Source organism: Paenibacillus sp. J45TS6, assembly GCF_018403285.1.
Taxonomy (GTDB): domain Bacteria; phylum Bacillota; class Bacilli; order Paenibacillales; family Paenibacillaceae; genus Paenibacillus.
The window spans coordinates 1-178,306 of the sequence record NZ_BOSJ01000010.1 but is presented as its reverse complement, the minus strand read 5'-3'; the positions used below and the strand labels follow the sequence as shown (position 1 = coordinate 178,306).

Here is a 178,306-nt window from a genome sequence, read left to right as displayed (position 1 = left end):
GTAACTCCATAATTTTCTTTATATTCAATATTGATCCATGAAAAAGATGTCTGTTAAATATGTAAGACATTAAAATTCTAAGAAAACATGAGCATTTAAGAGAAAAGTGATTCTCCATAGAGGGAGAGCTTTTATCTGAACATTCAGAGCTGTCTGTAGGTGAGATCGCGACAATGGTAGGTATGGATTTAAACTATTTTGTGCGTATATTCAAACGAGAGCACGGAATCACTCCCGCCAAATATCGATTCACGGATTGAAAGGTAAAGACGAGAGGTTAGGTATTAAAAATGAGCCTTCAAATCAAAAACGATAAGTACGGGTTTTAACCTACTTATCGTTTCTCACACTAATTCTCTCTCACGGAATAACGAATCCATAATGTTCCGTAATCCAATTCTTCAACGGATTTAAGTTTAAAGGCAATTTCTTTAATGCTGGAATACGGTTCTTTTGCGACGAAGAACCGGTGGGCTTCTGGATCGCCATTTGCGATAGGAGCTAAGATGACACTAACTTCATCAACTAGTCCGTTTTGTACAAAAGACCAATTGATCGTTCCGCCTCCTCCAACCATCATTCGCTTGATGTGAAAGAGGTTGTAGAACTTGTCTAACATCATTTCATAATCAATGTTAACTAGCGCTTTGTTTGGTTATCGAATTAAACATATAGTTTCTTAGTACAATAAATGCTAAACTCAATATCAAAAATAGCATTCCTCCTAATACGATATATTGTGTGCCCATTCCTGATATGATAAATCCCGCTACTGCAGTGCCAATTGTTGTTCCTAAGTTACTACCCGCTAAAAATATTCCATTAGCAAAATCTGGAGCATTTGGAGCAGCAGAAGTAATCCAATATTGACTAACATTATTTCCTATTGCAAATAATATCCCCCACAATACAATAGTGATCATCATAGGGACAGTGAACTTACCTGTGACGAATGACAAAACATGAACGATTCCTAATGCGATTGGAAAAAATGTGGCTGTTTTAATAGCATTTTTAGTAAGTAATTTTCCTCCTGTTAAATTTCCAACTAGACTTGCTAAGCCCAAAACTAGTAATGCAAAAGTTAAGGTTGTACCTGTTATATTGGTAACCGTTTCAAGATATTCCGTGATGAAAGTATTCACACTTGCAGTTGCCGAACCTATAAATACCACGGTTGCTATAGCTAACCAAAAAATCGGCTTCTTCAATATACTTACTTGAGCTCCATATGAAAGTCTTTCTTTAACAGGTAAGGAGGGAACAAATATCAATGTAGCGATGAAGGCAATCGCATTTACGATGGCAAAGAAAACAAAAGTCATTTCCAGTGAACTGGAACTAGCAATATAGTTTGTAATTGGTACACCAAGTACCATCCCTGCAGTTACACCCAAAATCACTTTAGAAACGGCCTTTGGTACTTCTTCCTTACTAACGGACGTAGCAGCTACTGTCAGAGCCAGCGAACAGTAAACTGGATGAAAAAAGGCTGGGATTACACGAGCAAGTAACAATAGGGAAAAGTTATATACAAATATGGAGACAATGTTACCTACAATGAAAATACCCAGAACAAGAAGCATTACCTTCTTGCGGTTGATACCTGAAAACAATAACGGCATGATGGGGCCAGATATGGCTACAGCAAGTGCAAAGAGACTCACTAGCAGCCCTGCTGTAGATACTGTGATATCAAAATGCTCAGCAAGTAAAGGTAATATCCCTACAACTCCCATTTCAGTCGTTAGGATACCGAAAACTCCTACGGTCAAAATTAGGATAAGTAGGCTATTTTGTTTAGTCATTCATTTAGTCTCCTTTGGTCTTTCAATTAAAAAACCGAATCCTATTGGAAATCGGTTTTTTATGATAAATCATATTAAATGTCAAATTTTATCGTACCAAACCATTTGACTAAATCAGGATCACGGTGATTAACGATTAAATGTTCACCTGTATCTAACGTACTGATCTGATTCATGTCAGATTCATCAAGTTCAAAATCAAAAATGTTGATATTTTCAATAATTCTTTCCTTGTGGATTGATTTCGGAATTACTACGATATCTCTTTGAACAAGCCAACGCAAAATAATTTGTGCTACGCTTTTTCCATGTTTATTTGCCAACTGAAGTAATTTTTCATTTTCAAAAATGTTATTTTTCCCTTCAGCTAGAGGGGCCCATGACTGAATTTGTACGTTAAATTCTTTCATAATCTTTTGACTTTCAATTTGTTGCGTAAAGGGATGAGTCTCCACTTGATTAACAGCTGGAACAATCTCATTGTGTTGGATGAGGTCGATCAAACGGTCAGGATAAAAATTACTCACACCAATCGCTCGAATTTTCCCTTCTTTGTATAGTTCCTCTAACGCTCTCCATGAGCCATAGTAATCTCCTAATGGCTGGTGAACAAGATATAAGTCTAAATAATCTAATTGAAGTTTTTTCAAAGATTTATCAAATGCTTCTTTTGCTTCTTTATAGCCTTGTTCTTGAATGATAAGTTTAGTTGTAATAAATAGCTCTTCTCTTGGTACACCACTCCGTTTGATGGCTCTGCCGACTGCCTCTTCATTCAAATAAGCAGAAGCTGTATCAATTAAACGATATCCTGCATCCATTGCATCACAGACTGCTTGTTCGCAAATTTGTGGATCCTCCATCTGAAAAACTCCAAAGCCGATCTTAGGCATCTCAACACCATTGTTTAAAATAACCTTTTGCATACCAATTCCTCCACATTAATTAATTCTGTTTCTGTATTTCATTATAAGTATTAAATTTTTGACAATGAATAGTAGATAAGTTAATGTAGTTTAAACTACAGGTTTATACGGAGGCTTTGCATGTATAGTCGTCAAATTGAAATTTTTGTTGCAGTAGTAGAAAGCGGAAGTTTTAATAAAGCAGCAGATAAATTATTTCTTTCTACAACTGCTGTTATGAAGCAAATCAATTTGTTAGAAGATCAATTAGGAGTTTCTGTTGTAGAGCGATCCAATCAAGGTATTTCATTAACTCCCGCTGGACAATCTTATTATGAAGATGCCGAACGAATCATAAGTCTGTCTCGAAATGCTGTTCAAAAAGCCCGTCAAATAGCTGCTGATTCACCATATATCATACGAATTGGTAGTTCTTTTTTAAATCCAGTTAAATCATTTATTCCTATTTGGAATAAAGTCAGTGAACTTTTTCCGCAATTCAAATTACAAATCATTCCATTTGATGATAATAAAAATACAATTATGGATACGATAAAGTCTCTGGGAACACAGTTCGATTGTATTATTGGTGCTTTTGGTTCAAATCAGTGGTTAGAGCATTGTAATCTTTACCCATTAAGCGAATATAAGCTAAGTTGTGCTGTATCATCAGATCACCCACTTGCTACTAAGGAGATTATTAATTTAGAAGATTTACATGAGGAACATTTAATGATGGTTCGGGCGGGAGACAGCAATCCCAATGATGAATTTCGGGCATATATTGAAGAAAACCATCCAACTATTCAAATTATTGATACCGCATATTTTTATGATATAGAAGTTTTTAACCGCTGTGCACAAACAGGGAGTGTTCTTTTAACGTTAGATAGTTGGGCCAATATCCATCCTTCACTCATTACTATTCCTCTAAAATGGAATGGAACCAGCGTACCTTTTGGCTTACTATATTCCAAAGAAGCCAATGAATCAGTCAAAAAATTTGTCAATGCAATCGCTCAGGTTACGCAATAATCTAATCTTCAGAAAACAAAAGCATACGCATAGGGATCACATTTTTCTATAAAAAAAAAGGCCATCCAGTAAGTTCTGGATAACCTGATCATAAGGTACTACACATCAAGCTGACAAAACAAATATTATAAGTCTAACCTCATTAACTCCTTAATGGATGTGTCTTCTGTATCGTTGGTTCTGTTTTTTTGCAGTGCATTCTTTCGGTACATAAGAGCACCCACGAAGGAAAGGGAAAATCCAACCGATGCATAGATATATAGCATTTGAATTCCTACGGTATCCGCTAGCCAGCCGGATAATAATAAAGATACTCCATATAAAATTGAGGTAAGTGATGATTGGGCGGCAAATAACGGTGGCAGCTCTGAAGCTGGAACGCTTGTTTGGTAAGAAGTACGTTCCGCTAAATCTTTTATGGCTTGGGAAGCCCCAATTGCGAACATGATAAATAGTGTCGCCAGCGGGCTAGTAGAAAAACTGAAGCCGAGTGTTAGTGCAGCAACGCATCCGCTGCCTACAGCTAGCATGAGCCCAAGATTCCACATTCCGTTCGATAAGCGGCTCATAAGAATGCTAATAAGAACGAAACCACCTAAATTAGCGCCGTTCATCCAACCCCACCATACATAACCAACATGTAATCGTTCGCCTACGAACACGAGCAATAGTGCCCCAGCGAATACACCTCTAAATAAGCCTTCCCAAAAATCCATCCATAACAAGACACGTAACTTCGGTAACATAAAATAATTCCGCCATCCATCTTGAAGCGAGCGTCTCCAAGAACCGGCTGGAGTTTGGTGTGTGTTGTTTCTGACTTTACTTATCATGCAGGATGATAAGCAAGCACTACCCAATAGCACAGTTGAAAGGAGCAGCACTTGGCTTGCACCGAGCCAACTGACCGTCATTGATCCGAACGCCCATCCGGCCAGAGAACAAGATTGTACAATACCCGATAGAATGCTGTTCGCTTTGAGCAGCGAAGCTTCAGGTACGGTTAGAGCAACAAGAGACGATCTCACGGGAACCGCCACACCCTCCAGAATAGATATTCCGAAAACTATCCCGACCAATATTGAAATATTGAGATTATCTTCACCAACTAGTAGCATATATATGGTCAGCAAGCTCAAGCCAAGAGTTTGTCCCCCAAGACTAGTAGCAAGTAGACGGTTCAAGCGCAGCTTACGCATGATAACAGGAGCCGATATACTACCGACTGTCATACCAGCAGCTCTGAGGAGTGGGTACAAAGCGGTTATGGTGGCAGAACCAGATACATGGTATAGCGTAACGACAAGCGCTAAAATATACCATGTGTCACCTAAAATAGATAGAGCTTGACTAAGCCAGAGTCTATGAAATGATTTTGTTAGCATTAGACCCATCCTTCCCTATATTCAGTTAATTCAGGAAAAGGAATGAGATTTTACAACGGTCTGCCTCCGATCAAAATTAAAAAGATTTCATCATTGTAGCATTTTACTTTGCAAATATAAAATAAAATAATTTGAACGATTGACGTAATTCGTTTATCTACCTGGTGATACAGTATAGTTTGCGAATTATTAATCCTTTTTCGAGAGCACTATTAAGTGCTACGTGGGCCGATTATGCAAAAATTCTCCCGATTGAGCCGGCAGAATTTTTGTGGTTAAACTATTGTGCAGCTTTAATGTATTTTAAAGAACAATCCGCTGTCATAGGTAGAGAACTGAGTTAAGAGGAGACTATAGTCCAGGCAACACAACTGCAGCCGGCGTATTATGTTCGGCTACGATATATTAATCGTGGTTGATCAGAATTCTATAATAACGTCGATGAGTAGAGCTATACTGTAGGTTAGAAGTGGAACTTGTACATGCCCATAGTGAAACATCTATCGGCCGCATTACGTGGCTTGCTGGAGATGATGACAACCAGGAATAACGAAGGCTAAAAAATTCTATTTCATAAAACCCTATCAGAGTTGTATTGTTATTAACAGTAAGAGACGAACTCGAATTCGTTAGATCGAGGGCCTAATCAATAATATTTTACATCGTACAATGATGACAGGCTTTATCTCACCTATAAAAGGAGGATGTTTCATGGAATCAGCGGCATTAGAACCAATTCGGATTCTTTTGAATCAGGCATATCAGACCGAAATGGGGATGAGCTGTACGCGGGAATCGGAGCAGGCGATCGTTGATTTTGAGAAAAAGTACAACGTTATTCTTCCCGAGTCGTACCGAGACCTATTGCTGTACTACGGTGCCTGCAACTTCGGTGATCCTGCGCTCTATTCCGTACAGGAATTGGACTGGGCGTACCCTGCATTTGTGGAAGCATATCAAGAGTATAAGAGAGAATGCGACCTGCCTGAAGACCTGAATCCGTTCCCGATTGGCGGTTTTGGAGAAGGAAGTATTGCTGTTCTGGAACGGAATTCGGGTAAAGTTTTGATACTTATCCACGACTATGCAGGAGATTATCCATTTCAGGAGGTAGCGCCTCATTTTAACGGATTGATGGAGATGCTGGCCGGTTCTGCGATCTGGGTTCAGGAACAGATGAAATAGTCAGACTAGGTGACAGATTGCTCTTGAATGTATTTGCGTTATTGACAGGCGTAATCTCTTCAAATAATGGTCACATGATGTGAAGAGTCTGGTTTTGCAGACACTCAGAAGTGAGATATACAACGGTGGAGGATGTAACGAGGTAAGTGAAATCGACCTACAGGACATGCCGCTGCATCGGGGTCAAAAGAGGAATGAACGCTATGAAAAAACATGTTGCGATGGTTGATATTGCATAATTGCCATCAAGCCAACAAAAGCTTGGAAGAAACGAACACATGAGAAAGACGGCCACGAAGATCCTTGGCTGTCTTTCTCATGTGTTTTACCTCCGTTTTCTTTTCGGCATCGAGCCTTCAAGGAAAATCATTACCTTATAAAAAATAGTGGAATTAATTTACAGAATAAGTTGAGTGTGATAGCATTGGTTTAACTTAAAACGAAAAGGCTATGATGAGAAATAGTAGCTATTAGGGATCTCACAGAGAGAAGATGGTTGGTGCGAATCTTCATTGATCTAATAGTGAAGCAGTCTCGGAGCTGTGAACCGAACAGAGGAATCTTAGTAGGCTTCAACGGAGTTCCACCGTTATTCAGGAAACAATATCGGAGATATCCCGTATTGATAGAGTGCAGAGAAATCTGAAATTAGGTGGTAACACGGACATAATAGTTCGCCCTAAGTTGACAAGAAATATGTCAGCTTAGGGCTTTTTTGTTTTAATTCTTCTCGTTTGAATATTTGAAAAATATTTTTCTGAGAATTAATAATAATTGAAATGGGAGGTATTGAGCATGGTGAAAATGACACCAGATGAGTTAAGAAAATCATATATTGATTTTATGAAAGGAATAGGGGCTAGCCAAGTGCCCTCTTCTAGCTTGTTACCAGAGAATGATCCCTCAACGTTGTTTACAGGAAGTGGGATGCAACCTATGGTTCCCTATTTATTGGGCGAAAAGCATCCGATAGGTAATGAGATTGCTAATATCCAGAAGTGTTTAAGAACAGTGGATATTGATGAAGTAGGAGATACGTCGCATCTGACATTTTTTGAAATGATAGGTCGATGGGAGTTTAAAGCAGATGAAAGTAACTATAAGAAAAAGCAAATCGATGCCATTTGGAATTGGCATATTATCGAATTAGGGATTGATCCTGGCAGGCTGTATATCAGTGCTTTTATAGGAAGTGATGATTTGAATATACAGAAAGATACGGAAGCCATTCAAATCTGGTCAGAAAAATTTAAATCCGTTGGTATAGAACCTATCATTGAAGATGATCCCTATCAATATGGGGCATCTAGAGGCGGAAGAATATTCCTATACGATGAAAAAGAAAATTGGTGGAGTCGATCCGGAAGTCCATTGGATATGCCTGTTGGTGAACCGGGTGGGCCTGATAGTGAAATGTTCTATGATCTTGAACCAGGCGGTGATTCATTGGATCATCCTGCTTCTGTAAGCGAGAGGTTTTTAGAAATTGGGAACAACGTATTTATGTGTTATAAAAAAGAAGACACAGGATTTGTAAAAATGCAAAATCCCAATATTGATTATGGAGGTGGATTAGAAAGGGTTGCAACAGCCCTTAATGGTGACAAGGATATTTATAATACGGCTTTCTTCCTTAATCCCAAGAAAAAACTGATGGAGTTAAGTGGTAAACAATATACTGACGATTTAAAGTCGTTTAGAATCATACTTGATCATGTGAGAGCGGCTACTTTTCTAATTAATGATGGTGCGGAGCCAGCTAATAGTGATGCAGGGTATATAACAAGAAGGTTATTAAGAAGGGCGATTCGTGCAGGTAAAAAAATAGGTATACAAGGAAGTTTTGTGGGTGAGTTGTCTGAAGTTTATATAGATGAAGCAACAGCTTATGAAGATTTGATCGGTAATAAAAAGAAAGTTATCGAAATCGTAAATAAGGAAGAAAATCTTTTCTATAGAACTTTACAGCAAGGAGAATTTGAAATACAAAAACATCTTAAGAATAAGGGTAAAGTTACAGGTGCAGATGCCTTTTATTTTTACGAAACATATGGGTTTCCCTTGGAGTTGACGGAAGAGTTTCTAACTGAAAGTGGATATAGCATGGAGGACAAGACGTCTTATATAGAGGCGGCAAAGAAACATGCTGAGAAGAGCAGAACTGCTTCTGCGGGTAAATTTAAAGGTGGATTAGCTGAACATTCAACGGAAACAACAGCGCTGCACACGGTATCTCATTTAATACTTGCTGGTTTAAGGGAAGTTTTGGGTGATCATGTTCATCAACAAGGAAGTAATATTACTTCAGAACGATTAAGGTTTGACTTCAACCATGATGAAAAACTTACGCCAGAGCAAATAGCTGCGGTGGAGAAGTATGTGAATGATGCGATTTCGTCAAAAGCAATTACCTATATTTCAGAGATGCCTAAAATTGAAGCGAAAGAAAGTAATGTTGAAGGGAATTTTTGGGATAAATATCCGGATATCGTTAAGGTGTATACAATCAAAGATAACGAAGGGAAAGTTTGGAGTCGAGAAGTATGTGGAGGACCTCATGTAGAAGATACAACAAACTTAGGAAAGTTCAGTATTAAAAAAGAACAATCTTCTGCTGCTGGAGTTAGAAGGATTAAAGGAGTAATTAATAAAAACGCGGAACAATAGCTGATGTTTTAGGATTGCCATTTGTAACAACGTTATGAGTTGCCGGGAATCCAGGATGAATGATAAAGCCGGCACTTGAAAAGGGTTTGACATCGCTTGGCCTTTCCGTTGGCGGTACCGGAGCACCAGTATTCAAAGAAAAAGCAATTCGGATTAAATCCGAATTGCTTTTTTACTGCAAAAGGAATGGGAACTTATAAAAAAACAGAACGAAAAATCGAGCTATATGGTTTATGGTGTATTTGTATGACACTAAATGTCATGTGACAAAAACATTGTAACCACAAATCAATCTTCAGTGTCCTATACTATCGTCTTATGGGCAGTATGGAAAAAAATTGGAGAGCAACTTTTATGAATAATTAACGTCACTATCATTAGACATCAGTAGAAGAGGGGAGATAGGAACGTAATGAATAAGGTTTTATCAGGCCTAGTATTAGTTCTGGTGATCTTGGTCAGCTTACCAGGAAGGGCATATATGGAGCAGGCTTCACTGGACATAAGTTTTCAGGACGAGCAATTGGAGCAAGCAATAAAGCAGATTTTAGAAAAGGACGAGACTGCGGCCGTTACGCAGAAAGATATGCAATCATTAACCTTACTTGATCTTTCAAGACGAGGAATTAAAAGCATTCAAGGCTTGCAATACGCTTCAAATTTGAGATATCTTGACTTGTCCAATAATGAAATTGACGATATCATGCCACTCAAGCCATTGACTAAGATTCGCGAACTTGATATTTCCGGCAATCAGATCGCTTCAATTCAGGATTTGTCCGTTATGACGGATATGGAAATGTTAATAGTAAACCGAAACCAAATTTCGTCGATTGATGTGATCAAGCAGCTTGGGCGTCTGCATACATTCGAAGCGGACGATAATCAAATCTCGAACATTACGGCTTTATCATCGGCCACAGAATTAACATGGTTAAAATTGAACGGGAACCAGATATCGAAAATCCAGCCCTTGAGCAAACTAACCAAGCTAAAAAATTTAGAACTAGCGAGAAATCGGATCTCGGACCTGAGTCCACTTAAGCCGCTATCCAAAAGTTTAATGACCCTTAACATCGGAAGCAATGGAATCTCGGATCTCCGTGCGCTTGAAGGGATGACACAAATGGGGGCTCTTTCCGCGGAAAACAATCAGATCAAGAATCTAGATTCACTGAAAAAAATGGCTAACCTGTCTTCCTTGAATCTAAACTCTAATTTGGTTTACAATCTTGAGCCATTGAAATCCCTCAGCAAACTTCATTATTTATATCTAGCAGATAACCGTGTATGGAATTTGGATCCCATTCGAAATCATACGTTCGGTTCTCCTCATTATGATACGGGAGCAATAAGATACGCGTTGGATTTAAGCGGTAACTATTTGGATCTAAGAAGTACGACCAAAACGTATCAACTTCTCAACAAGTTCGGTGGAGATGGATCCTCCCAACTGGAAGCTCAGCGATTAGTGATCGGGAGTAGAACTGCTTATGTAGGGGAGAGATCCTTTGTGCTAAGCGAAGCCCCGTTTATAGCATCGAGCAGAACATATGTCCCGATTCGTTTTGTCTCAGAGCGATTGGGTTCGAAGGTAGGGTGGAACCAAAGCAAAAAAGAGGTAACGATCAGCAAAGACAACACGACGATCCGTTGGATAGTGAATGAGAAGAAAGCAACTGTAAATGGAGAAACCGTTTCATTTGATGCGACATTACTGTTGAAGAAGAATAGTTCGTTTATACCCGTACGCTTAGTGTCTGAGTTGTTAGGATCCCCCGTAGAATACATGGCAAATCCCAAAACGGTTATCATATTTGAACAAAAATAACTCAGTCAATTTCTGCTTGATCCCTTCGGCATAAAATGCTGGAGGGATAGTTGTAGACTTTATTTTGGTTAAAGTATGAAGGGATTTGATTATCGCTAGGATTAATTAATTCATATAGGATATATGATAGTTTCAAATAATCTAAGGAATTTCATGGAATAACGGGAGGAAGCATCTTTGAAAAAAATAATAATCACACTAACTCTATCTTTAGTGTGCACTTTAATAATCGGTAGTCCAGCGAAAAGCTTCGCCAATTCTTTTACGAATATGGTTGACAACGGAAAAATTGAAAATGGAAGAATGCTAATTCCATTACGTTCAGTTTCAGAGAGATTCTATTCAGAAGTGGTTTGGAACCAGGAAAAGAAAAGCATTACGATTACTCGTGGAAAACGAGAGCTATTGTTGCATATTAATTCTCGCGATGCTTTATTAAATAACGCTGCTTTCAGCCTTGATGTGCCAGCGAAAATTTATAGTGGAACAACTTATATACCAGCACGTGCCTTTGCTGAAGCGTTTGGCGGAACAGCGCTGTGGTCTCAGCAAGAACGAAAAGCAACCATTACGATCGGTCAAGAACAGGTTTATATTTATACAGAGCCGCTCAAGTCTTGGAGAATGAGTCAGGAAAGAATAAATGTACTTAATGAAAAAATTAATGAGGCCACCGATCTCTCAAGCTATTCCCAAATCCGAACACATTTCAGACCTTATTTTACGGACTCATTTATAAACAAGATTATTCACAGTAATGGCATTAAAAATAACGCTATACTAACAAAAATGGCGGATATTACTTACAGCAGTACTACATTAGCGAGAATGCACCAATCTGCTTACTTTGAAAGCGGTCCTATCAACCTCGAACTCGTTGATCGTTATGTATTCTATAAATTTGTTGATAACCAATGGAAGGTAGACGATGTGAACGTGGGCAGACAAATTATTGTGCCATAGTACGGACAAGAGCAGGATTCTGACCAAATGAATTTATATGTCGTTGATGATAACTTAACAGAAGATTTTAAAAACAGCAGATCCACTTGGGTCTGCTGTTTTTGTTCAACTAACGGGCTGGTTAGTTGAAATATATGGTATTACAGTGTATATGTCCCTTGAGAAGGACAACATTGGAGAGTTCCTACGATAGCTTCCATCAATTTGATGGAAATAACCTGTGGTTTTTCTTGGGTTGAATCCATATATGCACTTATCTAATCGAAATTACCCCTCAGTTAGAAGATGTTCTTATTTAGGATAACTGTGCGATAAGTCGAAAATTAAGTTTCTGACTTATGAACATTTGACCCTAACATAATGTCATAGTTCATAATATTTATAGCGCAAGAAAACACTCCGTTACCGTTGTGTAATTCCTCGCTAAAAATGATTGGATATACAAAGGAGAATAAAGGTTATGACAGAAATCAGAGAAGTTCTAAGCTATGAGGAAAAAGTAAGTATTGTTGAAAAGTTGGTTACAGACCTGCCCGATTGGTTTGGTAAAGATACAACAATCACTGACGTTGAGCAAGCGAGCGGCTCTTTCGAGAAAGCTCCGTTCTTTGCTTCTTATGATGGTAATGAAGCGGTAGGCTTCATTAGTCTAAAATTGCATACTCCTAATTCCGCAGAAATTGGAATGATGGGAGTTTTAAGCTCACAGCACGGTAAAGGCATTGGGAAAAAGCTAGTTTTACATTGCGAAGATTTTTGCAAAGAAAATAAGATAGGTTTTTTTATCGTGAAAACAATAGATGAATCAAGCGACAATGAAAGCTACAAAGGTACTAGAGGTTTCTACAAAGCACTTGGATTTGAGCCGATTGAGGTATTTCCGAACTTTTGGGGTGAGGGCTATTCCTGCCTGTATTCTATAAAATGCATTAAATAAGAAAAATAACGTTACCCTCGGTATGGGAAGTGGAACCTGTCAATTAGACAGACTTTTAAAAATAGTATTCAATATCCCCTCGGTTATTAAGACTGAGGGGGTATTTTTTAGTTAAGCTGCTTATCGATATTCGTTAGAGTATAGGCTGTTTTAGTCATTGTTATATTTTAAGCTCATTAGGGTAAACCCCCTAGATTTTCTTATCTAATCGATAAGCGTGTTTTTCTAGAACCCTAACTGTTTTGCCTCATGGTTGGGTTTAGATACCTGTTGTAAGCAACCCCTCACCACCTGAATTAGATCTCGTATGAAATCGAAATCTTTTGAATATTTTTTCTTCTGTCTACTATGATGAGAGCATATCATTTGAGGAACTAGCATTATTCATATACACGACTATAGACGAATTACTCTAACCTCTTGGAACGGCTTATCTATTTTGTACTTGCTTGTAAACATGGCTGTTTCAATAACCAAAAAAGCAGCTGTGTTTTGTAAAACACTCGAAAAAGTATTTTTTGCATTTTCAATCTCTGATTTTGGCGTTACTTTGCAATAATACTCACCGCTAGGGATAACTCTTATATTATCAAGTTTATTTGGTTTTTCTGCTATTTCAGTAAATGCGTACCGCTTTATTCCGTCGGCTGTAATCTCCGCAAAAAGTCCATATTCAAGTAATTCACCCACAGGATTGTAAGGTGTATGATTAGACTTTAGCAGTTCTCCAAACACATCATCATCAAACCCACTAACTGGCTTAACCAAAAAATATTTTTCATGGATTTGCCTTATGTAAATTTCTCCTTGTGAGTGTTCGTCTGCCTGCTCTATTCTTTCCTGTACGCTAACAATGAATCGCAGAGAACGCTCCACGGCTGAAAGTTTTTGTTTAGCGATTTTTTCTCCAAAGCTAAGAAGTGCGGAGTAGTCTATTATATCGCCTGTCATGTATTTTTTTAGTTCGCTTAACTGAATGTCCAACTGAATGCAGATTTGGATTAATTCAACTAAATAGATTTGATCATAATCATAATAGCGGTAGCTTGTATCGGGATCTATATAGGCAGGTTTTAACAAACCAAGTCTTTAATAATACCGTATCGACCTCACGCTTGCGCCTGTACTCTTGGACAGCTCTCCGATAAATAGCATATTGGATTTTTTCATAAGTCACCTCATAAAAAATATAATACTACTTCATAATTAAAATAAAAAGACAAGATAAATGTAGGTGATCGTCTTTTTTCAGGAGAGTAAAAAAGGAAAAGGAACTAATATAGTTCAAAAACTATGATGCAAAAAAGTTCTTGAAGAATCAAGTTATTAAGCTAACGGTAGAACGATAGTTCAAAAAGAACAAGTAACCAACCCCGATCAACAGACCGGTTGCTTTTTCTTTATGCTATTGGGCAGTTTAACATGATTTTACATCACTTCTCGTTTGCAACCAATTCTTCTCTTAACTCGTTCATATTTATATAAATACTTAACATGGAGGAAGATCATTTTGAATAAAATGTTTGTTTTACTCGTATTCGTACTGGTACTGGCAACAGGATGTTCATCCGACAATAATAGTGAATCAGACGAGCATTGGACTCATAAAGAGGGTTTTGTTGTTGCGAAAGAAGACGGTAGAGTCCTGGTGGTGCGTGACAGGGTTGATCATATTGAAGCACCACTTAACGAAATATTGGAAGGCGCTCAGCCGAATGCAATCTGGCTTTCAGTGGACAAAGAAGGTTTTGATGCTGTTTCGGTAGGTGACCAAGTGAGCATAAATATCCCTAACGGGGCGATAGACCAATCCTATCCAGCTCAGGCGTCGGCGGACGTGATCAAGAAATAGAAACTCCGCTAACGAAATTGTCAAAACACAATGACAAGAACTTGATAACATTCCCGACAGATGACAAGAACATTCTACACTCCTGATATGATTTCATCGACGGCGGTAAATAAAGATGATTAGACACCTTTTAATTAAACTAACCGGCAGGAAAACATAGCGCGTATTTAGTACCGATTCTTCTGATGAGTGAAAGAATATGCAAAAAGACTGCCAGATAAGTGGCAGCCTAAACGCGAGAAGATTGCTATGAATTGGACAGACCTGTGATCCTGCCGCGTTATCTTTTGTCCTAATTTAATTATACCAAAGACGGGGAGTAATTATCAGTCTGTTATAAGTTTGAAGTAGTATGTATAATCCATATATTCCTTCGAAGGGACTGGTGGAAAATGGATATTTATGAAAAGTTTAATCAACTAGTTAACGCTAACGATAGTATCGAAATAATTGACCTCCTTCATGATTTCAAGAAATCGAAAAAGCTATCATTAGATGAAGAAGGCTGGGTATATTGGAATCTTTCCGATAACTATGCTTTACTAAGGAACACGAATGATTTGTACCAGAATCACTTAGAGTTTGTTAACTGGGGGAAGACAGCATTATATCCTGAAAAACTCCACTGGTTAGTATCAGACGCTACACAAGCATTAACTTTGTCCCTAGGCGACCATTTCAAGGATTGGACTGAATGGTATCTATACGCCTGTACACATTCGAATAGATCGCGTGAAAACCGGGCTGTGCGCTTTGAAAGTCATCGAACCGCTGCGGCATCTTCATTAACATTAAAAAATATACAAGTACTCGATATTGCTCTTGAAAATATGCTGAGGTTAATTCATGAGGACGACACTTGGCAGAATCTTCTTTTCTCAAAAATTGCATATTTTTCGTTACTCTTGGAACGGAATTATTTACATAAAGATGAAGAGGGGATAAATTCAATCATTTCTTGTATATATCAATTACTTCCAGCAGAATTGGATGAAATTTGCTCGATAGAAAATGTTGAAACAGCACCACCATTGTTGGGAAGTTGGAGTCAACTAAACTATTCCCGGACTTCAAAGCGATCATTACTCATCGCTCTAAATAATTTGGGATGCTCATTTACTAGAATAGAAAAACATGAAGATTCTCTAAGGATGTTTGGACTTGTGTTAGATAACGGACATAAACTGAACTCTTACGGTCTTGCAAAATACTTATCTTCACTATGGATAACAGAAGGAGATAAAGACACTGTTATGAACCGATTCTTGGAGATAAACGAAACAGGTCAAAGCTTTTCTGATTTAACAAATTTTGAACCTGGATTAAAGGAATTAGTCGTTTAAGATAATTACGGACGTTTCAAAAAATGTACTGAAAACGTTACGCTAACTGTAAAACATTAGTTGAACACAGTAGGGAGCAGCTTGCCAGTTGTAGTTGCTCCCTTTTATTAATGCAAACAGCAGGATCGTTGGATTTATCATGTAACTCATTCTTATTCTTCAACGTTGTTTATAGTGAACTATGTTCCTATCTATCAGTAAGGTGATACAAGAAATTAGAAACATGCTTGTTTCGCAGCTAAAATGGAAGCGAAAAATGGGTGTATGCTAAAAAAGGCGGGGACAAATTGTGAATAGAGTTAGTTTATATGCTTTTTCATTTCTTTTATTATTTTTAACTATCGCTTGTAGTCAGGAATCAAGAATAGACATGAGCGATACACTCGTAAAATCCGAGGATTATTTTAGGGAACTTGAAGAGATAGATACAACAGCATCTGCATTTGATGGTAAAAAGGAAGTGAAATTTAGGCTTATGATTGATGGACATCCATCAGAATCTGAGGCTTCTACTTTATTCAATGACATAATGGACGTAATTGCTAAGTATTCAAATTCTGATGTTTGGGATTATTATAATGGGTATTTTGATATAAAGAATTATGACAATGGTGTTATTTACGAAGGTACAAAGCTAATTGGAGAGGATTTAAAAGTGCAGTTAGCTATTATGACCAATAACTATAAATTTATTGGAGAAAGTGAACATTGGAAAGCTCAATACTCTTATAAAGGAACGGAAAAATGGGAAGAGGAAGGCAGAAGAAAAACTTATTCTAACGAAGATAGTTATGACTTCATAATAAAATATAAAGGTCCTTTAGAGGAGTTGTCTTCATTACAAAAACTTAAATACTCTTACGAAACTATTAGTAGTAGTGGAGATAGCACAAGAGAATTCACGGAACCTCCATTAACTGATACATTTTCGTCTTCAGGAAGTTCAAAAGGTGGAGCAAAAGTTGCTGAAAATGAAGTTATAAAAGTTAATGTAACATGGGATGACCTTGAGGAGTCATTTAAACTTCATAATAATAAGTAAATTTATTACGCTAACGGTAAAATGATAGTTTAAAATACTAAGAAAGCAGCTGATCAATGTGATCGGCTGCTTTTGTTCAACTTACGGGCAAATAAACATACATACATGTCGGGGGACAAGAACATAGTCCCATTACTGATTAGATAAATATCTAAAGAAGATTCAACTATTTCATTGAGCTAATGGGGGAGTAAAGTTTAGCTATAATCGACTTTTATCACCATAAAATAAAGGTTACTTGGTAAAATTGTGAAGTTAAAATTACATTAACTGGAGTGGATATTATGCTTTCTGAAGAAGATTATGCGAAGGTAGCGAAAGAAGCTTTACGTCAATATCCAATCGTTTGGGAAAAACTTGTGTATCTCGGAAAGAGTGATAATGTTACATTTCAAGTTCAGACCAACGATGATAATCAGAAGTTTCTTATCAAAATCCATATCGCAACGATTTCCATTCAATCAAAAGGGAATATCGCATCAGAGCTTATTTGGCTTGAATCTTTGGTTAAAGATACAAATCTCGTCGTACCTGCCCCTGTCAGAAATCTTCAAGGTGATCTGGTAACAGAAATATCAACTGATCTTAGCGAAAATACAATCATGGTGACTATTTATCATTGGATTAATGGAAGCGTGCTTAAGGGTTTCAAGAGACTGGTGAAATGGAAGATGGCGAAGTTTTACTTAGTTATCATGATACATGAAATGCGTTGTGTGCGGCCTATTATGTGATGTATAAGGAACCATATTAAGATCTAGGAGATGAGATGATGAACACGAAAATTCAAAAAATAACCGAAGCTGACCAAGAATGTTTTGTAAACATGTTTAATTATTATCTTTATGAGTTGTCTGCTTACTCGTTGGAAGATATCGGAACTAACGGTACATTCGAAATGGATGACACATCGCCATATTACCAAGATGAACGGCTACATCCCTATTTCATTAAAGTTAATGAGAACCTCGTCGGTTTTATACTAATTACTTCCCCTCCTTATGTTGCAGAAGGGGTGGACTATTCAGTGCAAGAGTTATTTATTCTGCCCAAATATAGAGGCATGAAAATTGCCAAAGAGGCGGCCATGCGCATATTCAGACTTTTCCCAGGCCGGTACGACGTAGGCATGTTCAAATCAAATGCGAAAGCGGTTAAATTCTGGACAAATCTGCTCTCGTCGCTCAATATTGCTGCCGATGTGAAAGAAGGAGTAGTCGAAATTGCAGGAAATACATTGTCGACGATGGCTTTGACATTTGTAATTCAAAGTGAGGTAGATAGCCATGATTAAGGTGTCGATAAAAACGGATATATCCGCCGAGCAATTCTATCGAGAACACGGATGGATTCTTGGGCTACGATGAGCGAGTGGGGGGAACCGGCGTATCTAGAGCAAAAGATTGGCCATCATCATGCACAAGTAGCACTTACTTCTAGCTATTAGAAATTATTTGGAGTTAGATAAAGTGAATGATATAAATTATGAGAAGCTCAGGCTCTTATTTTGGGACCTCTAGCAAGATAGTAGCAAAACCGCATTGCTTTATTATAACCGCTTCTGGAACGGGAATTAGAGCGCCTGATCAATTGAATTCTGCTGTTCTTCGTTGCGCTTCAGCGAACCAGGCTAACATAAAGACAACAAATATGTAGTCCAAATGGATCGTTCATGCAGAACATTGCAATCTAAAGAGTTTAGTTAAAGATGACCCAGAAGAAATAAAAGTATTTCACTCAAACAAATCTGATAATAGGCAGGATTATTTCTCTAATCATTTCCAAAGAGAATTACTGCAAGTTACTTCTGATGCTGTTCAATAAGTTGTAAAGCGATTATTTCAGGAGCCACTCCAACAACATAAACGATGTATCACTCAATTAGTGGGGCTACGAAAATCGGATGAAGCTATTGAATTTCCTGAACTGTGTCCTTATGCCTATGCTTATGTTTTTTGGAGAAAATCAATTTTAAAAGAGGAATGTCGGGGGACAAGAACTTGTACCGATTACCGAAATGGACAAGAACATGGTCCGATTACCGATTAGATAGATATCTAATTAAATTTTACAGCTTTTTCATTAAGCTAACCGGCAGAATAGTGTAGCAAATCACACGTCGCTGGAAGGGATTTACTTGTTGGAGGCGAATAGCTATGAATTAGTTATTTGAAAACAGGAGAGTTGGTAAATATGAGGAGCAAGCCAGTTGTGTTAGTGATGGGTGTTTTCCATTTTCGATATGTAGATGACATCCTTGAACCCTATCGTCAGAAAGAAATTCAAGAGTTGTCGCAGCGGATAGCGGAGTTTCGTCCTACGAAGGTGTGTGTGGAGGAAGTTCTAGAGCGAAATGATGAGCTTAATAAAGAATACCAGAAATTTCTTTCAGGGGATTCAGAACTATTGGCAGAGAGATTCAGCAATTAGGATATCGTATTGCTCGTGATCTAGGACACGAGCAAATTTATGCGACTGATTACATGCATCTGGATCAAGCGGATAAAGACTTATTGGAACGTGGCTTTGAAGAAGCAGAAAAAAAACAGCCTGAGCTATACAACGAATCGAACGAGTGGGTGGAACGACTACATAAGATGTTCAAACCCGGAACAGTGCTAGAAATGATCCGTAATAATAACGATGATGAGTTAAATGCTTTCGATCATCAATACTATATTCGGTACAGAGCACGTTTCGGTGAATACCCAGATTACATCGGAAGCTTCTGGTTGCGTTGGTGGTATATGAGAAACTTAATTATTTATTCCAACATTGCTAGATTGGCTACAGAAGATGATCGGATTCTTGTCATTTATGGAAGCAGTCATAATTATTTACTTAAGCAATTCATCCGTGAGAGTGGATTATTTGAATTGGAACACATTGATAGGTATCTGAACTAAGATAAATTCGACCTTACAACAATCGGAACCTATGTTTATTCAGCTAACGGGCTATTTGATTGATGAAGTAAACTAAAAGGCTGAGATGAGACATCAGTCAGCGTTACCCAACAAAGGTAGTTAAAAAAGAACCTATAATCAACAAGACAATGTTGTAGTCAAAATATAGGGGAGAAATTTAGTATGGAATACAAGAAACTAAATCGATTACTGAAATTAAGTATGCTTATCACGGGAGTGTTAGTTGTGCTTAGTGGTTGCTCCTCAACAGCAAAATGGGAGGAGGAAGTTACTGATTATGCTCCTTATATTGTAACATCAATTACAGTGAGTCACTCGCCTAATAACATTCATACAATTGACCTGCAGGAGACGAGTTCGAAAGTTGTGGATGTGAAGGATAGGAATGTTCGATATGCTTATTCTTCTTTGCGTATATATTACGGGAAATATGCTTCGCCATTGAAAAACTTCAAAGAGTTTGATGATTTTGATTTAGATTCTCTGGATAGATTTGATATTACATGGCTGGATGACTCCATTGCCGAGATTGGGGTTTATCGATTTACTGAGAACAGGGAAAGAGTTTTGCAGGAAACCATACAATTGGACGTGACGAAATGAATGATTAGTTCCTATGCAATTAAAAAAACATATAAATGAATTTAATTACAAGAAGTAAAAAGTAGCTGCTCAAAAGACTGGCTGCTTTTTAGTCCTTATAGCCATCTACAAAAGAAGTGATATATACTAAGTTTTCTTCTTTTGCTCTTGATTACTCAACACCGGGTAATATATTTTGGTTATAGGTTTTTTTCTTGATATTCCGAAAATCTAACATGAAAATAATCTGCGAGGATTGAATCAATATGAATAAGAAAAGGACATATTTATTGTTTTTTGTCATTATATTTTTTTTTGTAATTGGGTGTATATATCAGAAGTATGGGGTTGAGAATGATATGAAACTACTAATTCCACCAGGGAAAATGGACATGCTATGCATATATACTCTCAAGGAAGTCCTGATCGTCCTTATACAATAGTTTTAGCAGCGGGAAGTGGGACGACCTCACCATATGCAGACTTTTATCCACTTTATAGTCGAATTGATAAAAAGCAAAGAGTCATTTTGTATGAACGTCCAGGTTACGGATGGAGTGAGCCCTTACATAAACAGCAAAATGTCGACAGTATGGCAAAAGAATTGCATGTATTATTAAGCAAATCTGGAGAGAGCGGACCTTATATTTTACTTGCCCATTCAATGGGCTCATTAGAACTAATCAACTACGCTATGCTTTACCCCAATGAAGTAGCAGGTGTCGTCCTCATTGATGGGATAAGTCCCGAGTATGCCATGGGTTTCGAACAAACAGTTTTGATGAAGCTGGGATGGGGTGCTATGAGTCTTGCAAAGAACTCTGGTATTTTAAGAGGACTCAGCAAGTTGGGGATTACAGACGGGTTGTTCGTCGATATAGATGGTCTCCCTGAGGATTTAAAAGAGATTAAAGTTGCAATGGCTTTAAACAATTTGAACAATCTTGATATGAAGCTGGAAATGCAATCAATGTCTGAAAATGGTCGCTTGCTGAAGGAGAAAGGGAACTTGGGTGATTTACCAATGTTAGTTATCTCTGCGACCAACAATGGATATAAGAACTGGGAACAAACGCAAAGTGAACTATTGTTATTATCTTCAAGAGCTACACACGTTGTTTTTCCAAATACGAAGCATTATATACACCATGTTAAAAGTGAACAGATCATCGAAGAAATCAAGAAGTTTATAAAAGATTTAAACTAAAAGAATAAATAATACTAAAAATAAAAATAAGAAAGGGAAAACTAAGTTTATAAATCGATTTACATACATATGTACAAAATACGGGTTTTGTGAAAATGTATAAGGAAAAACGCTTATAGATGATTATTCATCATTAAGTTCGATTATTTTTGATACTTAACTTATAGATCCATTAAGTTCGATTATTTTTGATACTTATAATCCTAATATTATTATTTATTAAAAATCAATACATCATCTAAATGTGATCATTGATATTCTAACTACGACGACAAAGTTACTCTTCAATCATTATTTCCATTACTTTGATTTTTCTTTATCAACCTCTGATTTTCATCACTTTTATTAACTAATACTCGATTCGACCTAATTAGCATCCTTTGATCTTTTTAAAATCCACTAACTCAATTAAACCAGCTACTTTACTCTAATACTATTAAATTCTACTATATATTTTCTGATCAGCTCACCTCATTAATTATTTTACCATTATTTACAAATTTATATTCACTGCATCTTCTGCATCTCCTTTTATGACCTACCACATTACCCTCCTCAAAAATCAAAAAAGCTGCAACATGATCCGACCAATTCTCACTTCAATTACTTGGATTATTAACTACATGTTAAAAAACATCATAATCCCATCCTATTTGACAAAACAAAGGATATTGCCGCAAATTTTATCATTGGTTTGATATCTCCTTTATAAATTACGAACAAAGAGATTATACAATGAGTTTGTCTTTCAAATAGCGAGCGTCTTCCGTCCGCTTTTGAAAATTACAAATATAATCGGGGGTAATGAATTGAAAAAAAGAATCATGCTTTTCACGTTATTCACTTTAGTCATGGCGCTGATCGCAGGTTGTGGAACCAGTAGCAGCAGTAGTTCGCCGCAAAACACATCTTCCCCGGCCTCTTCATCTTCAGGTGCTGATAACAACGAAACATCGGGTGATACAGGTACTGAATCAAAGGATATTGAGAAGCTGAGAATCAGTTTTGTTCCATCCAAAGATCCAGAGGATATTATTACAGCAACGGATCCACTAAAAGACTTACTAAAAAACCAATTGGCAACGGAAGGTTTCAATGTTGGAGAAATCAGCATTGATGTAGGCACTACATATGAAGCCGTAGGTGAAGCATTGACTGCAGGCACGACAGATATCGGATTTGTACCCGGTGGAACTTATGCTTTATATGATGATGGAGCTGACGTTATTTTAACGGCAACACGAGCCGGATTGTCTAATGACTCTGAATTAGCTAAAGACTGGAACGATAACAAGCCAACCGAACCGACAACTGACCAGGCAACGTATTATCGCTCCCTATTCATCGCAGGCCCTTCGGCTAAAGGACAGGCATTAGCTGAAAAAGTCAACAATGGCGGAAATCTGACATGGGAAGATGTAAACGATGCGAATTGGGCGGTGATGTCTACCTCCTCCTCTGCTGGATATATCTACCCTACCCTATGGCTGCAAGAAAACTTTAATAAAAGCATTACTGATCTAGCACACGTGGTTACATCTGACTCATACGGCAGCTCCTTTGCCCGTCTAGCAGCTAAACAAGTCGATGTTATTGTAGCCTTCGCAGATGCAAGACGTGACTACAGCGAACAATGGACGAATGAATTTAGTCGCCCTAGCTCGATTTGGGATGAAACCAATGTAATCGCCGTAACGGATGGAATTTACAATGATACGATCAGCGTTAGTAAGAACAGTTCTGTTATGACGGATGATCTTAAAAAAGCTCTTCAAAATGCGCTCATCTCCATCGCACAAACGGAAGAAGGCAAAAAAGTAATTGCAGTCTATAGCCATGAAGGTTATCAAGCAGCACAATCTTCAGACTATGATGCTGAAAGAAAAGCTCAAGATATTATTAGAGAAATGAAAAACTAATAGAGCATAAATCAGGTAAGCATCAGCTAAAAAAGCGAGAGCATCGTGATTTTTAAGATGTTCTCCTTTTCTGCTTGGCAGCTTAAGACTATAAGATTGGAGTTTTTCCATGATCGAATTTATGAATGTACAAAAGACGTACCCGAACGGTACAACCGCTCTGAGCAACATAAATCTAAAGATTGAACAAGGTGAGTTTGTAGCCGTCATTGGTTTATCCGGCGCCGGCAAGTCGACACTGATCAGATGTATTAATCGGATGCACGACATTACAGAAGGACAGTTATTAGTAGACCATGTGGATGTATCGAAGTTACGCGGCAAACAAATTCGCCGTTTCCGAAGAAGAATTGGGATGATTTTTCAATCTTTCAATCTCGTCAATCGAATAAGTGTAATAAAAAACGTGCTCGTCTCTTTCGTACCGGATCTATCCATATGGCGTAAGCTGACCGGCATTTTTACGAAAGAACAAAAACTTCTGGCATTAGAGGCTTTAGATAAAGTTGGGATTTTGGATAAAGCATATATCCGTGTAGATCAGCTATCCGGCGGACAACAACAGCGGGTTGCGCTTGCCCGTACACTCGCCCAAAATCCAGACATCATACTTGCGGACGAACCAATCGCTTCTCTTGACCCGGTAACTTCTAAAATTGTGATGGAAGATTTCAAGAGAATCAATCAAACCATGAATATCTCCGTGATCATGAACATCCATCATGTAGAGATCGCTCTGGAGTATGCAAACCGCATTATTGGGGTTCGTGAAGGAAAAATTGTATTTGATGGTGCGCCCACTGAGGTATCAGAGCGAATTTTGAACAACATTTATGGAAATGTCTCTGATGCTGAAGAGAAGAACGAAGAAGTTGCATCTACGTTAGAGGTGGTTTCAGGACATGTATGATAAACTCTTCCCTCCAAAAAAGCTGGTTCTGGCAAACGGAAAAGTCATCATGGAGAAAAGATCACGGCTCCCCTTCATATTCCTGATTCTTGCCGTCTTAACAGCGACATCCACCCAACTGACTGATTTCGATATTCAAATGCTCTTCGACCGGATCAATCAGTTTTTTATTATTATAGGCGAGATGGTTCCTCCAAAATGGAGTTACTTTCCTCACCTGTGGGATGCGATGATCTCAACCTTGCAAATGTCATTTTTAGGATCTATTATTGGCGCTGCTCTGGCTCTTCCGTTCGCCATGATGGCTTCTTCTAACGTCATTCGTAATAAATCCGTCGTAGCTGTATTTAAAATCATGCTCAGCCTGCTCAGAACGCTGCCTACGCTAGTAACGGCGCTGATCGCTACCTATGTGTTCGGTTTAGGCCCGATGGCAGGACTGGTGGCCATTATGCTCTTTACCCTCTCCTATGTCGGTAAATTAGTATATGAACAGATCGAAAACGTCGATATGGGATCTTTTGAAGCGATGGAATCGATTGGGATGAACCGTGTGGAGGCCTTTCGATATTCGATATATCCGCAGGTGCTCTCTCGTTATCTATCTACTTCCTTATTTTGTTTTGAAGGAAACGTGCGATACGCGGCTATTCTCGGATACGTAGGTGCTGGGGGAATTGGTCTGCTGATCCATGAAAACATCGGCTGGCGAGATTATTCCAGGGTGGGAATGATTATTTTATCGCTTATCGTCACCGTATTTGTAATTGAAACGATCAGCGAGCATTTCAGAAAAAAGTTAACTTGAGGAGGCTAATTTGATGACAACAATAGAAAGGCAAATGCTGGCTTCCCCTCGAAATCACAGGTATGTGCTAACCGTTACGGCTATTGTGCTTATTCTGTTCGTCTGGTCTTTAAACACAGTAAGCTTTAAAGACATGAATCAGAATGGATTCGTGATCGCGCTGAACATCCTAAAAGGATTGGGCAGTCCAGATCTAGAGCTGCTATTTAGCTTATCGAAACAAGGTGTCATCTATTTACTTATTCAAACGACAGCCATCGCTTTTTTGGGTACCCTTGTAGGTGCAGTGCTTTCTGTTCCGCTCGCTTTTCTAGCGGCCTCCAATATTGTACCGAAACCGATTGCTTGGATTACAAGACTACTCCTCATTATGATTCGAACCATTCCAGCGCTGGTCTACGGTTTAATGTTCATCCGCGTGTCCGGACCTGGACCATTCACAGGTGTGCTTACCATAGGACTCACTTCGATCGGAATGTTATCGAAACTCTATGTCGACACCATTGAAGAGCTGGATAAGAAAGTACTAGAGTCGATGACCTCCCTAGGCTGTACAACCTTTGAAAAAATCCGCTTCGGCATTTTACCGCAGCTGTTCTCATTATTCCTATCGGTTACGATCTATCGGTTTGACATGAATATGCGTGAAGCATCTATCCTCGGATTGGTTGGAGCTGGTGGAATTGGAGCACCACTGATCTTTGCCATGAACAGCTATAGATGGAATCAAGTCGGCTCGATCTTGATCGGTTTAGTGATTCTAATTCTCCTTATCGAATGGGTATCAAACCGCCTTCGTTCCAAACTCATCCATGGATAAGTATTGTTCAGCAGTGGTTATTCTTCATCAAAATAGACAGCAAAAACCTCCAAATCCATTGGTTCCATGGTATTGGAGGTTTTTTTGTATATACCAATAATAAATAACGGTCTTTTTCAGAAGACGACCTTCCAGTTGTGATCACATGATGCATAGATTACCTTTCGATTCCTGATATAATCAGCTAAAATCTCGGTCATGTCTGTAGGTATTTCACGGATCACGGGTTTGTCCATCAACATTCTGAAGTTGCCTCCTCCACCCGCTCGGTAGCTGTTCATCACTACTTCAAAGGAAGCATCCAGGTTCATAGGAGCACCGTTAAACAATAGCTTACTAACACGGCTCCCTTCGGGTCTTGAGATATCCAGTTCGTATTCAATGCCTTCCCACATGTCATAATTAAAGTGCTGCGGTTTCGGTTGCAGATATCCCTCAGATACTTGTAATCTCCCGGTATTCACCTCGAGCGTAAAGTAAAGGGCGTTCTGCTCCAGGGCATCCCGAATATCACGGCCAGTCAGTAGAAGTACCTTCAGAGTATTTGGATAGATATAGTTAGATACGACGTCTCGCATGGTGATGTGTTCTGAGAACCCTTTTGCCTTATTGGTAAAAATAGCCGCACAGGAGATAGCTGCACCCGTGACCTCCATCTGCACCCGATTAATAAATTCTGTGAAGGCATGATCCTTTTGTCTAGCTGTAAATGGATCGGGTATCGATAAATCGCCTTCTGCTTTGCCAATGGGCTGATCCAGCCATGCCTGGGTATTTCGTTCCGCCTCTGCAAAAAGTGCAAGCACTTCCTGATCTGCTTCTGCCTCGCTTGCATGTATCAGTTGTGCCTTCTTATCGCATATTCCCCATCTGCCTTGCACATCCTGCTCAAATTGAAGTTCCACTTTAGCAATCGCTTGTCCAGCTGAACCAGGCTGCGCATACAACACTCCATTTAATTCTCCGGTAAGTAGCCGATGCTGATGTCCCGTGAGCAAAACATCCACCCCTTCGAGGTGCATACACATCTCATAGCCCTGATTTTCCCCTGTAAGAGGCTCTGTAGCCTTTCCGGTGACTGGATCACATTCAAATCCTCCATGGTAGCAGACGAAGACAGCATCCAGCTGGTGGGTTTTACGAATATGAGTAATCCACTCTTGTGCGGACGATAACGCATCTTTGAATTCAAGTCCACGGATGTTCGCCGAATCTTCCCAGTTAGGAACATAATGCGTTATTATACCGAGCACGGCAACACGGATACCTTCCTGCATCGTAAATATTCGGTAAGGCGGGCCGAATGCCGGATCACCATTGGACTCCGTTACGATATTGGCAGATAAATAAGGACACCTAGCGTCTTTGATATGGCTATTCAGCAGCTCTAAACCGTAATTGAATTCATGATTGCCAAGTACAGCTGCATCGTATGTAAGGTGATTTAACAGTTTCGTTGCCGGATGCATCCCTGTTCTATCGTATTTAGCATAGTAATACATGAAGGGAGTTCCCTGCAAAAGGTCACCGTTATCGATAAGTAAGAGATGCGGATCTATTTCCCGTTCCTTACGAATGATTGTAGACAGCTTGGCGAGACCAAGCGGCTTATTACCTGCCCCCCGATAATCTGTTGGGTAAATGTGACCATGCACATCGCTTGTTTCCAGCAGTGTAATGACCACTGTATTTTTTGTCTTCGAATTCACTTTTTGAAGTTCCCCCCTATGAAATGAAGCGATCTATTCTCGTTAGATTGAGATCAAGGTCATCTATTCCTATATTTCCACTCTTATTATATTTGTAATACAACAACTGACTTTAAACAGTTTGTTATCTACAAGTTAAAAATAAATTATTCAACTGTATGTATAGAGGTAATCTATGTAGGAATCCAATCAATAGTTAACATAATATATATTAAGTTCACTTATTAATAATAGTGATTCCTATTTATCACTCTACAAAATAAAAAGTGCCCAAAAGTCATATAGACTCTCTTGGCACTTTCTTTTAGATCCCCCTTTTTCAGACATATGATGGGGTTAAAGGGATACCCTCTCCCTTAGAATGACGATATAATTCCTCATAAAAACCTTCTATCTCTAAAAGCTCTTTATGTGTTCCTGTCTCCACAATCTCTCCTTGACGCAAGACCACAATACGGTCCGCATGCATGATCGTTGATAAACGGTGCGCAATAACAAGGGTTGTTCGTCCTTTGGATACGACATTCAGTGCTTGCTGAATCGACTGCTCTGTCTGCGAATCGAGATTAGCGGTAGCTTCATCGAGAATAAGAATTTTTGGACGATAGACGATAATTCGTGCAAAGGACAATAGCTGACGCTCTCCAGCAGATAACCCGCTCCCACGCTCAGACAATCTCGTATCGTATCCATCAGGCAAACGACCTATCATTGGATCTGCTCCTACGAACTCACAAGCACGAATGACCTCTTCACGGCTGATCGTGTCGTCGAACATTCGGATGTTATCAATAATACTGCCTGCATACAGATAAGGTTCTTGCTGAACAAGACCGACGACCCGCTGCAATTGTTCCTGCTTCATGTCACGAATATCATGGCCATCTATTTGAATACTTCCCTCCTGCACATCATAAAACCGGCATAACAGACTCATGAGCGAACTTTTCCCTGCCCCCGTTGTACCAACGACACCGATCATCTCTCCTGGGCGGATATGAAGATCTAACCCGCGAAATACCGGCTGTCCGCTTTTATATCCGAAGGTGATTTCATTGAAATCAACACGTCCTTGTATGGATTCTAGATCTACATGACGTGTATTCGGCTGGTCCAAGATCTCAGTTTTCGTATCAAACACGCTCCAAATCCGATTAACCGCAACCGTAGCAGATTGTAGTGTGTTCCACTGCTGAGTAATCGCATTGATCGGCTGAAAGAACTGACGAATATACGTAATAAATGCATATAGTACACCAAATTCTAGTGTATGACCGAGTACGGCTAAACCGCCAATCCAAGTCACAAAAGCGATGGTTAGATTACTAAGTAAATCAAAGGAACGATTAAATAGAACCATCGTACGAATCTCGCGCAAATTTGCTTTAAAATAGGCTTCATTCTTTTCATTAAACTGATCTGCTTGTGCTTTCTGTTGCTGAAAGACCTGAATCAGATTCATACCAGATAGATTCTCTGATACGAACGCTATAAGCCGGGATAGCCGGGTACGAGCCATCTGGAACGTATTTCGCATATAAGTTCGGAATGAGATTGATATCAGTGCAATGATCGGAAGCAGAACGAGACAATATGCGCCAAGCGTAGGATCAAGCTGAAACATCATGACCATGATAAAAATTAACGAAAGACCATCTCGTAAAAGGGTGAGCAGTACTTGATTAAAGAATTGGTTAACGGCTTCCGTATCGCTGGAAACATGAGTAATCAGACTGCCGCTCGGTGTTTTATCGAAATAAGACATAGAGAACTTAGTAATATGTTCAAATAACTCTTTTCTTATTTTCGCTACAATATTTTGACCTGCGTATTGCAGTAAATTGTTCTGCAAATAAGTAAACACAAATCCTGAAACTGATAAACCAAAATAAATCATACAGATGATAAGGATCCGATTAAAATTGTTCTCCCCCGTCATTAGGTTGTCGTCAATAACGACTTTGACCAAATAAGGTTGAAACAGTTCGGATGCAATGGCAATGATCGTACAGATGACAACCAAGATAAACGTAAATCGATGCGGAATCATATAGGAACCGAGAATTCGAAAGGCTGACTTATACTTTGGTTTCGGCTTGCCTTCCGACTTATGTTCTGTATTCCCAGTAACATTAATAGGACGCGGCATGCTTACTTCCCTCCTCTTGAATGGCATGAAGCACAGCATATGGCCCAGGTTCAGCTAATAACTCTTCATGCGTTCCTCGCTGCACGATTCTTCCTTCATCCATAACGATGATTAGATCTGCGTGCCTCAGAGCACTAATTCGATTCGCAATAATAATCGTGGTCTTTCCTTGCCGTTCTTCTTGAATCGTCTGTAGAATTTCAGTCTCCGTTACCGCATCGACTGCACTTACGCTGTCATCTAGAATCATAAAGGGAGCTTGTTTGATAAGACCGCGCGCAAGACTTGTTCGCTGTCTTTGTCCTCCAGATAGAGTAATGCCGCGTTCTCCAAGCGTCGTTTCAAATCGATCAGGAAAATCCATAATATTATCGTAGATTCGTGCTTTTTTCGCCGCGATCTCGATTTCTTTTTGTCCTGCGCTCCTTTTAGCAAAAGCAATGTTCTCTCGTATACTTGTACTAAAGAGGAAGCCGTCTTGTGGTACATAAGCAATCTGGCTGCGCAAACTTTCAAGTTCTATGCGCTGGATATCTATTCCGCCGATCGAGATCGTTTGTTTTGGAGACTCATAGATTCGAAGTAGCAGCTTCACAAGGGTCGTCTTACCGCTTCCTGTACGTCCAACAATACCGACTGTCATACCGGGTTCAATGTACAGATCAATATCATGCAGTGCTGGCTGAGACGTTTCTGGATAGGTAAAACTTAACCCTTCGATATGTATTGCTGCTTGATTCATCTCGAGTGGAACAGCGTCTTCTGCTTCTATAATATCCGGCTCCACAGTTACGAGATCATTCAGTCGCTGTAAGGAGGCGCTTGACCTCTGCACGGTATTAATTACGTTCCCGATCTGCTGAAGGGGGCCTATAAGCATTCGAACATATAATGTCAGTGCAACGAAATTCCCAAGCGTGATCCTTCCATTAATGGTGAGATAACCGCCAAGGGCCATCGCTAGAATCAAAGACATAGACCCAAGAAACGGAATAAGTGCTTGAAATAACGATGAGATGCGAATAAGGGAAAGCTGATTATCACGTATTTGATCAACATAAGTACCAAACCGTTTAATCATGACCTGTTCTACTGCGAATTTTTTCGTAACACGTATACCGCCAAACTGCTCCTCCGCAGACTCCGTCATGGCAGCAAGTGACTCCTGTACTTTTAAAGACCGTTTACGAATAGAGGGTCCAAACCTTGTCACAATCCACGGAATCAAGAATAAGGGTCCAACAGCTACAGCAATAAGATAGAGCGGGATATCACTAAGAACCATAGCTCCAATACAAGATATTAATAACATCGATCCCATAGCCATCTGGTTAATCCCCATCGAGATCGATTCCCTTACACCCGTAACGTCATTCATAAAATAGCTTAAAAGCTTTCCTGTACCATTTTTTGAATAATAGTCTTCACTAAGTCCAGATAAGTGCGTGAATAACCTCCGGCGAGTGATGAGTTCAAATAAACGTCCGACATACATGATGAGATACTGGCCATATCCGCCAATCAGTGCATAACCTGCTCCGATGAATAACAGTAATAGACTATAACGAACTACATCGTCCCTGATTAAATCCCCCATTTGCAGCCGATCTGTAAAGTAACCGAGAACTTTAGGGAAGCAAGCAAAGATTATACTTGCCGCCGCATGAAGCGTGATCGAGGAGACATAGATTTTCCATGTTTCTTTAAAATAGGGTTTTAATATTCCGTTTGGCATTAAATTTGATCTTTTCCTCCTTCATTAGCATCTTCTGCTGATTTGGTAACTTCTTCTGATGCATCAACTACACTGCCTTCCGTCACATCAAGCTGAAACATATGGATAAAATCATCCATCACCATTTCGATTGCCTTCAGTTCTCCGCTGATTACTTGTTTAATTGATTCAAATTGTGGATCTTCTAACTGACGCTGTAAAGTCGAACGATTTACTTGGAGTTTCTCTAAAAAAGCAATCGCTCTTCCGCGCCGAAACGTTTGGACCTTTTTATGATGAGACCCGTTAAAATCTCTTTTTCCCTCCTTATCAAATGACCTCGGGCCTCGCTGACCTCGATGTTCTTCATGATCTCTACGTCCCTGTCTACCTTCATGACCTTGTCTTTCACGCATGAGCAGTTTCCTCCTTGTTTTATCGTATACATTTGTATACGTGTGTTATTTGTATACAAATGTATACGATGCGTTCTGTACATGTCAAGGTAAACTTCATTTTTAACTTGGATAGAGATTTTTCGTATCGATCTGCACTTCCATGAAATTACACATGGTTCTATGTTTAGTCCTTATGTATGTATAAGCTGAAATCATCTAATTAAGAACGTATGTTCCCTATCCTAAAAAACCGCACTTTTTCTTCTCTGGTTGTCTACTTTTTTGTTCTTGTACACTCATTTTTAGATATAAAAAGAAGAAATCTTCTGATTTTAAGCTCTTTCATCTATAGTTTTTGATACTATTCTCATTTTAGAACATATGTTCGGTGTCCGTAAAAACCGCATTTTTTGATCATTTTTAGCTATATATCCGTATAAATTTTACTTTAATCCCCTTTTAAAGCTGATATAAGGTAATTGACCCCTCCTTTTTCTCATGAATACAGCTTTATGGATATGAAGTATTCCCCAGGGTGCTGTCGTAAGCAGCATTTCTTTATCGCCACGCTACAAAACGACCACTAATTACGTCTATTTAGATTCAAAATGTTTGATAATGACGGACGAGAGAACGTATGTTCCTAGTTAATAACCCATTCATCCATCATTCTTCAACAGATCACCGGAATGCGTGAACTTGTGCCCATTACAAAAAACAAAGCTACCTGCGAATTAAGCAGAGCAGCTTTGCTATGTTTGTATTTTAACTTTAACCTTATATCCTAAACTATCCTTTCACAGCCCCAAGCGCTACGCTGCCTATAATTTGTCTTGAGAAGATCGAAAATACAATGATAATAGGTACGATCGAGATAGCCACACCTAAATAGAGTAATCCATAGTCCATTCCATAATATCCTTGCACCAAAGCGACGAGCACAGGGAGCGGATATTTATCTAGTGAGAAAAGAAGGACGAGCGGTGTGAGAAAGTTATTCCATGATCCAATAAACGTAAAGATCCCGAGTGCCGCAATAGCAGGTCCAAGAATCGGTAACACAATCTGATTAAATGTTCGAAACTCTCCTGCGCTATCTACACGAGCAGATTCAATAATTTCATCGGGAATACTGCCTTCAATAAACTGTTTGATAAAAAACACATTAAAGGCATTTGCCGCTGCGGGTAAAATAATTGCCGCATAACTGTCTAGAAGCCCAAGTGTACTAAACAAGCGATACATTCCGATTAGAGCAAGCTGGCCTGGAACCATCATCGTAGCGAGCAGAAACAAGAACAGTCCTGTACGTCCTTTAAACTTATACTTAGCAAAACCATATGCGGTAAGCGCCCCTATATATAAAGAGAGTACGGTAGAAGATCCCGCAATAAAAAAGCTGTTGGCGAAACCTCTCCAGATATTTATTTTAGAAGCCATGTTGAGATAATTATCGATAAGAAACTGTCCAGGAAGGAAAGTAAACATTGATGCAATCGTTGCATTGTTATGTGTGGAATAGATGAGCATTAAATAAAAAGGGATGATACAGATGATCGCGAGGCTCACTAGAATGAAATACACTAGTATTTTCCCTATTGTCATACTCTTCATGTTGGTTTGCTTCTGTACAGCGATAGGCTGATCTGCCATTTTTGCCGGTTGCATATAATTTCCCTCCTCCCTATGAACTGCTCTTCCGCTTGGTCATCATAAAGGATATGGCTGAGAACAGAATGATGATTACGAATAAACAAAAGGCAATGGCAGCTCCATAACCAAAACGAGTACTCTGGAATGCGACATTATATAGATACATGATACTTGTCATCGCTGCACGATCCGGACCGCCTGAGCCATTCGTCAGTGTAAACGGCTGATCAAAAATTTGGATACCTCCAATGATGGACGTAATAATCTGAAAGAGAATGATCGGACGAAGCATCGGCACAATGATATGAAAGAAAATATGCTTTTTCTCAGCACCATCAATTTGCGCAGCTTCTTGCAGCGAAGGATCTATTCCTTGCAGTCCGGCAAGATAGATAACCATGGAGTACCCAAAATATTGAAAGAATAGAATCGAAGAAACAATAAGGCGCATAAACCAAGGATCATTCTTCCAATTGATTGGATCATCGATGATTCCGACTTGAACCAGAAAGTGATTCAGCCCCCCAGACTGCCAATCAAAGATTAGACTTACAAGCAGACCCAGCGATGCAGCAGTAACGATATTCGGGAAGAAATAGACGGCTCGGAAGATGTCTCGCCCCTTCAGTAGTTTATCGTTGAGAATAAAGGCGAGCACAAGAGAAACGGTAAGCTGCGGAACAACGGAGACTCCCCAGATAAAAAGCGTGTTAAAGAGTGTTTTATAAAACAGAGGATCTTGTAGAACAGCAATATAGTTACCTAGTCCGACAAACTCGGGGGAAGTGATTCCGTCCCAATTCGTAAAACTAAGATATAGAGAGTAAAGAATAGGATAGAGTCCAAATATGAGGAAAATGAGAAAGAATGGCGCAATGAAGTAGTAACCGTAGTGGTCTTTGCGGATCGACTTAGCAAACATGAATGGTACCCCCCGTCATCGGAAATGTATAGCCGCTAATCTTAAGCTAATCGACTTCTAGTTCCGGAAACCTTAATTTCACATCCCTTTTTATTCTCTTCACTGCTTCTTCTTTGGTCTGAATGTCGTTATTAAGATACAACTGAAGTACAATTTTAAAAATATCCGCATTAATGGTCGTATCGTATTTGGTTCGCTCATACACAGGTACCTGCTTTGCTGCCTCTGAGAAGAACTCAAAATGTTTCTGCCCTCCTAAATAATCAGAAGTAACCGTTTTTGCAAGCTCATCATTCACAACCATATTGCTAGTAAAATAATCCTGTTCTTTTGCAAGTTCAGATAAAAAATCATGATCAAAGTTATAAAACTCAATAAACTTCCAAGCAAGATCCTTTTTATCACTTTTGCTATACATCGCAATATACGTGCCGCCTGAACTAAAAGCAGATGGTCCCTGAGCGAGACCCCAAAGTCCCTTAGTATCCGGTGCATTCGCCTTAAATGTATACTGCAGTGCCCAGGTTGCTCCTGGATAGAACATAACCTGACCTTTTTGCATCGATGCAGCATAGCCGGCACTTCCATCGTCATACTCCCCAAGCACACGCCGCTGACGAGCTTCACGCACAAGATCCAGAACCTTCATATAGGTATCATCAATGACGAATTTCCCATCCTTGACCCAAGGAATACCGTCATATGAATTCGATATCGCATTCCAGTTCGCCAGCGCATGAACCTTATTGCCGCTTTCCTGCTGTACCCGCTCTCCTATCTTAAAAATGTCCTCCCAGGTGCTAATCATCTGGCTAACTTTCTTCGGGTCATCCGTCCCCAAATATTGTTTTGCCAAATCTCTGCGGTAATAGATCCCTCCTGGTGTGCCCTGATAGCCAATCGCTCTGACGTTTCCTTCGCTATCCTTCTCATTAGACTGAACAAAAGGGTATTGCTCCTTAATTAGCTCATTCGCATCATATGGTGTTGCTGATAAATTCTCTAAATAAGGAACATCAATGAGCTCTCTTATATTAGCATTCTCAATCATAAAGACATCGGGTGCTTTGGATGCGGTCTGTAGTGCTGATTTCAATTTCGTAATATAGAAACTCCCAGGGATATTGACGAAGTTCACTTTAATGTCTGGATATTTTTCTTCAAATTTCTCAATCGCATAACCCGCTTCATCAGTAAAACTCCAAATTGTAATCTCCTCTTGTTTTGAATGGGTCGTTCCTGTGGCTCTGCATCCAGATAACATCATTGCCGCAGTAAGAATAGCAATGACCGAAATATATTTTCGATTGAACTTCTTCTTCATTTGCCCCCTCCTCCATTAAAGTAAACGCTTACAATTTATTAGAGTATATTGATTTTGCGGTTGTCTTTCTCTTCAGATATTGCGAATCATCCTTCATATGTTGTGATCTTTGTTCGATGCTTCTTTCGAAATTCGGTGGGAGTGCAGTTGTTGTATTTTTTAAATAGCCGATTGTAGGAGTTGATATTGTTAAATCCGTGCCTTATGGAGATATCCAGAATAGAGTCTTTACTGAAAAGTAATGCCCATTCCGATTTGATAATGCGAAAATGATTTAAATACTCCATTAGTGTGACTCCCTTAAGCTCTTTAAACAGTGTACATACGTAAAACTTACTGAATTTAATATGCTCCGCCACCTGATCGAGCTTAATATTTTCCGCATAGTGCTCTTCTAGGTACTCACAGATCGATTCGATGAATTCAAACTTCTTAGATGGTGAACATACTCGCCCCGAATTAGAAGTTTGAGATGTTGGTGTTTTTATACGCAATAAATGAACAATGAAATCATAAAACCTGGCAATCATGGACCAGCGGTATCCCGCCTGCTGTTTGGTGCTTTCATCGGATAAAATATCTAAATAGGAGCTCAGATTATTTTCACAACAGATAGTAGAAGGTATTATGGTAGTCTCATTAAAAAGATCTATCATTTCCTTTGTATCTTCTGTGACTATGAAGCTTCCCGTGATCAGTTCTAGACGAAATAAAAGAATGGTAAGCTGATCCGTACCCGGCAAGAAACAATGTACATCCCCCGGTTTAATAATCAGTATATCTCCCTGCTCAAGTTCATAAAGACGGTTATATACTCTAATCTTCGCATTCTTCCCCCTCACAACGACCATTTCAACTTCTTCATGCCAGTGAGAGGCATAATTGAATTGTCTACTCGTATGAATCACGCGTATAGGAAATCCTTCCGTCATATGACCTGTCTCAAGAAAAGTAGGTTCTCCCATCTGATCCACCCTCTCCTGTTTTCGCTATGAAAGCTATAACATCATTATATTATGCACAAGTCATCCTTCTCCCTCTAACAACAGATATAAAAAGATAAACGATTCATTAGATAGATTCTTTGAATTGGACATCTTATAAAGGATCACACAACCGTATATGCATTTTTACATTTGTTTAATGTTTTAGATCATACTTTACATAATACGCTATTATTCAAACCTTAGAATTAACAAACGGTTGTTATGCTTGTCATGTCGGATTTGACATATACATCATACAGAGGAGTGTACTTAATGATTAACATGTTCAAAAAAGGATCGGCATTTATGTTATCGTTTATTCTGGTGCTTAGCTTGGTCACTATTCCTTCAGCCTTGCCGGCTAGCGCAGAATCAGCAGAACGATCAGGTTCACTACAGAATCAGGAGATCAGCAAAGTAACAACCACCTTTTATGGAGATACAACAAGTTCTAAAGGGTTTACATGGTATACTTCTAAACAACTTACGGACAGTACCGTTCAAGTAATCAAGAAAACTGGGGCAGAGCCTGATTTTAACAAAGCCCTCACTTTTACAGGCACCTCTTCGATATCCACCAATTCACAAGAAGAGCTTGTACATAAAGCAGAGGCTTCGGGTCTTGAAGCAAATACGGTTTATTACTATCGTGTAGGTGACAAAGTGCGAGGAGTATGGAGTAAGACAGGTACATTCCAGACGGCTCCCGACAGTGGTGCATTTACTTTTATTGATATGGCGGATACGCAAGCAAAAACAGAAGAAGAAGCGATCCTCTCTTCCGAAACCCTTGAAAAAGCACTTCAAACCGTTACTAACGCTCAGTTTGTCGTTCACAATGGCGATATTGTAGATACAGGAACGAAAGAAGATCAGTGGAACTGGCTCTTAGGTCATTCTCAAGATAGCCTGCTGCAGACAACGATTGTTCCTTCTGCAGGTAATCATGAAGATGAGAACTTTGCTTTTTATGAACACTTCCATATCAACGAACCTGACGGCTCTGCTACAGAAACAGGAGCATATTACTCTTTTGATTACAGCAATGCGCATTTTATCGTACTGAACTCAAATGAAAATTCGGCCGAATATGCTAATTTTTCTGAAGAACAAGTGGAATGGTTAAAGAAGGACGCAACTGCTGCGAAAAAAGCGGGAGCAAAGTGGATTATTGTAAACATTCATAAAGGTCCTTATACGACTTCTAACCACGCAACAGATGAAGATATTATGGGTGAGAATGGCGTACGTAACCAAATCGCACCACTCATGGCACAGCTTGATATTGATTTTGTTATGCAGGGGCACGATCATATTTACGCACGTACAAAACCGATCACTTCTGAAGGAAAAGCAACCTCACCAGAGAAAATAACGGAAACATTAAATGGAGAAACAATTGAATACAGTGTGAATCCAGACGGCAGTATCTACGTTATTCCAGCGACAGCGGGGCCAAAGGTATATTACAAAAATAAAAGCGAAGAACTCGGAGACAGCTACTATAGTCTTTTCGAAAAGGCTGAAGAGCATCATGCGGCGATATATGGACCAGACCCAGATAAAAATGACAGACCAAAACGAAGCCAAGTACAAAATTTTGTAGGTATCACGATTGACGGAGACAAGTTTACTGCAGTCACGTATGAAATCGACCAAAATAAAAATGAAGCTCAGCCTTTCATTGTAGATCAATTCGGAATCATCAAGAAAGACACAGCAGCAAGCACGGATCCAGTGGTATCTTTAAAAGACATTTCTGGTCACTGGGCAGAGAGCGCCATTCAGTCTGGTGTCACTGCAGGATATATAAATGGCTATCAAGATGAGACGTTTAAACCAAATGCGCATATCAATCGTGCTGAATTTATTACGATGCTAGTCCGTGCTTTACAAATGAAGGAAACAACAAATTCACTTGCCTTTACGGATGCAAAGCAAATACCATCTTGGGCATCCTCTTATATCTCTCAAGCTGTAGAAGCAGGGATTGTAAGCGGGTATACAGACGGTACATTTAGAGCTGGTAAACAACTGAATCGCTCAGAAATAACGACCTGGATGGTTCGTGCAGCAGGGCTTACGGTAAATAACAACGCCTCCCTCTCCTTTACGGATAAAGATTCTGTTCCCGCATGGGCAGTTCCATATGTTGCAGCAGGCGTTAAATCAGGTCTTGTAAGCGGTGTGGGACAAAATCGGTTTGCTCCCAAGCAATTAACCACCCGCGCGGAAGCAGCCGTCTTTATTGCGAAGCTGTTAAAGGTAAAGAATTAACGTTATTGTGATACGGATGACCTTTTATCTCTAAGTTAAATCAAAAAATAAAAACCTCTTTCTCAGTATGATTAGAGAAAGAGGTTTTTTATGTTATTTCTACAGATCTTCTATTATTAATAGCGCAGCCGAATACGTTCCGTATAATCCGTTCACTCCGCTACATCTGCATCTTTGAGCAGTGACTCATCTGTGGTAGCTACACAAAAGGCTCCATCATCATAGGTGACGGCTCCTTCAATGACTACGGTAACGGCAGCCCCCCTTGGCGCAGCCCCAGGCAAACGGAAATCGGCAACGCTGATCGGGGCGATCTCCGTCTGAACTGGAAGTTCAAGCTGTGGTACCCATTCGTAAGGAACTCGGTAAGCACGGTATACCATGTTTGCATTTCGTTTGTTTTTATAGGGGGAAATATATTCCCATACCAGTTCATGATCTCTTGTTACCTCAAATATTCGTCCATCTGCTCCCTCTGTAATTAGCGTATTTCCATTTGGCAAACGCTGCGCAGAGCTGATATACGGACTATAGAAGCGGTATGAATCCAGCGGAGCAACGAATCCTGCTTCTGTAGGCGTGTATTGCCATTCAATCTCAAGAGTAACGGGATTAATCTCAAGTACACGTGAATAATCACGACGAGCCACTTTTAGCCCATCAGAGGATACCGTACCAGGCCGGCCATAACCACCCCAACCGCCATTATCAAAAATAAGGATGTTTCCTTCTCCAGGAAGACCTTTAGGTACAAGATGAGCATGATGTTGACCGATAATCCAGCCAATGTGCTTCGTTTCTTCCGTATCATAGTTTGGCCCAAGCTGCCAGACAATTTTTCCGGATGTTTTATCAATAATGGCGATAATATTCGATTCTCTTGCATCCCATATGATGTTATCTGGATGAAAACGTTGGTCACCCGCATCATAATGTTTATTGGGTCCAAGAACCGAAACGGAATTAATATGCATCCAGTCCCCCGCATGTTCACCAAATCCCCGAGTATTCGGATCTTTATAAATCGCTTGTTTTGCTTCCTCATCAAATCCAAGTTCATCAAAATGGTCACTGACGGCCCATTCCCACACGATATTGCCTTCATAATCAACTTCAATAATCGTATCATCAAGCAGTTCGATATCAGATATTTCAGGACGGTTTACATTTTTATGAGCCAAAATGAGAGTGTTACCCGAGTCAATCTTCGGTTCCTGATTAGGAGCATAGTATCCTACAGAGCTTACTTCACGCTGATAATCATGATGCTGACGAGCCATCCATTCTCCGCTGTGTCCAGGATCTTCAATCCATTCATAATGGTCGAACTTCCATACCACATTACCGTCCCAATCAACTTGAACCAAATTGGCTTCATCCTGAAATCCATACTTCGGATCTCGCTCTGCGGTGCTTCCAAGAACATAACCGCCCGGGAACAGTTTATTCGGAAAACCTCTAAGTCCTTTCCATAAGCGCACTTCTCTCCCATTCATATCAATGAGCAGAGCTCCCGTATCTGCGGCTTGAAAGATGGTGTAGCCACTCCATGCTTTGTTAGGTAAATAAACGGTGGTTCCTGTCGGATAAATTGTAGGGTGTCCCATGTATCTATCTCCTCTCGATCCTATGTAACAGCGTTTTTAAGCTTTGCAGATATACAAAAAGGCTCTAGGCCTCTCTAATCATAAGAAAAGAGAGACTTAGAGCCTTTGGCTGTCCAATCGGCTTAGCTATGGAGAATAGATTAAACCAATTATTCCCAGTAGTCAAGTCTGTATTATAAAATTGACCATCCATGGTATCTTACCAATTATCTTAATAGGTTACTTTTCGCGAGATCAATGATTTTATTACCTTCTCCATTCAGCAACGCTTTTGCAGCCCATATCGTGAAACCTTGCGCTTGCTCTAGACTAATCTTCGGCGGCATAGACAGTTCTTGGCGATTCACTGCCACATCTACAATAACAGGACCATCAATCATGAAAGCTCGTTCTAAGGCGGCTGGAAGATCTTCTGGATTATCTACCCTGATCCCTTCAATCCCAAGACCACTTGCTACAGCTGCAAAGTTCGGATTAGATAGGTCTGTCCCGGTTTCTAAATATCCCGCTGCTTTCATCTCCAGTTCCACAAAACCAAGCGCATCATTGTTATACACAATCACTTTGATGGGGAGCTGATGCTGTTTAAGCGTTAGTAGATCTCCAAGCAGCATCGAAAGTCCGCCATCACCGGAGAGTGAAATCACTTGACGATCCGGAGCAGCTACCTGTGCACCGATGGCTTGAGGCAAAGCATTTGCCATGGTTCCATGAATAAACGAACCTAATAGACGGCGCTCGCCGTGTAGCTCTAAATAACGAGCAGCCCAAACGGTAGGTGTTCCGACATCACAAGTGAATATGGCATCATCGGATGCCATTTCATTGATTAGACGAGTTACATACTGAGGATGGATCGGCGTATGCCCCGGTTTAAATTCAGCATATCCATCGAGTTCTTTCCGATCTTTTACATAACGTTCTACAGACTTCTCGAGATGTTTTGTATCTTCTTTTATCGTTAGATAAGGCTTAAGTTTCTGCAGCGTATCTTTTACCGTTCCGCATAATCCATACGTAAGAGGAGTCCGTCTACCCAAATGGGATGCATCGATATCCACTTGGAGTATGGTTGCATTCTCCGGATAGAACTGCCGATAAGGGAAGTCAGTACCAAGCATGAACAGGACATCACAGTCCATAACTGCTTTGTATCCAGAAGAGTATCCAAGAAGACCCGTCAGACCGACGAAATACGGATTATTGTCTTCTAAATACTCCTTACCGCGCAGAGCCGTTACCATAGGGGATTTCAAAATACTACAGAGCTCCATGAGCTCTTTGCGAGCATCTTTTGCCCCTGCCCCGCAGAGCAAAGTTACATTTTTACCTGCATTCAAATACCCAGCAAGGATTGCTAATTCCTCTTCAGAAGGATGAATCACCGGTTTCGTAATATACGAAGTCTGCTCGGGCACTTCATCTTCTCCTGCTTCTAATGCCGCGATATCCCCGGGCAGAATAACAACAGATACCGTGGAGTTAGCAACAGCTGTCTGAATCGCCATCGAAATCGTTCGAGGCATTTGTTTTTTTGTCATAATTACTTCACAGAAAGCACTGCATTCCTGGAATATCTGCTCCGGATGAGTCTCCTGAAAATAACCGCTGCCGGTTTCGTCACTTGGAATCTGCGCAGCCAAGGCCAGCACGGGTACACGATTCCGGTAACAATCATAGAGTCCATTAATTAGATGGAGATTCCCAGGTCCGCTGCTCCCTGCACATACAGCAATACTTCCTTCTAATTCCGCATCCGCGCCTGCTGCAAATGCAGCCACTTCTTCATGCCGTACATGAATCCATTCGATTTTTCCTGATCTTCGAACGGAGTCGAGTACCGCATTCAAAGAATCGCCAACGATTCCATAAATCCGTTTCACTCCTGCGTTAATAAGAGAATCTACTACCGCATCTGCAATTGTCTTTTTCATGTATCCTCATCCTTTTCTAGTATAATCTTGAGGCAAATACGTATCTGAACCCGATCTTGCATCTGATTATCTATACCCTCCCAGACAAGATCAGTAACGCTTTTTCATAAAAGCTCCTTATTTCTATATGTAAATTTAATCATAATGATAGATTACAGCCCATCTACGTACTTTAAATACAAAGAAGAATGCCTTTTGGCATCCTTCAAACTTTCATAACAATTTTATGCTAATTAGTTGTTTTACTCTGCTTTTCAAGACGAGGCCAAAGCGTGTAGCTTGCACTGATCAATAGATCAAAAACAAGGATAATAGACCAGACCTTTATCGTTTCTCGGAAAGGTTCCGAATTCAACTCGTTATTTATCCAAATTATCATACCGTATAGCAGCGAGCAGCCAATCAGCCAAGACACCAAGTGGGCGGCAAAGCCTCGCATTTCTTCTCTAGCATGTTCTTTTCCATACTTCTTCTGCGGTTTTGGCCCTTTGGCAAACCAATAAGCAAACCTCTGATCCATCCAACTAATCATTCGATGTCCTAGCCCGATCGACACACCAATATATACAGCAGCTAGTGCGTGAGCAAACGTCGCAGGGGTACCATTTTGAAGACTAATTACAGTAGCAACAAGCAGAGCAAGATCAATGACCGGAGTACAGAAGAGAAGTATATTTCCGAGTCTTTTCTTCTGTAATACATACCTGCAGTAGAGACCGCCCAATACAAATATCCAAAATCCGATTTCACAAGCAATGATAAAGGTTATGATCATCTATTCGTTCCTTTCATACTAAAACTAAATAGATAGGACAAACACACATAACGACCTCCATTAATACGTTAGCAACAAAGGAGGAAGTCATACATGCTCTTGTTTGAGAAAGAAAAGCTAAGCACTTTGTCACTAGGGGGATGGCAGCAAGATGCCTTTCAACTTTTTGAATCTAAAATGACAGATAAAACACATAAGTTTCCTTGTATACCTGCTACAATTGGATTTAAATTAAATCACTTTAGATATGGTTTTCTTAGTGATCCGAGGTCCGATCAGGCAGCTGATGAACTTGCTGAACTGCTGAGTATGTATGGAGAGCAGTCTCAAGCATTTGGTAAATATACTTCATTAATTGCTTTCTTCGATACTCCGCCAGATATACAAAAGAACTACCAGGTCTCTGATTATCGTCAATTGTTCTGGGACGTCCTAAGTAAAGTTAGCAGCAGGGATCAAGAAGAATGGCCCTCTCATATCCCAACCGATCCGCATCATCATGTATGGGAATATTGTTATGCGGGCGAACAGTATTTTATGTACTGCGCAACCCCCGCACACGATCGCAGACAAAGCCGCTATTTCCCGTATTTTATATATGCGATAACGCCGCGCTGGGTACTTACCGAGTTTAATTCCAATGCTCAAGCATCTGCACAGCTCAAAACAAAAATAAGAGAACGAATTGAAGCTTATGACGAGGTGGGTATTCATCCCGATCTCCAAACATACGGAAGTCAGGACAATTATGAATGGAAGCAGTATTTCCTAAATGATGATAATACTTCGACGGCAGAGTCCAAGTGTCCTTTTGCTCATCTTCATCTTAAGAAACAAAGCTAGATTATCAATAGGAACCTACCCCGAGTTGACGTAAAAAAGACTGCTCAATGAAGTTGAGCAGTCTCGGTCGTAGGTATATAAATTCAAAGGGATTAATCAGAGAAGTTAGCAGGCTTCAAATCAATCTCCGTAAATGCTGATTCCTGCCCATTAATGAGGAGTGCGATTCGGTGAACCCCGACATAATGCTTGCGGGTCGTTAGATCAGCCCAGCGGTGTTTTCTAGATCCACTGAGACGTGTTCCTCCCGCTACCGTTTTATCAGACAATAGAAACTTCTTACGTGAAACTTGTCCGCTGGACTTCACAAAATCAATTCCGTACTCGATACGCAGCCGCGCAGGATCGCCTTCCCTTACAATTAGGTTATAACTAAGATCACAGCTTTCTCCGATGTGCAAGGCAGCCGGACTCGCCGTAATCGCTGCCTCAGTTACTAATGCTGTCCCTTCCGCTGATTCAGCATATCCGAAGAGAGCCATCACCTCTGGTTCTGCTTTACGTATCAGTGTTCTGCAGCCGTGTCTTACAATCCAGTCCGTATGGGGGGCATGCCCCATCCATCTACGCGCCGTTTCTATTACGATATTCGGATGATCCTTGGCTATGTCATTTAAGTTATTGGCAACACTCTTGCGTACATATAGAGAAGGATCTGCCTTTAATTGTTCCAGAATCGGAAGAATCGGAGCTGGATCTTGTTTAAAAAGGGTGAGCGCCTGTCCCCAAGGCAGTCTAGGTCTGCACCCTTCACTGGCTAAACGTCTTACATGGTCAATCGGATGTAGAGACCACTTCATCATTTGTTCCATCATTCTTTCCGGATGGCGGATAATGAATGGCCTTACTGCAAACTCCGCAGAGGAATGCTGTGTGAATTTTTCTAATGCCTGCATGGATAGGTCCCAATGCTGTTCCTCTTGACCAAAGACCTCCACAAAGTCCGGCATGATCAGATATGGAAAACCAGAACAAGATTCGCTCACGGTAGATAAGATCTGGATGGAATCCTCGTAATTCTCAGGTAAAAAAGATCCCATCGCTAACGTGATCGTACGCATTCGTTCTTTTAAAGCTTTCTCTTCCCAGTTCTCATCCATGACTTGCTGAATGAAGGATTCTACTGAAAAAGGAGAATAAACAGCTGATATCTTTTGACCTAACTGAAGCAAAAAAGCTTCATTATATACATTTTTAAGCGGCTCTGCCACGGTAACACATCCTTATCAGATTACTGATGCTGAATCATACGGTTGACCTTTTCTGATCCCATAAACATGGCAACGATGAAAAGGAAGACCACAACGGGAAATAAAGCAATGGTCCATTGCGATGCAAGTAGGCCGAACAATGGTGGAAGAAATGTCGTTCCTGTATAAGCAACGGCCATCTGGTATCCCATTATACGTGAAGAGTGCTCCTTGCCAAAACGGACAGGCGTTTCATGCAGTAAGCATGGAAAAATCGGGGCAAGTCCTAATCCGATGAGAACAAGACCAAAGAGAGCAAATATGCTATGTAAAGGCAGCAGCAGGAGTACTGCACCACAAAGCGCGGTTATTTGTCCCATACGGATTAAGGTTTGATTACTCACTTTTAATGTAATAAACCCCGTAATCAATCTGCCTACGGTGATTCCTCCATAATACATGGATACCCACGTTGCCGCCGTCTCGGCAGATAACTCTTTTATTCCCACCAGAAAGCTCGCTCCCCATAAGCCTACAGTCATTTCTACTCCACAATAGAATAAGAATGCAATGAGCGTAATCTTCACACCTCTAATTTTTAGTGGTTTTATGCTGGAGTGGTCCGGTGCATTGATCTGTCCTTCACCCCCCACAGTAGAATCAGTACCGTTAGTTTGCGGACCAGAAGACTGATGCAGTGCAGCGACCTTTTTCCACAGCGGCAGTGTCACAAAAAGCAGTATAACGAGTCCGAACTGGACAAATGCAACAGCAGTATACCCATTTCTCCAGCCATTACTTGCAATATAAAAGGACATAATAATAGGACCTGCGGTCGCACCTACTCCCCAAAAACAATGAAGCCAGCTCATATGATGTGCTTTATAATGAAATGCAACATAATGATTAAGCCCTGAATCAACCGCTCCTGCGCCGAGTCCAAGTGGAATCGCTAACAATATAAGCCATGCTAGAGAGGGAGCAAAAGAAAAGCCAAACAATGCGCCTGCTGTCATTAAACAGCTGAACAGCGTGACTAACCCCGTCCCTAACCGCTCAATAATTTTCCCGCTCGCTAGGCTGGATACGATCGTTCCCCCTGCGACTACCATAGATAAAAGACCTGCCGATTCAAAAGACGCGCCTATATCTGGCTGCATAACCGGCCAAGCTACACCAATCAATGAATCTGGTAATCCTAAGCTAATAAAAGAAAGATAAATAATAATCAGAAATAATGTTGCCATGTTGTAGTACCACCCCATCGTATGTAATTAAATGTTATGTAGACTCTGCTATAGATGGCCGCTCAGCATCTTCGCATACGTTATCATTAACCCTATGTATTTTCAACGATTTCTTTGTATGTCAATTGATATAAAAACAAATAGAAGAGGCACCTGTACTAGGGGCCTCTCTATACTATCGATTACGCATGAAATTGCTGACCATCATATACCGCATCTACGTATTCCGCACGGATCACAAAATCACCAAAATGTTCACCATCGTAACGTTCTACAGCATATCTTGAAATGATTGGCTCAAGAGATTCCAAAATCTCGGTTTCCCCGATGTTTTCCTTATAAAGCTTATTTAGACGAGATCCATTATGAGCTCCGCCTAAATACATATTGTACTTACCAGGACCTTTTCCAATAAACGAAAGTTCTGCGAGCATCGGACGAGCACATCCATTAGGACAACCGGTCATCCGAATCACAATCTCTTTATCACGAAGGCCATTGCGTTCGAGCATAGGCTCGATTTTGTCCATTAAGGAAGGTAAATAACGTTCAGATTCAGCCATAGCCAGTCCGCAGGTAGGAAGCGCAACACAAGCCATCGAGCTTCTGCGAAGAGCAGAATAATGAAGTCCATCTGTGAGTCTGTATTCCTGAATCAATTTTTCAATCTTCTTCTTGCTTTTGTTCCCTACATTACCAATGATCAGGTTCTGATTCGCTGTTAAGCGGAAATCACCTTTGTGAATCTTAGCAATTTCGCGAAGTCCTGTCATGAGCGGGTAATCCTCAAGATCTACGATACGGCCATTCTGGATAAACAGCGTAAAATGCCACTTCCCATTGCTTCCTTGAATCCAGCCGTAACGATCTCCGTTATGATCAAATTCATAAGGTCTTGCTTCTTCCAGAGAATAACCCAGTCTTGCGGTTAATTCATTCTTCAACCAGTCTATACCGCGGTCATCAATCGTATATTTAAAACGAGCATGCTTCCGTACCGCACGATCTCCGTAGTCTCGCTGAATGGTTACAATTTTCTCAGCAATATCAACCATTTGCTCAGGCGTGCAGAAACCAATGACCTTACCCACTTGCGGATACGTCTTGGTATCTCCGTGAGACATTCCCATCCCGCCGCCGACAGAGACATTAAATCCCTTCAGTTTTTCATCTTCTACGATGGCGATAAGTCCTAAATCCTGTGAAAATACATCGACATCATTCATTGGAGGTACTGCAATCCCGATCTTAAACTTACGTGGTAAGTATACAGCTCCATAGATCGGTTCTTGTTCCCATTCGTTGTCACGGCTATCGATAATCTTCTCTTCATCCAGCCAGATTTCGTGGTAAGCACGCGTTCTCGGATCGAGATGCTCACTTACTTTGCGAGCCCACTCGTATACTTCTTCGTGTACTTCAGACTGGTAAGGGTTCGGATTACACATTACGTTCCGGTTTACATCCCCGCACGCTGCCAAGGTGCTGAGCAGCGCATCGTTTACTTCACGAATGGTACTCTTCAGATTCCACTTCAGTACTCCATGCAGCTGAAAAGACTGACGAGTGGTTAAACGGATGGTGTCATTACCATACTTATGTGAGATACGGTCCATCATAAGCCACTGTTCCGGCGTGACTACTCCGCCTGAGGCGCGAACACGAAGCATGAACTGATATGCCGGTTCAAGTTTTTGCTTGGCACGCTCATTACGCAAGTCACGATCATCCTGCATATAACTTCCGTGGTGCTTCATTAACCGGTTATCATCTTCAGGAATGGATCCTGTGATTGGATCTTGTAAAGTTTGGACAAGACTTCCTCTTAAAAAATCACTGCGGCGTTTAATATCCTCTACATCACTGTGAGGCGCATTCTGAGGTGGATAAAGTTCATTTATAGCCATGCTGGAATCTCCTCTCGTATCTATAAAAGCCGTCGGCTTAATAGACATCACGCTGGTATCGTTTTTGCTGTTGAAGCTCTATCAGATAATCGGTTGCTTGTTCCATCGTCATGCCGCCTTCTTGTACAAGGATAGCAGCAAGTGTGGAATGAACGTCGTGTGCCATCTTTTTCTCATCCCCGCACACATAGATGTATGCACCTTCTTGCAGCCACTCATAAATTTCCCGGCTTCTTTCCTGCATCCGGTGCTGAACATATACTTTCTGATCCGTGTCACGGGAGAAGGCAACATCCATATTGGTAAGGATTCCGTCTGCAAGCCAGCGCTGCCATTCCACTTGATAGAGAAAGTCGGTTGCAAAATGCTGATCTCCATAAAAGAGCCAGTTCTTGCCCTCGCTGCCGTTTTCTTCTCTTTCACCGAGGAAGGCTCTAAATGGCGCAACACCCGTACCTGGTCCAATCATGATGATCGGCGCGTCAGGGCTATCAGGAAGCTTAAACCCATCATTATGCTGGATAAAAACAGGTAATGTCTCCCCTGGCTGAATGCGTTCTGCCAGTTGTGTAGAGCATACTCCGTACCGATTACGTCCTTTGTGTTCATAGCGAACTGTACGCACCGTCAAATGCACTTCATCTGGATAAGCACTTGGACTGCTTGCTATCGAATACAGTCTAGCTGGAACTTTACGAAGCACAGATACCAAGTCTTTAGCAGATACGCCTTCGAGCTTATAATCCTGTATAAGATCAAGTAAATCGTGTTCCGAAATATAACTGCGGAGCTGCTGTTCATTTCCTGGTTCAAGCAATTTTCTAAGTTCAGCATTTGCTGTAATCTTCACAATCTGCTCAAGCAGTGGTTTGGTAAGAACAGTGACTTCATAATGGGATCGAAGAGCTTCTCTTAATGAAACTTCACCTTTATTTTTGGATAAGGACACAAGTTCTTCTGCATTCCACCCTGAAGCTGAGATAATATCCTCAACGAGTTGCGGGTGATTCTGCGGATAAATTCCGAGACTGTCGCCTGCCTGATAAGTGAGCCCCGAACCTTCCAGTGATAATTCCAAATGCCTTGTTTCCCGGTCCGATCCTCGTCCGTTCAGATTCAGATTCTCAAGCACTTCAGCCTGGAATGGATTGGAGCGGCTATATACTGACTCTGTGGCAACAGATGCTACTGCACCTACACTGCTTACACTTACTAGATTTGCGGCCGACTTCTCACCAAGGGATTCTAATACCTGACTCATCCATTCCGCAGCAGATTCATCAAAATCAACATCACAATCGATACGCGGTGTCAGACGACTTGCCCCAAGTTCTTCAAGGCGTGTATCAAAATCTTTACCTGTTTGGCAGAAGAACTCATAAGATGTATCCCCGAGCGCAAGAACGGAATATTTCAGCTGTTCAAGCTTCGGTGCACGTTTACTATTCAAAAACTCATGGAATGCAATTGCACTATCCGGCGGTTCTCCTTCTCCATGAGTACTGACTACAATGAGGAGGTTTTGAAGCTTTTTAAGTTGGTTTGTCTTAAAGTCACTCATCGAGCTCAGATTCACTTGGAATCCTTGCTCCTCCAGTTTTTTCGTCATTTTTTTAGCTAGGCTGCTGCTGTTACCTGTTTGTGAACCGAATAGCACTGTAATGTCTTTACTAACTACAGCTGCAGGAGCTGAAGCCTCATTGATCGTAGAAACTGGACTGCTTGGTCCATCACTAGAAACAACTTGAGTTCCAGCAGCTTGTTTGGCGGTAAAATATCCACTTAACCAAATGAGCTGTGTTTGTGATAGAGTAGGTAATAAACGATTAAGTAGTTCCGTCTGTTCCTGAGTAAATGGGCTGTTATTCGCCTGAAGTTCCAATAAGATCCACCTCGGATGATTGAATTTAATTCTCAGTAAGTTCATCAGAATTATTTATCTATACTGAAACTACCACAGCTGTTAATACCTGGTCAATTAGAATCATCTTATAGTACTTATTAGTTAAGCTGATAAACCTTATTAGGAACCCCTATTCGCATCCAAAATAAAAAAACTCCCACAAGATCAGGGTCCATGACCCAAGTGGAAGTTCTTCTTATTTCTTATAGATAAAACGTTAGTTTTCTTTATTTCCATACATTAGTTCCGTACTTTTGTTATATAATTCTAGAATATTTCCGAACGGATCTTCGCAATACTGCAGGTAATAAGGTTTACCATTCCTCGTATTCCACATTTCACTTGTCTTCTTACCGCCTGTAGCCTCAATCCGGTTAGCCACCGCTTCAATATCGTCTACCAGCAAACAAAGATGAAAGAATCCATCATATTCTCCCTTTGGCACCTGTGTTCTTCTCGGCTCCTCGAATTCAAATAATTCAAGTCCCACTTGATTTCCACAAGTTAAATGGGCATTTCTCATCTTCCGTACTTCTTGCCCCTGCAGATCGTTCGTCATATTATGTTGATTCTCGCTTTTTTGATTGAAAGAGTATGGACCTGCTATTTTTTCAAAACCGAGCACTTCTTCATACCAACTTATCGCTTGATCTAAATCTGGAACGGATAATCCCGATATGTGTAATGGCGATCATCTGTACATCCCTCCTCCCTCTTCTTACCCTTCCTATAAGAATCATTAATCATAAACATACATTCTCCATAGATTCCCCCGTGAACACCATCACTGCATAGCTCTGCGAAATTATGGTTAGTAATATAGGGAGTGTAGGATGAGAGAATTAAGAACATATGCAAAAAGGAGAGGATTCATCATGTCAGATCAGCTCATGAAAGCGGTAGGGTTATATAGATACTTACCTATTGAAGATCCAGAGAGTCTCATGGATTTAACCATAGAAAAACCAACTCCGTCCGGCCGAGATTTGCTAGTAAAAGTAAAGGCGATCTCTGTAAATCCCGTAGATACAAAGGTCCGAGCACCGAAGGATAAAAAAGAAGAAAAGCCCAAAATTCTTGGTTATGATGTGGCCGGTATTGTGGAAGAAGTGGGTGAATCCTGTACCTTATTCAAACCAGGAGATGAAGTATTCTACGCGGGAACAATCACTCGCCAGGGGGGAAATAGTGAATTTCACCTTGTTGATGAGCGGATCGTGGGACGTAAGCCTGCTTCATTATCTTTTGCAGAAGCTGCAGCCCTGCCTTTAACAGGTATAACGGCTTGGGAAGGGATGTTTGATAGAATCGGTATTTCTGAGAATGCAGCTGATAATCGTAATAAAACAATTCTCATTATTAGCGGAGCCGGTGGTGTCGGCTCGATCGCAACGCAGCTTGGTAAACATGCTGGTCTTACCGTCATTGCAACGGCTTCTCGCCCAGAATCTATCAACTGGGTTAAGAAACAAGGCGCAGATCATGTAGTAAATCATAGAGAAGATCTGGTATCTCAAGTTAGAGAACTAGGTTACACCTATGTGGACTACATCTTCTGTCTAAATAGTACGGGAGAACATTATGAAGCGATGTGTGAACTGATTGCACCCCAAGGGACAATAGGAACCATCGTTGAATCGGATCATCCTCTCGACCTCTCTCCGCTAAAAAGTAAAAGTGCAGGATTTGTCTGGGAGTATATGTTTACTCGGGCCATGTATGAGACTGAAGATATGATTAGACAGCACGACATCCTTAATAAATTAAGTACTCTTGCGGATCAGAAGAAGATCCAAACAACACTAACGAAGAGGCTTGAACCAATCCATGCAGCTAATCTCAGAAAAGCTCATTCCATCGTCGAACAAGGGGATATGATCGGGAAATTGGTAATCGAACATTTCTAACAAAATAGAAAGAAGGGACAGCATGCACGCTGTCCCTTCTTTCATTCTAATATTAAGAAGAATTTCGTAAGAATCCCTTGTTAATCTTCTCTGTATTATTTTTCTTTTACTGCTTCGTAGATTTTAGGAACTGTACTGCCATTTTCGCGAGCTGCTCCCTAGTAGCTATTTTTTTTGGCTGAAATTGTCCCCCATTCTCTTCCATGATCCCAAGCGCTTTAGCCGCTTTAACAGCAGATTTCGCATAAGCACTTACCTCGGAAATATCATGGAATTCAGCTTCTTCATATCCTGGAATATCGGATAGTTTCTGACCTGTTCTGTATTCATACGCTTTCATGAGCGCAGTTATCATTTCTTCACGGGTCATGTTTTGTTCTGGGCGGAACGTACGATTAGGATCTCCTTCTACAATTCCAGCTGATGTCAGAGCATTTATATAACCGCTGTAAAACTTCTCAGGCTCAACATCTGTGAATTTACGATTTGCAGTTGTCTCCTCAGATAGATCTATCATCCGGCCAAGAATAACCGCAAGCTGCCCCCTGGTGACCTTCATCTTAGGCGCAAATTTATCGTCTGTTATTCCATTTACGATCTGTCTTGCACTGAGATACTCGATATCATTTTTAGCATAGCTTAGATGAATATCACTGAAGGCATGGGTAGATTCAAGTAAGAAGTAGGTTCCCGTTTGTTTTGTTTCTAATAGGTTGATCTGTGCCTCATTTACATCACTTACGTACTTACGCTTTTGATCACTAGATTTCATATACCATCCTGCCTTATTCAAGTTTGACACTTGTTCTGACCGGTACAATCCTTCTAACAATACGGGTTTTACGAATTGATGAATTTCACGCGTGGCACCGCCATTTCCATTTTGGATGACCTTCATTGAGAACGTCAGTCCATCTCCCACTGCCTTCATAGAAGCATCATGCATAGTTGAGACATCCGATACTTTGGATAAAGTTATTACAAAAGAGCCATTAGGAATAAAATGATTCGCCTCGATCGCTCCTGCTGGGATCGTCACACTTCCTGAATTTGATATAAACTGAACACCTGATGATAATTGATGGACCTTTTCTACAAAAGAAGTCGGCAGATCGACGTCTATCTTTTCTTCTTGAACTGATTTTGTATCAAGTACCACCTGAAGCTCTTGCTGTAATATAAGCAACAGATCTTTATGCTGTGTTTTATTTAGTTTTGAAATCTGATCCCATGCGCGATGAAGACGTTTATAGGCTTGATTCAATGCGGAGGAGTCAGGTGTAACGATTGTAGATCCCGTCTGGTCTATGTTGGTACTGAATTTATTCACGGTGAGTAGTGGTTTTACTATATCCACAATTTCTTTTGCAGCTGTCTTCGGTTCTGCAGGAATGTTAGTAAGCAAAGCAGTTAACTCTTGCTCCCACTTCTCTTCTTGACCTGATCCGGAAGGCGCTGTAGGAGTTGTAGGATTTGTTGGTTTTGACGGTACAGAAGGTTCTGATGGCTCTGAAGGTTCTGGTACCGCAGGGTTTTCAGCAGATGAATACATTTTGATAACGACAGCGGTAAGCGGCTCCAAAGTGATAGAATCTTTCTTCAGAACATAACCAGAAGGGTTCTGTACCTGTGAAATCCCTGCCTCATCTTGATCCACGACAACTGTTCCTTTTGTTAAATCAATAGGAAGCGTTAATGTTCTTTCAGAACGGTCTGCATTTAAGAAGACGTAGTAATCACCTGTTTGGTCTGTTGATTGGTTTTTGTAGGCAATGATTAAATCGTTCTCTTTTATCTCTGGGGCAGCGATTAAACTGATATTACGGTCAACCCGTTCTTTATCTCCCAAACGAAATGCATTGGTTGATTTACGCAGTTGAATAAGTCCCTCTGTATACTTTCGTGTTACATTATTTACGGGGTATTTATTTGAATCCATCGCCTTGGACCAATCAAATTTATTAATGGCATCTGAAGAATCATAGGAATCATGAATGAAATAACCAAAGACGTTACCTTCCTCGTCTTCAAATGCATGATACTTTTGCTCTGGAATTCCCTCTCCGAACCACTGTTTTGTTCGTCCATATTCTTGACCGGCATGAAGAAACGCGGTCCCTTGTGATGTGAGAATCATGAGATTCCCCAACCGAATACGCTGATGAATTTCCACATCATTTTCCGGAATGGCAGGGTTCTTCTTAATCGACTGTGCAATAACATCATATAAAGGCAGATTGTCATGAGCTTCAATGTACTGAACCATATCGCCTGGGGCGTCTGCTGGTGTATTGCTTGGCTGTCCTTTAATATTGTTCAGAATGAGGTCTATATCACGAGCCCCACCTGTAAGAAACCGCGGTTCTCCTTCCGATCCAAATCCGGATTTGAGTTCATTTCGGATCTCATCAGAGAAGACACCCACATCATCCGTCTGATCCATCCAGTCTTGATCCGCACCCTGTCCGGCAAGCGAAGGTTCTGCTAATGCACCGCTAAAGGTTCTCCAGCCTTCTCCGATGAATAAAGCATTTGGATTAAGCAATGCAGCTGCATCGTACGCTTTTTGAATGGAGCTGTATGTGGCATCGCCCATCATATCAAAGCGCATACCATCAATTTTGTATTCATCAAACCAGTATTTTACGGAATCGATCATTAATTTCTCAGCCATTATATGATTCGTAGCAAGGTTGTTTCCGAATCCACCAACAAAACTTCCTGTTTCGTCCTGCCATGCGTAATAATTAGGCACAATATCATTCAACAGTTCTGCTTTTGCCATATGGGTATACACAACATCGAGAACAACCCCCATACCGGCATCATGGATCGCATCGATCATTTCTTTCGTTTCACGAATCCTAAGCTCGGGATCAGCTGGATCTTCGGAATATGCACCATCGGGAGAAAAGTAATGATGCGGATCATAACCCCAGTTGTACTCATTGTTTTTAGCAGAATACGTTAGTTCCCGTTCGCCCATCTTCGTCTCATCACCATAATACCAAGCCATAATAGGAAGAAGCTGTACGTGAGTTACTCCTAATGATTTAATATAGCTGAGTTTTTGTTTAACCGCTGCATATGATCCCCACCGTGTATCACCTAACTCACCTTCAATAGAAGGGTCGGATGTAAAATCTCTCACATGCAGTTCGTAGATGATTGCGTCTTCCCTCTTCTTATATCCATCAATCGTTGCATAATCGTATCCCTGCGGGTTCGTACCCTCCAGATTCACTATGGCTGCTTTTCCAACGGTATCTCCATCAGGTCCTGCATTCCCGTTCGTATCAACTTGAAACACAGCCATTGATTTCGCGTAAGGGTCTAATACTTTTCGGCTTACTCCGTTATTCACTACATCATACTGATAAAAGTAACCTTTCAAATCTGCTAAATTCATCTCGGACGGCTGAACTTCTGCTTCCCACACACCTTTCTCACCCAGCATAAGCGGCTTGCTTCCAATCTGAATCGTTGAATCATCCTTGTCATAGACGTTCAAGGTTACGCTTGAAGCGGTAGGAGACCATATTTTAAACGTCACTTTTTCTAGAGTATAGCTAGCTCCAAGATCGTTACCATCATACGAATATCCCGCATCGATCAATTTATAGTCGGTTATAGTCGTGACTGTGATCCCTGCATAAGTGATGGTTACAGGTAATTTGTCCATTGTCACTTCTACTGTGAGATTGACAATTCTGTCACTCACGATCTCTGCCTTATTCACTTGGACCCCTTCACCATCACGATCTTTTGCGACGATTTCGCTTAAGAGTTGTTCATCTGACAGTCCTTTTGTATCTGAAAAGCGGAGCTGAATCTCATTTTCGGAAGTTACTTTTGCCGCTAATAATTCCGTAGTAATCTCCGGTTCACTCGGATATACTTTGTCAGATCCTTTCTTCACCCATACTTCATTCACAGACAAGTTGTCTAAGTTGACCATTTTGTCTCCCCCATCTTTTTGTCCCGTCTCCCGGTTTACGATTAAGAATCCTACTTTTTGAGCATCTTCTTTTAGCTGTACATCAACGTAGGCTCCATATGTATCCTGCTGTTCTGCGGAAAAGGGGATTGCATCTGTAGCCCATGTTTGAGACGGAGCAGCCACATCCTCCCATGTCCATACGCCTAATCCTTCACCGTCTCCTTCGTAATGGATGCGTAGATGCTGCTTAGGAACCCCATTGTCCGAGGCAGAAGCAGTGAGTGCATGCCAGCCTGAACCTGTAATCATGAGCATACAAACTAACAACAAAATGGCCATTCGCCTGACAGAATTCATCATAAAAAGTCCTCCTTCGTTTGATTTATTCAGTTATTAAAAGCATATTTCTTTTGTGGAAACGTTTGCACAAAACGACAACCATTGCCCTTATGTGTCGAGTTTCAGAATGATCTGACATCTCTGAAAGAAGGCTATCACCTCATCTCCTCTACTTTTTATTAAGAACAGTATAGGGTTTTCACTTCTATATCTATGTTTCTGCTCCACTCCATAATGAAACCGTTTGCACCAATATATTACCGTTTGTTTTCACATCCAGTCAACCCATAATTTTGTAATTTTACCTTCTTATCAAAAAAACTCCCTGCTTCAACGGAGCAGAGAGTTTTGTCTTTATTCATTTAACGGTTTGCCATTCTCATCATAATATCTATACTTGAACTGAAACTCATTAGACTCCGGAAGTTCAATCCATTCCACAGCTTTCTGATTCACCTCGAACTCCCGCTCGAATACTTGGTCTTCATTTACGGTAAGTTCAAGCTTCGAGATCGTGTTATCTTGATTCGCAATATACAACATGGATGCGGCATGAACTTCGTCTTGATCTTCAAATTCTTGAATAAGAAAAGAAGACAAAGCTTCCCCATTTCGATCTTGAAACTTAGAAAGAAGATAATTCCCCTTCTCATCTTTTCTGAATTCAGCATAAGCAGGATCTTGATCGCTTAGAAAAGCAACCACCCTTCTATTATAGATATCTTTGATTTCTAAAATTTCTATTTCTGTATTTTGAAACACTTGCTCAGATTGAAGAATCTTCTCAATAGACTCTTGATCGTTCCCATACAACCCTGCAGGCCTACTTATAAAATAAACAAGAATGATCATAAGAATGATAACTGCACCTGCTAAATAAACCCCGTTCTTCTTTTTCAAAATCATGGGTAATTCCCTCCCTTGTACATCAACCATCCTATTAAGGCTATAAACCTTATTATTCAATTTACTATATATTGAACCAGGATTTTGAAATTAACGAAGGGGGAACTCGTACTTTATTCAACTTCTATATCTTCTGCTATACTAAAATACATGAGACTTAAGAGAAGGAGAGTTTATAGTATGCAGCCTTTTACAGCAAGAGTAATCGATATCATACAATCGATTCCAGAAGGAAAAGTGATGACCTATGGCCAAGTAGCCGCTTTGGCAGGCAGTCCCCGGGGAGCAAGACAAGTCGTACGAATCCTACATTCCATGAGTGAAAAATATAGTCTTCCGTGGCATCGGGTAGTGAATAAGCAGGGGGAAATTTCGATGAGTGATGAAGGACACCGTTTGCTACAGCAAAGTTTACTTGAGAGCGAAGGTGTTGAGCTCCATCTTTCGAAGCGAATTGACCTTACGAGGTATCAAGCCTAAATCATTCTAAAGTGAATAAAATAAGGACAGATTAGGCATCTTGAAGACAAGTAAATGATAAAGGAAGTCTAATATGTACAGTAAACGAAAAACACTGAAATTAACTCCAGAATCGGTTTATATCGGTGCTTTATTATCACTCGTCGCAGGTTATCTTGATGCTTATACATACATTGGCAGGGATGGGGTATTCTCTACCGCCCAGACAGGGAATATGGTTCTTCTCGGTATCGAGGCTGCCAAGGGGAACGTGCATGAAGCTCTTGTACGCATTCCACCTATTGCAGCCTTTATAACCGGAGTATTCGTCGCGCAAATGCTCAATCATCCCTGGATCATACGGAAATTATTAGATCCTTCGAGAGCTGTACTTTTGCTAGAGATTCTCGTTCTTTTCGGCGTCGGGTTTCTTCCTGCGTCCGTTCCTAACATGATTGTAACGATCCTAATTGTATTTGTCGGCTCTCTACAAATCTCGACCTTTCGTTCTCTAGAGGGGTGGACTTATAATACGACGGTAACAACAGGGAATTTATATACAGCATCTAGAGCCCTCTATATTTCTTTGTTTCGTAAAGATCAATCTGCAACCGTTCAATTTAAAAAGTTTGCCACAATCATCAGTTCATTTTTAGGCGGGGCTTTTATCGGAACATTTGCTACGTATCATCTAGAAGATCAAGCTGTATGGGTTGCTAGCGGTCTTCTTCTTATTGTCTTTATTATGATGTGTGTATCTCCTGCTCAGCGTGCTTCACAAGAAAAAATATAAATCAGGAAAACGTTCCTATTTCATTTTGTTTTTACGTCCTATATAAAGTAAGTGGGAAGATACGCCAAGGATCGAAGGGTCAGCTGCCGTTTGAATCATAATGGATATAAACTTCTGATAAGCTTCTTCCCCCTGCTCTTTCCAGTATTCTTGTGCATTTGCGTCCAGTAATCCCCCGATACTGGTTGAACCAATCAGTTCAATTGTACTGAATCCGTTACTTTCCATAAAAGGTTGAATTTCTTCCACACCATAGTAGTAAGCACCCGTAAATCTGCCTGGTTCATCATGTGTAAAGCTGCTGCTGGTTAAAAACGCTTCGATCCCTTCCATCGTATGATTCGGCTTCCAATGCACGGGATTCTGGAGTGAATTGAACAGCATCCTCGTACGGGATTGGAAAGCGACAAATACGATCCCTTCTTCTTTCGTCACTCTATATAGTTCCTGGACTGCTGCCATCCTTTCTTCTTCGCTTTGAAGATGATACATAGGTCCAAGCATCAGACTTGCATCAAATGAGTTATCTGTTAGCTCATGTAAATCTGTCGCATTCTGAACGTGAAAACCAGTAAAGGAAGACTCCAAGTGCAGCTTCTTTGCTTGCTCTCGCGCGATTTCTACAAGAGCAGGCGTCAAATCAGATAAACTAATCCGGTATCCTTCCTGTGCGAGCTTCATTGCATATTTTCCTGGTCCTGCTCCGTTATCCAGCAGATGTCCCTGCTACGGTAAATACTTATTTATAAAATGCATGTTCACGATAAACTCGTGTGGTTCGCGGTCAAGCCTTCCCCATTCATCAAAGCGGGAATAGTAATCAATAATATGACTCATAGCAACTGCCTCCCTTATCGAAAATAAAAAGCCCGCCGCCTCAAAAGAGGCGACAGGCAAAGTCTGACGCGGTACCACTCTTCTTTGTGATGAAATATAGACAGTCTACATCTTATATCTCACCACATCTTAAAGACCAGTTAACGCTGGTTAGACGGAGTATCAATCATTATGACAATATGATCCACTCTTGCTCCGGGGTGAGCAGTTCTTCGGCCATCATCCTGCCTCTCAGCATACCGGCAGTTCTCTGTAGATTCACTTCCGAATAACGAGACCCATCATCACAAACATATGTATATTTTTTACAGTATAATATCAAATCACAATAAATGCTATAGACAATATCCATTTAGAAAAGGGTATACCAATCTCTAAACAAAAAGGCAACCGCGATGAGTATCCCAGGCTCTATATATCCACACGACTTACGCGCCCGTGCATGTTGTTCCCATCTTCTTGAGAAGATGTCCCTTTCACTCCTACCTTGACGCTTTTTCATTCTTCGCTTAAAGAACCGTCTGATATCTACATATAGAGAAGAAATAAGCCAGATCGCGCCCACCAAGTATAAGGCTAGAGCTATATAATCATTCCACATGATTTCGCTCAGATCTCCGCTTATGATACGTTGCAATGTTACTGTAAACCCTGTCCTTGCGTCATTATCCAAAATCCATTTTCCCTTCATTTGATGACTGTACTAAGAGGCATCTTACTTTTATCTATTCATACCAGTAAAGAAATAGTTGGCTTGTATAACGAAAAATCCCGGATAAAAAAACGAATATACTTACAAATTTCGTACTTATCCTGCTTTCTTCTTTACCTAACAATCTCATTCCTTTTCCACTACGAAAGGATCGCTCTTTTCTCAATTTATCAGATATAGCTAACGCCAATTTAAGAATCAAGATAATGAGTAAGATAACAAAAAAGAAAGCACCTAAAGAATTTAAACTAATCGCAATGTAATGATTCCACCCAAGTTCATTTCTGCGTCCATTGAAGAAGTACAATACAATATCTCTATATGTTAGACTTTCAGATTCAGGTAGAACCATCGCATCTTCAGGTCCTAGAAAAACGATAACAATTCGAATGATACAAAAAAATAAAAGAGTTAATATAGCTGTCCCATATAAAAACAGTTCAGCCCACTCTCCTAGCCTCAAACGTTCCTGTGGTTCTAGATACACTTGACTGATTCTTACTCTTCTAACAATTCTATAGAGCTTTAACATACCTCTACTTAGCCAAATACAAAAAATACTAACGATGCAGCAAACGAAGACCACGCTTGCTGCAAAGAGTATATGGTTTAACATTTCAATCGAACTAATTTTCTCGCTCCTGACTGTCCATGATGACTGATATCTGCTTGTTTCATTTAATTCAAAATATAATAGGACAATACACTTTGTACTTCATAAATATTTGTACTTTTATTAAAGTTTTTCTGAATCGGTACCGTACTGCTGGAGATATAGATTTTCAGCTCAGCTTCCATATCGAAATGCCCTGCCGTCTCAATGGAATAATGCGAGATACTTTTATATGGAATTGAATGATACTCCACTTTTCTCCCTGTTAATCCTTGTTTATCGACAATAATCAGACGCTTATTCGTAAAAATAAACATATCCCTTATTAATTTGTACGCACGCTCAATTTGTTCATTTGGAGCAAGCAAAGGAGCAAACTCCTTCTGTATTTCATTTAAATTGACTTGAGAAGCATTTCCTAGCAATCCATCAAAAAAACCCATGTCTCATCCCTCTTTCTAAAAATCGTTTGTTTCCATATTATATAGGATGTTTATAGAAATGATCAGTTAAATTCAGGAAAAACAAGTTCCAAATATTTACCGATGAAAGAAATTTCAATTTCTTCACTTATTAAAAGGTATAATGAAATCGATTCATTCCATAACAATAAAAAGAACACAACCTCACAAACAAGGGGCTGTGTTCTTTAGCTTACTTATATGAAGAATGAGTTTAATTAGTCAAGTACAATGGACTTATTCATCTCAGTCCAAGCCGCAGGACCAATAATGCCTAGTCTCCACAGTGCTATTCCTTTGAGATCGTACCGTTTGGCAAGACCAATCTTACTATTAATGCTTGCTGCATCTTCACTGCCTCTGGAAATACCAAGGAGCAGTTTATCTTTACTTGTCTCTTTCAGTGCAAGGCGAATCGCTTCGTCTACCTTGGCAAGAGGTTCGGGTCCTTTTTCATTTTCGAAGGCATATGCCATGATAATAAGTTCATCAGCCAGATTTCCTAGCGTTTTGTAGTCGTAGCCTTTGTAGGAACTGTTAATTGGATGGAGAGCAAGAGTTAAGGTAAGTCCTTCCGAGTGAGCCCGTGTAGCAATCGCTTTGACAAAAGCATTGTAATCACTTTTCACCTTGGCAGAATCACCAGTGAGTCCAAGCCCTTCGAAATCAAGTGTAATTCCTTTAAATCCTTTTTCTACCGCCGTAGTCACGATACCCTCAATTGTCTTAGCTTGAAGCTGCTTATCTTCCAGATTCTTCGTAAGCTCAAGCTGCCCATCTAAGGCATATACCATGAAAGAAGAAGTTGTCCCCACACTCTGTGCTTCTTGTACAATACTCTCTCCTGTGATATCTCCTAGTGAAGAAGGCCATTTATATTCGTCACCTGTGGTTGTGAAGTTTCCTTCCCGGTCAATTCGACCCCAACCGAAAGCGGCAGCATCCAGGCTTGGCAGATACTTGATTTCATCATAAGAGCGAAGAGCATAGAATCCCAGTGTATACATTTCTTCTCTTGGAGAAGTGATGGACACGGTCTTTGCGGCTTGATTCCAGCCGACGGCTGCTCCAAACTGCTGACTGAAAAAGCTAAGCGGGATCATGGTTGTATTACTGATGGTCCTTGGTGCGAGAGTAAGGGGTACATTTTGTCCATTTACTTTAGCTGTCTTACTTCCCATTGTGAGTTCTACGACTTTACTTCCTTCATCAGTCTGTTTCGTTGCTGTAATTTTTTTAAGTTTCTGATTCCACTGTACATTAATACCGAGGGCTTCAGAAATAGCTCTGAAAGGAACCATTGTTGTTCCGCTAATAACGACAGGTGCTACTGGGAACGGAAGTGAGTAACCGTCCAGCACTATTTTTACTTGATTCGTTGCTGCATAAGTGGAAGGAATACCGGTACTTCCTACAGTACCTCCTAGTAGTATGGCACAGCTTAAAATTAATTTTCCCCATGGTCTCATATGTTTTCCCCATTCTTCTGTAGTGGTGGTAATTAACTATAAATCTAGTAACTACCACTACTATTCTACTATAAATCTACATTAAAATGGGTTATTTTGCTTATCTTGGTTTATAAAAAACAAAAAAACCGTACATGACGGTTTTTTGAGTAACAGCTATGTGACACATCAAAATTATAGATACAGAGAATCTACGTACTGCTTGTCTGCATTTTCAAGAGGTGTATATCCTTCTTTGATCACCGTTCTGACCGTAGTTTCTTTTAGCACCCAGATTAAATATTTGTTCAACAGTGCCCATACCGCAAAACCTACCAGAAAGGCTGGGAAAAATGACGTGGACACCAGGATGGAGAAGAACATTATGATCATCTGAGCCAAAATAAAATACAATATAATGAGCGCAGGCAGAATCATACGCGTAGGTTTTACTTTTCGATATGCATTAAGTAGGCGAAAAGAGCCAACCCAGTTCAAAGAACCTGTTGCTTTGATCGGTACTTCAAGTTCCTTATTTTCTTTTACAAAAGTGAGTATATTTTTTTTGTTTTTCTCTCGTTTCAAAGACAAATCCACCTTTAGTTACTTAGTAATCAAATGCTACCTTAAAGAGTAACATATTTAGCTTTGATTATCGAATCCTCCTTATTAAAAAGAAAACCGCCTCCTAAGAGACGGCTTCTTCCCTCCGTATTATTTATCAAGATGATAAGTCACTGTAGAAATGACGACGTCCTTATGCCGGAAAAGATAAGCTCGAAGCAGCAGGCTGGTTTGATTATGAAGAACATACTGCCACCAATGTTTTGTAATAAACTGCGGAATCAAAATAGTAATATGATCTGTCTCATTTTTCTTCCATTCCACCGTATCTATAAATTTTATGAGCGGCTTTACAATACTTCGGTAACTCGATTTCAGGGTGATGAGTCTAACGCCTGGGTTCCATCCCTCCCACTTCTCTTCCATCTTATGAATGCTGTCATCATCAAACCCAACATATACAGCTACCACATTATCGGTTAATGACTTGGCATAACTGAGTGAATTGCGCACAACACTTGTGATCCCTCCAATTGGAACGACGACCGTACTTCCTTTAATCTGTAGTTTATCTTCCTGGATATTAATCCGAAGCTGATCTGCTACATGAATATAGTGACGGTGAATCCGCATAAAGATCCAAATGACCAGCGGTAAGAAAATAAAGACGGCCCATACTTGACTGAATTTAGTGAAAATAAAGATCAGTGTAATACTTAGCGTAGTCAGCATACCAACCGTATTAATAAGAAGCTTAATTTGCCAACCAGATGGTTTCAGCTTAATCCAGCGGATCATCATACCGAGTTGGGACAAGGTAAAGGGGATAAATACCCCAACTGCATACAGTGGAATTAATCCTTCTGTATTCCCGTGGAAAGCAATCACAAGTACAGCTGATAGAACCCCAAGGAAAATAATACCGTTGGAATAACCAAGTCGATCCCCGCGGACGAGAAACATATGCGGCATAAATTTATCTTTTGCTAACATAAAGGCAAGTAATGGAAAAGCAGAATAAGCCGTATTTGCTGCTAAAAATAGAATGAGTGCTGTAATCCCTTGGATGATGTAATAAATCGTCCCCCTGCCAAAAACGGAATTCGCAATTTGCGATACGACCGTTTCTTTTTCGCTTGGTATAATCCCATACCAGTAGGCAAGTAAGCTGATACCTATAAACATAAAACCAAGTATAGACCCCATCATAACTAACGTTTTTGCAGCGTTCTTCTCTGCTGGGGCCCGGAAGTTAGGAATGGCATTGGATACCGCTTCTACACCCGTCAGCGCAGAACACCCGGAACTGAAAGCTTTTAACAAGAGAAAGAGACTTACATTGTTTGCGGCGCTCCCCCATTCCACTGGAACGGCCGGTTCTGCTCCGCCCATCGCATATTTAACAAATCCGGTAATAATCAGTACAACAATGGCAAAGACAAATAAGTAAACCGGTAATGCAAGTACGGAAGCAGACTCCGTAATCCCTCTCAGATTTAGGATCGTGAGCAGTAGAATCATGGTGAGTGCAATAAGCACCCGGTAATCATGAAGTACTGGAAAAGCGGATGTAATGGCATCCGTTCCTGCGGAAGAGCTTACGGCAACGGTCAAGATGTAATCGACAAGCAGAGATCCTCCTGCGAGCAGACCGCTTGATAACCCGATGTTATCTTTTGCTACGATATAGGCGCCTCCGCCTGAGGGGTATGAATAAATCGTTTGTCTATATGAGAATATTAGAATGACAAGTAGTCCGAGTACTGCAAGTGAAATAGGTATGGAATACCAGGCAGCTGCAGCACCCACTGCCATCAAAACAATGAGAATTTGTTCTGTACCATAAGCTACGGACGATAATGCATCCGAAGATAGTACGGCGAGTGCCTTTAATTTACTTAGTTTCTCTCCTTCTAATTCGCTGTTTTTCATAGGGCGTCCAATCAATAATCGCTTCATTTTTCTAACCATAAAGATCTCCCTCTTTACCCCGTATCTAGTGCTGAGTTTACTTTTCTATGTATATATCTTCTCAGCAGATGAATCATACTCCCAATGCCTTTAGATGGTAAAGGAGCACGAAGGTCTAAAGAAATCAAACGAAGCCGAATACATACAGGAATTATGTACCGCAGATTAAAAATCTCTTCGTAGCTTTCTTTATCTCGTTCGATTGTGTTTTTTAGAGAAAAAAAGTTTTTTTTTGAAAAGGGAACCTTCTAAATGATTAATTTGTCTAACTCTAAGGAAAGAATATTTCACATCATGAGAATTAGAAGGAGTTGCTAAGAAATGAAGAAAATGATTTTGATGTTAATGACGTTTACGATGGTGATCGCTGGATGTGGGACACAAAAAACAGAGGAAGTTAATGAAGTTAACGTACCGGTAAGTGAATTAATGGAAGTTATTATGCAGAAAACGGAGATGAATAAAGACCAGTTCTTCGACATAAATCTCAAAGAAGATACAGAGACGGCAAGAAACTTAGGTATTGATCCGACGATTATTGAAGAAGGACAGTACATGAAAGCGATGATGAATGTACATGCCGATGAATTTATTATTTTAAAAGCATCTGATGCTTCGAATGTAGAAGAACTAAAAGCTGCACTGGAGAAAGAAGTTGCTAATCAAGAACGAAATTGGAGTACTTATTTACCAGAACAATACGAAAAAGTGAAGAACCACATTATTAAGCAACAAGGCAACTATTTGGCACTCTTAATTTCAAACGATGCTGAAAGAATGGAACAAGCCTTTACAAATGCTTTGACTTCCGAGAGCAAATAATTCACGAGCCCTTTGAAGGAAGACTGGAGGGAATATCCTTGGTTTTTAGCTCTGTAGCCTTTTTGTTTTACTTTTTACCCGCAGCTTTATTCGTATATTTTGTAGCGCCGCAGCGATGGAAGAATGCGGCGCTTCTTCTTATTAGTTTGCTTTTTTACGCTTGGGGAGAACCGGTTTATATTCTTCTGCTGCTGTTTTCCTCAGTGATAGATTACATGAATGGGCTCCTAATGGATCGATATGAGCAGCGCGAGAAAATACGCCGATTTATCCTTGTATTCTCCCTGATCGTAAATATTGGCGTACTCAGTTTTTTCAAATATGCTGATTTTCTTATTCATTCTGCGAACGATCTGCTGGGTACTAACTTTGCGGCTCTCGATCTGCCGCTTCCGATTGGAATTTCTTTTTATACGTTCCAAACGATGTCCTATATGATTGATGTTTACCGCCGAAATGTTCGTGCGCAGCGGAGTTTTATCAACTTTGCAGCATTTGTATCCATGTTCCCGCAGTTAGTAGCAGGACCTATTGTCAGGTATGAAGATATTGATAAACAGCTCGCTCGCCGCCACGTATCCGTGGAGCTTTTTGCAAGTGGTGTGCGCCGCTTTATCATCGGTCTAGCCAAAAAAGTACTGCTTGCCAATAACATTGGTATGCTGTGGGACACTACGCTATCTGGAAGCAGTGAACTAACCATCATGGGTGCGTGGATTGGGATTCTTGCGTTTGCTTTTCAGATTTATTTTGACTTCAGCGGTTATTCAGATATGGCCATTGGACTTGGTAGAATGCTCGGCTTTGAATTTCCCGAGAACTTTCGTTATCCCTACATATCTGAAAATGCATCCGAGTTCTGGCGAAGATGGCATATTACACTCGGCTCATGGTTTCGAGATTATGTATATTTCCCGCTCGGGGGAAGCAGGGTTAGTAAATGGAGGCTCCTCGTCAATCTATTTATTGTCTGGTTTTTGACTGGATTATGGCATGGAGCGAGCTGGAACTTTGTACTGTGGGGTCTGTATTTTGGCTTCCTCATTGCGATCGAGAAGTTATGGCTTGGAAAATGGCTTGAAAGGATCTGGCGTCCTTTCCGGCATCTGTATTTTATAGCTGTCATCCTGATTGGCTGGACTTTATTCGCTATTGAGGATCTTACTCAACTTCCTCACTATCTTCATGTGATGCTTGGATTTAGCCAAGCGGAATGGATAAGCAGAACGAATCTTTACTATCTACAATCGTATGGAGCACTGCTCGTGGTATTAACGTTCGCCTCGACACCCATTGCGGCTCGTTTAACATCAAAATTAAATAACAGAATGAATCGTACAGTCATGGCGATCCTCGAAGGGATTGTCTTAACCATCCTTCTGCTCGCTTCCACAGCGTACATTATTGATGACTCGTATAATCCGTTTCTGTATTTCCGTTTTTAGGAGGTGATGATAATTGGATCGTAAAAGAGCAGTTATCGTAACCAGCGGCTTTCTTCTATTTATCAGCTGTTTTGGTATTTGGAGCTTATGGGAACCGGACCGGACCTTATCCGAATTTGAAAATCGTGTTTTAGCTAAGTTCCCTTCCTTCTCCTGGGACAAACTCTGGAGTGGACGATACACAGATCAACTGGACGATTATCTGGTGGATCAGTTTGTAGGTCGTGACAACTGGGTCGGACTCAAATCAGATATGGAGCGAATATCGGGCAAGACGGAGAATAATCAAGTATTCTTTGGCAGTTCAGGATATCTGTTCGAACGGTTTACGTACGATGAAGAACTGCTGGGCCAGAATATAAAAGAGATTGCTCGTTTTGCTGAGCGTCATCAGAAAGATGTAGATTCGTTATATCTTCTGCTTGTTCCCAACTCCCAAACGCTGAATGGCGAGTATTTACCCAAATATGCGGATGCAACGGACGCTCCCCAGTCACCACTGATGGATCAAATCTTTAGTGAACTGAGTGGACGGGTTGCACCCGTTGATATCAGAGAAGTACTACATCAGAAGAAAAGTACCGCACAAATCTATTATCGTACGGATCATCACTGGACGACACGCGGCGCATACTATGGATATCAAGCCTTTACGGATTCGCTTGGCCTCTCTCCTACTCCTGAAGCAGCACTTGCGGCAAAGCAGTTCAGCGATTCGTTCTATGGTACATTTTATACAAAGGCAAATCAGCGTGATATTACTCCTGATCGTCTGGAATTGCTGGAGACTTCTCTTCCGGAATACGAAGTCTGTATCGAGGGACAGAACACATGTGAGAATTCTTTTTACGATATGGATGCACAGAATGAGCGGGATAAATATAAGGTGTTCTTTGGCGGGAACTTCCCGCTTGTCACGATCAACATTCCTCATGAGGAAGCTAATAAAGATCGCAGTATTATCGTGTTTAAAGACTCCTATGCTAATGCAATGGTGCCGTTTCTAGCCCAGCATTACTCCACCATTCATATGATTGACATGCGTTACTTCCGGATGGATGTAGACGAGTATCTGGAGGAACATCATTTTGATGATATGCTTCTGTTGTATAGCGTAGCGACTATAGCTCAAGAAGATATTTTTAAATGGCTTAATTAACAGTTATAAACTCCGTAGGACTAAAATCGGTATGAGACGATTAGCTCCCACGGAGTTTTTTAGTGCAATCGAGTTGTTCTTCCGAAAGAGAGTAACAATGAACTGAGTATTAAAAACGGAGATTATTATATGAGGCACGTTTCAGCGAAAGTATATTTTTAAAAAGGTGAAAATCGATAGTAAATCATTCTGTTATTTAACATAATAATTATTATGTTAACCGATTATCTCATATAGCTTATATGTTGATAATACAAAACCGCCAAACGATTAGAATAATCGTTTTTGATTACGCAGATGATACCCTATTCGAAGAAAAAGGACTCTCTAATCGAGTAGAAAACATGGTGAACATGGCAGCCATGAGTGGAGAACCGATGAAATCATGTTTTACGTATCATGAAATAGAGAATGTATTAGAAAAGACCGGTTTATTAATTTATGAACACCTCTCACCCGCTCAAATTCAGGATCTTTATTTTCATAACCGACATGATTATCTATGTGCTTTTGAGACGATACATTTTATTCATGCTGTAAAGAAATAAACATATATACAAAATGACCAGACATCCTGATTACTACGGTTGCCTGGTTTTATGTTAACCCCCTTATGTTCCTTTGGTTAATCTCAAGTAGATGTAAATATAGATAATTCCTAACTAGTTTTCATAATAAATATTATGTAAACCAAATTGTAATATATCAATCGTTGAATGAGTAAATGATAAACACTATAGTAACTATAGAGTCGTTGCTATACCTATATTTAGGTTGTGGCAAATGTTTAAGACAATATAGAGGAGAATGCGATATGAATAAGCAGATGTATTCTATAGGAGAGGTTGCAGAATTAAATAACATTTCCATTCAAACATTAAGATATTATGACAAAATCGGATTGTTTGCTCCCGCTTTTATAGATCCTGTCAGCAACTACAGGTACTATCATGAGAAACAGTTCTTTTATCTAGATATTATAAAGTATCTAAAATACATTGATACACCACTGTCCCAAATTAAAGAATTAATAACACAAGATGTAGTTCAAATGTTACCTTTTTTAGAAGAACAAGCACATATAATTGATAAGAAAATAAGCCAGCTCCAAGAAGCAAAGAAAATGATTCATCATCGTTATCTGCAAATTAAAGAACAAAACAGCTTAGCAAATCGGCCTCAAGGGCAAGTTTATACTCGATTTGTAGAAGAGCAGAATCAACTGCACCTCTCTACTACAGACCTCACACCTCGTGGAAATCCGGATGTATATATGCGTGATTTAGCTAACCTCCTAGAAACTAAGGAAGATCGTGTGGTTGGTAATTTTTACGGGTGCGTATATGAATTGAAAGATTATCAAGATACGGACCAAATCGTCTACTCGAGTATTTATACATCCTTAATTGGAGACGAGCAATTGTCCGATAAACCAACACCTGAAATTACAAAAAAACATATTCCAAAAGGAATATATATCTGCATTTGTTTCAAATGGTCTGTGTCTCAATATTTACAGTATTACAAAACGTTCTATGAGTACATTATTAACAATAACATCCTCACAGAAGGCCCTGTCTACGAGGTTTCTTTACCTAACAGATACTCTTCTTATGAAGAAGATGACTTTATAACAGAACTTAGAATAAAGGTGAAAGAAAATGATTGACCCTCTAGTTACTATAGAGTTTATCATTTAACCACGAAAGGTGGAGATAATGATATGACTAAAACAATTCGATTAATAGCTCCTGATTGGCAAGGAGGAAATAAGCAGGCATATTATTTTGGTGCAGAACTACTTTCATGGTTAGCTCCAAATCATAATAGCCAAAAAGAGATTACGCTAGATATTGAGAAACCGAAAAATGAAGTATTAGAAAAAGAAAATGGTGTAGTTGCTCAATCGATTGTTAAACAAAATGTGAGTATGGCAGCAGAAGTATTGAAAAGTGAATTACCAGATAAGATTATCACGTTTGGCGGAAACTGTTTAGTCTCTCAAGCACCGTTTGATTACCTTCATGGTAAATATGGAAAAGATCTCGGGGTCATTTGGATCGATTCTCATCCTGATGTTTCAACTCCGAAGGAACATCATCACGAACATGCTATGGTATTAGGGAATTTATTAGGTGCGGGAGATCCAGAGTTATCTAAAATTGTGGAATTCCCTTTTGATTCAGATCAATTTTTGTATGTTGGCTTACAAAAACCACTTGATGTTGAAGTTGAATTATTAGAGGGTTTACATCTAAATTATATTGTTCAAGACAAAGAAAATTTAAAAATGGGAGAAATATAAAAGTGGATTAAGGAGAATGGTTTTACTAAAATCGCTATTCATCTTGATTTAGATGTGTTAGACCCTACATTCTTTAGATCTTTATACTTCTCCGAGCCAGGAGTTGATGAATTTCCTTCCGAGTCAGGTAAAATGACTCCTAAAGAATTGTTAGAAATTCTAACCGGGATTTTTAAAGGAAATGATGTCGTTGGACTAACAATAGCAGAGTTTTTACCTTGGGATTATATCAATTTAAAAACGATGTTATCCGATTTAAATATTTTTAGATAGTCGTAAAAAGAGGTCTGATTAAGTTCAGACCTTTTTATACCTATTCATTAGGACTCTATTTTATGGAATATTAATCTCAAGCATAGCCATCGCTTGTTCTTTCTCACGATTGGTTACGTGAGTGTACACGGTAGTCGTTTCAATCGATGAGTGACCAAGTAACTCTTGTACTGTACGAAGGTCGGCACCTTTACGAAGCATCATGGTCGCAAAAGAATGTCGCAGTTTATGACTAGAGTATGCCTTTTTACGGGATACCCCTTCCCTCTCTTGAAAACGATCAAATGTCTCAGCAGCTATCAGCTGAATCGTCCGAATAGACAGTCTTCTTCCTTGCTGAGAAATGAAGAATGCTTCTTCCTTCGATTTACGAGGTTCAATCCTCTCCGTAAGCACTTCATCTAGCACATCTCTTACCGCTGCAGGAACGGGTAACGTACGCCACTTTCTCCCCTTACCAAATACATCAATCGTACTACGCTGCGAATTATAATCTCCAACATTCAAAGAATGAACTTCTCCTACCCGCAGACCCATATATGCCATGAGCAGAAAAATTGCTAGATTGCGATTCCGATATTTCCCCTCCACCGATTTCATGAATTTCGGCAGATCTACTTCATCTAAAAATACGGGTGCTTTATTTTTCTCTGTTCTCGATTTCTTAATTCCTGTTGCCGGATTCACTTCGAGAAGTTCGAGTTCAATCAGCGCTTTAAAGAAACAATGCACCGAAGCGTGTTTACGGTTCCGAGTTGAATCACTGATCCCCCGATCACGAGCCTTGGACAGAAAAGAGAGAATATGTAGCTTCTTCACTTTATCTAGTGACTTCCCATTTAGAGAAGATAAAAACTCAAACACATCACTTTTATAAGATTTAATGGTGTGGCTAGTATACCCCGCATCTTTCAGCCAGATATCAAATGCTTCGAGTTCTTCAGCATAGGTTTCTAAAATTTCTGCATTCAACATCATCCACCTACCATTCTTCAAAAATAGAGTTTTTAAGCAAAATACGTGTCGATCTACGTCTACGAACTTAGGTAAGTGGTCGACTCTCTTAAATAAATCGAATATAAACAGAAACTGCGTATAATTTATATTATACGCAGTTTTTTAATGTAATGAAAGCTGAATTTTTCCATGAACTATGGTTGTTATATGAAGTTTCGAAATAATCCTTATTTGCTAGTAAAATAACGACGTTTTATGTAATACTATGCCTTAAAACAGCCGAAAAACCTCCTAAACCCGCTACATAATTAGACATAACAAAATAAATGCCGAAATACGCTAGAAGTCATCGCTCTCTCTTATTACCTCTATAAGCATAAAAAAGGCGCCTGATTCGTAGGAATCAAGACACCTTTTTTGGCGTTTCAATTTTTGATAATAATCATGTAATTCGACATCTTATGATTAGCCGTATGTGATCGAGCTTTACATAAATAACTGATTTATTTCAGCACAGCTTCTAATGTATCTTCTATTGTGGGATAACGAAATTCAAAACCTTCCGCTAGTAACCTTTCGGGTACTACCCATCTGCTTTTTAAAATCAGCTCCGTTTCCGTCCGAATGAATACAGCTCCCATCTCTAACATCCACCCGGGAGTAGGAATTCCTATTGGGACGTTCATCTTCTTACGCATTTCAGCCATTAACTTTTCATTAGACACAGGATAAGGAGTCGCCGCATTAAACACACCGCGGAGATCCTCTCGCTGCTGAATAAACTGTACAATCCGGTATAGATCCTCCACATGTATAAAACTGAATTTCTGTGTTCCAGGTCCTTGCTTACCCCCGAGGCCAAATCGAGTTAAGTAGAGATAAGGAGTCATCACTCCCCCATCTTTACCCAGCACAATGGAAATCCGGAGGGCAACTTGGCGAGTCTGATCTAATGAGAAGGAGAAAAACGCCTCTTCCCACGCTTTTGCAACATCTACTGAGAAGCCTGTGCCGATCTCTCCCTGCTCCTCTGTCATGGGACGATCTTCTGCATGTCTGTAGATCGTAGCTGTACTTGAGTTGATCCAGAGCTTGGGCGGCTCTATACAAGCTTCTATCGCTTCTCCTAAGATCCTAGTAGTCCGTTTCCTAGATTCCAGGATTTCACGCTTGTTGCGCTCATTATAGCGGCAATTGACTGATTTTCCTGCTAGGTTAACGAGCAGTTCTGCTCCTTCCAGTGCTTCTATGATGGACTGTTTATCATCCCAAGAGATATGACCCTCTTGCCTTGATATAATGTATACGGTGTCGCCTTTTTCCTTACATTTCTTCTCGAAAAATTGGCCGATAAACCCTGTTCCGCCGGCTAGCACAACCTTCCCCATATATCTCACCTCATTCGTTAAGATTTTATACGAACCGAATAATATCTCATCGCACTGGGTACTCCTCGAATCTCAAGTTTGCCCTCATAGATTAAACTCCGTAATCGATACTCAAAAAACACATCACCGATATGCTGATCCAAATACCCCATTGCTTCCCCTACGACCCGCGCTGCTTTCATAAAACCATCTGAATTAGAGCGACTCTGTAACTTATAGACAGTATGAAGCAAGTATTCATCTAAATCATTTTCTTCTACCGTATTTACTTCCCCATTATTCCATAGCCTAAGCACCTGCTTCGTCTCAGCATATCCCAACCATTCTTGTTCGTACTTACTTCTTTGTTCTGCAGTTAAAGGACCGATTCGTTTCATTTCATGAAATACTTCAATAAGTTTCTCTGGCACGATTTCTCCCGTATGACGATAATATTGCTGATGCTTGGGTGTATTGTGCTTTCTTTCACATATCTTAACAGCATTGATTTCAATTACTTCATTCTTATACTCTTTTAATAAATATTGAACGTACCTTGATCCTATTTTTTCATGAGCTGAATCTCCACCCCAAATTACAATTCGAGCTTGTTCTGGTATCTGCTGAACCATTTGGATAGGATTCAATTCACCATGATGAGCGAAATGATGATCTGTATATTCTGGATCGAGGTGAGTTCTCATCCATTCTTCACGATATCGTCTTCCTTCTGGTTCATGAAGTTTCCATATGGGTCCCACTGAAAACAGATCTGGAAAACATATCATCCCATCAGACTCCTGTAAACTCAGCTGTTTGATGGTCTCTCTTACACTTCCTACCGTAGAATAACCAAACACGATATGGACTGTTTTCGTTTTGCTATCCGGAACTAGCCTTTGTTTTGCTGCTTCTTCCGGGGTAACGACTAGTTCATTATATATATGGACAATGTCTGAAATGAAAATATCCTTTTGGTCAGGTTCTTCCTTATACTGCTTGACTGTATATAGATATGCGAGAAGAGCCTGCCTGACATCTTGGTCTTCCATCTCATGAATGATATCTTTCAGCTGCCTCAGCCCTACTCCCCCTTTTATTGAACAACAAATTCCCAAACGAAACAATTACTAGAAAATTATAGGTATTTGTTCATTATAATGAATTTAACTACGTCATTCAATTAATGATACAAAAAAACTCCTACCGAATGGTAGGAGCCCGACTGTAGACAAACTAACTTAAACTAGTCTGTCTACAATCTTTGATAATTCTCAAATTAAGATTTCACTTCAGGTGATTCTTCCCAGCCTGTTACATTCTCGATTCCAGGAATGGAATCTTTGTAGAATACAGGATCTTTGCCTTCTAATCTTTGTTTTGAATAGTCCTTCAACGCAGCGAATGCGACCTTTGATAAGAGCGCAATGGCTATTAAGTTAACAATAACCATGAAGCCCATAAACAGGTCGGCCATATCCCAGACGAGCTTTACGCTAGCGATCGAACCAAACATGATCATAGCAAGAACAGCAATTCGGTAAACCACAAGCGTTGTTTTGCTTGATTTAATGAATTCGATATTTGTTTCACCATAATAGTAGTTACCAATCAGCGTACTAAATGCAAATAGGAAAATCATTAATGCAAGCATACCTGATGCCCAATCACCAAAATGGATGCTCAGTGCAGTTTGTGTAAGTACAATCCCTTCTGTATTAACAGATGGATCTGTGTAAGCACCTGAGAGCAGTACCAAGAAAGCAGTACTTGTACAAATAATCAGCGTATCAATCAAAACAGCTAAAGCTTGAATTAGACCTTGTTTAGCTGGGTGACTTGTTGTTGCTGTAGCAGCCGCATTTGGCGCACTACCCATACCTGCTTCATTGGAGAAGAGTCCTCTTTTAACCCCTTGCATGAGCGCTGCACCAAGTGTACCACCCGCAAACTGTTCAAAACCAAATGCATGTTTAACAATGGTAGCAATCATCGCAGGAACTTCCGTAATATTGATTAGTACCGCAATGAAAGCAATACCGATATAAATAACGGCCATGACAACGACAATGTACTCGGAGATTTTCGCGATTCGTTTAATACCGCCAAAAATAATAATTCCGAAAGCTACAACCATCGCAATTCCGAGCCATAACGGTTCAACTCCAAATGAATTTTGGAAAGCTGTTGCTACTGTATTGGCTTGAACTGCATTAAATACGAGTCCAAAGGATACGGTAATCAGGATAGCAAACAGGATTCCCATCCAGCGCTTGTTAAGCCCTTGTTCCATATAATAGGCAGGTCCACCGCGGAACCCTTGTTTGTCTTTGATTTTATAAACCTGAGCAAGTGTACTTTCTACAAAACTAGATGCAGATCCGATGATTGCAATAATCCACATCCAGAATACAGCACCGGGACCCCCAATACCGATTGCGAGAGCGATACCCGTGATGTTACCTGTTCCGACACGAGCAGCCATACTGATGCAAAATGCTTGGAAAGCAGTAATTTCACCTTTTTGTTTCTTGTTCGATCCTTTGAGTTCACGGAACATGTCTTTTATGTAAGTGAACTGCATAAAACCTGATTTCCATGTGAAGTAAATCCCGATCGCAACCAATAAGACGATTAGAACGTAAGACCAAAGCACATCGTTAATCAAACTAATTCCTTTTTGTAAAATGTCTTGCATCTCAAACCTCCATCATGTTGTATATTCGTTTAAGGGAACGATGTCCTTAACGATCTCTTGTTAGTATTATTAACATAAAAATTTAATAACGCATTTTTGTATTATACTTATTTTTATTAATTTACGCTATATTAATTTTATAGTATAAAAATCATTTTTTCATGTCAAGATATATTACAAAGAGGACATCTTGCAATTATATACAGATTTCTGTTTTTTTATGCCTAGATATATTTGTATATCTGAAACTCACTGTCTTTTTACCCGAAATAAAAGAAATAACCTATTCTTATGAATAGGTTATTTGCCATTTCTTTGTATAGTATTTGCATAAGTGAAAATAGTATTACTAACGAGTTAACGAAAGACCAATTTCAGATAAGATGGCACTGCCAAGGTATGTGCCGGTAAATACGAATAACGCAACAATAGCAACACGCCAAGATGTTTTACGAAGATCTGACAGACGATCTACGACGGAGATCCCAGCGAAAGCCAAAATAGGTGTAGTAATCGATAAGAAGTTAACCGCTTGAATAGCTTCTACAAACACATCAGAACTAAGGCAGAATATGAGTGATGTAATCGATACCCAGCCAAGTACAGGAAACTCTTGCAGTACTTTAACAGGCACTTTCTTCATTAATGAAGAAATCAAAATACCAATCATAGAGAACAACCATAATACAGCCAGTCCGCCAATCGTATGCCATGAGACGGTAACGCCCTCACCGATCCGAAGTTGTTTCATAATATCCGTAAATAGGATAAGCGAGACACTTAGCAAAAGTACAAGTCCTGCTTTCATCCAATGTTTTTTATCCAGTACCATTACCTTTTACCTCCAGTAAACAGATTATACATAAAACGTTGCAGCGGAACAGCCAAAAATACCATGGTGTACGTTCCAAGGAAGCTTGTCAGTAATTGACTCGCTGCAGCATAACTGTTGATGACTTCAGCTTGATCTGGAGCTAAGGCGATCAGGGAAGAAGAAGCTCCAACCATCATACTAGATGAACCCACTCCGGAAGACATAGCCAGTGCTTCAATAGAGAAACCTAAAGCGTGAAGAATAGGTGCAATAATACTAAAGAACAAGGTTCCAAAAAGTGTACCTATAATATACAGTGATAATACCCCGCGTCCTTCGCTGGAATCGAGTGTATATTTCTCAGAGATATAAGCAAGTTCACCTTCACGTCCAAGCCCTAGTGTAGCTCCAATCGCTTCCCTGCGAAGACCCAGTAGAATCGCCACAGGAAGACCAAGCAGTACAGTTCCGAGGTTACCGATCTCTTGCAGCAAGAAGACCCAGCCAACATCAAGAATTTCTCTCAATTTAGGAGCAACATCCGCTCCGTAACGTGCCATAAGAGGTAACATGATGTAAATCAGATATTTACTTGCGAAGTTCACGTTTTCTTTACTGTACACCTTTTTCATAATACCGCGTCTAAAAATAGCAGTTCCTAGAATCATAGCAATTAGAATAGCAAACACTAGTGGAAGCAAGTTAATGGTAATGCTGCCGATCGGTATGGACTGAGTTCCAATCCATTCTGCCGCTGTAATGAGAAATAAAGCAAATAAGATAAGATAAACAAGATGTCCTTTTGATTTCATGAACCAAAATCCTCATTTCTGTATATTCTTTGTTGTCTCATTGATCTATTTAGTGAATAAAGATTACTCCGTAATAGAAGTTAGAAGAGCTTCATACTCAGCGAACGTACGGCGATAGATTCTAGATTTGTCGAGTTGGCCGTTCATTTTGTTAAAAACTTCTGTCAAATATCTAGGGAAAATTTCATAAATGAATTCCGGATCAATATCTTTGAAATCATCACCATGAATCGTACCTGTAAAACCACTGTAGCCAATTTGAATGCAAGGCATCATGAACGATAAATCTCCAATATCCCCTGCCGCACTAATTGCGTTACCTTCAAGTATTTCTTCAATCGCTTCATTCTCTTTGTATGCAGCCAGCGCAAATTCAGAAAGATAACGATCTTGTACAAATGGTAAATAACCCATCTGTGTAGAAGCTTCAACCTCTCCGCCCATGGCAATGGCACTTCCTTTTGCAGCCTGATCCATCTGCTTAGCAACTTCCTTCATATATTCGACAGACTGTGTACGAAGGTCCGTTCCGACTGTGATTTGGTTAGGGATTACATTCGTAGACATATCCGACTGCATCACAATGGGGTTCATTCTCACTTTTTCTGCATCTTTAAAATGCTGTCTTTGCATACCAAGCGCTACATTAAATAAAGTGGACATGCTATACGCATTTGTACCTGAAGATGGATCAAATCCGGCATGAGATGCACGACCTTTAAATGTATACTTCTTATACAGAAAACCTGCTAGATCACAATTGATTTCAATGGTACGTTTCGGATATTCTCCGCCCATGGAATGAACACATACTCCCAGGTCAATATCGTCAAAAATGCCACGTTTCATCGCTTCAGGTTTACCGCCGTAGTAGGTTATTTTCCCTTTCGCTTTCAGTCCAGCACGATAAGGTAAATCAAGATACTCTTCCGCAGGAACAAAAATAAAGGTAAGTGCAAAATCTAAGGATTCATATGCTTTCGTCGTAAAATAGTGCTTATACAGTGCGAGGGCTATTGCTACTTGCGTGTAATGTCCGCAGTTATGTGCTGCACCGGTTTCCTGATCTGCGTGAAAATGAGACGGTGCATAAACCGCATCGAGTTCAGCTATAAATCCAAGGTTCAGCGATTTACCTGTTCCGAGTGTCGTTTTAATTCCTGTGCCACAGAACACCTCATATGTAAGCTCAGGATTAACTTCAAGTAAAAATTCTAGAACCGTTTGGTGTGTTTTGTGTTCCTTGTAACCTAATTCAGGATTGTCAAAAATACGGTTAGCAATTTGTTTAATTTCTTCATACTGTTTTGTGAAAGTACTCATGCTGTGTCCCCCAGTTAGGTCGTTTTATATTCAATTTAATATTTATACATGTCAAAAGAACATCCCCATCATAAGTAAAAAGCAGAAAATTGTCAATGATTTTAGGATTTTCATGTCGAATTTTGTTTTATTTACGAACATTAAGGTGATAAAAACTAATAATAGTGAGGATTTATAAGATTATTAGTTTTGTATTCCTAATTCTAAATGTGGAGTCAAACTTCATAAAACAAGTAGAAACCGCATCGTATGTATACAATGCGGTTTCTGATTTAGATGGTAATTTTTCTATAATATGGTGTGTAACTGTTGTAAATTTGAAATTTCATACGTAGGGATGATATCTGTAGAATTAACTAGCCTTTTTGGATTAAACCAACAGGTATCAAGACCGGCAAGGTGGCCGCCTTTAATATCTGCACTCAGCGAATCGCCAATGATTAGTCCAGACGAAGGATCAAAATCCGGAATCCGGTCAAATACATAATCAAAGAACTCTTTCATCGGTTTCTGATAACCGGTATCTTCGGAGACAAAAATTTGCTTCATATGCGGGTGAAGCCCTGAATTACGCAATCGAATATCTTGTGTCCTTGAAACTCCATTCGTTACGATATAAATATCATAATGGTTCTGCAGCTCCGTTATTAATTCCATGGCCCCATCCATGAGCATATGTCCTTGTTCAAGATAACTTCGGTACGTTTGCTCCAATTGAATGCCATCCGCTTCGAATCCCCATTCCTTAAAGAAAAGGGAAAATCGAGTATGTAACACTTCATCTCTACTAATCGTCCCTTCTTCAAAAGCTCTCCATAACTGCTTGTTAATCGTTCTGTAACTGGCTTCTATTTCAGGTGTGAAAGGAAGCTTCATATCTTTACATAACAGCTGAAGGGCATTATTTTCTGCCGCACCAAAATCAAGCAGCGTGTCATCTACATCAAAAAACAACGTCTTATATGTACTCATCTTGTGTCATCTCTTTCTTTTATACTTTTACAGCAACCATTTGGTTTCTATTAAATAATACCTTGAAAAGAAGGGAAAGGACATATGCCTTTAATTAAAACTAGGGATTCTATGAAAATCAGTTTCTATCAGGATATGGTGAGCTTTAATTTTGTACTTAAAATGATCTTATTTAAGTAATCATTTTATTTGGTTTACATAATAATTGTTATGTAAACCAAATATCTTTTTCTTCAAATCATCTTCCTTATACGGACTCTATGGAGAGAATAGAACAAAAAAATCAGGACTTTGAGAAAATCCCAATCGTCCTGATTTCGTAGTCATTACTTAAATTGAACTACTTCTGTCCCCGCAATAAAATCGTGAATCGAACGTTTATCTTCTCTGAATACGACCATAAACAAGCTGATAATCCAGCCTATCCCGAGCGTAATTCCATATACGAAGCCCGCTACCAGATTGCGCAGCAGCATCGTTCCGATTCCTGGGGGTCCCTCGTCTGATACCGTTTGTATTTTGATACCACATAGTCGTTTTCCGATAGTACATCCTCCCCAAAAGACAGGGAGAAGCAGCGAATAAAGGAAAAGAAGCAGTTGCGTCACCCAATTGTCGTCCGTAGATCCGGTCAGGAGATTAGACAAAATGTACAACGGGAGACCTACGATGATTCCATCAAGCAGCCCTGCTAAAAAACGCGACCAAAAACCAGCTGGTTCACTTACCATACCGTCACCACCTATTCGTATTCAGTTACCTGTATTCTTATGTAGGTAATAACGACATGTAATATGAATCAGTTACGAAAATGGATAGAAAAACATTTCTCACTTTAGTGAAGTGAGATGATTTCTATACCTATTAGAATGAAAACACTAGTCATTACTCATGACATGCAGATAAAAGTTCAAGTCATTTTCTAAGTGTTTTTTCATCAATTCTTCCGCTTTATCTCCATCTCTGATCTTGATTGCCTCATATATTTCTTCATGTTCATCAATGAGATGAGGCCGATTATAGATAACAACGGTTTTTCGGAGTAAGTAAATGATAGCTTGCATCCGGTCAATGATATCAATCATCAACGGATTATTGCTTGCTCTCACAATATCATTATGAAAATCTTCATTGGCAGACATAATCTCTTCTTTCGTTCCCTTTCTGCCAACCTCTACATATTGGTACAGTTTTTCAATTTCATTATCTTTTAAGAAAATTGCCGCACACCGAGCTGAGTACCCTTCCAGCAAGATTCTCACACTAAATATATTTCGCAAGTCCTTCTCCGTTGGCTTTACTACTTTCTTTTTAACAATAAGACCTTCATTTTCTAATTTGCGTATAGAGTCTCTTATGGGTGTTCTGCTGACGCCAAGTTCTGCAGCGAGTTTTTCTTCGACGATCTTCGTACCGCTAGAAAGCTCACCGGTTAATATTTTATCACGGAGAATTTCGTAACATTGATGATACGCCGGTCGTGAGTTGTTACCTTCAAGCACTAACTTCACCTCCGTTTTCATTACAAGTTATTACTCATATTACCAAATTACCACAGAAAAATCTTATATATATAATTGGCAAGAGAGATATAGCATACGATAAATTCATAGTTGTCTACAACCAACACACTTTTTGTATACAATTTTAAGTCTAATTGTATACAAAATCATTGTTATAGTATACAATAAGAACGAAAACACGATTGTAAGCGGTTGCCTTTTTACTTTCCACAGAATCACTGATCTGATAACGATAAGCGAATGACTGATTATAGTGAAGTACATGGGCAAGAACCAAATCAAGGTCACTTCAGACCTTACATAAAATTTTCTAATAGGAGGAAAAAATCATGGCAAAAAAAGTAGGATTTATCGGACTAGGTATTATGGGGAAACCAATGGCTTTAAACCTCAGAAAAGCCGGACACACACTAATCGTTAATGACCTGAATCAAGAAGCGGTTCAAACATTACTAAAAGCAGGTGCAACTGCTGCAAATACACCAAAAGAAGTTGCGGAAAACAGCGAAATCATCATCACCATGCTTCCTGCTTCTAAACATGTACAATCTGTTGTACTCGGTGAGAACGGAATTTTAGCTGGAGCTAAAGAAGGTTCCATTATTATTGATATGAGTTCCATTACCCCTGCCGTTACCAAAGCACTTGCTGAAGAAGCAGCCCAAAAAGGCGTCGGTTTCTTAGATGCACCAGTCAGCGGCGGTGAACCTAAAGCTATAGATGGTACATTAGCTATTATGGTCGGCGGTAAAGAAAGCGTATTCGAAGCAGCAAAATCAGTTCTATTTGATATGGGTAGTGCTGTTACTCTCGTCGGAGACAGCGGATGCGGTGTTACTGCGAAACTCGCAAACCAGATCATTGTAAACCTTAACATTGCTGCGATGTCAGAAGCTCTTGTCCTAGCTGCAAAAGCAGGTATCGATATTGAGAAGATGTATCAAGCCATCCGAGGCGGACTAGCAGGAAGTGCAGTACTCGATGCTAAAGTTCCTTTAATCTTGGACAGAAACTTTGCTCCAGGTGGAACAATTGCGATCAATATGAAGGATATTACGAATGTAATGGATACTGCGCATGAAATTGGTGTACCTCTCCCTCTATCTAGTCACCTCTTAGAAATCTTCCATGCCTTGAAAGTTGACGGCAAACTGATGGATGATCACGGCGGTATCGTACAGTATTACGAAAAACTAGCGAATGTCGAAGTTGGGGGTTCTAGCAATGAGCACAAATAAAAGATCTGTGGAGGAAGTCTTCAGCAAAATCCCTTCTTTTGATACAACGCATGTGAATGAAACGATTCAAAAAGAGTTATCAAATTTCAACAAAAAAATCATTGTTCTCGATGATGACCCAACAGGTGTTCAAACCGTTCACGGTATTTCCGTTTATACGGATTGGTCTTTGGACAGTATTGAAAAAGGTTTTCAAGAAGAGAACTCCATGTTCTTTATCTTAACGAATTCACGTGGATTTACGGCTGCTGAAACAACAAAGGCGCATCAAGAAATTGCTGCAAATATCGTGGAAGCTGCGAAGAGAAATGATCGCGAATTTACCATCATCAGCCGTGGTGATTCTACATTACGCGGACACTACCCACTGGAAACACAAGTGTTGAAAGAAACGGTGGAAGCGAATTCGGATATGAAATTTGATGGTGAGATCATTCTTCCTTTCTTTAAAGAAGGCGGCCGTTTCACCATTGATAATATTCACTATGTTCAAAACGATACGGAGCTCGTTCCTGCCGGCGAAACTGAATTTGCGAAAGATCGCACCTTTGGTTATACCAAATCACATTTAGGTGAATGGGCTGAAGAAAAATCGAACGGTGAATATAAAGCTGAGGATATGACTTATATTTCGCTGGACAGCCTGCGCGCAGTGGATATCGAAACGATTGAACAGCAGCTGCTGAAAGTGGAAGATTTTAATAAAGTAATTGTGAATGCGGTCGACTATTCTGATGTAAAAGTCTTTACCATTGCCCTTATTCGAGCAATGAATAAAGGAAAGAACTTCCTGTTCAGAAGTGCTGCAGCACTTACAAAAGTAATCGGCGGTGTGAGTGATAAAGCCCTGCTCTCTCGTGATGAGATTATGAGTGAATCTACTAACCACGGCGGACTCGTCATTATCGGATCCCATGTTAAGAAAACAACGGAACAATTCGAGGAACTAAAAAAATCAAATGACATCGAATTCATTGAGTTTGACGTTCATCTTGTGTTAGAACCTGAGAAATTCGAAAATGAATTGAATCGAGTCATTGAAGAAACCAATAAACTTATTTTAAATGGGACCAATGTTGCCGTATACACAAGAAGAGAACGTTTAGATCTTGGAGAAGGCAAACAAGAAGAAGAGTTGAAGCTTTCTGTAAAAATTTCAGATGCAGTTACAAGTATCGTGAAACGTTTAGAAGTTAGACCTTCCTACATTATTGCTAAAGGCGGCATTACCTCAAGTGACATTGGAACAAACGGTCTTGAAGTAAAAAGAGCGACGGTAGCAGGTCAAATTCGTCCGGGAATCCCTGTCTGGACCACAGATGATGAGAGCAAATTCCCTGGAATCTCCTATGTTATCTTCCCTGGAAACGTAGGAACGAAAACGGATTTAAGAGAAGTTGTTGAAATGTTAAGCAAAAAGTAATCTGTTTTATTTGTAATTGAGCCCTTAAGTAAGGAGTGTAACGTAGCAATACTTTTTTCGTGAAGAGTGTTTATTCATCTAAAAGTTAATATGTGAGTACACTCCTTATGGAAGCGGCCTTCTTTAATGAAGTGATAATGGAAAAGAGGAAAAACGAATGCCGATTATATCTGTTACTATTGGGGTTGTACTATTATTAGTATTAATGATGGTTTGTAAGTTAAACGCTTTCTTATCTTTGATTATTGTTTCTCTAGCGGTTGCTATGCTAGAAGGAATGACACCGACCGAGGCCATAGGATCTATTGAATCTGGGCTGGGAGGAACACTTGGGCATCTCACCATGATTATTATCTTTGGGGGGATTCTTGGGAAGCTAATGACGGACTCAGGCGGTGCGCAGCGTATTGCGACAACGATGATTAGTGCCTTCGGAGAAAAGAGAACACAGCTTGCGGCTGTCTTTACAGCTGCTATTGTTGGAATCGCTTTATTCTTTGAAACTGGTGTTGTTGTTTTGATTCCTTTAGTATTTACGATTGCTCTTGCAGCTAGAGTTCCGGTGCTTTATCTGGGTATGCCTGTAATCGCTGCCCTAATTACGATGCATGGTTTTGTGCCCCCGCACCCTGGCCCAACAGCCGTTGCCAATGTGTTTGAAGCTAATATCGGGCTCACTATGATCCTAGGAATCATCATTGCTATTCCTGCCTTTGTTCTTGCAGGCCCTGTGTATACTAAGTTATTCAAAAAAGAATTTCTAGAAATTGAAATTCCAAAAGGTCTATTTAATCCAAAAGAATTTAAAGAAGAAGAACTTCCTAAATTTGGAATCAGCCTTTTCACTGCTCTACTACCCGTGATTTTAATCGCACTGCAAACCGTGGTTGAACTTGTTGCACCCGATTCAGCGATTGCACCCATCACTAATTTTATCGGTAACGCGAATGTAGCTCTGTTAATCTCCGTTATTGTCGCGATCTTCACTTTCGGTTTAAATTTAGGTAAAAAAATGCCGGAAGTTATGCAATCTCTTAGTGAATCTGTAAGCGGTATCGGAATGATCCTCCTCATTATTGCAGGCGGCGGTGCGTTCAAACAGGTGCTGGTTGACAGCCATATTGATCAGTATATATCCGATCTTATGTCGGGTTCGAGCCTCTCTCCGCTACTTCTTACCTGGCTGATCGCAGCTATTCTAAGAATTGCGGTAGGTTCTGCTACGGTAGCAGGTATGACAGCCGCTGGTATTGCCGCACCTCTTGTTGCTGCAACTGGAGTAAGTCCAGAGCTTATGGTACTTGCTGCTGGCGCGGGAAGCGTTACCTTCTCACACGTAAATGATGCAGGCTTCTGGATTTACAAAGAGTACTTTAACCTTAGTATCGGTAAAACCATTAAAACCTGGTCTGTCATGGTAACCATTATTTCATTAGTCGGACTTGCTGGTGTCCTCATTATGGATCTATTTATTTAATTTAAAAAGGCACTGTTCCCTCGGAGCAGTGCCTTTTTTGTATGTATTTTATTGTGTTCTAAAATCAAATTTCTCATTAGGCACGTTTAGAGTATGCCCATTAATATGTACCGTGTCGCTGTCAATCCATTTCACAGCTGCGTTATCTTCGCGGTAATTCCAATAGATCGTTTTGGACTTGCCTTTCTGGTCGTTCATGACTAGCTCCCCTCGTATCGCAAAGGACGTGGTGGCTCCTCCATTTATACGGTAAGCTTTTACTGTATATGCTCCGTCTGGTGAGTCCACTTCTGTAAGATATTCTCCTCTTGGTAATCTATTCGTATCGAACAAGGCCCAATAGACGGCATAGCCTAAGATACTGATACAGGCTAAGCCAACAATTGTAATCAAGCGAAGCGTATTTTTTCTGATCTTCTTTATTTCAATCGATTCATTGTTCAACATTCTCCCTCTTTTCCCCTTAGATCTACGACATTTCTATCTTAATGATTATTACTGATAGACAATACATCCGCTGGATCATAATCACTTATGATTTTATATCCTTGAGAATAAGATTTGTGATTTTTGAGCTTACCACTAGTACGGATATATAGATAATTATCTGCTCCATAGACAATAGTAAATCTATAATCAGTTTTGTTCACTACAATCTCCATTTTGTAAATCATTGAATCGAAGGATGGGATATCCTTTGTTCTCATCAGTCGAATGTCAGCTAAATCGTCCACTATCTCATGAATTTGATTCTGATCGGTAACTTCAATCCACTCTTCATCCCGTGGTGTATAACTAATTCGGAGGGATGTCACTTCATCTGTATCGCTTATATGTTTCATGACGAGATATTGGAAAGAGGTAAAGGTACGAGCGTATTGCACCCCTATCGTCACTCCAACAAGGCTTACGATGATGAAGAGAAAAATCATAAAGAATGTCCTCTGTTTCAAACCATTCATCCTCTCGCAGGTAGTTTTCTTATAAAAAAGACCGAGAAATATCTCTTTCGAGAAGGTTCTCGGTCCGCTCCTTATTGGATACATTCTTTTTCTTTCTGACAGACATATATCAGTTCCGGTTTCGAATCCGCGGGAGGATTCTCTTCCCAGTCTCCATACAATTCAATAACCTTTAGACCATGTTTTGCGAGCGTTCTTTCCATCTCCATCGGATACGTATAGCGGAGTTTCAATCTGCTTTGATGAACAGACTGCACTGTTCCATCTTCTTGTTTTAATCTGCGAGATATTTCATACTCTTGCACTTGCGTCAGCGCATCGTAATCACTTTTTGTATACACATCTATTTCTTTACCTTGCTCGTCCTTATAAGTCTTCCAGTATTCCTCTTCTGCCGGTGCTAGCAACTCTTCTTTGTTAGGGAAACGCGTGTTAAATATAAATATACCGCTTTCTTTTAAGTGCTTACATACAGAATGAAGCAGTTTATCTTGTGCTTCGTTCGTTAGGAAATGCTGAAAACCATTACCTACCATAAATATAAGTGCACTCTTCACATCAAGGTTCAGTTCCTCACAATTCTGTAGTTCCCAACGAATATCCGAATGCTCTTGTGCAGACTTATGTCTAGCACGTTCAAGCATACCTTCATGAAAATCAATTCCAATCATAGGGTATCCCCGCTCTGCTAAAGGGATTGTTGTTCTTCCGGTCCCGCAAGCCAGGTCTATGACCGTGCCTCCCATGAGCGATGCCCATTTCTCAATAAAAGCAAAATCACTATCATATCCTTCATTCTCCACGTCGTATAGAGCAGGATGATCGTACTCTTCTAGGTTAGCCATCGTCATATGTTCCTTCGTTAAGATATCTACATTATTATTCATTTTATTTTCCTCTAATTTCCTTATTTTCAAGTATTCTTCTTTAATGTACATGAAAATTTCTGATTTGAAAAGCATATAGAGCTTATAAACCATTTCAAACCTTCTGAATCTCGGAATATATTAGATATCATTATAATAAAACCTGAGTCATCAAATGAATGGCGTGATCCATTTTAACATCTATCATGGTCTGTTCCAGCTGATCCTTTAATAATACAGGGGTCTCACCAATCATCTTATGTCTCTCACCCGGTGTAATGAAGTAACGTGCCTCTGAATCTGTAATGAATCTTGCATGTTCACTATCTACGGTAAGAGCCGGTACTTGGTTGATCTCAACTTGGAAACCAGCATCTCGCAGTTCAGCAGCCATTAATCTCGATGTAGACAAAAGCTCTACTCCAGATCGGATGAGTACATCGAACTTTCTCTTTATATGCAGACTCTTCTCTTGAATCGACATGTAGGCCCCAGCTATCAACCGAGTATCAAACTGCCAAGCAGCAGACCTCGTCTTACTCCAGCTTGTTCCAGTACCAAGTACCTGCCGGCTCTCCTGCTCTATAATTTCGTAGGTCACGGTCCCTTCTTCTAATAAAAAAGAGTTTAGATCTTCATACTCAGATTGGCTCAGAATCCCTAACTTATCCATTATATCAATCAGTGAAGAGGAATCTTCATCTCTCCTTCCGTGCTTAGCACTCCACCGAATGATGATTGGGATCTCCAAATGTTCAAATATATCTAACACCATGCACAACATTTGACCTTCTTGTTTTAAGCTGTCAATCTGAGGGGATTCGCTATTATGAATCCGAACCCATGCTGCTGACTCTTTTTCATTCGAACTTTTTTCACTAGCAATCATGAATTGATTGCCCTTAGAAAACAAAGCGATGACCTTTCTTGTGTAATTTTCGATTTGTTCCTTGTTCCGTAAGTTTTGATTAGCAATGATTTGTGTATTCATCATCGTAATTCTCTCCCTTCCATTGGCAAAAATAAAAAACGCGCCGGACCTTTTGGTCCTGCGCGTTTTTACTTGCCGCAGGAAGGCCAAACGCGAAATGCGTTAGCCTTCCTCCGATTTTATCGAAGGCGTGCTAACGCTGATTAAAATGATAATAAGATTGTAATAATGGGAAGCAGTTCATAAGGCAATCTCCTTTTTATGTAACAAAGAACTGAATTGTTCCCGATTATATCTGATATAGATCAAAACTTCAATATTTATTTACGAAATCAACACTTATCAGTCTAATATCGGGCGATTTCTATACTTTTTCTTGATTTCAAATTATAATAATCATACAAATATTGCCTCGTTTCAGAAAGGAGTTCGTATGCTCGCAGCCGAAAGACGCCAGATGATCATCGATATTGCCAACAAGGATAAACGAGTACTCGTATCCGAACTTAGCCAAAAATTTCAAGTCACCGAAGAGACCATACGGCGAGATTTAGAGAAACTGGAGAAGGAAGGGGTGCTCACCCGGACCTATGGCGGAGCTATTATGAACCGACATTCCAATGAAGATCTCCCCTTCTACACGCGTCATGCTACCAATTTGCACATTAAACAAGATATTGCACAGAAAGCGCTTTCGTATATTCATAATGGTGACACATTAATGATGGATCCAAGTACAAGTTCTATCGAATTACTGAAAATACTAAATATGCGCCAAGGTCTAACCGTAATTACAAGTTCAATTATACTCCAAGAATTTGCTGCTTCAGGTCACCAGATTATTTCTACGGGAGGTACGCTAAGAGCCCCTTCTATGTCGTTAGTGGGAACCGTGGCGCATGAGACAGCCCGCAAATATCATGTAGACAAGTTTATTATGAGCTGTAAAGCCTTATCTCTTGATCACGGTATTATGGATTCTAACGAAGCAGAATGTGAGCTTAAACGGAAAATGATTCAACAAGCTGAACAAGTTATTCTTTTGGCTGATCATACTAAGTTTGATCGAACCGCTTTTGTTCATTTGTCTCATTTTGAAAACATTGATGTTGTCATTACGGACCAAGAGCCTTCGGATACATGGAAACAACTGTTTCAAGAACATGAGATTGAACTCATCTATTAACAACATACCTTGTAAAGACAGCGTAATGAGACAAGCCGAAGTCATGAGACTACGGCTTTTTCTTATTCTATTATATGATGTTATACTTCGGGAGCTCGCCAAAATACGGAGTTCTCTGATGTGACATGAACACTAGTTCGATATGGAGATTCGGCCCTGAGTTCAAGGGGATAATAATGTTCCGGTACTAAGGCACAGAACTCTTTCTTCGGGTTGGTACCTTCGTAATGAAATTGACTATCACATGGGCAAAGAAACCAAAACAGATTTTTGGTCATATAGCCTTTGTAGAAATCGCTCCATTCCTCATTCTTATTTGTGCTTTGAATTATGAGGGGGACATTCGACGCCATATGGTAACGGAATTCCTCTGGACTCATTAAGACTCCTTCAGAATCGGTAACATAAACACCCCATGAAGCGTCCATATACAACCATTTCCTGAGCTGATACGAATACACAGCAGTAACAACATGACTGTCCAGATCGTACGCATCATAAGGCCCACAGTGAATACGGCGCGCAGGAAAACCTAAACTGAGATAAACTTCAGTTAGTACCGTTGCAATTACGTAACAATTCACTTTCATAACTGCATGTTCCGTCATCTCTAACACAGCAAGGGCATGAACAAGTTTAGGTGGAGGTTCATTTCCATGTATCAATCTTTGATCCACCCATTTCATCAAATTGATAATCTGTGATACTTCATCCCCTGTACCCGCAACTTCGTTCAAATGGTATTGCTCGCGGAGCTTCCTAAGATGAGGATCATTTGGATGTTGATATGTAAATTCATAAGATGGAGATATTGACTGATCGGTAGCGGTAAAGTTAGTGTATTTCAGCAACATAGTGTAGTGCTCCGTGAATTCCTCCATATACCCAAACATGACCCACCTCCGCTACTCATTAATATTTTCAAAGAAACCTAACCGGTTCCCCCAAGGATCTGCAAAAGTAGCCCATTTAGCAGGTACCTCTTCTCTTGCGTATATTTCAAAATGATCCATATGAAGTTCACTCTTCAATCTGCTTCTTTCTTCTTCAATTGAAGTTACCCCGAACCGGATGGGGCCGCTTCCTTCAGAGGGAATACCTTCGGCTACTTAAAGCCAACAACTAGGTAAGACCTGCCATTCAGCAAAACCGTTGTGAGGAATAAAATCAGGTGTCCTTTGTAATAACGTTGTATACCAATGCAGCCCTTCTTCAAAATCCGAAACTCGAATTTGTATAGTCAGTTCAGAAATCAAGTTATCCCCTCCAAAAGTCTGGTATTCATCTAATTCGATAACATTTCGCTGTATCCTTTCACAAAAAAATAAGGACAAGCCCTGCTAGGCTCATCCTGTTCTTCTGCTTCTCTATTGTCCTTTAAGGGTCTGAGAGGAAAATTCATAAAATGCTTGAGCATCCTCCCAAGTTGAAAATCCTGCCTGAGCCAGTATCTCGCTGCCTCCGCCTTTTCCGTTATACGCTCCTAAGTGAGCTTTGAAAAATGCTCCGCAGGAATGACCTGCTTCCTTATTCTGTGACAAGACAACTTTATTCTCTGCCTTGGTTGCCAGCAATATCGCAGCATGACTGCGCGCGGAAAGTGTACTTGCTAGGCTTTGCAGGTCCTTAACTGTTTTATCTTCAAAGATTTCTGCAATGATATTTCCGTCTTGGTTATTTAGTAACTGCGCTGCAAGATACTCGTTATTTTGTTCTTTAAGCAGAGCAAGCTCCGCTTGCAGCTGTTTTTGCTCTTGCTCCCATTTCTCAATTCGGTGAAGAATCTCATCCTTCGCTGTTTTGAATCGGGAGGACAAAGCTCCGAGGATCTGCTGTGTTTCATTAAACTCTTCTAGCGCTCTATATCCACATTTAAAGTAAATACGAGTGTTCCCCTTCTGTTTTTCCATTTTGAGCAGCTTAATGATACCGATTTCGCCCGTTGACGAGACGTGTGTTCCACCGCATGCGTTGTATTCCACATCTTTGATTTCCACAATACGAATATCATCACTCACGGTAGGCTGCTTCACAAGGTTGATTGATTTCACTTCTGTCTCATCCACCCAATAAGAAAGAATCGGATGATTGAGATAAATGTGGCGGTTCGCCTCGCGCTCAATGTTCTCAAGTTGCTCCGCTTTTAGTTCAGCCGTTTCCACATCAATCGTGCAATAATCAACACCTAAATGAAAGCTTAGTGTCTTTATTTCATACAAGTCCAGACATACTGCCGAGAGTAAATGCTGTCCACTATGCTGCTGCATATGATCAAACCGCCGGTCCCAATCGATCTTACATGATACCGCACGATCCTCAGGAACACGCTCAAGCTTATGTAGGACACGATCTCCATGAGTTACGACATCTATTACTGGAATACCCTGAATGTAGCCTGTGTCACAGGGTTGTCCACCACCGTGCGGATAGAAAGCAGTCTTTTCTAAAACGACATCATAACCATCTTCTCTCTCGATTGTTTCAATTATATTTGTCTCCCACTCCGTCTGATAAGCAGAATCGTAGTACATCTTTTTAGTCATGGTATAATTCCTCTCCTATGTAATTCATGGTTTCATATTATAGTTGTTTGTGTATACAGTCAAAAAAACAAAAGCAAGCGCCAAAGCGCCTGCTCATCATCATTGAATTAAGATATGTCTATCACATTAAAGGTAGCTTTTAGCCAGCTGGATTAACTCTTCTTTTGTAACATTTCCCTGTAGTTCAATAGAGATCACCTGATGATGCGAATTTTTGTAATTAATTATCAATAAGTTTTCATTACCGGTTGTAGTATACATCGCCAGCGCATCATTAGCTATTTCGATATTTTCCCATGAGGCATCTTGGAAGGTGAGAGACATTGTCTTCTCATCCCTTATTGATTGTGTCATCGCTGGGTCCAAATTTTGCTTAACAACAATATCGTTTTGATCCAAGCGAAACACATCATATATCCCGCCTAACCACCATTCATACGCTGACTTTACTCGGTAGTTGGTATCATGCGTGAGTACGCCAAATGATTCAGATAAAATATAATTAGGATCTATCATTTTCGGTCTTAATGCAGTAAAATCCATTTGCTCTTCCGCTTCTTCTATGGATACGACCTTCCAAGTATCACTCATCTTAGCGAGGGCTTCGTCCAGCTCTGCTTTATAAGGCGCTCTACTGCCCACAGAGGCATTTGGAGTCGAACCTTCAATAGAACCATCAATCCTAACCTGAATCCCGTTCCAGTCTGTTGTAAAGAATGTCGCCGCACTGACGGATACCGTTGTGACGAATAGAAGTGCTGCCGCTGTAAGCCATACCGGATACTTCCGTATTTTTCTCCCTAAATCTTTAGTAAAATGGAATCTGTGAAAGCTGTACACCCGATCCATTACACGATCCTTCACATCCATATCAGGTAAGCTTGTACTTTGACTTTGCATGCACTTAATCAATTGATCAACTTTCTGTTCGTTGTTCATACTTCCAAGCCTCCCACTGGGTTCTATTCTTATTTAGTTTGTTCTTCAATCGTTCATATCTCTTTCTCCCGGCTGCCGGACTAATACCTAAGATCTGTGAAATTTCATCAAAAGGCTTATCTTCGATGACTCGCAGCGCTAACATTTCTTTCTCGCCCGGGCTTAATACTTTCATCCAGGGCAAATGAGGATCAAATTGCTCAGAAAAAATCTGTTCTGCACTTTTCTCAGATTCTTCATTACGAATCAAGGGCATGAGAAGCTGCCACATTTTCTTCCTTCGCAGTAAACTGCTGCAGTAATTCGATGCAATCTTATACAGCCATGACTTAAAGAGTGCTTCACTGTTATGTCGATAATTGCCTAAATTCCGGTAAGCTTTAAAAAATACCTCCTGCGTCGCATCTTCTGCCTCCTGCTGGTCACCAAGCATAAAATAACAGAAGGTAGAAATACTTCGCTGATGTTTCTGCACAATTTGCTCAAATAACTCCACATGACCCTGGAGAATCTGATCAATATGATCTTGTAATTCCAACGCCCCGTTCCCCCCTTTCGTCCACCCTTTTTTAACTGCTTATGATATATAACTATTGGTAGGGACTTAATGTGACATCGGTGTACGAAGCTTATATTGATGATCTGACAAATCGTTTTCAGTCGGTGATACTATGTATTTGAAAATTATAAGCTGTTGAAAAAACAGATGCCTTCGAAAATATTGATTTAAATAAAAATTTCCAAGATAATGGAGAAGTTGCAGAAAATATAGATAAATACTTAATAAGTTAATAAAGAAGGTGATATTATCATCAACATAAGAAAATGGGCAATTAATGTTTTGGTATTTTGGGGAATCTTCAAAATTTTATTTTTTATTATTAAAGATATAATATTCCAATATATCATATTCCCTGAACCACTTAACACCTTTTTACAAATAGCAAGTTTGGGTATCATCGTCTTATTAACATTTATATTCACAACGCTATTAGTTAAAGGTAACAATATAAACGAGATCTCTTAGAATCAAGGCAAAGACCCTACCAGCACTTCACCAGTAGGGTCTAATTTTATGTATCTTAATGCACTTCTTCAACAAAACAAAGCCCCGAAATATTCCTCTACACCTATAAGAATTTCTTCCTTACCACTTTTAAAGGATTGTTTTTACTTAGTTTGTGAGTCTCGAAGAAATGCGGCAAAGTGTTCATTATCATCGAATCGATTAATGATAACACCATTTGCTTGAAGATGATGTTCTAATAATGTGCTCAGGCGCTCTACAGCTGCTTGTAATACGGTTAAACGATTAACATCTAATAATGGAATCAGTTCAGGAAGTCCTGCTCTTATATATCCATCCATGTAGGCCGAATGTGAGGTCAGGTTCGTTGGCCAGCGCCCCTTTTCAGCGAAATATAAAAAACGAGCAGTTTCATCCTGCACATGAATGCTATTGAAGAAGGCAGTATCATAATCACCTTCTTCACAAGCTGTAATGATTTTATCTAACGCTCCTTTGAACTCTTCATAAAATCCTTTCAGTCGATCGGGGTATGAAGGAGAGCCCGGGTACTTCTCTTTTTCAGCTAAAATGATTTCAAGTGTTTCCTTTGTCAGCTGCTGACAAGCTTGTAAGATGTCTTCTCTTCGATCACTATGTAATATGATGTTCATGTCTTTCTCCAAGTTAGCTGGTTTAAGAGGAAAGCCCATGATTTGCTCTCTATTCTTACCGAAACCTTTGGTGAAGTACGTTTGATTTAAGAGTGCTAGACTTTCAAGTAAGTTCGTTAGGATAGCGTGAGCTTCAATCCGGTAAAAAGTGATCTGAGTGGGTAGACTTGCTGCCACTAACTTATATAAGTGTACATATACATTTTCCAATTCCGATTCTGCTTTTTCAATCCATTTCATACGATTCTCTGGTTTTTGAAAGTTCGATATAGTATCACGTAATTTCATGAAACGCTCTTTATCTTCCTCAGAACGAACATAGAGAAGTTTACTGTCTGCGATAATTGTCGTTTTTGTTTCATGAAAAGAAGCCATTCGTTCCGCACGTTCCCAGCTGATCGGCCAAAAATCAAAACTGATCTCGTCGACAATAAATTGGATACTGGCTTCATACCCCTTCATTGTCGCGGGAATGAAGAAGAAATCGAGGTCAGACCGGAATGTCGCCGTTCCCTGAGCGTAAGATCCATAATAAGCGATAATAGCGATGTCTTCAGCATAATGCATTCTTACATGCTCTATGATTTTATCAGAAACTTCAAACACGTTGGTCACCGTAACCGCTCCTTTCATTCGTTTATATTAGATGGATTTATTTTACCATTAATTCCCTATATGTAAGATGTAACAAATCGGTATATTGAAATAGTACCGTCACTTAGTCATTTCTCTGCTTTCATCTAATAGATATTAAAAACAACAAAAACCGTCAAAATGACGGCTTCATGAAGGAACATATGATGAAATAAGCTATATGTATGTATGACAGCTTGCTGAGGGCGTAAGTATGTAATTCACTCTTCTTCACTTTGATTTTCTAGATCAATAATAGAATATAAAGTGACCGGATAATCAGCGAACACCCGGTGAATTATATTAAGGATATCTTGGTACTCCGTACCCGTCCGATTGAAACTCATACGATAAGGTAAAGCGATAGAATATTGATGAGACTCAGCAAAGTGGCGAAGTTCCAATAATGCCTTTTCTAACGCTTTTTTATTACATGATTGCTTTTTACGTAATATACCTCTTTTATAATATTTCTGTCCAAAGAGATTCGCAATGAACTTTCCTTTGGTCTGAATAAATTGAACTTGTCCTAATAGTGAAATCTCACTATTGGTCAGTGTAATGTAGGAAGAATAAGCTTCTGGGTATTCTACTTTAATTTGTTTTGCAATACTGCCTCCCATGATTCCCTTACAATTCACCAGATGGCCAATGATATCCTCCGCAGCATAAGCAATATCGCCTCTTACAATCTCAACCAACCATGATTCCCCCTCTATGTCTAGTTAGTTCAGCCCTTCCCTCAAGCGATCTGGCCTATTATTGATATGCAGTCAGAGGAATAATCCCTTTGGCTAATTATAGCCTATGATTTATCATTATATCTATGTAATTCTTACACTTTATACGATCGATTGAGTGAAAGCCGGTTTAATTGTATGAAAACAAAAAGAACCGCGTCTAATGGCGGCTCTTTCTGTCTATTTTAACGATTTGAAAACATAAGTGTGCTATTAATTCAAGAATCCATCTAATGCGATGGTTGGTTTACCATCCGCTTGCCAAGCTCCTTTATTGTATCCCCCATTATATCCAGGTGTAGCTTGCGGTTCCCAATAGAATACGCCTAAACCTTTACCTCCAGAGATATTGCGGAATTCCGTTTTTATTTTGGTAATAAAATTTTTAGCCTCAGCGGGTTGATTGTAGTCCATTCCAATTTCGGACATGAGTACTTCTTTCCCATACTTTGAGACCATAAGTTTCGCATTTGTTACTGTCTTTGTTACTGCACTAGACCAGTCTGTGGAAGACGGGTACAAGGATAGACCAACAGCATCGAAAGTCGCTCCGTTTGCAACAAGTCCACCAATATTCCAATCAAGTACCGTTCCGTTATCACCATTCGCTATATGAACGATGGTCTTCGTACTGCTGCTAACCGATTTAACTGCGTTATTACCTGTATTCACAAGCCATGCGTAATTTTTCATGTTCACCGATGCTTTTCCGTCACCCCACAGCATTCCATCATTCGTCTCGTTACCGATCTGCACCCAATCTGGAGTAACTCCTTTGTTCTTCATCGTATTCATCACGTACACAGTATGAGTCCACACAGCATCCATTAGCTGCTCAAATGTATAATTACGCCATGCATAAGGTTTGTTCTGCTGTCCTGGATCTGCCCAAGAATCACTGTAATGCAGGGTAAGCATAACACTCATACCTAGTTTTTTTGCACGTAAGGCTAGTTCAGACGCTTTCTCTGCATTCATGTAACCGCTTGCGTAATCACTCATATTTGGGTTCACCCATACACGTAAACGAACAGAGTTCATTTGATAATCGTTCTTCAATATTTCCAGTACATCTCGAGTGACTCCGTTCTTGTCTTTCCATTTGTACCCTTGTGCTTCCATTCCTGCCACCCAGCTTATATCAGCTCCTTTAGCAAAACTAGGTGCAGCTTCAACAGGCGAGTTGCCTACCGAACCTAGCGTCAATAGCAGCATAGATACACTGAGTAAAACGGTCATTAATTTCCTCCCTAATCCTTTCTTGTTCAACATCATTCATCCTCCTATTCGGTGGACCTTATATCATCCACGCTTGGTTTCAAAAGTAATTGTAAGCGTTTTCTAAACTGTTTTCTAGGATGTTTTCTCAAGATTTTGAATCTTTTTACAACAAAAAACCTCAAATTTCGAGGTTTTTTGTCATGAGGAAAGTTATGATCTTTAAACTACAGCTGTATCACCATATGTATATCTTTGGGTTCTTTATCAAAAAAACTCCTGATCCAACTCCTCAGTTATGACGCTGCCAGTGCTCTCGAGACATACATCAAGTCCACCTGAAGTTGATCCTGGTTCTTCCCTCTAAACCGATGTGCAAGAACTCCGAATCCGATTAACCGTTCTCCATCAAAAGATCCGATTGCTGCTCCCGCTATGTAGCTCGAGTGAGTAACGTTGTTCGATCTCTTGAAGCAGTACCTTGTCCCAATTCGGACACTCATGATTGGCAGAAATCTCGATTAAATGATCACGGTCCATCTTTGACAGGTAATCATCAAGGTAATCCTCCCTTAGAGGTATACTCTACTAACCTTTTTGGCTGTGTACGATCTGATCTGCACTGAGAAGTTCAGCGAGTTCTTGAATGCTCTGTGCTAGATACGTAGGCTGAATATTAATAAGTTCCTCTCTGCTGCCAAACCCATAACCAACTGCAATTGAAGCAATTCCATGATGATGTGCTCCTATGATGTCATGTTTGCGGTCTCCAATCATGACGGTTTCTTCAGGATTCAGATTGAAATTCTCCAGTAGATAACCGATAATTTCCGCTTTGGCTGATCTTGTTCCATCAAGTTCACTACCGCAAACATATTCAAAGTACGAACTGAGTTCAAAGTGATCTATGATCTGCTGAGCAAAAACCTGCGGCTTCGAAGTAGCTACAAATAGACGATTGCTCGTATCCTTAGTAAGCAGCTCCAATAGCTCTTTTATTCCTGTATACACTTCGTTTTCGTAAAGACCCGTTACACTAAAATATTCCCGGTAATATTCAATCGCGGTATTCGTCTTCGCTTCATCAAAACCATAAAAGTCCTGGAAAGATACAGCTAACGGTGGACCAATAAATATCTCAAGTTCATCTAAACTTTCTACCGTTATTCCCATTTTGTTTAGAGCATAGCTAATTGATTTTGTAATTCCAATCTTCGGATCGGTAAGAGTCCCATCTAGATCAAATAATATATTCTTATAACCCATTCTTAATTCTCCTCTTCTCTTTGTTTTATGGTATAAGTTACGGTCTAAGAAAGAGCCCTGACCTCTATATTATTCTATGATAAAAGGACCTTGACCTTCTTGTCCGATTATTTCTCAAAATTAACCGAACCTTTTCATTTGTTTTATATTCAGATAGTTTCTGAGTAAGATAAACACTGATGTTAATATGAGCGATAATAATCCTACTAGCACGACGTATTGTGTACCCATTGCGGATATAAATATCCCGCCTACAGCTGCGCCAATTGTCGTTCCTATATTACAAGCTGATAAAAATAAACCGTTAGCGAAATCAGGAGCGTCTTCTGCTGCTGTTGTAACCACATATTGATTGATGTTAGCAGCTAGTCCCGCTAATATTCCCCAAATCAATGTAATAAGAGCCATTGGTAAGGTAAACTGTCCTGCGAAAAACAATATGATATAGGTAGCCCCCATCAGAAAAGGGAGAGCTACGATCGTTTTAACAGGTTTATCAATGAGTAATTTTCCAGCTAGGATGTTTCCTATAATATTAGCTGCACCATAAATAAATAACATGAGACTGGTTATATTAGATGATACATTTGTTACCGTTTGTAAAAATTCTGCTAGATAGCTATAAACACCAAATATAGCCGAATTAATTAAAATGACAATGATAATCGCAATCCATGTGTTGGAATGTTTTAATACATTTAACTGTTTACCATAAGAGATTCTCTCTGTAACAGGTATGGAGGGTACGAATAGTAATGTAGCTATGAGTACTGCAATATTAACAACCGCAAAGAACGCCATCGCCATCTGTAAGTTGGATATCCCAGCAATAAAGCTTACGATGGGTACACCGACAACCATGCCTGCTGATACACCAATAAAAACTTTTGCTACAGCTTTTGGAGCTTCTTCCTTACTGACTGAATCAGCAGCAACAGAAAAAGCCAGAGAACAGTACACCGGATGGCAAAGAGCAGGAATTATTCGGGCAATTAGCAAAATAACGAAGCTAGTTGTAAAGATAGATATAAGGTTTGCAATTACGAAAACACTAAGAACAAATACCATCACTTTTTTCCTATCAAACCTTGAAAACAGTAATGGCATAATTGGTCCGGATATGGCAACACCGATCGCAAAAATACTCACCAGCCATCCGGCCGCTGATACACTAACATTAAAGCGATCAGCGATCTCCGGTAAGATCCCAATTACCCCCATTTCAGTATTCAAGATGCCGAAAACGCCAATGGTTAAAATAAATACGAGTAATTTTTTATGATTTGCCAAAATATTAACCTCCAAAATCATCTATGAAGAAATCAACTTCATCCAGATATTACTCCTGACGTCTAGCATGACTAAAAAACAAGGCTATTTAGTCACGCTAGAAATTACTTTTTATTTTGTCAGCTCACATTGTACTGATGTCAATCACGAATCGATACTTCACATCGGAAGCTAAGACGCGTTCATAGGCTTCGTCAATTTGGTCGGCTGTAATTATTTCAATCTTGGGAACAATGTTATGTCTAGCACAGAAATCAAGCATCTCTTGGGTTTCACGAATTCCACCAATCATTGAACCAGCAAATGATCGACGATGGCCGATCAGCGACATCACATTAAGTGATAACGGCTCACCAGGAGCACCTACATTAACTAGAGTTCCGTCAAGAGTGAGCAGTGAAAAGTAAGCATCCATGTCTATTTTTGCACTGACCGTATTTATAATTAAGTCAAAATAACCGGAAAGTGTATTGAATGATTCTGGATCGCTACTCGAATAGTAGTGGTCAGCTCCAAATTGCAAGCCATCTTCCTTTTTATTTAATGTTTGTGACAGCACAGTAACTTCTGCACCCATGGCGTGTGCAATTTTCACGGCCATATGTCCAAGACCACCCATGCCAACTACTGCTACTTTCTTTCCTGGGCCGGCTCCCCAATGGTTTAATGGGGAAAAGGTCGTAATACCTGCACATAGTAAAGGTGCCGCAACGTCAAGTGCTATATTATCGGGTATCTTGAGTACGAAGCTTTCAGGTACGACGATATGAGTGGAATAGCCACCTTGCGTATATTGTCCGTACTTATCAACTGCAGCATAGGTGTCTATTTTTCCATTAAGGCAGTATTGTTCTTCTCCTTTACGGCAATTTTCACATTCACCACAGGAGTCAACCATACATCCTACCCCTACTCGATCTCCAACCTTGTATTTCGTAACACTGGGACCCACATCTGTGACAATACCCGCAATCTCATGACCAGGGACTAAAGGGTAATTCACAGGACCCCAATCACCATGGGCCGTATGGATGTCAGAATGACAGATGCCTGCAAACTTAATTTCAATCAGAACATCATGTGAATCAAGATCACGTCTTTTAATTTCAGCTTGCCGAAATGGTTTATCTGGACCATCGACAGCTCGAGCTTTAACAATTATCATAAGTAAAACCTCCTTGTAATTTATTCTAGCGTGTTTATTGCACATAGCAATTACCTATATCTTATATCAACATATGCTTTATAAGCATTTCATAAATGTATATAAAAAAAATAGAAAGGAGAATGTGATATGGAATTAAGGGTTCTGCGCTATTTTCTCACTGTCGCAAGAGAAGGAAGTATAACAGGAGCAGCCAATTTTTTGCATGTAACACAACCCACTTTGTCGAGACAATTGAAAGAGCTCGAGGAGGAGCTAGGAAAGAAATTATTTATTCGGAAAAGTCACCATGTTGTTCTTACAGAAGAAGGCATGATCCTAAGAAAAAGAGCAGAAGAAATCATTAATATGGTCGTTAAAGTGGAAGAAGAATTTCATTCGATGGAAGAAACGATAGGGGGAGATATTTACATAGGGGGCGGAGAAACAGATGCTATGAAGCTAATAGCGCGAACCGTAAAAAGCTTGCAGATTAAATATCCAGCGATCAGATACCACTTTTATAGTGGAAACTCCGATGATGTGACAGAGCAACTTGATAAGGGGTTACTTGATTTTGGAATTCTGATTCAACCAGCCGATTTGTCAAAATATAACTATATCAATATCCCGGCAAAAGATGTGTGGGGAGTTGTTATGAGAAAAGATAGCCCCCTAGCTGTAAAAGAAAGCATACAAAAGACAGATTTAATAGGCGTTCCTCTCCTTTTATCGAGACAAGCTATTAAAACAGGACTATCTAGGAATGAATTTTCTGAGTGGTTTGGGGAAGATTACGATAAATTAAATACGATTACGACATATAATCTAGTTTATAATGCTGCCATACTGGTTGAAGAAGGTATCGGTTACGCAGTTACCCTTGATAAGATCGCAAATACATCTAGTGATAGCAATCTATGTTTTAGACCCTTAGAACCAAGACTTGAATCTGGATTAAATATTGTTTGGAAGAAACATCAAGTGTTTTCCAAGGCCGCTAATATTTTTTTCAAAGAAATTAAGGAGACATTTTCTAAATGTAAATCGGATAAATAAAAAAGTCAAAGTAAACAAACAACGATCATGCATTTGGAATGGTTTATATAAGCAATAAAAAGCAGTGTTCTACGGCATGTAAATACCATAGTCCACTGCTTTTTTATTTAGAAGATGAATACAACTGCAAAGTCAGATCTTCTAGTATAGGGTTCCAATATCTTTTGATCTTGATTGTAAGGGGCTGCGGATAGTTCACAGCATCTGCTCCAAAATTGTAAGAGTAGTGATCTTCTCCAATATCATCTTTTGATGAGGTGGAGAATCCACTTCCTCCCATGCTTCCACTTGGTTCTTGATCATGGCTTACTCCATCAGCATCCTGATATTGTAAATCTAACCACATGGAACTGCTTCTCAAGGTTACAGCATTTTCAATTTCACGTTGGAACAATACATCGCCGACATCTGCTTCTTCCGATGACTTTATCATTTGCAGATCGTTGTCCGGAGCTTGGACAATCTCATTCTTGCTTAGATCAATTACAATCTTCTTCTGTTCCTCTTCAAGTGCCGAGATCCCTTGAATGTTCAGTGCGATCGAATCAAAATGATTCAGTTTACTGCTGTAGAATACAAGAGTCCTTTGGTTCTCCTTTGAAAACAGGCCCGAATTACTAGAGTTAAGCACCTTTGGATAAAATAACTTTTCTGATTTCTCTCCTGATTTTCCAATCAACACGGGATTGATCAGCTGAAAGATATCTTTTGTATTCATTAAGTCATATTCCAAGTCCACATAAGTATGCAGCGGTGTATAGACAATTTTATTGATGTGAATTTTCTGACCATCCATTTCCATCGTTTTATTGATATCAAAAGAATAAGTCTGGCTTTCAAACATGTTTGGATCTAATTCAAAAGCGACTTCTAGGCTAGTTTGACTTTGATTTTCGGTATAAACATTAATTTCGTAAATTGCCTCATGGTTACTATAGATTGACGTTGAAAGATTTGTCGTATAGATAAAGTTTTTAGTGGCATTTGGTTGTATGAGACTGTCACCTGGTAGTGCCATATCTGTAGAAGCACCCGTATCGGAAACTTCATAATTTCCATATCGGAAGCTTTTCCCTACCTGATCTACCACCTGATCTGTTTTGTTCTCTAAACTATACAAGATATACAATTTTCGACCATCCGTAACTGCACCGAGTACCTCAAACTGATATCCATTTTTCTCTGTACTCTGATATACCGGCTGAATTAAATTGTTACTTAGCACGTTCCCGAGTGCCTTTGTTAAGCCAGGAGCTTCAACAAACAAGTCAGAATCGCTCCAACTTTTAGAAGTGACTGACTGGGTGATTGGCTGTCCTGTCAAAGCATTCTCTCCGTTATTCGGCTGTACAATGGAAGACAGGATAAACAGTACGACAATCGCTGTAATGAATGCACCGCCTCCATAGGAGAAGAGTCGTTTCTTCTGCCGCCGTTTCCCTTGTTCAATCCCCCTCTGAACCGCATTCGTCAATTTCATTTCTCGAACTTGCTCACTATTTCCCTTCATTTCTTGGGCATCGTCACTAAGAATACGTTCTTCTTTATTCCACATGTTTTGTCCTCCTCTCTATTCCTATAAGTACTTCCGAAGCTGTATGAGTCCTTCACGAAGCCAAGTTTTAATGGTCCCTTCCGGTTTCTGCAGTATTTTTGCAATCTCAGGAACCGTCATGTCTTGGTAATATTTAAGCATAACTACATGTCGATATTTCTTCTTGAGCCGATTCATTGCCCGCTCCAAATCCATTCGGTCATTTCTTTTCATTTCATCTGATGGTTCTTTCAACCAACGATCCACAGGAAATACACGTTTTTTTCTTCTTAGTTCGTCCATACAGCAGTTAATCGTGATTCGAATGAGCCAGGGGGTGAAGGATTCTTCGCTATTCAATTTCTTTCGCTTCATCCAAGCCTTACAAGTGGCTTCCTGTACGATTTCTATCGCATCTGCTTCATTTCGCATATAACTGTATGCGACCGAGTATAGTTTTCGTTGCTGACCAGATAGATAATTACTAAAATATTCTTCATCTAGTAGATCAAAATCTGTTGCTCTCGAGCTATTATTTATTGCTTCCTCCACAGTTTATCGCCCCTCCTTTTCCCGAAAATTTATGTACTAGGAAAACCTTATATCCTATTCTCACATTACTAAGACGGTATAGAACAGGAAAACGATTGAAATTTGTATATTTATTTCCGAAATAATAAACTAGTTATTCATTAGGAAGATCAAATCTCTCAAACTTTTGATTTATTCCATACAAAAAAACAACCTCCTATTTGGCGTTAGGATACCAAAAAGAGGTTGCTTATTATTCAAGCTATCTCATACATATTACACCCTATTTATTTCGCGGAAAGCTCGTCTTCCGTTACCCATTTATGGTTTTTTACCGGTTCTCCACCCGTTGTTGGAGTATAATCTACCATATACACGGTAGTCATCTCTGAAGAATCAATGACTGCAGGTGCATCCTTCATTCCAGGCATGTGATCTGCCTCTAAAGTAACTTCTGTTCCATCATTCAACGTTTGGTTTGTCAGGTCTTTAATTTCTTCATGAACGACCCATTTATGATTTTTCACAGGTTCTCCGCCTGTAGTTGGGGTATAAGAAACTTCGTAAGCAGTCGTTTCATAAGCACCTACAATAGTTGCTTCTGCTCCCTTCATACCTTCCATATGGTCGGTTTTCAGGATGACTTCACTACCAACCGGATAGGTTGGGTTATCTGCTTCTTTTAAACCATTGGGTACTTCTCCTGAACTGGAATGATTCATATCCATTTGGTCCGTATTATTTTGTTCCGTTTGGTCCTGAGCCGTTTGATTTTGCTCCGTCCCACTTTGCTCCGTTTGAGTCTGGTTCGTGTTCGGATCTGATTGTTCAGTTGACTCACTTCCACATCCACCTAAGACAATAATCGCTGCTGCACTCAGTAATACTAGTTGTTTTTTCATTGTTTTGATACCTCATTCTTTTGTATTTTCTTGCTCGTACAATGAAATTACCCATTAAGTTAAAAATAAAACAGATGCTCATCTCACAAGGGGATCAAAAAATACTTGACCGCTGGGAATTCCCATACTATAATTTCGACTATTATCATAAATACGACATAAGCAACGAAGAGAACTTTATTAAGCCGGTCTCCCTGTTTACAGAGAATCAGTGGTTGGTGGAAACTGATACATAGATTTGGTGAATTTCATTCTTGGAGCTTTTTTATGCTGCATCATAAGTAGCAGTGTAAAAACGGAGGAAACCGTTATTTTCTCAAGTGGGAAGCAGTGTGTTTTGCTTCCAATTAGGGTGGTACCGCGTGAATAGCCACGTCCCTATCTATTATAGATAGAGACGCGGCTTTTTTTGTTTTCTACTTTAACCTGTAGAGGACGTAATAATAATAGATTGGATGGATTAACATGCAAACATCTGAGCAGTGGTCATCGAAGATCGGTTTTATTTTATCAGCAGCAGGGTCAGCCATTGGAGTAGGCGCGATATGGAAACTCCCTTATGTCACGGGCATAAGCGGAGGAGGCGCATTTTTTCTTCTTTTCATTCTATTTTCTTTATTCATGGGTTTCCCCTTATTGCTGGCGGAGTTTGTGATTGGACGCAGCACGCAAAAAGAAGCCATCAGTGCCTATCGTAGTATCGCTCCCCACACGAAATGGCATTGGATTGGGAAATTAGGGGTATTCACTTGTTTCCTATTATTATCTTTTTATAGTGTAATTGGCGGCTGGATCGTGATCTATTTTGTAAGAGGGTTGTTTGGCGGCATTATAAGCGAGGGTGCAGATTATACTTCTGTTTTTGATCAGACGATTGGGAACCCTGCTCTCGTTATCGCTGCTCAGTTCGTATTCCTCGCGTTTACTGTTCTTGTCGTCGCAAAAGGAATTCAAAATGGAATCGAAAAAGTTAGTAAAATATTGATGCCTGCTTTATTTGTATTATTCTTGGTCCTGATCATTCGCTCGCTTACCTTACCTAACGCAGTAGAAGGTGTAAAGTTCTTTCTAGCACCTGATTTCTCGAATATTACTTCAGAAAGCATTCTATTCGCGATGGGACAGGCCTTCTTCTCCTTAAGTGTCGGTGTATCGGTAATGGTTACCTACAGTTCATATCTTTCTAAAAAAGAAAGCTTAATTCAGCCTGCCATTTCAATTGTATCGATGAATTTACTGATTGCGCTACTGGCAGGGTTAGCTATTTTCCCAGCGGTATTTTCTCTAGGATTAGAACCGGCTGAGGGGCCAGGACTGCTATTTGTCGTCTTACCGGCGGTTTTTGATCAGATTATTTTTGGAGAAGCATTCTTAATTGGTTTCTTGGCATTATTTCTATTCGCTACCTTAACTTCAGCCTTTTCCATGTTAGAAATTATCGTTGCCTCTGTTGTGAAAGGGAAGGAAGAAAATAGAGCGAAGTATGCCTATCTTGTCGGTGCTCTCATTCTAATCGTAGGGGTTCCTTCCGCTTTATCGTATAGTGTGCTTTCAGATCTCTTGATCTTCTCAAAAACGATATTTGATTCTGCGGACTATCTAGTTAGTAATATCTTAATGCCGCTTGGTGTATTTTTAATCTCCATTTTCGTGACCCAAAAGATTAAGAAAAGCACGCTCCGCGAAGAATTATTACAGCATTCGCGTTTAGGCGGAAAAGCATTTCAAATTTGGTTCTTTATTATGAGATATATTATTCCGATCGTGATCTTCATCGTCTTTCTTGATATTACAGGAATACTGGATAAGTTCATTTCATTATTTTAATTTAAATACTACCCATCATATGAAGTGTAGATCACTGTTAGTCAGAAACGACAAGAATAATAGTTGAGATATATTGGCGGTTATAGTAAAGAGGGGGAACTCCCCTCTTTTTTCTTTTATCCGATGAACTATCGTTTTTCGTAACCACAAGTGCTTGATCTGCTAATAGTTGCTCTATGAGAGGAGAAGTCACTCTTCTCACCTTTTCATAAATAGTTGGATTTTAAAACTGGACTTCGCTCGAGCGAACTAATGTAGCAAATTGGGCAAGAATGCTATTATGATGGTTTATAATTTGTTCTGCCGTTAATCTATCTGAATCGTAAGTGCTGTGGCAATCCTCCACCAAATCTATATTGTAGCCACGGGAATAACCGCTCTTCACCGTTGTGTCCACGCAATATTCGGTTTGTACGCCGCATATCACTAAATTGTCGATACCTTGATCCCGTAACCGGAGATGGAGCTCGGAATCTAGAAACGAATCCGCGTAGTGTTTAATAACGATATGATCATGTGCAAGGGGAGCGATCTGTTCATGTACTTGCCATAGCGGTTGATTCTCCGATCTTAGAGAACCATGCGGCTCAGTAAACATGACATAGAATACGGGTGAATTTCCTTTTCGAGCCCTATCAATTAATCGCATTGTATTTTCTAGCAGTTTTTCTTCCTGATACTGAGATTTTCCACCATAATCTTTCCATACAAAGGGCATAACCTGCATGTCAATAATTAGTAGTGCCTTTTTCATCTCAGGTGACCCTCCTTGATCCCAATTTCTCTTCCTCATACTTCCATAATCCATGTCGGTTGCAATACGTATACAATGTTCCCCCGTACATTTTGGGAAAGCGTACTTCTGCGAGTTGTTCCGGATACAATTTGATGAGCATCACCCTGTCATAAGAAATATAGGCTACAAAAGATATGTAATGTTCTCTGCTCATTTCGTGCTTTATGGTAACAAAGCAATCCTCTTCAATATCGTGAACGGTTATTTGGTGCTGATCGTTCTCCAATTTGGAAAGCAGTGGCTCCAGTATCCTTCCGCAGCATGAAATGCTCGTTGCCCCCGTACTAGTCATAACATTGCCACAGCTTTGACACACGTAAAATTTCACGTTTTTCATATTTCCTCCGTCCTGCTCATTCGGATTTAAATCCCCAGATAAAATCTTCTCAATATTTACTCCTAATACATTGGATAGCTCTCCAAGCAAGGACACATCCGGACACCCTAAACCACGTTCCCATTTTGATATCGTCTTATCACTAATATTCATAAACTGGGCTAATTCTTTTTGAGTCATTCTTTTCTCTTTACGAATACCCTGAATAAGCCTTCCTACCTTGATGCAATCCATATTGTCCGCCTCCTGTAATTTTACAATATCAAGTTTATTAGCCCCTTACAATAAACGCTCCGTAGAGTTTACTAACCTACACAATTGCTTAATGACATTGGAAGGTTGTATCTAAGGTCTATTCAGAGAAATTCGATACAGGGCAAATTTCACAGTGACCGACACTCAAGTCATAAGTGTGGGTCGTAAATGAAAGTGCTGAATGTAAGCAGAACAACTCTGCCTACTTCCGCACTTTTTTCTATATAATGAAAAAGTTTCTTTTCCTAACAATAAAATTACATACATGCTTACATTAGTTAACAAACCAAAGATACCATTATAAAAGTATGATATTACAACAAAATGGAATGAAGAGAGGATCAGTATATAAAATGAATAAGAAAAAGACACCAGTATCTGCCGCAATTTTATCTATGAGCATACTTCTAAGTTCCCTTGGCGGTAGTTACGCCAGCGCCAGCACCAGTGCTAATACAGCTATAACGAATGTAAATCCCCCTGCAGCTCCTGCTTGGGGCCATTTTGTAGATCAATATAAAAATAATGTGGCGGATAATCAAACCGTGAGAAATAATCCAACGATAGGTCTCCTATCTGAATTTAATAAACTTTGGACTCCCGGTGATTCTTGGAACACAGGGACCATATTGGACCATAAAGTGCTGGGTCTGAATATTCAGAAGGTGTTCCATACGTCAATTCACCGCACAGCAAATGAGGAAAAAGAGGCCTATTTAGATGATCGCAGGAATCAGAGCTACAGTGTGATTGACGGTCTTGGATCACTAGCTGATGACTACCGTTCAAAAGCGAAGGCGACGACAACCATACAAGATGTAGCCGCAGATGCCACGACTAAGAAGTACAGTGATGAAGGAAATAATGCAGGAGATCCCGAATCTGAACTCGGTAATATGGTGAACTTGGTGAATACGCTTCGGGGACAATATTCATCGACCAATCCGGCGAAAAGCTATTTTAGTTATCCTCGTCCCTTCCGCTGGGTTAATAATTCAGTAGTCCTTCCCACTCTAATCCCAGTGCAAAATGCGGACCCCACGAAAGACGGCGGTTTTCCTAGTGGTCATACCAACGCTGCCTATCTTAGTGCCTTTGCTCTAGCCTATGCGGTACCAGAACGTTATCAGGAGCTGCTTACCCGTGCATCAGAGCTTGGGAATAACCGTATTCTTGCAGGAATGCATTCTCCACTCGATGTAATGGGAGGACGTGTTATGGCCACAGCAACCGCGGCGGCTATCTTATCAGATCCAGCAAATAGTGAGCTCAAAAAAGCAGCGTATAAGGAAGCACATGACCTGCTGTTAACACAAGAAGGAACGGGAACAGAAAATGATCGCAATTTTGCTGCAAATAATAAAAAATACACGGAACGGCTAACCTATGGATTTAAAAAATCGAATAAAGCAACTACACCGGTCGTAGTTCCAAAAGGTGCTGAAGTACTGCTCGAAACGAGACTTCCTTATCTAAATGATACGCAGCGCCGCTGGGTATTAGCAACAACTGGACTTGCTTCCGGCTACCCCGTACTGGACGATCCCGAGGGCTGGGGACGACTAAATCTCTTTGCAGCAGCGGATGGATATGGTGCATTTGATACAGATGTAACGGTAACGATGGACGCAATAAAAGGAGGTTTTCATGCAGAAGACAGCTGGAGCAATGATATCTCCGGCAAAGGTAAACTGACTAAAAAAGGGACAGGAACATTAAAACTCGAAGGTAACAATACATATTCCGGCGGGACTCTTATTGAACAGGGCACGCTTGAAGGTACATCCAAGACCGCATTTGGGACAGCAAGTGTGACCAATAACGGCGGGATTCTTAGTGAAAATGTAGACGGTCAATGGAAGATTGGCGGCAGTTACAGACAATCTGATAAAGGTACAACGGAACTCACGATTGGCAGTAAGAAAGATTTGCTTAAAATAAAGAAAGAAGCTGTGCTTGGCGGGAAATTGAGCCTTACCTTCACAAACAATTATGTTCCAAAAAACGGGGATGCTATTATCACTTATGACAAACGGAAGGGTTCATTCTCTTCCGTAGAAATCAAAGGCTTGCCAAGTAAGAGCAAAGTGCAATTAGTCTATACCGCTAAAAGCATTCAATTGAAAGTGAAGTAAACCTCATAAGAGTTTGCAAAAAAAGAAGCCCCATGACTTCGGGCTTCTTTTCTCTATCAATTTTATAAACAGATGAAAAGCATAGGTTAGAATGATTCCTATTTTGCTTGAATGTATCCTTCTGCTTTCAACAGTTCCGCGATCAGAACAGCACCACCTGCAGCTCCGCGCAGTGTATTATGTGACAGTCCGACAAATTTAAAGTCATAAATTGAGTCTTCGCGTAATCTTCCGACGGAGACACCCATACCGCGTTCAATATCACGATCAAGCTTCGTCTGTGGTCTGTTATCTTCTTCAAAATAAGTGATAAACTGTTTTGGCGCACTTGGAAGACCTAGCTCTTGCGGACGACCTTTGAAGTTTTTCCAGCGGTTCAGAATTTCCTCTTTCGATGGCTTATTCTCGAACGAAGCAAATACAGTAGCTAAATGGCCGTCTGTTACAGGAACGCGAATACACTGAGTCGTGATCAGTGGTGAGCTTGCTTTCACAATCTCTCCATTCTGAACACTGCCCCATATGCGAAGCGGTTCTTGCTCGCTTTTTTCTTCTTCACCGCCGATATACGGAATTACGTTATCCAGCATATCCGGCCAATCCGTGAAGTTTTTGCCTGCTCCCGAAATCGCTTGATAAGTAGAAGCAACCACATTCGTTGGTTTGAAATCAAGCAAAGCATGGAGTGCAGGAACATAACTTTGAATAGAACAGTTTGGTTTCACTGCAATAAATCCTGTGGAAGTTCCCAGGCGTTTTCTTTGCGCTGCGATTACCTCGATATGTTCTGGATTGAGTTCAGGAACAACCATAGGAATGTCCGGCGTCCAGCGATGAGCTGAATTGTTTGAAATAACAGGCGTACCTGTTTTTGCATATGCTTCTTCTAACGCTTGAATCTCATCTTTCTTCATATCTACTGCGCAGAAAATAAAATCTACATCCTGAGCAACTTGCTCCACTTTCGATGCGTCTTGAACGACAATCTGTTTTACGTTCTCCGGAATGGGTGTTGCAAGCTTCCATCTTCCGTTTACCGATTCCTCATAGGTTTTTCCTGCAGAGTTGCTGCTTGCTGCAATCGAAGTTACTTCAAACCAAGGATGACCATCCAGCAATTGGACAAAGCGCTGACCCACCATACCTGTTCCACCAACAATACCTACTTTAAGTTTCTCTGACATACGTTATTCAATCCTTTCAAATGGTCTTCTAGTTAACTATTCAAACCATACGATTTGGTGTGTGTTTCTAACATTTTATCTCTATATAACAGTGTATAACAATAAAAAAATCCCACCCCCAAGACGGCAAGTCTTAGGGACGAGATTATTATACTCGCGGTACCACCCCAAATTTGCTAATATGTCGCCATATCAGCCTCATCGAGTACGGTATTATAAAATACGTATACTCTAGCTCTATAACAGGAGCTCCTGGCACACCATCCACTACGAAGTAAAGTTTCCGATGAGCTGCTCTGAGTCTTTGTTCAATAAGGAATCCTTTCCTCCTTTTCAGCTGCCGGAGTTCTCTGTACAAGAATTCATTTATCTACTCTTCTCTTCATCGCATTTATTATGATTATGATCATTATATATAAAACCTTTTCATGGGTAAACATTTTTATCAAATTTCTGAGAGGATTGTTAATTATTTTAACAATTCCTGTATAGTCGATAGGTCAAAACCACCCACAGCTTCATAGGTCCAATAGTGTTTCTTTTTAGAATTGAAACTACTACTTATATTCATTATTTTATCATCCGCAAAAACCACACTAAGTGTTGGACCGTTATCTGGTTGAATCGTGACTCTATAATATTCATCCTGGAAAATGGGGTTTTCGCTGTTGGTTCTCTTCAATTTGAGATCCTCAAAAACATTCATTACTTTATTTATGGTTTCTAGGTCAGTTATTTCAGTTGATTTCTTAAATGAATTATCGTCCCACTCTGAAATACTTATTGAAAAGATTTCTTGTGAACCATGTGAGTCACCGATCTGATCTATAACTAGTTCTTTAAATGATGTTCGGGAATTGACCTCTGAGATAATAAGACCGCTAAGGATGAGCAGCGCGACAATGGATAAAATAATCATCTGTGAGCGTTTACTCAATCAGCAAACCCCTTTCTTTTCCCCAGGCTTAGAGGTTAATTAACGCGCATGCTAATATGTTGTTATCTGACTCGCTTTGCTTCATTAATACGTTGTATATGAAATGTCCCAAGTTCAACACATGTCTCTATATAACCAACCATCTGAGTAAACGTAAACACATTCAGATTCTCTTTCATCATTTCTGTGTCATAATTCATATCATCTAATACACAAGGAAGGAATTCATGTACTTCTTTGGATGTAACTTCTTCTAATTCCAAGACTTCTGGAACAACACTCAGCACTTTTCTCAGTTCATCCGTAAAGCTATAGTACTCTAGTAATTTCCCGTTCAATAACCAAAAATCATGGTAATATAAATTGGAAAGTTCCTTATCTGCTTCCATTCTGTTCCTCAGCCAAGGAAGATTAAAACCTCTCAGCCATACATCATCGGCGATTAAATGAGTGTAATATCCCCTAATATAAGGAGAATCTGCTTGCGATCTATATTTTTCTAAAAAGCTTTGATAATCAACACTTCTAGAAAAATCTTGCACATCACCAATAAAGAAATGTGATAAATCTTTAGATGAAACTGCATCCGGAGCAATACTCCCTAGTAAAAATAAGGTTCTGTCTTTCATAGACAGATTCTCTGCTATTCGATTCGCAATAACCAAATGCATTATTCTCGAACCCATAGTTCGCCCTCCCTAATTTTGATAATTCTTTATATTTTTTATCACAACAGGTATGGCATTATTGAAATATTGGATTAATTCCCTCATCTTCTGATCAAAACCTTCCTCATCAGGAGCCCCTATGTTTACAGGAGTATTTTGACTTTTATAAACTTCATTAAATAGATAAATGTCCCGATTGTACTCTTTTCTTACAAAGTCCCTATGTAATTCACTCATTCCAATAATAAAATCATAATCCTCAAATGACCTTTCTCCGAATTGTGTTCTCTTAAACTGCGAAACATCAATGTCCATGTCCCTCATCACCTGAAAATGAAGATCTGAATAGCTGCTGATATCACTACTAGCCCTAATTCCCGCTGAAGCAACGGTGATATCCGTGATATGGTTCGTTTTCAGGTAATCTTTCGCGCAGAACTCTGCAATTACGCTGCGAGTATAGTTGTCAGTACACAGAAATAAAACATTCATATAATCTCACTTCTTTCTTTATTGGCATTGTCCTTCCCCGTAACTATCTCTTAGTTTTCAATTGATAAACCTAAAGATCGAATGATAATGGCTTGCTGAACATATAACAAATTCTTTTTAAAATAATGCCCGACAAAGTAATCAGACTGCATTACATTTTCACTTACTTCTTGATTTCGATCGAAGGGGGGACAAGGATTGAGAATGGCACCTGGATTCGTTAGCCGCATTCTCTCTAGATTTATTTGATATTTTTTAATATAATCATCGGTTTGGTATTCGGGAGGAAGGGAATCTGTGAGCACAACATCGCTACCCACGAGTTTATCTTCAAGCTCCGCCCAAAATTGATAATTCTGTCCGTCCATACAGACCCTATTTCCTGGGCTGCAAACGTGTTGTAACGTGAGACCCAGTACCTTAGCTATTTCTATCCATGAGTTTAGAATATTCCCCGGCGGACCGACAAAGGTGTAGGTGAGTTCTTGAAAGTTAGGCTTCATCGTTCGGATCGTGTATAGGTCAGCGACTATTTCACATGGATGATTCTCTGATGACATGGCATTAATAATAGGGATTTCTGCATGTTCCGCTAAATCATTCATTACCTCAAAACTAGGGTGACGGATGATCACTCCATCAATCCACTGATTCAGATATCCCACTACATCCGAGAGTTTCTCCTTTTTATTCAGGGACTCCGGAGGGAAAAGAATACATTCCCCGCCAAGCTCTTTGATTCCTTTTTCAAACGTTATCCTGGTCCTTATACTCGTATTCGGAAAAAATAAAGCGAACGTCTTCCCTTCTAAAACCCTCGTGAAATCCCCGTTTTTTATTTGGTCTGTCATGTTAAATAGTTCTGAGATATCTTCTTGAGTTAAATCCTTTAACGATAAAAAATGATTCATTCGCTTACTCCCCCGTGAATGGATTAAAGTTGCTCCATTAATTAATTACAGTATCATTCATGAATGATCCCAATCAATTCACTTACACACTCTTCTATACTTTTATTAGAGCAATCTAGAATGGTATCACTATACCTGATGTATAAAGGAACCCTTTCTTCAAAAACATCCTTTAGACTTTGCCCTTCCTTTATCACAATTCCTCTAGTTGTTATATCACTTAGTCTTCTTTCCAGTTCTTCATAAGGAAGTTGTAAATAAATAATCTGCCCCTCTTGTTTAAGGAAGTTCATCGCTTTTTCGGAATATATGACACTCCCACCTGTAGATATGATGCAGTTTTCCAGTTCTAACCCAGACACTACCCTCTCTTCGATCTCCATAAACTTAAAGACACCATCTTCAGCAAGGATATCTTGTAATAACCTGTCTTCATGATTTTGTATGACAATATCGGTATCTACATAACTCATTCCTAATGCTTTTGCGAGCAACACACCTAAGGTGCTTTTACCAGCTCCAGACATGCCTATAAGAACAATATTCATAAGCCAACTCCCACTTAGCAAGATCACCTAACACCTAACACAAACCCATTGTTATAAGCTGTTTATAACGTTTATTATCAGTTAATCTGATAAGTTTTTGATGATATAAGCTCAAGTTTGCTTCAAAAGCTTCTCTATCCTTCTCAAAATCGCTTGTCCATTTATACATCATCTCTAACATGGTTAAATCTGCTTTGTAATGGCACTGTTCAATATGTAGTTTTTGTTTTAAGAACCTAGTAAAAATCCGGATTCTACGCTTCCATAACGGAGGATCAAGAAAAATAATAGTATCAGCCATTTCATATAAACAGCGATATGATTCCCTATCAGTACCTTCCAATATCCAGGGTCCCTTTTGGTCAATATCCATAATCACCTTAACCTGCTCGTCTGGTGTACGTTTAATTCTTTGGTCTCCGATCTGATGATATACGATAGAATCCAGTTCATACCAACATATATTCATGTCCTTTGATAATTGCATTGCTAGAGTTGTTTTGCTGCTAGCTACAGTTCCTACGATAAAAATCTTCCTCATACATTTCGGCTCCTAGTTGTTCCTAGTTTTATCGTTTCGATATATTACTTTTCTTGTTTCGGTCTTCTGGATCCCTATTTCGATATGTATAATGAAGCGCCCCTGCCTTAGATAACTTATATCCTTGCAGAGGGCGCTTTGTATTTGTTATCTAATCAATACTTCTGTTGAACTAACGATCCATTCAGTTAGATCAGGGTATACCGCACTCCATACCATTGTAGAAATAAACAAAGTCATGAAGATATACGGGCATTTTTTCTTAAGATGCCGTGTTGATTGAATCATACTTATCAGGATAAGAGGAATTGTAAAAAATGATGTGATGTGCCAGCCTAGCTGTTCATCTTTAGACCAACTTCCAATCCCAATGTAGTTCAAAAAACTGTCTAACAATGAGTATCCGTAGATGTGATTGCAACCTAGGATTAGGACCATAAACAATACAACTATCCATAACCAACCCATAGACACTTGACTTTCTCGTTTAAACAAACAATCTCCTCCATCGCAAGAAGGTATGGATATAAATTCCATAATAACATAATTTAATTTGAATTAAGTGCTTTTCAATATTTCACATGTTTTAATAAAAGATTAAAATAATGTTCACTACTCTGCATAACAGGCAGACTCATGGATTTTATGCTTTTTATTAAGTCTTTCATTGTATTCTTTGCTAGGTAATAATCATCTAATTCAATTGCATTTCTATTCAATGCGTCTTCCAGTTCATCTTCATCCTTCATTTGAAATTTTCCATTTGGAAGAACCATCACATCTAAATAAAGATCATCCCAAAAAGGAATACCTTGATCGCTGATCCCGTTTTGCTTAGATATATCAAAATACCACTGAATAATCTCTTTCTTGTCATTAAACATCGTTGTAACACAGTAATTCGATTTCCAGGGAAAATGTTGCATCCAATAGTAACCATCATCAACAATAAGAACTTCTTCCCCGTTGATTACGGTAGTTAGTGGTTCCTTCACTTGATGAATCGTAATTAAGGTAGCATAACCTTCAAACTCATTATCTTGAAAATACTTGCATACAAAATTTCGATCAAGCACTCGATGCCAGTCTAATCGGTCTGCATACTTTCTTTTCACTTCAGCACCTCCACCGAGATCCCTTGAATCCTTCTTATAACCCAGAGAATCCAATCATTAGTTTGAATTTCCTTCTATCCTTCTTAATGAACTTTATGCCTTCCTTGGTATCAATGATCAAAACATTCGTACCTATCCATACCCGGATATATAACGATTCCATTTTGAATGGCTTTATAAAACCTTTCATTTCACTTTCCGACCCATCGTCGTGTTCAATCTCTGTTCTAACAAACCAAGTATTCCCGATTCCGATTTCGGTATATTTCTTCAAAGAAATAACTCCTTCAAGAGTTTATTAGATATGTGTATTAAGTATCCATTCCACTGCATCATTGATATGCTCCGCTATATAATCAGGTTCGGCTTCTTGCCATTTATGTCTGTAATCTGACAGAGATGATGCGCCCCATCCGGTTCTCACCAGAATTTTAGTTGCACCCACTGCATGAGCTGCTAGCATATCTGTTTCCCCTACATCACCAATTACCACACACTTAGATAAGTCTAATTGATGCTTTGAGGCTGCTTCTTGCAACATACCAGGTTTAGGCTTCCTACAGTTACAATGATCTTGTTCACTATGAGGACAGATATAAGAACCATCAAACCCATATTTCTCGAATTCATGTCTAAAATCTTCTATTGTTGCTTCACTGCGTGAGATTCTATGCTGATTCGTAAAAGCAAACACCTTGTACCCTGCTTGCTTTAAACGGTTAATCGCATCCTGAGCACCCTCATATTGCTTAAAGTTACTTGGATGTATAAAATGACCTGTGCCACCTATAGTCCCGTCACGGTCGATAAATACAGCTTGAAAGTCCTTCATCTAATCCCTCCCCTATTTAACGTTGACCATTTTCGAAGCTGATTAATATGAGCTTGATGATAGCGACTATGGTCAGCCATATGCCATATCCCCCATCGTATAGTTGCTTGTTTTTCATTGTCATGTCCAAAATTAACAACTCTGTCTAGATCCGCATCGATTAGCTGCGTACAAGCTGCTTCCAACATATTTAATACTTGTTCATAGTTATACATTAATGTGCTCAATAAGATCCCATCGACCATGGGGAGCCTATTATTTTCATCAATCATGGGACCGTATTGTTCTGATAATAACTTAGGAAGTGGCTGTTCCTTTATTCTATAAACCCAGTTCAGATCAACATAGGTGATATGTTTTATTAACTGAGCAGTACTGTTCGATTTATTATCGGGCCCTTTGTAATCTAGTTCTTCTTGTGACATCCCATCAGTAATACACGTAAGTCGGTGACTGTTCTCTTTTACAGAGGAATATAACATACCCACAACAGGTGACATATTGGCTTGCCCTTGTAAATCATAGATCACTCGCAGACTCCCCCTTATTGCTTAATTCATATCTGATAATTGAAAAGGGTATGATTTTAGCACAACATATTTTCCATTGGTTCCTTACAATGCTCATATCCATTCCTTTTATAAAAATCTACACCTTCATCACTTGGCCATACGATAATAAATTCATATTTACTTTCTTTAGCCCAATCATTGATTTGCGATAATAAGTTACTACCGATGCCTTTTCCTCGATATTCTGGTTTGGTATAGACATTGGTCATATAAGCAAAAGGGTTTGTCGTTCTACCTGGTCTAGGGACTTTATGTATAAGCTCTATGTATATATTTGATACAATAATTCCGTCTTCCTCAGCAATCCAAACATACCACTTGCGACTTTGAAATATTTCTATTAAAAAAGCGCTACATTCATTGTAGAAGACATCATAATTTTCATTTTTGAGTTTGCCTTCAACATCGTATTCCATTGTAAAATCCCATCTCAACCGAATGAGTTGATCAATATCTTCCTTATTAGCTGTTCTTATCATCAGTAATCCCCCCAGAATATGCAGCAATATCTCGTAAGCGAAGATAAGTTGTTAGAAGAGAAGGTTGGACTACAATCCCGCCAACAACTTTTTAGATTATCTAATAAATCCTAGGGATCGTTATCGATGAAGATGATCCCAAGTATCTTTAAGCAACCCATATTCTTTAATATCACTATACGTACCGTCTTTAAGTATCATCTCCTGTTTAAATTCCCCCTCTATAACCATTCCGAGTTTTTGCAGCACAAGACCTGAAGCGGTATTATCCGAATGGTGCCATGCTTTTAACTTATGGGCATTTATATCTTCGAAAGTATACCGTGCGATTTCTTTTGCAGCTTCACTAGTAAATCCTTTCCCCCACCACTTTGTTCCGATATAATAGCCAATCTCACATTTCGAATGTTTATTAGATAACTCAGGAAAATGGATTGATCCAATCCGAACGATTAAGCTCCATACTGCCTCTTTCATTTAGTCTGCTTTTCCTTCAGCCTCAATTGGATATAATATATTTAAGTTATCCATACCTTGCTTGGTCATAGACTTTCGTATTTGCTAAACCATTCTTTCCCTGTACTCCAGCCTTCAATCTGGCTTTCATTCTTTAATATGTCCTCACATGCTTTCGCCATGATCCATTCCTTTAATCCATCTTCCTTACTATTCTTGAGCTCGTTAAGTAAAAATTTCAAACCTTTATCTCCGGATGCTAATATCTCATCATATAAATTTTGATTGTCCTGAATAAAGGTGGCGGGATTACTTGATGCAAGTACACTGTTGTTATCCATGATCGACACCAAGTTTTTCTCTATTTGATTACTTATATCGTTTGGCTTGGCATTTTGACTTGATTGACATGCTATGAGAATGGATAAATATAGAACTGTCGTTATACTAATGAGTATTTTTCGTTTCATAGAATAATCCCCTCTTATGGGCAGTATAATATTTCAACCTCTAATTAATGCTTTCTACTTCTTATCCAAAACAAAACGACTATAAGAACCGTAAGACTAATAATTGAAACCGGTAGTAACGTATTTCCGCTGATCCTTTGTATTGAACTTTTTTGAGATGCAAAGTAAAACTTATTATCCATCTTAACTGCTACCGCATCTTGAGTATTGATATCCTTAATTTCAAAAATCAGACTTCCAACGGGTGTATCATTCGATTCACCGTTCTTCATTGGCATGGGAGTTCTTTGGCGTTCAATCTTCCCAATCTCCTTGCCAATGTTGTTTATATCTATCTCTACACCGGAAACTAGGTACACGTAGTTATTCAAAGCGATTGCACGAGGATAACTTTCGGCGAATGCCTCTCCTGTATTTAATAAAGTCACAATGAATACAATGACAACGAACAGTAGTCGTTTTACGTTATACAGAATCTCGCCTCCTTTTAATCCGGACAAGACTTAACTTAAAAACAAAATGGATGGACATTATTCATTAGGTGCTTTGGGAGGTTTTTGAGCTTGTCTAACCAATTTTCCTCCGATAAAATGTTTTCCATATTTCTTTACATTTTCTTCAATTTCATGATCAGTAGGAATGTGTTTGATTCTCCAGGTTAAAAAATAGGCTTGAACCTTACCACTATAAAAAACCCATGAAAAAAATCTCTCCGCAAATTTATGAGAACCTCTAGTTCTGAAATTATTCATTGATTTTCCATCTTTCCATACCGTAACGGTTTGCCCAATTCCCCCCTGAAGTTGTCCTGAGAGTTCAGCATATAATAAATTATCATTCTTAATCAGCTGCTTCTTTATAGACTCATTCACAATTCCATTAATAATAATTCTGAAAACATTAAACTTCTCTCCGCGTGTTACTGATATAATTGCTGTCTCTGGAAGGGGTATATCTTTATCTCCAAAAGTAAACCTGGCCCCATACTTATTATTTGGATCTTGATGTTTTACCCAATTCATATGGAACACCCCCAATTATATCTTCACTTTCACGACCATTTACTTATAAAGTCATCATCAATTCTATGTTTAAAAAATTAGATTCAGAATATGTAAGCTCCATGAAATATCTTCAATATAAATTCCCTGTCTGGAACTTTAAGTTTTTCGTATGAATTCAAAAAATCAGTATTATCATATGGAATTTGAATGCTCTCCACATTTATGCCTGATTCACTTACATCTACTAAACCATATCTTGCAATAGGTTTATGATTACAACCTAAAGAGCCAGGATTAAAATATACTCTTCGATCTGACGTTACATGGTGAATAACATGATGATGTCCAAAACAAACGAGGTCATAACCAGAACTTGAATAAAAAGAATCCAGTTGTTCTATTGATGGATTTTTCTCAATTGGAAGGTAATGGTCTGTCATATCTAAATGATAATGAGCAAAATAAAACGTATACCCTAAAACTTCATATATTATCTTCTTAGGAAGATCGGTTATAAATTCAATATAGTGCTTATCTATTCGATCAGCCAACCATTGATGATGTGCTCTTTCATTATGATGCCCGAGAGGTGGATCTTCGCCTCTAAAGGCTGCCGCCACAGCGAGTTCATGATTTCCTAGAACATACGAGACGTTTTGAGTATCTAATAACATTGACATCACTTCATTACTGTCGGGTCCTATTCCTACCATATCTCCTAGGCAAAAAATATGATCTGCTTTTCGTTGTTTTATATCTTCAAGTACTGCTGCTAAAGCAGAGGCATTTCCATGGATGTCTGTAATAATGGCATAAGATTTCATTTGATCACTACTTTCTGTCCATTTGAAATTCCTCTAGCTTTATTAATCCTTACATAGCTTTAAACGTATTCTCTCGAATAAAGTTTTAAATCCTCCAGTTTTAATTTTAGTATTATACGGTTCGCAGGGTTATCCGTTATATTTTCAAGTAGCTTATTTGGAGTATTATCGTGGTTTAGCTCTATAAAAGAATATGCTGATAACTACATCGCTAAACAAAAAAGACTGCTTTCGAGTCACTGAAATGGCTCAGAAAAGCAGTCTTTTGTTTCATCGTTATTCAGCTTGCCAGATATCTTTCAAATTCCAATAGGTTAATTCATTTACCTTAGCCTCTCCGCCTTCAGTTACGAGTTCAATGCCTAATAGCTTCTCACTCGGATAGATGCGGCTCGTCATCGTAGCTTGTCCTTCATTCGCAAACAATTCAATCGATGAGCGATCCACATATACATGCAATGTCAGCTGACCTTCAGCACTTAAAGCTGTACGGCGAACGCCATCTGTTTTCTTGCCTGATTTGGAACAATCAAGCATAAGCTTCTGATCCGGGATTGAATAAGTGATTACTGTTTCCTCATGATCAGTACCACGAAGCTTCAAGCCTACGATATCCGCACTTGTTTTCGTAAGGTCAAACACAACCTTCACTTCTAGCAGATCGGCTTCAACTTCCGTCAATGAGCTCACAGAAATAGCTTGATCTTGAAGTACAACATGTTCACTTTGACGAAGCAGCTTCATTTCATCAACAGGGTTCATGAGAACCTTGTTATTCTCACCGAGTGTAAGTACACGTGGAATCGTCAGCGCACCGCACCAACCATCTGCTTTTGTCGGCATCTCGGATTCCCACATATCCATCCAACCGATCGCAATACGGCGACCTTGATCATCAAGGAAGGTTTGTACTGCATAAAAGTCATGACCGTTATCAAGCTCTATAAACTCGCCATGTTTATATTCATTCGTGTCATAATCATACTCGCCGACATAGTACCCCGTCTGGAATAAGTTATTGTACTTATCTCCCTCAGCATCAATACCTTGCGGGGAGAACATAAATACATGTTTGCCATCTAGTTCAAAGAAGTCTGGGCACTCCCACATGAAGCCCATATCCTTGTCTCCTTGCAGAAGCACACCGTGAAAAGTCCACTTTCTAAGATCAGGCGAAGTATACAGAATAACACGCGGCACTTCTTCTTTTGTGCTATTCCCTAGAATCATGTACCAGGTATCCTCATGTTTCCATACCTTTGGATCACGGAAATGCTGGGAGCTATCTGCCGGAGGCTCAGCGATTACAGGATTCTGTTCTATTTTTGTAAAATGAATACCATCCGTGCTTACGGCCACATTTTGATTCTGGAAAAAGATATTATTTGGTTCATCAATATAGTGATGTCCTGTATAGATGAGTGTCAGTTCTCCGTTATTATCTACAGCGCTTCCGGAGAAGCACCCATCAAGATCACATGCATCTCCCGGCGCTAATGCAATCGGGCAATGCTCCCAATGTACAAGGTCCTTACTTTTAACGTGGCCCCAGTGCATGGGTCCCCAGTTCTCATCATAAGGATGATGCTGATAAAAAGCGTGATATTCACCTTTATATTGAATCAGTCCGTTTGGATCGTTAATCCAGTTTGCTGGGGCCATAATATGATACCCTAAACGGTAACGCTTGTTCATTTTCGCTTCTGCCTCTTTCAAGGCCTTCTCCGCTTGCTTCGTATTGTTGTGATATGTGTTCATGTGTTTTCCTCCTACGCTATTTCTATTTTTGAATTAGTTTGAGTTTGAGGTTCCAGATGATTAGGCTTTTTTGGATCCCTCTTTAAGGTGAAGATTGAGATTGTTGTAAATGCAAGTACGACTATACCCATAAACAAGTATGTGTTCGCAAACCCTCTGATGTCATAAAGCACGCCGGCAATTGGTGAGAGAATCGAAGCTCCTACCTGACTCGTAAACTGATATCCTACCAGATACAGGATTGATGACAAACGCGTGTCAAAATTAGCAGCCAAATACTTAAATACAGAGATCAGCATGATAGGCAGTTCCAATGCGTGTATCAATTTCATAGCTGAGATGCCATAAGGTCCAATTACTAATCCGGAGCCCATGATACGGAATGACATTAAAAACCCTGCCAATATTAGGCCTTTTTTAGCACCAATTTTATTAACAACAAACGGAGCTAAGAACATCATCCCAGCTTCCAAGAACACTTGGAAGGAATTTAAGTAACCATACACCTGATTGCCTAATGCAATGCTAGCGAATGCCGATGAAAAGAAAATCGGAAACTGCTGATCATACACATTGTAGATACACGTAACACCAAGGACATATACAATAAAGAACCAGAAATGCTTATCTGTAAACAAGTTTCCGACTTGTCTAAAGTTTATAGACTCAGCCTGTTCCATCTCGGATTCTGTTATCTCAACTTTAATTGACATCATGATGAAGAATAAAATGACAGCTGATATCGATGCAATCCAGAAGTTAATGTTTGGGTTGATATTAAAGAACTGTCCAGCAAAGAAGGTTGCTGCTGCCCAACCTAGCGAGCCCCACATACGAGATTTGCCGTATTCAAAGTCATATTTGCGACTGACTTTCTCAACATAAGATTCGATAGCACCGATCCCCGCCAAGAAAGCAACACCTAAGTATAATCCGCCTACTATGGCGCCAAGAAATACATTGTACTGAAGCAATGGTCCGTAAACAAAAATATAGAATGGACCTACAATTAAGAGCAAACCGCTAATTAAAAATAAAATATGTTTCTTAAGTCCAATTTTATCGGAGATAAATCCATAAAGCGGTTGCATACATAATGCAAAGATAGCGTTTACAGTAAAGATAATACCTGTTTCAGCACCATTCAGATTGATTTCTTGCCCGAGCCAAATTGAAAACAATGAATAACTTGCTGACCATGTAAAGAAGAAAAAGAAGAAATAGGCGCTTAGTTTCCAGTACATGCTCTTTGAATGTCTCATATCGAACGCTCCTCTAAGTTGACCATTTAATGTGATGTAAACACGTTAACGCTTACAAATTGATTATATGTCAACCGCTTTCATATGTCAACCGATTGACATACTATTTAAAAAAGAAAAAGGAGTGCTCTCCTTTTATCTTAATTTCACTAATGATATAACTTCTTATAACAGCCTGCTTACTGCTAGGTGTCAACTTCGTTCTATGCTGTACTAGCTTCAATAAGTTTCACAGGTAGATAAGTTTCTCGTGGGACGTCATTGAATTGACCTTCAATTTCTTTGATAAGCAGCTCGACTGCAGATCTTCCAATCTCCTGAATAGGTTGCTGAATCGTTGTTAGTTCAGGGAGTAGGTTGCGTGTCGTTTCTGTACCGTCATATCCAATTACCCTAATGTCTTCAGGAACGCGTTTGCCACGTTTCCTTGCTTGAGCAATAAATGATGCTGCCACCAAATCATTACTCGCAAACAGCCCATCGACTTCAGGGTGCTCACTCAGCAAGCGCTGGATGGGTTCATAATGGTTTTGTTGATTGAAAGGATCATGAACTTCATAGGTAATTGCCTCTCTACCATGCTGCGCCATCACATCTTCATAAGCTTTTCTTCTTAAGCTTGCCGGCGTTTCCAATTCTACAGGTCCATTAATGTGCAAGATATGTTGGCATCCCTTATCAATTAGCAGCTCTGAAGCCATTTTTCCGCCCATATAATTATCTGATCCAACTACAGGTATGGTATCCGATAAGAAGCGATCAATCGCAACAACCGCTATATTTTTCTGATCATAATTTACAATACCTCGGTTATGTGTTCCTACGATAATACCGTCCACTTGATTGCGCATCAGCATATCTACATAAGCTTCTTCTTTATCCAGCTGATTTAAGCTGTTACAAATCAGCAGTTTATAGCCGAGTGACGCACAGATATTCTCAATATGAAAAGTTAGCTCCCCGAAGAAAGGGTTACTTGTTGTCGGTATGATTAAACCAATCAAATTTGTTCGTTTACTAAATAAGGACCGAGCTACATCATTCGGAAAATACTTTAGCTGCTGCATCGCTTCATGAACCCGGTCCTTCGTCTCCTGACTAATATAGCCTCGATTATTAAGCACCCGAGAAACCGTCGTCGGTGAAACTCCAGCTAATTGTGCAACATCATTAAGTTTAGGTTTCATAGATTGTTCCCCGCCTTTTCTCCATGCCTTATGTACCACTATCCTTTCTATTTTAACATGGTTACACACGAAAGGACATTCATGCTCTGAGTGTGACTCCTACTAAACCAGATAAAGATTAGTGTATGGAAACCAATGCTATTAGGTATTTCATGAGTGTAAAACGAGTAGATGATGATCACGATTTAATTAGAATATATTCCTCAGCAGTGTTGGAATCCATGGCGAACAACCCTGCCTTATTTTTGCTCTTCTAATATGGTTTGTATTAATTCCTCTACGGTGCCGTTGCATTTACTAACTCCGTCTACATGATAAAAAGTACTCGTCGTTTCCAAGTCGTTAATTTCATCATTCTGTGAGTATAGATATGCTTGAATCCCATTTCCAATTGCAATGCCGAGTTCGACGTGACTTCCTTTACCTGCCGGAAATAAAACTACAATAAAATCAGAACACATGACTGCGTCTATTTCCTTCTTCCCTATGTCTTTTAGTTCATCAATGGAAGTAATATTGTTATTAGTAGTCCAGTCGTATGTATGAGTAAATCCCTCTTGTCTTAATCGTTCGCTTACCTTGCGTACGGTTTCTATATTTTTGAAGCTTGATGCAATATAAAAACTTTTCATCTTCACTCCCCATTTCTATTAGATGAATGAAATGACCTAACTATCAAATTTCTTTATCAGATTTTCTACCCGCATTATTGTACCTTCGTCTCCGATATCAACCTTATATTCATGAATCATTTTCACCAAAAAATCTCTAAGTGAACTTGCTAACGAAATCATAAATTCTTGCGATGGTAGCATCACGTCTATATACTTCTTTGAACGATCCAATTCATAATAAATAGAAAAATTCAATTCTTCCTTTCCTACAGATCTAATTTCCATCATCAATGGATCAGCCCCATAGGAACGTTTTGACCTTCCGTAATTAGCATAATCTTCAGCGGCATTAAGAAAATCAGACCATAAATTATACCCACATGGAACGTTATAACCTAAAATGTATTCTTGATTGTGTTTAATCAGAAAAAGCAATTGTAGATGCTTTCCAGAGAAATCATTATTGTTTATCAATTCAGACATATCCAAACGATCATCTATGTTAACATATCTGCTTTCTGGATTTGAGTTTATATGCATTAACCAGTCGCTAACGCAAAACTTCTTCTCAATTTGGCTTCCTGTTCTTTCAATTAACACTTGAATTTCTGTCATCTTAATATCTCCCTAATGAAGGCTCCAACTCAAAACTAGCGACCTTTGTCATGCCATAATACTTGTATTTTATCGTTACGTTTTGAATCGTTTCATTATTTATGATCCGCATACCATAATGAATGGGAATTTGATTTTCGTCATCCTGCATTAAAGCTAGTGCTTGGTCACTCAATAACTCAGGGTGAATAAGCTCATCGTTAATCCCCACCAACTTTGTTCTTTTTTCATTTTCAAATCCTGCAGTTACCAATCGTCCGTTATTTGAATTTGTAATAAATTTAGCCGTATTGTCCAAGACATTCTTGTATCAAGTTACTGTTGAAAAGGTTTGGATCGGACCTTCCCAATCATCTTCTCTAATTTCTTGATAATTATTATTCGTATATCTCTCAATTGTCTTTCTCCAGAATATTTGAGCGGGAATATTTGATTCAATCTGAGCTACCTTCCAAAACCCTCTGTACTTATTGAATAATTCAACTGCCGCATATTGCCCAACCCCTTGTTTTCTATATTTCTTCATTACAAAGAATTCAGCAACTGAATAAGTTATCATACTGTCAATTTGTCCTACTTCTCTTATCAAAACAAATCCAGCAAGCAGTCCTTCAACTCGAATAAAATAAGGGTGTCTATCTTCTTCTGTCCAGTAGTGATCTAAATACATATAATCATAAAGTCCATTCTCATTGACATCATCAGGATCAAATTCACTAAAATCATATTTATATAATTCAATTAAGTTTCGTAACGTTGCTTTTTGATGATATAGAGCTCTATGTATTGATATCATATTGTTCCTTCTTTCGCTTTTAGTTATATATCACATAGATAGATAAAACGACGTTAATTGTTGGTGTTTTTATAACTGTAAATAGCGCCACTAAAATAATGGAGTCAGGTCATTTCATTTCTCATATTTTCGGAATTTTCAAAATTGATCCCTATGTTCTTAAATATCATATCGATACTGTATAAGTTGCTCATTCTTACCTAAGTATTCTTCAGAACCGATTCTACTTATTTCTTTAAATCCTAACTTTTCGAGCATTTTTCTACTTCGTATATTTGTTTCGTGTGTTTCTGCGTAAAAAATAGTAATTCCTAATTCCTTCGCTCCATATCTCATCATACTTAGAGCAGCATTGAATCCTATTCCCTTCCCCCACAGTTTACTTTCTCCGATGGCTATGCCTAATTCAGCAGAATTATCTTTAATATAAGCTAAGTCTGCATAACCAATTAATTGTTTGTTCATTTCTATTCCTATTCGTATAAAATCATCCATCGCTATATTTATGCACTTGTTCCACCATCTAAATAGTTCTTCAGGATCTCTATTCTTTTCCCAGCCATTTGATGAACAGAAAACGTCATCCTTACTCCACTTTAAAATAATATTATAATCGTCTATAGTTAAGGGTCTTAGATTTATTGAAGTGGTTGGCATAATCCATCCTCCTTTTTACTTGAATCACCTACATATCTGACTCGTCAGGTTTCCAGCCTACCTCCATTGACCATGCATGTGCTTTTTGCATTATCTCCCATACTATAGGTCCTTTACCTTCTACATACTTGCTACGTTCTTTACTATGTAACTTCATTAAACGATGTTTCTCTTCAGCATACTTGATGCAATCAAAAGGATGAGTACGCAAATAGTCTCTAAACAATAACGTCATTTGTTCAGAAACACTGCCTGTTCGTCTTACATGAATATGAATTCTTCTATTACCAGGAATTTCACGAAAGTATTTCTTCGTCTTGTCTGGATTCTCTCCTCTCAATTTAAACCCTAAACTCTCAATCTGTTCCCGGTATAATGACTCATTATCAAAATCTGTGACTGAGATCTGAATATCGACTATAGGTTTTGCATCCATTCCTTCAATCGAAGTTGAACCAACATGATCAATACGATCTGCCGCTTCGCCAAGTACATTTCTTAATTTCATCGCAAGCGTTAGGAATGACGTTTTCCACTCCGAATTATATTTCGCGATTCTCCATTGATCTTCCATAAACACATGCTCCTTTAGTATTAGCTTTTTGAAATAACTCTACAAGCCAAGTTTGTGTTAATTTCCGCTAACGTTTCTGTATCTACGAAACTCTTAAGGCTTATGGAGAAATGCGACAGGTCTAATCAAATCAAAAAACGGCCTTTAAGGACCGTCTATTTCTCCTTTTTTATCCATCGTTTATTCATTCTATGTTCTGAGACTTATTGTTTTTCTGAATTTCATTCACACGTTGATTGTATCTCTCACGTATTTTCGTCAATGCTTCATTACAAGCCTTTTCGACCTTTACTTCTGACTGACGTTCGAGTATTTCCTTCTGTTCCGGACTTACCTTGAATACATTCGTCGAGATGACTTCCCCTACCTCCACTATTTTCTCGCCGTCTCTTAACACAATCTCGATCCCTCCTTTATTCAAAAAACATCCTTCAACACAATAGTAGTGTAAACTTCACCGAAGACTCCCTCAGGCTTTAGGTCAAATGACTCAAAGTGCGAATATAAGGTCTTAGTAAGAGTTACTTATATCTAAGAAATAATTCAAACTATCTTTTTTGCGATTATGTGTGTAAATATGGCAATATCTCTATACGGTCCGTGACACCCAAGTTCAAATTCCAGGGTTATCATTTTGTTATGCCATTCTTCACTTTGTTTTATATCATTATCTTTAATATATCCATAAAGGTTATGTATTCCAAAATGACCTACAATTTCATATCCTGATTCGGATAACCACGATGAAAGCTGATCATAAGTATATATCGTTATATCCGTCTGTATAACATTACTGTAATCCTTGTCATTCCCAATAGTAGCTAATGCACTCTCAGGATCTTTATTGATAATTGCTTTTTTCATTACTTTAGCTGTTGGATTATGAGCTATTAATGATAGCAATCCATTTTCACTCTGACAATTACTTATAAGCTGAAAAAATTGACTCGGCTGTTCAACGTATTCAAGTACATTGTGACAAAAGATCCAGTTGAATTTTCCGATTTTACCAACCATATTCTCGTACGAATCACATATATAATTGACTGACTGTGAGTTTTGCTTTGCGATTTCAATCATATGCATGGTAGGTTCAATTCCAGTTACATCATTGCCCCTAAGGGCATACTCATTAGAAGATATCCCAAAACCACAACCAATATCTAAAATGGATTGTGGTTGTTCAATAAAGAATTTATCTATCTGGTGCCACGCTGTTTGATAAAATAGTCGTCCCCATGGCATCTTAGTGTAGTCCATATATTGATTTACTGATTTCGAAAATGCATCTGTGGTTTTCATATAATCCCTCCTATTATATTAGTCAATTAGAAATGGTTGCGAGGATATCTTTTAATTCTAACAAGCTTTTTATTGATCTATATTCATTTGCTGGTCTTTCATAAAAATTATCTTCTTTCCATATACCTAGCATACCAGCGTTATTACTGGCTTCTACATCGATAATTGGATGATCTCCTAAAAATATTGATTCCTTAGGTTCTAAACCTAAGCGGTCTAATGCTGTCTTGAAAATCTTAATTTCCGGTTTTCTTAGTCCTTCGGTTTCAGAAATTAATATCTCATCAAAATAATGGCCCGATCCAGCAGAGTTCCATCTAAATCAAATAAGATTCCTTTAATCATTGAATCTTCCTTTGGTATATGGCGTAATATATTCATTCATTACCTTCGTAACAAACTCTGTCTTACCTTCGGTATAAGCTTTGCGATTATTCGTAAATTTATTGGACAGTTCGATTTTTAAATTTGCATACTCAGATACTAGTAGAGGATTATTTTTTAATATATCTCGAAATATAATATGCCTATTTAGTTCTTCACTTTCTTCATCGCATACATATAAATGATGTTCATACTTCTCATTACCTTCACTACTGTAGGGTACATAAATGTCTCTTCTTGCAAATGCTTCTCTATTCTTAATACCTAGATCACCTTCATGTAGATATCCTAGTACATCTAACTTTTTGATTGCTTTTGGCAGATAATCCATAGATTTAATAACTACGTCAATATCAATAATTGGCTTGGCTGCTAGACCCGGTACTGAAGTACTTCCAACATGTTCGATTCGTATTGCTAGACCATCAAGTTCGTTAGATAAACCGGCTTCTATTACTTTAAATGCTTTTGGCCATTCTGCATTGTATTCTTCTATAATTACTGGTTTTGGATTCAGCATCGAAATTCTCCTTTACATAAGTATCTGCGAAGATTTCTTATTTCTTTTCCGTAATCACGGCTTCTAAATTAGTTAGAAAGTCATTCTACTCTCCTATTGGCGATCAAGGGGCCAATTGCCGATGTAGAAATGCTGTGTTATCTTATGCCAGTGATATTTATATCAATCTATAGATTTTCCCACTAGTTACTTTTATCTGGTTCATATTCGCCCACTGTTTTAATTCTTCTATGTTAACTTCTTCATTATTCTTGAATCTAAAACGTAACTTCATTGAAACAAATTTTTTGCCATACAACTTAATGCCGACACTCTGTACAAAATAGCCTTGGATAATAATCTTTTCGATTTTCTGTTTTGGTACTTCAATATGATTGATCTGAATTCCATTTTCTTTGATTTGCAGCTCATTATTTTTTCTTAAAATCTTCATTAACAGCATCACTATATTTAATAAGGTATATAAAGGTACGAAAATAACAAAAAAAGCATTTAATAAACTATCTATTCCAAAAGTGAACACGACTATAATAGTTAAATAAATACAATAGGTCACTTGTATATACTCCGCTTTAAGTACTTTGATTTCATATTTTTTATTTATGTTCTGGTTTAATTCTTCAGTCATTGATATCTATGTCTCCCGTCTAGACTTTCAATTTAGATTGATCCCTTGTAATTTCACCATATCTTTCTGTATTTCAAATACCTTGGATGCTTAAGGAAAGTTTTCGTTCTTATTAAGATTAACGGTTGGTTTTTTGATTTAGTTTGATTTTATTCTCCCGGTAATGAGACCGACACGAACGCCAAACTTCGGCTTTCTGCTTATCATTGTTAAACGGGCAGGATTGCTAAGTGGAGCCGTTGAATACTCCTTCATTGCAGGAGTTATAGTTATTGAGGGGGTATAGAGATGTACGGAGTAGTTGCTCATTTTGACCAGGATACAGAGCTCTATATAAAGCAGGTTTGGAAAGAGTTGAGTGATCATGCCGTTTCCAAATATGCAGAAGAAGTACAAGATAGACGACCTCATATTACGATAGCAGGTTATGACTCTGACGTAGATATCGATCAATTTATAAGCGATTTTGACTTTTTTTATGAATCTAAAAAACAATTTTCAATCACTATGAACTCAATAGGGACCTTTTTGAATACAGGGATTTTATTCCTTGCCCCTGTTCCTTCCAAAGAACTTTTAACGTTCCATGCTAATCATCACCGTTTCTTTGAAAAATATCGTATGAATGCTGAGTCTCCATATCTTCCTAATAACTGGGTACCTCACTGTACAATAGCAAACAGATTAAGCGATGAGAAATTAAAAGAAGCGATGTCTTACTGCACTACAAAAATCGAAAGCATAAGTGCTATGATCGTTGAAGTATCAGTAACCAAGGCTATATACGAGAATAACAAATGTATAAAGTCACCATCTATTCATACGAAAGCTTTGGACATTGTCTAAAATTTCGTTTTCAATATATTTTGAATTTCTTCTACGTACTCACTCATCTTGCTCTTTATAAATGGGTCTATTCTCTCAGGCAATGCGGCTAGGTTATAGAATTTCGCTTCTACTACTTCAGCTCCGTCGGGTTTGATTTCCCCTTCATAGTCCGTACAGATATATCCAATAATAATATTGTAATATTCATGTCCATTTCTTAGCTTTGTATATAATTCCTTCCCTGAAAATACACCGAATAATGTAAGATTCTTTATTTGTAATCCGATTTCTTCTTTCACTTCTCTCTTGGCGCACTCCTCCACTGATTCCCCAAGTTCCATTAAACCTCCCGGCACACCCCATGTGTTATCTTGATACCGGACAAGTAAAATCTCACCCGTCTTATTCAGAATCAGTATACTCGGTCTAACCAAAATTAACGGTGTATTACCAACGATTTCTCTCAGCGATTCAACATATCCCATATTATATGAAGCCTCCTCTTTTTAGATTAATATGACTTAATGTAGTTAATCCTTTTGATTAAGCTGTCTTATCCAAGCATGCTACTAGTTCCTTTTTCGAATGAATTTAACCCATCCCTTACAGTTCTTAATAGTTCTTGTTTATGGTCTGGGTGACAAGCAATGATATATGGTTCTTCATTCATACCGACAAATGGATTACCTTCAAAATCGACTACGATTCCTCCAGCTTCCTTTACCATTAAGATTCCGGAATACAGATCGTCCCCTTCTGAATTGTAAAGAACGATTCCATCTATGTCTCCCTTTGCAAGCATGCACCATTGAAGTGTGGGTGCCCACAACCTCATCATCCTCTTAAACCTGACATCAATGAATTGTCTTAAATGAACTGCCCTACTCTCGTTTTGCACTTTATGACCTTGAATCCAGCCTATATTTCCTTTAGATATATTTGAGTTACGACTCATTTGGATCGGACGATTATTGCAAGTTGTTCCTTTACCTATGACGGATACAAACAATCGATCTGTTAACGGTTCATAAACCACTCCAAGAACAGGTTCTCTTCTATACATCAACGTAATTGATGTTGTAAAGATTGGCAGTCCAATTGCAAAATTATTAGTTCCATCTAATGGATCAATTGACCATAACCAATCGCTATCCGAACCAATGAACCCTGCTTCTTCACTGCGAATCTGATGTTTTGGAAATTCAGCAAGAATTTGTTTGATTATAATTTCTTCCGTTATGTAGTCTACTTCAGTAACCACATCTCCAAATTCATCTTTAGATCTTAGCTCTACAAAATTATCAAATTTCTCTTTCGAAATCAGGCCCGCTTGGCGAATTACTCTTTCTGACAATTCTTTTGCACTTTGAATAATCTTGTAGTCCATTATGCACCTCATTCATTTTAATTTTACTGCTGATTTCCCTATTATTTGAGTATTTGTGGACCCCGAAGGGGATTTAGTCCTTAATCCCTCTTCGAAATCCATTTTTGCAAATCCATCCCCGCAGCGGATCATTTAGTGACTACCAATAGACGGCTGCTCGAAACTTTCTAGGCAAAGTATCCTACGAATGATCCTTCTCATTTCATCTGTTCCTCAATTACACCTTACGAACCGCAAACCATAGCTCGATATAGTTAAGGCCATTTTTTTCACCGTACATTTCAAACTCCATTCCCTCCACTTGCTCATAGCCTGCGGACGGCAGCCATTCAGTGTAAAAACGGTGGTACAGTTTCTCAATCGTTTCATTAAACTGGTCCCACGGATGTGGATCTGACGGAAAGATGGCCCAAGTCAGCGCGGGAATAGTTACTGAGGTATACCCTTCCGTGTTGCTAGATTCGTCTTTAAATGCGCACAACATGTATGGAAAAGTGTCCGGTCCCGTCTTTCGGTAACTACATAAGGCATGCACCGAATGAAGATCTCTACTAACAAACAACGGTAATTCTCCCGCACATGCTTCTAATCGCTTTACATCTCCGTTCGCATGGCTCTGCTCCCATAACTTAGCCGGAGTCTGCGGTGCCTCCCCATCCCCTTCGATACGGAAAACACCTTCAATGCCAAACACTTCAAAACTTTCTTTCGTCTCTATCCGATAATTCATTGCCTCTGCCCCTTTAATTGTGATAAGGAAGGAGAGACGGGGATAGGCTTTCATCTCAATCCCATCGTGACGTGCCATTGCAGGTGTGATACCATGTAGTGATTGAAAAGCTCTCGCAAATGAGACTGGTGATTCATATCCATATTTCATCGCGATATCGATCACCTTTACTGATCTGCCCTGCTGAAGTTCCAGCGCTGCAAGCGTCAACCGTCTCCGTCGAATGTATTCCGCTAATGTAACTTCTGTAATGAATGAAAACATTCTCTGGAACTGGTAAGATGAGCTACAGGCCACGCGAGCCACCTCGCTCATTTCGATCTCTCCTGCCAGATTTGCTTCAATGTAGTCTACCGCACGATTCATCCGCTCAAGCCACTCCATCTCATTCCCTCCTCTCGAATACAATCATAGACCGGGCGAAAAACGACTTCGCAACAATTTATGCCCAAAATAGTTTATTTGACTAATTCAATTTTCTTAGCAGATGCTTGCGCAGGAAACGATGTGTTTACCCCCCCATCTACTGTGACCTTAACTTGTTCACCAACGTTAAAATCATTGTATTTATTATCTCCGATAGAAACCCAAGTTGCATTTGGATCAGCAATTTTTAATATTTCATCAACTGTCTGCTGAGTGATATTAAATTCTGATTCATCTAATCCTTCAACAACAAGTAGCCGCTCTTTTTCCTTATCAATAATATATCCTGTTATAATCGTATTGTTTGTAGGATTAATAGCCTCCTCATTGGTTGAGTCTGGCCTGCCTTCACTGCTGGATTCTTCATTTAATGAACATCCACTTAATATTAGTGGTACTAATAAAAAAGTAACAACTAATTTCTTCATACGTAAAATCACCACCTTCTTCCTAGCTTATCTTACACCTTAGTATGTAAACGTCTTTGTTCTGTTCAATTGTTTTCTCCATATCTTCGTGTGAGCCAAACGAATTTTTATCTTTATTTCTGATCATCATTCCTAAGTCAATAACTTGATTTAAATCCGCTGAAGTATTCTGGATTATTGGTTCCGTTATCGTGCTATCAAAATCCATATTGGTATTCAATTGCTTTCCGCTACTGATGTTTCCATTCTGTCTTAATGCCATGTTCCATAATTCTTGTTTTGTATCCATGTTTATAGTTGAAAAATACAGCTTACTTTTCGTATCAGTCGTTATTTGAGAACCCATATCTAACATTGTTCCGGAAAACTCACCATCTCTATAATGATCAATCCAATAACTGATATTCTCTACATTTACATTTCCATAATCTATTGAAAATATCATTACATGATCTGTACCTGCTGCTTTCATAATTGAGTACTCTTCGCTGTCAAAATTTATATATTCAATCGATATTTGCTCTGATATTTGCTCCACTTTTTTTTCGGTAATTTTATCAGATTCTATGGTAGAAGACTCACATCCCATCAACATACACAATGATACAAATAATATAAATGTAGCCCATCTTTTCATTTATCTCACCTCACTAGTGATTTCTCCTATGTCTGTCGCGGAAATAGGGGCGTTAGACTGAATTCTGAATTTTTCGGAGTAGTTTCTTATTATTTTCTTGCCATAGTTCTCCGTAATATAGATGATTAATTAGGAGCGGTTGCAGTTTAGGGATCGCGTTAAAAGATTTCTAGCAAATCCTTTTTAGGGATCAAGAGTGGGATCAAGAGTGAATTCGTAAATCTGTAGTTCCTTGTTATGAGAAGTTTAGGCTTATATCACTTATACTAACGCTTTTCTGGCTTCATATGTTATCATCTGTCCATCAATTGAAGGTGTATCCATAAACTTATAATTAGCTGACTTTATGATTTCTTCATAACCTAATCTATCAAGTAAACAGTCGAATTCATAGTTTCCGTACCAACTTAAAGGTAAGCGTTGTAATTCTGTTTGAATTAGATTCCCTTCTTTCCATTTCTCGTATTTCAATAACGACACTATTCTCTGTTCCAGTATATTCACTTCGGTCCGTCTCTCTTCTAAAATAATTACTTCATGGTTAGCGGTACTCCACGTCCTAGTAGAGATGAAATGTGCATTTAAATCAGTGGGAATAAACAAATCCATTATCAACCTGCCCCCAGGCGTTAAATAGGAATGTAAATGTTATAAAGTGGTAATCGCTTGTTCCCGGCCTTCTATTAATTGAAATGAACCCCCAGGAATGATAATAGCATCATATTTATTCGTTAAAGAAAAATTATGCATTTCATTGTTATGCAGTGTAGCATCCAGGTTTAATTCATCACACCTTCTTCTACAGGAGTCCAGCATCGCAGCGGAATTATCTAACCCCTCTATATCAATTCCTGCCCGGAGTAGTGGGATTAAAACTCTGCCGGATCCGCAACCAACTTCAAGGACTTTTCCTTTAATGTTAGATAAGCATTCTAAATAAAACTCTACATCTCCAACAGAGTAACCCAATGGTTTACTAAGATCATAAACTTCAGTACAAAGTTCTCCGTACGAACTATACATATTTTTAAACCCTCCTTATATGTAAAGCAATGTTATAGGATATCAGTAACTATTTTCATATATTTATATGACTAATAAAATCTCCCGCGAGTTCTAGTTGTTGAGTAGCAAATTCCAAATCACCATAACCTTCAAAAGCGTAATCTAAATTGCCGAGTGTTGACATCAATATGCGGGCAGTCAGGGCAAAACTAAACGCTTTTGGATCCGAGATGACCTCTTTATTGCTCAACATGTAACTAAAAGTCGGATCTTTAAATCCATTAAACAAGGCGAGATTACCAACGAATGATGCTAGGTCCCAGTAAGCGGGCATCAATGATACATCCTCAAAGTCCGTCCAAATCCAGCCTTCCGTACTTGGAACTAAATTTCGAGCGTGGGCATCTCCATGGGATGGTATGAAATTATTTGTTTCTACTCGCATCTTTTTATCTACTTCATGAAATATTTTAAGTAAGGATTGTATACGTGGGTCCGAGTTCTTCATTAATCTCGCAGCCGATCGACAAGTCCGTTCCCAAACACCAAGTACAGGAAGTTCTTCAGAAAAGTCCTTCATTGCTATAGAAAGGTTACTTACGAGTTCAACGCTTTCACTCGGTGATGGTCGTTGTAACTCTATAGGAGGTACATAGTTCCAAAGCGTCATCCATGTCTCATTAACATTGTGGGGTCCTGCATCAATAAGATCAGTAGGTAACATCACGGGAACGTTCTTGATTTGAAGGTGATGTGCTACTTTTAATTCACGATTAAGTCTCTTGTATACGATATTTGCTTCTTCCTGTGGAATAACATTGGCTAATCGGGCAACAATGGGATAGGGAGCCAAATGAATAATCAGATTGCCTCCATTACTTAAAATTACAGGTGTAATTTCATCTAATCCAAAAGTTGTAACAACCAATAAAACTTGAGAAACTAGTTTATCTATATATGACAATACAACAACTCCTTAATTAAAAAGTTATAAACTAAAACTATCCATGGTAGCGTCAAGAATTTTGTGTAAATGAAAATATCCTTTTTTTTGTAGAAAGTAGTACTAGTCTTTGGTGGAGAACATCGCCAGGAGTTCAGATCGGGCTTGATCAAAGCCAATATGACAACGTGTAGCGAAGCGTTGGTTATAGATTTCAAACTGTGAAACCAGGAACTTCTCAAGAGCCTCTTCATGTGGAAATTGCTCTTTGCGCTTGGTATATCTCTTAATTTGTTTATTGAAAGATTCAATTAAATTGGTCGAATAAATGCTTCTCCATATGGACTTTGGAAAACGGTAGAATGTGAAGATATATGGATTTTCTCGTAGAGATTTAACGACCTTGGGATAGGTCGGTTTCCATTTGTCACAGAAGGATTCTAGAGCGGCTTTGCCAGCTTGTTCATGGTCAGCTCTGTACACCGATTTAAAGTCTCCACAGATCTCTGCACGGTCAGATACACGTACTTTATGAGCGATATTACGTGCCAAATGAACACAACATGTTTGGTATTTGGCCTGTGGATAGACTTGCTGAGTGGCATCTACAATACCTTTCAATCCATCGGAGATAAAGAGGAGTACTTCTTCCACACCACGTTCGCGAATGTCTTGCAGGAGTTCTTTCCATACATAGGCTGATTCGGTGGGTGCAATGGCATATGTTAAGACTTCTTTTGAGCCATCTTCACGAATCCCCACCGCAAGATATACAGCTTCCTTAGACACCGTTTCGCGTTTAACCGCAATGTAAGTCGCATCTAAATAGACGCAAACATAACGTTTTGTTAGCGTACGCTTCATGAAGGCTTCTACATGCTCCACCATAACCTTAGTCATGTTAGATATCGTTTGAGGAGTGTAATGATGACCGTACATTTTCTCGATTAGCTCAGCAATTTCCGTCATTGTCACACCCTTTTGGAACATGTGAATGACGAAGGATTCAAGCGTATCATTGGAACGCTTATACGGAGCTACCGTCTGTTGCTTAAACTCTCCATTGCGATCTCGTGGGATGGTAAGCTGCAGCTCACCATACTCAGTGCGAAGTGTACGCGTGTAAACTCCATTGCGAGAATTCCCAGAGTTCACTCCCAGCCGGTCGTACTTTTCATAGTCTAGGAATGCCGTTAATTCTGTTTCTAACAAGCGATGCATAGCTATTTCTAAGTGGCAACGAAAAACTTCGGTTATATCCTGTTTTGTGACTAGAGCTTGGACTAAATCTGTTGTAAAATGATTCATAGGGAAGACCTCTTTTCTGTGAATTGTGGTGTGGTAACTTCATTCTACAAGAAAAGGTCTTCCTTTTTGCTATTTATCTATTTACACAAAATATTTTACGCTCTCTTCTTCTGTAGTACTTTTATCTTTATTTGTAATTATTAATGCAATTATCAGAACAAGAATTATGGTAAGTAATATATAATTTAGTAGTCTATGACTCATAATTATTTTTACCTTTCCGTTAATTTTGGCTAACGTTCTGTATTCACGACGTCCGACGCAGTCGAATTTGTCCGGTCTACTTCAACTTCCACATTCACTTAATTTTCATCTCGTATTTTCTGATTTATTTCATCCAAAGATCTTTGAATCGATTCCATTCTTCTTAATGCTGAATTTTGATTTCCAATAACACCAGCAAATCCTATTACTACAACGACAATCATAAATACCATATTAGTCCTCCTAGTTTGATTAAACTCACTCTCTTAGGAATTTCACCTAACGTTCTTGCATTCACGAACCTCCGCAGGCGGTTATCCGCTGAACATGTTTCCACGAAACATCTCTGCGGACTAAGGGTCGTATGACCCGCTGTGTGAATGATCTGTTAACAGATGTCATTGCCTTCTTTAGCTACATTCACTATCAATCACTTATCAACCAAGTCTTTGCTTCCTCTGGATCTGAGAAATATGATACAGGGTATGCTAGCTTTAAATTCTTTATTTTGCGCTTTAACTTCCATTTACCTATACTTGAAAGTCCAACAAATGAGATTTTCGTTACATAGCCATTTAAATTATTTAGATTGTTCACAAGCTCTTGAAGAACTATATCTGTTGTAGATGTTTCATACAGATCAATCCATATTCTCAGTTTTTTATTCGCTTTAAAAATAAATTCTTCTTCCAATCTCATTAATTCAAAAAGTTCTTCATATTTTTTATACTTACTTCCATATTTAAGACAATGGATTTCTCCACCCTTATAATAATATGGAAAAAGTGAACCTCCGGGCGACTTTATCATTTAGGTCACTCCTTTAGTTAGTTTTGAATGTTAGCTGGATGGTTTCAGATAACGTTCCTGTATTCAAGACCCAGTGAATGGTGGGTGTCTGGCAAATGCCGGTCCAAGGGCGTATGCCCGCAGCGCTAATATTTTATTAGATGATGTCATATGCCTTATTTAATCTTATTTACTTCTCCATTCACTTGCTTTTAATCCGTAGATTATTCGGTTTAGATTCCTACCTTGAATATATTCATAATCTCTCAATTCACCTTCTTGTTTAAATCCTAATTTCTCAGGAATTGCACGACTTCTTCTATTTTCTGTTGCTGCTCCTATTTCAATTTTATTTAATTTATATTTGTCGAAAGCATGATTGATAAGTTCTATAACTGACTTCGTAATGAGTCCTTTTCCCTCGTATTCTTTACCTAACCAATATCCAATTTCCGTCTTCTTATTCTCTTTATCTATGTATAGGTATCCGATAGATCCAACTAATTGATCTTCATTCCATATACCTAACCAGTACCCTTCCTCTTTGGCGTAACTGATTCGTGTTCTTTCAATGAACGCTTGAGAATCTTCTACTTTTAAAGTCATACTCGGAAATTTCAACCATTCCCCAATATGCTCCCTATTTCTATTAATCAATTTATATAACTTGTCTGCATCTTGAATCTCTAAAAGTGATAAATAAGAAAGATCATCAATTTTGTATGTAAACATAATTATTTTCTCCTCGTTTTCTTTGATTGATTTTGTCATATGATTTCATCTAACGTTCTTATATTCAACAAACGCCCTAGCCTTAGATAGCTCTTATCTTAGGCAGGGCGTTTGTTGTCTGAGATTCTTCCATGATTATACATCTGATAACCGAGGGGCGATAGCCCTGAAGCGTGAATATTCTGTTAGACGTAGTTTCTGGCATCTTCGAAATTGCATAAAACAAGATCATTCTTCTGATATTATTCTATCACCTGTAGTTGTTGGCTGAGAAATTACTAAGAATTCTATTGTATCTTCAGAATTATTTAATACTTGATGTGCTGTCATGGGTGGAACTTCGATTCCTTCCTAACATAATAATTCAAATACTAGTCCATTGATCTCATTAGTTGCTTTACCTGATAGGATAAAAAAGAATAGTCTTGATCTATTATGATAATGTCTAATTTCTCTTGCACTTGGAGGCATTCTTTCATGAATAATACTTAAATCTCCTTTTCTCACAAGGTGCCAACCATCACAATTAATTCCCCAGCTATAATGTTCGCCTGTTTGTTTACTTATCTTCATCTTTAGGTTTATTTCTTTCATGTTTGTTTGGTTATAGTACTTAAATGATCCTATAGGAATTACGTCTAACGTTCCGTGCTCACGACGTCCCACCACCTTAAGGCTCCGTAGGAACCGGTCGCGACTCGGTTGGTGGCGGGATGTGTCCGACTAATTCTGCTTCACTGCTATTCAGATGCCTAATTGTTTCCTCTTAAAACTCCGTTTCGGATTGAGGGCGAATGCCCGATACGTGAATAGTATGTTATAGGAAGCATCTGCATTCTTCGATATACTAAACTTCAATAATGCCTACATGAACATACGGATAATCCATTTGTTTCTTAATATTCTCTATTTGTTCGCTCCCTAAAAAATGTTCAATGACATATAACCCCAGATCTATAGACGTAGAAACACCACCGCCGGTTATTACATTGCCATCACGAACTATTCTTGTTTTAATCACTTCTTTACAATACGGTTCCAATAATTCATAAGAAAATGGATGTGTTGTGGCCTTTCTGTTGTGTAAGAACCCCGCAGCTCCAAGTAGTAAAGAGCCAGTACATACTGAAATTTTGTATTCGACATTCTGTGCTTTCTTTAACCAATTAATAAATTCTTCATCATATCTTAGTGCTCTAGTTCCTAATCCACCAGGAACAAACAACATATCATATTCCGATAAATCTGGGTTCACTCGATTTACTTTTACCGTCACTCCAAGTTCATCCGTTATCTCTTCTTTAAGCCCACACATATCCCAACAGGAATCCTTAGTAGCTTCAAAATGTTTAAGTCTAGTAATGACATCATAGAATCCTATTAAATCTAAAAATGTAATTCCATCGAATAGAATGAATGCTATCTTCATTGAATCACTCCCAATTTAATATGATTGCAGGTATTTCCTATCACGTTTTCGCATTCATGAACCAGAGAGGCTTAAGGCGCTCGCGCCAGGTCGTAGACTTAGCCTCGCAGGGTTTATCGCTTGAATCCTCTTCTCGTTTATTCTTCGTTAGGCGATCCAAGGGCCGAATTGTCTATTGCTTAAATTCTATGTTATGTGAAGTTTATGCCACCCTGAGTTAATATACTAATCACTTTCATTTATATTGTTAATTAATTCAATTATCTCTTGATCCGTTTCAATATGTTGGCGATCCCTTAACATTTTTTGAGCTATTGCACTGTTTATTTCGCTGAGTGCCACAACAGCATGGTACCTTATATCGGCGTTTTGATTATTTAAAAGGACTGAGAGAGGGAGAACCAGATCATCATTTGGATAATAAGAAGCTACTTGTACCGACCAATATATAACTCCTATATTACGGCTCTCTAAAGCATCTATTAAATGTCGCAACACTTGTTCCTCACTACATTTCAATAGAACATCTTCAATAAGTTGGTATACTCCAAAACCACTGCCCATACCGAATGAATTGAGAAAAAGTGGAATACAATCTGGGGATGGGTTGTTTAAAAAGTAACGTCGTACTTCTTCATATTTACTAACAGTCTCTTCATCCAACAGTTCATCATCAGGTAGAGGTTGATGTTCTTTTAAGAAATTAATGGCATTGTAGTAATTCAAAATCTCACCTTCTACTTTGGGTCTAATTTTCATAGCAGGAATTTCACATAACGTTTGTGCATTCCTGACGTTCAAGCAGCTTAAGTGACCGTAGGGAACGGGTCTTCAGACTTAGCTGATTGAATGTATCGCCTAAGTAATCTTCTTGAAAATCCTTCTAGGCAATCAAGGGCGAATTGCACGCAGTAGGTATGTAGTGTTAGACGAAGCATGCCTGAGAAACTTTCACAATTGCATTTCCATCACATTCATAGTTTTGACATCTAATACCTCCCATTTTAAGATTGACTTTTTAACTAATGTAAAAAGTAATGAGCCTACATATATATTCTCGATTTGGTTATCGTTTCTATATTGAAATATCTCAAATTGCACTAACAATTCTTCTTTATTTCCGTCATTAGAAATTTTATTTATATTTATTTTAGGTTCACTAAGATTATTTTCATTAGAAAAAGTAATCATCTTTTTTATTGAATTCAACTGTTCGTTACTCAACCCTATTCCTTTTATATTTCCCTTGTCTACATTCTCTATTAATGTGTTTACCGTTTTTACCGTTGCATTATTGATGTAAATATAAAAAGTAAGACCACCTACGACGAAGATCATAATAACTAAAAAGATAAATAACCTCTTTTTCATATTACCTCCGATGATATAGCTAAATTTTGTTTCATATATCCTCTAATGTTCCATCTAACGTTCTTGTGTTCCTGAACCCGAGAGGTTTAAAGGAGCGTAGCGACTGGGTGGCTCCGCCACTTAGCCTCGCAGGGTTGTCTGCCTGATGATCTCCTTTTGGATACCTTCGGGCAGACCAAGGAGCGAATGCGACTCAGCAGGAAAACGGTGTTATACGCTGGTTCGTTATTCTTCGAACTCACTATCATTGCTTGTTCTTACATAGGGAATTTATAAGTCTTTTCGGAGGTTTTCGGAGGTGTTTATGTATGAAATGGAGTCATATCCGTAAGATACATCCTAATCGTTTGGTATTAGTTGAAGCACTTACCATTCATTCTAATAATAACAAAAGAACTATTGAAGAAATGTCAGTTTTTTCTGAATATGACGACCCTAAACATGCATGGGCCTCTTATAAAGAACTTCATTTGTCAGAGCCTGTTAGGGAACTCTATATATTCCACACTGGAAATGAATTCATTGAAGTTATTGAGCAACCCTTTACAGGAATTAGAGGTCTTCGATGAAAATACATCTTGTAAATGGTCTGCCTAATGTTTCTCTTCCTCTATCTTACAAGAATAAATCAACGCTTCTCAATAATGTCTTACTGGATACTGGATGCTCCACAACTATCTTTGATACTGATAATCTTGTTGAACCTATTGCCTGGATATAGACTTTATCAACGGAAAGTCGGTTCGGATGTATGGTGTAGGTGGCTCAAGTGAGTTGTGTTACCAACAGATTGTCTCAGACCTCTCTACTGATAGCATCCAATTTACTATCCAACTAGGACTTACAAAAGAACCTTATGGTTTCGATGCAATATTGGGTGTCGACTTTTTTTATAAATATGGGTTGAAAATCGATTTTGAAAATTTAGTTATCTCATAAAGGTTTAACGAACTTGCGTATAACGTATTCGTATCCACAACGTCCCACCGACTTAAGGCTGCGAATGCAGTGGGGCGCGATGCACTTAGCCGTTGCGGATGTGTCCACTTAATATGCTTCCTGCCGATTACTTCCTGTGGACCGAGGGGCGACAGCCCCGAATGCGTTAATGCATAGTTAAAGGATGCCAGCGTATTCTTCGAAGTACTAACATTATTCAACTATCATTCTTCGTCAACTTATATTTCACGCAAGGAATTGGCCAACATATTACGGATCATTGTAGCTAATCTGGCAACTTGTTCGTTCGGTAAGGCACCTGACGCGATGGATCGTGCGGCGGCCGGAACATACCATGATCTTATTTCTTCCTCTGTTACTCCTGACAACTTACAATACTCGTCCATAAAAATGTGATAAGCTTCTTGCCGTGAAGTCCGGAAGAACATATCGACAGCAGCAGGAGTTTCCAGTGGCAAGACAGCATATTCGATTATCACGCAAACTTCCGCAACATCCGCTGCTGGGTTTCCAAGCGAGGCATGCATCCAATCGATCATAACTGGTTTGTTGTCTCCGTCTCTCAAAATCAGATTGCTCAGATTCGTATCCCCTTGACAAAGCTGTCGTTTAGCAGGTAAACGGTCAAGATATTCATGGATGGCCCTTATTTCTTCTTTGGTAAACAATGCAGGATGGCCAATAATAGTTTTTAAATTCTTCTTTTGATCGGTTTCAATGTCATGGGTGATTGTCTTATGAATATCATTGAGCAATCTAGCGAATAATCGTAATTCGTTGTCCACCTTTTGGAAAGTATATAACCTTTCAAATATACGATTGACGAGCGTTTCCCCAACTATCTTTTCAAAAACAATTCCGTGACGGCCTTCCCAAATTACTTGTTCGAACGGTCGGGGAACTGGCAGTCCGCTCTTCCAAGCCACGGAGCTTTTGTTATATTCAAGCTGTACGGATTTCAACGGTGTGTTTACATGAAACAATTTAACGACTTTATCGTCGCCATCCCATTCATACACTTCACAACTCGACCCTGTTGCTATAAATTTTCCAATCATCGTTTATATGCCTCCACGTCATGCGATTTCACAATTGAGTTGTATTGTTATGTAAATTTATTTCATTTAACGTAACTGCCCTTTCCTCGATTAGAAAAACAACTAAGAATAAAATGGTGTTTTTGAACTTTTACGCTGATTCCCTATAACGTTGTTGTGTTCCCGACGCCTCACCAACTTAAGCCCCATAGGGGCGGCCGCCACGCGGTTAGGGAGTTGGATGTGTCCGGCTGATTCTGCTCCCCTGTATCTGTGTTTACTCCCACGAATTGACTTCTACTTCTGTCGGACCGAGGGCCGAATGGCCCGATGCGTGAATACTTTGTTATAGGATGCCAGCGTCTTCTTCGAAATTCTGATAACCCTTATTTTTTTGAATTCTTTGTTTGATTCTGATCGATTTATTCAAATGTAGAAATATATGCCTTGTCGCAGGCATTAGTATTAATCCAGCTGTAGTCTTATTCCCCCAATATTCAAGCAACCAAGAGGCTTCTTTCTTTACTGCATTTTGCTCTTTAAGAATATTAATTCTTCTTGTATCTACTTTGTTTCTAAATTCACCTGGCAATAAATTAGATACAATTTCTCGAGTTTTTTGTCCTACTTCGATTCTATATTCCAATAATGCATTAATATCAATATTCTCACTTAGATCAGCAATTTCAATTTCTGTCATTTCGTTTCCCGAATGCGGATAATCTACTTTAAGTTTCTTAGCCCAATTATCGGTGTATAATACTTGATCACCTTCAGCTACGAGAATATTCATTGTCATATCTTCAATACGTGTAACATGCCACACATGCCATACAATAGAGTTCCGTGTATCAGGTGCTGTAATAGGATACTTACGGTATGATTCCTCCAGTAAATCCTTTAATAAATCATCTTCAAGAGTAGCAACTGGTGAATTGCTCATTTTTGATGAATGTAACAGACTATGTTGACTCAAGAAAAGTTCTTTTGAATTTTGATGTTCACTTGGTTTTAGAATAATATTGGTTAGTTTCTTATGATTTTCATTCCATTGCTTTCTTTGGCTCAAGTCCAAAATAATCCGTCCCTTTATTAAGATTTCTTTGTTGAGATTTTCTGTTATAATGCTTTATGCTGATTTCCTATAACGTTGCTGTATCTACGAACCCGAGAGGCTTAAGGCGCATCGCGGCGGGTCCGACGGACTTAGCCTCGCAGGGTTGTGAGCTGATTCGGCTTCTCTGCCTACCACTTCCGCGAACCAAGGGCCGAACGGCCCGCAGCGTAGATACTATGTTAGATGATGTACTGGCCTTCTTTGGTGTACTTACAGAATTCACGATTATGTAAAAAAACATCAAGCAATTTCTATACTCGATGTTCTTCTATCCATTGTTCAATATTTTCTTCTTTAATTTTACCTTCTGCAGTCTCTAATCCTAATTTAATTAATTCTTTTTGCTCGTATTTTAAAGTAACTCCATTTAAACGTAATAAAAGCAATATTGTCGCTACTCCTATACGTTTATTCCCGTCAATAAATCCATGGTTCTTTATTAATGCATATCCAATCACAGATATTTTCCTTATAGTGCCTTCATAGAGCTCCTGACCATCATAAGTTGCTTCTGCTTTTCTTAAAGCACTTTCAATTATACCACGATCCCTAACTCCGTCCGAACCACCTGTTGCCATAACAATCTTTGCATGGAATTGAATAAGCTGTTCTAGACTAATATTCTTCATTTGGCTAATTCCCTAAGCGCTTCATTGTTTTCATTAATAATATCATCCATAAGTGACTCCATTTGCTGATTACTTCGGTTCTTTAGAAATTCAACAAAATCAATCACCTCAATCTTCTTATCTTCAGGCAATGCTAAAAAATCTTGAATTAGTTTTTCTTCAATGCTCATCACAATAACCTCCTCTTTGTCTTCATTATATACCATGGCGTGATTATCCTTAACATCTTACCTTATAATTGCCGGTATTTCATCCAACGTTTCCATGTTCACGACGTCCCACCACCTTAAGGTCCGTAGGACAGGCCGCGATGCGGTTAGGTGGTGCGGATGTGTCCCGGCAACAGCTTCATCGACTTTTCTTCCGGGAGCGAGGCGGCTTGCCCGCCGATGCGTGAACACATTGTTATCAGATGTTATATGCCCTCTCTGAATCAACTTACATTAATCTATATCAACTATTTTCCAACCGGTTTTGTTAGTATTTTGCAAAGCAAAATTATTGTCATATTCTTGATATTTAACTCTTACTATTATGGTTTCAGTTATTTTATCCTTAGATACATAGTCGTACTCTGTTTGGTAGTTCATTTCTTCAATTGACAATTCCTTGAATCTATCAGATTGAATAAACTCAGCCCTACTCTCATAAAGATGAGTTGCAGTGATTTTCTTAAGTTTTATAAGATCTTTGCTATTCATTGAAGAAAAATAGATTTGAATTACTTCGAACACATCAAGAGGTATTCTCACGTCATATTTAATTTGGTTTTCTTGAATCGATAATTCACGTTTATATCTTTGCAATTCTTGATTTTCTTCAGTCAATTGAGTTGTAATTAGAGTTTGTTCATTTAATTGTTCTTTTAGAGCTTTAATTTCAGTTACTAGTTCTTGATTTTCAGAAATCAATCTCTCATTATCAATTAATAGTGATTGCAAATTCTTATCATTATCGTTATCGTTACATCCAACTATTGAAACAAGGAATACTAATAACAATACGAGTCTAATATATTGCTTCATAGAACCACCTTCCATCGTCACTTGCATATGATTTCTGATAACGTTCGCGTATCCACGACGTCCCACCGACTTAAGGCTGCGAATGTAGCCGGGCGCGATGCGCTTAGTCGGTGCGGATGTGTCCGCTGAACCCGCTTCCATGTCGATCGCTACTTGCGGACCGAAGGCCGACAGGCCCGATCCGTGGATATGATGTTTGATGATGGAATGCCTTTCTTCCTCGAATAAAGACAGGACGTCGACCCTCATAATCTTTTTACTTTGTATATTTTATTATTCAGATTTTAATAATTCAGACGTTTTAGAGGTACTCATTGCCTCATTTACTTTCTCAATAATATTTTGATTGATACATAGTTTATTAATTGCATCTTCCTCTTTAATTGCATTCTTCATTACGTATCCATCAAGTAATATTGAAGCAAAACACTGTGCATCAACAGCTTGCTTCCTTTCAAGGCCAAAAGGTATTGTTCCATAACTATGTGCTGCAGAGTTTCTAAGCTCAAATAAATAATAGTAGAAATCAATATATGTAGTACCAGACTTTCGAAAAGTATCATCTGCATTTATACCAAACTGATCAACCCACTTTTGTTTATGTTCTAATAACCGTCCTCTATTTTCCCTTCCTGGCGGTTTTCCAATCAGGGCTTCAACACATCTACACGCCTGTACGATTGCGGTTTCATATACAGAAATTACATTAGCTTGCTCCCATATATCTGGTTCATGACTTGTATGCTTCTTGTACGGATATCTATCCAACTCACATATTAAACAACAATAGTGAATTTGCATTGAAGAATAAAAAATACTCATTGCAGTAAATGCCTTATCATCTCGTAATAACAGCTCCATAATTGGGGAGAGAAGACAAAGTTCAGTAAGCTTCAAAATAGTACCATTTAGTAATCCATATTTATCAGAGTTACGATATAATTCCTGATCAAATATTGATTTATTAGGATCAAAATAATAGCACCATCTATATTCTAATTCCATTGTGTGCTCAAAATCTCTTGAGTAAGAATACGCAAGTTGAATAATAACCCCAACATTCTTCCAGAAGTTAATGTTCTTCACATTACTCGAGACCAACGAGACTAACGCAGTATCTGTATCCTTTGAATGAGTCCATATGAATAATTCTTCATCATTACATTTCATTATCTGAACAAAATCATAGACTTGTGGCATAAAACTATTCTCAAACTTAATTCCTTGAATAAATACATGATTGCAAACTTCATTAGGGACATCAGTAGGATAACGTTTATTAAGATATTCTTGTTGCTCTTGATACTGTTCCATAAATTTTGATATATTTTCTAATCTCTGTTCCTTCTCTTTATTCTTAATATTATCTTCTTTCACTTTAGCACCTCATTCACTTACAAGTCGCAAATATTGGAAAGCCATCATGTAGTTATTACATATTTTCTCGTCAAGCAACAGGATGTTGAGAATGAAATCTCTTCCAAGGATTTAAGGCATTCTTGCATCTAACTTCTTTATCTACGAACTTCGTAAATAAACTGTAATAACAAATATCTATGAACTTCACACATATCGACTACTCACGAACATACATGTACCATTAAATTATAACTTAATTTGGGATATTTGTTATAAACTTTCTTCCATCCCCTCTATCACACTACAAAAACGATCTATTTATGCCTTACATAACAAAAACACAAAGAACCCCAAAGCTATACCTCCAGGGTTCTTCATTCGGTATCCTTTTTTCAAAAAAAACTTTTCCATCTTACTCCACCCAATGCGCCGGAATCTTTAGATAAGATGGAAGCTTAGTAGATGAATCTCCTTTAGCAGCATTCACTTGGACCTGTGTAAGAAAGATACAGCCTGTCAGATCTGCACCACTTACGTCGGCATCTCTCAAATCTGCGCCGATCAGATCGGTAACTCTCATATCAGCTCCCCTTAGATCAGCAGCAATGAGTAATGCACCTCTGAGGTCAGCTCCCGCGAGATCAGCTCCTTTTAGATTCGCACCGATAAAATCACTTCTCCGCGTCTTTTTCGGACTCTTTTTCTTCTGTATCTGGGAACGGACACGTTCACTTGTTAGGATGAGCAGCTTATTCACATTTGCTCTTAGCTCAGGTACATTTATTCGAAGTATGTTCTCTGGACTTTCCCTAGTCAGTCGTTCACATTCTTCGATTTGAACCCGAAGTTCATTATGAAAAGATGTGGTCACTTCAAGAGCAAGAGCTTCGTGTAAATACCATAACATTTCTTGTATTTGCTGCACGATGGGGAATACAGCAAACATTTCTTCGGCAGTTGCCGGATAACTCCTCCAGTCCTCACCTTTATATGTGACTTGAGAAACCTTCTGACCTGCACCAAAACACTCATACACGGTACAACCTTTTAATCCCTTTTCTCTAAGATCCTGATGAATCCCGCATCGATAGTCCGCGCGTAAGTTCGTGCAAGGCGTACCACCGTCTTTATCAAAAGTAAAATCGGCAGATTTCGCAAAAGGCAAAGCCGTGCAGCATAATCCAAAACATTGATTACAGTCGGCTCTCACAGAATCCAAAGAATCATCATCATTTATAGCTAACGTATGTGACACACGGCACACCCCTTATATTTTTAAACCATCTTTTAAGGTGGAGACCCCAGCATTTAGCGCACTGACTCGTAATCCTGACCAAGGTATTTCGGCTCCATGTTGATGATCGATCTCGACTACTTTTTGTTCCCCAGGCAGCAGGTCAAAATAATTATCACTGTAAATCACATTCCCTAGCGGGAGTTCAAGTTTTACAAAACGAGCCAACGTGCCAACTGCGGTTACTACCACCTCGGAGTTAGCTTCATTCACCTGTACTAGCAAGTTTGTATCGGGCAGGACTACCTCTTTTGGATCACGTAGATAATAACGATTCACTGGAACCTCAATGGTAGACGAAGACAGCTCAATTATAACCTCTTCCGCCCGTTTACCCCTGAGTACTTCCGCCTCTTCTAACGTCATATAACAATTTGCAGACTGTGCCTCTGCCACTGCACCAATCGAAGCCGAATAGACTTCTTCCCCGTCAAACGTAATTACTTTCAGCTCAAGAGTTCCCTGGCATATCTCCAGCGTATCATTAATCAGCCAGACCTTCAGTTCTTCCCCTGGTTCGTAATCGAGTGACAACAGTATGGGAGCAAAGAAACGTTTCCCATAATAAAAGGAAGCTTTCGGCAATAGCTCATAGTCGATCATCGACCAGCTTGTCCCAGGCCAGCTATCATTTAGCTGCCATACCAGCGCACCGCTGTTTCGTACTTGATTACGCCGAAAATGTTCGATTCCATATTTTAATCCTTCCGCTTGGGTCAGCATGGAAAAATCCATATATTCCTCGATATCCTTAGGAATCCCCGTATACCCTTCCATCAGCAGAATCCCTTTTTGATGATTCGTGTCTTTGTTTCGGTACGCCATTTCTGGACTTCCCCAGTAAAACTGGCCTTCCGGGATATTCTTCTCTAACGTATACCGATTCGCCGAGGCATGCATTCCGAATTCGCTGCTGAATAGCGCATCATCTTGTTTATAATTTTTAAAGCTCACGCCCTGAATACTGTAATCCAGTACAGGAACTTCCCCCGACATTCGCGGATATACAGATCCATGCCATACTTGCCAGTTATGCCGATCTCCGCTGCCTGGATCGTTTGCATCATAGCCGCCTTTAGCTCCATATGGCGAAGACGGCCAATAGGGACGGAGTGGATCCAATTCTTCAAGCACTTCCGGAATTAGCTCGTGATAGATCCTCTCTCCATAGAATGGACTTGTGATATCACCGCTTGCGGTCTTCATATCATAGAGCCAATCGATCTCATTATTTCCGCACCACAGCGCTAAGGAAGCATGATTTCTCAAACGAATTACATTATCGATCACTTCGCCGCGGACATTTTCCATAAAATCATGATTGAAGTCGGGGAAGAGCGCATTAGCAAAAGCAAAATCCTGCCACACAAGAATTCCTCTTCGATCACATTCCTCATAAAATACATCTTTCTCGTATATGCCGCCGGCCCACACTCGCAGCATATTCATCTGCCCGGAGACAGCTAGATCAATCAGATCTTTATACTTCTGATCTGGTATGGAGCCAATCAGGTGGTCAGCTGGAATCCAGTTGGCGCCTTTGGCATACACTTTTACCCCATTCAATATAAAAGCAAAAACATCACGGCCTTCGGCATCTTGTAGTGCAAGTTCTACAGTCCGAATCCCGATGGCTTCTTCATAGGAATCAAGAATTTCTTCTTCGGCAAAAAGACGAACCTCAAGTTGATATAAATAAGGTGTTCCTAGCTCATGAGTCCACCACAATTGCGGGGATGAAATTCGTAGTTCCAGATGAGCATTGCCGCTGTCCACTGGGGTTGTAGCTTGATCCACTACCTTCCCATCTTGATCCTTTAGTGCAATGATTACGGAGCAATTTGCTTCTTTATGATATTTCTTTACATTTGCCGTAAGATGAACAATCGCGAGATCTTGATCCGCTTGAATCGTACTTGCTTGCACATTCTCAATCCGCGCCTTACGGTACTGGTTAACATGGACCTTTCCCCATATACCGGCAGTGACCATACGTGGACCCCAATCCCAGCCATAGTTCATTGCCGCTTTGCGAATCCATGGTCGCTCCTTCGTGTACGAAGACCAATCAAATAATTCTTTGTCTTGATAATGAATGGCCAGCGGATCAAACCGAATAGCGATGGAGTTCCAGCCTTTACGTATGACCCTCGTAATATCAAAACGGTAGGATCTCAGCATATTTTCAGTTTTTCCTATTTCATGTCCATTCACATACACGCTCGCAAACGTATCCAATCCTTCAAAATGAATCTCCGTTCGTTCGCCTTCACCGCTAATTTCGCTTAGCGTGAAAGTCGTTCGGTACCACCATTCTTTTTGTTCTACCCAGCGACTCTTGATATCGTTATGACCATAATACGGGGGATCAATGATTCCCCGCTCGATTAACGCTGTATGCACATCTCCCGGAACACTTGCTCCTACCCAGAACCTATCATCAAAACCTGGCGCAGCCAGTTCCATCGGTTTCTTTTCTCCTACATCATAATGCATCAGCTTCCATATGCCTGATAATTCCATAGATAATTCCATCTGTTTATGCCACTCCCTAATGTGAGTCATTGGTAAACATGTAATAGTTTACAACCCATGTTGTGAATATGGAAGCTATAACACGATATTTGTGAAAATAGTTCGGCCAGACTATGCTCTTGCATCCCCTGGTAAGTTTAATAAAAAAAAACCGTACCCACATTCCCGGGTACAGTTCTTCTATAGAAATCACAGTTTAAAACTAGTTACCTGCCAAAAAAGCATCCAGCTGTTTTTGTTTCTCAGCAATAATTTTATCAATACCGGCCGCTTTCAATTTCTCTGCATATTTTGGGATCATTTCATCTGGATTTACTGCTCCGGAAGTAAGTGCTGGTTTAAACTGCTTGTTGACGTTATTCACCGCGGCAATTTCATTTTTAACAGACTGGCTGTTAAACGTAAATCCAAGTGCCGGAGATTTGACACCTCTTGCATTAAAATCTTTGAATTTTGCCCATTTTTCAGGATCTTCATTATCCCATAAATAGTTCAGGAACTGATTACCAAGCTGCCACTGAGCTCCTGGGTTATAGGTCCGGTTATTTGGATCTGTGCCTTCCGGCAGGCTGATGATATTTTCGCTGCCTTCTTTTTTCACATAGTGTTCGCCCTCAATACCAAAGTTGAGCAGATTATTCACATACGGATCAGAGTGAAGCAGGTTAATGACTGCCATTGCTTTTTCTGGATTCTCCGAAGTACGAGACAGGGCAAGCATAGCTCCCGATGCATCTCCTGTGGTAATCGTAGGCTGTGTAAGTTCGATCTGAGTCAGCGGGAAGCCAACATAACTCTCCTCTTCCTTATCTTTTCCGGGTTTCATTCCATCTGTCCACATGAAGACTTTGCCGGCTTTCGCCTGATCTTTCGGGAATACCGTAGAAGTTGCAGAATCACTATTAATATATCCAGCTTCATACCACTTGCGAGCAAGGGCAGCGGCTTCTTTAAATTCAGGGGTCTCTACTTCATTCATCACCGTCGTGTCAGAACCGATTTTACGAATGACGCCAGGAACGGATGCATCACCAAGATAGTCCCAATCCAGATTATCTAGTAGTCCGTTGCCTGTAGAATTGGACATATAAAACGGAGTTACGCTAGGTTCGTTTTCCTTAATCGTTTTGAGCAGTGGTTCAAGATCGGCCCAAGTCTTCACATTCGTAATATCGAGATTATACTTTTCAAGCAAATCTTTTCTAACGAGTACACCGCGGGTTGCCGCTAGTTCCTTATTGGTAGGAACACCGTAATTCTTCCCGTCTACCTTCGATCCTTCCAGAAATGCAGGGTCAAGGTTCTTAATGATATCCGGACCGACTTTATCCAGCAGATCGTTTAATGGTAAGAAGGCGCCTTTAGCAACGTTCACGGTGTAATTCTGCCATGCTGCCGTAAAAATAATATCTGATTTCTCACCAGACGAGATCATGAGATTCAGCTTGTTGTCCCATTGTCCCCAGTCAATCGCGTTAATTTTCAGTGTGGCTCCGATTTTAGGTTCTATATATTTATTAATCTCGGCCTGTACCTTCTCTACATCTTTCTGCGGTGTCCCTGGGTAGAACAAAGATACTTCATAGGACTTCTCCGTTTTCACTTCTGTATTTCCACCCGTCTTTGGCTCATCCGTTGGTGCAGTACTTCCACTCCCCGAACATGCGCTGAGAACTAGTGCAAATGCAGTGAATGTTGCCAAAATAATGGATCTTTTCCGCTTGACTAATCGTCCGACTTGAAACCCGGTCATGACATGACCTCCCTTATATAATTTACGCATTTAGTAATGAATTCTTTTTTATACAACTTACTTGTTACTCATTCTGATCAGTCTTTCTTTTTATCATTTTCCGTACGTACGGACTTCTGTTTCATGATCTAGCCTTTTACCGCACCCACGGTCAGCCCTTTGATGAAATAACGCTGGAAGAAAGGATATGCGAGGACAATCGGTCCGATCCCAACAACCGCCATAGCCATCTGCAAAGTCTTATTCGGCAGGTCCAGCATACCTCCCTGTGAAGAAATCTGCGAAGCCACATTGGAGTTCGAAGTAAGGTACTGGATATCAAGCAATGTTCGGTACATGAGATACTGAAGACTGATCGTTTTATTGTCAGAAATAAAGATCATGCTGAGATACCAATCGTTCCAATAATTCAGTGTGCTGAATAAGGCAACCGTTGCAAGTACCGGCAGAGACAGCGGAAGAACAATCCTTACAAAGGTACGAAATTCCCCTGCGCCGTCCACACGGGCCGACTCCAGAATCGACATCGGAATCGAACTTGAAAAAAAGGTACGCATGACGAGCACAAAAAACGGTGACATGAGCATCGGCATAATCAATACCCATATGGTGTTTTTTAGATCTAGCAAGTTCACATAGACCAGGTACCAAGGTACCAAACCACCATTAAACAACATCGTGAAGAAAATAAAGAATGCGAAGAATCCGCGATACGGCAGATCACTTCTGGAAAGCGGGTAAGCATAACAAGCCGTTAGGGCGACGCTAATGATTGTGCCTACGACAGTAACAAAAATAGATACTCCATACGATCGAATAATCTGATCCATATCTTTGAACAAAAATTCATAAGCGCTTACACTAAATGTCTCTGGAATGAACCGATATCCATTCGCAATGACCGTCGTTTCATCGGATAACGAGATAGAGAGCACAAGTATGAGCGGCAAGATACACAGAGCTGCATAGAAGATGAAAAAAGCATGAATGACAACTCCTGATCGTTTGGAGACATGAAGCGGATTATCGGTGGGACCCATATGCAAAGAACTCTCCTCCTTCTAAAATAGTGCGTTATCCTTATTGATACGACGAACAATGGAATTGGACAGCAGCACAAGTGCAAAACCGACAACCGCTTGGTACAGCCCCGCTGCTGAAGACATACCAATGTCACCACCGATGAGGAACGTACGATAAACATAGGTATCAAGTACATTCGTTACTGGGAACAGAGCGCCGGATTCGAGCGGAACCTGATAGAACAAACCAAAATCAGCATAAAAAATACGTCCGATCTGCAGTAACGTCATGACGATCATCAGTGGATATAAGAACGGAACCGTAATAAATCGGACCTGATTCCACTTACTCGCACCATCAAGTACGGCGGCCTCATAATACTCTTCACTGATTCCGATGACGGCTGCCAGATAGATGACCACATAGTAACCAATGTTTTTCCAAGTGTTCACAAAGGGTAAAATATACGGCCAGTATTCCGGCTCAGAATACCAGTCTATCGGTTCCTTGCCAAAGAACGGCAGAAAGCTTGTGTTCATGAACCCCGAGTCTTTTCCTAGAAAAGCGAGTACCAGATAACTGATCACGATCATGGATAGAAAGTATGGTAGCAGCATGACCGACTGATAAAACTTGGAAGTGAATCTTCCTTTTACTTCACTCAGCAAAATAGCAAGACCAGCGCCGAGCACCAGATTCAGCAGAATAAACACCACATTGTAAGCCAGTGTGTTCCGTGTAATTTCCCACGCATCCGATGTGCCAAACAGATACTTAAAATTTTCCAGTCCAGCCCAAGGACTTCCGAGAATCCCATCCGTGTAGTTCACATTTTTGAAAGCGATAATGACTCCAAACATCGGCAAATAGTTATTAATCAGCAGAAACACAACCCCTGGCAAAAACATCAGATACAGCACTTTGTATTTGCCCAGATTGTACAGCATGGTTTTCTTTTTCTTTATCGGCTTTGGCATTGCTCTACACCTTTCCCTCTTTGTTATAAGTTCACTGTTCACCCTCTCACTTCAGTGGTTAACTTCATTATAAGATTCGAGTCGCAGCTCAAATACTCAGTATCGTAACCTCTTATTGTGTCATTTGATGACATCTGGAATAAAAAAAGCGAAACGCTCACAGCGTCCGCTCTTGATCTGTCTTATTCCCGTTCTGCCTACGATATTGCTGGGGAGTAAGCCCCGTATATTTCTTAAACATCTTTGTAAAATGAGTATAGTTTACATACCCAGCCTTGCTTGCTATTTCAGTAACTGTGGAACTTGTGTTCAGCAGTAGCTCTTGTGCTTTTTTAATCCTTGCTTGAAGAATATAGTCACTAAGGGATATCCCTGTTTCCTTTTTAAACAGTCTCGATAGATAAGCTGGGTGAAACCGGGCGAATTCCGCGATTTCTTCTCTCCCTAGATCATATTCCAGCCTCGCATCAATATATAGACATACCTGTTTTACTACTGAGTGCGTGTCCTCTCCGTCCGGATGAAGCAGCAGGCCCGCTCGAGAGATGAGGTCATGCGCCCACTCCCGAAGTGCGGCTAAGGATCTCGTTACATCTGCTTCCAGTGGTTCTTCTGCAGGATAAATACGATGAAGCGAAATGCCTTTCTTATGAAGTAAAGGGTAAATGGAATGGAGCATTGCATGATAGTAAGATTGCAAAAGCTCTGCTGATACATACTTTTGACTCTCGATCCAATCGATGAGTTCGTCTGCTTTATATAATACTTCCTTTATTTTTCCTGTCTCCATAAGTAGTGATATGTCAGATGCCCAAGGTAGAGGGATAAGCTCAGATGTAGATGCTTGTTTCTCTAAACTTGGCAGCATGTAATGAACTCCGTCACTGCCTGCCACGTTATGCCTGTGGACCTGCTTCAACTTTCGGTAAGACTCCGGCATATTCGTTAGCAATGTCCATTCCCCAATGTAGCAGGACAAACGGCATGACAAATATGCAGTGCACCTAGCCATATAATCCTTACAGGTGAGTTCCAGTGTATCTGGAACTTGAGGGGGCGGATCAGAAGCATATAACAAGACGAGAACATAACCGCGCTGATCCGCTATCGCATCACCCATACTCCCATTTAGAACGAATTCTTCCGCCGCATTACACAGTCCAAACTCCATAATATCAAGGTCTTTATCAGGGAACTTTCGCAGCCATTCTTCCACACGGAACAATATTGGCAGAATGAAGGTCCCTGGATCGATATCCACATGATAGATTAACTTTAATTCCTTAATTTTCGCTTCATTCATGGGATAACGAGAAGAACAGAGATCTTTCCAGAATCGGGTCATTCGCTTTGGTTTCCAAGATTGATCTTCTTTTGCATAAGCCTCATAAGTTTCCGTTAATTTAGTGAACTCGAGGTTCTGCATTCGTTTTTCTAATGCTCGTTTGACGGTTTCCATTAAGCTGGCTGAAGCAATAGGCTTCAAGAGATAATCGAAGCTGTGCAGCTGAATCGCTTTTTGTGCATACGAAAACTCGGCGTGACCCGTCAGAAAAATGGTCTCAACCTGAGCTGCATGCTGCTGAACCCAGATCTGAAGAGATAATCCGTCTTCTTCCGGCATTTCAATATCACAGATCATAATATCAACCTGGTTGTTGATGAGTACGCTTCGAGCTTCATCCGCTGACATCGCTGTATAGAGATGATCAATACCGATTCCTTTCCAATCCACAGCATGCAGCATAGCCTCAACTGCATAATATTCATCATCCACGATGAGCAAGCTGTACATTCGTTATCTCCTCCCCTGGTAATTGACGATGACAGTTCATTTTTATCTGTACATCCGCTCCGCCGCCGATTTCATTATCAAAATAAAGCTCTGCATTCGCCTCTTTCATTTTCCGTAGACGATGCTGTACATTCCAGATGCCAATACTTTTCTCCGTTTTTTCCTCGGGCGTATATTCACCCTCCTGCAGCCTAGCAAGAACATCTTCTGGGAAACCCGGACCATTATCCTGAATCCGTATCAGAAGCTGTTCCTCTTCTGGTAAATAGACAACCCTTATCGTAATGCAGAGAATATCTCTTCCCTTCTTGAAACCATAGAGCACGCTATTCTCAACAAAGGGCTGAAGGGTTAAAGGAGGAAGAAGGATCTCTTCACACCTTGGGTCTAGTTCCCACTCGTACTGTAGTCTATGCGGAAATCGCAGTTTTTGAATTTCAAGATAGTTCTCTACATGTCTTAGTTCGTCTTTGATAGGAATTAAGCTGCGGTCTGCTCGCATACTGAAGCGAAAATAGCCAGCTAGGTGTTCTGCCATTTTCTGAACTAGATCATTTTTATGCAAGGCTGCTAAACTGTGAATAATATGAAGTGAATTTAAATAAAAATGAGGATTGATTTGCATTTGCAGCTGTTTCAGTTCCGCCTCTTGAACACGGAGTTGCTCTTCATACATACCAATTTTTAAGTCCTGTACCTCTGCGGTCATCTGATTGAAAGTTTCCGTTACAAAGGTGAATTCAGGAGAAGACGATGGACCGAGTTTCACATCCAGTTCCCCTCGGCTGACTTTTTTCATTCCTCGAATCAGTGTGTTCATTGGTTTGAATAGAACTTGTCTTAGAAAGAAGAGCGTGAGAAGAAGTAAAATGGATGCGGCAAAGGGGAGCAGGCGGATAATTTGCTGGAATACAGGCAAGTTTCGCATAATGCTCGACTCTGGCAACATGACCACATAGTTAATGACTGCCTCATGAGCAGGCACACCGATCATGAGATAACGATCATGTTCTTCCCCTTGTTCCACAACCTGATATAACGAAGTGAGGGCTGATTTATTTTGTGATGCCAGTCGTACGATTTCCCCTGGTATTTCCGTGCTGGATAACGGAGTTCCTCGATTTGATAAAATCACTGAGCCGCCGCCTTCTCCCCATTCTGTGCTGTGGACCCGCTGATTGAGACTGTCTATCGGTACCCATGCTCCGGCAATAAACTGCTCATTAATTCGCACCGTTTTCACGAGATGATAACGATCTTTAGTCTGAACAATCTCCCACTTATACGTAGGAACATTTGCACTTCTACGGGAAGCCTCCGGCATCAGTTCTTCAATCGCTGTAATTTTTTCATCATATCCATTTTGCGTAGCCAGCACCGTGTCCTGATGGACGATATCATATAGAAATAAACCATCCAGCAGATCATAAAATCCGAGATCCGTTCTAAACTTGTTGACAATCCGCTGCTTAGCAATCGTGTAATCGCCGCTTCCATACGGTAAGAAAAATAACGAAATGATATCGGGGTCCTGTTCTCCCAGACTGTATAAATATCGGTTCGTTTCCTTCAGAATCCGTTCATTTTCTTCCACATTCTTAACAACATAATTGCGATTCGTCAGAGAGACCTGATCCCGTACAACACCCATAGCATAGACGTTGTTGAAATAAAGGAATAAAACTAGCGGCACCATAATCAACGAGAATCCGGTAATAAATTTAAATCGCAAAGAAAATCGAAAACGATTTTTCATAAATCATCCTCACCATATCCACTCGATTTGAAAACGTTATCAATAATCTGTAATTCGCTGGAGATGGAACGGTTCCTTCTAGCGGTAACAGATAACCTCATTTCCTTGTTCTTGTTCTAATCCTCCATACCGCTACGATGATTGATATTAAAATGAGAGAGAAAATACTATATAGGATGCCTGAAGATGGAATACCTTCTTCATTGTTACTATTTATAAGCTGTCCGGTTCCTAATTGCTTTAGATCTTCTCCTGCTTCCGAACTTAGAAGGTTGTTACTGCAAAGACTCGTAAGCAGCGTATCATCTTTATCCAGACTCGCGTACACAAGATAGGTTCGATCTTTACTGAACTGATAACCACATGAATTTGAACCTCCATCTAGACTGGTGATGATAACCTCTTTATCCTTAACACCCTTCCATGCTCTCTCCACCGCAAAAGTATATTCACGCACCTGACTATACGGGGATAAACTTTTCGTTTCACCAATTTCAATGACTGTTCCTTCAAAAACTACAGAATAGAGTTCTAATTTCTCCTTTGTCTCAAGAAAGGCACAACTACAAGCATAAGCTTTTGAAGAATAAAATGTTGTTAGCTGAATTAGTACCAATGATATGATTAGTATGATTGATAATATACGCTTTATCATAGACTTCCTCCTTTTTATGAAGATGGAGATTCGGGATAGAGCCTACAGGTTCGGTTTTTTTCTACATGCAGTAAATTGCTCAAATGCAAATGCGATACGTATCAGAGTTGGTTCGCTAAAAGCGGTTCCTGCAAATGTAATTCCAAATGGTCTTCCGCTATCTTTATAACCTGCAGGAACTGCGATCGAAGGATAGCCTGCTCTAGCGCTGATATCTGCACCTACATAAGATGGAAAAAGGATTGCATCTAGACCATACTTATTTACTGCGTAATCAATACCGTTATTTTGTGATTGGTATAAATCAGATATCACTTCTACTATGTATTTTGAATTCTTGAGTGGATTGTCTAATTGTTCTTTATGCTCTAAAAGATTTTGTCCATACTTGAGTGCCCTTTCAGCGTTCTGTTCGTTCCAATCAATCAGTTCACGAAGAGAATGGACCGGAATATGAGGTGGAAGACTCTGCAGGTAATTTTCAACACTATGCTTAAACTCGTAATTTATCTTGTTCCATCCCCACTCTCTATGAAACGATGGGATTTCTATATCTTCTACAATATTGGCGCCCGCTTGTTGTAACTTTATTACCGCATCTTCAAACAATTCCGCATCATATTCATCTGTATCACGATACCGATCTATAGTTGCATTTCTAAAGATTCCGATGGTTGCATTCTTTAATCCATCACCATCTAAAAACGTTGTATAGTCTAGATTCGAATTTGGATTTTTCCAGGTTGCGGAGTCATTCTCATCTTTCCCTGCGAGTGCACCCAGTAAGATGGCTGCATCCGTAACCGTTCTCGCCATAGGACCCGCGGTATCTTGTGAATAAGAAAAAGGGATGATCCCCGAGCGGCTGATCAGTCCAACTGTCGGCTTTATACCCACGATCGAATTCTGAATAGCCGGACTTAATATGGATGCAGAAGTTTCGGTCCCTATTGAAACTGTAGTGAAATTCGCTGCTACCGCAGCAGCAGAACCTGTGCTTGAACCTCCCGCAAAAAAGTCACCATAGGGGTTTAAGACTTGTCCTCCTCTTGAACTGTATCCCGCCCACATCTCCGTAGACATCCCATTAGCCCATTCTGTCATGTTCGTCTTTCCTAGAATAACAGCGCCCGCTTCTCTTAACTTCTGTACAAGAAAAGAATCTCTTGAACTGATATGATTCTCCAAAGCAATTGCCCCAGCACTTGTACGCATTTTATCGTTTGTTTCTATATTATCCTTAAGCAGAACTGGAATTCCGTGTAATGGTCCTCTAACCCCCACGGTTTTTCTTTCATAATCTAATGCCTCCGCAATAAAAATGGCGTCAGGATTTATTTCCATAACAGAATTTATGTTTGGTCCGTCTTGGTCATAGGCTGCAATACGGTGCAAGTAATACATAACAAGGTCTCTAGAACTAACTTCCCCCTTCTCAATGGCAACTTGTAAGTTGCCAATCGTAGATTCTTCAATATTAACATGATGCAGTTCATAACAATCCCTCATATCGTTCACTCTCTTCGATTCGTGATCAGGTTCATTTACCCTTGTATTTGCCGTTGTTTTTAGCGTTTATGTACTGTCCTTGCTCTGATTCAATTGCAATATTCTCTGCTGTATCTATTCCTTTTATTTTATATAGTTTCGTTCCTACGAGATATTCATTTGAAAATCCATTAGAGTAGATGCCCTCAAAATCGGAGTATTGTTTCACTTCACCAATCTCATCCTCAATCTCACTTTTATTCACTTCTTCAATCTGAATTTGATATATGTCTTCATTCCATACAACAAAAGGAAATGCCCAGTCAGCTGAACTCTCTTGTGAGTTTGGAGACACCTTAGAACTGCAACCCGAAACCAGGATCAATAAAAACAAACAACAAAGTATGATTTTGTTATTTTTCATATCATCCACCTTTTCCTCACTGAGTCTACAAAGCGTTATTTAGTATCAAACTCAATATTCGGCCTAGTAGTATTTCAATAGTTCCTTGTCAATTTCATCTATGTATCCTATGTCCGTATGTAAATCCCAGTAGATCATCTTCTCCGCTTCTTCGTTATCTAAAAATGGTCTTTCGTTATCAATATCTGCACTAAAAAGACCGCCGTATTCTGTTTTTCCATTCTTTAATTTGAATTTCATTAACCCTCTGAAATCTATTCTCCCTGGTATTTGATTCGTTTCCTCCAGCATCTCTCGTAATGCACAAGCTCTAAGACTTTCTCCTGCTTCACGAATCCCGCCCGGGAGTTCCCAGTTTTGTTTCCAGTGATTAAATAGTAGTAAAAAACCATCTTTATTTCTTGCTACTACTAATGCATGAGTTATCGGGTGATTTAATGTCAATTGATCAATTCTATCTTCGGGCAGATCAATAATCTCTTCAAAAATATCACCTTTTTGATTAATACAAATTGGCATCTTTTATAACTCCCTTTGTGTTTGGTTATTTCTTGTTATATTTTAATTAGCTCTTTTCTTACATATGCAATTTATCAGTATGTACATTGAATATTTTATCTTCATACATTTTCACCTGTTCAATCATATGTCCTATATTTCCTTCACCTGCGAATAATGACATATCAAAAAAATCTTCATCTAAACCGGACCAATATAGATCATTCTCGTCACCAAAGATTTCTACATGGTACTTTAATTGACCAACATAAACCTCCACATAACAATCCTGTAAATAGTACTTATAATCCATCAAATGATGTAATACAATAGCTTCCTGAGGTATCCCTGTCTCTTCTAATAACTCTCTATATGCCGCTTCCATACCGCTTTCTCCAGATTCAATCTTGCCGCCAACAAAATTACTGAGCCCTTTATAAGGTTCTCTCAAGCGTCTGCACATAAGAACTTTATGTAAATCATTACTATAAACCATGAGAACATTGTAACCCAGCAATATATTAGCCTCCTAAGTCGGTTTAATCTTTCAATCATCAACACGCTCTACTTACAAATAAAATTTTGATATCTTCTTCCGTTTTCTGTTTTTACCTGTACTTCTCCGTAAGATACTTCGTCTATGATCTGATCCCAGAACTTCTGCGCGGGAATATTACCTTCCAGCTGACATAACTCCCATACTCCTTTAGATCCTTTGAATAAGGATATAGCTGCTTTTCTGCCTACTCCCATTCTTCGAAACTTGCGAAGTATAAAAAAATGAGACAGAACATGGCAGCTCTGAGTCTCATCTTTTTCCTTCGTCATCATAAACCCTGCGATTTCACCATTTGCTTTAATAACATACGCTTGTTGACTACTTTCATCCGACTAGTATGATTCAAAATCCGGCATAATTTGATATACGCCATTTTCATCAATCGAAGCATCCGTATATTCCGTAAAATCATAGACATATAACTGCAATAAATTCTCTATCAATGTTCTATCGCTTAGAGCAGCTTTCATAATGACGACTTTCATCTGCTGACCTTCCTTTTGAACAGGATCTATATGTTATTTTTCAAAATTTATAATCTCTTGAATATTCGCTTTGAGCGTATCAGTTAAATAATAAAATTTGTTGTAATCTACCTTTGCATTCTCAGACTGAACATTGAACAACTTTACATATTTTAATTCAGAATCGACCATCATTTGGATCTCGTAAAGCTTCAAGTCTTCTTTTCTTTGTGCCGAGAAAGTTAAACCGGTGTTATACTCAGGTATTTCTGGTTTTGTAGTAGTAACTTCTTCAAGATCAAATATCTCGTCGATTATCTCAAATATTAAATCACCCTCTAAACCATTTTTATCATTACGAACTGAAAATTGTAACTCAGCATTGTTCCCTAAAGGATCCAGATTGCTTACCAGTACATCTACAACAGAGTTCTCATTATCTAATTGCTTAACTTCATCAATTAATGTTTCTGTTTTCGATTTTGAACATCCGGCTAGTAAGATCACACTAAATAAGATGAAACATATTCGTTTCATAAAACACTCCTTTTTATATTTTAAACGGTTACATACAGCACTTTGTTTGATGTTATTTTTTCCTTATGAATCTTTCGAGTTCTTCCCTAGTATCTGGATGTAATATGATGTTGTTAGAGTTTACCATTCTTTCTACCAAATTTGAGTCTTTAACCTTTCGTCCCCATTTTCTAGAGAACGACCTCCAATCACAAACCATTTCAATCATATATTTCTTTGGCATGGGTAAAGCTTCTTTTGTTTGTTTATTTACGACCCAGTACTCCCAGTGGTGTTTATTATGGTTTTGATGATGCAGCCATGCATATCTCCACGCTAATTCTATATTCTCATTTTTTTGATTTGAATAGAATTTACGTGCATAAGGAGCAAACTCTTTAGGTGAAAATTTAGACATATCATGTACGATGCCCTCGATATATAATCCTTCTTTCCAGCATTCAATGAATACATTTAACTTATGATCGATGACATAGAGAAAATATCGCCAATAAACTAGAAATATAGCAACCCTCTCCCTTGTAATTGGTTATAGGACGCCTGCGACAGAATTACAATAATAAAGTGTCGATAATAAGATGAAATTTCATTCTGCTCTCATTCAACTCAGATATCCCATATCCTTTCAAGAACTTGCCAAATTCTTCTTTCCTATCCGTATAATAAGTAAGACTTTTAAACAAGTAATAAATATCATAATAGGGATCTGATATACCTGAATCCCCCAAATCTATAAATGCTTCAATGCGGCCATCATTGATCATCACATTCCCAGAGCCATAATCACCATGAGTAAAAACTAATTCATCTGCAGGTGCTTTATTCTTCTCTAAAAAGTCAATTAGTTGCTCCATTGTATGATTGGGAAATACGTTGTTAACAGCAACTCTGGCTTCGCTCTCTCTTTCATTCATATTCATTTTCACCATATCGATTAATTTATCTGGTAATAAATCAGTAAACTCACAATGGTTAATGGGAACATTATGTACTGTTCTTAAGCCTTCTCCCAAAAGGTAGCCTAGACTTTTTTGTCCTTCTTTTTGCTGATAATCTTCCGCGGTACATCCCGCTATATAAGTCATAACTAAATATTCCTTGCCATTCTCCACCTGGTAACCGATTACCTTAGGAGTTGGAATGGTTTTATGTGCCCATTCTAGTCTTTCTGCTTCACGCAATAAACTACCAGACTCAGCAACGTTCTTTACTTTCAGTACGCACTTTACAGAATTACTGAATTCTAAAATGTACAGTGATTGATAATGTCTTCCTTTATTGATTCTCGTTATTTTAATTAATTCTGATAAATTCACTAAGGTACTTGGTATCGATAATTGGTTATTGTTCATTACGACTCCTTCCATTATGACTGATCCTTAACATTTACAATAATAGTTTCAAAATATTCTCCTCCAAGATAGACATCCAATTGCCAAAGTCCACTTGAAGGGAGCATGAGAATGGAAGGTGTATGTGCATCAGCTCCATTATTAGAACCACCAATAGAATCATATTCCCAAACTAATGTTTCTTGAGGGGTACTGGCATCTTTCACCAAAGCTTTTACTTTTTGCTGAGTCTTAACATTTATAGCTTCCACTCTAAAAGATTTTAGTTGAAGTTCTTCATTAGTATCCCAGAAATGCCACATATACTTGTTAACTGTATTTACAACGAAATCAGGACCAAGTATTCCTAGTTTCTCCTCCACGCCAATCATAGCTAACTGATTTGAGTAAAATGTTGGACTTGGTCCTACCACAGTCTCGTTATTTGATTTACATCCAACCAAAATAATAAGAAATATAAGGAATAGGACACCACGGTTCCGCATTCATTCATCTCCATTATTTATTATTGTCTCTCGGTTCTACATATTGTTCTAATTCCTTCTCAATTTCTTCATCATCAACTCGTTTATTCCATTACTTTATAACAGGGATCAGACCACTCGGTAATTCTCTGTCATGAATCCAAGCTTCAATCATCTTATTAAATAAATCAGGTAAAGCAAGGGATACTCCATGACCAACACTCGGTATGATCACCCCTTTACAATTCATATTTTTGTCTACTAAGTCTGATACAGATTTTTTCATTATTTGTTTTTCGTGATTCCCAACCGTAATTAAAATCTTTGCTTTAGACCTACTGAAATCTTTCGGTATACGAAAAGACATGTTTTCTTCAAGAATTTTGATAAGCGTGTTCCGCTCCATATCCGTTGTTTCTTTATAATACTTCTCAAACATTTGATCTCCGATATATAACTGTTTTGCTTGAATCTTCGAAAAGGCACGATTTTTAGTTAACCTATAAGTTAAACGGACCGTAGGATTAATAACTTTATTAGCTAATGGAATAGGCCTAACAAGCGCACTATTGATTATTGCGTAATCTACGAGATCCGGGTACAAACTGAGTATTTTAATAGCAATCTGCGCACCTAGAGAAAATCCAACCAGAATCACTTGTTTACCTTGCGCTTTTGCTTGAATTAAACTCCCTATTTCCTCCGCACTGCTATGGATAGAAAAGTCCATTCTTGAACTGAGACCATGCCCAGGTAAGTCCGGAACTAAACAATGATAATCATGAAAGTATTCCAATTGCTTCTCCCACATCCAACCGCTGACTCCTCCCCCATGTAAAAAAACAATGAGAGGATTTTCTAAATCACCTGACTCTTTATAAAATAACCGCAAAAGAAACACCACCTTTAATGCTTGAAAGGTAAACACCAGAGTTAGTCCACATTGAAATTATATTGTTATACGATGTCTAAGCCTTCGGAGTACAACTCAATAAATAAGATCATCTACTATTTCAATTCCTTTTTTATTGCAATAGTCCTTATACTTCTTTAATACGGTATAGATATCATCCTGACCAATAACTCTATTATTTGCGTCGAAATATTGGAGTGAACCACCTAAGATAAATAATGTAATGACCTCTTCATCTTCAGTAATCAGCGTGTGTATATCTCCTGGAGGCTCAAAAATAAAAGTTCCTGGTTTCGCGGTCCAGTTACGCCCTTCGTATCTCCATTGTCCCTGTATGTTGTAACCAATAACTGAACCACCCGTATGACGATGAGGGGTCAGCACTTTATTGCTTTTTATCTTAAAAAGGTACGTCCAAGTACCCGTAGAAAGGTCAAATCTTAGAGGTTTAAAATAACAGTTAATCTCCTCTTCATCTCCTTCATCAAAAGGAACCCAAGGTAAATCATCAATATGAAATACCCTTTCAGGTAATTGAATGTTTTCTGCTAGTTTTATAACAGCTTCATTAATTAATTGGTTCATATCGTCTTCTCCTAAGTTCTGACTCCTACAGGTTTTTTCCACCTTGAGTCTTTCTGTTATACGCATCTTCTAAAAGTTCTTTAAGCCCTTCGGCTTTTCTCTCCATAAAGGTACTCCAAAATATCTTTCCCTTAAGAGCTAACTCTTCCGGAGTATATAATTCTGGATCAAAATTACCCCAACACCCGTCTGAGGTTAACTTATCCCAGCCCATAAAATCAGCGTATTGTTTATTTTCACTAGGTATATTCGATCCCATCGATTCTAATTTGACCTTATCGGGGCACAACCACATGGCAGTACATACCGACAATAAACCACCGTGCATTTCATCTAATCCTTCTAATTCAGCTGCTTGAATGGCAACTGACCATGCATCATGATGATGATGAGGATGAATGACTATTATTTCAGGATATTTATAATTAATGAACTTAATGAATGCCCCTTCCCAATAAGAACCGCCATGACCTGAGCATATAACAAACTTCTTGAATCCTTGTCTCATTAACCCAGTCATAATTTCTTCGATCATGGTTGTTATTAAGTTCGGACTAATGGTTACCGTTCCTTTATAGTTCGCATGTTCCTCAGAAGTATTAAAAGGTAGAGTAGGGAGTACATATGCATCTAACGCTCTGCCATATACTTCAGCATATCTTTCAGCTATTAAATTATCCAAATGCATAGGCAAATAAGGACCAAACTGTTCGGTAGCGCCGATCGAGATAATTGCTGTATCGATACTGCTTTCAAAGAGTTCTTTGGTGGTATTCGTATAATTCAACATGAAATCACAACCTTTCAGAGAACGATTCCGTTTCCCCTGTTTCATACTGTTATATCATTAAACCATGAAGATTTGTTAAATTCAGGTAAAAATATATGATTATAATCTATTTTATACAAAATTCCAGAACCGAAGATTTACTTTACCTCAGTCCTGAAAGATAGAGCGAACCATAAATAGACTGATTAGCAAGGGCCGAAAAAGAAACTAGTAATGCGTCATATTATATACTGTGACACTTGACGGTTACGATAGCATCAAAGATAATTACAACCACACCAAAAATTGTAGCATTTAGATAATTGATTTTGAAAAGGGGCGATCGTGATTAGCGGGTTAAGTGATCTCTATAAATTACAGAAGCAGGGAACAAAAAAGGATATCGAAACCCCTTTAGTCAACGCCATCTTCCGAATGTATGATAAATTCCCAAGGCTAGGCCTTAATGAGCGGATTGGTCAGCAAGATATGTCTCTGGATATCGCTGATGCTTATATACATAGTCGTAATGCGATGATTGAAGCTGGAGTCGGCATTGGTAAGTCCTTCGCTTATCTTATTCCTAGTCTGCTCATTAATCTTATCTCACAGCAACCGATCATTATTGCAACCTCCTCCATACAGCTCTCAGAACAGATCCATAAAGATTTAAGATTCATCGGAAGCCGGCTCGGATTTACTTCCGTTCGCTCTGTGGTTGGAAAAGGCATGGGACAGTATGCTTGCCGATATAGAGCAACAGACCTGATTAAGTCAGGTAAGTCGGGTGATTCAAACTCCCCTCTGTCTACGCTTGCTCAGCGTATTGTGAATTATGATATTGATGAAAGAGCAGATATTAAGGGTGGAGTTAGTGACACACTATGGTCCAGTGTCTGTGTGAATGATTGTACATTTGAACGTTGCCAGTATAAAAGCACATGTTCATTTTACGAGATGCGAGCTAAAATTAATGCCAGCACCAACGCCATGGATTTTATTATCGTAAATCAGGACCTGCTCATTCGTGATTTAATTAAGAAAAAAGAAGGATCAAAGGGATTAATCACTGAACGTCCGGCTCTGATCGTTATTGATGAAGCTCATAATCTAGAAGCAAAGGTTAGAGATGCAAGAACGCTCGAGTTCACATTCCGGGGGACATGCCGTATTTTGGATGACGCTCTACAGCTTCTCTACAAGCAATCTGCAGATAAGAGTCTTTTTACGCAATTTAAGTGGTTAAAAAAGTGTGTCAGTCATATTTTCAAACAAGTAGAGACAGACCTGCTGCAGACAGCCAAGCAGGACAATGACCGGATCAAGGTGTCAGAGATCACAGGCATTCCCTTAAAACATGGAGTGCAGATCCTGAAAGAGTTTAATCTCAGCCTTTCTGTCTTAACTTCCCGGCATGAGCGGGAAATCGATCATATTTTTGAAGCCATGAACGGACTTATCGATCTCCTTGAGGTGCTCGCTGGTGTGGAGGACAACTATCTCATCTGGGCAAGTAAAACTCAGCGTGATGCCACCGTAAGTATCTGTCCAAAAGGCATTAGCGAGTTTTTAAAATACTCCTTATTTAACGGCAAGACTTCGGTTATTTTAACGTCAGCAACGCTTTGCCAGAGTGGTGAAACACTGGAGGAACAATACTCATATCTTACACAGTCCCTTGGATACAGGGGAGATTATATGGAGCGCCAAGCTTCACCGTTTAATTATGACTACCATACCATGATGTATATTGCCAAAGATGTCCCCTACTATAACCATAAGAACCGGGAACATTATCTTGAAGCGGCATACAAGGAACTGATAAGGCTTTGTAATTTAACGGACGGACGAACACTGGTCCTTTTTTCAGCTAAGGAGGATATGAAGTACGTTCATAAGAAGTTAAATGCTGAGAAGCTTGCATGGACGTTACATGTTCAAAGAGAAGGCTCGTCTCAGGACGGAGTGATTGCTGAATTCCGAGGCAGTAAAGGCGTCCTTCTAAGTACCGGTGTGTTCTGGGAAGGCGTAAATATTGAAGGTTCCGATTTGTCGCAGTTAATTATCTTCCGTCTGCCTTTCCCTGTTCCTTCGGATCCTGTCTATGAATACAAGGCCTCTCTGGTAGAGAATCCCTTGAAAGAAGTGTTTGTACCGGACATGCTGCTCCGGTTAAGACAAGGAACTGGACGTCTGATTCGCAGTGAGACTGACCTTGGTGTACTCAGCATACTCGATTCCCGTCTTTCCATTGCAGCCAAAAAGGATTACAGGGAGAAGGTACTAGAAACTTTACCCTTTAAAAGAGTTACAGAAGATTATAAAATTCTAGAACAGTTTGTAAAAGAAAAAGGGATAAGCATTAGGCAATGAGAAATTACGGACATGATATGATGTCTTATTTCAACATGTACAGTGAGCACCTCTTCTAATTCATACGTTCCCTCTTCATCTAGATCGATGTAAGTGAGTAGACAAGAACTTCGCCGTGACGTCAAGCACTTGTGAATTCCAAAAGCCTGGTCCATGATCTGCGCCTACTACTTTATAGAAGAATGCTCTCTGTCCATGCGCTTTTAAAGCTTTGTACATCTCTATACTCTGGTTTATATGTACAACATGGTCACTGTCTCCATGCACGATAAGAATCGGTGGAAGCGCCTTATCTAGATCTTGATGAAGAGGACTTGCCTTCTTCGCCAATTCTGTATGTTCCTGTACCTTTCCACCAATGAACAAGCCTTCAGGAGAATCAGCCGCATCATGGTCAAGAATATTATTGTACTTCCCTAAGGTCAGCAGGTCCGTAACCCCATAATAATCGATGACCGCACTAACTTCGTCTGACTCCTCACTGTAAAGGCCGTTATCATACTCGCCCACCGTTAGACCCGTCATTAAGGAGAGATGTCCACCTGACGAATCGCCCCATACCGCTACGCTTTCCGGATCTATTCCATACTCCTCTGCATTCTTGCGCATATACCGAATCGCGCACTTCACATCCTCAACAGCAGCTGGAAAACGCGCAACATCCGTGTCCCGTATTTCTACACTGGCAATCACATATCCCTTAGCCGCCATCTGAACAAGATTAGGAATGGAAGAGTATATATCCTGTTTTCTCCATGCGGATCCTTGTACATATACGATAAGAGGAAACTTGTATCCGCTTCGGGAGGGCGTTATGATCTGCAATCTTCGTTCCACATCGCCGTATTTGGCATAAACTACATCAGGGCGATAGCTGCAAGAATAATAGGATTCTCCCCCAGCAAACTCCCCATATATAATCTGTGTTCCTTCTGGTGTTTCGTTGGCTGCAATACCCGCTGCTTTCTGATCCACTTTAACAACTCCTTCTATATGAATAGTAGATTCATTGTGGTGAAGATGAGTGTCCGAGCTCGAGTCGTCATCACCATTCATTAAATATAGCAACTATAGCAATACACCAAACAATAAGTCCAAATAGAAGCCCACTCCAAAATACTTCAGCTGTATATGACTTGTTTTTCACAATTTTTTTGATTGCTCTTAATAATGCGACTATGAACAAAAAACCTAATATTGGCATTATATAAACAGCGATGTATGCAAATACAATCAAGATTCGAGTTCCTCCTTCTAGAGAATCCTATTTGAAAACTTACTTCTCTGTATTATTAAACCGAAATATTAGTTTTTGTCCGTCAAAGGTATCATCATTTAACTCAACATAATCGCCTTTACTATAATTAGAAACGGTCTTCCGCCAAAATCTTTGCCCCGTTTGGTTTCTTTCAGAAGGATTGGTGAACAATTCCCATCTCCCCTTGAATTGATCAAACACTTTGGTAGCAGCCTGTTCAGCGATACCTCGACCTCTGTAAGGACGTAATAGAAAGAACTCATATACAAAATAGTCAACATTCTCCGCACAATATGGGGAAGTAGAAATGAACATAAATCCCGCCGGACAATCATCTGCTTAAATTAAATAGGGATACAAACTGTCTGGTTTTTCCCACCAAATATTTTGAACTTCGTATTGATCACTTAGTGTTTTAAAATCATCACTTTCTTCATAAATCCCATGAACATTTGGGTACCTGACATAGTGTTCGGATAGATCATACAGATATAAAGGATATATGTTTTTTATAATGTGTGATTCCTCTTTACTGGTTAATTGCACTTTGATATTCATGAATTCGCTCCTTAGATAATAATTTTTACGCTTTGTCATCTTGGTGAATTTCTCATAAGATATCATTATTAGATATACCCATTCTTATTATTTCATTGCCCTGAGTGTCATACCAGACTGATGCAACAAGTATTTTATACTTCAATCTCTCCAGTCCTTTCGTATACCGTTCTTAGCTCTCCATTAAACTTACAGGTTTAAGTTCTGAGTATGTTTATTACTTCTCTCTTTAAATCTTCAAATATAGGTCTTTGTACAGTGCTTATATCTTCTATATTAATATCTTCGATAAATTTAAATTCGAGCGTTAATGATTCTTGATTATCATCGTTATATATTAGCGTATTATTGTCTTCAGCAATTCTCCCCTCTAAATCCACTTTTGCATTAAAAATGAACATGACAAAAACGACTTCATTTCCGTCTGGATATCTATATTTCATGCGTGGTCCGCTATAAACGGAATAAAGTTCGTACTGTCTAACTTCAAGACCGGTTTCTTCCAATACTTCTCGTAACATAGTCTCTTCAATAGACTCACCTGCATCCATCCCACCACCCGGAAGTCCCCAATTGCCATAATCCGATCTTTTTTGAAGTAATATTCGTCCTTCCTTGTCTCTTATAATAGCTCCGCCCGTAACGATGATCTTCATATTAGGTTATTCCTGTTTTGCATTTCTCATCCGGATCATGGAGAAGTTGATTGTAGACTCTAGTACATGTTCTTTCATAGGCATCAGAGAGGGAGTGATCCTAAGTTCTATCCCTTCATCCAAAATAGCTGTGACCAAGTCATCCATTTTTTCTACTTCGATTGGAGTTACTGGGCGTCTTGCTACATAATATCCCGCATTTTCTTCTTCTAACTCAAAGTCTGCTGAATCAAAAACGTAGCGATAAATAGATCCTTTTCTGACTCGATCATACCAATCTGTTTCAATTGCAATCATCCGATTCACCTGAGACATTCCAAAAAAACGAGTAATATCTAGTTCTTTTGTATCTTCTTTAGGCCAAACGCAGACTCTTGGGCAGTCCCTTGGAAAATAGTAATGTGGCGCATGATACTTATCAATGGTCCAGACTTTTGCATCTGTTTGATCGTAAATTGTTCGGGGGTTAAAGATTTTAATATCCGGATTCTCACTAAAATGAAATAGCTTCATTACACACCTCTCTATTAAAAAGATTAGTAGTTTCGCATACTATTTTAAGATCGATTCAATTTCTTTTGGTCATCCTTGCAAATCGTGGGCCTGCTTGGAATCCTGTTTTCTTATATAGTAATTCCGCATTATTTCCCACAGTAACACATAATTTTATTACTTCCGTATACGCACTAGCTGATTGTTTTATGTAGTTGAGCATGTACTCTGCAATTCCTTTGTGCCTATACTGAGGGACAACACATAACTCCCCGATTTCTGCAAAACCTAAGGGCATTTTTTCACTGATACCTGCGATACAAAGTCCAACAATTTCATTGTTTTGTTCATCTACGACATATACGGAAAGATTCCTATGTTTGTATACTTGCATAAGATACGATATATCCTCCATGATCTTCACGTCATTCGGAACACCAAAGATCTCGTAGTCTATTCCACCGCTATATCCTTCTTTCATTACATTCTTAATTCTTGTTATATCAAAAGATTCATCTAATAAGTACAAAGATAATCCACTGGGAGGTACCGGCTCCTTAAGCGTACCTGTCGGACAGCACGCAACATGTTAATAATATGCTCCAGAGTTGTTGCCGATCAGAAAAGGGAGGAATGATAAACGGATACATTGCCGTATCGTTCATCTTTATCACCCCTCCAATTCTATCCTCGCCGCACATGATCCAAAAACATTGGTCTGTAAATTTTGTATCATGTAAACGAGTATTCCAGTCATACCACATCTCAATATCGGAGTTAGAATAGATTACTTGATGAACTGCAAACTTATTTTTATCTGCTTGTTCTAATCTATATTGCTTCATCTTGTGTTGTCCCTCCCCAACCCTTTAGTATTTTAAGAAAGCACTCTTATCAGATGTCTATGGCTTATTCGAGTTAGACAATTTCAATCCAATATCGTTTAATTATATTCCCGTCATCTTCTATGTAATCTGCATCGGCTCTCCCACCGTTCTTAATAATGGTTCTTTCCGATCCCACATTATCAGCATCACAGACAACTAATACCTCTTTTATTCCGATTTTCTTAGCTTCACCTAAGGATAGTTCTAATAGTTTGGTTGCATAACCTTTTAATCTTTCAGACGGGCGAATACCATAACCAATATGCCCTCCTGCATTGTACAAATGTTGTGTTAATTGATGCCTAATATTTACCGCCCCTAATACTCTATTACTTTTGTCAACCAACCAAAAAATTGAATCTGATACGATACCTTCTGGTAGACTAACACCTTCCTCATTATCTGACAGTGATTTCAGCATTTTTGGAAAGTCACTTGGATCTTTGCTTATGACCCATGGAACCATATCCTCACCAGATCGCTTCCATTCTTCATAAAAAGATAAGTATTCTTCCTTCAACTTTAAATTAGGCTTTACTAACCTAATCATACGTTTCCACGTCCTTTGAATTACTTTGAATTACTTTCAAGCTTTTGCAAAAAATATACAGCTTGTTCCGCGCCAAATCTTTCGCTACTCTCAAGTCTTTAGTTCGTTTTCACATGCTTAATTACACTTACATTGTTGTTATCTCGTTGTGAGAGTAAATCTAGCAGTCCATCTGGAACCAACTTTACGTCAGAATCCGATTCGAAAAAATCTAGTGGTTTCCATTGAGCTTTATAATGAATATCCCCTTCGATTCCGTCGATTTCATCAAGATCATAAAAGGTCTTATCTTTCAAATTCACTTCATAAATAAAATCTATTTCATGTCCTATATCATCCAAAACACCAAAAATGTTCTCTATGACAGAGATTAATTGCGCTTCTTCAATTTCATGATTCAGTTCTTCCCTAATTTCTCTTATTAATGTTTGTTTACTATTTTCGCCAAACTCAATGGTTCCACCAATTGGTCGGTAGAAAGTTGTGCTGATCCCAGGATAATTAATGACTTCAACTAAAATGTTTTCTTCTTTTCTAATGATCCCTAGTGAAACAGATCTAATCTTCATAAGATTAACTCCTCCGTCTATTCGTATTTTCACATCTTAATTCGAAAGTGTTCTCTAGAGAACAACGTCTCATAATTTCTTCTGTAGAACCTGTTCCTTTTGCTTTATATAACTTGATCTTTCATATGTTTGTATAGCAGCTTCATTCTTTTTACCTGTTAATAATTTCACTGAAGAAACACCTCGTAATTTAAGTTCTGCCTCAATAAAAGCCAACAATGATGTCGCTATCCCTTTTCTTCGTACATCTTCTTTAATGAACATTTCTGTAATTTCAGCATGAGGATTTGGATAAGACGGATTGTAATATGAAGTGCGACACCTTACTCAAAAAATAAAAATGGCCCATGGCCTGATTCGTGTAGAATTAAGTTACCACACCAAATTCACACAGGAGAATCAGTCCATGAGCTATTCACATCTTAGCATAATTGAACGCAGTAAACTAGAAG

Annotated in this window: 182 protein-coding genes, 7 pseudogenes and 3 other annotated features; of the genes and pseudogenes, 43 read left to right on the top strand and 146 right to left on the bottom strand. The window is 39.3% G+C overall.

Going from position 1 to position 178,306, the window contains the following annotated elements; translation table 11 throughout:
- The first annotated feature begins 116 nt into the window (after positions 1-116).
- Positions 117-260 (top strand): helix-turn-helix transcriptional regulator, encoded by a 144-nt coding sequence (locus tag KJS58_RS25670; RefSeq protein ID WP_213533914.1) that lies wholly within the window; start codon positions 117-119, stop codon positions 258-260.
- An 89-nt stretch (positions 261-349) separates the two neighbouring features.
- On the opposite strand, the gene KJS58_RS16105 is transcribed toward KJS58_RS25670, so the two are convergent.
- The 3 genes from KJS58_RS16105 to KJS58_RS16095 form a co-directional block, all read right to left on the bottom strand.
- Positions 350-634, bottom strand: a complete 285-nt coding sequence (locus KJS58_RS16105; protein ID WP_283771294.1) for a dihydrofolate reductase family protein — start codon at positions 632-634, stop codon at positions 350-352.
- Between the two features lies 1 nt (position 635).
- Entirely contained in the window at positions 636-1,808 is a 1,173-nt protein-coding gene (locus KJS58_RS16100; protein WP_213533878.1) for an MFS transporter, read from the bottom strand.
- A 74-nt stretch (positions 1,809-1,882) separates the two neighbouring features.
- On the bottom strand, positions 1,883-2,734 hold the full coding sequence (locus KJS58_RS16095) for an aldo/keto reductase (RefSeq protein WP_213533877.1): 852 nt from the start codon (positions 2,732-2,734) through the stop codon (positions 1,883-1,885).
- 120 nt (positions 2,735-2,854) lie between these two features.
- Between KJS58_RS16095 and KJS58_RS16090 the strand changes: the two genes are divergently transcribed.
- Entirely contained in the window at positions 2,855-3,748 is an 894-nt protein-coding gene (locus KJS58_RS16090; protein ID WP_213533875.1) for a LysR family transcriptional regulator, read from the top strand.
- A 125-nt stretch (positions 3,749-3,873) separates the two neighbouring features.
- On the opposite strand, the gene KJS58_RS16085 is transcribed toward KJS58_RS16090, so the two are convergent.
- On the bottom strand, positions 3,874-5,133 hold the full coding sequence (locus KJS58_RS16085; RefSeq protein ID WP_213533873.1) for an MFS transporter: 1,260 nt from the start codon (positions 5,131-5,133) through the stop codon (positions 3,874-3,876).
- A gap of 711 nt (positions 5,134-5,844) precedes the next feature.
- Between KJS58_RS16085 and KJS58_RS16080 the strand changes: the two genes are divergently transcribed.
- The 5 genes from KJS58_RS16080 (at position 5,845) to KJS58_RS16060 (ending at position 12,716) form a co-directional block, all read left to right on the top strand.
- A complete protein-coding gene (locus KJS58_RS16080; protein WP_213533871.1) occupies positions 5,845-6,318 on the top strand; it encodes an SMI1/KNR4 family protein in 474 nt (157 codons plus the stop codon).
- Between the two features lie 441 nt (positions 6,319-6,759).
- Positions 6,760-7,003: a binding site (T-box leader), on the top strand.
- Positions 7,004-7,113: 110 nt separating this feature from the next.
- Positions 7,114-8,985 carry an alanine--tRNA ligase gene (locus tag KJS58_RS16075; RefSeq protein WP_213533869.1) on the top strand — a complete coding sequence of 624 codons (1,872 nt, stop codon included), beginning with the start codon at positions 7,114-7,116 and terminating at the stop codon, positions 8,983-8,985.
- Between the two features lie 412 nt (positions 8,986-9,397).
- Positions 9,398-10,816, top strand: a complete 1,419-nt coding sequence (locus tag KJS58_RS16070) for a stalk domain-containing protein (RefSeq protein WP_213533867.1) — start codon at positions 9,398-9,400, stop codon at positions 10,814-10,816.
- A gap of 177 nt (positions 10,817-10,993) precedes the next feature.
- A complete protein-coding gene (locus KJS58_RS16065; protein WP_213533865.1) occupies positions 10,994-11,779 on the top strand; it encodes a copper amine oxidase N-terminal domain-containing protein in 786 nt (261 codons plus the stop codon).
- A 460-nt stretch (positions 11,780-12,239) separates the two neighbouring features.
- Entirely contained in the window at positions 12,240-12,716 is a 477-nt protein-coding gene (locus KJS58_RS16060; protein WP_213533863.1) for a GNAT family N-acetyltransferase, read from the top strand.
- Between the two features lie 396 nt (positions 12,717-13,112).
- Here the strand turns inward: KJS58_RS16060 and KJS58_RS16055 are convergent, their stop codons facing one another.
- Complete coding sequence (locus tag KJS58_RS16055) at positions 13,113-13,796, bottom strand: MerR family transcriptional regulator (protein WP_213533860.1); 684 nt, start codon at positions 13,794-13,796, stop codon at positions 13,113-13,115.
- Between the two features lie 439 nt (positions 13,797-14,235).
- On the opposite strand from KJS58_RS16055, the gene KJS58_RS16050 reads away from it, so the two are divergent.
- From KJS58_RS16050 to phnE (KJS58_RS15990), 13 genes are all read left to right on the top strand, one after another.
- Positions 14,236-14,568: a DUF3221 domain-containing protein gene (locus tag KJS58_RS16050; protein WP_249717446.1), complete on the top strand. Its 333-nt coding sequence runs from the start codon at positions 14,236-14,238 to the stop codon at positions 14,566-14,568.
- 392 nt (positions 14,569-14,960) lie between these two features.
- On the top strand, positions 14,961-15,911 hold the full coding sequence (locus KJS58_RS16045; protein ID WP_213533856.1) for a hypothetical protein: 951 nt from the start codon (positions 14,961-14,963) through the stop codon (positions 15,909-15,911).
- Positions 15,912-16,200: 289 nt separating this feature from the next.
- Positions 16,201-16,953, top strand: coding sequence for an IolE/MocC family protein (locus tag KJS58_RS25525; protein ID WP_249717437.1), 753 nt, complete (start codon positions 16,201-16,203; stop codon positions 16,951-16,953).
- Positions 16,954-17,237: 284 nt separating this feature from the next.
- On the top strand, positions 17,238-17,687 hold the full coding sequence (locus KJS58_RS16035) for an aminoglycoside phosphotransferase/kinase family protein (RefSeq protein ID WP_213533854.1): 450 nt from the start codon (positions 17,238-17,240) through the stop codon (positions 17,685-17,687).
- Between the two features lie 38 nt (positions 17,688-17,725).
- A complete protein-coding gene (locus KJS58_RS16030) occupies positions 17,726-18,247 on the top strand; it encodes a GNAT family N-acetyltransferase (RefSeq protein ID WP_213533852.1) in 522 nt (173 codons plus the stop codon).
- Between the two features lie 899 nt (positions 18,248-19,146).
- Entirely contained in the window at positions 19,147-19,383 is a 237-nt protein-coding gene (locus tag KJS58_RS16025) for a hypothetical protein (protein ID WP_213533850.1), read from the top strand.
- Entirely contained in the window at positions 19,326-19,859 is a 534-nt protein-coding gene (locus tag KJS58_RS16020; RefSeq protein WP_306433098.1) for a DUF5694 domain-containing protein, read from the top strand. Before KJS58_RS16025 ends, KJS58_RS16020 begins: the two co-directional genes overlap by 58 nt.
- Before the next feature lie 183 nt (positions 19,860-20,042).
- Entirely contained in the window at positions 20,043-20,483 is a 441-nt protein-coding gene (locus tag KJS58_RS16015) for a hypothetical protein (protein ID WP_213533847.1), read from the top strand.
- 376 nt (positions 20,484-20,859) lie between these two features.
- Positions 20,860-21,669 carry an alpha/beta fold hydrolase gene (locus KJS58_RS16010; protein WP_213533845.1) on the top strand — a complete coding sequence of 270 codons (810 nt, stop codon included), beginning with the start codon at positions 20,860-20,862 and terminating at the stop codon, positions 21,667-21,669.
- An 809-nt stretch (positions 21,670-22,478) separates the two neighbouring features.
- On the top strand, positions 22,479-23,588 hold the full coding sequence (locus tag KJS58_RS16005) for a phosphate/phosphite/phosphonate ABC transporter substrate-binding protein (RefSeq protein WP_374705822.1): 1,110 nt from the start codon (positions 22,479-22,481) through the stop codon (positions 23,586-23,588).
- Between the two features lie 109 nt (positions 23,589-23,697).
- Entirely contained in the window at positions 23,698-24,498 is an 801-nt protein-coding gene (phnC, locus tag KJS58_RS16000; RefSeq protein ID WP_213533843.1) for a phosphonate ABC transporter ATP-binding protein, read from the top strand.
- On the top strand, positions 24,491-25,306 hold the full coding sequence (gene phnE / locus KJS58_RS15995) for a phosphonate ABC transporter, permease protein PhnE (RefSeq protein ID WP_213533841.1): 816 nt from the start codon (positions 24,491-24,493) through the stop codon (positions 25,304-25,306). The genes phnC and phnE (KJS58_RS15995) overlap by 8 nt, the downstream gene beginning before the upstream one ends.
- Positions 25,307-25,319: 13 nt before the next feature.
- Positions 25,320-26,126 carry a phosphonate ABC transporter, permease protein PhnE gene (gene phnE / locus KJS58_RS15990; protein WP_213533839.1) on the top strand — a complete coding sequence of 269 codons (807 nt, stop codon included), beginning with the start codon at positions 25,320-25,322 and terminating at the stop codon, positions 26,124-26,126.
- A gap of 116 nt (positions 26,127-26,242) precedes the next feature.
- Here the strand turns inward: phnE (KJS58_RS15990) and KJS58_RS15985 are convergent, their stop codons facing one another.
- The 8 genes from KJS58_RS15985 to KJS58_RS15950 all read right to left on the bottom strand — a co-directional run bounded on the left by KJS58_RS15985 (position 26,243) and on the right by KJS58_RS15950 (position 36,960).
- Positions 26,243-27,835 (bottom strand): bifunctional metallophosphatase/5'-nucleotidase, encoded by a 1,593-nt coding sequence (locus KJS58_RS15985; protein WP_213533837.1) that lies wholly within the window; start codon positions 27,833-27,835, stop codon positions 26,243-26,245.
- A 319-nt stretch (positions 27,836-28,154) separates the two neighbouring features.
- Positions 28,155-29,984: an ABC transporter ATP-binding protein gene (locus tag KJS58_RS15980; protein ID WP_213533835.1), complete on the bottom strand. Its 1,830-nt coding sequence runs from the start codon at positions 29,982-29,984 to the stop codon at positions 28,155-28,157.
- Entirely contained in the window at positions 29,968-31,719 is a 1,752-nt protein-coding gene (locus tag KJS58_RS15975; protein ID WP_213533833.1) for an ABC transporter ATP-binding protein, read from the bottom strand. The genes KJS58_RS15980 and KJS58_RS15975 overlap by 17 nt, the downstream gene beginning before the upstream one ends.
- The gene (locus KJS58_RS15970; protein WP_213533831.1) at positions 31,719-32,114 is read right to left on the bottom strand and encodes a hypothetical protein; all 396 of its coding nucleotides are present in this window, start codon (positions 32,112-32,114) and stop codon (positions 31,719-31,721) included. Before KJS58_RS15970 ends, KJS58_RS15975 begins: the two co-directional genes overlap by 1 nt.
- Positions 32,115-32,885: 771 nt before the next feature.
- Positions 32,886-33,764, bottom strand: a complete 879-nt coding sequence (locus tag KJS58_RS15965) for a carbohydrate ABC transporter permease (RefSeq protein WP_213533829.1) — start codon at positions 33,762-33,764, stop codon at positions 32,886-32,888.
- 16 nt (positions 33,765-33,780) lie between these two features.
- On the bottom strand, positions 33,781-34,671 hold the full coding sequence (locus KJS58_RS15960; protein ID WP_213533826.1) for a carbohydrate ABC transporter permease: 891 nt from the start codon (positions 34,669-34,671) through the stop codon (positions 33,781-33,783).
- A 46-nt stretch (positions 34,672-34,717) separates the two neighbouring features.
- Positions 34,718-35,995 carry an ABC transporter substrate-binding protein gene (locus KJS58_RS15955; protein WP_213533824.1) on the bottom strand — a complete coding sequence of 426 codons (1,278 nt, stop codon included), beginning with the start codon at positions 35,993-35,995 and terminating at the stop codon, positions 34,718-34,720.
- Between the two features lie 86 nt (positions 35,996-36,081).
- Positions 36,082-36,960, bottom strand: coding sequence for an AraC family transcriptional regulator (locus tag KJS58_RS15950; protein ID WP_213533822.1), 879 nt, complete (start codon positions 36,958-36,960; stop codon positions 36,082-36,084).
- Positions 36,961-37,254: 294 nt separating this feature from the next.
- Between KJS58_RS15950 and KJS58_RS15945 the strand changes: the two are divergent.
- Positions 37,255-38,694 (top strand): annotated as a pseudogene (locus KJS58_RS15945) (purple acid phosphatase family protein); the annotation flags it as partial.
- Positions 38,695-38,718: 24 nt separating this feature from the next.
- Complete coding sequence (locus KJS58_RS25805; protein ID WP_374705825.1) at positions 38,719-39,258, top strand: S-layer homology domain-containing protein; 540 nt, start codon at positions 38,719-38,721, stop codon at positions 39,256-39,258.
- Between the two features lie 152 nt (positions 39,259-39,410).
- Here KJS58_RS25805 and KJS58_RS15940 read toward each other — a convergent pair whose 3' ends face one another.
- The 3 genes from KJS58_RS15940 to KJS58_RS15930 all read right to left on the bottom strand — a co-directional run bounded on the left by KJS58_RS15940 (position 39,411) and on the right by KJS58_RS15930 (position 43,574).
- On the bottom strand, positions 39,411-40,865 hold the full coding sequence (locus tag KJS58_RS15940; RefSeq protein ID WP_213533818.1) for an aryl-sulfate sulfotransferase: 1,455 nt from the start codon (positions 40,863-40,865) through the stop codon (positions 39,411-39,413).
- 206 nt (positions 40,866-41,071) lie between these two features.
- Positions 41,072-42,799: a ubiquinone-dependent pyruvate dehydrogenase gene (gene poxB / locus KJS58_RS15935; RefSeq protein WP_213533816.1), complete on the bottom strand. Its 1,728-nt coding sequence runs from the start codon at positions 42,797-42,799 to the stop codon at positions 41,072-41,074.
- 229 nt (positions 42,800-43,028) lie between these two features.
- Complete coding sequence (locus tag KJS58_RS15930; protein WP_213533814.1) at positions 43,029-43,574, bottom strand: hypothetical protein; 546 nt, start codon at positions 43,572-43,574, stop codon at positions 43,029-43,031.
- A gap of 93 nt (positions 43,575-43,667) precedes the next feature.
- Between KJS58_RS15930 and KJS58_RS15925 the strand changes: the two genes are divergently transcribed.
- A complete protein-coding gene (locus tag KJS58_RS15925; RefSeq protein ID WP_213533812.1) occupies positions 43,668-44,417 on the top strand; it encodes a YqcI/YcgG family protein in 750 nt (249 codons plus the stop codon).
- A gap of 92 nt (positions 44,418-44,509) precedes the next feature.
- Here KJS58_RS15925 and KJS58_RS15920 read toward each other — a convergent pair whose 3' ends face one another.
- The 5 genes from KJS58_RS15920 to KJS58_RS15900 all read right to left on the bottom strand — a co-directional run bounded on the left by KJS58_RS15920 (position 44,510) and on the right by KJS58_RS15900 (position 51,289).
- The gene (locus KJS58_RS15920) at positions 44,510-45,628 is read right to left on the bottom strand and encodes a DNA alkylation repair protein (RefSeq protein ID WP_213533810.1); all 1,119 of its coding nucleotides are present in this window, start codon (positions 45,626-45,628) and stop codon (positions 44,510-44,512) included.
- A 20-nt stretch (positions 45,629-45,648) separates the two neighbouring features.
- On the bottom strand, positions 45,649-46,854 hold the full coding sequence (locus tag KJS58_RS15915; protein ID WP_213533808.1) for an MFS transporter: 1,206 nt from the start codon (positions 46,852-46,854) through the stop codon (positions 45,649-45,651).
- A gap of 182 nt (positions 46,855-47,036) precedes the next feature.
- Positions 47,037-48,761, bottom strand: a complete 1,725-nt coding sequence (gene cysI / locus KJS58_RS15910) for an assimilatory sulfite reductase (NADPH) hemoprotein subunit (protein WP_213533806.1) — start codon at positions 48,759-48,761, stop codon at positions 47,037-47,039.
- Between the two features lie 37 nt (positions 48,762-48,798).
- Positions 48,799-50,643, bottom strand: a complete 1,845-nt coding sequence (locus KJS58_RS15905) for an assimilatory sulfite reductase (NADPH) flavoprotein subunit (RefSeq protein ID WP_213533908.1) — start codon at positions 50,641-50,643, stop codon at positions 48,799-48,801.
- Between the two features lie 238 nt (positions 50,644-50,881).
- Positions 50,882-51,289, bottom strand: a complete 408-nt coding sequence (locus tag KJS58_RS15900) for a VOC family protein (protein WP_249717421.1) — start codon at positions 51,287-51,289, stop codon at positions 50,882-50,884.
- Between the two features lie 250 nt (positions 51,290-51,539).
- Here KJS58_RS15900 and KJS58_RS15895 point away from each other — a divergent pair, with 250 nt between their 5' ends.
- On the top strand, positions 51,540-52,571 hold the full coding sequence (locus KJS58_RS15895) for a zinc-binding alcohol dehydrogenase family protein (protein WP_213533804.1): 1,032 nt from the start codon (positions 51,540-51,542) through the stop codon (positions 52,569-52,571).
- A 106-nt stretch (positions 52,572-52,677) separates the two neighbouring features.
- Here the strand turns inward: KJS58_RS15895 and KJS58_RS15890 are convergent, their stop codons facing one another.
- Both KJS58_RS15890 and KJS58_RS15885 read right to left on the bottom strand, forming a co-directional pair.
- Positions 52,678-56,871, bottom strand: a complete 4,194-nt coding sequence (locus KJS58_RS15890; protein ID WP_213533802.1) for an S-layer homology domain-containing protein — start codon at positions 56,869-56,871, stop codon at positions 52,678-52,680.
- Between the two features lie 333 nt (positions 56,872-57,204).
- A complete protein-coding gene (locus KJS58_RS15885; protein ID WP_213533800.1) occupies positions 57,205-57,756 on the bottom strand; it encodes a hypothetical protein in 552 nt (183 codons plus the stop codon).
- Positions 57,757-57,936: 180 nt separating this feature from the next.
- On the opposite strand from KJS58_RS15885, the gene KJS58_RS15880 reads away from it, so the two are divergent.
- The gene (locus KJS58_RS15880) at positions 57,937-58,236 is read left to right on the top strand and encodes an MGMT family protein (RefSeq protein ID WP_213533798.1); all 300 of its coding nucleotides are present in this window, start codon (positions 57,937-57,939) and stop codon (positions 58,234-58,236) included.
- Positions 58,237-58,309: 73 nt separating this feature from the next.
- On the top strand, positions 58,310-59,008 hold the full coding sequence (locus tag KJS58_RS15875; protein ID WP_213533796.1) for a YoaK family protein: 699 nt from the start codon (positions 58,310-58,312) through the stop codon (positions 59,006-59,008).
- Between the two features lie 15 nt (positions 59,009-59,023).
- Here the strand turns inward: KJS58_RS15875 and KJS58_RS15870 are convergent, their stop codons facing one another.
- From KJS58_RS15870 to KJS58_RS15845, 6 genes are all read right to left on the bottom strand, one after another.
- A complete protein-coding gene (locus KJS58_RS15870; RefSeq protein ID WP_306433097.1) occupies positions 59,024-59,722 on the bottom strand; it encodes a class I SAM-dependent methyltransferase in 699 nt (232 codons plus the stop codon).
- A gap of 848 nt (positions 59,723-60,570) precedes the next feature.
- Positions 60,571-61,089 (bottom strand): hypothetical protein, encoded by a 519-nt coding sequence (locus KJS58_RS15865; protein WP_213533794.1) that lies wholly within the window; start codon positions 61,087-61,089, stop codon positions 60,571-60,573.
- 146 nt (positions 61,090-61,235) lie between these two features.
- Positions 61,236-61,613, bottom strand: coding sequence for a PH domain-containing protein (locus tag KJS58_RS15860; protein WP_191801290.1), 378 nt, complete (start codon positions 61,611-61,613; stop codon positions 61,236-61,238).
- 236 nt (positions 61,614-61,849) lie between these two features.
- Complete coding sequence (locus tag KJS58_RS15855) at positions 61,850-63,100, bottom strand: stalk domain-containing protein (protein WP_213533792.1); 1,251 nt, start codon at positions 63,098-63,100, stop codon at positions 61,850-61,852.
- A 174-nt stretch (positions 63,101-63,274) separates the two neighbouring features.
- Positions 63,275-63,664, bottom strand: coding sequence for a hypothetical protein (locus KJS58_RS15850; RefSeq protein WP_213533790.1), 390 nt, complete (start codon positions 63,662-63,664; stop codon positions 63,275-63,277).
- A gap of 129 nt (positions 63,665-63,793) precedes the next feature.
- Positions 63,794-65,614 (bottom strand): APC family permease, encoded by a 1,821-nt coding sequence (locus tag KJS58_RS15845; protein ID WP_213533788.1) that lies wholly within the window; start codon positions 65,612-65,614, stop codon positions 63,794-63,796.
- Between the two features lie 321 nt (positions 65,615-65,935).
- Between KJS58_RS15845 and KJS58_RS15840 the strand changes: the two genes are divergently transcribed.
- The 7 genes and pseudogenes from KJS58_RS15840 to KJS58_RS25520 all read left to right on the top strand — a co-directional run bounded on the left by KJS58_RS15840 (position 65,936) and on the right by KJS58_RS25520 (position 71,618).
- Positions 65,936-66,436 carry a DUF4358 domain-containing protein gene (locus tag KJS58_RS15840; protein ID WP_213533786.1) on the top strand — a complete coding sequence of 167 codons (501 nt, stop codon included), beginning with the start codon at positions 65,936-65,938 and terminating at the stop codon, positions 66,434-66,436.
- A 38-nt stretch (positions 66,437-66,474) separates the two neighbouring features.
- Positions 66,475-67,881, top strand: coding sequence for an MBOAT family O-acyltransferase (locus tag KJS58_RS15835; protein ID WP_213533784.1), 1,407 nt, complete (start codon positions 66,475-66,477; stop codon positions 67,879-67,881).
- Between the two features lie 13 nt (positions 67,882-67,894).
- Positions 67,895-69,040, top strand: coding sequence for a DHHW family protein (locus KJS58_RS15830; protein ID WP_213533782.1), 1,146 nt, complete (start codon positions 67,895-67,897; stop codon positions 69,038-69,040).
- A gap of 278 nt (positions 69,041-69,318) precedes the next feature.
- Positions 69,319-69,588 (top strand): annotated as a pseudogene (locus KJS58_RS15825) (class I SAM-dependent methyltransferase); the annotation flags it as partial.
- 266 nt (positions 69,589-69,854) lie between these two features.
- Complete coding sequence (locus KJS58_RS15820; RefSeq protein WP_213533780.1) at positions 69,855-70,709, top strand: MerR family transcriptional regulator; 855 nt, start codon at positions 69,855-69,857, stop codon at positions 70,707-70,709.
- A gap of 54 nt (positions 70,710-70,763) precedes the next feature.
- Complete coding sequence (locus KJS58_RS15815; protein WP_249717418.1) at positions 70,764-71,345, top strand: arginase family protein; 582 nt, start codon at positions 70,764-70,766, stop codon at positions 71,343-71,345.
- 132 nt (positions 71,346-71,477) lie between these two features.
- Positions 71,478-71,618 (top strand): hypothetical protein, encoded by a 141-nt coding sequence (locus KJS58_RS25520; protein ID WP_249717415.1) that lies wholly within the window; start codon positions 71,478-71,480, stop codon positions 71,616-71,618.
- A 60-nt stretch (positions 71,619-71,678) separates the two neighbouring features.
- Here the strand turns inward: KJS58_RS25520 and KJS58_RS15810 are convergent, their stop codons facing one another.
- The 10 genes from KJS58_RS15810 to KJS58_RS15765 form a co-directional block, all read right to left on the bottom strand.
- Positions 71,679-72,593: a tyrosine-type recombinase/integrase gene (locus KJS58_RS15810; RefSeq protein ID WP_213533906.1), complete on the bottom strand. Its 915-nt coding sequence runs from the start codon at positions 72,591-72,593 to the stop codon at positions 71,679-71,681.
- A 485-nt stretch (positions 72,594-73,078) separates the two neighbouring features.
- Complete coding sequence (locus KJS58_RS15805; RefSeq protein WP_213533778.1) at positions 73,079-73,963, bottom strand: TIGR01777 family oxidoreductase; 885 nt, start codon at positions 73,961-73,963, stop codon at positions 73,079-73,081.
- A 17-nt stretch (positions 73,964-73,980) separates the two neighbouring features.
- Positions 73,981-74,994 carry a DUF1835 domain-containing protein gene (locus tag KJS58_RS15800; protein ID WP_213533776.1) on the bottom strand — a complete coding sequence of 338 codons (1,014 nt, stop codon included), beginning with the start codon at positions 74,992-74,994 and terminating at the stop codon, positions 73,981-73,983.
- Between the two features lie 227 nt (positions 74,995-75,221).
- Positions 75,222-76,640: an alanine/glycine:cation symporter family protein gene (locus tag KJS58_RS15795; protein ID WP_213533774.1), complete on the bottom strand. Its 1,419-nt coding sequence runs from the start codon at positions 76,638-76,640 to the stop codon at positions 75,222-75,224.
- 349 nt (positions 76,641-76,989) lie between these two features.
- Positions 76,990-77,472, bottom strand: coding sequence for a hypothetical protein (locus KJS58_RS15790; protein WP_160036134.1), 483 nt, complete (start codon positions 77,470-77,472; stop codon positions 76,990-76,992).
- Complete coding sequence (locus tag KJS58_RS15785; RefSeq protein WP_213533773.1) at positions 77,472-78,266, bottom strand: DUF3100 domain-containing protein; 795 nt, start codon at positions 78,264-78,266, stop codon at positions 77,472-77,474. Before KJS58_RS15785 ends, KJS58_RS15790 begins: the two co-directional genes overlap by 1 nt.
- A gap of 63 nt (positions 78,267-78,329) precedes the next feature.
- A complete protein-coding gene (locus KJS58_RS15780) occupies positions 78,330-79,589 on the bottom strand; it encodes a M20/M25/M40 family metallo-hydrolase (RefSeq protein WP_213533771.1) in 1,260 nt (419 codons plus the stop codon).
- 288 nt (positions 79,590-79,877) lie between these two features.
- Positions 79,878-80,561 (bottom strand): YjjG family noncanonical pyrimidine nucleotidase, encoded by a 684-nt coding sequence (locus KJS58_RS15775; protein WP_213533768.1) that lies wholly within the window; start codon positions 80,559-80,561, stop codon positions 79,878-79,880.
- 326 nt (positions 80,562-80,887) lie between these two features.
- On the bottom strand, positions 80,888-81,292 hold the full coding sequence (locus KJS58_RS15770) for an RDD family protein (protein WP_213533767.1): 405 nt from the start codon (positions 81,290-81,292) through the stop codon (positions 80,888-80,890).
- A 147-nt stretch (positions 81,293-81,439) separates the two neighbouring features.
- The gene (locus tag KJS58_RS15765) at positions 81,440-82,084 is read right to left on the bottom strand and encodes a GntR family transcriptional regulator (protein ID WP_213533765.1); all 645 of its coding nucleotides are present in this window, start codon (positions 82,082-82,084) and stop codon (positions 81,440-81,442) included.
- A gap of 329 nt (positions 82,085-82,413) precedes the next feature.
- Here KJS58_RS15765 and garR point away from each other — a divergent pair, with 329 nt between their 5' ends.
- From garR to KJS58_RS15750, 3 genes are all read left to right on the top strand, one after another.
- Positions 82,414-83,322, top strand: a complete 909-nt coding sequence (garR, locus tag KJS58_RS15760) for a 2-hydroxy-3-oxopropionate reductase (RefSeq protein WP_213533763.1) — start codon at positions 82,414-82,416, stop codon at positions 83,320-83,322.
- Positions 83,309-84,745, top strand: coding sequence for a four-carbon acid sugar kinase family protein (locus KJS58_RS15755; RefSeq protein WP_213533761.1), 1,437 nt, complete (start codon positions 83,309-83,311; stop codon positions 84,743-84,745). Before garR ends, KJS58_RS15755 begins: the two co-directional genes overlap by 14 nt.
- Before the next feature lie 157 nt (positions 84,746-84,902).
- Complete coding sequence (locus tag KJS58_RS15750) at positions 84,903-86,222, top strand: gluconate:H+ symporter (protein WP_213533759.1); 1,320 nt, start codon at positions 84,903-84,905, stop codon at positions 86,220-86,222.
- A 48-nt stretch (positions 86,223-86,270) separates the two neighbouring features.
- Here KJS58_RS15750 and KJS58_RS15745 read toward each other — a convergent pair whose 3' ends face one another.
- The 4 genes from KJS58_RS15745 to KJS58_RS15730 all read right to left on the bottom strand — a co-directional run bounded on the left by KJS58_RS15745 (position 86,271) and on the right by KJS58_RS15730 (position 89,044).
- Positions 86,271-86,666, bottom strand: a complete 396-nt coding sequence (locus KJS58_RS15745) for a DUF5412 domain-containing protein (RefSeq protein ID WP_374705824.1) — start codon at positions 86,664-86,666, stop codon at positions 86,271-86,273.
- A gap of 41 nt (positions 86,667-86,707) precedes the next feature.
- Positions 86,708-87,175, bottom strand: coding sequence for a DUF5301 domain-containing protein (locus KJS58_RS15740; protein ID WP_213533755.1), 468 nt, complete (start codon positions 87,173-87,175; stop codon positions 86,708-86,710).
- A gap of 80 nt (positions 87,176-87,255) precedes the next feature.
- Positions 87,256-88,071, bottom strand: coding sequence for a class I SAM-dependent methyltransferase (locus KJS58_RS15735; protein ID WP_249717413.1), 816 nt, complete (start codon positions 88,069-88,071; stop codon positions 87,256-87,258).
- A 130-nt stretch (positions 88,072-88,201) separates the two neighbouring features.
- Positions 88,202-89,044 carry a hypothetical protein gene (locus KJS58_RS15730; protein WP_213533753.1) on the bottom strand — a complete coding sequence of 281 codons (843 nt, stop codon included), beginning with the start codon at positions 89,042-89,044 and terminating at the stop codon, positions 88,202-88,204.
- A gap of 370 nt (positions 89,045-89,414) precedes the next feature.
- Here KJS58_RS15730 and KJS58_RS15725 point away from each other — a divergent pair, with 370 nt between their 5' ends.
- Positions 89,415-90,167 (top strand): DeoR/GlpR family DNA-binding transcription regulator, encoded by a 753-nt coding sequence (locus KJS58_RS15725; RefSeq protein ID WP_213533751.1) that lies wholly within the window; start codon positions 89,415-89,417, stop codon positions 90,165-90,167.
- Positions 90,168-90,247: 80 nt separating this feature from the next.
- Here the strand turns inward: KJS58_RS15725 and KJS58_RS15720 are convergent, their stop codons facing one another.
- From KJS58_RS15720 to KJS58_RS15665, 12 genes and pseudogenes are all read right to left on the bottom strand, one after another.
- Positions 90,248-91,060, bottom strand: coding sequence for a transglutaminase-like domain-containing protein (locus tag KJS58_RS15720; protein WP_213533749.1), 813 nt, complete (start codon positions 91,058-91,060; stop codon positions 90,248-90,250).
- 12 nt (positions 91,061-91,072) lie between these two features.
- Positions 91,073-91,423: pseudogene (locus KJS58_RS15715) on the bottom strand (VOC family protein).
- Positions 91,424-91,534: 111 nt separating this feature from the next.
- On the bottom strand, positions 91,535-92,710 hold the full coding sequence (locus tag KJS58_RS15710) for an alanyl-tRNA editing protein (protein WP_213533747.1): 1,176 nt from the start codon (positions 92,708-92,710) through the stop codon (positions 91,535-91,537).
- 126 nt (positions 92,711-92,836) lie between these two features.
- Complete coding sequence (locus KJS58_RS15705; protein ID WP_213533745.1) at positions 92,837-93,649, bottom strand: DUF4367 domain-containing protein; 813 nt, start codon at positions 93,647-93,649, stop codon at positions 92,837-92,839.
- Complete coding sequence (locus KJS58_RS15700; RefSeq protein ID WP_213533743.1) at positions 93,627-94,187, bottom strand: RNA polymerase sigma factor; 561 nt, start codon at positions 94,185-94,187, stop codon at positions 93,627-93,629. Before KJS58_RS15700 ends, KJS58_RS15705 begins: the two co-directional genes overlap by 23 nt.
- 632 nt (positions 94,188-94,819) lie before the next feature.
- Positions 94,820-95,944: a nucleotidyltransferase domain-containing protein gene (locus tag KJS58_RS15695; RefSeq protein WP_213533741.1), complete on the bottom strand. Its 1,125-nt coding sequence runs from the start codon at positions 95,942-95,944 to the stop codon at positions 94,820-94,822.
- 239 nt (positions 95,945-96,183) lie between these two features.
- A complete protein-coding gene (locus tag KJS58_RS15690) occupies positions 96,184-96,663 on the bottom strand; it encodes a macro domain-containing protein (RefSeq protein WP_213533739.1) in 480 nt (159 codons plus the stop codon).
- A 252-nt stretch (positions 96,664-96,915) separates the two neighbouring features.
- A complete protein-coding gene (locus KJS58_RS15685; protein ID WP_374705823.1) occupies positions 96,916-97,941 on the bottom strand; it encodes a glycoside hydrolase family 53 protein in 1,026 nt (341 codons plus the stop codon).
- Between the two features lie 275 nt (positions 97,942-98,216).
- A complete protein-coding gene (locus tag KJS58_RS15680) occupies positions 98,217-98,423 on the bottom strand; it encodes a hypothetical protein (RefSeq protein WP_213533735.1) in 207 nt (68 codons plus the stop codon).
- An 85-nt stretch (positions 98,424-98,508) separates the two neighbouring features.
- Positions 98,509-99,186, bottom strand: a complete 678-nt coding sequence (locus KJS58_RS15675) for an HAD family hydrolase (protein ID WP_213533733.1) — start codon at positions 99,184-99,186, stop codon at positions 98,509-98,511.
- A 120-nt stretch (positions 99,187-99,306) separates the two neighbouring features.
- Positions 99,307-100,476 carry an MFS transporter gene (locus KJS58_RS15670; RefSeq protein WP_374705821.1) on the bottom strand — a complete coding sequence of 390 codons (1,170 nt, stop codon included), beginning with the start codon at positions 100,474-100,476 and terminating at the stop codon, positions 99,307-99,309.
- Between the two features lie 124 nt (positions 100,477-100,600).
- On the bottom strand, positions 100,601-101,641 hold the full coding sequence (locus tag KJS58_RS15665) for an NAD(P)-dependent alcohol dehydrogenase (protein WP_213533730.1): 1,041 nt from the start codon (positions 101,639-101,641) through the stop codon (positions 100,601-100,603).
- A 129-nt stretch (positions 101,642-101,770) separates the two neighbouring features.
- On the opposite strand from KJS58_RS15665, the gene KJS58_RS15660 reads away from it, so the two are divergent.
- Positions 101,771-102,679 carry a LysR family transcriptional regulator gene (locus tag KJS58_RS15660; RefSeq protein WP_213533728.1) on the top strand — a complete coding sequence of 303 codons (909 nt, stop codon included), beginning with the start codon at positions 101,771-101,773 and terminating at the stop codon, positions 102,677-102,679.
- A 103-nt stretch (positions 102,680-102,782) separates the two neighbouring features.
- On the opposite strand, the gene KJS58_RS15655 is transcribed toward KJS58_RS15660, so the two are convergent.
- The 3 genes from KJS58_RS15655 to KJS58_RS15645 form a co-directional block, all read right to left on the bottom strand.
- Positions 102,783-104,234, bottom strand: coding sequence for a DUF4179 domain-containing protein (locus KJS58_RS15655; protein ID WP_213533726.1), 1,452 nt, complete (start codon positions 104,232-104,234; stop codon positions 102,783-102,785).
- A gap of 21 nt (positions 104,235-104,255) precedes the next feature.
- On the bottom strand, positions 104,256-104,765 hold the full coding sequence (locus KJS58_RS15650) for an RNA polymerase sigma factor (protein WP_249717410.1): 510 nt from the start codon (positions 104,763-104,765) through the stop codon (positions 104,256-104,258).
- Positions 104,766-105,031: 266 nt separating this feature from the next.
- On the bottom strand, positions 105,032-105,646 hold the full coding sequence (locus tag KJS58_RS15645; RefSeq protein WP_213533724.1) for a YdhK family protein: 615 nt from the start codon (positions 105,644-105,646) through the stop codon (positions 105,032-105,034).
- Positions 105,647-105,802: 156 nt separating this feature from the next.
- Positions 105,803-106,029 (top strand) — a binding site (T-box leader).
- Between the two features lie 82 nt (positions 106,030-106,111).
- Here KJS58_RS15645 and KJS58_RS15640 point away from each other — a divergent pair.
- Positions 106,112-107,473, top strand: coding sequence for a sodium-dependent transporter (locus KJS58_RS15640; RefSeq protein WP_213533722.1), 1,362 nt, complete (start codon positions 106,112-106,114; stop codon positions 107,471-107,473).
- A 223-nt stretch (positions 107,474-107,696) separates the two neighbouring features.
- Here the strand turns inward: KJS58_RS15640 and KJS58_RS15635 are convergent, their stop codons facing one another.
- Positions 107,697-108,227 (bottom strand): cysteine hydrolase family protein, encoded by a 531-nt coding sequence (locus KJS58_RS15635; RefSeq protein ID WP_213533720.1) that lies wholly within the window; start codon positions 108,225-108,227, stop codon positions 107,697-107,699.
- A gap of 1 nt (position 108,228) precedes the next feature.
- Entirely contained in the window at positions 108,229-108,840 is a 612-nt protein-coding gene (locus KJS58_RS15630; RefSeq protein ID WP_213533718.1) for a helix-turn-helix domain-containing protein, read from the bottom strand.
- 374 nt (positions 108,841-109,214) lie between these two features.
- Here KJS58_RS15630 and KJS58_RS15625 point away from each other — a divergent pair, with 374 nt between their 5' ends.
- The gene (locus KJS58_RS15625) at positions 109,215-110,996 is read left to right on the top strand and encodes an acid phosphatase (protein ID WP_213533716.1); all 1,782 of its coding nucleotides are present in this window, start codon (positions 109,215-109,217) and stop codon (positions 110,994-110,996) included.
- Positions 110,997-111,094: 98 nt separating this feature from the next.
- Here the strand turns inward: KJS58_RS15625 and asd are convergent, their stop codons facing one another.
- From asd to KJS58_RS15465, 32 genes and pseudogenes are all read right to left on the bottom strand, one after another.
- Positions 111,095-112,180: an aspartate-semialdehyde dehydrogenase gene (asd, locus tag KJS58_RS15620; RefSeq protein WP_213533714.1), complete on the bottom strand. Its 1,086-nt coding sequence runs from the start codon at positions 112,178-112,180 to the stop codon at positions 111,095-111,097.
- A gap of 132 nt (positions 112,181-112,312) precedes the next feature.
- Positions 112,313-112,575, bottom strand: a binding site (T-box leader).
- Between the two features lie 74 nt (positions 112,576-112,649).
- Positions 112,650-113,117 carry a hypothetical protein gene (locus tag KJS58_RS15615; RefSeq protein ID WP_213533713.1) on the bottom strand — a complete coding sequence of 156 codons (468 nt, stop codon included), beginning with the start codon at positions 113,115-113,117 and terminating at the stop codon, positions 112,650-112,652.
- Between the two features lie 62 nt (positions 113,118-113,179).
- A complete protein-coding gene (locus KJS58_RS15610; RefSeq protein WP_213533711.1) occupies positions 113,180-113,803 on the bottom strand; it encodes a zinc dependent phospholipase C family protein in 624 nt (207 codons plus the stop codon).
- Between the two features lie 12 nt (positions 113,804-113,815).
- Positions 113,816-114,277 carry an arsenate reductase/protein-tyrosine-phosphatase family protein gene (locus KJS58_RS15605; protein WP_213533709.1) on the bottom strand — a complete coding sequence of 154 codons (462 nt, stop codon included), beginning with the start codon at positions 114,275-114,277 and terminating at the stop codon, positions 113,816-113,818.
- Between the two features lie 50 nt (positions 114,278-114,327).
- Positions 114,328-115,188, bottom strand: coding sequence for an ornithine carbamoyltransferase (locus KJS58_RS15600; protein WP_213533707.1), 861 nt, complete (start codon positions 115,186-115,188; stop codon positions 114,328-114,330).
- Between the two features lie 53 nt (positions 115,189-115,241).
- Positions 115,242-115,736 carry a shikimate kinase gene (locus KJS58_RS15595; protein ID WP_213533705.1) on the bottom strand — a complete coding sequence of 165 codons (495 nt, stop codon included), beginning with the start codon at positions 115,734-115,736 and terminating at the stop codon, positions 115,242-115,244.
- Positions 115,737-115,770: 34 nt separating this feature from the next.
- Positions 115,771-116,277, bottom strand: a complete 507-nt coding sequence (locus KJS58_RS15590; protein ID WP_213533703.1) for a P-loop NTPase family protein — start codon at positions 116,275-116,277, stop codon at positions 115,771-115,773.
- A gap of 147 nt (positions 116,278-116,424) precedes the next feature.
- On the bottom strand, positions 116,425-116,772 hold the full coding sequence (locus tag KJS58_RS15585) for a hypothetical protein (RefSeq protein ID WP_213533701.1): 348 nt from the start codon (positions 116,770-116,772) through the stop codon (positions 116,425-116,427).
- Positions 116,773-116,846: 74 nt separating this feature from the next.
- Positions 116,847-117,392 (bottom strand): ribonuclease FAU-1 family protein, encoded by a 546-nt coding sequence (locus tag KJS58_RS15580; RefSeq protein WP_213533699.1) that lies wholly within the window; start codon positions 117,390-117,392, stop codon positions 116,847-116,849.
- 34 nt (positions 117,393-117,426) lie between these two features.
- Complete coding sequence (locus KJS58_RS15575; protein WP_213533697.1) at positions 117,427-117,666, bottom strand: DUF3977 family protein; 240 nt, start codon at positions 117,664-117,666, stop codon at positions 117,427-117,429.
- 24 nt (positions 117,667-117,690) lie between these two features.
- Positions 117,691-118,224 carry an HAD-IIIA family hydrolase gene (locus KJS58_RS15570; RefSeq protein WP_213533695.1) on the bottom strand — a complete coding sequence of 178 codons (534 nt, stop codon included), beginning with the start codon at positions 118,222-118,224 and terminating at the stop codon, positions 117,691-117,693.
- Complete coding sequence (locus KJS58_RS15565; protein ID WP_213533693.1) at positions 118,221-118,754, bottom strand: DinB family protein; 534 nt, start codon at positions 118,752-118,754, stop codon at positions 118,221-118,223. Before KJS58_RS15565 ends, KJS58_RS15570 begins: the two co-directional genes overlap by 4 nt.
- Before the next feature lie 56 nt (positions 118,755-118,810).
- On the bottom strand, positions 118,811-119,275 hold the full coding sequence (locus KJS58_RS15560; protein ID WP_249717407.1) for a GNAT family N-acetyltransferase: 465 nt from the start codon (positions 119,273-119,275) through the stop codon (positions 118,811-118,813).
- Between the two features lie 120 nt (positions 119,276-119,395).
- On the bottom strand, positions 119,396-119,752 hold the full coding sequence (locus tag KJS58_RS15555) for a GNAT family N-acetyltransferase (RefSeq protein ID WP_213533691.1): 357 nt from the start codon (positions 119,750-119,752) through the stop codon (positions 119,396-119,398).
- Positions 119,753-119,817: 65 nt separating this feature from the next.
- Positions 119,818-120,201 carry a hypothetical protein gene (locus KJS58_RS15550; protein WP_213533689.1) on the bottom strand — a complete coding sequence of 128 codons (384 nt, stop codon included), beginning with the start codon at positions 120,199-120,201 and terminating at the stop codon, positions 119,818-119,820.
- A gap of 44 nt (positions 120,202-120,245) precedes the next feature.
- Positions 120,246-120,701: a hypothetical protein gene (locus tag KJS58_RS15545; RefSeq protein ID WP_213533688.1), complete on the bottom strand. Its 456-nt coding sequence runs from the start codon at positions 120,699-120,701 to the stop codon at positions 120,246-120,248.
- 30 nt (positions 120,702-120,731) lie between these two features.
- Complete coding sequence (locus tag KJS58_RS15540) at positions 120,732-121,223, bottom strand: hypothetical protein (RefSeq protein WP_213533686.1); 492 nt, start codon at positions 121,221-121,223, stop codon at positions 120,732-120,734.
- Between the two features lie 83 nt (positions 121,224-121,306).
- Positions 121,307-122,029, bottom strand: a complete 723-nt coding sequence (locus tag KJS58_RS15535) for a metallophosphoesterase family protein (RefSeq protein WP_213533684.1) — start codon at positions 122,027-122,029, stop codon at positions 121,307-121,309.
- A gap of 276 nt (positions 122,030-122,305) precedes the next feature.
- The gene (locus tag KJS58_RS15530; protein WP_213533682.1) at positions 122,306-123,787 is read right to left on the bottom strand and encodes a glycoside hydrolase family 32 protein; all 1,482 of its coding nucleotides are present in this window, start codon (positions 123,785-123,787) and stop codon (positions 122,306-122,308) included.
- An 11-nt stretch (positions 123,788-123,798) separates the two neighbouring features.
- On the bottom strand, positions 123,799-125,049 hold the full coding sequence (locus tag KJS58_RS15525; protein WP_213533680.1) for an MFS transporter: 1,251 nt from the start codon (positions 125,047-125,049) through the stop codon (positions 123,799-123,801).
- 203 nt (positions 125,050-125,252) lie between these two features.
- A complete protein-coding gene (locus KJS58_RS15520) occupies positions 125,253-126,236 on the bottom strand; it encodes a LacI family DNA-binding transcriptional regulator (protein WP_213533678.1) in 984 nt (327 codons plus the stop codon).
- Positions 126,237-126,475: 239 nt separating this feature from the next.
- Positions 126,476-126,868, bottom strand: a complete 393-nt coding sequence (locus KJS58_RS15515; protein ID WP_213533676.1) for a group-specific protein — start codon at positions 126,866-126,868, stop codon at positions 126,476-126,478.
- Between the two features lie 36 nt (positions 126,869-126,904).
- On the bottom strand, positions 126,905-127,465 hold the full coding sequence (locus KJS58_RS15510) for a hypothetical protein (RefSeq protein WP_213533674.1): 561 nt from the start codon (positions 127,463-127,465) through the stop codon (positions 126,905-126,907).
- 1 nt (position 127,466) lies between these two features.
- Positions 127,467-127,763 (bottom strand): hypothetical protein, encoded by a 297-nt coding sequence (locus KJS58_RS15505; protein WP_213533672.1) that lies wholly within the window; start codon positions 127,761-127,763, stop codon positions 127,467-127,469.
- A 12-nt stretch (positions 127,764-127,775) separates the two neighbouring features.
- Positions 127,776-128,261 carry a GNAT family N-acetyltransferase gene (locus KJS58_RS15500; protein WP_213533670.1) on the bottom strand — a complete coding sequence of 162 codons (486 nt, stop codon included), beginning with the start codon at positions 128,259-128,261 and terminating at the stop codon, positions 127,776-127,778.
- 159 nt (positions 128,262-128,420) lie between these two features.
- Positions 128,421-128,918, bottom strand: a complete 498-nt coding sequence (locus KJS58_RS15495) for a GNAT family N-acetyltransferase (protein ID WP_213533668.1) — start codon at positions 128,916-128,918, stop codon at positions 128,421-128,423.
- A gap of 28 nt (positions 128,919-128,946) precedes the next feature.
- Positions 128,947-129,492 carry a GrpB family protein gene (locus KJS58_RS15490; RefSeq protein ID WP_213533667.1) on the bottom strand — a complete coding sequence of 182 codons (546 nt, stop codon included), beginning with the start codon at positions 129,490-129,492 and terminating at the stop codon, positions 128,947-128,949.
- A 184-nt stretch (positions 129,493-129,676) separates the two neighbouring features.
- A complete protein-coding gene (locus KJS58_RS15485; RefSeq protein WP_213533665.1) occupies positions 129,677-129,889 on the bottom strand; it encodes a hypothetical protein in 213 nt (70 codons plus the stop codon).
- 146 nt (positions 129,890-130,035) lie between these two features.
- Complete coding sequence (locus tag KJS58_RS15480) at positions 130,036-130,794, bottom strand: methyltransferase domain-containing protein (RefSeq protein ID WP_213533664.1); 759 nt, start codon at positions 130,792-130,794, stop codon at positions 130,036-130,038.
- Positions 130,795-130,816: 22 nt separating this feature from the next.
- A pseudogene (locus tag KJS58_RS15475) lies at positions 130,817-131,089 on the bottom strand (HAD family hydrolase); the annotation flags it as partial.
- 42 nt (positions 131,090-131,131) lie between these two features.
- Positions 131,132-131,698, bottom strand: coding sequence for a GrpB family protein (locus KJS58_RS15470; protein WP_249717403.1), 567 nt, complete (start codon positions 131,696-131,698; stop codon positions 131,132-131,134).
- 157 nt (positions 131,699-131,855) lie between these two features.
- Entirely contained in the window at positions 131,856-132,326 is a 471-nt protein-coding gene (locus tag KJS58_RS15465; protein ID WP_213533663.1) for a hypothetical protein, read from the bottom strand.
- Between the two features lie 288 nt (positions 132,327-132,614).
- Here KJS58_RS15465 and KJS58_RS15460 point away from each other — a divergent pair, with 288 nt between their 5' ends.
- Positions 132,615-133,172, top strand: coding sequence for a 2'-5' RNA ligase family protein (locus KJS58_RS15460; RefSeq protein ID WP_213533661.1), 558 nt, complete (start codon positions 132,615-132,617; stop codon positions 133,170-133,172).
- Here the strand turns inward: KJS58_RS15460 and KJS58_RS15455 are convergent.
- From KJS58_RS15455 to KJS58_RS15390, 16 genes and pseudogenes are all read right to left on the bottom strand, one after another.
- On the bottom strand, positions 133,169-133,639 hold the full coding sequence (locus KJS58_RS15455) for an NUDIX hydrolase (RefSeq protein WP_213533659.1): 471 nt from the start codon (positions 133,637-133,639) through the stop codon (positions 133,169-133,171). The genes KJS58_RS15460 and KJS58_RS15455 overlap by 4 nt on opposite strands.
- 68 nt (positions 133,640-133,707) lie before the next feature.
- Positions 133,708-134,541: an inositol monophosphatase family protein gene (locus KJS58_RS15450; protein WP_213533658.1), complete on the bottom strand. Its 834-nt coding sequence runs from the start codon at positions 134,539-134,541 to the stop codon at positions 133,708-133,710.
- Positions 134,542-134,758: 217 nt separating this feature from the next.
- On the bottom strand, positions 134,759-135,655 hold the full coding sequence (locus KJS58_RS15445) for an effector binding domain-containing protein (RefSeq protein WP_213533656.1): 897 nt from the start codon (positions 135,653-135,655) through the stop codon (positions 134,759-134,761).
- Between the two features lie 74 nt (positions 135,656-135,729).
- Positions 135,730-136,125 (bottom strand): YobA family protein, encoded by a 396-nt coding sequence (locus tag KJS58_RS15440; protein WP_213533654.1) that lies wholly within the window; start codon positions 136,123-136,125, stop codon positions 135,730-135,732.
- 22 nt (positions 136,126-136,147) lie between these two features.
- Positions 136,148-136,762, bottom strand: coding sequence for a hypothetical protein (locus KJS58_RS15435; RefSeq protein WP_213533653.1), 615 nt, complete (start codon positions 136,760-136,762; stop codon positions 136,148-136,150).
- 261 nt (positions 136,763-137,023) lie between these two features.
- Positions 137,024-137,371 carry a hypothetical protein gene (locus KJS58_RS25515; RefSeq protein ID WP_249717401.1) on the bottom strand — a complete coding sequence of 116 codons (348 nt, stop codon included), beginning with the start codon at positions 137,369-137,371 and terminating at the stop codon, positions 137,024-137,026.
- Positions 137,372-137,410: 39 nt separating this feature from the next.
- Positions 137,411-137,785 carry a class I SAM-dependent methyltransferase gene (locus KJS58_RS25510; RefSeq protein WP_249717398.1) on the bottom strand — a complete coding sequence of 125 codons (375 nt, stop codon included), beginning with the start codon at positions 137,783-137,785 and terminating at the stop codon, positions 137,411-137,413.
- Positions 137,786-137,840: 55 nt separating this feature from the next.
- A complete protein-coding gene (locus tag KJS58_RS15425; protein WP_213533651.1) occupies positions 137,841-138,731 on the bottom strand; it encodes an aminoglycoside phosphotransferase family protein in 891 nt (296 codons plus the stop codon).
- A 102-nt stretch (positions 138,732-138,833) separates the two neighbouring features.
- Positions 138,834-140,018, bottom strand: coding sequence for an IS256 family transposase (locus KJS58_RS15420; protein ID WP_213533649.1), 1,185 nt, complete (start codon positions 140,016-140,018; stop codon positions 138,834-138,836).
- A gap of 302 nt (positions 140,019-140,320) precedes the next feature.
- Positions 140,321-140,455 carry a hypothetical protein gene (locus tag KJS58_RS25665; RefSeq protein WP_283771291.1) on the bottom strand — a complete coding sequence of 45 codons (135 nt, stop codon included), beginning with the start codon at positions 140,453-140,455 and terminating at the stop codon, positions 140,321-140,323.
- 193 nt (positions 140,456-140,648) lie between these two features.
- Entirely contained in the window at positions 140,649-141,032 is a 384-nt protein-coding gene (locus KJS58_RS15415; RefSeq protein WP_213533647.1) for a hypothetical protein, read from the bottom strand.
- Between the two features lie 165 nt (positions 141,033-141,197).
- Positions 141,198-141,782, bottom strand: a complete 585-nt coding sequence (locus KJS58_RS15410; RefSeq protein WP_249717396.1) for a GNAT family N-acetyltransferase — start codon at positions 141,780-141,782, stop codon at positions 141,198-141,200.
- Positions 141,783-141,971: 189 nt separating this feature from the next.
- Positions 141,972-142,316 (bottom strand): annotated as a pseudogene (locus tag KJS58_RS15405) (cupin domain-containing protein).
- A gap of 274 nt (positions 142,317-142,590) precedes the next feature.
- The gene (locus KJS58_RS15400) at positions 142,591-143,172 is read right to left on the bottom strand and encodes a DJ-1/PfpI family protein (protein ID WP_213533645.1); all 582 of its coding nucleotides are present in this window, start codon (positions 143,170-143,172) and stop codon (positions 142,591-142,593) included.
- A 225-nt stretch (positions 143,173-143,397) separates the two neighbouring features.
- Positions 143,398-143,898 carry a HEAT repeat domain-containing protein gene (locus KJS58_RS15395; RefSeq protein ID WP_213533643.1) on the bottom strand — a complete coding sequence of 167 codons (501 nt, stop codon included), beginning with the start codon at positions 143,896-143,898 and terminating at the stop codon, positions 143,398-143,400.
- A gap of 225 nt (positions 143,899-144,123) precedes the next feature.
- The gene (locus KJS58_RS15390) at positions 144,124-144,543 is read right to left on the bottom strand and encodes a hypothetical protein (protein ID WP_213533641.1); all 420 of its coding nucleotides are present in this window, start codon (positions 144,541-144,543) and stop codon (positions 144,124-144,126) included.
- Between the two features lie 308 nt (positions 144,544-144,851).
- On the opposite strand from KJS58_RS15390, the gene KJS58_RS15385 reads away from it, so the two are divergent.
- Positions 144,852-145,112, top strand: coding sequence for a hypothetical protein (locus KJS58_RS15385; protein ID WP_213533639.1), 261 nt, complete (start codon positions 144,852-144,854; stop codon positions 145,110-145,112).
- A gap of 609 nt (positions 145,113-145,721) precedes the next feature.
- On the opposite strand, the gene KJS58_RS15380 is transcribed toward KJS58_RS15385, so the two are convergent.
- The 27 genes and pseudogenes from KJS58_RS15380 to KJS58_RS15250 all read right to left on the bottom strand — a co-directional run bounded on the left by KJS58_RS15380 (position 145,722) and on the right by KJS58_RS15250 (position 170,532).
- Positions 145,722-146,561, bottom strand: a complete 840-nt coding sequence (locus tag KJS58_RS15380; RefSeq protein ID WP_213533637.1) for a phosphotransferase family protein — start codon at positions 146,559-146,561, stop codon at positions 145,722-145,724.
- Between the two features lie 325 nt (positions 146,562-146,886).
- Entirely contained in the window at positions 146,887-147,609 is a 723-nt protein-coding gene (locus KJS58_RS15375) for a DinB family protein (RefSeq protein ID WP_306433095.1), read from the bottom strand.
- A gap of 299 nt (positions 147,610-147,908) precedes the next feature.
- Positions 147,909-148,286 carry a type II toxin-antitoxin system death-on-curing family toxin gene (locus KJS58_RS15370; RefSeq protein ID WP_213533633.1) on the bottom strand — a complete coding sequence of 126 codons (378 nt, stop codon included), beginning with the start codon at positions 148,284-148,286 and terminating at the stop codon, positions 147,909-147,911.
- Positions 148,283-148,456, bottom strand: a complete 174-nt coding sequence (locus KJS58_RS15365; protein WP_213533631.1) for a DUF2281 domain-containing protein — start codon at positions 148,454-148,456, stop codon at positions 148,283-148,285. Before KJS58_RS15365 ends, KJS58_RS15370 begins: the two co-directional genes overlap by 4 nt.
- A gap of 273 nt (positions 148,457-148,729) precedes the next feature.
- Positions 148,730-149,452 carry a hypothetical protein gene (locus KJS58_RS15360; protein ID WP_213533629.1) on the bottom strand — a complete coding sequence of 241 codons (723 nt, stop codon included), beginning with the start codon at positions 149,450-149,452 and terminating at the stop codon, positions 148,730-148,732.
- A gap of 132 nt (positions 149,453-149,584) precedes the next feature.
- The gene (locus tag KJS58_RS15355) at positions 149,585-150,688 is read right to left on the bottom strand and encodes a hypothetical protein (RefSeq protein WP_213533627.1); all 1,104 of its coding nucleotides are present in this window, start codon (positions 150,686-150,688) and stop codon (positions 149,585-149,587) included.
- A gap of 394 nt (positions 150,689-151,082) precedes the next feature.
- The gene (locus KJS58_RS15350; protein WP_213533625.1) at positions 151,083-151,925 is read right to left on the bottom strand and encodes a pentapeptide repeat-containing protein; all 843 of its coding nucleotides are present in this window, start codon (positions 151,923-151,925) and stop codon (positions 151,083-151,085) included.
- Between the two features lie 12 nt (positions 151,926-151,937).
- Positions 151,938-154,487, bottom strand: coding sequence for a beta-mannosidase (locus KJS58_RS15345; RefSeq protein ID WP_213533893.1), 2,550 nt, complete (start codon positions 154,485-154,487; stop codon positions 151,938-151,940).
- A gap of 214 nt (positions 154,488-154,701) precedes the next feature.
- Entirely contained in the window at positions 154,702-156,252 is a 1,551-nt protein-coding gene (locus tag KJS58_RS15340; protein ID WP_213533623.1) for an ABC transporter substrate-binding protein, read from the bottom strand.
- A 128-nt stretch (positions 156,253-156,380) separates the two neighbouring features.
- Positions 156,381-157,292, bottom strand: a complete 912-nt coding sequence (locus KJS58_RS15335; protein ID WP_213533891.1) for a carbohydrate ABC transporter permease — start codon at positions 157,290-157,292, stop codon at positions 156,381-156,383.
- A 21-nt stretch (positions 157,293-157,313) separates the two neighbouring features.
- The gene (locus tag KJS58_RS15330; RefSeq protein ID WP_213533621.1) at positions 157,314-158,252 is read right to left on the bottom strand and encodes an ABC transporter permease; all 939 of its coding nucleotides are present in this window, start codon (positions 158,250-158,252) and stop codon (positions 157,314-157,316) included.
- A 157-nt stretch (positions 158,253-158,409) separates the two neighbouring features.
- On the bottom strand, positions 158,410-160,047 hold the full coding sequence (locus KJS58_RS15325; protein ID WP_213533619.1) for a response regulator transcription factor: 1,638 nt from the start codon (positions 160,045-160,047) through the stop codon (positions 158,410-158,412).
- On the bottom strand, positions 160,022-161,803 hold the full coding sequence (locus tag KJS58_RS15320) for a histidine kinase (RefSeq protein WP_213533617.1): 1,782 nt from the start codon (positions 161,801-161,803) through the stop codon (positions 160,022-160,024). Before KJS58_RS15320 ends, KJS58_RS15325 begins: the two co-directional genes overlap by 26 nt.
- 97 nt (positions 161,804-161,900) lie before the next feature.
- On the bottom strand, positions 161,901-162,458 hold the full coding sequence (locus KJS58_RS15315; protein WP_213533615.1) for a hypothetical protein: 558 nt from the start codon (positions 162,456-162,458) through the stop codon (positions 161,901-161,903).
- Positions 162,459-162,500: 42 nt separating this feature from the next.
- On the bottom strand, positions 162,501-163,967 hold the full coding sequence (locus KJS58_RS15310) for an amidase family protein (protein WP_213533613.1): 1,467 nt from the start codon (positions 163,965-163,967) through the stop codon (positions 162,501-162,503).
- A 31-nt stretch (positions 163,968-163,998) separates the two neighbouring features.
- Complete coding sequence (locus KJS58_RS15305; protein ID WP_249717393.1) at positions 163,999-164,340, bottom strand: hypothetical protein; 342 nt, start codon at positions 164,338-164,340, stop codon at positions 163,999-164,001.
- A gap of 93 nt (positions 164,341-164,433) precedes the next feature.
- On the bottom strand, positions 164,434-164,889 hold the full coding sequence (locus KJS58_RS15300) for an NUDIX domain-containing protein (RefSeq protein WP_213533609.1): 456 nt from the start codon (positions 164,887-164,889) through the stop codon (positions 164,434-164,436).
- Positions 164,890-164,947: 58 nt separating this feature from the next.
- Positions 164,948-165,385 (bottom strand): NUDIX hydrolase, encoded by a 438-nt coding sequence (locus KJS58_RS15295; RefSeq protein ID WP_213533607.1) that lies wholly within the window; start codon positions 165,383-165,385, stop codon positions 164,948-164,950.
- A gap of 47 nt (positions 165,386-165,432) precedes the next feature.
- A pseudogene (locus KJS58_RS15290) lies at positions 165,433-165,732 on the bottom strand (GNAT family N-acetyltransferase); the annotation flags it as partial.
- A gap of 27 nt (positions 165,733-165,759) precedes the next feature.
- A complete protein-coding gene (locus KJS58_RS15285) occupies positions 165,760-165,912 on the bottom strand; it encodes a hypothetical protein (protein ID WP_213533606.1) in 153 nt (50 codons plus the stop codon).
- A 33-nt stretch (positions 165,913-165,945) separates the two neighbouring features.
- Complete coding sequence (locus KJS58_RS15280; protein ID WP_213533604.1) at positions 165,946-166,398, bottom strand: hypothetical protein; 453 nt, start codon at positions 166,396-166,398, stop codon at positions 165,946-165,948.
- Between the two features lie 82 nt (positions 166,399-166,480).
- Positions 166,481-166,933, bottom strand: a complete 453-nt coding sequence (locus KJS58_RS15275) for a DUF5662 family protein (protein WP_213533887.1) — start codon at positions 166,931-166,933, stop codon at positions 166,481-166,483.
- 46 nt (positions 166,934-166,979) lie between these two features.
- Positions 166,980-167,780, bottom strand: a complete 801-nt coding sequence (locus KJS58_RS15270; RefSeq protein WP_213533602.1) for a phosphotransferase — start codon at positions 167,778-167,780, stop codon at positions 166,980-166,982.
- Positions 167,781-167,794: 14 nt separating this feature from the next.
- Positions 167,795-168,265, bottom strand: a complete 471-nt coding sequence (locus KJS58_RS15265; RefSeq protein WP_213533600.1) for a DUF4871 domain-containing protein — start codon at positions 168,263-168,265, stop codon at positions 167,795-167,797.
- A gap of 91 nt (positions 168,266-168,356) precedes the next feature.
- Entirely contained in the window at positions 168,357-169,172 is an 816-nt protein-coding gene (locus tag KJS58_RS15260) for an alpha/beta fold hydrolase (RefSeq protein WP_374705820.1), read from the bottom strand.
- A 60-nt stretch (positions 169,173-169,232) separates the two neighbouring features.
- Positions 169,233-169,742 carry a 2,4'-dihydroxyacetophenone dioxygenase family protein gene (locus KJS58_RS15255; protein ID WP_213533599.1) on the bottom strand — a complete coding sequence of 170 codons (510 nt, stop codon included), beginning with the start codon at positions 169,740-169,742 and terminating at the stop codon, positions 169,233-169,235.
- 25 nt (positions 169,743-169,767) lie between these two features.
- Positions 169,768-170,532, bottom strand: coding sequence for a creatininase family protein (locus KJS58_RS15250; RefSeq protein ID WP_213533597.1), 765 nt, complete (start codon positions 170,530-170,532; stop codon positions 169,768-169,770).
- A gap of 324 nt (positions 170,533-170,856) precedes the next feature.
- Here KJS58_RS15250 and KJS58_RS15245 point away from each other — a divergent pair, with 324 nt between their 5' ends.
- Positions 170,857-172,884, top strand: coding sequence for an ATP-dependent DNA helicase (locus KJS58_RS15245; protein WP_249717388.1), 2,028 nt, complete (start codon positions 170,857-170,859; stop codon positions 172,882-172,884).
- A 75-nt stretch (positions 172,885-172,959) separates the two neighbouring features.
- Here the strand turns inward: KJS58_RS15245 and KJS58_RS15240 are convergent, their stop codons facing one another.
- From KJS58_RS15240 to KJS58_RS15195, 11 genes and pseudogenes are all read right to left on the bottom strand, one after another.
- Complete coding sequence (locus tag KJS58_RS15240; RefSeq protein WP_213533595.1) at positions 172,960-173,859, bottom strand: alpha/beta hydrolase; 900 nt, start codon at positions 173,857-173,859, stop codon at positions 172,960-172,962.
- A 70-nt stretch (positions 173,860-173,929) separates the two neighbouring features.
- Positions 173,930-174,121 carry a hypothetical protein gene (locus KJS58_RS15235; RefSeq protein WP_213533593.1) on the bottom strand — a complete coding sequence of 64 codons (192 nt, stop codon included), beginning with the start codon at positions 174,119-174,121 and terminating at the stop codon, positions 173,930-173,932.
- Positions 174,122-174,160: 39 nt separating this feature from the next.
- On the bottom strand, positions 174,161-174,457 hold the full coding sequence (locus KJS58_RS25505; protein WP_249717385.1) for a hypothetical protein: 297 nt from the start codon (positions 174,455-174,457) through the stop codon (positions 174,161-174,163).
- A 24-nt stretch (positions 174,458-174,481) separates the two neighbouring features.
- The gene (locus KJS58_RS25500; RefSeq protein ID WP_249717382.1) at positions 174,482-174,700 is read right to left on the bottom strand and encodes a hypothetical protein; all 219 of its coding nucleotides are present in this window, start codon (positions 174,698-174,700) and stop codon (positions 174,482-174,484) included.
- Between the two features lie 197 nt (positions 174,701-174,897).
- Complete coding sequence (locus KJS58_RS15225; RefSeq protein WP_213533591.1) at positions 174,898-175,356, bottom strand: NUDIX domain-containing protein; 459 nt, start codon at positions 175,354-175,356, stop codon at positions 174,898-174,900.
- Between the two features lie 6 nt (positions 175,357-175,362).
- Entirely contained in the window at positions 175,363-175,869 is a 507-nt protein-coding gene (locus tag KJS58_RS15220) for a DUF6886 family protein (RefSeq protein WP_213533589.1), read from the bottom strand.
- Between the two features lie 55 nt (positions 175,870-175,924).
- Complete coding sequence (locus tag KJS58_RS15215; RefSeq protein ID WP_213533587.1) at positions 175,925-176,329, bottom strand: GNAT family N-acetyltransferase; 405 nt, start codon at positions 176,327-176,329, stop codon at positions 175,925-175,927.
- A gap of 76 nt (positions 176,330-176,405) precedes the next feature.
- Complete coding sequence (locus KJS58_RS15210; RefSeq protein WP_213533585.1) at positions 176,406-176,693, bottom strand: hypothetical protein; 288 nt, start codon at positions 176,691-176,693, stop codon at positions 176,406-176,408.
- Positions 176,694-176,766: 73 nt separating this feature from the next.
- Complete coding sequence (locus KJS58_RS15205; RefSeq protein ID WP_213533584.1) at positions 176,767-177,285, bottom strand: GNAT family N-acetyltransferase; 519 nt, start codon at positions 177,283-177,285, stop codon at positions 176,767-176,769.
- Positions 177,286-177,383: 98 nt separating this feature from the next.
- Complete coding sequence (locus KJS58_RS15200) at positions 177,384-177,854, bottom strand: NUDIX hydrolase (protein ID WP_213533583.1); 471 nt, start codon at positions 177,852-177,854, stop codon at positions 177,384-177,386.
- A gap of 69 nt (positions 177,855-177,923) precedes the next feature.
- Positions 177,924-178,139: pseudogene (locus tag KJS58_RS15195) on the bottom strand (GNAT family N-acetyltransferase); the annotation flags it as partial.
- Positions 178,140-178,306: the final 167 nt, after the last annotated feature.

Coding starts and splice junctions, on each gene's coding strand:
- KJS58_RS16100 (WP_213533878.1), bottom strand. CDS start 1,808: ATGACTAAACAAAATAGCCTACTTATCCTAATTTTGACCGTAGGAGTT.
- KJS58_RS16095 (WP_213533877.1), bottom strand. CDS start 2,734: ATGCAAAAGGTTATTTTAAACAATGGTGTTGAGATGCCTAAGATCGGC.
- KJS58_RS16090 (WP_213533875.1), top strand. CDS start 2,855: ATGTATAGTCGTCAAATTGAAATTTTTGTTGCAGTAGTAGAAAGCGGA.
- KJS58_RS16085 (WP_213533873.1), bottom strand. CDS start 5,133: ATGCTAACAAAATCATTTCATAGACTCTGGCTTAGTCAAGCTCTATCT.
- KJS58_RS16080 (WP_213533871.1), top strand. CDS start 5,845: ATGGAATCAGCGGCATTAGAACCAATTCGGATTCTTTTGAATCAGGCA.
- KJS58_RS16075 (WP_213533869.1), top strand. CDS start 7,114: ATGGTGAAAATGACACCAGATGAGTTAAGAAAATCATATATTGATTTT.
- KJS58_RS16070 (WP_213533867.1), top strand. CDS start 9,398: ATGAATAAGGTTTTATCAGGCCTAGTATTAGTTCTGGTGATCTTGGTC.
- KJS58_RS16060 (WP_213533863.1), top strand. CDS start 12,240: ATGACAGAAATCAGAGAAGTTCTAAGCTATGAGGAAAAAGTAAGTATT.
- KJS58_RS16050 (WP_249717446.1), top strand. CDS start 14,236: ATGTTTGTTTTACTCGTATTCGTACTGGTACTGGCAACAGGATGTTCA.
- KJS58_RS16045 (WP_213533856.1), top strand. CDS start 14,961: ATGGATATTTATGAAAAGTTTAATCAACTAGTTAACGCTAACGATAGT.
- KJS58_RS16035 (WP_213533854.1), top strand. CDS start 17,238: ATGCTTTCTGAAGAAGATTATGCGAAGGTAGCGAAAGAAGCTTTACGT.
- KJS58_RS16030 (WP_213533852.1), top strand. CDS start 17,726: ATGAACACGAAAATTCAAAAAATAACCGAAGCTGACCAAGAATGTTTT.
- KJS58_RS16025 (WP_213533850.1), top strand. CDS start 19,147: ATGAGGAGCAAGCCAGTTGTGTTAGTGATGGGTGTTTTCCATTTTCGA.
- KJS58_RS16015 (WP_213533847.1), top strand. CDS start 20,043: ATGGAATACAAGAAACTAAATCGATTACTGAAATTAAGTATGCTTATC.
- KJS58_RS16010 (WP_213533845.1), top strand. CDS start 20,860: ATGCATATATACTCTCAAGGAAGTCCTGATCGTCCTTATACAATAGTT.
- phnC (WP_213533843.1), top strand. CDS start 23,698: ATGATCGAATTTATGAATGTACAAAAGACGTACCCGAACGGTACAACC.
- phnE (WP_213533841.1), top strand. CDS start 24,491: ATGTATGATAAACTCTTCCCTCCAAAAAAGCTGGTTCTGGCAAACGGA.
- phnE (WP_213533839.1), top strand. CDS start 25,320: ATGACAACAATAGAAAGGCAAATGCTGGCTTCCCCTCGAAATCACAGG.
- KJS58_RS15980 (WP_213533835.1), bottom strand. CDS start 29,984: ATGCCGCGTCCTATTAATGTTACTGGGAATACAGAACATAAGTCGGAA.
- KJS58_RS15975 (WP_213533833.1), bottom strand. CDS start 31,719: ATGCCAAACGGAATATTAAAACCCTATTTTAAAGAAACATGGAAAATC.
- KJS58_RS15970 (WP_213533831.1), bottom strand. CDS start 32,114: ATGCGTGAAAGACAAGGTCATGAAGGTAGACAGGGACGTAGAGATCAT.
- KJS58_RS15965 (WP_213533829.1), bottom strand. CDS start 33,764: ATGCAACCGGCAAAAATGGCAGATCAGCCTATCGCTGTACAGAAGCAA.
- KJS58_RS15960 (WP_213533826.1), bottom strand. CDS start 34,671: ATGTTTGCTAAGTCGATCCGCAAAGACCACTACGGTTACTACTTCATT.
- KJS58_RS15955 (WP_213533824.1), bottom strand. CDS start 35,995: ATGAAGAAGAAGTTCAATCGAAAATATATTTCGGTCATTGCTATTCTT.
- KJS58_RS15950 (WP_213533822.1), bottom strand. CDS start 36,960: ATGGGAGAACCTACTTTTCTTGAGACAGGTCATATGACGGAAGGATTT.
- KJS58_RS15940 (WP_213533818.1), bottom strand. CDS start 40,865: ATGGGACACCCTACAATTTATCCGACAGGAACCACCGTTTATTTACCT.
- poxB (WP_213533816.1), bottom strand. CDS start 42,799: ATGAAAAAGACAATTGCAGATGCGGTAGTAGATTCTCTTATTAACGCA.
- KJS58_RS15930 (WP_213533814.1), bottom strand. CDS start 43,574: ATGATCATAACCTTTATCATTGCTTGTGAAATCGGATTTTGGATATTT.
- KJS58_RS15925 (WP_213533812.1), top strand. CDS start 43,668: ATGCTCTTGTTTGAGAAAGAAAAGCTAAGCACTTTGTCACTAGGGGGA.
- KJS58_RS15915 (WP_213533808.1), bottom strand. CDS start 46,854: ATGGCAACATTATTTCTGATTATTATTTATCTTTCTTTTATTAGCTTA.
- cysI (WP_213533806.1), bottom strand. CDS start 48,761: ATGGCTATAAATGAACTTTATCCACCTCAGAATGCGCCTCACAGTGAT.
- KJS58_RS15895 (WP_213533804.1), top strand. CDS start 51,540: ATGTCAGATCAGCTCATGAAAGCGGTAGGGTTATATAGATACTTACCT.
- KJS58_RS15890 (WP_213533802.1), bottom strand. CDS start 56,871: ATGATGAATTCTGTCAGGCGAATGGCCATTTTGTTGTTAGTTTGTATG.
- KJS58_RS15885 (WP_213533800.1), bottom strand. CDS start 57,756: ATGATTTTGAAAAAGAAGAACGGGGTTTATTTAGCAGGTGCAGTTATC.
- KJS58_RS15880 (WP_213533798.1), top strand. CDS start 57,937: ATGCAGCCTTTTACAGCAAGAGTAATCGATATCATACAATCGATTCCA.
- KJS58_RS15875 (WP_213533796.1), top strand. CDS start 58,310: ATGTACAGTAAACGAAAAACACTGAAATTAACTCCAGAATCGGTTTAT.
- KJS58_RS15865 (WP_213533794.1), bottom strand. CDS start 61,089: ATGTTAAAGCTCTATAGAATTGTTAGAAGAGTAAGAATCAGTCAAGTG.
- KJS58_RS15860 (WP_191801290.1), bottom strand. CDS start 61,613: ATGGGTTTTTTTGATGGATTGCTAGGAAATGCTTCTCAAGTCAATTTA.
- KJS58_RS15855 (WP_213533792.1), bottom strand. CDS start 63,100: ATGAGACCATGGGGAAAATTAATTTTAAGCTGTGCCATACTACTAGGA.
- KJS58_RS15845 (WP_213533788.1), bottom strand. CDS start 65,614: ATGGTTAGAAAAATGAAGCGATTATTGATTGGACGCCCTATGAAAAAC.
- KJS58_RS15840 (WP_213533786.1), top strand. CDS start 65,936: ATGAAGAAAATGATTTTGATGTTAATGACGTTTACGATGGTGATCGCT.
- KJS58_RS15820 (WP_213533780.1), top strand. CDS start 69,855: ATGAATAAGCAGATGTATTCTATAGGAGAGGTTGCAGAATTAAATAAC.
- KJS58_RS15815 (WP_249717418.1), top strand. CDS start 70,764: ATGACTAAAACAATTCGATTAATAGCTCCTGATTGGCAAGGAGGAAAT.
- KJS58_RS25520 (WP_249717415.1), top strand. CDS start 71,478: ATGACTCCTAAAGAATTGTTAGAAATTCTAACCGGGATTTTTAAAGGA.
- KJS58_RS15810 (WP_213533906.1), bottom strand. CDS start 72,593: ATGTTGAATGCAGAAATTTTAGAAACCTATGCTGAAGAACTCGAAGCA.
- KJS58_RS15805 (WP_213533778.1), bottom strand. CDS start 73,963: ATGGGGAAGGTTGTGCTAGCCGGCGGAACAGGGTTTATCGGCCAATTT.
- KJS58_RS15800 (WP_213533776.1), bottom strand. CDS start 74,994: ATGGAAGACCAAGATGTCAGGCAGGCTCTTCTCGCATATCTATATACA.
- KJS58_RS15795 (WP_213533774.1), bottom strand. CDS start 76,640: ATGCAAGACATTTTACAAAAAGGAATTAGTTTGATTAACGATGTGCTT.
- KJS58_RS15790 (WP_160036134.1), bottom strand. CDS start 77,472: ATGGTACTGGATAAAAAACATTGGATGAAAGCAGGACTTGTACTTTTG.
- KJS58_RS15785 (WP_213533773.1), bottom strand. CDS start 78,266: ATGAAATCAAAAGGACATCTTGTTTATCTTATCTTATTTGCTTTATTT.
- KJS58_RS15780 (WP_213533771.1), bottom strand. CDS start 79,589: ATGAGTACTTTCACAAAACAGTATGAAGAAATTAAACAAATTGCTAAC.
- KJS58_RS15775 (WP_213533768.1), bottom strand. CDS start 80,561: ATGAGTACATATAAGACGTTGTTTTTTGATGTAGATGACACGCTGCTT.
- KJS58_RS15770 (WP_213533767.1), bottom strand. CDS start 81,292: ATGGTAAGTGAACCAGCTGGTTTTTGGTCGCGTTTTTTAGCAGGGCTG.
- KJS58_RS15765 (WP_213533765.1), bottom strand. CDS start 82,084: ATGAAAACGGAGGTGAAGTTAGTGCTTGAAGGTAACAACTCACGACCG.
- garR (WP_213533763.1), top strand. CDS start 82,414: ATGGCAAAAAAAGTAGGATTTATCGGACTAGGTATTATGGGGAAACCA.
- KJS58_RS15755 (WP_213533761.1), top strand. CDS start 83,309: ATGAGCACAAATAAAAGATCTGTGGAGGAAGTCTTCAGCAAAATCCCT.
- KJS58_RS15750 (WP_213533759.1), top strand. CDS start 84,903: ATGCCGATTATATCTGTTACTATTGGGGTTGTACTATTATTAGTATTA.
- KJS58_RS15735 (WP_249717413.1), bottom strand. CDS start 88,071: ATGAATAATAATGTAGATATCTTAACGAAGGAACATATGACGATGGCT.
- KJS58_RS15730 (WP_213533753.1), bottom strand. CDS start 89,044: ATGATGAATACACAAATCATTGCTAATCAAAACTTACGGAACAAGGAA.
- KJS58_RS15725 (WP_213533751.1), top strand. CDS start 89,415: ATGCTCGCAGCCGAAAGACGCCAGATGATCATCGATATTGCCAACAAG.
- KJS58_RS15720 (WP_213533749.1), bottom strand. CDS start 91,060: ATGTTTGGGTATATGGAGGAATTCACGGAGCACTACACTATGTTGCTG.
- KJS58_RS15710 (WP_213533747.1), bottom strand. CDS start 92,710: ATGACTAAAAAGATGTACTACGATTCTGCTTATCAGACGGAGTGGGAG.
- KJS58_RS15705 (WP_213533745.1), bottom strand. CDS start 93,649: ATGAACAACGAACAGAAAGTTGATCAATTGATTAAGTGCATGCAAAGT.
- KJS58_RS15685 (WP_374705823.1), bottom strand. CDS start 97,941: ATGACCGTTTTACTCAGTGTATCTATGCTGCTATTGACGCTAGGTTCG.
- KJS58_RS15680 (WP_213533735.1), bottom strand. CDS start 98,423: ATGAGTGTCCGAATTGGGACAAGGTACTGCTTCAAGAGATCGAACAAC.
- KJS58_RS15675 (WP_213533733.1), bottom strand. CDS start 99,186: ATGGGTTATAAGAATATATTATTTGATCTAGATGGGACTCTTACCGAT.
- KJS58_RS15665 (WP_213533730.1), bottom strand. CDS start 101,641: ATGATAATTGTTAAAGCTCGAGCTGTCGATGGTCCAGATAAACCATTT.
- KJS58_RS15660 (WP_213533728.1), top strand. CDS start 101,771: ATGGAATTAAGGGTTCTGCGCTATTTTCTCACTGTCGCAAGAGAAGGA.
- KJS58_RS15655 (WP_213533726.1), bottom strand. CDS start 104,234: ATGTGGAATAAAGAAGAACGTATTCTTAGTGACGATGCCCAAGAAATG.
- KJS58_RS15645 (WP_213533724.1), bottom strand. CDS start 105,646: ATGAAAAAACAACTAGTATTACTGAGTGCAGCAGCGATTATTGTCTTA.
- KJS58_RS15640 (WP_213533722.1), top strand. CDS start 106,112: ATGCAAACATCTGAGCAGTGGTCATCGAAGATCGGTTTTATTTTATCA.
- KJS58_RS15635 (WP_213533720.1), bottom strand. CDS start 108,227: ATGAAAAAGGCACTACTAATTATTGACATGCAGGTTATGCCCTTTGTA.
- KJS58_RS15630 (WP_213533718.1), bottom strand. CDS start 108,840: ATGGATTGCATCAAGGTAGGAAGGCTTATTCAGGGTATTCGTAAAGAG.
- KJS58_RS15625 (WP_213533716.1), top strand. CDS start 109,215: ATGAATAAGAAAAAGACACCAGTATCTGCCGCAATTTTATCTATGAGC.
- asd (WP_213533714.1), bottom strand. CDS start 112,180: ATGTCAGAGAAACTTAAAGTAGGTATTGTTGGTGGAACAGGTATGGTG.
- KJS58_RS15610 (WP_213533711.1), bottom strand. CDS start 113,803: ATGGGTTCGAGAATAATGCATTTGGTTATTGCGAATCGAATAGCAGAG.
- KJS58_RS15605 (WP_213533709.1), bottom strand. CDS start 114,277: ATGAATGTTTTATTTCTGTGTACTGACAACTATACTCGCAGCGTAATT.
- KJS58_RS15600 (WP_213533707.1), bottom strand. CDS start 115,188: ATGAATCATTTTTTATCGTTAAAGGATTTAACTCAAGAAGATATCTCA.
- KJS58_RS15595 (WP_213533705.1), bottom strand. CDS start 115,736: ATGAATATTGTTCTTATAGGCATGTCTGGAGCTGGTAAAAGCACCTTA.
- KJS58_RS15590 (WP_213533703.1), bottom strand. CDS start 116,277: ATGAGGAAGATTTTTATCGTAGGAACTGTAGCTAGCAGCAAAACAACT.
- KJS58_RS15570 (WP_213533695.1), bottom strand. CDS start 118,224: ATGAAGGACTTTCAAGCTGTATTTATCGACCGTGACGGGACTATAGGT.
- KJS58_RS15560 (WP_249717407.1), bottom strand. CDS start 119,275: ATGATAAGAACAGCTAATAAGGAAGATATTGATCAACTCATTCGGTTG.
- KJS58_RS15555 (WP_213533691.1), bottom strand. CDS start 119,752: ATGAAAGAGGCAGTATGGAGCTTAATCGTTCGGATTGGATCAATCCAT.
- KJS58_RS15550 (WP_213533689.1), bottom strand. CDS start 120,201: ATGAAACGAAAAATACTCATTAGTATAACGACAGTTCTATATTTATCC.
- KJS58_RS15540 (WP_213533686.1), bottom strand. CDS start 121,223: ATGAATTGGGTAAAACATCAAGATCCAAATAATAAGTATGGGGCCAGG.
- KJS58_RS15535 (WP_213533684.1), bottom strand. CDS start 122,029: ATGAAATCTTATGCCATTATTACAGACATCCATGGAAATGCCTCTGCT.
- KJS58_RS15530 (WP_213533682.1), bottom strand. CDS start 123,787: ATGAACACATATCACAACAATACGAAGCAAGCGGAGAAGGCCTTGAAA.
- KJS58_RS15525 (WP_213533680.1), bottom strand. CDS start 125,049: ATGAGACATTCAAAGAGCATGTACTGGAAACTAAGCGCCTATTTCTTC.
- KJS58_RS15520 (WP_213533678.1), bottom strand. CDS start 126,236: ATGAAACCTAAACTTAATGATGTTGCACAATTAGCTGGAGTTTCACCG.
- KJS58_RS15515 (WP_213533676.1), bottom strand. CDS start 126,868: ATGAAAAGTTTTTATATTGCATCAAGCTTCAAAAATATAGAAACCGTA.
- KJS58_RS15510 (WP_213533674.1), bottom strand. CDS start 127,465: ATGACAGAAATTCAAGTGTTAATTGAAAGAACAGGAAGCCAAATTGAG.
- KJS58_RS15500 (WP_213533670.1), bottom strand. CDS start 128,261: ATGATATCAATACATAGAGCTCTATATCATCAAAAAGCAACGTTACGA.
- KJS58_RS15495 (WP_213533668.1), bottom strand. CDS start 128,918: ATGCCAACCACTTCAATAAATCTAAGACCCTTAACTATAGACGATTAT.
- KJS58_RS15490 (WP_213533667.1), bottom strand. CDS start 129,492: ATGGAAGATCAATGGAGAATCGCGAAATATAATTCGGAGTGGAAAACG.
- KJS58_RS15480 (WP_213533664.1), bottom strand. CDS start 130,794: ATGAAAACCACAGATGCATTTTCGAAATCAGTAAATCAATATATGGAC.
- KJS58_RS15470 (WP_249717403.1), bottom strand. CDS start 131,698: ATGCTGAATCCAAAACCAGTAATTATAGAAGAATACAATGCAGAATGG.
- KJS58_RS15465 (WP_213533663.1), bottom strand. CDS start 132,326: ATGACTGAAGAATTAAACCAGAACATAAATAAAAAATATGAAATCAAA.
- KJS58_RS15460 (WP_213533661.1), top strand. CDS start 132,615: ATGTACGGAGTAGTTGCTCATTTTGACCAGGATACAGAGCTCTATATA.
- KJS58_RS15455 (WP_213533659.1), bottom strand. CDS start 133,639: ATGGGATATGTTGAATCGCTGAGAGAAATCGTTGGTAATACACCGTTA.
- KJS58_RS15450 (WP_213533658.1), bottom strand. CDS start 134,541: ATGGACTACAAGATTATTCAAAGTGCAAAAGAATTGTCAGAAAGAGTA.
- KJS58_RS15445 (WP_213533656.1), bottom strand. CDS start 135,655: ATGGAGTGGCTTGAGCGGATGAATCGTGCGGTAGACTACATTGAAGCA.
- KJS58_RS15440 (WP_213533654.1), bottom strand. CDS start 136,125: ATGAAGAAATTAGTTGTTACTTTTTTATTAGTACCACTAATATTAAGT.
- KJS58_RS15435 (WP_213533653.1), bottom strand. CDS start 136,762: ATGAAAAGATGGGCTACATTTATATTATTTGTATCATTGTGTATGTTG.
- KJS58_RS25515 (WP_249717401.1), bottom strand. CDS start 137,371: ATGGATTTGTTTATTCCCACTGATTTAAATGCACATTTCATCTCTACT.
- KJS58_RS25510 (WP_249717398.1), bottom strand. CDS start 137,785: ATGTATAGTTCGTACGGAGAACTTTGTACTGAAGTTTATGATCTTAGT.
- KJS58_RS15420 (WP_213533649.1), bottom strand. CDS start 140,018: ATGAATCATTTTACAACAGATTTAGTCCAAGCTCTAGTCACAAAACAG.
- KJS58_RS25665 (WP_283771291.1), bottom strand. CDS start 140,455: ATGGTATTTATGATTGTCGTTGTAGTAATAGGATTTGCTGGTGTTATT.
- KJS58_RS15415 (WP_213533647.1), bottom strand. CDS start 141,032: ATGATAAAGTCGCCCGGAGGTTCACTTTTTCCATATTATTATAAGGGT.
- KJS58_RS15410 (WP_249717396.1), bottom strand. CDS start 141,782: ATGACAAAATCAATCAAAGAAAACGAGGAGAAAATAATTATGTTTACA.
- KJS58_RS15400 (WP_213533645.1), bottom strand. CDS start 143,172: ATGAAGATAGCATTCATTCTATTCGATGGAATTACATTTTTAGATTTA.
- KJS58_RS15390 (WP_213533641.1), bottom strand. CDS start 144,543: ATGAAAAAGAGGTTATTTATCTTTTTAGTTATTATGATCTTCGTCGTA.
- KJS58_RS15385 (WP_213533639.1), top strand. CDS start 144,852: ATGAAATGGAGTCATATCCGTAAGATACATCCTAATCGTTTGGTATTA.
- KJS58_RS15380 (WP_213533637.1), bottom strand. CDS start 146,561: ATGATTGGAAAATTTATAGCAACAGGGTCGAGTTGTGAAGTGTATGAA.
- KJS58_RS15370 (WP_213533633.1), bottom strand. CDS start 148,286: ATGAAGAATATTAGTCTAGAACAGCTTATTCAATTCCATGCAAAGATT.
- KJS58_RS15365 (WP_213533631.1), bottom strand. CDS start 148,456: ATGAGCATTGAAGAAAAACTAATTCAAGATTTTTTAGCATTGCCTGAA.
- KJS58_RS15360 (WP_213533629.1), bottom strand. CDS start 149,452: ATGGAAGCGGGTTCAGCGGACACATCCGCACCGACTAAGCGCATCGCG.
- KJS58_RS15345 (WP_213533893.1), bottom strand. CDS start 154,487: ATGGAATTATCAGGCATATGGAAGCTGATGCATTATGATGTAGGAGAA.
- KJS58_RS15340 (WP_213533623.1), bottom strand. CDS start 156,252: ATGACCGGGTTTCAAGTCGGACGATTAGTCAAGCGGAAAAGATCCATT.
- KJS58_RS15335 (WP_213533891.1), bottom strand. CDS start 157,292: ATGGGTCCCACCGATAATCCGCTTCATGTCTCCAAACGATCAGGAGTT.
- KJS58_RS15330 (WP_213533621.1), bottom strand. CDS start 158,252: ATGCCAAAGCCGATAAAGAAAAAGAAAACCATGCTGTACAATCTGGGC.
- KJS58_RS15325 (WP_213533619.1), bottom strand. CDS start 160,047: ATGTACAGCTTGCTCATCGTGGATGATGAATATTATGCAGTTGAGGCT.
- KJS58_RS15320 (WP_213533617.1), bottom strand. CDS start 161,803: ATGAAAAATCGTTTTCGATTTTCTTTGCGATTTAAATTTATTACCGGA.
- KJS58_RS15315 (WP_213533615.1), bottom strand. CDS start 162,458: ATGATAAAGCGTATATTATCAATCATACTAATCATATCATTGGTACTA.
- KJS58_RS15310 (WP_213533613.1), bottom strand. CDS start 163,967: ATGAGGGATTGTTATGAACTGCATCATGTTAATATTGAAGAATCTACG.
- KJS58_RS15300 (WP_213533609.1), bottom strand. CDS start 164,889: ATGCCAATTTGTATTAATCAAAAAGGTGATATTTTTGAAGAGATTATT.
- KJS58_RS15285 (WP_213533606.1), bottom strand. CDS start 165,912: ATGAAAGTCGTCATTATGAAAGCTGCTCTAAGCGATAGAACATTGATA.
- KJS58_RS15270 (WP_213533602.1), bottom strand. CDS start 167,780: ATGAACAATAACCAATTATCGATACCAAGTACCTTAGTGAATTTATCA.
- KJS58_RS15265 (WP_213533600.1), bottom strand. CDS start 168,265: ATGCGGAACCGTGGTGTCCTATTCCTTATATTTCTTATTATTTTGGTT.
- KJS58_RS15255 (WP_213533599.1), bottom strand. CDS start 169,742: ATGAACCAATTAATTAATGAAGCTGTTATAAAACTAGCAGAAAACATT.
- KJS58_RS15250 (WP_213533597.1), bottom strand. CDS start 170,532: ATGTTGAATTATACGAATACCACCAAAGAACTCTTTGAAAGCAGTATC.
- KJS58_RS25505 (WP_249717385.1), bottom strand. CDS start 174,457: ATGTTCATTTCTACTTCCCCATATTGTGCGGAGAATGTTGACTATTTT.
- KJS58_RS25500 (WP_249717382.1), bottom strand. CDS start 174,700: ATGAATATCAAAGTGCAATTAACCAGTAAAGAGGAATCACACATTATA.
- KJS58_RS15225 (WP_213533591.1), bottom strand. CDS start 175,356: ATGAAGATCATCGTTACGGGCGGAGCTATTATAAGAGACAAGGAAGGA.
- KJS58_RS15220 (WP_213533589.1), bottom strand. CDS start 175,869: ATGAAGCTATTTCATTTTAGTGAGAATCCGGATATTAAAATCTTTAAC.
- KJS58_RS15215 (WP_213533587.1), bottom strand. CDS start 176,329: ATGAAAGAAGGATATAGCGGTGGAATAGACTACGAGATCTTTGGTGTT.
- KJS58_RS15210 (WP_213533585.1), bottom strand. CDS start 176,693: ATGAAGCAATATAGATTAGAACAAGCAGATAAAAATAAGTTTGCAGTT.
- KJS58_RS15205 (WP_213533584.1), bottom strand. CDS start 177,285: ATGATTAGGTTAGTAAAGCCTAATTTAAAGTTGAAGGAAGAATACTTA.
- KJS58_RS15200 (WP_213533583.1), bottom strand. CDS start 177,854: ATGAAGATTAGATCTGTTTCACTAGGGATCATTAGAAAAGAAGAAAAC.